We start from the raw sequence: 162,854 nt of genomic DNA, 5'->3' as shown, positions 1-162,854 counted from the left end.
TCAAATCAATTGGTATCTGAATTCACGGCCACTTAAATGTCTTAATTGGCATACACCAATCGAGATCTTCTTGCTTAATCTACGTCACTAAATTCGTTCAAGTTATTTCTTGCAATCTGCCTTAAGGAAAATAATTTTAGCTGTCCTAGGTAAATGATATAACTAATTTCTTAGAGATATAAGTCTCAAACAAAAAACTCTAGCATCCAGATAAAATGAAACTAGAGTCTTTCGGTTACGAATGTTATTAAAAAACAGCTTCGTGCTTATTCCTTAATATTTTCCTCTTTGGCAAGCTTAGCCACACGATTTTCGTTAAACATAATATAGATTAACAATAAGAGGGCAAGCGTTGCAGCTGAATAGAGGACAATGTTACTTGCTAGCCAACCATACTTGGATACTAAAACCCCAATTAAGGCGGTTGCTAAGGTTTCACCAAAAATGTATTGGAAGAAGCCCATGAATCCTGTTGATGATCCAACAGCAAACTTCGGAACAGCTTCATTAACCATTAAACCAACCAATGTTAGCGGTGCATAAATTAGAGTTCCCATAATGAAAAGAACAGTAACAATCAAGGCATGACTTGTACTAAAGAAGTAAGTAGTCAGGCAAATGAAAAGTAAGATAACACAAGCGATACAAACAATTGCCCGCCGATCTTTCAAGAAGTCAGAAATAGCACCCATGATAATAACACCAGGGACAGCTGCTAATTCAAAGATCCCAACTAACCACTTAGCAAACGATGGACTAAAGCCCTTAGATTGAACAAGGAAACTAGGAATCCAACTCATAACCCCGTAACGAACTAGGTAAAGAGACATTGAAGTTAACGTGATCGCCCAAACCACCTTGTTAGTTAAAATGTACTTTACAAAGATTTGTGGCAAGGTTAAGTTTGTCAATTCTGATGAAGAAGCCTTACCATTTTCAAGGACAACTTCATCACCAGTATATTGAGAAATGCTTGGCAAACCTACAGTTGTTGGCCGGTCAGCACCACAAATCAATACGAAGGCAGCAATAATCAGTGAAACAACTGATGCAGTGTAGAACACAGCTGGAATTGAACCAGAGAACATAAAAGTTGCTAATTGGACAACGGCAACACAGACAAAGGCACCAGCGTTGTGGGCAGAGGACCAAATGGAGTAAATAGCCCCACGGTGCTTCTTACCCCACCAAAGTTGAACGATCCGTTGACATGCGGCTGCCCCCATCCCTTGCGCAACTGACATTACAAGCATTAAGAACATCATTACGTAGAGGTTCTTGGTAGCCCCTAATCCGAAGTTCAAAATCGCTGAAATAATCAGCCCAGTTGCCAAGTAATGGTTTGGGTTACTCTTATCACTAAGTGCTCCCATGAATAACTTAGAAATACCGTAACCAATACCAAAACATGAAAGAACCATCCCGATATCAGCCGTAGTAAATCCATATTGCTTCATAATGTCGTTCTGTTCGGTTGTAAAAATAAGACGAATAACATAATAGCCAATGTAACCAATACAGATTGACAATAAGACACCAACTTGACGCCACTTATAAACGGTTGAAATTTTATCCTTCGGAACCTTAGTTTTAGCATCAGGAGCTGGTTTTAAGAATGAAAGCATAACTACATCTCCTTAATATGAAATCCCTTTCAAAAAAGGTACAGACCGATTTTATCATATTTCAAAACATAAATGAACATTTTTCCTAAAAATATCAATAACTATTTTTATTACAATAAAAACGACCCTACCCAAAGATGAGCAAGATCGCTTCTTAATGTATATAAAACTAATAGTTATTTAAAGCCGTCTGAAAAGACATCCCGTCCCTGAATAAAGTAGTCAACCCCAGAATAAATGGTAAAGAATAAGCAAATGTACAACATAATTTGGCCAAATGGAATTCCCCAAATTGCAAAAATCACGTTATTAAGAAGCAGGAAGATAATTGCAATAAACTGGGTAGTTGTTTTGATCTTCCCTGGCATTTTAGCAGCCAGGACAACGCCGTCTTGTTCTACTAATAAGAGCCGCAATCCAGTCACCGATAATTCTCGCCAGATAATAATTGATGTTACCCAAGCAGGAACAACCTGATTACCAGTTAAAACAATAAATGCCGTCATTACTAGTAATTTATCTGCTAGCGGGTCAGTAAACTTCCCAAAATTAGTTACCAAGTGGTGTTTGCGCGCAATTCGACCGTCTAAATTATCAGTCAATGTTGCTGCAATAAACAAGATTGCCGCAATAAATTGTGAAACAGGGATCGTTGCTCCCAAAAAGCTGACTGCTCCCCACGATTGTAACGGAAGAACCATTAATAATAAGAAAAAGGGGATAATGATTAACCGCACAACGGTTAGTTTATTAGGTAAATTCAAATTACTTCCTCCTCATACCCATTAGCGTGATTGCGTTTGATTTGTTTGTGACTGTTGTGTCTGTGTCCGGTTCTGACCTTGATTTGTAGTAGTCCGGGACGCATTAGTCGTTGTACTCTGGCTTGTTCTCGTCGGTTGAGGAGCAGTCTGCTGACCACTAGTAGCTCGACTAGAAGAAACACTGCTTGATACGGATGAACTTGATGAATTACCAAAGTGGATCGTCACTGTCCGAGTATTGTTGTAGCGACCATTATCCGTAAAGTTAATCTTCTTATTACCAAGTTTTAAGGTAGTAGCTGAAGCATTACCGACTGTAATAACAACCGTATTAGTAGTTCGCTTAATAGTCACATCAGCCGTTGAATTAGCGTCCATTGTCCGACTTAAAGCATTTGTGCCATCGGTAGTAACACTGTTCCATGTCCGACCACTTGTCTTGATTTGTAACTTGGCATCCTTCTTTAATGAAGCGGCATTGTAAGTAACACTATTATTATTCCGGCTAGCTTCCGTTAATTTAATGGCCGTACTCTTCTTCGTCTTAGTGGAACTCTTCTTTACAGAACTGCTACTCTTCTTTCGGCTTTCACCTGAAACCGAAACGGAACTATTATCAATCTTGGTTGAGGAATCCTGGTGACCGCGAACAATTGCAGTTACCCAAATTGCAGCTAGAACAATTACAATTACACACGCAATAATAATGGTTGGCATGTATTGACGAACCTTACTAACCCCTTGGCTAACAGTTTTTCGCCGATTTGCTCGAGTTTCAACTGCCTGACTAATATGATCGGAATATTCTTCTGTTTTTGCCTTAGGTAATTGTTCATTGAACTCTTTTAACAGCTCATTACCATCAAGGCCCACCGTATCTGCATACTGCTTAATAAAAGCCCGAACGTAAAAGTCCCCTGGCAATTCGTCAAACTTTTCGTCTTCAATTGCAATTAAGTATCGTTTCTGAATTTTCGTTAACTGTTGTAAATCATCTAACGTATAGCCCTTAGCTTGTCGAGCATCACGTAGCTTCTTTCCAATTTGGATTTGTTGTTCATTATCGTTTTCACTCATTGTGATATCTCCATCTCTGAATTTTAATCCTACCTGCTAATTATAGCATGGCATCCCGCTATCAATTATTAAGAAAGTCTTGAATTAACGATGCTGGGGAATGATTTGGAATACAGAAATTCCCTGTGAAACAATGAAGCGCTTGGCAACATCATAAAGGTCATTCAAATCAATTGATCGTAATTCCCTAATCTCATCCATCAGGTTAGCACCATCAAAGAAACTTCCTCCATAATGGTTTGCAACAGCCTCTGGTGAATCCAATAAGCCAGTTAAACGGCCAATCTCCGCATTCTTGATTTCATTAAAGCGTGTTCTCGCGGCATCAATTTGCTGATCCGCACTTTCTAAGATAGCAATCACTTCATCCGCAAATCGTTCCATTTGATCGGTGTCAGAACTGAAATATGCAAAGTAAAAGTCCCGTTGCATTTCTAAATTATAAGCAAATGAATCGTCAAGAACCTCATTGTTGTATAACCGTAAATAATTGTCCGAAGTATCATCAAAAAGAACATCAAGTAACAAATCAATTGCTAATTTATAATGTAATCGTTCTCGACCACTTTCAGGCATCTCAATTCCGCGCAACCCAACAATGACTTTTGGTCTAGCCACATCCATCGTTAGGGACCGAAACGGAATAACATCGTGAGCAGATGGATCATTAAGGTTAAATACCCGCTCTGGTGTTATTGCAGGTAAGAATTGCCGATGACTTTGATTATCAGTTACCCACTCAACAACCTCATCCGGATCCAACTTTCCTGCCAATACTAGGTTCATATTACTTGGTTGATAGAAGGTCCGATAAGTTTCCATTAAGTACTCGGGAGTAATCTTACTAATACTATCAACAGTTCCTGCAATATCAATGTGCATGGGATCATTAGGATAAAGGTTACCTAAGATTCCAAGATATAACCGCCAGGAAGCGTCATCCTCATACATTTTTATCTCTTGACCAATAATTCCCTGTTCTTTCTTTACCATTTGTTCTGTAAAGTACGGTTCCTGGACAAAATCGAGCAGGACATTCAGACTTTCCCGAACATGATCGGTAGTAGAAAAGAGGTAACTAGTTTGAGTAAAGCTCGTAAAGGCGTTTGAATCAGCGCCAAGTTTCCCAAATAAATCAAAGGCATCATGATCAGCCTTTTCAAACATTTTATGCTCTAAGAAATGCACGATCCCGTCCGGAACCTGAATTGCGTCTTTTTTGCCGTACGGAACAAAATGATTATCAATTGAGCCAAAATTAGTAGTAAAAATTGCATAAGTTTTATGATAACCACTCATTGGAATCATCTGCAAAGATAAGCCGGTTGGTAGCTGTTGCCGGTAAACCGGTTGGTTGAATTCGTCATAAACTTCTTTATTCATATAGTTTTATTTTTCACCACTCAATAAATAACTTGCCTGTAGTTTGATCATTGATGCAACTTTCATCACATCATTCTTTGTCACCCGGTTGATTTGATTTGCAAAGTCTGTTTGTTCTCCTAATGAAAGTAATTGGTTAACCAGGTGATGTTCTAAAATGTTATTTGCAAGATCGAAACCAGCATAATGCTGATTAATTAACGCGTCCTGAACTTCACGCATTAAGTCGCCAGTAAAGTTTCCGGTTTGGAGTTCGTTTACTTGTTCCTGGATCATTGTTAAAGCAGTTTGGTAATCAGTTGGCTGGATTCCGGTCTGCACGTTAACTAATCCAGAAAATGGTGCCAGGCGACTTGAAGCGTAATATGCTAATCCTGCCTTTTCACGAACATTAGTAAATAGTTTTGAATAAGGTGTCCCACCAAAGAGACCATTGAAAACGAGAGCAGCCGGATACAGCGGATCACGGTAATAAATCGGCAGGTGATAGCCAAGGTCTAGTTTAGCCTGACTAACATGTTGCTGTTCTTCTTGACTAACTACATCTTCATGAACTTGTTGAAAGTAGAATGGTTGGTCGGGAAGTTGTGGATTTCGGTCAGCAAATGGTAATTGATAAATTGCTGAATACACGTTTTCAGGATCAACATTTCCCAAAACAAAAATATCAATTTTATCCTGATTAATCATCTTTTCATATGTTTGAACAAGACTTGCTGGCGTACAGTAATCAAGATCCGTAACTTTACCAAAGCTTGGCGTCCTCATCACAGAATCAGGAGAATAATAAAGCTTTAATAATTGCTGATTAGCGTAAAATTGTTTGTCATCATATAGCGCCTTAATTGAACTAGCAAGGTTATTTACCTGCAGACGAAATGTTGGGCTATCAAATTCACCATCATCAATTAATGGGTGGAATAGTACCTGATTAATTAACTCAGTTACCTGTGCAAATAAATTATCCTGTGCCAACTGATTATTAATAAAACTTGATCGCAGCCGAACGGTATGCAACTGGCCTACCCGACCAACGCCAAGCGAAGCAAATGCTCCATACAATTTTGCCATCTGACGTGCAAGCGCTGTTTGTGTCGGATAAAGATGAGTACTTGTTTCTAATAGGTTAGCAAGGAGGTTCCTTGCTGTGGCATTCGTAGTTGTCTGTAGTGTCGCAAAGTCAATCAAGATATGGGTCATCTTAAACTGCTTTGTCGGAATAACATGCAAATTGACACCCTTAGCAAGACGATAATCCACTGATATATCTCCCTTCCCCAATGCAATTAAAATTATAGATCGAACTAAATCATACTGAATAATAATACTTTATCACGCTCTAAATTACAAACTTTGCCAATAATTTAATTTTAAAAAGATGGGAGCGTGACAGAAGTCATTTATGACTTCGTTTTCACGCCCCCGCGAGCTCAAATAGGGTTCCAGAGTTCGGTTATACCGGACACTGGAACCCATTTGCGTACCGCGCTGTTCGTATTTGAACTTGGTAAAGTACTTATGTCACAATCCCTTTTATGGTTTAAATATGTCACAGAAAATTTTTAATCCGTACCAAGGTAGTTACTATTAGTACCAAACCATTTCTGGTTAATTTTCCTTAGTTCACCATTCTTTTGTAGTTTACCCAGTCCAGCATTAATTTTTTGGCGAAGAGTCTTATCACCCTTCCGCATCCCCACAGCATAATACTCAACAGGAAGTTCTTTACTAGAATAGGTTCTGTAGGAAGAACTATTTTTTTGGTGTTTAATATAATAATCCGCATATACCTGGTCCATCAAAATTCCTTGAATCCGATTTGCATTTAGATCAATAAATGCGTCCGGAAAAGTATCATAGAGGACTGGCTTCTGGTTTTTGATTAAGTCCTTAAGAACCTTTGGCCGCTCGTCCAATGCGGTAAGTCCAGTTGAACCATTCTGAACCCCTAATGATTTCCCCTTCATATCAGCAAAGGTTAAAATATTAGACGCCTTTTTGGTAACAAGAATCTGTTCGTTCTTCAAGTATGGTCGACTGAAAGCAACCTTTTTCCGTCGACTAGGGTTAATTGAATAACCATTCCAGAGCAAATCAATTGTCCCATTTTTTAATTCCGTTTCCTTCATTGACCAGTCAATTGGTTGAAAATCAGCTTTAATTCCGTACTGCTTAAAAACGGCCCGTGCCAAGTCAACATCATACCCAACTAACTTTCCGTTTTTTTGCCGAAAACCCATTGGAACAAAACTATCATCCAGTCCAATAACAACCCGCTTTCTACGTTCAATTCGATTCCAGGTATCTTGAGTATCCGCACGTTGGGTGACACTCTCACAACCACTAAGAATAATGACAGGCGTAATTAAAGCTAGAAGTACCAGCCAATATTTAATTTTACGCATCGCAAACACCTCTCATTCTTAGTCTTGACTTTGATCAAGCGGATTAACCTTCAGTAAATCGTCAGCAATTTCTTCAGCAAAATCCAAATCGTGCGTAACTACTAACTGAGTTACGCCACCCTTCTTTAATGAAAGAATAATGTTAGCAACATCTTGACGAAGATTAGGGTCAAGGGCTGATGTCGGTTCATCATAGCAAAGAATTTTAGGTTTCATTGCTAAAGCCCGCGCAATTGCTACCCGTTGCTTTTGCCCACCAGACAATTGCCAGGGATAAAGATTTCCCTTTGTTGACAAACCTAATTCAGCTAATAACTCCTGAGCTTTTTTTACTGCCTCATCTTTTGGTTGTTTAAGCACCATCGTTGGCGCAAGGGTAATGTTTTCCATCACTGAGAGATTTGGGAAGAGGTTAAAATCTTGAAAGACAACCCCAATCACCCGATCTGAAGCACCTGTTCCTTGAGGATCAAATGGCTTACCATCCATCAGGAATTCACCACTATCAGGAGTATCTAGTCCAGTAATGCAACGCAACAATGTCGTTTTCCCCGCACCAGAAGGACCAACAATACAAAGAATTTCATCATCCTTAACGGTTAGGTTAACATTATCAAGAATTACCCGATCGCCAAAACTTTTCTTTAAATTTTTAACTTCTAACATTGACTACTCCTCCTTACTTAAAATATGAATACCGCTTTTCGACTTGGCGTAATACCAACGTGCAAATTCCAACAAGAATTAGGTAAATTAAACCAACTAGGAGCAATGGGACAAGGGTAACATCCCGTGAAGTTGCCACATTCCCCGCACGTAAGAGGTCACCAAGACCAATAACATAAACTAAGGAAGAATCTTTTACCAAGTTAATAACTTCATTTCCAATTGACGGGATAACAATTTTAACAACTTGGGGAATAATAATCTTTCGAACTGTTTGCCAGTAATTTAACCGTAACACCTTAGCAGCTTCATATTGACCAACACTAACTGATTGAAAACCACCACGGAATATTTCAGCAAAGTAAGCAGCGTAATTAAGAATAAATGCAACTAAAGCCGCATCGTATCGTTGAAAAACAATCCCAATAATTGGTAGTCCATAAAAGACAAAAATTAATTGCAGAAGTAACGGCGTCCCCCGCATCAGCCAAACATAAATTTCTAAAACCCATTTAAGTGGCTTAACCTTCGATGTTAGTCCCAAACTTACAATGATTCCTAAGGGGATTGAAACAATTAGTGTCCAAAAAAAGATCTGTAGCGTTAATCCAGCCCCCTGAATAAGTGAGGGCAAGATTTGTGAAACATAATTGAGTGACATTTTAAAACCTCCTTGAATTGCGAAAAACGTTAAACAAAAAATCCTCTTAAACTAGTGTTAGTTTAAGAGGACGAGCAAGTCGTGGTCCCACCTCATTTTATAATTACCTCACAGTAATTACCTCGTGAGTCTAATTATCCGGAAAGAGAAAAACGCCCTCATAGCCAAAATTGACTATGAGGGCGTTTTACGCGGTTCCACCTCATGTTGTTACTTTCTCACAAAAGCAACCTCAGTAAGTTCATTAATTAAACTCCGCGCTGTAACGGGCTTCCCCGGATCCACCTACTTACTTCAATGGATCAACTTGCAGATGTGATTCAAGAACACTAACTCATTCACATCCCACCATCGTGAACTCTCTAAAGAGCAAGTTAATTCTTTACTAGTCTGTTCTTCGTTTTTTGATATTGTCATGTATCCTACACTTGATAATTAACTTTGTCAATCCTTTTCTAAGATCTTTTTTTCGTTAAAGCCCAAGTATAAATTGCCTGGATTGGCCAATAAAGGATCACAAAATAAACCAAGTTAAGGGCTAGTGTTGGCGCAAGAGTGTACACAAGGTAATCACCAAGATTCATATGCGTAATCCCGACCAATGAATATGCCCAATATGTTAACGTTACAAAGGCAACAATATCAATAAAGAAAATCATAATAATCGTTAAAAATGACTGGCTAAAATATCTCGAAAGAACTTTAGTAAGTTCAACGATTAATGGGAAAAGGAAAATATCTAATCCCAGAATTCCCGTAAAATAGACATCAAATACGATCCCTGCAAGTGCAGCAAAGGGAATTAATGGAATTTCAATATCCTCTTCAAAGTAATACGAGAGAACCAACCACAGCAGCACTAATTCACTCATCATTGAATACGGATAGCTAAAAAATAGCTTTGCCCAGACATTGCTTAATGAACCATCTAAGAACAATGATATAAACAACCCTAACGGAAAAATGTACCTTAATCTCGATAATCTATACATTCAACCACCTCGATTAAGCCGGCTCGGCAACGGTCACAATATTAACGTCATTCATATCAGCAGCAGGCTTAATGTATACCTTTTGAGCTAGTCCATAGTCGTCTTTCCCTACACGGGTTACGCGACCGACATAAAGACCCTTTGGTGTTACTCCTCCCATACCACTCGTCATTACCTTAGTCCCTTTCTTCAACTTAGCCTTAGAACTAACCTGACCCATAATTAGCTCATCAGTTGAAGCATCATAACCGGTAATAATTCCGTTAACAGTTCGGCCATTAGTCCCGTCAATCGTTACGGCAAATCGATTGGCGGATTCACCAGTATTGCTTAATAGTTCAACTTTACTATTAGTCTTGTTAACCTCACTAATTCGACCAATCAAACCACTACCACTCATTACTGGCATATTTTTCTTGATCCCATTAGTTTGTCCCTTATTGATTACCAATTGCTTCTGCCATGAGGATGGTGTTCTCATCATTACAGAAGCCGTAATTGTATTGTAATCAGTCAAGGATTTATTAAGCTTTAACTCTTGTTTTAGTTCTTTATTTTCCTTTGCTAAGGTCTGATCACGGACCTTCGTTTGTGCTAATTCAGTTACCTGTTGCTTCAATTCCCGGTTTTCAGAATATGTATTCATCAATTGTCCCACAGAACTAAAGCCACTCTGAACAGCGTTTACCGGAATAGCAACGATTCCATCTACAAAACCAACGATATCATTACCAAATTGTTGGATCAATGGAGGCGTATTCCGACGATTACGCATTGAAACAGAACCGGCCATTAAACCGAAACACGCAATTAAAATCAGCACAAGAATAACAAGCCGTCGATTGGAAAAAAACTTGCGCATTTTATTCCTCCAGCATTTCTTTACTAGGTAATAAGAAAGGACTGGACAAAACAAATCGTTTTGCGACCAGCCCCATCCCGTTACTTATTACTTTTTCTTCATTACATCGATACTCTTTAATGATTCACCTGTTCCAGTTGCAACACAGTCAAGTGGATCATTTGCAATAAATACGGGAACCTTAGTAGCATCAGCAATTACGTCAGGCAGGTGCTTTAATAATGCACCACCACCGGTGAGGACGATTCCGTGATCAATAACATCAGCAGCAATTTCTGGAGATGTTTCTTCCAGAGTCCCCTTAATTGCATCAATAATTGAATCAACAACATCCTGCAATGCAACGGAAACATCCTTTGCAGAAACTTCCATTGTCTTTGGTAATCCGGTAACAAGATCCCGCCCCCGAACTTCTGTTGAACCCATTTCAGCAGCAGCATCGGTAGAAGCAGAACCAATATCCCATTTAATCTTTTCAGCAGTTCGTTCACCAATCAGCAGATTCATATTTTGACGAACATACTGTGCAATTGCATCATTCATTTCATCCCCAGCCATCCGAATTGAACGACTAGAAACAATGCCACCTAATGAAATAGTAGCAACGTCGGTAGTTCCCCCACCAATATCAACAACCATACTTCCTGTTGGATCCATAACTGGAAGACCCGCACCAATGGCAGCTGCAAATGGCTCTTCAATAACGTAAGCGTCACGTGCTCCCGCAACACGAGTAGCATCAATCACAGCTCGTTTTTCAACTTCAGTAATTCCACTTGGAACACATACCATTACGTATGGCTTACCGTTAGAATTACCAAGGGCCTTCTCAATGTAATACTTCATCATGGCAACAGTCGTGTCATAATCGGCAATAACCCCATCCTTCATTGGCCGAATGGCTGTAATACTACCTGGGGTTCGACCGATCATATCTCGAGCATCTTTACCTACAGAAATAACTTCATTGGTCTTAGTATTACGAGCAACAACTGATGGTTCACGTAATACAATTCCTTTGCCTTCAACATACACAATTGTGTTTGCTGTTCCAAGGTCGATGCCAATATTTTTGGTTCCGATTCCTAGCAATCTGCTTCTTCCCTTCATTTTAGTAAATTATTTTTAATCTAATATCGAGCATATTATACCATAGCAAAAAGCCATATACGAACCTTAATATACACAATAAATTGCCACAAAAGGCTTATTCTTTGATAAATTAACGTTTTCTTTAACTTTTTTCTTCCTCATTTTTGTGAAACGCCTGATTTTCACGCCAACTATAATAACTATTCTGACCAATAATGAGAAAATCAAGGAACGTTATTCCTAAGATCCGACTGCCACTTTCTAATCGCTTAATCATCGCAATATCAGCTGATGACGGTTCAACATTCCCAGAGGGATGATTATGAACAACTGCAATTCCATTTACAGATTGTAACAACGCTCGGCGGAAAACCCGGTCAGGGTAGACACTACATTCGCTTAAACCGCCAACAAACATTTTTTTAATATCAATAATATCATTATGGACATCCGTACCAACTAAATAGAGGCTTTCTTGCTTTTCCCCGCTTAACCGATCCATCATCTCAGTGCTTAATAGTTGACTAGAATAAGCGTGACCCAGCAATGGCGCCTGACTCCGGACCACCATTGTCCCAAGTTCAATTGCTGCAAGAAGAACTTCCATTCGTTCATCTTCTTCAATCAGTTTATCTTTTTCAGCATTTGTCATATTTTTGATTGAAATTGGCGTTGGATACTGACTAATAAACTGCCGAAATAGTACATTTGCTTCTTCACTACCATCAATTAGAATTCTGCTAACAAGCTGTAGGTATTGGGTTGATTCTGATGTAAACATAAATAAAAACTCCTTTTTTCCGTTCTATATATACATGACGGAATAAAAAGAGCTTTGCATTATTTTATTTTAAATTTTTTCTAACTTCAGAAACAAAATAGAGCGAGCCAGTAATAATCATTACATCATCGGCTGCCAATTCTTGAGATAACTTGACGAATCCAGTCTGCCAATTTTCTGCAACCTGGATTGGGTGTTTCGTCTTAAACTCACTAATTGTAGTAGTTAGATTAGCGCTCGGTCGCTGAGGTCCGGGCCCCGCAAAATTAGTAACCATTAAATGCACATTCCCCAGACTAGCCAATTCACCAAGCATTAGCTCATATTGTTTATCAGCTAAAATAGCAACGAGGACGTATACTTCACGATCGCTAAAATCATCGCGAATTGTTTTAACTAACGCCTGCATTCCGGGAAGATTATGCGCCCCATCCAATAATACTAGCGGCTCATTAATCACAGTTTCCATCCGGCCAGGCCACTGAGTCAGTGCTAACCCCTTTTTCAAGTCAGCGGCAACTACCGGGATTCCTAGTTTCTTTAGTACTATTTGTACTGTTGTAATTGCAATTGCAGAATTTTCGACTTGATAGTCACCAGCTAGCCCGAGATTACTCCGAAAATGATGCAATTGACCACCATCATATATAATCTCCGCTTTAATGGCATTGGGGTTAATTTTCCGCGCTGAAAAGTCTTTACCTAATTCATAAACTTTGGCATGCTTTTCGGCTGCTTCTTCCATAATTACTTGATGCGCTGATGAGGAAAGCCGACCGATCACTACGGGAACTTTCTCCTTAATAATTCCCGCCTTTTGGTGAGCAATTTTAGCTAAGGTGTCACCAAGATATTTCATGTGATCCCAACTTACGGTGGTAATCACACTTACTAGTGGTGTAATTACATTTGTCGAATCATATAGACCACCAATACCAACCTCAAGAAGAACTAAATCTGGTTGCTTTTCTGCAAAATAGCAAAACATAATTGCAGTATCAATTTCAAATTCAGTTGGTCCACCGGTTGGTAATTCCTGATCTAACTGCTGAACAACCGGTTCTACTTTGCGGGCGAACCTTGTCAAATCTTCATCGCTAATCGGCTTAGCATTCAGTGCTATTCGTTCGTTAAAGCGAGTAATAAATGGAGAAGTAAAACTCCCTACATTTAGCCCCGTCTCCATTAACATTGCTCTTAACATTGCAACGGTTGAGCCCTTGCCATTTGTTCCCGTAACGTGGACGTACTTCAACCCCTTTTGCGGGTTTCCTAACCTTTCGAGGAAAAGTTTCATCCGGTCTAACGTTGGAATTTTTTTGAATTTTGTCCGTCCATGAATAAAATTCAGCGCTTCAGCATATGATTCAATCATTTCCTATTCCTTCCACTCAATTAACTTAATACCACATCTTAACATAATTTAATCGATAAATGGACTCCATCCCCAGTCACTTTCCAGATAAACAATGCAGTATATAGAAAATAAAAGAGTTGTGACATAAGTTATATTACCTAGATGATATGCAAACGACACAGGATATAAAAAGGCTTCAACGCCAGGAAATTCCGAACGTTGAAACCTTTTTGTGTGGGGTTCGAAGATGAACTAGCGAGCTAGTTATCTCTCCCTATTCTAGTGATACAAATCAAACCGTCCCTTAGCAAGGAGTTCCTTCAATCCCCCCACTTCTAAGAGTGAACGGTTAGCAATCATTTTCTTCATGAACGAACCGATATATCCCTTAACTTCATGTCCCATAGCAACACCAAAAGCACGTGTATTACCGACTGAAGCAACGGTACCAAGTGACTTGTATGAGTACGGCTCGCTTAACCGTTCGCCTTTTCTTACCCGATCGGCAATATCATCAGCCACATAATCAGCCATTGAAAGTGCCAACTGAGCTGTAGTTGGGTATGGACGAGGTGAACCTGGAGCCATAACCGCTGCCACATCTCCAATAATGTAAAGGTCTTCGTGATCTGGATCGTTTAAGTGATCAGTAACAACAACCCGACCACGTCGTTCATTAAAACCAGACTCAGCCATTACTGGGCTACCACTAACACCGGTTGTCCAAATAATAGTACCAGCAGTCATTGATTCATCACCATTGCCACGACCATGTTGATAAATTACGGTACTTGGCTTAATCCGTGAAATCAGGCAACTTGTGTAAAGATGAACTCCAAGCTTCTTTACCAAGTTAACACCATAATTAGCAAGATCTTGGTTAAACATTGGTAAAAGACGTTCTGAGGCTTCAATCAACGAAATTTGAATATCTTCAGGCTTTACCCCGGCAATTTGGGCATAGCGTGGACGAGCATCAACTAGTGCGCCCGCTAATTCAATTCCAGTAAATCCGGCACCACAAACGATAATCTTCAAGTCATCAGGATTCTTGGTAATCTTGTAATCCTTCATCTTATCAACAATGTGCCTGTGAATTTCAAGCGCTTCCTTTACGTTTGTCATTTGAAGCGCATTTTCCTTCGCCCCTTCGATTCCAAACGTTTCAGAAGTAAACCCAAGACTAACAACACAATAGTCATAATCTAATGGTTGTTCACGATGTGCTAATTCAACTGTTTTATCATCAGGATTAATCTTAACAACCTCATCTTGAATAAAGGTCGTTACCTTAGAATTAATCAAGTCACTAACTTGATATGAAATCTTTGCAGGTGGCAAATTTCCCGCAGCTACTTCATGGAGGTCAGTTGCTTCGTAGTGATAAGTATTCCGGTCAACTAAGACAATTCGTCCTTCACCCTTCAACTTCTTTTGAAGGAGAACAACAGTTTTTAGGCCCGCGTATCCCGCACCTAATACAACAATCTTTTTCATAAATAATTCATCCCCTATTTAAGTAATAGTATAAAACATTCTTCGGCAATTATGCTTCTTTTTTACAGACCTTGATCTGCTTTTTTGAGTTTTTGGTAATGGGGGTTATTTTCCCATAACTCTTGTGGTGTCCCACTCATTGTTATTTTACCATTTTCAAGGAAGATCACGCGATCCATTGCATCAATTCCTTGTAAATGGTGCGTAATCCAAATAAGTGTCTTCCCAGCTAATTCATTCATAAAAGTATCAATAACCTGCTGTTCAGTTAGTGGGTCAAGACCAACCGTTGGCTCATCTAAAATAACAATTGGAACATCCTTTAACAGGATCCGAGCTAAGGACAGCCGGTGCCGTTCACCACCAGAAAAGATCAGTCCAGCCTCACCGATTTTTGTGTTGAGGCCATCCGGCAATTGACGAATTTTTTCTTCCAGACCGACTCGTTTCAGGACGCTCCAAACATCTTCTTCCGTTGCATCCTCATTTCCTAAACGAATATTATTCAAAACTGTCGTGTTAAATAAGTATGGCGACTGGTGAACAACGCCAATATAGTTAGCAATTTGATCACCAAATTTAGCCGTTGGCTCGCCATTAATCGTTATCTGTCCTTCGGTAGGTTGCAGATCACCACGAATTAGACTAGCTAACGTACTTTTCCCGGTTCCGCTACGGCCAAGAATCGCTAACTTCTCACCAGGCTTAATTTGTAAATTCAAGTGTTGCAGAATTTGCTTTGTATCTGGTGAATACCGAAAACCAACATTATCAATATCAATCTGGTACGGCGCTTTAATTTGCGGGATCGCTTGCTTAGCCTTACTAGGTTCTGGGAGGCTATTTAAACGGACTAACGAATCTGTATAAACGTTCGTTTGCTGAGCAGCAGCTGGCAATCCGGCCAAAGCTTCATCCAACGGAAAAACACAGAGAACAAATGCAGCAATCCAATTAGCACCCCAATGACCGCCAAAACGATAGGAGCCCCAGACTACTAATGAAATAATAACCAGGAGAATTAACATTTGGAGAACAAAGTCACGGAAATTATTGAACCGGTGCATTTGCTGTTGCGAATTCAACAGTTTCTTTTCATCGTTATCATGCCGCTGAAGATACTTACTGGAGTTCCCTGAAAGCACCCAATCAGTAATTCCCATCACGTTATCAGTTAAGTCAGAATAAAGCCTGTTAGTTGCTTCCTTTTCCTGTTCTTGACGTGCCCCATTAACCAAGATTGACCAAACTGGGATTCCAAAAATAATTAACCCAAATAAGATTAACATTAACAATCCCATCCATGGCGTTAAGGCACCCAGAGCAATTACAATAATGAGATACAGCCCACAAGCAACCAACATTGGAAAAATAGTCCTCAAATATAGGTTTTGAATATGGGCAACATCTTCAGAAAGCAACCCTAAGATATCACCAATCCGGTACTTGCTGTTGAAAAACACTGCATCCTTTTCCAATGAGTCATAAAGTCTCTTACGAAACATTGAAGTCATTTTAAAGACCCAATTATGACTCGTTAATCGTTCAGCATAGTGAAATACGGGACGAAAAATTCCGAATGCCCGTGTTAACACTATTGGAACATAAACAAGTAAAATGTTAAACGGCATTGTTGCACACTTGCTGATTAGGTAACCAGCAGTGAACATTAACCCACCAGCACAAACAAAGGTTAAAATTCCCAATGAAATAGCTAATACTAATGTCCAACGATATTTTTTGAGAAATGGGCGAACCCATCGATCGTGACGGAGGGCTTTTAATAATGGAATTTTATTCATTAATCTTCCCCCTTTGAACGGTCAAACACCAAATCTGTGAAATATCCTGGCTTAGCCATTAATTGATCATAGGTTCCCTGTTCGATAATCTTACCATGGCGCATCACAATAATGTAATCCATCTGGCGCATCCAATGCAACCGGTGAGTAGCAAACAAGACAAGGTGCTCCTTCATGATTGGGATCATCCGTTCCTTCAATTCTAGTTCAGTTTCAATATCTAAGTGAGCGGTTGGCTCATCTAAGATCAAGATTCGCCGCGATTGATCCAGGAAGGCCCGAGCAAGCGCTATTCGTTGTGCCTGACCACCGCTTAATTGCCGATGCCCCTTACCAATCATTGTGTCAAGACCATCAGGTAATTCGGCGACCAGTGATGTGAGGCCCATCATTTCAATAGCTTTATCAATTTGCTCCTGGCTAACATCCGGCGTATAGAAACAAATATTGTTCCGCAAAGTATCATCAAAAATATATGGATCCTGGGGAATATAAATAATCTGTTTTTGCCAATCTTCAATATTTAAGGTTTTAACAGTTTGTCCCTGAATTTTTATTGTTCCGGATGTGGGATGGAGGAAACCGCCTAAAAGATTAATTAAAGTGGTTTTCCCAGCCCCACTCATCCCCACAATCCCCACTTTCTGAAAGCCGTGAAGGTTGATGTTAACTGGTGCTAATTGACTCCCGTGTTCATATTGAAATTCCACATCGTTTAACTCCAATTTACTATCTGCTTGCCATTTTTTGAGATTAACATGCGGTTCAGGCGGAACTTCTTCTTGCAAAATTCTTTCAACTGCATGAAATGAATTCTTTCCGTTGAGAGTTGCATGATAATCATTGGCAAAATTACGGATCGGCATGAAGTATTCTGGAGCTAAAATTAGGATTCCCAATGCTGGAAACAGTAATAGGTGCCCCTCAATCAACCGTAGACCCAAGAAAACCGCCAAAACAGCAATTGATAGGGTGGTAAAGAAGTCAAGAGCGAAAGTCGATAACATTGCAACCCGGATAACACTCATCGTTGATTTTCGGAAACGTTCACTTGAGCGAAAGATACTCTTAGAATACCGTTTACTTAAGCCAAAATACTTTAGTGTGTCAATTCCCCGCAATGAATCAATAAAGTGGTTTGACAGAACTTGAAAGTTAGCATATTGACGATCGGCTTTAGCCTTGGCGGCATAACCAAGAATAATCATAAAAAGAATTATTAATGGGTAAACAAGCAACATTACCAGACCAGAAATCCAGTCCAACCAAAAGCAAACAATCAGAAGCATCACTGGAATAATCATCATGCTAACAAACTTACTAAACAAAAGATTAATGTAGTTTTCCACTTCAGAAATCCCGTCTAAAGTTAACGTAACAATATTCCCCGTACCTTGCTGTTGAACTAGTTGCGGGCCAAGCTTAAATAGCTTAGCTAGTAATTCTTGTCGTAAATGCTGTGCGGTTTTCCGGGCATAGTTATCAAGCAAAACAGTATCGAGCCAATTAATAATGTGCCGACCAATAAAACAACTAATAAATCCAACTAGCCAGCCCCATTCACTTGCCAGAGAATGACCAGCCCAAAGATTTGTTAATAGTGAAGCTAGCGAAATTGCTTGACCAATGATAAGAAAAGATTGCAGGACATAAAACCCTACAAGCTTTATCATGATCTGTTTGCTCCCCTTAAGCGTGAAGAGTAATCGATCAATCATAATGCTTACTTAGCCTCCGTAACAACTGGCATTGCAATCCGCTTACGGAAAATCCAGTATGCCCAGATCGTGTAAGCAAGAACAAATGGCAATAAGCAGCATGTAGCAATTGTCATTACTGTCAATGTGTACTGAGTTGATGATGCATTCTGAATCAATAAGTCATACCGTGGGCTAATTGAACTAATTAGTACCCGTGGGAATAAGCCGACAAACAGAAGAACAACCAATGCAACTAAAGTTAATCCACTAGCGATAAAGGCAGTTAATTCCTTCCCCTTGATCGCTGCTACTTGAGCAATAATGGTTAAAGCAACCATAACAACTAGCATTACAATTGTTACGACTGGGTGAACCTTCATGAAGTTGGTCATAAAGATCAACATCAATGCAAAGACAACCAAACCAACATAAAGTACCCAGTAGAGGAACTGGGCAACATTATTTGCCCGTTGACGAATATCTCCAGCAGTCTTTAATGCAATATAGTTAAGTCCGTGAAGATATGTTAAGAGGGTTAAAGCAACCCCACCAACAACGGAGAACCAATTAATGTAATCAAAGAAAGTTGCGTGGAAGTTCCCGTTAGCATCAATTGGCATTCCTTGAATCATACTGATAAACATAACTCCCAGGAAGAATGGTGCCATAAAGCTTCCGATACCGAGCGCCCAATCCCAGATCCGCTTTCGTGGCATTGGTGACTTTGCACGGAATTCAAAAGAAACCCCACGAATAATCAAGCCAACCAGAACTAACATCAAAATAATGTAGTAACCACTAAATAAACTTGCGTACCAGTATGGGAAAGAGGCAAACATTGCCCCACCGGCAGTAATTAGCCAAACTTCATTTCCATCCCATACAGGACCAATCGTCCGAACCATTTGATCACGTTCTGCTTCGTTACTAGTTAACGTAACGGTTGCCATTCCGACACCATAGTCAAAACCATCGAGGAAGAAGAAGCCAGCAAAGAGAACACCAATCAAAACAAACCATAATAATTGGAGAAAACTCATTTAGAACGCCTCCTTATCGAATGGATCAAGAACCTTCTTGAACTTTGGCTCAATCGTTTGAGTTGGATCCTTCTTCAACTCATGAACAATTAACCCGATCAAGGTAATTGCTAACGCTGTAAACAATACAAAGTAAACAATATTAGAAGTTAATAGTGAGGCAACAGAAACGTTTGGCGAAACACTTTGTTGAATAGTAAAGAGTCCGTAAACGGTCCATGGAACACGACCAAATTCTGTAACGAACCAACCAGCAGTGTTACCAATAAATGGCAAGAAGGTGGTTAGTGCCAAAATCCAAAGTGTCCACTTATGCTTGTATAGGTATCCCGACTTCTTACGGCTCATAATCAAGCCAACGAATGAAACTAGAATAATCCAAGCAGAAATTGCACACATAATCCGGAAACTATAGAATAGTGTATTTACTGGTGGATAATAATCAATATTCTTACCATACTTCTTCTTGTATTGTGCATTCAGTTCATTCATCCCGGTAACGGCCCCGGTTGTCTTGTGATAAGACAAGATACTTAACATATCTGGAATATCAATGTTATTTTGAACCTTATGTTCTTTCGTGTTAGCGATTCCGACAATAGTCCATGGAGCATGCTCACCAGTTGTGGTGTAAACATCTTCAGTAGCAGCAAACTTCATTGGCTGTTCCTTAACAAGGTATTGCATTTGCATATCACCAAGTACAAGACCAAAGATTGCAAAAATCAATGACATCCACAAACTAAGACGCATTGTCTTCTTGTAAATTGTTCGTGCTTTATTGGAAATCTCACGCTTCTTCAATAACTGGAATGCGGTTAATCCAGCGAAGATTACCCCGCCCATCATAATTGCGTTCAAGATAACGTGACCAAATTCAAACCATAATTGAGGATTCTTCAATAGGGCACCGAAATCAACCATTACTGCACGACCACCACGAATGGCGTAACCAACCGGGTGTTGCATAAATGAGTTGGCGGTCAAAATCCAAAGAGCGGAAGTAAGTGAACCAAAACTGGTCATCCAAATAAAGAAAGCATGGAGCCCTGGCTTTACCTTATCCCAGGTAAATACCCAGAGACCAATAAATGTAGATTCAATAAAGAATGATAGCAAAGCTTCCAAGGCTAGTGGAGCACCAAAAATGTCCCCCATGAACCGTGAATAATCAGACCAGTTCATCCCAAACTGAAATTCTTGAATAATACCTGTAACAACACCGACAGCAAAGCTTAGCAGGAAGATATTTCCCCAAAACTTTGTCATCTTTTTATATGATTCATTCTTAGTATGAACATACATTGATTCCATAATTGCAACAATGAAGGCTGTTCCGATAGTAAATGGAACAAAGAAAAAGTGGTAAACAGTCGTCATTGCAAATTGGAATCGAGCAAGACTAAGAATACTCATAATAAAGGCCTCCCTCCGAAAAAGAAATAAACGTGAAAGCGTTACCGTGTTTCATTCACCTTTAATAATAATACTGTTGATAAATAATTACAATTTTTATTCCGAATTATTTTAATCTTTTTTCAAATCTAATCGCTTGACTTAGCTGTACTTTTCATCTTATCAAATGATATGTAATTCATAAAAATAAAGAATTAAAATTTGAACTAGGCTGTCGGTTCACCTGCCTATTCTGTAGGGACGGCTTAATTAGTCAATCGTTAATTTTAGGCATAACAAAACCCCATAATTAGAATTTCTCATCCAACTATGGGGCTTCATATCACAAATAATAATTAAGCATCTTGAAGTGAAGCTAAACGATCCTTAGCAACATCAAGTTTTTGTTGCCATTCTTTGGCCTTAGTTCGTTCTTCTTCCACAACTTTTTCTGGCGCATTCTTAACAAAGTTCTCATTTCCTAGCTTCTTTGCTGAACGCTGAACTTCCTTCTCAAGGTTTGCGATTTCCTTCTTCATCCGTGCCCGCTCTTCATCTAAGTCAACTAATTCCGCCATTGGAATGTCAACTTCTGCTCCGGTCAAAATCCCGGATAAAGCAAGCTTAGGTGTTTCAACATCGGTTCCAATAATTAACTTTTCTGGATGACAGAAGCGGTCAATGTAATCCTTGTTTGCTTCAAATGTCTCAGCAAGGTGATCATTTTCAACCTTAATGATCAAATCAACCGGCTTCGACATTGGGGCATTTGCTTGGTTCCGAATGTTCCGAACCGCGGTAATTAATTCAATTAAATGGCCCATTTGTTCAGTCGCAGTATCATCGTCGAATTCATCATGAGCAACTGGATATTTAGCAACCATAATCGACTTGCCATCATGCGGCATTGATTGCCAAAGCTTTTCTGTAACAAATGGCATGATCGGGTGCATTAATTTCAAGATTTGGTCTAAAACGTAACCAAGGATATTCTTCGTATTGGTCTGCTCTTCAGCTGTCCCATTATTAAGCTTTTCCTTAGTCATTTCAATGTACCAGTCACAGAAGTCATTCCAAATGAAATTGTAAAGTGCTCGACCTGCTTCACCAAACTCAAACTTCTCGAACTGAGCATTAACTTGCTTAACAGTCGCGTTTAACCGACTTAAAATCCAGCGATCTGCCAAATCCCACTTATCCTTTTCCGGAAGAACAGGCGCTGGCATCTCGCCAAGGTTCATAATAACGTAACGACTAGCATTCCAAATCTTGTTAATAAAGTTCCAAGCAGCATCCATCTTGGTATAGCTAAAGCGAATATCCTGTCCAGGGGTTGAACCGGTAATCAGGAACCACCGTAAGGCATCGACACCATATTTCTTAATTACGTCCATTGGATCGATCCCGTTACCAAGAGACTTACTCATCTTTCGGCCTTGTTCATCACGAATCAATCCGTGAAGCAAAACATTTCTGAATGGGGCCTTGCCAGTAAATTCAAGTGATTGGAAAATCATCCGGGAAACCCAGAAGAAGATAATATCGTAACCAGTTACCAAAGTGTTAGTTGGGAAGTAACGCTTGAAGTCCGCGGAATCGGTGTCTGGCCAACCCATTGTTGAGAATGGCCAAAGAGCACTTGAGAACCAGGTGTCAAGAACATCCTTATCTTGTTCCCAATTCTCAGCATCTTTAGGTGCTTCCATTCCAACATAAACTTCACCAGTCTTCTTGTTATACCAAGCTGGGATCCGGTGTCCCCACCATAATTGACGAGAAATGACCCAATCATGAATGTTTTCCATCCATTGTGTAAAAGTATGTTCGAAGCGTTCAGGAATAAAGTTAACGCGATCGTCAGTTTCCTGATTCTTTAAGGCAGCTTCTGCTAATGGCTTCATCTTAACGAACCATTGAGTTGAAAGCCGTGCTTCAACCTGAACTCCAGTCCTTTCTGAGTGACCAACTGAGTGAACAATTGGATCAACTTTAAGCATATAGCCTTGATCTTCCAGATCCTTAACCATTGCTTTTCGAGCTTCAAACCGGTCCATTCCTTCGTATTTCCCGGCATTTTCGTTCATTGAAGCATCTTCATTCATGGTATTTAGCTCAGGAAGATTGTGGCGCTTACCAACCTTAAAGTCGTTTGGATCGTGAGCTGGGGTAATCTTTACCATCCCGGTACCAAAGTCAGGAGTTACATAGTCATCCGCAATAATTTCAATTTCCCGGTCAACTAATGGGACGCGAACATGCTTACCAACTAAGTCCTTGTACCGTTCATCATGCGGGTTAACGGCAACTGCTTCGTCACCAAACATTGTTTCTGGACGAGTAGTAGCAATTTCAATGTAGTCCTTACCGTTAAACTTGGTTCCATCAGTAAATGGGTATTTAACGTGGTAGAATGCCCCTTTATCGTCTTTGTGGATAACTTCAATATCTGACAATGCGGTCCGTGCTTGCGGATCCCAGTTAATAATGTAAGTTCCCCGGTAAATTAATCCCTTATTGTAAAGATCAACAAAGACCTTCCGAACAGCCTCGTTCAGCCCTTTATCAAGGGTGAATCGTTCCCGATCATAATCAACGGAAATTCCCATTTTGGCCCACTGCTTATGAATAATGTCAGCATATTCATCTTTCCAGTCCCAAACTTGTTGAACAAATTTTTCTCGTCCTAAATCGTAACGTGAAATTCCTTGTTTGCGTAGCCGTGCTTCAACCTTTGCCTGAGTAGCGATTCCGGCATGATCCATCCCCGGAAGCCAAAGGACATCGTATCCCTGCATCCGCTTTTGACGAATAATCATATCCTGCAACGTTGTATCCCATGCGTGACCCAAATGAAGCTTTCCGGTAACATTCGGCGGCGGAATAACAATTGAATATGGATGTGCCTTTTTATCTCCACTAGGCTTGAATAAGCCTTGATCAATCCACCATTGATAACGACCAGCTTCGACAGCTGTTGGGTCATACTTAGTGGACATATCTTTTTCAGTACTCATCATGAGTCCTCCTCTAAGTAGTTAATTAACAAGTATTTTTACGTTGAAAAAATAAAAAAACTCGCCCTAAAATATAGGACGAGTTCCGCGGTACCACCTATTTTAGACTATCTAATTATAGTCTCACTCATTCATTTTATAACGGTAAAATGAACCGTTCTAACCTACTATTATTTCAGTTAGAGTGCTACCAAACTACTTTCAATAACTATTTTCTAGGAATATCCCATCAACTATTCCCTTTCTGCAAAGAAAATAGCTACCTACTCTTTTGATCAACGCATTTACTATTTGTTTGTAATAATAGCCAATTTAAAAACGATCGTCAAGCAGAAGTTTAAAGAAGTTCTGCAAAAACGTCCTCATTCTGGTTTAAGAAATCTTCACCAGAATGAATTTCAGTAATTTCAATCCCGTCTAACGCCCGTTTGATTAAGCCGTCAATATCCAAACGTTCTTCGTATTTCCGGGTTTTTTCAAGATCAGGTTTAGTCTTTGGCGAAGGCGGTGTAAAGACAGTACAGCAGTCTTCGTATGGCAAAATTGAAAGATCGTAAGTATCAATTTTCTTCGCCACATCGATAATTTCGGTCTTGTCATAAGAAAGAACCGGTCGCAATACTGGAAGGCTAGTAACATCATTAATTACTAACATACTTTCCATCGTTTGCGATGCCACCTGTCCTAAAGATTCACCATTAAAAATTGCCAAGCCATGACGTTTCATCGTTAGTGCAGCGGCTAATCGTAACATCATCCGTCGCTGTACGGTCATTAAGTAGCCTTCAGGAACCTTCTCCTTGACAGTTTCCTGAATTTCAGCGAATGGTACCTGGATGAACTTAATGCTCCCACTGTACTTAGCAAGTTTTTCCGTCAATTGCTTTGCCTTTGCAAGGGCTTGAGGACTAGTATATGGCGGACTGAAGAAGTGAACCATTTCCATGGAAACGCCCCGCTTCATTCCTAGGTAGGCAGCAACAGGTGAATCAATTCCACCCGAAAGCATCATCATTCCTTTACCAGCGGTTCCAACGGGGAGACCACCAGCACCCTTAATGGTTTCACTTGAAAGGAAGATCCCGTTCAAGCGAATTTCCACCCGGAGCGTTAAATCAGGATGGTGAACGTCAACCTTCAAAAGATCTGGAAACTTTTTCAGGAGATAGCCGCCTAGTTGATCATTCATTTCAAACGTATCAATTGGAAACTTATGATCAGAACGACGGGTATTAATTTTAAATGTAATTGGGGACTTAACCTGTTCACGGATCATTTGCTCGGCAGCCTTAGCAGTTGCTTCAAAACTTTTCTCAACCCTAATTGATGGTGAGAAATTTTGAATTCCAAAAACATCCTGTAATCGTTCCATTACTTGATTGTAATTAGCCCCGTTTAATTCGACGTGAAGGCGATCTCGCTGAGCATGAACTTTAACCTGTTCAAAGCGATGAAGTGCTTTTCGCACATTAGTACCAAGGCGGTCAATGAAGTTTTTCTTGTTATGGCCCTTGGTTGATAGTTCGCCATACCGAACCATAATCTCAGTATAATCCACTAGTATCGCTCCCTCCTATTCAATAATTTTCTTAAATCCTGCATAGAGCTTATCAAAGGTTTTATTAAACTGATCTGCTTCTTCCAGCGTATTCTGATCGCCTAAACTAATCCGAACCGCACTCGTTGCTTCGTCTTCTGGAACTTTCATTGCAGCCAGTGTTCCTGCTTCAGCATGTTTCTTTGATGAGCAAGCACTGGTCGTTGAAATATAAATTCCTTGATCTTCAAACGCATGAACGATTGTTTCACCACGAACACCGACAATTGCAAAGCAAAGGATGTGGGGGGCAAATCCCTGATCACGTCCAGAAAAGATCTTAACGTGGTCAAACTGCTTAATGTGGTCATAAATTCGGTCTTTAATGGCTTGTTCACGCTTGATAGCATCAGCCTCGCCCTCTTTAACTAACCGAATTGCTCGGGCCATTGCAACGTCACCAGGAGTATTTTCAGTTCCGCTCCGTAATCCGCGTTCCTGACCACCACCAGCTACTAGCGGCGCTAACTTTCGCCCAGCCTTAACATAAACAAAGCCGGTTCCCCGAGGGGCGTGAAACTTGTGTCCAGAGAATGTAGCAAAGTCAACCCGATCACTAAAAACGGCGTCATCAATTCCCTTGCCAATTGCTTGAACAGCATCAACGTGAAAATGGATATTCGGATAATCCTTTAATATTTCACCAACTTCTTTAATTGGTTGGATTGTTCCAATCTCGTTGTTCACTGCCATAATTGAAACCAAGATCGTGTCTGGACGAATAGCTGCTTTTAAATCTGCCGGATTAATTCGTCCTTCCTTATCAACGGGAAGATAAGTCACATCAAAGCCTAACTCCTTTAACTGTTCCGTTGGGTTACGAACAGCGGCATGTTCAACCGAGGTCGTAATGATGTGCTTACCAAAGCGTTGTTTTGCCATCGCAGTTCCTTTAACTACCCAGTTGTCCCCTTCAGAGCCGCCACTGGTAAAGATGATTTCACCTGGGTTAACGTGAAATAAGTTAGCAATTTGTTGTCGTGCTTGTTCCAGCAGGTTCCACGCTTCTTCACCAAAATTGTGGAGACTGCTCGGGTTACCCCAAATTTTTTGGCTAACCGTATTATAGGTTTGGAGAACTTCAGGTGCTACCTGAGTTGTCGCACTATTATCAAAATAGATCATGCTTATTTTCCTTTCATCAAACAAAGCTTGATTATAAATATTATTAATGCGCTAAAATTGGATAGATATTTTGGTTGCGACGCCAATAAACCAGTTTTTTATTATAGCAGATAATAATTAAGAGGGTGAGAAAAACATCTGCTTTTCTTACCCTCTTAAATTTATTTTTCATTATAGTAGCTATCTTCAATTCGCTTATAACTACCAGGCTCGACTTCTTCTAGTGCCGTTGCAATTGTTTCTAAGCTTGTCGTGTAATTAAACTTATTAAACTCTTCCTGAGACTTTGCCGCTGCAGCAGCAATTTTGGGCTCATCACTAAAGCGATTAGCATATTGTTGAAGCCGCTCAGTCAGCTCAACGCTATCACGAATATCATTTGTCTTTTCACCAAGAGTTTCTAAGTCTGATTCAACAATGATTAGTTGTTTAGTAACTTCATCCATATTAACTTTATATTTTTGGAGTTCATCAGCTAACCGCTTGATCTCATCACTAACCCCAAAGAAGTAGTTCAAATAATCCTTTGGTAACCCAGGCAAATTTAGTTGCTCAACTTGTCGCCGAGTCGTCCGCAGCTTTGTTGAATACTTTTGCAGCATTTGTTCAGCCCGTTGCTGATCGCCTTGCAGCTTAGCAACCTCATCGTTAATCTTTGCCTGCTGCTTTTCAATTTCTTTTAAAGAACGTTCATTTTTATTTTGCCGTGCAAGGACTTGACTATAAATTGCATTATGATCATTGATTGCAGCCTGATCGTCTTTATATTCCTTTTCAATATTAATAATCTGTTCATTTAATGAACGAGCAGTTTCAATTTCGTGGTTATTCAACGTGTAATTAATGCTTAACCGCTCGAGCTCATTACTCAACTCATTATTTTGGGTTGCAGCATGGTTAATAAACTTTCCTAAAATCCCCATCAGATGTTCGACTTGTGGTCGCGCATCAATTTCACTTTGCATTACGGCATATAAATCGTCAATCTGATCAGCAATGTCTTTAATCGAATCCTCAACCCCGTCAAGCTGAAGATTGTTAATCTGCTTGAGATCCTCTTGGCATAACTGCCGTAGCTGATCAACCTTTTCAGGAATGTTATCCATAGTAAACCGATAATTTTGCTTAGTTAATTGCTTATAGCCACTTGCCAATTCATTTAACTGAGTAGGAAATTCAGCAATCAATGGTTTATAAAGCTTCGGAACTTGTTCAATTAAGTCTGCCAATTTTTGATTATTCTGCTTTAAATCAGTCAATACCTGCTGAGCAGCATCAAAATCTCCCGTCTGACTTAACTTAGAAAACTGATCGTATTCATGTTCAAGCTCTTCAAGTTGATCATTAAGCATTTTAATACTATCGCCATATTCAAAGCTCTTTTCATCAAGGACGTGATGGAAATGACGATAACGTTGCTTGATTTGATCGATTGCCCGCTTATGAACCTGATGCAGCTCTTCTAAATGATGAAGTGAAGCTTTTATTTGTGAGCACTGATCGTTCAATTGATGAACCGCTAATTCCAAATCACTTAACTGTTTAGAAAGAACGAGAGCTTTACTTGTATGAATTAGTGACTTAATTGTCGCTAACTCGGCCGCTAGCTTCTTTTCTTGAGGAACAACCTTGTCTTGATAGTCCTTTTTAAGCTTCTTTAATTGCTCCTGGGAATCACCAGTTACCTTCAATTGCTCAACCTTTTTAAAGTGTTGCTCAATTTTCATTTCCTGTAACTGCTTAACTTGCGCATCAATTTGCTCATATTGACGGATTAACCGCTTTTGGTAGTAATATAATGCCGCCAAGATAATTGCAAGAACAATTAAAATCCCAATTATTATTTGAAAAACCAATTTATCCACCTACATTTTTTAGCCATCATTGACAAATTATATCCATCGGCTCTAAAATTCTATGAAAATTATACCATAATGGGCTACCATTACTGGAACCAATTTAACATTAACAGAAAGAAGAGACGATTATGACTGAATTATCCCTGCTAAATGAACAGCTTTCCGCACTATTGACTAACGAACATTCAGCAATTGCTAACTTAGCAAACGCAAGCGCATTAATCAATGAAAGCGTAGATAATCTAAATTGGGCCGGCTTTTATCTTTACAACTCTAAAAATGATCAGCTTGATCTTGGACCATTTCAGGGTAAGGTTGCCTGCATGCATATTGCACTCGGCAAGGGAGTATGTGGGGTTGCTGCCTCAACTAAAGAAACACAAATTGTAGATGATGTTTCTAAGTTCTCTTCGTACATTGCCTGTGATAGTGCTGCCAAGTCAGAACTTGTTGTCCCAATGTTAAAGCAGGACGGCTCACTCTATGGTGTCCTTGATTTAGATGCACCAATCCTCAATCGGTTTAATCAATCATTTGCTAGCGGAATGGAAGAATTTGCTAGGCGGCTCATGGCAACTATTGACTAATAAGGAATAGTTGTTGTATATTATTCTTTGTGTAAAATAATGCAGCAGTGAGGGGCAAGCTCGTCAACAGACTGGTGCCATAAGGTGTTTTTAGTAACCCAGCTGCAAGGGTGAACAATTCAGATCAGCCTGCACGAATGTCAATCTCACATCGGATTATTTTACTCCAACAAAAATATTGGAGGATTTTATTTATGTCACGTTATACAGGTCCTAGCTGGCGTCTTTCACGCCGCTTAGGTGTTTCACTTTCAGGTACTGGTAAGGAATTAGCTCGTCGGGCTTACGCTCCTGGTGATCATGGTCGTGATCGTCGTGGTAAGCTTTCTGAATACGGTACTCAACTTCGTGAAAAGCAAAAGCTTCGTTTCATGTACGGAATGACTGAACGTCAATTCTCAAACCTTTTCGTACGTGCCGGTAAGATCAAAGAAGGTACTCACGGTGCCAACTTTATGGCTTTACTTGAACGTCGTCTTGACAACATGGTTTACCGTCTCGGTTTGGCTACTACTCGTCGTCAAGCTCGTCAATTGGTTAACCATGGTCACATTACCGTTGATGGTAAGCGCGTTGACATTCCTTCATACGAAGTTAGTGTTGGCCAAGTTATCGCTGTTCGTGATAAGTCAAAGAACCTTGATGTTATCAAGAACGCTGTTGAAGCAGTTGTTTCTCGTCCATCATACGTTGACTTCGACGCTGACAAGCTTGAAGGTAAGTTAAACCGCATTCCTGCCCGTGAAGACATGGATGCTGATATCGACGAATCACTTATCGTTGAATTCTACAACAAGTAATCTTTAAGGTTACTAAGTTCCTAAAAAGGAGTCGGAATTTCCGGCTCCTTTTTGTTTTCCTAACTATAAAAAAGACATTCCCTTATGGATTATCAGCCGATATTAAAAGGGAACGGATCTACCGATCATTTCATTTGATTAAAAATAAAAAATATTATATATTCATAACTGTAAATAGTAATTATTATTTATATTTGATTAGCACAAGTGGATTATTAATATAATTCGTTCTTTCTAAATCTTATCTAGGAGTCTCCGCTTTATCCCGCCTTCTATCTTATTGAAATACCTACGTCCTAAAGTTATAGCAACACTTGTCAATATATTTAAGGTAGTAAATCCCCACTTATCCACATTCCAAGAATTGAAAGACAACGAATTATTTATCACGCTGCTTTCGAAGTGAGTCATGTTCAGCAGTTTATTGTTGAGCTAAAACGTGACTTTCAAAACTAAACTATCTAAATTAATTGAACATAAAATAATACATTAAGAAATTAAGAGTTTTCTCACTAGTGAAAAAATACATTGAATCTGATACTGTATCAGTTCAACCTACTTTCCCTTCCCACAATTATTGAGTATAGGTTCATAGCTACTAATTTCTTTAAATAGAAGGTCGCAAGTCTGATCTGGTAAGACTTGTGACCTTCGTTTTGTTATTAGTTCATTTTTCATGTTTCTGAAGTTCAAAATAAAACTTTTCAGTTGTAGAAAGGTCTTTTCGAAATTGATATCCACCAACGGAAAACTCTTTTAAATCAGATGCCTTGGTTGCGTCAATTTCTGCTAAGAAGCGAACCATATTCCCTCGAGCCATTTTTGCCAAGGTTGCCTTTTGCTTAATTTTACCATTAACTTCTTCGCCAAAAATACAGGTAATCATTCGATCTTTTGGCTGTAAGAATGGTTTGACTGCCTTTGAATATTCATTTGAGGCGAGATTAATCACTAATTGATCATCCCGAAACAGCTCCTGATACAAGCGATCACCCCAAAATTCATATAAGTTCTTAGTATGATTAACCGTTGCTCGATCACCCATTCCCAGACGATATTGAGAAATTCCATCAAACGGTTTAAGGATTCCGTAGAGCCCTGATAAAATTCGCAAATGGTCTTGAAGATAATCTAACTGACGTTCGGTCATTACTCCTGCACCAATGTACTGATATTGAAGTCCCTGAAAGGCTAAAATCGCGGGGATAAGATTATCAGTAAGGGTCATTTCTTTAACACGTCGATAGTTAGTTTGCGCAAGTCGCTCACTACAATTCCACCATAACTGGTGTAATTGTTTAAATGTTAATGTCTTTAACCACTTCAATATTTCCTGGCTCTGTTCTAAATATTGAGGTAAGGAATCATAAGGTAAAGAATCAGAATCACTTTTCATTCTTCGTGCTGGTGAAATAATAATTTTCATTATCTACCTCCTTCTAATCAAAATAACCGAAAAATTTTTTAATTGCAATTTTTGTTTTTAAAATCACTTATATGTTAACCGGTTAACATATAATTTAATAAATTTATTTATGAAGAGTTAATATGTCACAATCGCACTATTGACAACCCTTTCATAAGGTTGTAAATTTATTTTCCGTAATAAGCGTGAATACTTTCACGATTTATAAGTTCAAAGATCAAAGGAGCATAATTATGAACGATGATATTCCAACACAAGGACAAGTACAGCAACGAACAATTTCTTTGGCCGCTAGCTGGGCTTTCTTTGCTTTCTCAATTGTAATCAATTCAATGGGGAACGTTCTGACACTAGTAACTAGTTCACACATTCATCCCCAATTTCTTGGTTCAGCATATTGGACAGCTGCCGAAAACAACCTTGGGATTGCTGTTCTCGGGAACAAGCCCACTACCCTTTTCTGGGCATTTATGGTACTAGGAATGTTAACCTCCGTCCTTAATGCAATTTTGATGCACAAATGGGATTGGCGGCGGATCGGTGGTAACTTTATCTTTATGTTGCCATTCTCACTGTTTATCCAATGGTTTTCAAATATTTTTAACCGAATTATGCCTGATGCAACTACCCTACCAATGATTATTCTTTACGTATTCATTAACTTCTTAGGGGTTGCCCTTATTGGAACTGCCATTTCAATCTACCAGCGGGCTAACCTAGTTCTTCACCCAGCCGATGACTTCTTCCAAATTATCCGCTTCCGTTACTGCAAGGGGAACGCAACAATTGCAATGTGGTTATCATACATTCCACCGACAATCATGGCAATCATTGCTGCTGTTATGCAAGGCGGAATTTACAACTTTGGTCTTGGAACCTTATTTGCTCTTGCTTTCCAGGGGGCAATTACTGGTTGGGCTGATAAGAAGATTTTCCCTAAACTAAAGCACCAAGCTCTTGATATTGGTAATTAATTTCCGCGATTAGAGAGGCTGAGAAAAACGTTTTGTTTTTTCCCAGCCTCTAACTATTACTAGTAATTTCTGAAAATACAAAGTCTAATCGCGCAAATCAAGCTTCGTCTCTTTTACCAAATGCTCTTTTCTACCACCGCTCAATCATTATTGGTATAATAGTTAAATATATTATCAACGGGAGGTTAAGCCATGGCAGAAGATAAATCAGCAATGGAACAACGGATCGATAACGCAATTTATGGTCCACCAAAGATCAAACCAGACGAACAGCGAAAATATCTTGGCACTTTTCGTGAACGGGTCTGCCTTACAATCAGTGTTGCTGAGCTTCAAGAACGAAACTGGTCATTTGCTGTCTCTAAAGAATTACAGCGAGGGATTGGTAACCAAGTTTTCCTTAATGGTAACCTTCCCCACGCTGAGTTACGTGATTATATCAAAAGCGCCACTGCAGCTAATGCTAACTTTACATTAAAAACCGAACCAGAATTTCGAACTGATCCGGATTCGTTAGCTGTCGTTGTAGCCGCAAAAACAGCTGTTTATCAGTCACCAGTCGACGTAAAAAAGAGATATCCTAACACCCAAGCTCAGCCGTCGACAAACCAGGAACCATCAAAGAAACATTTCTGGCAAAAATTATTTAAGAGGGAGGACAAATAGTTTTGCAACCGTTGGCATATCGAATGCGACCACGGAATCTTAGTGAGGTCGTTGGTCAGCAACACCTCGTCGGTCCCAATAAAATTATTTCCCGAATGGTCAAAGCAAGAATGTTATCATCACTAATTCTTTACGGACCGCCTGGTACTGGAAAAACAAGTATTGCTAGCGCTATTGCTGGTTCAACCAAGTATGCATTCCGTAAACTAAATGCAGCAACGGATACAAAGAAGGATCTCCAAGTAGTTGCTGAAGAAGCAAAAATGAGCGGGACAGTAATTCTCTTGCTTGATGAAATTCATCGTTTAGATAAAAGCAAACAGGATTTCTTGCTTCCCCATTTAGAAAGTGGTCAAATCATCCTTATTGGAGCCACAACCGAAAATCCTTATATTAGTATTAATCCGGCAATTCGAAGCCGAACCCAAATTTTTCCGGTACACCCCTTAAGTATTGATGATATGAAGGTTGCAGTTAATCGCGCTCTTACTGATTCAGAACGTGGGTTAGGTAAAATGCCAATTAAATTAGATCACGCCGCCGAAGAACAACTATTAACCGCAACAAATGGTGACTTACGAAGCGCTCTAAACGGCCTCGAATTAGCTGCTAAGTCAACCGATCCGGATAAAGATGGAATAATCCACCTAACCCTCCCCGTAATCGAAGAAAGCGTGCAAAAGAAAGCGATTGCTAGTGATCGGGATGGCGATGCTCACTATGATGTGATTTCCGCATTTCAAAAATCGATCCGGGGTTCTGATACTGATGCTGCCCTACATTACCTTGCCAGGCTGATTGAAGCTGGGGACCTAATTAGCATTTGTCGACGATTAATCGTGATTGCTTATGAGGATATTGGTCTCGCTAACATGCCTGCAGTCCAACGAGCTGTTACCGCAGTTCAAGCTGCCCAACAAATCGGTTTCCCTGAAGCACGGATCCCCCTAGCTGATGTTGTAATCGAACTTTGTCTCTCACCAAAATCAAATTCGGGAATCAGTGCCGTTGACAGTGCATTAGAGCAAGTCCGAGCTGGCGGAACTGGCGAGGTCCCTGATCACCTGAAAGACGCTCATTATAAAGGTGCTAGTAAACTTGGTCATGGCAATAACTACCTATTCCCTCATGATTATCCACAAGATTGGGTTGCTCAACAATACCTTCCAAAAAGAATTCAAAACGCCCAATACTTCCATCCTAAGAAGAATGGCCGGTTTGAACAAGCATTAGGCAATCAATACTGGCAACTTAAAACCGCTCAAAAGAATGGGCTTCGTCACCATTCACAACGCCCTTAATTAATTGCTAATTCAGGGAGATCATGCTAATATAAATGGTGAAAATTCTGTGGTGTACGCGTTGTCTAAACGCAGGTTTGCCTTACAGTCTTATAAAATTGGGACTAGTACTTCGTTAGTTGGCCAGTATGCCTTTTCACTTGGTAACTGAATAGCTAACAGTCATGTCCCACCTGTCTTAAACACAGGTCAACACTGAATGACAATTAACGGCACTAACGGAGTTTTCGTACATAATTGTCAACTGGGCGTCAATGTTCTCTTTCACGAACGTTGACGCCCATTGATATCTTATTAAAAATACGAGGTTAATCATGTTACTATCAATTTTAATGACGCTTTTCGGCTTAATTGCTGCATTTGAAGGTTTGTTCTTCTTAACTCATCTTCACAAGCCATTTCTAATCTTTCATCCTGAACGGCAAGCTCCCCTTTCCAAAGCATTAATTATCTGGGGATTTCTGTTATTAATCATCGGTGGTTTAGCGATGATCGCAGCCTGGACCAATTCAATTCTCTTTATTGTCATAATGGTTGTTATTGGTTGTGTTTGTGAGACTTTAATGGCTTATTCATTAATGGGCTATTTTCAGGCAGAACAACGAAAAAACTAGACGCTTGAGTCTTTACTGTCATTTTTGTTTCAGTGTATAATAGAAGTAAATAATTAAGGAGGCACCACAATATGGCTCAACAATACAAACATATTTTGGTTCCAGTTGACGGTTCTGAAGAAGCTGAATTAGCTTTCAAGAAGGCTGTTGCTGTTGCTAAGCGGAACGGTGAAGAAACAGAATTACGGTTATTACACGTTGTTGATACCCGGGCATTCCAAAACATTTCTAGTTTCGATAGTTCAATGGTTGAACAAGTTACTGAGACCGCAAAGAAGACTCTTGATAAGTATATTGATTATGCTAAAAACAAGGGCGTTAAAAATGTCAACTACTCAATCGAATATGGTGCACCTAAGACAATTATTGCCCGGGATGTGCCAAAAGAAATGAACGCTGATTTAATTATGATCGGTGCTACAGGGCTAAATGCCGTTGAACGGATCCTAATTGGTTCTGTTACCGAATATGTTACCCGGACAGCAATCTGTGATGTATTAGTCGTTCGGACTGATTTGGATAATAAGCCAATTGAGGTTGACAAGAAGAAAAAGAAGTAGAACCGACTAAACTTAATAGTGGCTCCATAATTATTATTGTTAGTTATGGAGTCTTTTTTAATTATTCCTTATAAGAACAGGAGTCCTCATTTTGGAAGTGAAATACGAAAATGTTAAGCAGACCCTACGGAATGAGATTATTGATGGTAAATACAAGATTAACGAGAAGTTGCCAACCGAAAGCGAACTAATGAAGCGATTTGATGTTTCGCGCTATACGATTCGCCGTGCAGTCGGTGATCTGGAAAATGAACACTACATTTACCGGATTCAAGGCGGTGGAATGTTTGTCCAGGATTGGCAGCGTGACTGGTCAACCACCGAGAAAAATAAAATTATCGGTGTTATTAGTACCCATATGGCGGATTATATTTTCCCATCAATTATTTCGGGAATTGACAGTGTGGTCACTGATCAGGGCTATTCTTTAATTGTGGGAAATACGTTAAACAATCATAATCGTGAACGACAAACACTGTTAAACATGCTTGACCTAAAGATCGCTGGCTTAATTATTGAGCCAACTCAAAGCGCTCTTCCTAATCCGAACCTCGATCTCTATCGCCAATTGCAAAATTACCATATTCCGACTATCCTCTTTCACTCTACCTATCCAGGTTTCCCTTTTCCTACCCTGCTTACCAAAGATCTTGAAGCCGAAAAAGAACTAACCAAATATTTATTTAAATTAGGGCATTCCAATATTCTAGGAATCTTTCAAATTAATGATCAACAGGGTGTTAACCGGATGAGCGGGATGGTCCAAGCATATCAGGAAGAAAATATCCCGATTACCAAATCGAATATTGTAATGTACCAATCAAACGATGCCTTTACAGATATCATGAATAAAGCTGATACAATCCTTAAAGCCAACCCACATATCACCGCAATTGCCTGTTATAACGATGAGCTGGCTACTCGAATCATCAGTCACCTTCAATCTCAAGGTCTTCAGGTTCCTCGCGACATTTCCGTTGTTGGCTTTGATAATTATGAAATGGCTCAACTGATTACCCCAACATTAACAACAGTCAATCACCCTAAACGACAGCTAGGCGAAGATGCTGGAGAAATGATCATCGACATGATTAATGATAAACCGGTCACATCGAAGTTCTATACTCCGCAACTTATTAAACGTAATTCAGCAATTCTTTTAAGGTCAAAGGAGAATTAGGGATGGGTAAAGTCAACTTATTAAAATTAGCAGATGGTCAATTAATGCCGCAAGAGGGATTTGGTCTTTACAAGATCACCGATCAGAGTACAATTACATCTTCAATCCGAAACGCGTATAAGGCTGGTTACCGACTTTTTGATACTGCTCAGTTATACAAAAACGAAGCAGAAGTTGGCGCTGCTCTCCAAGAACTATCTCTGCCACGAAAAGAACTCTTCATTACCACTAAAGTTGCTGAGCCAAACCAGGGTTTTAAAAGAACCATTCTCTCAATTAAAGATTCTCTTCATAAATTGAAGTTGGATTACGTAAACCTGCTCTTGGTCCATTGGCCAATTGAACGGGCATTTTTCGATACTTGGGCTGCCCTCGAAGAGCTAAAAAAGCAAGGACTTACCCGCTCAATCGGTGTCAGCAACTACCAAATAATTCATTTACAATACCTTGCTACTCAAGCTCACGAAATGCCAGTTGTGAATCAAGTTGAACGTCATCCGCGATTAAATCAAAAACCGCTAATTGAATATGATCATCAACATGGAATTGTTACTCAAGCGTGGAGTCCGCTTGGCCGCGGGGCAATTCTTACTAACCCTATTTTGGAAAAGATTGCTAAAAAGCATGGCAAGTCTCCGGCCCAAATCGTCCTTCGTTGGCACCTGCAAAGCGGAGTAGCTTTCATCCCTAAGTCAGTTCATGAAGCGCGAATAAAGCAGAATATTGACATTTATAATTTTTCTCTTACTGCTGAGGAAATGGCCGCGATTAATGGCTTAAACGATTTTACCCGTGTCGGTAAGGAGCCAGCACTAGTATATGAATATAACCAAAAATGGTAATTAATAAAGAAGTACGATGAAACTGAGCTAATTCTCAATCTCATCGTACTCTTTTTTACTCTTTATTTGGATTTTCTTTAATTACTCGAGCAGGATTTCCGGCAATAATTACATTATCCCCAAAAGATTTCGTAACTACGCTCCCTGCACCAACAATAACATTATTGCCCAATGTTACTCCGGGACAGATTATTGCTCCACCACCGACCCAAACATTATTGCCTAGGGTAATATTCTTACTTTGTCCGTATGCACCATTTCGTCGTAATTGCGGTGCCAACGGATGGTTAACCGTGTATAGTTGAACTCGTGGTCCAAGTAAACAATGATTGCCAATCCGAATTGGACTAACATCAAGCATTACACAATCGTAATTAGCAAAGAAATCATCACCAACGTAAATATTATAACCATAATCACATTTAAATTGCGGATGAACCTCAGAGTTCTTTCCCACATGGCCAAAGAGTTGCCGAACGAATTCTTCCCGTGCTTCTGGATTTAGCTCACCTACTGCATTAAGGCGTTCTACTAGCTTACGAGCATAGCGACGCTCACGAACAAGTTCTGGGTCATAAACCTTAAAAATTTCACCAGCTAGCATCTTTTCTTTTTCAGTTTTCATTAAATCACTCCTTAAAAAATGAGGCTTGGAAAAACGTTTTTTTCCAAGCTTCATTCGTAATTAGATTAATTGTAAAGAGATTTTCTGTTCAAGAGGGAGAGGATAATTATTCGATAAAGTCAACCTTAACATCTAACATTCCAAAGAGGTCCTTAACTTGTTGTGGCTTCAAGCTGAAGCTTAAGATAGTGTGGTGTCCACCACCGGCATGCATCCAACGCTTAGCTCCTTCTTTCAAGCCAACAGTTGGTGTCCATAATTGCTTAGCAACTGGAAGGTGTGGTGTTTCAGCTTCTGGCTTGTGGCAGTCAACTGAGTAACCAATTACCTTGTAACCATCATTAAAGTAGGAAAGAGTAACGTCGACAGCCTTACCTTCCCGACCAGTAAATACCAACCGTGCTGGATCGTCCTTGTCACCAATGTCTAATGGATGAACTTCAACCCGTGGCTTGTCCGAAGCAATTGTTGGGTCAACTTCTAGCATATGGGAACCAAGAATTGCTTCATGACCATGACGAAGGTCAAGAGTGTAATCTTCCATGAATGCTGTGGCAACATTGTGAGTAGCAATCTTAAGCAAACGATCCATTCCGGCAGACTTCCAGTCACCTTCAGCACCAAAGCCGTAGCCATCACGCATTAACAATTGAGCAGCTAACCCAGGTAATTCTTCAAGGCCGTTCAAGTCTTCGAAGTTAGTTGTAAAGCCAGTGTAGCCCTTTTCATCCATAAACTTCTTCAAAGCAAGGTATTCACGAAGTTGGTAACGTACTGAGTGTTCATAGTGTTCCTTAGTGTTGTCACCTTGAACCATTTCGTACTTACTCTCCAAGTCCTTGTAAGCAGCGTCAATATCGTCTTCGCTAACAGCGTTAACATATTCAACTAACTCACTTACTGGCCAGTAGTCAACCGTCCAGCCAAGGAACATTTGAGCTTCAACCTTGTCACCTTCAGTAACGGCAACGTTCCGCATCGTGTCACCAAAACGAACGATCTTAATCTTGAAACTTTCGTTGTAAGCAACGGCAACATTTTGCCAATCAGCAATTTCTTCTTGAACATCTTCGTCACCCCAGAAGCCGTAAACAATCTTGTTGTGCTTTTGAAGACGAGCGTTAATGTAGGCATATTCACGGTCACCATGAGCAGATTGGTTCAAGTTCATGTAATCGAAGTCGATGGTGTCGTATGGAATCTTGTTTAGATATTGGGTTGCCAAGTGAAGTAATGGCTTTTGCAAAAGCTTTGTACCACGAATCCAGTTCTTAGCTGGTGAGAAGGTGTGCATCCAAGTCATAACACCAGCCACGTTATCGTTGTAGTTAGCTTCCTTCATGAACTTAGTGATGCCTTCAGCAGTCGTCATAACACCCTTGAAAACAACCTTGTATGGTAAGTTGCCACTTTCGTTTAACTTGTTAACGATATCTTCGGCGTCAGCAGCAACTGACTTTAATTGTTCTTCACCATAAAGGAATTGACTACCTGTAACAAACCAAAATTCGTAATTCTTCATATCCATGAGATAACACTCCTTTGTTGTGCTAATAGTTGTTTTTAAATGTAGCTACCAAAATTAATTAAGCGCGAGTAGCATGGTCCTTTGAATGCGCATTGTTTTGACCATAGTAGGCATTCTTACCATGCTTACGGTAATAGTGCTTGTCAAGCAAGTACTGTGGCAAGTGAAGATCCTTATGCGTTAATTGCATTGCGTGATAATCTTCTTCAGCCACAACCTCCAGTACCTTGGCATTGTAAACGGCCTTATCTGGAGTTGGTCCCCAAGCGAATGGCCCGTGTTGCATTACCAATGCGGCTGGTGTTGCTTCATAGTCTAAGCCTCGTTCCTTGAAAGAACGAACGATTACTTTACCGGTATTACCCTCGTAATCTTCTTCAATTTCTTCCTTAGTCAATGCATCAGCAGCTGGTACATCAGTATAGAAAGTATCCGCATGAGTAGTATTCATGGCTGGAATATCCATCCGTGCAGCAGCATATGAAACAGCCCATGGTGAGTGGGTGTGAACAATCCCACCAATCTTTGGAAAATGGTTATAAAGATAGGTGTGGGTTGGGGTATCACTGGATGGATTCAAGTCACCTTCGACTACCTCACCATCCAAGTTAACAACGACCATGTCTTCTGGCTTCATGTCCTCATAAGGAACACCAGATGGCTTGATAACAAACAAGCCCTTTTCACGGTCAATTCCGGAAACATTCCCCCAAGTAAAGGAAACTAAGCCCAACTTAGGAAGCCGCATATTGGCATCATAGACTTCTTTCTTTAGCTCTTCTAACATCTATTAATTCCTTCCTTTCTCAGCATTCCGTTCATCAATGTTTTGACCAGCTAATGATTCTACTGGTAAGCCGATTTGATAACGTTTAATGAATTCTTCGTAGCCTTTAACCCCTGCTGGTTCAGGAGTTAAGGTCATACTTTCTGGATCCTTAAATACCTTCTCATCAAGATAATCTGCAAGTGACTCTTGAGCACCAGTTTCGGCATACTTAGCGAGAACGGCCATTCCCCATGGGCCACCTTCACTTGCGGTATTCATAATCGTAATTGGAATGTTAAGAGCATTGGATAGAACTTGCTGACCAATTACAGGGGTACCAAATAAACCACCTTGTGCAATCATGACATCAGTTTGAACATGTTCTTCGTTTAATAAGATGTCCATCCCAATTTTTAGTGGCGCAAATGCTGCGTAAAGTTGGGTAAGGAAGAAGTTAGCAAGGTTCATTTTACTATTAGGCGTCCGGACAAATAACGGCCGTCCTGCTTGAATTTTTGTAATGTTTTCACCAGAAAGGTAACTGTAATTAATTAAGCCACCTGCATCTGGATCGGAGTGAACAGTTGAATCAAATAGAGTTTCATATAGGGTATTAGTATCAATTTTGGCACCGATTGCATCAGCGAAATCCCTAAACAAACCAACCCAAGCATTAATATCAGATGAACAATTATTAATGTGAACCATTGCGACCGGATCACCAGTTGGCGTGGTTACAATATCAATATCACGATGAAGCTTCTTTAACGGTGCATCTAAAACATTCATTGAGAATGCTGAAGTCCCAACAGAAATATTTCCTGTACGTTTCCGAACACTGTTAGTTCCAACCATTCCAGTTCCGGCATCCCCTTCTGGAGGAGCCATCAAACTACCAGCGGTTAGGGTTCCACTTGGGTCAAGCAACTTTGCCCCTTTAGCAGTCAGCTTACCAGCACCATGTCCAGCGATTTCAACCGTTGGCAAAATATTCTTTAGTTGCCATGGATACTGCTGAACTTCCTGAAGGCCATTAAACTTCTCAATAAAGTCTTGGTTATAGGTCAAAGTTTGATCATCAATTGGGAATACCCCTGATGCATCACCAATTCCGAGAACCTTTTCACCCGAAAGCTGCCAGTGAACGTATCCAGCTAATGTAGTGATAAAATCAATGTTCTTAACGTGCGGTTCACGATTTAGAATTGCCTGATAGAGGTGAGCTATACTCCACCGTTGCGGAATGTTAAAGTCGAACAATGCTGTTAGTTTATCTGCAGCATCCTCAGTAATGTTGTTTCGCCAAGTTCTGAACGGAACTAATAACTGATCATTTTTATCAAATGGCAGGTAACCGTGCATCATTGCACTAACCCCAATTGAACTGATTTTAGCTAAACTAACATGATACTTGCTTTGAACATCAGCCTTAATCTTAGAATAAGCGGTTTGAATTCCTTCCCATACTTGTTCTAATGGATATGTCCAAATGCCATTATCAAATTGGTTTTCCCAGGTATAACTGTCAGAAGAAATTGTTTCATAGTCCGTATTAATTAAAACAGCCTTAATTCGTGTTGAACCTAATTCAATTCCAAGTGATGTTTGCCCATTTTCAATTTGAGCAGCTGTTTCACGTAAATTCATTAAATATCCCTCCTAGCTTTCAACACTACTTGTCCGTCCGTGATTAGTACCTTGTTCTTCAATTTCTTCAAGAGTGTGCCCACGAGTTTCTGGAACACAAGTCTTGATGAAAATCACACCGAGGATACAAATTACACCAAAGATTGCGAAAACTGCTTCTTGTGGCATACTTGCGGTCATGATTGGGAAGATTAAACCAACTAACCATGAACCAATCCAGTTAAAGGATGAAGCAAGTCCTGATGCCCGTCCACGAATTGCCAACGGGAAGATTTCACCAACTAAAACCCAGGTAAGCGGTGCCCAAGTAAATGAGTAAAATGCAACATAGATACATAAGAAGACAACGATTGTCATTGGGTTCATATTTGGCATCATCCAGTTAATGACGGCTGGTAAGATAAATGAGAGTCCCATGACTGAACCACCAACCATTAATAACGTCCGTCGGTTGAATTTTTCGGCAATCCACATGTAAACTAATGAACCGATAACTAAGATGACCCCTTGAATAATTGGCCACATTAGGTTAGAAGATGCGGCTTGACCAGTTGCTTTTTGAACAATTAACGGGATGTAGTAGAAGATTGCGTTAGCACCTTGGAATTGCTGGAAGGCAGCAACACCAACACCGGCAAATACAAGGTAACGGTACTTACTGCTAAATAATGTTGACCAGCTTGTCTTTTGATTTGCTTGTCGTTCTTCCTTAGCAGTTTCCTTAATACTTGCCAATTCTTGATTAATTTCAGCCGGATTTTTTCGGATATATGTAAGCACTTTTCTTGCTTGTGCTTCATCACCCTTACGGAGCAAGAACCGTGGTGATTCTGGTAAACGAAGAACTCCTAAGAATAAAATCAAAGCAGGAACAGCAGCTAATCCTAGCATTAATCGCCATGCCCATTCACCAGGCAGGTCCTTCAATAAGTAGTCGACAACGTATGAAAGTAACATTCCTGAAACAATCATTGTCTGGTTTAATCCTGATAAGCGTCCCCGTGCACTTGCAGGTGCCATTTCAGACATATATGCCGGAACTAATGCTGAAGCCGCTCCGACAGCTAAACCTAAAAGCATCCGAACAATGATTAAGTAGTATGCACTCGCTTCTCCCATATCTGGTGAGATTCCAGATAAAACTGAAAAAATCATGAAGACAATTGCGGACATTAAAATCATTTTCCGCCGACCAAACTTATCTGAAAGTTGACCAGCTAATGCTCCACCAAAAATTGCCCCAAACATAACTGCTGAAGTAATCCAACCAACTAATGAAGCCGCATTTTCAAGGTGCCAATCAGCTTGCAGAAATGGTAACGCTCCTGTCATAACACCAATATCGTAACCAAATAGGATTCCCCCAAATGATCCGAAGAAGTAGATAAATGCACTTGAGATTTTCTTTTCGGCTTTTGCCATTACATTCATCCTCCTTAAAGGGTAAAAAATTATAGAAGTAACTGTATGAACATGAACGCGCTTTCATTGAACAATTATTACTATAAACTATTTGTACGTATAAATCAATATAATAAATGCAAATTCATCATTATCAATCGTGAATATTGTTTTATTTATATTTACATTCTTGCCTTATTTGTATTGGTATTTTGTCTTGCATGTGAAACTTTTTTCTATATTTATTTGAATTACCTCTCATAAAGGCGCTGTTTCATAATTAATAGTGAGTTAATACTCATATTAAAATTAATTATTCTTATTTAATTTCCTGCAATTTGTCCGGACGAATATATCAAGCTATTAAATTTAAAAAAGAGGCTTCAGAGTTCTTAATTACCGAACTCTGAAGCCTCGTTTACTCTTTTCAGTCTTTTCTATCAATAACTGGTAATAAAAAATTGCTAGCTACGATAGTTACCGTAACTAGCAATTCCTTTTTAATTCAATTTTTCTAATTCAGCAGCAATTTCATCCTTAACAAAAGATTCACGACGCGCTACGCTAATACTTCGGGCAATTTCCAAAGTTTCCTTTGCCTGTTTATCGTCACCCAATGCTAGTTCATCTTTTCCTCGAATAAGGTATAATTCGTCCAAAATGAAAAGTGAATCATGCTCACGACAAAGTTCAATTCCCCGTTCAACAATGTCTTTTGAATCCTTATAGTTGCCTAAGTTACTATAAAGTTCGCCAAGTTGGCAGTAAATTGATGCCCATTGGTGTAAGCTCCCGATTAATTTCTTATTATCAATTAACCGAACCGCCCGATCAGTTAGCCTTGCTGCCCGCTCTGGATCATTGCGTTTATAGTATGCCAATGCCATTCCCGCAGTGGTCATTGCAAGGTAGATATTAGCGCTGGTTGTCGCAAACTGGGTTAACACTAATTCAAAGCTAAAGATTGCTTCATCAATCTTATTGGAGTTAACTTGAACCATTCCTAATAGGTAATAATACCGTTGCTTATCAAAATCACTCTCTAGCTTCTTTACCGGAATCTTATTTAATGCTTCCGTAGCAATCTCGAATTTACCAGCAACTAAATCATTTACAATTGTGTTAAATTGGTCATTAATGCCGCTTCCGCTATTCTCCACAATTCGTTCTGTGGGAATATTTAGCCGCTCACAAATTGCAGTCAGAATATTCATTTTAGGCAACCGGTTCTTCTTTTCCATTAAACTAATTGTTGCCTGGGTACAGATACCTTCTGCTAATGCTGTCTGTGATAACCCTCTTTTGCGGCGAATTTTCTTTAAGACGTCTCCTCGGAGTTTCATTTTCTTCCCTTCCTCAACTTATTAATAATATGACTAAATTTATTAGAAAGATCAAATGATCTACAAATTATAGTTAAAAATATCCTTATGCATTATAGCACTAATCATGGGTTTATGCGAAGAAATCTGGAACAAAAAAAGACTAGTAGGACTTATTTTGACCAGTCTTTCTTTTCTTATTCTTTTTTCATAAATTAAATAGACAGTTTAAATAAAAATGAATATAAAGTGAACACTTTAATCTTCATTGTACTTTTTAGTACCGACTTTTTCTTCACCAAGTTTACGGAAATCATACTTAATCTTACTATTTCGATCAAATTCTTCTAGGCCAAGCTGAATTAATCGGTCAATCAAATCGGAGTAACCAATTCCTGAAACTTCCCACATTTGCGGATACAAACTAATATTAGTGAATCCTGGTAACGTATTTGGTTCGCCAAGGTATGGTACATTATTTGAATCAACCAAGAAATCAATCCGTGCCATTCCCTTCATGCCAAGAACCTTGTATGCTTTCAAAGCCATTGAAGTAATTTCTTCAGTTAAGTATTCTGGTAACTTTACTGGTAATTTAAAGACAACCCCACTAGCGTCCACAAATTTATTTTCATAGTTGTAGAAAGAATCGCCTTCAGGAACACGAACAGCACCAAGCTTAGAAGCAACTGGATGCTCATTCCCCAGAATCGAGATTTCAACTTCTTGCGGGTGATCAATTCCTTGTTCTACAAGAATCTTGTAGTCGTATTTAAAGGCATCATCCAACGCCTTTTCATACTCTTCCGCATTTGTTACCTTATGAATTCCAACAGAAGAACCTTGCTTAGCAGGCTTTACGAATGCCAAGTCACCAATTTTTTCTTCAACCTTAGCCCATGGATAATCTGCCCGGTTTTCTGGTGTAACCACCACGTAAGGAGTGTTCCGAATTCCGGCTTCTGTAAGGATCTTCTTTGTCAAGTCCTTGTCAAATGCCATCGCACTGGCAGCAATATTAGAACCAACATATGGTTTCTTCAAGAGCTTAAAAAGCCCCTGAACGGTCCCATCTTCTCCAAGGTTACCATGAATTACCGGAAAGAAGAGATCGACAGCCTTCATCTCGTTTAATGCCATAATTGGTGCTAATGGTTGATTCAGGTCCATTTTTTGGTATTCTTCTTGAACAACTTGGTCTTCATCATCACCATTAAAGATTCGTTGTGATGCGCTATTACCAAGAAGAATCCCATCTTTCGTGAACATAAATAAGCTAACATTATACTTATCTTTATCAAGAGCATCATAGATATTATGCGCCGAACGTTTTGAAACATCATGTTCAGATGAATTGCCACCAAACAGCAATGCGATGTTTAAATTTTTAGTCATTGCGTATACCACCTTATTTAGTTTAACTTTATTTATTACCGTTTTCCTAGAATCTTTAGTATACCATGAATTAGTTTTTCTTACTAGATTTAAGCAAGAAAGCCTTAAATTAACATCCCCGGGACTTTGCGTTATAATAAAAGGCACTTTTTTCGCAAGTTTAAATTAAAGGAGTTATCGTATGATAGAAAAGAGGATCCCAATTTGGCAACGAAACTTACGTGTCCTTGCAATTGCCGTCTTTATTGCTGGAATTGCTTTTTCCGAAGTAATGCCATTCTTGCCACTCTATATTAACACCCTAGGACATTTTTCCCATCAACAATTAAACATGTGGGCCGGATTAGTTTTTTCAGGAATTTATTTTGTCTCTGCTTTTGTTTCTCCATGGTGGGGGAAATTAGCAGATCAAAAAGGGCGGAAGCTAATGATCCTCCGTGCATCCCTTGGCATGGCAATCGTCTTAGCAGCAATGGGACTTGTCACTAATGTTTGGCAACTGTTTATTCTCCGGATGACTCAAGGTTTCTTTGCCGGCTTTGTTTCTAACTCCAATGCCTTAATTGCAACAGAAACACCAAAAGAGAAATCAGGCCAAGCACTGGGAACCATGGCTTCCTCATTTACGGCTGGCAATCTTCTTGGTCCCTTTATCGGGGGTGCCCTTGCTTCGCTATTCAGTTATCGGGTTACTTTCTTTATTACCGGTCTTTTGCTCCTCATTGCTTTCTTCTTAGCCCTCTTCTTTGTTCATGAAGATGATTTTGAACCGGTAACCAATAAGAAGCTTGAAAGTTCACGTGGTGTGGTTGCTGCACTCAAGAATCCACGGTTGATCTTCGGCCTTCTCCTCACTACCCTGATCATTCAAGCTGCCAATAATTCGATTAACCCAATTGTCTCCCTCTACGTTAGTCAATTAATGCATCACCAGGGAAACGTTGTCTTCATTTCTGGAGTAATCGCAGCGCTTCCTGGAATTGCTACTTTTCTTGCCGCCTCACGATTTGGGGCAATCGGCGATCGCATTGGTACTCAAAAAGTAATTATTGCCGGTTTCAGCGGTGCAATTGTTCTCTTTTTTCTGACTGCTTTTGTTCAGAACGCGTTTGAACTGGGGATCTTACGCTTCCTAGTTGGCTTTACGGATGCATGTCTTTTTCCTCAAGTACAAACCCTTCTTACCAAGAACACGCCTGCAATGATTACCGGACGAATTTTTTCCTGGAACCAAAGCGCAATGTACATTGGAAATATTTTTGGCCCACTACTTGGTTCCACTATCGCTGGAGTTTCTAGTTATAGTATGGTATTTGTCATTACAGCTGTAATTGTTACCTTTAATCTTCTCCTCTTCAAACTCAATGTTGTTAATTCACTAGATTAAGATTTAAAACATTAATAGCTCCAAGCTTTCGGTAAAACCGAATTCTTGGAGCTATTTATTTACATTGAAACGATTATTCTTTTATTTGCCATTAGGGTAAACCGCAACGACACCACCGTTGTAGTGCTTATTAATCCATTGTTGAGTTGACTTGGATTGAAGGGCCTTAACTAACTTCTTAATTGCTGGATTATTCTTGTTCTTCTTTTGAACTGCAATTAAGTTAGCGTAAGGTGAAGTATTCTTTTCAAGGGCGCTTGAATCCTTCTTTGGATTTAAGCCCGCTTGAACAGCGTAGTTGGCATTGATGACAACTGCATCACCTTCACCACGCTTGTAGAATTGCGTCATGAGCTTTGGTTCAAGATCTGTCTTGAACTTCAGGTTCTTCTTGTTAGTTTGAATATCATTAAAGTTAGCAGATTCAATCTTAGTTCCCGGCTTCAATGTAATTAAACCGGCATCCTTTAAGATTTGAAGAACCCGTCCATAGTCCGCAACGTTATTTGAAACTAAAATCGTTGCCCCATCAGGCAAATCAGATAACTTCTTGTACTTCTTAGAGTAGAAGCCAATTGGTTCCAGGTGAACATTTCCGACACTAATTAAAGTTCCATGATTCTTCTTGTTCCAGTTGTCCAAGAATGGCTTGTGTTGGAAGTAGTTAGCATCTAAATCGCCACTTGCTAACTCTTTGTTTGGCAATACGTAATCTTGGAATGTCTTAATTTGAAGGTTAACCCCTTCCTTCTTTAATTGGGGTTGAACGTGCTTCAAAATTTCAGCGTGAGGAGTTGAAGATGCTCCCACAGTCAAAGTAGTTTCTTTTTGCTTTCCACATCCAGTAAGGACTAATGCTCCTAATGCTAATGTTGCAATTGCTGCTAACCATTTTTTCTTCATAAGTATTCCCTCCGTTTTCTAACTAACGCTTATCAATTTTCTTAACAACTGTGTCACCCAAGAATTGGAAGACAAAAACAATTATGACGATAATAATCGTGGCCATCATTGTAACGGCATTGTTACTTGCCTGGAAACCATCTAAGTAAGCAAGGTTCCCTAAACCACCAGCACCAATTGCCCCAGCCATTGCGGTGTAACCAATCAGTGAAATGGTAGTAACCGTAATCCCCGAAACTAAAGCTGGCGAACTTTCCGGAATCAAAACCTTAGTAACAATTTGCCAGCGGGTTGCGCCCATTGCCTTAGCTGCTTCAATCACCCCATGATCTAAATCATCAAAGGCGATTTGAACTAACCGGGCATAGAATGGTGCGGCTGAAATAATCAGCGATGGTAGCGCCGCTCGTGGCCCCATAATCGTTCCAACCAGTGCTTGAGTTGCTGGTAGCAACAGAACGATTAAGATAATGAACGGGATTGACCGGAAGACATTTACCAGCGCTGCAACTACCCAGTTAACAATCTTGGCACCAATTGAGTTACTATTCTGGGTTTCAAACAAAATCAATCCAAGAATAATCCCCAAAATTGCTACCGCAACCATAGAGACAACAGTCATCCAAACGGTCTCCCAGGTTGCTTGGCCCATCTTTGTCCAATCAACATTATTAAATTCAAAGAATGAAGCAAATCCACTATTGTTCACGGTTAATCACCTCTGTTTCTACTCTCATTGTCTTCAGGTAATCTAAAGCGCCCTTAATTTGATCCTGGTTGTCGTTATCAACAGTTAATTGAATATACAATGAACCAATTGAGCCTTCTTGTGTTTGGTGAATATTCCCTTCAATAATACTCATATTTGTTTCGGGGAATTGGCGTAACATTTCAGAAACGATTGGCAATTTTGCCTGGTCACCGTGGAAGGTCAATTTAACAATTACCCCATCAGGATGGGATTCCAATAATTGCTTAACGACCACTTGAGTATCATCAGCAGAACCAGTAGACGTTTCTTGGTTAACAAACCGTTTCGTAATTGCTTGTTGTGGGTGCTTAAAGACATCCAAAACCGGTCCTTCTTCAACAATCGTTCCAGCATCCAGTACCGCAACATGATCACAAATTTTACGAATAACATGCATTTCGTGAGTAATTACGACAATTGTTAATCCTAAACGACGATTAATATCAACAAGGAGATCCAAAACCTCATCCGTTGTCTTTGGATCCAAAGCGCTTGTCGCTTCATCAGATAATAAAATTTTAGGGTCATTAGCAAGGGCGCGAGCAATTCCAACCCGTTGCTTTTGCCCACCAGACAATTCTGAAGGATAAGCATTTTCTTTTCCTTGAAGGCCAACCAGTTTAATTAATTCTTCCGCCTTTTGCTGACGTTCTGTCTTGCTTCCTTTTTTAGAAATTTCTAATGGAAACTCAACATTTTCTTGGACGGTTCGTGACCATAACAAGTTGAAGTGCTGGAAAATCATTCCGATTTTTAATCTGGCTTCCCGAAGCGCTTCCCCTTTTAGTTGACTAATTTCTTGACCATTTACGGTTACAGAACCAGTGGATGGTGTCTCCAAGCCGTTAATCATTCGGATTAGAGTACTTTTTCCAGCACCTGAATAACCAACGATTCCATAAATTTTTCCATCAGGGATTGTCAGATTAACATCTTTAATTGCCTTTACCGGGCCTTCTTTACCGTTATATGTTTTTGAGACATCCTTAAACCGAATCAATTACTCTTCCTCCTTTTCAATAAAAAAGCCTTTCGTTCGTTCAATAAACAAATTATTAAACGGACGAAAGGCTTCGTGGTACCACCGCAGTTTATGATCACTTCACAATGATCACCTTAATAAGTGTCAGTAAACACTCACCTGCGATAATGGGCAGTAACCAATATTAGCTTATCATCAGACTCACTAACACGCTTTAATCAAAGACCATCTTCGGTACCATCAACCAATTCTCTTTCACCAATCAAGAACTCTCTGAATGATTAATTAGTATCTACTCATCTTTTCAAATAGTATTCTAATATTTCGATTGATATTATAATACTAAGTTCACTTTTTATTGTCAATACCTAATTCAAATTAATTTTAAAAATGAAAAAGGCCAGGTCTCCCTAAGCCTCTTATTATATAACATTAGAATGTTATGCCTTAACCTCAACAATCCAATTATCATTTTTGTCACTTGAACCAAGCAATTCTGGTTGATCAATTATTTTTTGGTTTACTGCAACAATTTCACCGTCAATTGGACTATCAATATCAGTTACTGCCTTCTCAGCTTCAACAGCAACAAACTTACCCCCGTTTGTTAGCTTTGTCCCTACAGCAGGAACATCAATAAAACTAACTTGGCCAAGGTCATCCCGACCATTATCATTTAAGCCTAAACGTGTGTTACCGTTATCTTGTTTTTCTGTCCAAAAGTAACTTTCAGTAGCCATCTTCCACTACACCCCATCTATCTAAATTCTTTGTTATTACTAAACATGTAGGAATGATGGTGATATCTCATCGACATTACCATCCCGATTCCGCTCAGGTTACCAATCAGGGACGAACCACCAGCACTAATAAATGGTAATGGAATACCAGTCAGTGGTAGCAATCCGATGTTCATTCCAATATTTTCAAAAACGTGGAATAAAATCATCATGATTACACCCGTTGAAATATACGCATAGAATTCGTTTCTGGTATCAAAAGTTACCCGAATCATCAAATAAATTAACAGAAGATAGAGGAGAATCAGCAGGGCACTTCCAATAAAGCCAAAGTTTTCCCCGATAACTGAGAAAATCATATCTGATTCACGAACAGGGACATATACCTTAGAATTATCAAAGCCAGTTCCGGTAATTCCGCCCGAACCAACTGCCTTAATACTTTGCCATAGTTGGTAGCCCTGGTTGCTCGTGTCTTGTTCTGGATGAAGCCAAGTATCAACCCGGTCAAACTGGTAGGCTTGAAAGCCAATATGCTCCAAAATTGTCCGACCAGCAGAACTTGTAACCATTGCCAGTGCCGATCCCCCAACAACAATTAGCCCAATTGCGGTTGGGGCAATAATCCGCCATGTCACTCCGGAAACCAGAATCATTCCACAAAAGATTGCAAAGAAAACTAATCCTGTCCCAAAGTCATTTTGTAACTTTAATGAAATTAAAATTGGTAATAACCACAAAAACATTGTCCCAATTAATCGCCAATCGGACCTAACTGTATGAACATTATAATGGTTATTGTGAGTTGTAATTACCCGGCCCATCATCAAAATGTAAGCCGGTTTCATAATTTCTGATGGTTGAAAAGTAAATGGTCCAATCGCAAACCAGCTTTTGGCCCCCGTATTGGCGTAATATGCTCGACTGTAAAATACGAGGATCGCAAACATTAAAAATATTCCAACCCAGTAAACTAACGGAGCAACCTTCCATAGCTGTTCCGAATCGAACTGCATAATTATAATAACCAGAATTGTTCCGATGACATACCAAATCAACTGACTTACTACTTGACGCATAACACTAGTTGAACCACCCGTGTCATGGACAGCCGCAACGTAAATTGAGGCTAACCCAATTAAGGCCAGAAGTAAAACACAGAAAATAATCCCCCAGTCAATTCGACTCTCATCATCACTTTGAGAACGTTGCATTCTTGAGCTCCTTTTTTGAGATTTTAGCAACGCTGCTGCATCGCATTATCCTTGATGTAAATGATATTGTTGGAGGACAACTTCTAGTCCTTCTTCTTGAGAACGAACATAAAACTCGCTTTCGTCAGCGGTTAGCAAGGCTTTGAATCGGTTACCATCCGCTAATACCTCACCAATCAGCCGCTTGCCAATGAACACTTGCTGAACTGGTTGATGACGACGTTCAATATCCTTTACATTAACTTCAATTTTTTTATCTTTTTTTGCCACTTTTTCACCTTTACTATTTCATAACTCGATGGAAAGTAAATTTTGTTGGAACCGGATCGTAACCACCACGAGCAAAAGGATGGCACCGTAGTACCCGAACGATTCCAAGCAGTATTCCCTTTATTCCAAAACGCTGAATTGCTTCTAACGTATATTGAGAACAAGAGGGATAGTACCGACAAGCTCTAAAAGATCGCTTCGCCGATATGTTTCGTTGATACCACCGAATCATTCGACACGCGAACTTACTCACTAGTCCTTACCTTTTTTACTATTATCTGTCTTTTGCATTCGTTCTAGCATTTCACCAGCACCCTTAGCGACATTATCAAGTGGATCCTGAGAAACAACAACGGGAACCTTTAACTGATCACTGAAGAGTTGATCAATTCCCTTAAGAAGTGACGTCCCTCCAGTAAGCATAATTCCCCGATCAATAATATCGCTTGCTAATTCAGGTGGGATGGTTTCAAGAACACTAATTGTTGCCTTAACAATTTGATCAAGAGTACCGTGAATTGCCTCTTCAATTTCATTTTCATCAGTTGTGATTTGCTTTGGCATTCCGGTAGCAACATCACGACCACGAACATCCATTTTTTTAGGTTCATCAACTGGTAATGCAGTTCCAATCTCCATCTTAATTTGTTCAGCAGTATGCTCACCAATAATTAAGCCATGGTGATCCTTAATATAGGCAGTAATATCATTGTTTAACTTATCACCAGCCATCCGGATTGACTGGCTAGCAACAATATCACCTAGTGAAAGAATGGCAATATCACTAGTACCACCACCCATATCAATAACCATGCTACCACGTGGTTTAAAGATATCGAGCCCTGCACCAATTGCAGCAACCTTAGGCTCATATTCAAGGTAAACTTTACCCCCACCTGATTGCTCGGCTGCTTGAATAATTGCCTTTCGTTCAATTTCAGTAATGTTTGTTGGGGCACAGATCATGATATCTGGCTTTGACATAAAGCCCTTAACACTCAATTTGCCGATAAAGTATGAAAGCATTTCTTGAGTAACATCGAAGTCGGAAATAACACCGTTCTTCAATGGACGAATAGCACGAATATTGCTTGGTGTCCGCCCAACCATTCGATATGCTTCTGAACCCACAGCTAATACTTTATTAGTTTGCGTGTCAATTGCTACAACTGAAGGTTCATTCAGGACAATGCCCTTGCCTTGAACATAAATTAGAACGTTTGCAGTTCCTAAATCGATTCCGATATCCTTTGCCATTTATGTAATTTCTCCTTCCGGCCAATTTTTATAATAACGTTGGTAATTATACCACATAATTGAAAATGCTAACCACGTTCAGGATGGTTAACCTCTTTAGCAGATGCCAACTCGATTTGGTCATCAATATTAACCCGATCAATCTGTGCACCGAGTTGTGCCAGTTTCTGATGAAGATGGTAATATCCACGGTCAAGGTACTTCAAATTACGAACTTGGGTAATTCCCTGGGCAACCAATCCCGCAATGACCAAAGCTGCACCAGCGCGTAAATCGGTGGCAGCAACTTCCGCCCCGCTAAACTTCGTTGGCCCACTCAATACAGCCGTTGAGTTTTTAATTTGGTATTCTGCATTCATTCGGCGCAATTCTTCAAGGTGCATAAAGCGTTTTTCAAAGACCGTTTCATTCATCATACTTGTACCGTTTGCTAATAGCTGTAATACTGTCATTTGCGGCTGTAAATCTGTTGGGAAACCGGGATACGGTGCTGTTTGGACCGTTGATGGTAACAAGACCGAAGTTCCTAGCACTCGAATTCCATCATCCTGGTCGATCACCGTAACCCCCCATATCTTGCAGCTTTGCAATTAATGGTTCATTATACTTGCTTTCGGCATTCTCAATAACGACATCACCATTAGTTGCAGCGGCTGTAATCATGAAGGTTCCCGCTTCAATCCGGTCAGACATTACCCGATAATCACAGCCATGTAAAAAGTTAACTCCTTGGATACGGATAACATCAGTTCCAGCCCCATGCACCCGGGCCCCCATTTTATTTAAGGCATTTGCTAAATCAACAATTTCTGGTTCACGAGCACAATTCTCAATTGTTGTAATCCCCTCTGCTAATGTTGCCGCCATCATAATATTCTGGGTAGCACCAACGCTCGGAAAATCTAAGTAGATATTTGTCCCAACCAGTCGATCGGCTCGTGCTTCAATATAGCCATCATGCTGTTCAATAACTGCGCCAAGCTGACGGAGTCCTTTAAGATGAAGATCAATTGGTCGAGAGCCAATTGCACATCCGCCCGGAAGAGCGATCTTAGCATAACCAGTTCTTGCCAATAACGGGCCCATTACTACCATCGAAGCACGCATTTTACTTACATATTGAAACGGCGCTTCTGATGAAACCTTTTGACTAGCATTCAAATCGATAACATGGTTCTCCTGATTAAATTGAACCCGAATATTTAAAAATTTTAATAATTCATTCATCATTAGGACATCTGATAATACCGGAACATTAGTTAAATGAAGAGTTCCAGTAGAGGCAAGAATTCCTGCTGCTTGAAGCGGTAAAACAGCATTCTTGGCTCCCTCAACGGCAACGCGTCCAAATAAACGATGACCACCCTTAATAATTATCTTTTCCATAATTTAACTCCTTATTAAGTCAACGCAATAAACCGGGTAGTTGGCTAACTGCATTAATGAACCCGATGAAAAAACTGGCGCATAAGTAACCGATCGCTGTAGAAAATAAGACAATTGCTAACGGTAACGTTTTCGGGGGACGACGAAAAAGACGTTCAAGCCGAAAGCCCTGAATCGCGGTAAAGGTTAGCCAGATCATTCCGAGTTGGATAACTATTTCTACTAAGGCTTTAATTCCTGTTATCTGCACCTTTTCACCCTCTTTAAAACCAACTACAATTTTATCATACCAACTAATGAGTGATCAGTCATCATTAACAACCTTTAGACTAAGTTAATAATCAAAAAAGGATATTTAACAAGCATTTTACTCATTAAATATCCTTTTATATCGTTAAAAAGTGGGGTTACTTTTGCTTAAACTTAGAAACTTTAAGACGGTTAACAGCACGCTTTAAATGAACCTCAGCACGAGCAAGGTCATTTTGTCGGTGCGCTTCCTTCGCTTTCCTAATTGCTTCTTCAGCACGTTGCTTAGCTTCTTCAGCACGAGCAACGTCGATCTTTTCGGGCATTTCAGCACTATCTGCGGTAATTAAGGCAGTTTCACCATCAAATTGCATGATTCCACCGTTAACAGCAGCAATTTCATCAGTACCCTGATCATGCTTAATTCGTAACTCACTAATTGTTAATGATGCTAATACAGGTACGTGTTTAGCCATGATCCCCATTTGACCACCGGAAGTGTTCATAATAACCATCGTGGCATTATCATTATCATAAACCGTACCATCAGGAGTGATAATGGTGACTTTAAACTTAGTATCAGCCATAATTATCCCTCCTACTCTGCAGTTTCTTTAGCAGCATCAGCCTTCATTTTCTTAGCCTTTTCAACAGCATCATCGATTGTACCAACTAACCGGAATGCTTCTTCTGGTAAGTCATCATACTTTCCTTCAAGAATACCCTTAAATCCTTTAATAGTATCCTTCAATGGAACATACTTACCTGGCGTACCGGTAAATTGTTCGGCAACACTGAAACTTTGTGATAAGAAGTTTTGAATCCGCCGAGCACGAGCAACAATAACCTTTTCATCATCAGATAATTCATCCATCCCTAAGATAGAAATGATATCTTGCAATTCATGGTATCGTTGCAAAACGTGTTGAACTTCAGTAGCAACTTCATAGTGTTCCTTACCTACAATTTCAGGAGTTAACGCTGTTGAAGTTGATGCTAATGGATCAACGGCAGGGTAAATACCAATTTGAGTCAACCGCCGTTCCAAGTTAGTGGTGGCATCCAAGTGCGCAAACGTTGTAGCCGGAGCAGGGTCGGTATAGTCATCGGCTGGAACATAAACGGCCTGAATCGAGGTAATTGAACCCTTCTTAGTAGAAGTAATTCGTTCCTGTAACTGACCCATTTCAGTAGCCAACGTTGGCTGGTAACCAACGGCAGAAGGAATCCGTCCTAACAGGGCAGAAACTTCTGAACCGGCCTGGGTAAACCGGAAGATGTTATCAATGAATAGCAAAACATCTTGACCCTTTACATCACGGAAGTATTCCGCAATGGTAAGTCCAGTTAAGGCAACCCGCATCCGGGCACCAGGAGGTTCGTTCATCTGACCATAAACCATGGCAGTCTTTTCAAGAACTCCTGAAGCCTTCATTTCGTAGTACATATCGTTACCTTCACGGGTCCGTTCACCAACACCCGTAAAGACAGAAATACCATTATGCCCTTGTGCAATGTTGTGGATCAATTCCTGAATCAAAACGGTCTTACCAACACCGGCACCACCGAATAACCCAATCTTACCACCACGAACATATGGGGCTAACAAGTCAATAACCTTAATCCCAGTTTCAAGGATTTCAGTATTGTTGTTTAATTCATCATACTTAGGTGCATCACGGTGAATAGGCATCCGCTTTGCATCTGGTCCAAACTTAGGACCGTTATCAACTGGTTCACCTAAAACGTTGAAAACACGTCCCAGAGTATCGTCACCAACCGGTACACTAATAGGTGCTCCGGTATTTTCGACTTCCATTCCCCGTTGAAGACCATCGGTACCGTCCATGGCAATTGTCCGCACTACTCCATCACCCAATTCAAGGGCAACCTCAGTAGTTAAGGTTTTGTCATCACTTTCCTTAATCTTTAACGCGTCATTAATCTCTGGTAGCTTTTCATCTAAGGGGAACTCAATATCAACAACTGGTCCGACAACTTGAACAACTTTACCAGAACTCATGTTGTTTCCTCCTCAGTTAAATTTTATTCTTGTGCCGTCATACCACCGGTAATTTCAGTGATTTCGGTGGTAATAGCAGCTTGACGAGCACGGTTATATTGCAGTTCCAATGATGAAATGATGTCATCTGCATTATCAGTAGCAGACCGCATTGCGTTCGCACTTGATGAGTGTTCTGACGTCTTTGCATCAAGGATGGCTCCATACAATAAGCTTTCCGCATATTGTGAAACAAGTCCAGCAATAATTTCCGTATCCGAAGGTTCAAATTCGTATTCAGCAGTAATTGGTGATTCATCTTGAACGGATTCTGCGGATTCTTCCTCATCCTCCATCAATGATTCAGCAGTAATTGGTAATACATCATGAACCCGTACTCGGGACGTAATTCGATTAACGTAATGGCTGTATGCCAAATACATTTCATCGAATACGGCATCGTCATACATCTGAACAGCAGTCTTTACAATTTGATGGACTTCACGGAATGTCGGCACATCGCTAATTCCTGAATACTCGTAGACGACGTTCATCCCACGTTTCTTAAAAAATTCAGTCCCGGTCTTACCAACAGTTAAGAATACTGTGTTTTCAGCAGTTAGATTCTTGTCCTTCATTAATTGTAAAGTTTGCTTGATAATATTGTTATTGTAACTACCAACCAAGCCACGATCAGATGTAATAACTAAAATTCCAGTCTTTTTAACTGGACGCTTCTCAAACAACGCAGCGTAAGCGTCATGACTGGCGCTAGCTGCAGATGCGTTGTGAGATTTAACCAGATCGGACAACATCTTCTTAACCTTCTCAGCATATACTTCATATGACTGAGTATGGTGTTGAATTTGATTCAATTTTGCAGTTGAAACCATTTGCATGGCAGCAGTAATCTGGCGCGTGCTTTTTGTGGATTCAATCTTATGCTTAACAGCAGCAAGTGAAGCTGGCACTAAATCTCACCGTCCTTTCGACTAGTCATTATTAATTCTTTTGTGCGGCTTTTTTCTTGTCATCACTGGTTTGGAAAGATTTCGTAAACTCAGCGACAGCATTCTTTAAGTCGTCACCTTCTGGTAACTTACCAGTTGACTTAATCGTGTCATAAAGGTCTTGGTGATTAGCATGCATAAATGAAGCAAGTTCGCTTTCATAGCGTGGAACATCATCCACCGGAATTTGGTCAACGAAACCGTTTGACAAAGCAAACAGTGTTACAACTTGTTGTTCAACAGGTTGTGGTTGGTGCAATCCTTGCTTCAAAAGTTCCATAGTGTGCTTACCACGTGATAACTTGGCTTGAGTTGCTTCATCCAGATCAGAACCGAACTGAGCAAATGAAGCTAATTCATTATATGATGCAATATCCAAACGCAATGTCCCGGCAACTTTCTTCATTGCCTTAACCTGAGCATCACCACCAACACGAGAAACTGATGTACCAGCATCAATGGCTGGACGTTGACCTGCATAGAATTCATCAGAATTCAAGAAGATCTGTCCATCAGTAATTGAAATAACGTTGGTTGGAATGTAGGCAGAAACATCACCGGCTTGGGTTTGAATAATTGGTAATGCAGTCATTGACCCACCACCAAGATCATCAGATAGCCGTGCAGCACGTTCTAGTAACCGTGAGTGAGTATAGAAAATATCACCAGGGTAAGCTTCACGACCAGGAGGCCGACGAAGAATTAATGAAAGTTCACGGTATGCATCGGCCTGCTTTGAAAGGTCATCATAAACAATCAAAACATCTTTGCCACCATACATAAACTCTTCACCCATTGCAGCACCAGCATAAGGGGCAATGTAAAGCATTGGTGCAGGGTTAGAAGCACTAGCTGAAACAATAATTGTGTAGTCCAATGCTCCGTAACGCCGCAAGGTTTCAACGTTTGCTCGAACAGTTGATTCCTTTTGTCCAATGGCAACGTAAATACAAATTACGTCCTTGTCCTTTTGGTTAATGATGGTATCCAATGCAATGGCAGTCTTACCGGTCTTCCGGTCACCAATGATCAACTCACGCTGACCACGACCAATTGGTACTAAGGCATCAATAACCTTAATACCTGTTTGTAATGGCTCACTAACACTCTTCCGCTCCATAACACCTGGAGCCTTCTTTTCAATTGGACGTGTCTTGTCAGTCTTGATTTCACCAAGTCCATCAATTGGTCGACCTAATGAATCTACTACCCGTCCTAACAATGCTTCACCGACGGGAACTTCCATGATTCGACCCGTCCGCTTAACGGTATCACCTTCACGGATGCCAGAAAAGTCTCCCAAAATAACGATACCAACATCGTTACTTTCGAGGTTTTGTGCCATTCCGTAAACACCGTTACTAAATTCGAGCAACTCACCAGCCATGGCATTTTCCAAGCCGTCGGCACGAGCAACACCATCACCAACGTAGGTAACAGTACCCGTTTCCTCGACAGATACTTTGTCTTGGTAGTTGGCAAGTTGTTTCTTGATGAGTGAACTGATTTCCTCAGTTTTAATGCTCATAAAGGTCTCACCTCTTCGAAATAAGATAATTTATCTAACTAGTAAACGACGAATCTGCTTAATCTTTGAACTTAAGCTACCATCCAATGTCTTATTATTAAGATGAACGATAACCCCGCCCAAAATTTCGGGATCAACTTGTTCATGAAGAACAACCTCCTTAGCTCCAAATCGTTGGGCTAAGTTAGCCTTAAGTTGATCACGTTGTTGTTTATCAAGTTGGATCGCTGTAACAACGTCGGCATGAACACGTTTCATCTTAGCGTCATACCGTCGCTCAAACTCATCAATGATTGCAACTAGATCGTTAATCCGGCCATAATCAAAAGTCATTTGAATTAAATTTGAAACTGGTTGAGAAAAAACCTTCTTCAAATCATCAATAAGGGACTTCTTTTCACTGAGTGATAATTGAACTCCTGATAAAACAGAAGCCAGTGCAGCGTTGTCCTCAAAGACTTGACGTAGAGCAGTCAATTCTTGATAAGTTTGATCGAGTGTATTGTCTTCATCGACCAACTCGAACAGTGCTTTCGCATAACGATTTGCAACTGTTTGCTTATCAAGACTCATGATCTACCAACCCTTCAATATACGAATCAATCAATTCTTTTTGGTCGTCCGCATTTAATTCTTTGTGGATGAGTTTGGAAGCAATCTCAATAGATAAGTTTGCAACGTCATCCTTTGCACCATTCAACGCATCACGACGAGCCTGCTTAGCATCTTCTTGTGCGCGTTGCTTAAGTGCTTGAGCGTCATTTTGTGCAGCTTCAACAATTTGAGCACGTTGGGCTTCACCAGACTTCTTGGCATTATTAACAATGTCAGCAGCTTCTTGGTGAGAGTTTTGTAACTCAGCTTGTCGTTTAGCAGCCATCTTTTCAGCGTTCTCACGTGATTTAGCAGCATTGTCAATATCACTAGCAATCTTATCTGCACGCTTTTTCATCATATCCGTAACTGGCTTCCAAGCAAAGTGCTTGATAAGTAACATCAGGATAATGAAGGTAACGATGTAGAATACCAAATCACCAACGTATAAGCTATTAGATTCAGCTAAAACACTGTTCACAAACATCTATTGACACCTCCTTGTTCTCTAAAATAAAAATTATTAATCAAAATAATTACTTGTTCATAACAAGGAAGCCGATAACAATAGCGATGATAGGCATGGCTTCGATCAAACCAACACCGATGAACATCGTTGCTTGTAATCTACTTTGTAATTCTGGTTGACGCGCGATACTGTCAACAGTATGTCCGATTAAGATACCATCACCAATACCACCACCGATAGCGGCACCCATAGCCGCGAGTCCTGCAGCAATTGCTCCTAATGCCATTTTAAAATTCCTCCTTAAGAGATAGATTATTATTCGGAAACCTTCCGAGAAATATAAACTGTCGTTAATGTTACAAAAACATATGCCTGAATTGAACCGATAAATACTGAGAATCCTTGCCAAAGCAACTCAAGTAAGAATCCTGGAATGATTGTTAAAGCACCGTGTGAAAAGGCAACTCCAGCAACCAACTTTAATAGCAATTCACCAGCAAAAATGTTACCAAAGATCCGCAAACCCAAAGTTAAGAAGTTAGCCAATTCTTCAATGATATTGACTGGCAACATCAATGCAAATGGCTTTACATACCCCTTCAAGTAACCGCCAAGACCCTTATTTGCAATTCCTGCAAAGTGAGCGAGCGTAATTACCATCAGTGAGAATGTTAAAGTAACAACTGGATCCGCCGTTGGACTTCTAAGGATTTCTTGGTTATTCCAACTAAGATTAAAAATCAGACCAAACTGGTTGGCAAAGAAAATGAAAACGAAAAGAACAAAGGCCAAAAAACTGTAATGGCCAGTCTCTTCATTTGGCATCTGACTACGAACAATCCCATTCGTAAAGTCGATTAGCCATTCCAAAACATTCTGCGCACCCTTTGGCTTCATTTGAATCTTTCGGGACATGCCAAATAATACAAAGAATACGATTGCATAAATAACAAGACCTGAAATGATGTTAGTTGCATTAAACGTTAAGCCAAGAAACTTAAAAGTAAAAGCATCACCGCCCATTCATATTTCACCTCTTTCCTTAATAACAATAATTTGGCTGTAAATTGGATGAACGTCGTATACTAATACGAACTAGCCCAATATACGAGTATTAATATATCATCATTTGAAGCAACATTCAAAAAGATTTCTTGTTTTTTTAAGAAATAAACCGTTAACAAAGACTGTTCTAATTAGATTTTCTATTTAATAATTCATTTCTTCTTGTGATCCTTTAATCATCTTTTAATAAAAAAAGAAGCTTAACGTGAGCTTCTTTTCCTGAACTATTTAACTTTGTTGACTTTTTCAGAAATTTCTTTTTCACTCCGCGCTTCTTGTGGAAGAATGAGGTTTAATGCAATTCCCAAAACAGCCGCAACTGCTAATCCAGAGAACTGGTATTGTCCTAATTTCAAGTAGGCATTCCCAATTCCGATAACCAAAATTGCTGAAGCGATCATTAGGTTCCGCTTTTTATTAAAGTCAATCTGGTCTTCAATCATTACTCGTAAACCACTAGATGCGATCACCCCAAAAAGAAGGAAAGAAATCCCACCAATAACTGGCATTGGAATTGTTTCAATTAACGCACTTAACTTGCCAATAAAACTAAAGAAGATTGCAAACGCTGCAGCACCAGCAATAACATAGACAGATTGAACCTTAGTAATAGCAATAACACCAATATTTTCACCGTAACTAGTAACTGGAGGGCCACCAACGAATCCAGCGATAATTGATGCGGTCCCATCCCCTGCTAAGGTGTGGTTTAATCCCGGATCCTTAAAGAAATTTCGCTCGGTCAATTCGTTTAATACCATAATATGACCTAAGTGTTCAGTCATCGTTACAAAGGCGATCGGTGCCATACTTAAAATTGCTCCCCAGTAAAATTGTGGGTGGTAGTTAATAAACGGAATTTGGAACGCAGGTAGACTAAACCAGTGAGCTTTCTCTACCGGTGTAAAATCAACGATCCCAAATAAGCAAGCAACAATGTAGCCAAAAACAATCCCCATCAAAATTGGGATCAGTCCCATGAACCCTTTAAAGTACATATTAAAAGCAATTGTCAGTAGCATCGTGATCATTGCAACTGCAAAGAATTTAAGATCATACTTTCCCGTTACTGAATTAATGGTGGCATCCTTGGCCGCTGTGCTAGCCAATGAAAGTCCAATAACAACAACCACAGGGCCAACGATAATTGGTGGCAAGATCTTATCAATCCAATCCGAGCCAATTAAACTAACAACTACTGAAACAATCAGGTAAACACACCCAACGGCAATTGTCCCCTGTGCAATCCCCGGATAACCAGTTGACTTCATTAATGCCATCATGGGGACAACAAACGAGAAACTTGAACCCATATATGCTGGGATCTTATGTTTTGTAATTAACAGGTACATTAACGTACCAACACCGGAACTAAAAAGTGCAATCCCTGGATTCAACCCAACAAGAATTGGTACCAGAACAGTAGAACCAAACATGGAAAACATGTGTTGGAGTGAAAGTCCAATCCATTGACCTGTTTTTGGCTTTTCATTAACGTCTAACACGACATCGTCACGATGAGCCATGAATATTTCCCTCCCTAAAAAATAAAGCAGCTTTGAGTGAGGCCTCAAAGCTGCTTTAGTAAATATTCTCCTACAAGCATGTAGTGTCATTTCACCGCACCTTTGAGGCCTCACAGGACCTCGTTTAAAGGTTTTAATTTCAAAGTGTATCTTACTTCGTTTCTACTGGTTTGTCAATGACCCGATTTCGTCGTTTAACCATTACTAATGAAGTAATTGGAACAGTCAGGAGGACACCGAGAAATGAAATCAAAATTTCAATTAGCTCAGCAACAAAAATCTTATTGTTGAAAATCATTCCAAATGAATAGTGTAATCCGGCAAACCAAATAAAGAGAGAAAGGAAACCACCAAAGAAGCCGAAAAATAAAGTATTCAGAGTAGTTCCGATAATCTGCCGACCAATTTCCATTCCCCCCTCAACTAATCGGGAATTGCTGATTTGAGGATGAGTTTCCAGGATTTCCGTTAACCCTGCGGATATTGCCATTGCTGCTTCAGCAATGGCTCCTAATGTACTAATAACAATTGCGGTAACCGAAACCTTTAAATAACTAATTCCAATTAGGATCGACATTCCCTCAAGGTCATCACTATCCTCAGTACCAAATCCTTGAACCATTGCCCAATGGCTGACAAACAGAATAAGTAAAATCAGAATTGCTAAAACAATCAATGAAGCATAAAAAGCCGTCACTGTTGTTCGTAGGTCATCTTCCCCCATAAAAATTGTGATTGCTAAAATCGTAATTCCGGTAGTCGCAACAACAAACATTGGCGGAACATGAAATTCAATCAGGACAATGGCGAAAAACAAAAAGCCAAAATTCAATAATAAACTAAGAAAGGATCGCCATCCTTGCTTACCGCCAACAAGAATCATCAAACATAGTAATACTATTCCTAATGCATAAATCGCGCTCATTATCGGTTCCTCCTTCCTAATAGTAATGCACCAAGGAGACTAACTACCGGAACTGCTAGCACAATTCCAATTCCGCTAATTAAACTTTGCACCATCCCCAAGCTCATGTTCATGCTAAATGTATACCCCCATGAATTACCATTTTTTAGGTAAAGTAAGCTGTTTGTAAAGGTATCTGCCATAAAGATCAAAAAAAGGACATTTACTAACGGCCCCATGATCGATTTACCGATACTCCTCCCAGACATAAACAACTGTAGCCGTGTGACAGTTGGATCAATTCGTTTCAATTCAAATAGCGTTGCTACAATATCACTTGATTCATCCATAACCGCACCTAATGACCCCAGTAAAATTTCCGCAATGAATAACGGTCGCGGTACTTGAGTCAAATACTGCATAGATTCATAATAAACCCCTCGATTATGGGTAAGGTGAAGGACCAGAACTCCAATTAAAATTGCCACTGCTGTTCCAATAACCGTTGCGCCTAATGTGGCGAGCATTTTTTTAGTCGGCCCAAGAACAAGTAAAAGACTAATAACGGTAAAAATTAAAGCTAACGTTGAAAAAATCAGCAGGACATGGTTCCCCTGGTTATGAAGGTCTAGTGAAACCGCCAGCAAGAATAAAATAGTATTAATTACTACACTAATAAGTGCAAACGTCCCTGCTCTCCCCATTGTTAGCAGTAAAACTGTAATAACAAGCCAGCTTAAAAAGACAATCACTGTGTCTCGCTTTGGCCCTGCTGGATTAGCTGATAATTTCCCATGGTTGGTTTTTAATTGAGAAAGAAATAACTGATCACCTACCTTATACTGCTGATCCATTGGTTGCGAATCACTAAATGTGTTTTGAACCTTAACTTTATCCCCACGTCTTTTTCCGTTCATCAGGATTGTTGTAAGCTCCTGATTAGTCTGGTGATCAACGTTTTTAAACTGGTCTTCAGTTCGTTGAGGCTTTTCATTAGTTACTTGCACAACCCGAGCAATTGGTTGCCGATAAAGGCGCTGGTTATGAGTAACAAAAAGCATTGCTACAATTCCGCAAATAATCATCCCAATTAATAAGTATGTTCTCTGGCGTGACCACTGAATTGTCACGATTTTCACTTCCCTTTTTTACAATCACCCAATATTTTACTATTCATTTAAAACAAAAAAAGAGCTGATAAAAATCTTATCTTTATCGTAAGCTCTTCACTATTAATTATTCGCTTTTAGCCAATTTTCAACTAAGTCGTGAACTTGATTGGCAGTTTCACACTTTGTTACTGCTTCATGATATAACTGCTGACATTCTTTAATGTTGAGATTTCTCATCATTGACCGGGTCCGTAAGATTGATGTTGCACTCATCGAATACTCATCTAATCCCATCCCCATTAGAAGTGGCAAAGCAAGCCGATCACCAGCCATTTCCCCACACATTGCCACCGTTGTGTTGTGCTGGTGACCTGATTTGATAATGTGATCAATTAATTTTAAAAATGGTGGGTTCAACGGCTGGTAGAGATAGGAAACAGATGCATTCCCCCGATCCGCCGCAAAGCAATATTGAATTAAATCATTCGTCCCAATGCTAAAGAAGTCAACCTCCTTGGCTAATCGCTCTGCATATAGTGCAGCCAGTGGAACCTCAATCATGATCCCTAGTTTAATATTTTCGCCAATTCGTGGATCATCTCGACGAAGTTTCTCGCGTTCTTCATAGTAAATCTTTTTGGCTGACCGAAGCTCTTCTAAAGTCGTAATCATTGGAAACATGATATTGATTTGACCAAACTGTGAAGCCCGAATCAGTGCCCGTAACTGAGTACGAAACATTGATGGACGATCCAGCGAAATCCGAATTGCACGATAGCCTAAAAACGGGTTTAATTCATGAGGGAGCGGCATGAAAGTTAGCGGCTTATCTCCGCCAATGTCCAGTGTTCTCACTACTAGCGTCTTCCCCTTGAGGCTTTCAACCGCATCCTGATATGCTCGAAACTGCTCCTCCTCAGTTGGTAAGTGTTCACTCTTCATGTAAAGAAATTCAGTCCGGAAAAGGCCAATTTCATCTGCACCATTATTAACGGCTGCCGGAATATCATTCGATGAACCAATATTAGCAGAAATAGTTAATTGTTGACCATCCTTCGTAACCGAAGGACTATTAACCAACTTCGCCCACTGAAGTTTTTCTGCTGCATACTGACTTGCTAGTTGTTGATAATGCTCTACCTGTTGGGCAGTAGGTTCGACAATTGCCGCCCCTGAAAAGCCATCAACAATCATCCGTTCACCATTTTTTACTTGGTGAGCAATCTTTTTGCAACCCACAATTGCCGGGATTTGCAATGAACGAGCCATTATTGCAGCATGACTTGTTCGACCACCAACCTCAGTGACAATTCCCTTAACATACTTAGCATTCATTTGGGAAGTATCCGATGGTCCAATCATATGGGCAACCACGATTACCGGATGATCAAGCGTTTGCAGGTTAGGAAGCTGTTTTCCTTCAAGTTTTGCCAATACCTGATCCCGAATACTAGCAAAGTCCGTTGCCCGTTCCTGCATGTACTTATTTCCCGTCATTGATTCAAATTCGTGAATAACCCGCGTGATTACTTCTTCAAAAGCTGTTTCCGCGTTAATCCGTTGACTACGAATCCGGGTAACAACCTGATTAAACATTTCTGGATCATCTAAGATTTCAATATGAACATCAAAAATCGCGAGCTCATCTTTTGATAACTTTTTTGTAGCTGCTTTTTTTATCGCCCTAAGATCATTACTAATCGCAAGCAAGGCGTTTTTAAAACGCTGAATTTCTGCAAACGGATCACTAATCCGTCGCTTTTCAAAACTCAGATCAGGTTTATCTACAATGTATGCTGGTGCAATTCCGATACCATTACTAGCCGCTGTTCCTGTCATTTTTAAAGTCATTTCTATCTGCTTACCCTCTTTAAAGAAACCGGTTTACATCTATTATAGGAGAATCTTTTCTTAATGACCAGTTCAATAAATACCCATTTAGAATTTAAAGAAGAGACAAAAAAAGACCGAGAAAAAACTATTTTGCTTTTTCTCGATCTCTTTCCATAATCGGTATTTTTTAACTTACCGAGTCTAATCAAAGTTACTTTGTACCAAAGAGACGGTCACCAGCATCACCTAATCCCGGAACAATGTAACCATCCTTATTTAAGTGATCATCAAGCCCAGCAGCGTAGATATCTACGTCTGGGTAAGCTTCACGAACAGCCTTAACCCCTTCTGGAGCAGCAACTAAACATGCAAACTTCATGTTCTTTTCAGAACAACCGCGCTTCTTCAATGCTTCAATTGCCATCATTGCTGAACCACCAGTTGCTAACATTGGATCAACAATGAATAATTGCCGTTCAGTAATGTCATTTGGTAACTTTACAAAGTATTCATGTGGCTTTAGCGTTTCTTCATCACGGTACATCCCGATAAAGCCAATCTTGGCAGCTGGAATCAAATCAGTCATTCCATCAACCATTCCTAGGCCAGCACGAAGAATTGGGATAATTGCTACTTTCTTCCCCGCTAATTCCTTCTTAGTTGTCTTGGCAATTGGTGTTTCAACTTCAACATCCTTCAATGGCATATCACGAGCAACTTCATATGCCATCAATGTCGAAATTTCCTTTACCGTTTCCCGGAAAAACTTTGTCCCAACGTTCTTATCCCGAATCATTGTCAATTTGTGTTGGATCAATGGGTGATCCATCACTTCAAATTTACCCATGCCTAATACACTCCTTTGAATTTCTTCCCTATTTTACCAAAAAAAATGCCTATTTGATAAACAAATAGGTAATTTTTTTATTTTGTTGCAAAATGTTCGCCACCAGCTGACTTATTCAACCGGTTCATGTATGCCCGACCAAGATCCTTTGCCGGGAATGCTTGGGTAACAATTGCCTTAACATTCGGTTGATCATCAAACTGACGTAAACCATCAAATAAACGAGCACTTGCATCAGCAACATTCTTCCCTAACGAAAATTGAATTGCATTCATTGGTAGAGTCGACTGTTGCAAGATTTTTTCTTCTGCCATCATTCCAACATCAAATGGCTGTTGCTTAATCCAATCAACAACCTGTTTCCAGTCGGTTCCCTCATCAACAATGTAAACCTGAGCGTTAGGAGCATAGTGCTTATACTTCATTCCCGGCGCCTTAGGGGTTTCATTTTTACCAACATGGTGATGATTCAAGTCAATCGAACCAATTACTTCTTCAATTTGGTGCTTCGTTACTGCCCCAGGACGTAAAATAACGGGCTGATCAGTTGACATATCAAGGACCGTTGATTCAACCCCCACTCGAGTAGGACCATTATCAATTATTCCCGCAATTTTCCCGTGAAGGTCATGATAAACGTGCTGGGCAGTTGTTGGACTAGGTTTCCCAGAAGTATTGGCTGATGGACCAACGATCGGTACTCCGGCTTCTTTAATTAAATCAAGTGTTGGTTGACAATCAGGAAAACGGAAAGCTACCGTTGAAAGGCCCCCAGTAACGGTCTTTGAAAGAACCCCCTTCTTAATATTTAGGATAATTGTAAGCGAGCCTGGCCAAAATTCCTTCATTAACTTTCGGGCGTTATCTGGAATCTCACTTGCATATTTCTCTACCATCTCAATTGAGGCAACGTGAACAATTAGCGGGTTATCACTTGGACGTCCCTTTGCCAAATAGACATTTTTTACTGCCGCTTCGTTAGTCGCATCTGCTCCTAGCCCATAAACAGTTTCGGTAGGAAATGCAACTAATTTGCCATCTTGAATGGCTTTCGCCGCTTGATTAATTTCATCTAAATGAAAAATCCCCGTATCCATTCTTTCTAATTTCCTCCTACGTTTGAAAAATCCCATACGTGTATCATCCTCATCTTCCCAGCAACGTCATGCCGTGGTTCAATTTGGGCAGTGCTATCTACCCGATGCAATAATTCTTGAATTGCTTGTTCCTGATCAAAACCAGTTTCACCAAATAACTGCCCTTGCGAAGTCAAATGACTAGCAATCGTTGCAAATAAACGATGATAAAATCCTAGCCCATTCTCATCGGCAAAGAGTGCTAATTTAGGTTCATATTTCAAAACTGACCTATCCATCAGCGCAGTAGCATCATGAGAAATATATGGTGGATTAGTAACAATCAAATCATACTTTTCATTAACCAGGTTAGCAAAAAGGTCGCTTTGCACCAGCCTTAAATTAAGGTTAAACCGCTGCATGTTTTTTTGTGCGACCATCAAAGCCGCGGGTGAGACATCACTTAATGTAACATCCCATTGCGGACGCTCCAGAGCCAAGGTAATTCCGATTACCCCGCTCCCGGTTCCTAAATCAAGAACTTTTAACGGGGCAGAAGAATTTTCCTTCAAGACCCAATCAACTAGCTCTGCAGTCTCGGCTTCTGGAATCAGGACATCATGATTAATAATGAATGTTCTTCCGTAAAACGGAGCACTTCCAACAATATACTGAGCAGGCTCATCATTTAGCAAGCGCCTAACTGCCCCCTGAAACCATTGCCATTCATCATCTGGCATCAATTCGCGATTATGAACCAGTAGGTGGGTATCATCCCAACCGTGACGCTCTTTTAAAAGAAATCGAGGTGAGCCGGGATCAATATTTTGTCCACTTAATTGTTCCTTTGCCCAGCGTTGTGCAGCGAAATAAGTTTGATTATTCATTCCGTAATTGTTCCAATTTCTTCGTTTGGTCAGCAACAATTAATGCCTCGATAATCTCGTCAAGATCACCTGACATAATTTTATCAAGCTTATTGAGGGTTAAACCGATTCGGTGATCCGTAACCCGGTTTTGAGGATAATTATACGTCCGAATTCGTTCAGAACGATCACCCGTTCCAATCGCATCTTTTCGCTTGGCATCGTATGCGCTTTGCTCTTTTTGTTGGTAGTAGTCATAAACCCGGGATTTCAAAATCCGCATGGCCTTGGCCCGGTTTTGTTGCTGTGACCGCTCATCCTGCATGGCAACAACAATTCCCGTCGGCAAGTGAGTCATCCGCACTGCTGATGAAGTTTTGTTAACGTGTTGACCACCAGCACCACTTGAACGGTAAACATCAACCCGAATATCTTTTGGATCAATATCAACGTCAACATCCTCTGCTTCTGGCATTACCCCAACAGTAGCGGTAGAAGTATGTACCCGTCCAGCAGATTCGGTAACTGGCACCCGTTGAACCCGGTGAGCCCCGTTTTCAAATTTTAGTTTTGAGTAAACCTTATCACCGGTAATCATCAAAGCAATTTCCTTAAAGCCACCGACTTCCGTTTCACTCTTATCAACGACTTCGACCTTCCATCCCTGGTTTTCAGCATAGTGAAGGTACATGTTGTAAAGGTCAGCCGCAAATAGGCTCGCTTCATCCCCACCAGCGGCACCACGGATTTCCATAATAATGTTTTTATCATCATTTGGATCTTTTGGAATTAAAAGGATTTCCAATTCTTTTTCTAATTTAGCTTGTTGATCCTTAGCGCTACTTAATTCATCTTTTGTTAATTCAGTTAGATCAGGATCATCGCTCTCCCGTAACAATTCCTCATCATCGCTAATTGTCTGCGTCACCTTTTTATACTCATTATACTTTTCAACAGTTTCTCGTAGACTCCCCTCTTCTTTAGAAAGTTTCATAAACCGTTGTGAATCAGCAATCACTTCAGGATCACTAATCAGCTCATTTAATTCGTCATATCGGTCAGCTACAGCTTGCAGCTTATCGAAAATTTCAGCCATTTCCATAGGTTACTTTTCTCCTTTTTCCTGTATTTTTGGATGGAAATAATGGTAACGACAAACTGGATAATACGACTCATTACCACCAATTTGAACCTGCTCACCTTCATAAACTGGTTGTCCATTATGAACCCGTAAATTCATCGTTGCCTTTTTCCCGCAGAACCAACAAATTGTCTTCATTTCTTCAATTTTGTCGGCATAGATTAGTAAGTACTTTGACCCCTCGAATAATTCGTTTTTAAAGTCATTCTTTAGGCCAAACGTCATTACCGGAATGTGAAGCTCATCAACAATCTTGATTAGTTGAAGAACATGTCTCTTCTTTAAGAATTGTGCCTCATCAATCAAAACGCAATATATTTTTTCATTCATTTGACGAACATAGTCATAAATATCCGTGTCCGCCATTACAGGTTGAACTTTACGTGAAAGACCAATTCGACTTGCAATTACACCTCTTCCGGAACGGTCATCAACCCCGCTGGTTAGCAAGACTACTTTTTTACCTTGCTCCTCATAATTATGAGCAACCTTCAGGATATCAATAGACTTTCCAGAATTCATTGCGCCATACTTAAAAAATAGTTGCGCCACAATTCGCACTCCTTTTATACACATAGATAAATCTATTATATCTGAAAGCATTTTTCATTTAAATACTTAGCTAGTGAGTAATGGTTTCTTAATATTAATCCGAAACACTTTTCTTTTAATCAATTAAAGATTAAAATTAGTCGTAATCTAATTTCGGTGAAAGGATTTTTAATACATGTCATTACGCAGTTCATTTGCTGAAGCAGCTGGTCGGTCAAGCTACTGGTTTCTCCACACCTTCATGAATGGCGGGAGTTCATTACCCGGGAAATTAACATTAAAGCTTGACCCTAATATTCTGCAAGCATTCAGTAAAAAGTATGATTTAGTAATTGTCACTGGTACTAACGGCAAGACCTTAACAACTTCTTTAAGTGTTAGGGTTCTCCGCGAAAAATACGACCAAGTATTGACCAACCCAACCGGTTCAAACATGGAACAAGGAATCGTTACTACTTTCATTACGGCACCACGGCCAAAGAAAAAAGGGTTGGCAGTACTTGAAGTTGATGAGGCAAACGTGGTAAAGGTCACTAAGTATATCACACCAATTGCTTTTATCTTCACTAATATTTTCCGTGATCAAATGGATCGATATGGGGAAATCTACACCACATACCAAAAAATTCTTAACGGGGTTAAATTAGCTCCAAAGGCAACAATTATTGCTAACGGTGACGAACAGTTGTTTAATTCTCACGATTTACCTAATCCCATTATTTACTATGGGTTTAATCACGAGCAACGGGAACCATTCGATGCGCCAGCTAACACGGACGGCCTTCTTTGTCCTAAGTGTCAGCACATCCTAAAATATCGAATGCGAACTTATGCTAATCTTGGTGATTATTTCTGTCCTCATTGTGGATTTAAACGGCCAAAGCTGACTTATGCTGTCACAAAAATTGATCAACTGACGCCAACTAGCTCAACCTTTGAACTTGATGGTGAAAAATACAAAATCGGTATCGGCGGTCTCTATAATATCTATAATGCCTTAGCAGCCTATGCGTTAGGAAGATTTCTCGGGGTTAGCCAAGCCCAAATTAAAGATGCCTTTGAATCTGATGAACGGGTCTTCGGTCGTCAAGAAGTCATTAATGTAGATGGTAAAGAAGTTACGTTAATTTTGGTTAAAAATCCGGTTGGGTTAAACCAGGTCCTTGATATGATTGAAACTGATCCCCAGCCCTTTAGCTTTGCTTTTCTTTTAAATGCTAACTATGCTGACGGGATTGATACTAGTTGGATCTGGGATGGTAACTTTGAAAAGCTGGTTCAGCATAATATTCCTCAATATATGACCGGTGGTGAACGTTATAAAGATATCACTACCCGACTTACAATGGCCGGCGTCGACAGCATGTGGCACGAGCCTGATTTAACTCACGTAATTGCTAAAATTAAAGAAATGCCGACAAAGCATGTCTATATCCTAGCTACCTACACTGCAGTTCTGCAATTACGAAAACAACTGGCAGAAAAGGGCTACATTAAGGGAGGAATGGATTAATGGCAAAATATCATCTTAATCTTGCACACCTGTACGGAAATCTACTAAACACTTATAGCGATGTCGGTAATATTATTGCTTTACAGTACTATGCTAAACAGATGGATGCTGACATTACGGTTCAAGTGATCAGTATTGGTCAGGAATTTGATCCAGCAAAGTTTGACCTGGCCCTTTTTGGTGGCGGTCAAGACTATGAACAATTCGTTGTTTCAAAGGATCTGCCAAATAAGAAGACTGGGATTAAACAATTTATTGATGATCAAAAACCATTACTTGCAATCTGTGGTGGCTACCAATTACTTGGTCAATATTATATTGGCGCTAACGGAGAAAAAATTCCGGGATTAAATATTCTCCCTCACTATACTCTCAGTCAGGATCACAACCGTTTTATCGGTAACATCACTATTAAGAACGAACAAACGGGTGACGAATACCACGGCTTTGAAAATCATAACGGGATGACCTTCTTAGGCGATGGCGAACGACCACTCGGCAAAGTAATCTCTGGTCACGGAAATAATGGTCAAGACAAAACTGAAGGAGCAATTTACAAAGAAGTTTATTGTTCATACTTCCACGGGCCAATTCTTACCCGGAATGGCGAAATTGCCAAGCATCTTTTGTTAGCTGCCCTTCACAAAAAATACCCAAATGAGGACTTTAGTAACCAAGAACAGTTAATAATTAAACCAACATTTTAGCTAATAAAAACAGGTCCTGAGAATGAATGTAAGCATTCTCAGGACCTGTTTTCATTAAAAGTTAATTCCTCCACGAAGGATCATTATTAGAGCTAGAATTCCCGCTAAGCCGATTACTAACGCAATTGCTTTTTCATATTTTCTCATTTTTGGTTTTGCAGCTAAATAAACTGGAATACCTAATGAAAAAATAATTGCACTTGCAAAGGCATATTCAATCCCAGTAGCAAATAATGTATAAATCGCATAGGCAGACGCGATTAACGCAACGATCTTAAACCCAAAACCATATGATTCCTTAAAGGCTAGTTTGAGTCCATACAAAGACGATAATAAATATGCTACTAAGGTCGTTGTTGTCGCCAACGTATAAGCAATTGTATAAGCAGTTTGTAACTGTGGCAATAGAAGGACCATTAGGAGTACCTGCATAATTAACGTATAGATAATTAATGCAAATCCCGGAACATTATGCCGGTTGACTAACTTAAATGGTTTGGGCATTGCATGATCCATGCTCGTAACGTAAGCAATTTCAGGACCAATCATAAACCAACTCAACAATGCTCCTAACAACGAAATTAGTAATCCGACTTTAATAATTAATGCACCCCCAACTACCGATGACGCTTTTACTAAGCACAGTTGCCAGTGGCACAGAGGAAGTACTTAATTCGGGTGCCGAAACAATCCCCATTGGTAAAAGCGAAACTAAAACATACAAGCTCCAAACGATGACAAAGCTAATCACCGTTGCCAAACCAACTTCTGAATGTTTCTTTGCTCGGCGTGACATTGAAACTGCTGCTTCAATCCCCACAAAGCACCAAACAATCGTACTCATTGATTGACCAATTTGCTGAGAAAGATTAACGGTTTTCCCAGTTGATACCAATTGCTGTGTCCAATGCGGAACGCTAAAGATGTGTGGCTGGAATAGCGTAATTCCGATAATAATTACTAAAATCAGTGGTAAGACTTTAGCAATCGTAATAACTGAATTAAGAATACTAACTTCGCGAACACCATGCCACACGATTAGCGTGTATCCCCATAAAATAATGGAACCACCAATAAAACATCCAAAAGGCGATAACTGATGTGGCAACATACTATTTAGGGTCTTAAAGAAGAGAGAAATAAAGGCAATATTGCCAAAAATTGCTCCTAACCAATAACCCCAAAACGAATTAAAACCAACATAATTACCAAATCCTTCTTTTGCATAGGTATAGATTCCACCATTAAGATCTGGTTTGATAATTGCTAGCTTATAGAAAACAAGCGCTAGCATTAAAATTCCGAACCCGCCAATTATCCAAGCAATTAACGCTGCTAATGGATTAGCCTTTAAAATAAGGTCGGTGGGACTATTAAAAATTCCACCGCCGATTATTGTTCCAACAATTAAGGTGATTAAGAGGAATAGATTTAATTTCTTTTCCTTCACCTTAATCACCTCACTTGTTTTTTATTCAATTATTATATCACATTAACCCACAGTGATTGTACCATTAGCAACAAGCCAAATAGCAACAACACTAAGTACAAGAATTAATACCATAACCCACTTTTCAGCAGCGCTCATCTTGTGGTCATTTTCGCGGCAGGCAAGGTAATAGATGATAAATCCAGGGATGAAACTGATGGAAACAAGTAATACTTCTTGCCAACCAGCCAAGAACATGCATGCGAACATGAATGCAGCTGAAAGCAAACCAATGGTGAATTGACCCCATTCTTTATGTTCCGAACTGTACTTCATTTGGTAAAGACCAACGAATAAGTATGAGAACAAGATAGCAGCAGAACAAAGTGAGTAAGCAAATTCATATGCCTTATCAGTGAAAAGCAATGAGAAGAGGAAGATGGTTTGCAATACAGCAGTAATCATCAAGGAAGCAGTAGGTGCGTTCTTTGAGTTAACCTTTCCCCAAACCTTAGGCATTGCCTTATCTTCAGCAACCAGCATTGTAGTTTCAGCTGGCAGCATCGTCCATGATAACCATGAAACAATGGTTGAAATAATCAAACCAACGTTAATCAGAATTGAGCCCCAAGTACCAACAGTTACTTGAAGAACGTGACCAATAGCAGGTTGACCCATTGAAGCCAATTGTGCACGGTCTAATACACCATATGGCAAAATTGAAATCAAAACATAGATTACAACCAAGAGAACAAAAGCAGTAATTGATGCTTGCTGAGCAGCAGAACGTGACTTAGCACGGTGGGCCATAACAGAGGCACCTTCAACACCGATAAATACCCAAATCAGAGTCATCAATGTTCCTTGCATTTGTGCCCAAACAGAACCAGTAGTGGTTCCCTTTGAAGCATTGCTAGCAACACGACCCCAGAAATCTGCGGTAAACATTCCGGCCTTAAAGCAAACAACCATGATAATAATGAAGATAACAAGTGGTAAGACCTTGCAGATTGTCCCAATCATGTTTACGAAGGACGCACTTTCCACACCATTGTTAACAAGGATTGTCAAAAGCCAGCAGAAAACAATTGCAACAATAATTGATGGTAGGTTTTGACCACCCTTAAAGGTTGGGAAGAAAGTACCAATTGAACTCATCAACATTGTCGCGAAGGCAATGTTACCAAGCCATGCAGATAACCAGTATGACCAACCGGAAATAAATTCACCCATTGGTCCGAAACCGGCACCAGCATATGAGAAGATCCCAGCAGTTAAGTCAGGACGCTTTTCAGATAAGTTGTTCAATGAGAGAACAAGCATTAAGAATCCGATACCAACGAAGACCCATGCTAACAGAGCAGGACCTGGCGCAGCGGCAGCAGCAACATCACTGGTAATCCCAAAGATACCAGTACCAATACAGGAACTAACAATAAGGGCAATTAATTCGCCTTTACCGATCCCTTTCTTTTCATTTTCCATCTTTACACCCCTTTTAGTCTAAATGTGAGCTAATGTGCTTCATTATTAAATTGTAAATTACACGCGCATCGTTACTATTTTTACTAATAATAATTAACGTATCATTCCCCGCAATTGTGCCAACAACTTCAGGAATATCCAGCTCATCAAACATCCCACCGAGGATCGTTGCGTAACTAGAATTCAAGGCCGTTTTTACAACATTAATAAATTGCACGGTTTCAATTGTGCGAACATTCTCACGAATTCCCGTATACAATCTACTGAAATCATGCTCCGGCGCTAATTGTAGTTGGACATAGTAGGTATGGCCTTCACCATCATTAGCCTTAACAATATTGAGCGCATGAATATCACGAGAAATCGTCGCTTGGGTGGTTTCGATCCCCTGTTGGGTTAATAAATCCAACAATTCATCCTGGGTTTCGATTTTGTGATCACTAACTAACTGTTCGATCACCTTTCGTCGCGCCTTACGATTCATTCACGTTCACCCCTAATCACAATTTAACAAATTAATTATACAACAATGTTATTTCAGTACAATAAAAGCAGCAAGAAACACTACAACTGAACCAGGATTCAGCTTCCAAGTGCATTTGCTGCTTTCAAACTAACTAGTTTTTAAGATCTTCACGTACAATTGGGCAGGACATGCAACGTGGACCACCACGACCACGAGACAATTCACTTGAACGAACCTCATGAACGAGAATTCCGTGCTTCCGCAGCAAATCATTAGATACATAGTTACGGTCGTAAGTAACAACCTCACCTGGTGCAATTGTTAACGTGTTAGAACCATCGTTCCATTGTTCACGTGGAGCAACGATTGGATCACCATTACCAGTAGGGATCAAGTCAATTTCAGGCTTGTCCAATACTTCTTCAAGAACCTTTTGAAGGTCTGTCCGGTGTTGAATTTCAACTTCGCCATCCTTACCTGGGTGGAGAATGTAAGTATCAATCTTACCACCATCCAAGATTTGCGGATGAACAGTAAATTGATCGTAATTAATCATTGTGAAGGCCGTGTCAAGGTGCATCATAGCATGGTTATGTGGAATGTGGATAGCAACAACAGTGTCGTAGTTAGAATCCTTGAATAAGTTCCGTGCGATGTCCATGATTGCATCTGCTGAAGTACGTTGAGAAATACCAATAGCAAATACGTGGTCGGAAAGAACTAATTCATCCCCACCTTCGATCCGAGTGTCATGGTAACGGTCACGCCATACATGAACACCCTTGTTAGCGAACCGAGGGTTGTGCTTAATAATATATTCAGTGAATAGTGATTCACGTTGACGAGCCTTAAATGTCATGTGGTTAATGGTAATACCATCACCAATTGAGGCTTGTGGGTCACGAGTGAAGTATGCGTTTGGCATTGGATCCATGAAGAATGGGTAATCTGCATCTTCAGCCATTTCAGCAAGTGAAACGAACTTGGTGTGGATTTCATCCTTCCGTACCCCAGCAATAATCTTATCAACCATTGCTTGGGTATCCATGCTAAGTAAGTATTCCTTCAAAGCGTCATGAACAGCACCAGCAGCGTGGCCAGATTCTGCTAACATTTTTTCAAGGAATTCATTCTTTACTTGATCATCTGCTAAAGCTTCAGCTGCCAACTTAGCGAAGTAAAGTACTTCGATTCCTTGGTCCTTTAAAGTCTTAGCAAAGTAATCATGTTCTTCTTGTGCGATTGGCAGGTATGGAATATCATCAACGAGCATCCGGTGAAGAATGTCAGGGTAGACATTTTCAATTTCATGACCAGGTCGATGAAGCATAACTGTCTTAAGCTTACCAATTTCAGATGTTACGTGAATTGGGCTTTGCATATACACTCACTCCTTTTGTGTGCTTTCATTTGATTACGTGTATATAATAACTAGTTTTGAAACCGTTGTCAAATCCCATTTTGACGCAGATTTGTGTAATTTTATCCTTGAATGAATTTTGGCAAAAATTATACATTTTTATATGCAATCAAGACCAAAAAAATGCATAATCCGTCCATCTGTTTTGTATAAAGTTGAATAATAATTTCACAAAGTTTTTTTAGTAATTAATTACGCGTTTTCTTTTTCGTGGAGATAAGTAGCATAAAGTCGGTCACGGGCCTGCAGGTAAGCCTCATTTTTGGCAGTAGGATGAACTCGATTTGTCAAAACTATCATCCCTTGGTCTTCTTCTCGGTCAAGGATTAACCACGTTCCCGTAAAGCCGGTATGGCTAATGATGAGATGACGATCATTAACTGCGTGAAGAAGTTTCCACCCTAACGAACGACTATGCTCTCCCGGAATTAATGTCTGGTCCTTAAATAGCTGGTCAACCATCCAATTGTCTAACAGGCCATTAAGGTTAGTTTCAATCAGTGCGTGACTATAAAGCAACAAGTCATCTAACGTTGAAAACATTCCGGCACACCCACACTCGGATCCTAGAACATACGCCTTCGGATCATGAGCAGTTCCACGAATTAACCCCCGTTCTTTCTGCACTTCAGTCGGAACACTATTTATCGCAAATGGTTTGAACGTTGTTTCCTTCATGTTCAGCGAATCTAACACCTGCTTTTGAATCAACGACTGAATTGACTGTCCATAGATTTTTTCTGCAATCCAACCAAGATAAAGGAAATTAACATCAGCATACCTGATTTGACGATTGAGACTAGAATCAACATGTTGTTGTGTTAAGTATGCCTGCTTGAGCTCTCCTGCTGTTAATTCATCACGGTGCGGAATATATCCACAAATTCCTGAAGTATGTGTTAAAAGATTCTGAATGGTCGGTCGAGAGTCCTTGAACTCTGGTAAATACTTTTGCACTGGATCAGTTAGCTTAAGTTTCCCCGCTTGAACTGCAATTGCAATTACCGGAACAGTACCAATTACCTTTGTTAGTGAAGCTAAGTCATACTGCATTCTTGCTTTTAATGGTTCTCTTTTTGGCTGTATTTCTGCATAACCCTTTACTTCTCGATACTCTGTTCCGTGATCAAAAAGCGCATAGCTTATTCCCGGAACAATTCCCCGTTCAACCAACTCATTCAATCCAGCAATTGTTTCTCGATATTGATTTTTCATTCCTCTTTTCCCCCATTCATTCCATTCAGTCCACACTATTGTAGCGCAAATAAAAAAGCCGGGAAATTCTCCCAGCTTTATTCAAATAATTCAATCTTTCATTAAAGGTTATTACCAACAAACTGACTATTATAAAGGTCAGCATAAAAGCCATTTTTCTTCATCAGTGACTTATGATTTCCCGTTTCAAGAATATGACCATGATTCAACACAATAATTTTATCCGCATTCCGAATTGTTGACAACCGGTGGGCAACAACAAAGCTTGTTCTTCCCCGTTGTAATTCATTCATTGCCCTTTGAATTAGTTCTTCTGTCCGCGTATCAACAGAACTTGTCGCTTCATCCAGGATTAATACCTCTGGATTTGCTAAGAATGCCCGGGCAATCGTTAATAGTTGACGCTGTCCCTGTGAAATATTTGATGCTGACTCATCCAATATGGTGTCATAACCGTCTGGAAGTTCGCGAATAAAGTTATCTGCATGTGCTAGTCGAGCCGCTTGGTAAACTTCATCATCACTTGCATCGTTTCGTCCATATTTAATGTTATCAAAAATTGTCCCAGTAAATAACCAGGTATCTTGAAGAACCATTGCAAGACGACTTCGCAGTTCATCACGCGACATCGACTTGGTATTTTGCCCATCAAGATAAATCTTGCCGCCCTTAACCTCATAGAACCGTTCTAAGAGATTAATAATGGTAGTTTTTCCTGCACCAGTTGGCCCGACAATCGCTACCATTTCGTTTGGCATCGCTTTAAGGTTAAAGTTTTCAATTAATGGCTCGTCATTATAGCTGAAATCAACATTAGCAAACTCAATCTTTGGTAATGGTTTCTCCTCAACTAATGTTGGATCCGCGTCTGAAGAAACCATCTCTGGCGCATCAAGCACCTCAAAGATCCGTTCTGCGGAAGCAATTGTTTGCTGAATTGTACTACTCAAGTTAGCGATTTGGGTAATCGGTTGAGAAAACTGGTTCGTATATTGAAGAAAAGCTTGAACATTACCTAATGTGATCTGCCCATGAATTACCTCAATTGCTCCTACTACCGCAACCATTAAGTAGCCAAGGTTCCGAACAAAATTCATTAACGGAAAGATCAAAATAGAGAAAAATTGGGCTTTCCAGGCAGCCTGATAATAGCGGTGGTTTTTCTCTGCGAATGTTTTCTCTTCATCTTTTTCCTTATTAAAAGTCTTAACAATCGTGTGTCCGGCGTAGGTTTCTTCAACTTGACCGTTAATTTTACCAAGTTCTGCCTGTTGATTACTAAAGAGTCGTTGGGCAGTCGGTGCTACAAAAGCAACAATTAACGCACTCAGCGGTAACGTAATCAGCGCCACTAATGTTAGCTTCCAGCTAATTGTAATCATTAACGCTAAAACCCCGACAAAGGTAATAACGCTCGTAACAATCTGAATTAAACTTTGCTGAAGAGTTCCCGCAATATTATCCATATCGTTAACCATCCGGCTCATAATATCACCATTACTATGGGTATCATAAAATTTAACCGGAACCCGTTGCATCTTCTCCTTTAAATCACCACGAAGATTAAAAACAACCTTCTGGGAAATTCTGGTCATAATAATCTGCTGAGCAAAACTAAATAATCCCGAGAAGACATACAGCAGGATTACAGTTAAACCGATCTGAAAGATCCGGTGAAAGTCAATTGGCAGGCTAGTAAGGTGGACTCCTTGCTTCATTTCTGCATAGCCACGCATTACCCCATCATAAATAATGGTGGTTGCTTCCCCAAGAATTTTTGGTGCCAAGATTGATAGAACAACGGAGATGATCGCTAATATTATTGAAATAATTACGCCAAACCGCCACGGCTTAAGGTAAGCAAATAGTCGCTTCGTCGTTGGCCAAAAGTGTTGAGCCTTTTTCACTCGTCCACGTGGTCCGTTATGCATTCTGGTCATCCCCCTTTGCTATTTGTGAATAAACAATTTCTTGATATACCGAATTATTCTTCATTAATTGCTCGTGAGTTCCCTGACCAACCACTTTACCATCATCTAAAACAATAATTAGGTCAGCATTAGCCACGGTCGAAACCCGCTGAGCCACAATTACACTAACAGCATTTTGTAATTGTGGATCTTGCTTAAGAGCTTGTCGTAATTCGGCATCTGTTTTGAAATCAAGAGCGGAAAATGAATCATCAAAAATGTAAATTGAAGCTGGCTTAATAATCGTCCGGGCGATTGCTAATCGTTGACGCTGACCACCAGAAAAGTTACTTCCCGACTGCTCAACCTTAGCATCTAAGCCACCAGCTTCCTTAACAAAGTCAGCTGCCTTAGCAATTCGTAGTGCCGACCACATTTCATCTTCCGTCGCATTCGGGTTCCCAAATTGAAGATTTGAACGAATCGTCCCGGTAAAGAGAACTGCCTTTTGCTGGGTAATTGAAATGACCGAGTGTAGTTCCTGTTGGCTTAATTTACCAATTGAGGTACCGTTAACCTTGATTTCACCACTCTCAATATTAAAAAGCCGTGGAATTAAATTAACAAGGGTCGACTTCCCTGAACCAGTTCCACCGATAATCGCTAATGTCTGTCCAGCCGTTACTTTAAAATTAAGGTTTTCCAACGCTAAACGTTCAGCGCCCGTATACCGAAAATTAACGTGATCAAAACTTAATGAAGCTGGAGTCTCTTCTGCAAGGTGTTCCCGATCTGCTACAGGAAGATCTTTAACGCTTGGTTGATGTTCAAGAACAGCATTAACCCGCGCTGCTGAAGCAGATGCCCGGGGGACAAAAACGAAGACCATTGATAACATCATAAAACTAATCATGATCTGTGTAGCGTAGGTCATAAATGCAATCAGGTTCCCGACTTGCATTGTCATATTTGCGATTAGGTGACTCCCTAAAAGAATAATTCCAACATTCGTCAAGCTTAGGATTAGGGTCATTACGGGGAACAAGAATGAAACTAATGTGTATGCTTTAATTGCAGTATCTGTATAATCAGCATTAGCCTCTTTGAACCGTTTTTGTTCACGCTGATCCTGACGGAATGCCCGAATTACCCGCACTCCGGTCAGTCCTTCCCGAAAAATCAAGTTAATTCGGTCAGTTTTAAACTGAATGCTTTTAAACAGAGGAACCGCAAAGTACATTACAACGCCAACAACAATTGCCAAAATCGGTAAACTAATTAAAAATACCTTAGTCAGTCGTGGCTCACGAATATAGGCTAAGACACAAGCGGCCACCAGCATAATCGGTGATTGCAGCATCATTCGCAAGACCTGCATCATAACATTTTGAATTTGCACAATATCGTTAGTGGACCGGGTAATTAACGACGAGTCGCCAAACTTACTCATATCACGACTAGAAAACTTCATCACATGACTAAACACTTGTTTACGAAGCTTTTCACCAACCTGCATTGATTGAGTAGCCGCAAAATAAACATTCCCCGCTGCTGCAACGACACCAATTCCAGCAACAATTAGCATTAACCCGCCAGCATGCCAAATATAACCTAAATTTTGCTTTACAATCCCATTGTTTACTAGATCAGATGTGATTGTTGGCAAGTATAAGTCACAGGCAACTTGGACTAATAAGAACAGTACAGCCAAGGTCGTTGCCCATTTAGCAAGGTTATCTCTAGCAATTTTGATCAAAGCGTTCACCTTTCCTTTCTTTTGGTAAACGATCACCGTAATAACGGTGAAGGTTCTTTTCCATCATATTGACTACTTTAACAAAACGCACTAGATCTTCCTGCTTGATTCCTTCTAAAAGGTGACTACCAAATTCATGCCGCTCTTCTACAATTTTTTGGTAAGCTTTTCGTCCCTTCGTCGTCAACCGGACGTGAATTACTCGACGATCATTTGCAAGGCGCTCCCGCTTTATAAGGTTATCTCGCTCTAAACGTTCAAGCACTTCCGTTAAAGAGCCCGGCTTGATATTTGCCATATCCGCTAATTCTCGTTGCGATAACGGTTGATCCCGCATTGCCAAGATATGAATTATTCGGCCCCTCCCAAGGTACATTCCCGAATGCTTAACGTTTCTTTTGGAGAGATTATGCATTTGTCTGATTAAACTAAACAACTGAGGAAATACTTCATCATCGGTGATCATTCTTCCATCTCCCATCATTAGGTACATAATTGTTAGGTACATAACTATTACATAATAACCACGTTTTCTGTAAAAAGCAATGATCATGAATAAATTTTAAAAATAAAGACTCAGGTCTCACCTAAAGTGAAATACCTGAGTCCTTAGTAACTTTAACGAAAAACAAAATTATTGGTTATCAATTGTCGGATTTGTATTAATAGTTGGCTGATTGCTAATGGTACTACCGCCACCAGTATGACCACCACCATTATAGGAGTGGGATGGTGTATAGCCGCTACCACCTGTATTACCACGGTAACTACTACCACCGCCATTGTAAGATGTTCCAGAGTTATTATTTCCACCAGCATTATTATTCCCACTGTTGTTGGAATTACTGCTTGAAGAATGGGATGAGCTATGACTAGAAGATGAGCTGCTAGAAGTGCTAGAACTACTTGCAACGGATGAGGATGAAGAAGATGATGAATCATTCTTTTGTTCCTTAATTGTAATGGTCTTCTTAACCTTCTTATCACCACGAGTTGCGATAATATCGTACTTAGCGGCATATTCAAAGTCATACTTAATCGTTACAGGGCCATCACTCTTTTCCGCCTTGAAGGTCTTGTAAACTTTACCAGTATCATGACCAACGATTTTCACCTTTGTATTTGGTGAGACAATAATTTTCATTGGTGCTACACCATCACTATTCAACCGTGCCTTCTTCTTGTCGAAGTTAATATATACTTGGTCAGCTTCCTCATCATTATCATTGGTAATTGCCTTAGTTTCTGTTATATCAGAATCCGCCTTTGAGTGGTGATCTGCATAAACAGTTCCACCAATACTACCAATAATAATAAACAACAATAGCCAGTTAACAAATGCTCGGCCGCGGCTAACAAAGTTATTACCTTGGCGCATTCGTCTAACTTGCCCAACATACTGGATAATTAACAGAATTAGTGCAATTACCCCAACAATTATAAGTACATTTTTTAAATTCATAATCTAAACACCATTTATTTTTGCAAATTTAAAAATAACACTATCTTAGTGTAACACGTTTCACTACTATTCTTAATCATTTTCATTAAAATAATCGTTAAATTCAAAAAGCGCTAAAAGAAGTAGTTAGCCTGCCTCCCTTGCGCTTTCTTGTGGTTAAATATTATTTACCTATACTACATAGTTGAAAATAAAAAATCACCCGCACGGGGATCGAACCCGTAACTCCGCCTTGAGAGGGCGACGTCTTAACCAATTTGACCAGCGGGCAATAAACAATACAAGAGAAGTATACAGATTTTCTCATATATTGTCAAACATTAATTAACTTAATTTACTATCTGGATCAATCAGAATTGATTCAGATAGTAATACATCGTTATACAATTGAAAAACATACTCGCGCATATTTTCGCGTTGGGAAACCATGTCTAAATAATCCCGCTCGGCCTTAAACGCCCACCGAAGTGCTCGCTGTTCCAGTTCTCGCTCCTCAGCTGAAAATTCAGGCGATTTACTGAAGCGGAACCATTGTTGCCAAAAATCTTTGAGCGAGTTATTAGATCTTTGATCCCGAAGATCGTAACACACACTTTCCCTAACCCGGTCAGGAAGATAAATATTTTGAACAGCCTTTAATCCTTCTTCCACCATTGCTTGTTTTAGACTGCTCATTCGTTGAATAGTCTCTTTCTCAGAAATATCATGCTTCAGGATAAACGGAAAAACTATGGTAGGAACTACCATACTTAAGATCACAACCAATGCCTCAATCAAAATAATGTTGCGAAATTGAGTTGCTGTTACATTATTGGCAACGGTAAATACTAATGCAAGAGTAATCGCACCACGTACACCACCGAGGGAGAAGATCCAACTGCCACGATTTCCCATCTTATATCCACGACCAAAAAGATAGCGAATGATGATATTGATAAGGTAAAGAATGATCCCGATGCCAATCCAATTAAATCCCGCGTCTTGGTTGATGATATCATCCCTAATAACTCTTATTATGAGAACACCCAAAATAACAAAAACAAAGTTATTTAACAGTTCATTTAAAAGATTAATCAAAACCTCACCAGTATGAAATTGTCGAGGATACACAAAACGGCTACTTGCACTTTCACTATTTTGCATTAATCCCGCACAGACTATAGCAATAATTCCGGAAACATGTAATTCTTCAGCAATAAAGTAAATCACAAATGGCGTAATAATGAACAAAATATTCTGTGCATTAGAAATCAAAACATTAAACCGGTATAGACTCCGGCGAAAGCTAATCATAATCAAAGCAAAAATAACGCCTACAATGATCCCGCCAATTGCTGAAAAGAGAAAGCCGCTAATTGTTCGTTGATAGTCAAAATTACCCTGTTCAACCCACAAGGCGGTAGCACTCGTTAAAATAATTCCGCTTGCATCATTGAAAAGCGATTCCATTTTTAGGAATGATTTTTGAATTGGTGGGACAATCAACCCTTCCGACACTGCTTCAGTTGCTGTTGCATCCGTAGGGGTACTTAACGCTGCCACCAAAAAGGCAAGCGCCACCGGAACACCAACTAAACTTAACGTTGTTCCTGACACAACCATCATAATTACAACCAAAATAACGGCTGTCCAAACAATTTTCCAAACTGACTGTCGAATCAAGTTAATCCTCGTTGTTTGCCCCTCAAAATAAATTAGCGGTGCAACCACGTACATAAATACTTCAGAATGGAAAGGCGCAATTAGCCGATTCAATGGCACAATTAATGCAATTCCTACTCCAATTATCATGCTGACATAGTTAATTGATATTCGCGGGACGAGCGCATGAATGATACTAGCTACGATCGCTGCCCCAGTAATCACAATCGTGGAAATGAATAATGCCATAATCTCCTTTGCACCATCCCTAAATTATTCAAACGATAGCTCTAATAAATAAACCCTCATCTTCTTGACGTGAGCAGTTGTTACCCAAACATCATGATAGTTTTTTTCTTTTTGATGCGTCTTAACAAAAAAACTTTCTAGCAAATCACCATTTTTAGCCACAAAGTCATTTGATAGCCGATTTACCATTAGGCGATCATCCGGAAAATAGAAAGAAGCATCCGCAATTTTCAATGAGTCCTTAATAAAAACGGAAATTGTGTTGGTATATTGCACTTTTTCACTAACTATTAGTTCTGGATGATGCTTAATCTTGGTTAATACGTAATAAATTGAATCAGAATTACTTGCCATTTTATCTTCCCCTCAATGTCTAAAGGTATTTTACCAAGAAACAAATCACACATGAAATTTCAATAAAAAAAGGCTCCGAATAATACGGAACCCTAACTAATTGGGCATACTGGTCTCGAACCAGTAAATTATGGATTCAGAGTCCACTGCCTTACCAGTTTGGCGAATGCCCAATAAGATAACAATAATAATATACACGGTGAATTTTAATTAGTCAACCATTTTCTACGGATTCGTTTTAATCAAATTCACTAGTGACGATGTTTTTGTAACCAAATCCGCCACTTCGTTACCATATTAATCCACGGGTGCCTAGTACCATTATTCCAATAATCAACATCTGCTTTAATTTGTCGTTGTGACCACCACGGATAATCATGATGCATAAAGTTATAATCCTGCACATCAGACTGGCTTTCCCAGATAGCAGCCATTATAAACTGGCTTCGGGTCCGTTGTAGCTTAGGATCGACTTGATCTACCGCAGTAACATCCAGCACTTTAGCAGTTGCAATTGGCGGAATCACCCGATTTTCCTTAATATATGGGCCAACCGGAACGTTAATCAAAGCCCCCTTCATTACCTCTTGCCAATTCTCTCGTGTTTGATAACGATGCTCTAAGCCCGGCTCTACATCATTTGCTAATAGGTAATCTCTCTTTTCGCCCCAACTAAGTTCAACATGGAGTTTAAATCCTGCAACCATGATCGATTTCCCCCTCGCAACCTTATTATAAACTATTTTACCGCAAAACTTTTCCCAGTAGCGGCTTATATAGTTAAAAATCCATTCTAAATAATAGACAAGCTGTGAGAAGTTCATTAGAATGCACTTTATGGGGGGGCAATCCAATGAAGAAATATTCGAAATTCTTTCTCCCACTAATTTATAGCTTGATTTTTATCACTGCAATCTGGTCTTATCAAAATATTGAAATAGTAAACTCTAACGTTAATATTTTCATCCATGAAGTTCAGATTCACACCCAAAACGTTATTAACCAGGTTACGGGAAAAAAGAAACAAAAACCAAAATTAACAAAAGACAACTCGCAAAGAACAGAAAAGAAAACCACTTACTCGAAGCCTGTCGGTAAATGGCCAACAAATTCTGCCACTATTTTTATTAATATCAAAGATCCGGTTTTACGAAGTGCTGCTAAATCAGCAATCAAAGCATGGAACGATACTGGTTCCTTCACTTTTCACGTGGTTAAGAAGCAAAAAAATGCTAATATTCTTTTTACAACAATTGACGATGACAAGGATGGAGCAGCTGGTTTAACAGAAGCAAACATCAATTCTAGCAATGGCAACTTCATCTATGTGAGAGTTGAGCTTAACTCTGCATATCTACTAAATCCAGTCTATGGCTATTCACAACGACGCATTGTCAATACAGCCGAACATGAACTTGGTCATGCAATTGGTCTTCACCATACAGATGATATTTCAGTAATGCAGCCAAGCGGTTCTAATTACCCAATTCAATCAACAGATATTCAAAACGTTAAGCTCCTCTATTCAAAGAAAAATGCCTCATCAACCGCACCTCAAGCTCAAACTAATAATAACTAGATTCCTTCTTAAAATTTAAAATCCGCCAACTGATTCATGGTAAAATGACATCGTGTGTATTTTTAAGAAAGGTTATCGTTTCAATGAATTCAAATAAAAAAGCTCTTGGTCTTGCAATGGTAATCACCGCAACCACTTTTTGGGGAATTTCCGGTCTGTTTGCCAAGGCCCTTTTTAATATTAGTCCATCCATCACTTCATTATGGCTAACTCAATGGCGATTAATTTTTGGTGGTGTGATTATGATTGTAATCAGCAAACTAATGGGCAACCATCCATTTGCAATTTTCCATAACTTGCACGATACCTGGGTTATTTTTGCCTATGGTGTAATTGGTCTGGTACCTGTTCAGTTTGCTTACTTTATGGCAGTTCAGGAAGGAAATGCCTCCATTGCCACTATTCTTCAATTTGTTGGTCCATTCTTCATTATCGCTTACCTAGCAGTTTTTCGACATGAGCCGCCACGACGGATTGAAATCATTTGTGCAATCATCGCTTTCCTTGGTGTTTTTATCATTGCCACTCACGGTCGCTTTAACCACTTAGCCGTTACACCGGCGGTCCTCTTTTGGGGCTTTATCTCAGCGGTTGGGGTTGCAACCAACACCTTGATTCCTCAGAAGATGTTGCAAACTGGGCGCGTGCCCTCGTTAGACGTTACTGCATGGGGACTTCTGTTCGCTGGTATCGTTCTTTTAGCAATTCACCCTCAGCAACCGTCAATTCCAAACGTTCCCAGTGTTTGGATTGATTGTGCAAGTATCCTAATTATCGGAACAATTATTCCGTTCTACCTGGCAAATACCTCACTTAAGTATATTGACGCAACAACATTTAGTCTAATGGATGCCTTTGAACCACTTTCCGCAACTATTGGTTCCGTTTTAATTTTCCACCTTTACCTAACCGGAGCTGATATTCTTGGCTCCATTCTGGTTATCGTTGCGGTATGTGCAATCAACATTCGTCCACACCGCAAGAATGCTAACGACTAATAGGAAGGGGAATATAAAATATGGCAGAAGATGGTTATAAATATGATGAAGATGGTTTTCGTGAGGATCTTAAAAATGATCCAGACGTTCTTCACCAGCCTGACGCTGATAGGACAAGCTGGAAATTAAAGGTTCTTTCTTACGATGAAACAATTGACGTTCTTAATGGTGATACTAAGGTCAAACCTGAGTTTAAATTCTCTGATGAAGTATTGGATAAAATTGTTAAGGAAAAACCTGAGTTGAAACCTGATGAGGATATTAAAAATCTCATTAAAGATAAGGACCAGCAAATCCTTCTTGCCAGGTACAACGAAGATCAAGCTAAAAATTATACAATTAGCGCAGACAACAAAAAGGATAACAACTAAAACAGCAGCTCAAGAAATGATTAGCCTCAGGCCTGAATTCAAAATTCAAGTCTGAGGTTTTGTTTAGTTTAAAAGCTCAATGTTAATGGGACAAAAAAAGACTATCCAGAATCATCTGGATAGTCTTTTGAGAGATAGACTTATGATTAGTTATCACTAATAACAGTACCAACCTTACCAGCAAGGGCATCGTCTAAGCCGTTAAGTGAAGTAATCAAAGCTTTCCGCTCTGGGTGACCTTCAACGAAGGATAAGCAGGCTTCAATCTTAGGAAGCATACTACCAGCAGCAAATTGCTTTTCATCCATGTACTTTTGGGCTTCAGCAACATTTAATGTCTTCAAAGCCTTTTCATCTGGCTTACCGTAATTTACAAATACGTAATCAACAGCAGTTAAGATGATTAAAGTATCAGCATCAATCTTATCAGCAAGCAATGCGCTAGAACGATCCTTGTCGATAACTGCTGGAACACCTTGTAAGCCATCGTCAGTCATGATAACGGGAACACCGCCACCACCACCAGCAATAACAAGATCGCCAGCTTCAATCAAGGTCTTGATACTGTTCAATTCCATAATCTTCTGTGGAAGTGGAGAAGGAACAACTTGACGGTATCCACGACCAGCATCTTCTTTGAAGGTGTAGCCCTTTTCCTTTTCAATCTGTTCAGCTTGTTCTTTAGTGTAGAAGTCACCAACAGGCTTAGAAGGATTTTGGAATGCAGGATCTTCTGGATCAACAGCAATTTGAGTAACAACAGTTGCTACATTTTTGTTCATCCAACGACGGTGCAATTCATTTTGAAGACTTTGTTGTAAGTGGTAACCAATGTAACCCTGACTCATTGCGCCACATTCTGGAAATGGGAAGGCAGCAGTCTTACCATTTTCAGCAGCAAAGTTCATACCAAGGTTGATTGCACCAACTTGTGGACCATTACCGTGACTGATAACAACTTGATTACCAGCATCAATTAACCCGATTAATGATGAAGCAGTATTCTTAACTAACTTCAATTGTTCTTCGGGAGACTTACCGAGGGCATTACCACCCAAGGCAACAACTACTTTAGCCATTTAGGAGTCCTCCTTAGTTGTGTTCACCTAAGGTTGCAACCATAACAGCCTTGATAGTGTGCATCCGGTTTTCAGCTTCACGGAATACAACTGAGTTCTTGCTTTCGAAGACTTCATCAGTAACTTCCATTTCCTTAAGACCGAACTTCTTGTAGATTTCCTTACCTACTTCAGTGTCAAGGTTGTGGAATGCTGGAAGACAGTGTTCGAAGATAGCGTTAGGGTTTTCAGTAGCGTCCATAACTTCCTTAGTAACTTGGTAAGGCTTGAGAAGCTTGATCCGCTTTTCCCACATGTCATCTGATTCACCCATTGATACCCAAACATCAGCGTAGATAACATCCATGCCCTTAACGCCTTCCTTAACGTCGTTAGAAACAACGATCTTAGCGCCAGTTTCGGCAGCAATAGCGTTAGCCTTGTCAAGAACTTCCTTAGTTGGGTTTAATTCCTTAGGAGTTACAACATGGTATTCCATACCCATAACAGCAGCACCTAACATCAAAGCGTTAGATACGTTGTCTTGACCATCACCAACAAAGGCGAACTTGATTTGTTCGTAAGGCTTCTTCAATACTTCATGAGCAGTTAAGAAGTCAGCCAATACTTGTGTTGGGTGGTCTTCATCAGTTAAACCGTTCCAAACTGGAACACCTGAGTACTTAGCCAAAGTTTCAACATTCCGTTGTGAGAAACCACGGTATTCAATACCATCAAACATACCACCAAGAACACGGGCAGTATCCTTAACAGATTCCTTGTGACCAATGTGTGAGCCTGATGGGCCAAGGTAAGTTACGTGAGCACCTTCATCCTTAGCACCAACTTCGAATGAACAACGAGTACGAGTTGAACTCTTTTCGAAGATTAAGGCAATGTTCTTGCCTTCAAGGTTCTTACCTTCAGTACCAGCATACTTAGCCTTCTTTAAATCTTCAGCAAGGTCAAGCATGTATTCCATTTCACGCTTGTTAAAGTCTGAAAGTGTCAAAAAACTACGATTACGTAAATTGAATGCCATAATTAAATTTCCTCCTTGAAATTCTTTACGGTTTATATAATAGTAAGCACTTTCAGAAAAATTCATTTTGCTTCAAAATGATTCACCAAAAAGTTTAAATTTATTTTCACAATGATCAAAAATATACATTTAAAGAAAGCGGATCCATCACTATTCATTCATTATTCAACTCAATAATATACATTTCACAAGCATTTTATTAATCAGTATGCTTAATATTCAATATCTAATGAATTATTATTGACTTTCGCTTTAGCTTCAAATAAACTCAAAATGACTCAATTTGATTCGAGGTATTAAAATGAACTTCTACATTGTTGATAATGATAATAACGCTACATCTCTCCTTAAAGATATTATTGAAAATGACTTTAATAATTCAGTTGTTGGTACAACCTTCAATGCTGAGCAGGCATTTGAGGACGTTATTCGTTTAAGTATTGATGTTATGTTTGTTAACCCATCCCTGTCCCAAATTAACGGAATTGAACTAATTAAACGAATTCAACAAAGCAACCATCATCCTCATTTTATAATGGTTAGTCAGACATTTGATCCTGCTGGAAGGACAAATGCTTACCAGGCCGGAGTTGACTTTTGCATCGAAAAGCCCTTGAACGTTGCTGAAGTAAAAACTGTCATTAAATTAATTGGCGAAAACATCAACATGTCAAACCGAATGTTGCAGATCCTTGATCTGGTCAGTGGAGCTGCTAACCAGAACACAACCAATATTAACTTCAAGAGTAAAGAAAAGGAAAATGTGAAGTCAATTCTTCGTTTTCTCGGGATTACAAATGGTTCTGGCGCCCAAGACATTACCCGGATTATCAATGTCATGATTGAACAAGGAATTACGTTTGATAACATTAACTTTCATGAAATTTTCCGCTGTGACGATCACGGTAAAAAAATTATTCTTCAGCGAATTCGTCGTGACCTTAAGACGGGGCTAAATAACCTCGCCCACATGTGCATTGATTATCCAGAAAACGATATTATTTTGGAATATGCTAATAACCTTTTTGAATACAAGAATGTTCATAATGAAATGAAAATTATTAACGGTACTGCCTCACGTGGTGGTCAAGTTTCAGTCAAGCACTTTTTCAACGGTTTGGTTCAGGAAAGTGCTCAAAGTTAAATGATTATTAAAAATAAGAGCCATTCAGAAACTAGCAAAGTTTCTGAATGGTTCTTCTATTTTTTCATCAGTTGGATCGTCAAATAAACCCAAATAATAATCAAAATAAAGGTATATAGTGCTGCGATCCACATAACCCACTGCAAGAATGGGATTAGTTTGAACGTATTTAAAATCGTAAAGCAAATTGTCAAAACACACCAAACAGCAATTCGCATCTGCAGATGATGACGTTGCTTATTGAGTTGCTGACGATTCATTTACTTATTCTCGTCCATTTCAGCCCGCAGCTTCTTGCCGATCTCTTCGTAACCTGGCTTGCCTAACAGGCCAAACATGTTAACCTTGTATGCTTCCACGCCTGGTTGGTTGAATGGGTTGATCCCATTAAGGTAGCCGGAGATTCCCATCGCCACTTCAAAGAAGTAAATCAGGTAACCAAGCGTGTATTCGTCTTCCTTAGGGATGTGAACTGTCATTACTGGTACCCCACCGGCAGTATGAGCAGCCACAACTGCTTCATAAGCCTTGGTGTTGGCAAAGTCCATGGTCTTACCTTCCAAGTAGCCTAAGCCATCCAGGTTATCCGGTTCGCTTGGGATTTCCATATCGTGGTTAGGCTGGTCTAACTTAACTACGGTTTCCATCAAGAACCGCCGACCTTCTTGGATGTATTGACCAAGTGAGTGCAGGTCAGTCGTGAAGTTAGCACTGGATGGGTAAATGCCCTTGTGATCCTTCCCTTCAGATTCACCGGCTAATTGCTTCCACCATTCGGCAAACATGGTCATGTTTGGTTCGTAGTTTTCGAGCAATTCGGTTTCGTAGCCCTTCCGGTAAAGGATGTTCCGGTAAGCAGCGTATTGGTAAGCTTCGTTGTTTTCCAGTTTTGGATCCGTGTAGTCCTTTTCTGCTTGAGCGGCTCCGGCCATTAACTGGTCAATGTCGCCACCAGAAACGGCAATTGGTAAGAGACCAACTGGAGAAAGGACGGAGTAACGACCACCGATCCCGTCTTGGATGACAAAGCTTTCATAGCCGTGGGCATCGGCTTCGGTCTTTAAAGCCCCCTTAGCTTTATCGGTGGTAGCGTAGATCCGCTTGTTAGCTTCATCTTCGCCATACTTCTTAATCAAGAGGTTCTTGAAGATCCGGAAAGCAATTGATGGTTCAGTGGTGGTTCCGGACTTGGAAACGACGTTGACGGAGAAGTCCTTGTCGCCAATTAATTCGATTAAGTCATGAACATAGGTTGAACTTAAGGAATTGCCAGCAAAGAGTACTAATGGATACTTCCGGTCTGCAGCCTTTTGGGCTTGGTAGAAGGTATTGTGCAAGAAGTCAACTGCCATCCGGGCTCCAAGGTAAGAACCACCAATCCCGATGACCACTAAGATATCTGAATCTGATTGAATCTTCTTGGCAGCGGCTTTAATCCGCGCAAACTCTTCCTTATCATAGTCAGTTGGCAAGTGGAGCCAGTCACGGAAGTCAGCTCCGGCACCAGTACCGTTGCGTAATTCATCATCCGCCGCATTCACCATTGCTTGCATTTCGCCTAATTCGTTATCGTTAACGAATTTCTTTAAGCCTGTACGATCAAATGAAATATGTGTCATTTCCAGAACTTCTTTCTTAATTGTATTTACACTCCTAATCATACCGAACCATGAAGCCGTTTTCAATTAGAATTGCTAAATACAAAATTAATGCTTTCCTGGGGTTTTTCCGTCTATCTATATTAGGGAGTGTTCCCTAAATTAATGTAAGGAGTAGCATATGGCAAAATCAAATTTAGAAAAGCGTTGGGAAGAGGCAGGATTAACTGACGACTTTGTCTTTAGCAAGGTCTTTCTCGATCCGCAAATTACCTTGGAATTACTGCGACGAATCTTTCCCGAACTCGTAATTAAAGATATCAAAGTGCTCAATAGTCAGCAGGAAATCAAGAGTACTTACGATGCTAAAAGCGTCCGTTTTGATATCTACATCGAAGATCGGGACAATAATCACTACGATATTGAAATGCAGGTTGCAGATCACCATAATCTCCCCCAACGAAACCGCTTCTACCAATCTAGCCTATCAACAGCCGCATACACTAAAGGCCAGAACTACAGTCAAGCAGATAATACGTTTGTTATTTTCTTCTGTTGTTTTGATCCCTTTGGCCTGGGCGAACAGCGTTATAAGGTTAAGCGTGGCATTGAGGCCTACCCCAACTATCCATACCAAGATAGTGAGCAGACTCTCTTCTTTGACATCACTAGTCTTCAGAAAACTGTCGGTCCAAAATTGCAACGTGTATTAGATTTGTTAGCCAACCGAAAGCTTGATGAAGATGATGATTTCATTATAAAATTAAGGCAAAGAATCTGTTTTGTAAAACAAAACCGGAAATGGAGGAAAGAATATATGCAACGCTCATTATACGAAATGGATATCGAGAACGAACGGAATGAAGCTGTTAGAGAAGGCCATGAACTCGGCCGACAACAAGGGTTAAAAGAAGGTCGGCACGAGGGACACGAACAAGGACTGAAAGAGGGTCGTGAACAAGGTCGTGAAGATGGCCGTAAGGAAGGCCAAGCTAAGGAGCGTCTTTCGCTAGTGACTGACTTAATTCAAAGTGGTCAAAATCAAGCACAAGTGGAAAACTTTTTAATTAATATTCGGAAAATGGATCCTAGTCAGGCTACCCAGTATTATCAAGAAGCTCTAAGACTGTTAAAGTAATATTTTTCCAATAACTAATCAAAAATGGTCTTGCCGAAGCAATGATGCTACGACAAGACCATTTTATTTTTAAATGATTTTCTTGATTATGCAAAGGCAGTAGCGATACTACCAACAACGATCAAAACAATTCCCCAAATGGTGTAAGTCATTTCGCGGTGACTCTTGTGTTCGTGAAGAATCCAAATTCCACCAAAGGTTGCAATAATAACATTCAGTTGGGTAAAGATGAATGCTTCGGTAACACCAAGGGCCTTAGCAGAAAAGATATAAGCAAAGGCGGCAATTCCCCATGAAAGACCACCGAGAATGTTTAAGTACTGTTCCTTTTGCTTGAATGAAGAAGCATTGCCAGAGCAGATTGCGTAAATTACAGAGCCAAGTAGGATTCCGAGCATTTCTGGAAGGAAGATCCCTTGAGCACTTTCATTGGCAACGATTGGAATCTTTGGAAATGCTGAATATACCCAGTAACCAATAGTAGTTACCAACAAGAAGATAAAGTTACTAGCAGTAACTTTCTTATCCGAATTACTATCAGAAACTGATGTCATCAAAGCACCAACAATAACGATTGCCAATGCAACAAAACCGATTGTAAGCGCCCGAGCACTATGCCATTCACCAAAGATAATAACCCCAATTAGTGAGTTACCAACTAATTGTAAAACGGTGGAAAGCGGCATGGTATTTGAAACACCCATCCGTTTAAAAGAAACGAATTGTCCAACCTGACCAATCGTCCATAAAGCACCACATAATACAGAAAACCAGAAAGCAGTTGTACTAACAGTCGGCTGAGTAACCGCATAGGCAACTAATCCAATGATTGTGGCACCAGCACCGATACCGAACATCTGATTAACAGCAGAACCACCAATCTTACCAGTGATTAATGGCATAAGCCCCCAACCAAGTGCTGGGATTAATGCAAGTAAATAAACCATCTTTATTTCTCTCCTATCAAATGAATAATTGATTACGAGATAGTATTATAACCGGTTGCAAACGTTTACACAAGTATTTTCACAAAATAAATAGATGGTATAAATATAATAAAAGTTTGCATTATCTATAAGAAAGCGTTTAATAAATTATTGGTATAAATGTGAAATATTAATTCTGGCTATTCCTATGCGGTGCATGTTGAGGATCCGGAAGAAAGATAGTAAAGGTTGTCCCCTTTTTGGGTTTACTTTCAACCGTTACCTTTCCGCCATGAAGATTTACTAATTCATGAACGATCGGGAGACCAAGTCCTGACTCACTATATTGATTACTTCGTGACTGGTCAGCTTTATAGAATCGCTCCCAAATGTTCTTTACTTGATCATTTGTCATCCCAATTCCATTATCGCTAATCTTAAACTCACATCCCCGTTCAACACGACGCGCCGAAATTTTAATTAGTCCCTTATTGGTGAACTGAATGGCATTCTGAATAACGTTAAACATAATTTGGACAAAACGATCGTAATCGGCATAAACCAGGAGGCCTTCAGGAACATCTAATTGGATGTGGTCTCCTTTCTCTATGGCACGCTTATTCAATTGTTCTTTAAGATTATTTAAAACAGCAGAACAGTCAAATAGTTTCCGATCCATTGAAATTTGATTAGTGCGGATCTTCTCATAATCTAAATTGTCGTTAACCAACCGAATCAACCGCTGAGTATCGTTCTGCATTAATTCAATACTATGGTTCCAATCTTCTTTAGGAATAGCATCATACCGAAGTCCTTCTAACAATCCATTAATTGTCGTTAACGGAGTCCGCATTTCGTGGGCAGCATCAGCCAAGAATTTTCGCCGCCGTTCTTCTTGTCGCCGAATTTCCCGATCGGACTCACGAAGAGCAGTTGTCATCTGGTTAAAGCTTCGGGCAAGGTCATCTACCTCATCCTTGCCGTTAACTGGTACCTTTACATGGTAATTCCCTTGAGCAACCTGACAAGTAGCAGTCCGGAGCTGATCAATTTTTTTAGTAATTGACCGAGCAAGAAGATAACTAATTAAAAGTGCAGCTAAGGTAGCAATAAGAAAGGCAATTGCTAAGTTAATTTTCAGCTGATGCATATTTTCTTCTACCACCGAGACAAAGGTAGCAATCGAAACGACCGCAATCATTTTCTTATGATAGAAATACGGGCGAATTACTTCTGTCATTGCTGACTGGTGAGCTTTTTGATTATTAATCTGTGGCCGTGTAAGTCGAAGATAAATGGTCTTGCCTTTCTTTAATTTTTTCCAATCATCCTTACTTATTTGAGGAGCAAAGCCATTGCTAGCAAACGTCTGCCGCTGTGTTACATCAAAAATTGCAAAATGAACATGCTGGTTAGAAAGCAAGGCTGCATTGCTCAATAAAGCCTGATTCTCAAAGCCCTTAAAGGTATGATCAACCGTATCATAACGAATTGCATCTTGAACCAAGCTATCAGAATAAGTTTTCAACTGATTCCAGGTATTTCGATACATCGTCTCATTAGTCACATTAATGAAAGCCAGACTCAAAACCGTCATCAGTGTAATAATTACCGTAAAGAAAGCAATCATTAATCGATATAGTAACTTCATTATTCGTTTCCTTCATCATCAAACTTGTAACCAACACCCCAGACTGTTTGAATTACCTGCGGGCCAACCGCTTCAAGTTTTTGACGAAGCTTTTTAATATGGGCGTCAACCGTTCGTTCATCACCATAGTATTCATAGTCCCAAACTAGTTGGAGCAATTGAGAGCGGGTGAACACCTGACGAGGCTTGCTAGCCAATGTCTTTAATAGATCAAATTCCTTTGGGGTTAGATCCTTTACTGGCTTACCGTACATGTATACTTCACGGGTCTTAGTATCCATCTTAAAATGTTTAGTCTTAATGTCAAAACGATCCTGATCAGGATGTTGTGCTCCCTGCGTCGTACTTAATTGGGAACGCCGCTGAAGAGCCTTAATACGAGCAATTAACGTAATCGGACTAAATGGCTTAGTTACATAATCATCCGCACCAATCTCCAACCCAAGTACTTGATCACTTTCAGAATCACGTGCAGTCAGCATGATCAAGGGTACTGTGGTTGATAGCCGACGAATATCGGCCGCCACCTGCATCCCGTCCTTCTTTGGTAAATTCAAATCTAAAAGAATAACATCCCATTCATGCGGAGCAGCACTAAATTTTTCTTCTGCCGCGACCCCATCATAGGCGAACTCATATTGCCAACCCTCTTTTTTGAAAAACATTGCCATCATTTCGCATACTGAGTGGTTATCCTCAATCATCAAAATTTTCATTCTACAATTCTCCCTCACTAATTATAAAAATCAATTCACTATTTCCCGGGAAATAACTTTCTTCACCCTACCTTAATAAATGATATTTACAAATAAAAAGGCTGAGAAAAACAAAAGCTTTTTCTCAGCCTCCCTTCTGCAATGGAGATGACGGGAGTCGAACCCGTGTCCAGGCATATCGCCATTCCAACCTCTACGTTCATATCTCAACTATTTAGCATTCATTAATCAAAACGCCGTTGATCAGGGCAACCATGATTAACTAGCTTGATAATCTCTTCTTAATACTTCAAGCGTGAGTGTTAAGCGTAGTCCACTAATATATGAAACCCATCACTGCATCATGGACGAACCCAGGATGGATTTACGCGCGCTACTTGTTAGGCAGCGTATGCGTAAGAGTTTGAATTATTGTTTGCAGTTATAATTTAAAACTGAGCGTTTTTACGAAGACACAACCTTCGAAACGCAATTGAAACTCGACCTATACCTGTCGAATCCAAAAACATCCCCAAAATACAGTACTAATTGTAACATTGATAAAACAACAATGCATCATTTATGCATTAATTTTCCTAAGTAAAAAAACGGTAATGGTATTACTCACCACTACCGAGAAAATCGATTTATTCTTTCTAGACTATATAGTTAAGTTCTGTTTGCCAGAAGCTTGCTAGAGCTGTTCTAATACATCAGAGCCTAAACGCGCTCGCAGGAAAGTCCTTAGAGACAACAAACTCCCTCCCAGATGCTTTCAGCATCCAGTCGGGAGAAATTGTTTCTACTGCAACATAGTCTAAACGCGCTCACCCTAAATTCACTTGAGATAACGAACTCCCGACAGCGGTGTAAAACACCACTGCCGGGAGAAATCGTTATCAACCGTGAATTTTTTACGGGTTCACGCTCTTCTTAATACCAACCATTTGCCATCCAGTGTTGTTGGGCGGCGGTCCAAGAACCGTAACGACTAGCTACATATTGATCCGCAACTCGTTCTTGGTTGGCTGCTGAGTAGTCACCATTGAGGTATGATGCTGAAAGTTGATACTTTCCAATGTATTGTCCATTAGTAGCACCATAATTTCCACCAGATTCGCGGTTAGCAATCCATGCTTTAGCAGCCGCTTCTGAACCACTTACAGTACTTGTTGACGACTGTTGACTAGTAGCATTATTACTATTTTGGGTAGTTGTTTGAGATGATGCTGGTTGAATTTCACCATCGCTCTTAATAATTAAGCGTTGGCCGACATAAATCTTGTTAATATCCTTAATGCTGTTCTTTTGGGCGATTTCATTAACAAGGCTGTTGTTCTTATTAAACTTGTAAGAAATGCTTGAAAGCGTATCACCACTCTTAACAGTGTAAACTGTATCAGCATTAACAACAGCTTGAGTAGCTGCAACACCAAAGACAATTGCACCGACAGACGCAGTTAATTTTGCAAGCTTTTTCTTAGAAACCATAAATTCAATACCATCCTTTTTTATTATTCCGATTCAACAGTCCCTATACTACACGATGAATATTACTACTAGATAACAACGATTTATCGTTTAACAAATTATTGCGAAGTGTTTGTAAAGCTACTGAAATATTAATTGTAAATAATCGCACATTTATAGAAATTGACGTGCTAAAGACTATCATAGTAGGATCTGAAATTTTCTTTGGTTGTCCTAACTTCTTTATATGATAATAAAAAAAGTTGTTAAATTAAGGGCAATTTTCACTAAAACCGTCTAATTTAACAACTTTATTGACTAATTTTCTACTTTTTTATTACAGTAATGTTGCAAAATACTGCTCACAGTAGCTTGCAACGCCATCTTCATCATTCGAATCCGTGATTGCTGTGGAAACCTTCTTAACTTCAGGAAGACCGTTTGCCATGACAATTCCCTGAGCAGCAGCTTGAATCATTTCCAGATCATTATCAGCATCACCAAAACTCATCAAGTTACTAAAGTCTAAATTGAAGTGCTGTAAAAGTGCCTGCAAGCCAACCATCTTATTAACCTTTGGGGGCAAGAATTCCATAATCATTGGTTGCGATTGAACCGCATGATACTTCTTTTTAAGTTCAGCAGGAAGGCTCTGAATGATCGGAGTTAATTTCTCAGCGGGAATTGCCATAACCGCCTTGCTGTAAGTCGTTTCCTCAAGCTCAGTACTTTTAGCATCACGAAATTCAATGTTCTTTAAGACTGTCTTGTAAATTGAACGGGGTTGATCAATTAGTTCGTAAACTCGATCGTAGTCCAAAATATCAAGAGAAATGTTTTCATGCTGAACAAACTTTAACAGTGGTTGAAGATCGTCTCTAGTCATTCCTAACTCAAAAAGATGTTCCTTAGAGACATTATTAATTACCAATCCACCATTAAAGGTAATTGTATAATCATCTGGTTTTGTCAGACCAAGTTGTTCAATCAATGGCCAAATAGCGTTAATCGGCCGGCCAGTACACAAGACAACGTGAATGCCTTGAGAATGAAGTTTCTTTAGGACCCGTTCATTACGGATACTAATTTCCTTGTTACTGTTTAACAAAGTATTATCTAAGTCTAACGCAATTACTTTAATCATTTTTTCTCCTCGCTATAATTTGCCTGAACAATTTGCTTATTAAAATCTTCTAAAAGATCCAATAACTCAGTACCTCGATCCTTTCCGTAAACATCAAGCCAGTTTGAAAAGCGTTTCAACACAAGTGAACCAATGTGCTGTTCAACCTGCTTCCCTCTAATGGTACTGATTAAGAACAACCGACGACGATCTTCAGGATCGGCCTCTTGTTGGATGTAATTATGATTCAAGAGGGGGCCGAAGCTGCCGTGAAATCGCACTTCTGGTTACTCCACGTTCATCAGCGATATCCATTAATTTTATTTTGGGGTTATGAACAATCTTTTTTAAAATTAGATACTGTTCAAATGAAAGGGAATATTCCGCAGAAGGCTCCGAAATAAACGAGTCAAGGCCTTTCAACCCGGTTAAATACAGATCGATCGCCTTATCTAATAATTTTTCATTATCATTCATTAACTATTCACCCCGTTGATCCTTCAAAATAGTTTTCGTAATTAATTTTGCATAATGGTTATTTCCCTGTTTATTCATGTGAACGCCATCTTTTGCAAACCAACCGGATTGACCATTGCTTGCGGTATACCAATCAACTAAGTGAACATTATGGTGTTCCTTTGCAATCTCCTGAATCTGATTATTAACCTGCTGTTGCCAGCTCTTTGATGGAATATGGGGAGTTACCCAGTAAACCTGCCGATCCTTACCAATTGTCTTTAGAATATCATCAATCGTTTTTTGATCCATGGCTCCATTATTCCCTAAGTTCAAAATAACGATCCGATTGAGGTGCCCACTCTCCTCTAACTGACTAAGGACTTTAGGCGTTTGTGAACCCTGACGTCCCACCTTAGCATCAACGTAGGCGTGCGGCATTAATTGTTGAAGGCTATTAGAAGCATCAAGCATTACTGAATCACCAACCGCAGTGACCTTCAGTTTTTGAGCCCGCTTAATCTCGTTCTTACTTAGCTGGTACTCTTTTTGCACAGTGCTAATCTTAGCTGTTTCAACATTTTTTCCCTTACTAAGTTGCTTATTATGCTTTTCAGTTAATTGATCATTCTTTTCAATTTGTTTCTGAACCGTCGTTTTTTTTGGTTGAACATTAGGCTGACAGAGTCCGTAACCTGCTGTACCTACAATTAACAAAGCGATGATTGCCGTTACCGCCTGTTTCCAATTATTAAACTTAATCTTTTGCCAATTGAAATCACTTAACCGACGCTTAGCAAGCGGTTGTTCAATCAATCGGTATGAGCATTCACTGATAATCACAATTAGCGCTAGTTCTTCCACCCCGCTAACAATTGGGTGTACACCAACATTAATTGCTCGTTCGTAAAATATAAGAACAGGATACTGATAGACGTAGATCCCGTATGACCGCTGACCACACCAACTAAAGAACGGGTTAGTTAGCCACCGGTTCATCCGACTCCCCGGATGAAGGATCGTTGCTAGTAAGACAGTCCCAACTATACTATAAAGAAACATCCCCCCATGGTAAGTAAATGGGGACTGCCCATCTAAAGTTATAAAGCCATATAGGGTAATAATTAAAGCAGCAATTCCTAAGCCATCTAATATCCGTGAATCAGTTGCGGTAACCTTTGTACTTAACCGGTCAAGCGGCCAAACTAGACCAAGCCATGAGCCAAGTAAAAGGGAGAATGCTCGCGTATCAGTTCCATAGTAAACCCGATTAAGCGTCTCCGGATGGTACAAAACAGCCATTTCAATTGCTGACAAGACCGCTAGCCCCAAAACAAGGTATTGAACGATTGAACGTTTCTTGAATACCTTAAATAAGAGGAAAATGATCAGTGGCCAAAGGACATAGAATTGTGCTTCAACTCCTAATGTCCAAAGGTGAGTAAATGGTGATTGATTGGCGAACTGATCAAAGTATGATTGCCCATGATAAATCTCCCACCAGTTGTAAACCCACAAGATATTAGTAACAAAGATTTGTCGAATGTTATGCAATAGCTCATGAGCAAACAGCGTAATGTATGCAATTGTTAATACTAACATCGTAATTAAAACTGGATAAAGGCGGTAAAAGCGTTTAGCATAAAAATGCCTTAACCCAAGTCCAGCACCACGTTCAAACTTTTTACTGAACTGGTAAGTAATAAAATAGCCTGAAATTAATAGGAATAGTGGAACACCGAGAAAGCCACCCTTTAGCTGAGTTGGCAGTAGGTGATAAATAATTACTCCCAAAACTGCAATTGTTCGTAACCCATCAATTCCTGTAACGTGGTGTGGCTGAGCTCGACTGCTCACTAGGCCTTCTTTTTTGTTCATTAACAGAACCCCCAAGAAATATCTTTTCTAATTATAGTGTCTTGGCAAATTACTGTATAGCCTCTTTTAAAAGAAAATTTATTGAATAATAGTACCCTTAACTTTTTAGCCAATATGGTTTTCTTCCAATATATCATGAACAATTTTATCTGCTTCCGGAGTCCGCTTCCACTCGTCCCAGTGATCCATCGACTCATCCTGCATTTGGTAATGGGTATTGATGAAGTGTTCATACTTAATGACGTTTTGGGAATGAGGAATATTTAACTGCAAGATCCGAACCTCCTTGATAAAGCCACGTTCAGCAGCTAATTCAGCTCGTCCATTTTGAACCATATTACCAATTTCATAGTAGCTAGTCCCATCATTCCGTGTAATTTGTTCAATCAAATCCAAGACTTCATGTTGTTCTTCCACAATCCTAACTCCCTTCATAATCTCCAATTTATTATAACGAGAAGCACAAAAAAAATCATCGTCAAAATTGGCGATGATTGGCATAAGAGAGAAAGAGAATTGATTAGAAGGTAATTACTTAAATACCTTACAGTTATTATGATAGCGGTTTCATATATCGCTGTCAACAACTTTTTTAGCAATTTTACTAAAAAGTGTCAAGGTATTTCTTTCCTAATACACAAAAAATCGTCAGTTGCTAACGTCTCTCACGTGCAACTGACGATTATTGATTAATTATTGAACAGTAACAGACTTTGCCAAGTTCCGTGGCTTGTCAACATCCAGACCCTTACCAAGACTAGTGTAGTATGCCAATAGTTGCGCTGGAACAACACTCAGAAGCGGACTAAGTAATTCGTCAACATCTGGCAGGATAATGTTATCGCCATCCTTTGCCAAGTGACGAGATACAATTGTCAGAGTATTAGCACCCCGCGCTTCAGTTTCTTCAAGGTTACTCCGTGTTAATCCAGCAGTCCGGTCTTGAGTAATAATCCCAATAACTGGCGTTCCCTTTTCAATCAGAGCAATTGTTCCGTGCTTTAATTCACCTGAGGCAAATCCTTCAGCTTGGACATATGAAATTTCCTTTAGCTTAAGAGCTGCTTCAAGTGAAACTGACCAGTCGATTCCCCGACCGATGTAGAAAGCATTCCGTGGCTTTGAAAGGTACTTGTCTGAAAGATCCTTCAAAATGCTCTTACTATCAGTAATTGATTGCATTCCGTTGGCAACCAAACCTAATTGGTGCTTAACATCGAAGGCACCAGCAACTGGCTTATTCATGTATTCACCAAGTGCCTTAGCTAAGATTGCTTCAACGGCAATTTGTGCTGTGTAAGCCTTAGTTGAGGCAACAGCAATTTCTGGACCAGCATAAAGCAATTCAGTAAAGGTTGCTTCACGAGAAAGAGTTGACTTATCCACGTTAGTAATTGTAAGACTTGGCCAATTATTCTTGTTAACGTTAACCAATACTTCACGACTATCAGCCGTTTCACCACTTTGACTCAAGAAGATAAAGAATGGCTTCTTAGAAAGCAATGGTTGCTCATAAGCAAATTCTGATGAAATGTGAACAGAAGTTGGGATTCCAACCAACTTTTCAAAAATCCGCGCACCAATCAACCCGGCATGGTAACTAGTCCCAGCTCCAACAATGTACAGGTGATCGGCTTCAGACATTGACTTTAATAATTCTTCATCAATTGTTGGCTTGCCATCTTCATCAAAGTACTTTTGAACTAACTTCCGCATTACAGCTGGTTGTTCATCAACTTCCTTTAACATGTAGAATGGGTAAGCACCCTTGTCTGCTGCGTTTGGATCCATATCAACAGTGAAGGTATCACGGTGCTTTTCGTTACCGTCAAAGTCTTCGATTTCAACTGAGTCCGGCTTAACAATAACTAATTCATGATCATCCAATTCCATAAATTGGTTAGTTTGCTTCAACATTGAGGTAGCGTCTGAGCCGACCATGTTGTAGCCATCAGCGATTCCAACTAGTAATGGACTCTTATTCTTAGCAACATAAAGGGTATCTGGTTCTTCCTTATCCATTAATACAAATGCGTATGAAGAATCAGGACTGATTAACTTCAAAACCTTTAATAACGCATTCTTAGTTGAAAGGTGATCTTCAACAACAAATTTGTCCACTAATTGAACAATTACTTCGGTATCAGTTTGGCTCTTAAAGTCAACATCCGCCAAGTAATCTGCCTTTAATTGAGCATAGTTTTCAATTACCCCGTTGTGAACAAGGTAGAAGCGTTCGTCACTAGAATATTGAGGGTGAGCATTAGCTTCATTTGGTTCACCATGAGTAGCCCACCGGGTATGACCAATGCCTGACATTCCATGAACATCATCGGTCAATGCATCTTCAAGGTTGCTAATCCGACCGGCGCGCTTAACCAGGTAGTCATTACCCTTGTTATCATTAACGTAAACCCCAGCTGAATCATAGCCACGGTATTCAAGCCGCTTTAAGCCATTAATTAAAATTGATAGACTGTCTTGACTCCCAGTCACTCCAACAATTCCACACATATTTAATACCATCCTTTTTAAAATTGGTATAGACACATATAGCATGTCCAGCCCATTGAATACACTTAGTATAATAATGTTTTTAACTAGTATTGTCAAACTAAGCGACTTTAATTGGTCTAGGTAAGATATTTAGTGAGCTGATTAAAAAAAGAACAGGAAATTTTCCTAGTTCTTTTTCAATCATTTTTATTTAACTTCTAATTCTTTACGGGCAACATCAGCAATTCGTTCAACATATTGATGAACTAATTCTGGTGTCGCTGCTTCTGCCATGATCCGAAGCAATGGTTCTGTTCCGCTCGGACGAACAAGAACTCGCCCATCACCGTTCATTTCACCTTCAACTTCTTCAATAATTGCCCGAAGCTTTTCGTTCTTCATTGCAGCAGCCTTATCAGCAACTTTGATGTTAACTAGTTCTTGTGGGTAATTTGTAACGTCGCTAGCTAACTCCTTCAGTGACTTACCTGTTTCCTTAATTACTGAAAGGAGCTGTAAAGCAGTCAGCATCCCATCACCAGTTGTGTTGTAATCTAAGAAGATAATGTGTCCCGACTGTTCACCACCCAGGTTATAGCCGTTCTTTAACATTTCCTCAACAACATACCGGTCACCGACCTTTGTCTTCACACTGGTCATACTATGACTTTCAAGCGCCTTGTACATCCCCAAGTTGCTCATTACGGTAGTGACAATTGTATCCTTCTTCAATAGACCGTTATCATCCATGTATTTTCCACAAATGTACATAATCTTGTCACCATTAACAATGTTTCCTTCATTATCGACGGCAATACAACGGTCACCATCACCATCAAAGGCAATCCCAAGATCAGCCTTATTCTCGACAACAGCTTTTTGTAAACCTTCAGGATGAGTTGAGCCACAGTTGAGATTAGTGTTCAAGCCATTTGGTTGAGCGTTGATTGGAATAAAGTCAACGTTCATATCGGCAAATAGGTTGGAAACAAACCCTGAAGTTGCACCATTAGCAGCATCAACAACTACCTTTAACCCAGAAAGATCGGTTGAAACTGTTTGTTCAAGAAATGAAGTATATTTCAAGGCACCTTCATGATAGTCAGCAACAGTTCCTAATCCTTCATCAGATGGTCGTGGCAACGTATCTTCCTCAGCATCTAATAGCTGTTCAATTTCATATTCCAAGTCATCTGATAGTTTGAAGCCGTCTCCACCAAAATATTTAATACCGTTATACTTAATCGGATTATGACTTGCGGTAATCATTACACCGGCATCAGCTTCTTGGGCACGAACAAGGTAGGCAACCCCCGGAGTGGTAACAACTCCTAATCGTAAAACTTCAATTCCGACCGAGAGTAAGCCAGCAACCAACGCGTTTTCTAACATTTGACCAGAGATTCGGGTGTCGCGTGAAACAAGAACTTGCGGTTGCTTTCGTTCAGAGTGCCTAGTAAGAACGTATCCACCAGCACGACCAACCCGAAAAGCCAACTCAGGACTTAAATCCCGGTTTGCAACACCACGAACACCATCAGTACCAAAATATTTTAACTTCATTATTTTTCTCCTCTTAACTAAAATCTACTCATTTGAACTTACTTGTGCGCTACTACTCGATGAACTACTACTTTCACTTGAACTTGCGCGACTAGAGCGACTATTACTTGAGCTTGACTGCGCATTATCATTATCACTTGCTGAGCTACTAGTAGTATCGCCCTCACCATGAATCGGAATCGTTACGTTAGTTGTGTTTGGTTCAATCACCACGTTAAGGGTTTGCCCATTTTTATCCACTGCTTGTAGGGTTACTAACCGATGAATATCGGACGTTGCCTTGGTCGGCATTGCAACAAATGCGAGAACCCGATCAACCTTATTAACTTCTTCGCGAGAGCCAGATATCTGAACGTGATCAATATCAGTCCGTGGCGTTCCCACCTGGTAATTATTACTTAGCGAATGGGAACTTAACCGGACGGTAATTTTTTTAGTAATTGTCTTCCGCGGCTGAATATTAACTGTTACATACTGTGGCTTTACGGTTGCGTGAAGCTCAGAATTCAAACCGCTAGTTTTAACCTTCACCCGATGTTTTCCTACTCCAACATTAGTCAGATCGATATAGGCTTTAAAGTTTTGCGTATTTGAAGTTGTTGTTACCAACGCCGAAGGACCATTTACGGTTACCCGAACAGTTTTAGGATAGCCGCTGACAACGTAATTATTATCGGTTGTAATGTCAAGTGGCATCTTAATAACCGCAGTTTTGTTAGACATCAAGGCGCTCGTCTGATCATGCTGCCTGGTATTTTGTCTTAAAAAACCATTACTCCCATTATTAACGTAGAAAAAGAGGAAGAGAGCCAGGACTAGAGAAGTGATCCGTAAGAACCATTTGTTATTAAAAAATTCCCAGTTATTCATTGCTGCCACCTCCCCGACGACCGAAGAAGGAAAATAGCTTAGTAAAGAAGTTATTATCCTTCCCGGTTGTTTGGCTGTATAGTTGGGCTCGCAAGAACTTCAAATAGTCATTTCGTGACATATTGCGAATTAACTCATTATCCTTCGTAATTGAAACTTCACCAGTTTCTTCAGAAATAACGATTGTTAATGCATCGGTAACTTCACTAATTCCAACGGCAGCCCGGTGTCTGGTCCCTAATTCTTTAGGAATCAGTTTACTGTCAGATAGGGGTAAATATGCCGCTGCAACTGAGATTCGATTATTTTTGATGATTACCGCGCCATCATGAAGCGGTGTATTAGGAATGAACGTGTTAATCAGTAATGCACCCGAAATATCTGCATCTAGCGGAATCCCAGTTTCAATATATTCTTCCAAACCCGTCTTCATTTCAATACTAATCAACGCTCCGATCCGTCGCTTTGACATGTATTGGATTGCCTGATCTAATTGCTTAATCGTCTCTTCTTCAGTTTCGTTAGCCGTTTGATTGTGGGTAAAGAACGTCCCTCGTCCTAGGTGTTCCAGCCCCCGACGAATTTCTGGCTGGAAAATGATCACAATGGCGATTACTCCCCAGTTAATGATCTGATCCATTACCCAAGAAACCGTACTTAAACCAATGTACCAACTGACTACCTTCACCAGAATGATAATCAGAATTCCCCGGAATAGTTGAACAGCCCGAGTACCACGAATTAATAGTAATAACTCGTAGATTAAAAACCAAATTACTAAGATATCAACTAGATGGATCAGGTTTTGCCAAGTAAACAGCGCCGAAATAAACTGCATAACTTATCTCACCATCCTCTAAATTACCATAACATTATATCATTTTATCCCGGAAAGAACTGTACTTCATTAAATTTCTGGTATCTGTGATAAAGTCTGGTATTCTAAACTATAAAAGACTCATTTACGGAAGGATCCCGATCAGATGTTTAAATTAACTAAGCAATGGCAAATTCGTTTTTTCTTCTGGATTGCAATCATCCTCCTGAAAATTTTTATGCCAAAGCCGTTTAACTTTATGGCTTTTAACGTTTTCTTGGCTTATATTCCGGTTGAAATTGGCTTTCAGCTCCCCCGTTTTAATGATCGACGGGCGTTAGCTTTCTGGGGGTGCCTCATTATTTGGTTATTGTTTTACCCAAATACTCCCTATGTCATGACTGATCTTTTTCACCTCTCCTGGCTTAATCCCCATACTAGTATCAACGGACTCTTAAAATCTGATCCCCACATTTGGTTAATTTTTGCCATAATGGTTCTTTGCGCGATCAGTTGTCTCTTCTTCGGTCTTTTGTCGTTAGATCAAGTTAGTCATCAACTCACTGAATTAATTTGTCCGCATCATCCAAAAATCAAATTTTGGTGGATCATCATCTTCTCATTCATTTCAAGCATTGGAATTTACATTGGTCGCTTCCTTCGTCTTCATTCCATATACCTTTTCTTTACCCCAAGTTGGTTTTTCCGCCAATTAATGTCCATTTGGTCAATCGATATGTTAAAATTCACCATTATTTTTACCTGTTTGCAAATTCTTTCCTACTGGATCCTTAAAACAGTTCAAAACACAAAATACAAGGGATAATAGTTTAGTTATACAAAAAGTAAACGGATAAGAAAACCAAGGAATTTTCTTATCCGCTTACTTTTTTACTTCTAATCCTAACAAACTAATCCCGACCAATAATCCGGACTTCGGTCTCCAATGAAACACCAAATTTATTCTTAACGACTTCTTGAACGTGGTGAATAACATTTAAGTAATCGGTGGCCGTTCCGTTATCAATATTAACAATAAAACCAGCGTGTTTCTTTGATACTTGCGCGCCACCGGAAGTATACCCTTGTAAGCCAGCATCATGAATTAGTTTTCCGGCAAAATATCCTGTTGGGCGCTTGAAGACACTTCCACAAGACGGTAACTCTAATGGTTGTTTAGCGGCACGTCGAGCATTCAGTTCATCCATTTGAGCGGTAATCTCTTCCTTGTCTCCTGGTTTTAGTTCAAATGTTGCTTCAAGAACAATCCCATGATTATCTTGAACGCTACTATGACGGTAACCAAAGTCAAGTTCTTCATTGGTTAATTCTTGAATTTCGCCAGTTGGCAACATAATGGTAGCTGACTTAACCGCAAATTTGGTTTCGCCACCATATGCACCGGCATTCATAAAGACAGCACCACCAATACTCCCAGGAATACCGGCAGCAAATTCCAAACCAGTTAAACTATGATCTCGTGCAACCTGAGTCGTCTTAATATAAGTTGCTCCTGCTTGAGCCACAACATTGTTACCCTCAACCTTAATCTGGTTCATACCAGTTACAATTAATACCAAACCCGCAATTCCGCCATCACGGACAATTAAGTTACTGGCATTACCAATCACGGTTAATGGAATATCATTTTTCTTAACAAACTTTACTAATTGCTGAACCTGTTCAACATTTTCTGGAAAAGCCAACCAATCTGCCTTTCCTCCAGTATGAGTAAAGGTATATTTGGATAGTGGTTCCTGCTTTTTAATATTAATTTGGGGAAATTCTTGAATTAAATTAACTACCATAATCTTGTCGTCCTTTATTTTAATCTAGTATTATTGTACCATGCTTAATCACTAATCTTTTGGCAGAAGAAACGAATTACTGGTAAAATTGAAGTCATTAACCTACCCCTGACGAAAGGAGATCTCACTTCATGAACTTTGTTGCAATGGACTTTGAAACAGCAAACGGCAAACGATACAGTGCCTGTTCTCTAGCACTGACAATCGTTCGAGATAGCAAAATTGTTGATGAATTTTATACTTTAATTAATCCCCAAACTGATTTTTTCTGGCGAAATGTGCAGATCCACGGAATTCATGAAGAGGATGTTCAAGATGCGCCAACATTCCCCGAGGTTTGGCAACACATTAAACAGTTCTACCGACCAGAACAACTTGTAATTGCCCATAATAATAGTTTTGATAATAGTGTCCTGCGAAATACCCTTCTTCATTATGGTATTCAACCACCGACCTTTCAAACTCTTGACACCGTGAAAAGCAGTCGTCAACTAATCCCTGGGCTTAACAACTATCGGTTAAATACCGTTTGTGATGCCTTACAAATCGATTTGCATCACCATCACAATGCTCTCGATGATGCTCAAGCCTGTGCCAACATTCTTTTATATGAAGCCCAACACTTTGGCGGAGAACAGCTTCGCCCATTTATCAACTTTTATAATTAAAGGAGAACTCAATTTATGGATAACGAAACAGTCAAGCTACTGGGCGGTAGTTTAACCCTAACCCAATTAAACGCTATTTTTCAAACCATTCCTGAAGAATTTGACTTTATTGATGAACATGACATTGTTCGCTGGTCTTCGGCAAATAAGCATCGCCTCTTCAAGCGGACTGACGATGATCTCGGCAAACACGTCTTAGAGGTTCATCCCGGTCATAGCCAAGAACGGGTGAAACAAGTCTTACAGCAAATGCACGATGGCAAACGTGGTGTCTTAAGTCTAATCATTCACTATCACGATAAGCCAATTAACATTGCCTTCTATTCACTTCATGATAATAATGGTAAATATATCGGCTGTGTTGAAGTAACCCAAGATGTTTCAGGACATCAAGAAAAAGGTGCCTGGTTACATAACATTAAGCAAGTACTATTCAAACATAAATAATCAATAACGGCTCCTGACATTCGCAACTCTGAATGCCAGGAGCCTTTTATTCTTGCCGATAATCCATCTGGAGTGCCCTTCGTCCTGAAACTAATCGATGCTCACGAACCACAAAGTTCATCTTACGATATAAGTTAATTGCCGGAACATTATCCTCAAAAACATCTAAGGTAAGTTGAGCCAAACTACTATAATTAGCAAACCAATATTCAGCTTCATCCACTAATAACTGGCCAATTCCTTGATGCCAGTATTTTTTGGCCACAATAACTCCTAACTCACCCATCTGAGGTTCGTTAGGTAACCGCATTATTGTTACCATCCCCACAATCTCTTTTTCAAACACTGCTAGTAACATTATACAATCGTCCACGCTGTTAATTATTTGAATATTTTCGCGTTCTTCCTTCGCGGTTACTCTTTCTAGGTGCGGAATTGTGATCGCATCACTTTCCGTTGCTGCTTGTCGAAGAAAGTTAAGAATAACAGCTGCATCCTCAGGTTCAGCTAATTTAATTTTAACAGTCTCTGACATTATTACAGCTCCGTAACTACCTGTTCAAAGTGACGGCCGTGTGGTTCAAATTGAAGAAGACGGGTATTTTCGTCATCCGTTCGCTTAAAGTGAATTGCCAAAAAATCAGTAGGTAACTCCTCTTCAACAAATTGGGCCCACTCCACAACACTCACTCCGTCACTATCAAAGTATTCCTCTAGTCCTAAGTCTTCTGCACCACCGTTTTCAAGGCGGTACGCATCCATATGGTATAGCGGCAGTCGACCATCATGGTACTCACGGATAATGGTAAAGGTTGGACTCTTAATCAGGTCTGGAATATCTAATCCCTTAGCTAATCCCTTAGTAAAAGTTGTCTTCCCGGCACCAAGATCACCATCTAAAACTAAAACATCTCCAGCCTTTAATAGCCGTCCTACCCTTTCACCAAGCTCAATCGTTTTTTCGCGATCAGTTAACTTTACTTCTTTCATCCGTCTCCGCTCCTCAGTTTTTCTAAAGCTATTGTAGCTGATACCTAAGCTTAAAAGCAACAAAAGAGAGAAGAGACTGATGTTTTCCAGTTTCTCCTCTCAAGAGTTTTTAAACTTATTATATTCTATTATAATGCCTGAGCAGCTGTAATAATAGCTACCTTGTAAGCATCATCCTCACTGCATCCCCGCGAAAGATCGGCAATTGGAGCATTCAAGCCTTGGAGAATTGGGCCTACAGCAGTAAAGCCACCAAATCGTTGGGCAATCTTGTAACCAATATTTCCGGCTTCAAGGCTTGGGAAAATAAAGACATTTGCGTGGCCGGCAACCTTAGAACCTGGAGCCTTTAACTCGCCAACTGAAGGAACAACAGCGGCATCGAATTGCATTTCACCATCAGCAGGAAGATCTGGTTCCATTTCATGAACCTTTTCTGTAGCTTCGGCAACCTTAGTAACCATCTCACCCTTAGCAGAACCCTTAGTAGAGAAACTAAGAAGAGCAACCTTAGGATCAATACCAAAGATTTTGGCAGTCTCTGCACTTTGAACAGCAACCTCAGCCATGGTATCCGCATCTAATTCAATGTTAATTGCACAGTCAGCAAAGATGTACCGTTGGTCACCTTTTTGCATCAAGAATGCCCCACTAATTCGGTGAGCATTTGGCTTTGTTTTAATAATTTGTAATGCTGGACGAACAGTTGAACCGGTTGAGTGAACTGCTCCAGAAACCATTCCATCAGCCTTTCCCATATAAACTAACATGGTTCCAAAGTAGCTAACGTCTTCAAGCATCTTTTCAACTTGTTCAGGAGTATTCTTTCCCTTACGGCGTTCCAAGAGAGCATCAAACATGGCCTTCTTATCAGCTTCTGGATAAGTTGCTGGATCAATAATCTTTAAGCCGGTAATATCGAAGTTATTTTCCTTAGCGGTTGCTTCAATCTCATCCTTTGTTCCAAGCAGAATTGGTTCTACTAAACCATCGTTTTGTAAACGAACGGCAGCACCTAAGATTCGCTTATCAGCACCTTCAGGGAAGACAATGGTTTTGTCTTGTCCCTTTACCTTTGCAGCAATTTCATCAAATAAATCCATCTACAAAAACCTCCTTATTGGTTATCAAGCCTTACCGTCAACTATCGGTTGGTCCGGTAATTGCCAATCAATTGGCTCCTCTCCCATTGCGCGAAGTGCTTCATTTGTCTTTGAAAATGGTTTTGAACCGAAGAATCCACGGTTAGCTGAAAGCGGACTTGGGTGTGCTGATTCCAAGATAATATTTGTCTTAAGGTTAATCAGCTTTTTCTTATCCCGCGCCGCTCTTCCCCAGAGAATAAAGACAACTGGTTGAGGGCGTTCGGACAATGCGTGAATTGCAGCGTCCGTCAATTGTTCCCAACCATGCCCCTTGTGAGAAAAGGCTTGGCCTGCACGAACTGTTAAGACCGAATTCAAAAGCAAAACACCTTGATCAGCCCATTTTTTTAGGTAACCATGTTGAACCGGATGACAACCGACATCACTTTGCAGTTCCTTATAAATATTTTGCAATGATGGTGGAACAGGGATCCCTGGCAAAACCGAAAAGCTGCATCCATGAGCCTGGTGAGGACCATGGTACGGATCTTGACCTAAAATGACAACTTTGACTTTACTAAAGGGTGTCCATTCAAAAGCCTCAAAAATATGATGCATCTCCGGATAGATTGTCCGATGGCTGTACTCTTCTTTTAAGAAATTATGTAACTGCGCATAATATGCACTTTCAAATTGGGGTTTTAAAACGTCCCACCAATCATTATGAATAAGTTGTTTCACGATTCTAGCACCTCAACTAATATTTTAGCATAAGTAGCGATGGGCGGGAATGGAAAATGAAACCGCTTTGTAAAGTTATCATTTTTATAAGTAAACTGGTACAATAATGGTAATTAATTTGTCTTTAAGGAGCGGTGATTGGATGCGGCAACTTTATTTACGTGATCATGATACAGACCTCCACGGAACTACCGTTATTCGTAACTATCAAGGACGTTCGCTATACCTCCTGGTAGGTAAATGGGGTGCGCTTCACGATGTTTTATCTTTATATTCAATTTCTGGTGACTTACTTGCCGAAGTGAAACAGCTCAGTTTTGGAATAATTCCAAAGTTTGCCTTATTTAAGGATCGCCAAAAAGTGGGAACAGTTAGTAAGTCTCTTGGTTTCGTTCGTGAGGTTATTTATATTAAGGGCCTTAGCTGGGTTGTCGTTGGTTCACCATTCTCGGGAAAGTATCGCGTTTTTAAAAAGAATCACCTCGTCTTTTCCATCCAGCCAGTTGCTTTTACTGGCGATTATTATCACGAGTTAAAGGTAAAAAATGAAGAAGATGAACCACTTGCCATCCTTGTTGCAAGTGTTCTCCAACATTGGGCTCGTCGCAAACAATCATCCCCACTCCACGTCCACTGGGGAAGCGTTGCTACGGGGAATGATACTTGTCTTGGTTACCAAATTGAATCATCACAGTTTAAAAAGCAAAAATAATGATTAAATTAAAGCTGCTTAAACAAACAAGCGACTGACAAAATTGTCAGTCGCTTGTTTTGTGTATATGGTTGCATCGGCGACATAGTCAAGAACTGCTCGCCAGGAACTTGCTAGAGCCAGCAACCTCCTTCCTAGGCGCGAGACGCCTTCGTCAGGAGAAATTGCTGGCTTTCCGCAAGTCCTTTGCTGGCTCGCACTCTACCTCTAATAATGCTTCATTACCCGCTCCATCTCACGGTTGACTTCACGGCGCTTAATGGATTCACGTTTATCGTATTCGTGTTTTCCTTTAGCAAGACCGAGAAGAACCTTTGCGTAGCCGTGCTTAATATACATCTTTAACGGGATAAGTGTAACTCCCTTATCTTGGAGAGCACCAGTTAATTTATGAATCTCTTTTTTGTGGAGAAGCAGTTTACGATTACGAAGCGGATCCTGATTGAAGAAAGTTCCATTATCGTATTCACTAATATGAACATTCATTAACCATGCTTCACCATTACGAATTTGAGCAAAGCCATCTTTTAAATTAACCCGGTGTGCTCGTACAGACTTAATCTCCGTTCCCGTTAAAACTAGTCCTGCTTCATATGTGTCAGTCACAAAATAATCATGACGGGCCTTTTTGTTTTGAGCGATTAAATTATCATTGTTTTCATGCTTTTTGGCCATGGAATCCCCCCATCAGGTCAAAATATTAATGTCGGCGTCGACGCTGTCCTTCAAAATCACGAGAATTATTATGGTGACGGGCCTGTCCACGATTTATTTGCCGGTTATTCCGATTACCATTCTCACGACCATCGTGTTTCCACTTTCCTTGTGTATTCCGGAAATGACCGCCATTTTGCTTGTGACTACCATTACTGTGACCATGCCGATTATTTCCCCGACGACCGCCACGACGATCATCGTTATGGGGAACCCGAATCTTGGTTGTTGGTGCTTCTTCGGGGTTAACTAATTGAAAATCGACTTCACGTAGATCCTTGTCAACCCGAACTAGTTTAACCTTGATCGGTTGACCAATTTGGAAAATTCGGTGGTGACTACGACCAATTAAAGCCAGATGCTTTTCTGAATATTCATAGTAGTCATCATTCATGACGCTAATGTGGACGAGTCCCTCAACGGTATTCTCTAATTCAACAAATAGTCCGAACTTCATAACTGAACTAACAACTGCATCGAAGGTTTCTCCAACATGGTCCTCCATATATTCAGCCTTCTTCATGCTATCAACATCACGTTCAGTATCAATTCCCCGCCGTTCTGTAAATGACGTATGCTCAGCAATTTCTGGCAAACGATCACGCCAGGCAGCCTTTGCGTCTTCTCCCTTACCATGCTTTTCATACCACTTAATTAAACGGTGAACCGTATCATCAGGGTACCGCCGAATCGGTGAAGTAAAGTGGGTGTAATACTTTGCACCTAAGCCAAAGTGACTAACCTCTTCATCGTCATACTTTGCCTGTTGCATGCTCCGCAACATCATTACTTGAACCATTTGTTCTTCCGGCTTTCCAGCAACCTGTTTCAAAACATTTTGAAGCATTTTCGGCTTAACATTATTAATATCACCATGAGCATTAATCCCGAAAACATTTAGGAATTCAAAGAAAGACTTAATCTTCTCATTATCAGGTTGTTCGTGAATCCGATAAAGGAATGGGACATGCTCCTTGTAATAATGTTCAGCAACCGTTTCGTTAGCGGCAAGCATAAATGATTCGATCATCCGCTCTGCCAATCCGCGTTCACGAAGTTGAATATCAGTTGGGTGCCCCTGATCATCAACAATAATCTTGGCTTCCGGTGCTTCAAAGTCAATTGCACCCCGGCGTTTCCGTGAATTTAACAGGATCTTATGAATATCGCGCATGGTTTCAAACATCGGAACTAAATCCTTATATTCAGCCATTGTCTTAGCATCATGGGATTCCAGGATCCGATTGACTGCCTTATAGGTCATTCGCGCGTGGGACCGCATTACACTTGGGAAAATCCGGTGCTTAACAATCCGTCCTTGTTCATCAATCTCCATTTCACAACTCATGGAAAGTCGTTCTTCACCTGGATTAAGAGAACAAATACCATTAGAAAGCCGTTTAGGAAGCATTGGTACTACCCGGTCAGTTAAGTAAACTGAAGTTCCCCGCTTAAATGCTTCCTTATCAAGGGCGGATCCCGGCTTAACGTAGTGGCTAACATCAGCGATATGAACTCCAAGATGATAGTGACCGTTATCCATCTTCCACGCAACAACCGCATCGTCCAAATCTTTAGACTCAATTGCATCAATTGTTACTAACGGCTGGTCAGTAATGTCTACCCGACCCTTCTTTTCTTCAGGAAGGACCTTCAATGGGATTTTATTAGCTTCATCCATTACCTCTTGAGGAAATTCATGAGGAACGTCGTGGGCATAGATCACCGAAAGAATATCAATTCCCGGCTCATCCTTATCACCAATCACTTCGTTAACTGCACCAGTCATTACTTGCGGGGCCTCATCATCAGGATAGGTGGCAACAGTCGCGGTAACTACTTGACCATCCATTGGTTTTAGTCCTTGATCATTAACGAAGAACCGGTAATTAGAAAGCTTTTTATCCTTTAGAAGAATTTCACCAATATAATCACCGACAGTTTCCTGTTTAAACTCACCAACGATTTGATCGTAGTTATGTTCAACAATTTTAACTACTTGCCCTTCAGGACCCTGGTCACTCCCTGGCTTAGCAGGGCGAAGAATTTTTACTTCAACCTGATCACCATTTAAGGCGTGCATTGTATGGTCAGGGTTTATATACATATCCGGTAAGTCAGGATCATAGTCAACAAAGCCAAACCCCTTATCATTAGCATGGAAAGTCCCGATAATTGCTTGGGGCTTAATCACAGCCTTAAATTCTCCGCGATCAGTCACTGTCACTTTCTTCTCACGTTCAAGTTCGGCTAATGCTTGAACAATTGGCGTAAAGGAATCAGCATCAGCCATCTTTAATGCCCGTCCTAGTTTTTCAGCTGAAAAACTAACATTGGCATTTTCCTTTAGGTAATCTAATATCTGATCTTTTAATTTCGTTTTTGTTGTCATATTACACCTCAAATGTTTTTTGTAGGAAGTCAGTAACGTCAGCAAATAACTGGCGATGGGCATTGTTAACGGTAAGAACGTGACCAGCCTGCGGATAATAATGATAGTCAACTGGAGTTCCTTGGGCTAATAACTTTTCGGCTAATTCTTTTCCAGAATGAGGGTTAATCATTTCATCCCGACCACCTTGACCAATAAAAAATGGCTGGTGGATTTGCTCCAGGTGCTGATCTATTTCCCGGGTCATTTCGCTAATAGCAGTTAATTGTTTTGGTAACAATTGATTAATTTTTACAATTCGTTCGTTAATTTTCCGGGAATCCAATCCTGCTTTCTTATAGTAAGCAGTTGCTAATTGCGGGAAAAATTGTGGAACATTTGATTGTCCCCAAGTAGTAACGGGAGACGCAAAAACTCCCCCGCCTACTAGGGTTGGATCATTCTCTAATGCCTTGGTAGCTAATAATCCTCCTAATGACAAACCGAGGATCGCTATCTTCTCCATTCCCATATCCTTTAATCGCCGAACTGCAAATTGCGTATCAGTCCACCAATCTTCTGGACCACTTTTTTCTAAAACAGTCAGTGGATCGCTCCCATGCCCAGTAAAGACTGGAGCATAAATCGTATAATCCTGTCGCTCCAGGTGTCGTGCAAGCATTCGCATATCAGCACTACTACTCGTATATGAATGTAATAGAATAACCCCAAAACGACCGTGCGGAAATAAAAAGGGCTTCCCCGAACTAACTTCCATTATTTCTTACTCCTTAAAATAAAAAAGCCTCCTGAATACATGATACAGGAGGCAACGCCGCTTTAGTGTGATGAAACGAAAACCAAGGCCAAAGCTAGGATAAAGAAGATCGCCCCACAAATCGTAGTAACAACCTGCATTACGGCTTCAAATCCACGAGCCTTACGCCGTGAGAATAAATCTCCAGCTCCACCTGTTAAAGCAGACATTGCATCATTATCGTTCTTAGCTGGTTGCATCATTACACATGCAATCAGAACTACACAATCTATTAAAAATAAAGTCATTAATGTGTTATACAAGGATTTTTCCTCCTAATAATTGCCCACTATATCTAGTACAGAATACCATACTCTTCACCTAATTTCTACATTTTTGGTGTGTGAGATGATCGTTCTAATATTTCTTGAAGCTTATTCTTATCGGAAATATTTGCCTGAATGAGCAGGGTATCACCAGCTAGGAGAATTGTCTTCCCGTTTGGAATGATTTTATCTTCCCCACGGTAAATAAGGGAAACAATGCAATCAGCCGGCCATGAATAATCCGCTATTTGACATCCATCAAGTTCTGATCCCGGATAAATCGTTACCGAAAGCGTCTCTTGGTGGAGTGGCTCTTTCTTAGCGCGCAGTCCGATAAAGTTTTCAAACATCGCGGTATAAACAGGCCTACCATGTAACGCATCAACCACTAGATAGGCAATAATCGAAACCATTGCTAACGGCATCAAATGTGCTAACGAACCTACCATTTCGGTAATAAGCAGAATTGCAGTAAATGGCGCCTTACTGATACAAGCAAAGTAGCCTGCCATTGCGTAAATAATGAAATTTGGTAGGTACCGCGCAGACAAAATTCCCACTTTAACCATTAGTGTACAATAAACTGCTCCCAAGACTGCTCCTAAGGTCAAAATCGGCAGAAAGATTCCCCCAGGTAATTGGCTTCCGTAGCTAATCATAGAAAAGACAAAGCGAAGAACAAACAAACCAATAAAAAGAGTTAGGGAAAAAGGTAATAACCTTAATTCAGCAATTAACTGGTTTCCACCACCAAGAGTATAAGGAAGGTACCAAGCAATCGGGATAACTAAAAGAAATGGGATAACAGGATATACTGAAGGCTTAAGCCATGTTAGCTTTCCCGACCAATGATCAAGTCGCAAAATAACAACCTGATAAAGCCGGCCCAGAAAGCCAAGCGCAATTCCTAGAATAATTAGATGCCAATACAAGCCAACCGGCAATTCATATTGATAAGGGACATTTAATACCGGCTTAAGACCAAAGATAGTCATAGAAACCATATTTGAGCAAAGCGAACTAATAAAGGTTGCCAGCCAAATTAACGGTGAGAAGTTATGATAAACTTCCTCCAGAATAAAAATGGTGCTTGCAATCGGTGCATTAAATGCTGCTGCCAATCCAGCAGCGGCACCACTAGCAATGCCAACACGACGGTTAAGTGAACTAACGTGGGCCGTTTCGGCAACCCCCTGACCAATTGTCGCTCCCAACTGGATTGAAGGTCCTTCGCGGCCGAGAAACAGACCAGAACCAATGGCAAAAATTCCGCCAAGATACTTTCGCCATAAAACCGGCCACCATTTTTCGTCAAATTGACACTTTAACTGACCCTCAACCTGAGGGATCCCGGACCCTTTAATATTCGGGTAGCGCTGTGCAAGCTGGCCCAAAATTAATGCTAGAATTACCGAACCAACTGTCCAATAAATTAATCCCGTTGGGTGATGGTGGAAATAAGCAAAACTCGCACTAACCAATTCCAAAAAATGTTGAATAATTAACCGAAATGTACTAACCACTAATCCCGTTAACAGTCCAATAATAATGGCGCGAATCATTTGCTTAACTTGGCTATCCTGGTTAACAGTTCTTTCCTTATTCATTGTTTCTCCTAACTTTCCCTAAGATTCACCCAAGTATTGTACTACATCTCCAAAGAAAAAACAGGTAGTGGATAATGATTAATCCAGAACCTGCTAGTTAAGTCCTTATTTAGCTGTTGTTCTCTTTAAGCCATGACGAACAAGGTAAACAATTGTTGCAACAATCAGAACAATTGCCCCGACAATAACCGAAATCCGGGTATCAGGATTAATGAACATAAAGATCACAATTACAATTAGCATAATAAACGCGAAGTAATTTGAGAATGGATAGAGGGGTAACTTAAACGGATGATCTACCATCAAGTCCGCATTATTCTTCCGGAAACGTAATTCCGCAAGAAGGATTACAAACCACGGAATCATCCCTGGCAGAACTGAAGAACTGAAGACAACGACAAACATATCGGAAGTTGAATGATTATAAATTGAGGAAATCATATCAATGATAAAGCCAATTAAAATTCCCCCGGAGATTCCAAGAATTGCCGCATCAGGAACAATTCGCTTTGAAAGGCGACCAAAAATCTTTGGTGCATCCCCTTCATGGGAAAGTTTAAATAGCATCCGACTTGAACTGTAAATTCCGGAGTTAGCACCAGAAAGGGCTGCCGTTAGTACAACAAAGTTAATAATTGATGCTGCAGCAGTAATCCCCACCTTAGCAAAGGTTGATACAAATGGTGAACCAACACTGCTTAGCTTATCCCACGGGTAAATCGTTACGATAACGAAGATAGCCCCAACATAGAAAATCAGGATCCGAAAAAGGACAGACTTAACAGACTTAATAATTGCTTCCTGCGGATCGGCAACTTCACCAGCAGAAATTCCCAGTAATTCAATTCCCTCATATGACCCAACGATAATTGACATTGAGAAGAAGAAACCACTAATTCCGCCCGTAAAGAAGCCACCATGTGCCCAAAGATTACTAAAACCTGTTGGGTGACCACCGTTACCAAAACCGAAAAGGATCACCATGAAGCCTAAGAAAATCATGAAGATAATTGTAACAACCTTGATCATTGCAAACCAAAATTCTAGCGAGCCATATGCCTTAGCACTAGCAAGGTTTGCCAATACCAAGAAGATAATGATCACGATCCCGGCAATCCAAGTATGCATGTGTGGCCACCAAAATTTCAGATATTCGGTAGCCGCCACAACTTCCGACATTCCAACAACAATATATTCAAAGACATTCGCCCATTTAGCAAGATATCCTGCAAGTGGGTGCACATACTCAGTAGCGTAGTCCGCAAACGACCCCGTTCCCGGATTAATGTAGATCATTTCTCCAAGAGCCCGCATAACAATGTAGAGGATTAAGCCAACAAATGCATAAGCTAAGAGTACTGATGGTCCGGTCCACTTAATTGTTGATGTTGAACCCATAAATAACCCAACACCAATTGCTCCACCTAAGGAAATCATTTCCATTTGGCCAGCAGTCATTGATCGCCGTAACTTTGGCGCAGAATTTTTCATTAGTATCAAATCCCTTTCTCAAATTATAGCTTTTCAAATTATATTATATGAATCACTAATTGCCAAGAACTTTTCTAATCATTCTCTCATTATTAATTGGTTTAACAAAAAATAATTAACTTAATTAAGAAAGAAAAGCTGATAAAATAATAAAAATAACTTAAACAAAAATAGACCTTCCACAGTCAACTGAAATTGACTATGAAAAGGTCTATTATTCTTTAACGTTATGTTAATTAACGGTTTTCGATGTCTTGACGAGCTTGTTCACTCAAGTTGTAGAAGGAGTGGATACCCTTGTATTGAGCAACATCACCAAGTTGGTCTTCAATCCGCATTAATTGGTTGTACTTAGCAAGACGGTCAGTCCGGCTCATGGAACCAGTCTTGATTTGTCCAGCATTAGTAGCAACAACTAAGTCAGCAATGGTAGTATCTTCAGTTTCACCAGAACGGTGTGAAACAATAGCAGTGTAACCAGCTTCCTTAGCCATTTCGATTGCTTCAACAGTTTCAGTCAAAGTACCGATTTGGTTAAGCTTAATTAAGATTGAGTTAGCTGCACCCATCTTAATACCCTTCTTAAGGTAATCAGTGTTAGTTACAAAGAAGTCATCACCAACAAGTTGAACCTTCTTACCAAGCTTGTTAGTAAGAGTTACCCAGTCATCCCAGTTATTTTCATCAATTGGGTCTTCAACAGATACAACTGGGTACTTTTCAATAATTCCTGAAAGGTAGTCAATAAATTCATCAGTAGTGAATTCTTCACCAGTTGACCAACGAAGCTTGTACTTCTTGTCTTCGTCGTTCCACAATTCTGAAGCAGCAACGTCAAAGGCAATTGCAATATCCTTACCTGGCTTGTAGCCGGCATCCTTGATAGCTTTAATCAAGTATTCGAATGGTTCTTCGTTGTTAGCAAAGTCTGGAGCAAATCCACCTTCGTCACCAACAGAAGTTACCTTTCCAGCAGCTTCCAATTCCTTCTTCAAAGCATGGAAAGTTTCTGAACCCCAACGAATTGCTTCACGAACAGTTGGTGCACCAACTGGCATGATCATGAATTCTTGGAAGTCAACCTTGTTATCAGAGTGAGCACCACCGTTGATAACGTTCATCATTGGTGTTGGCAATACGTGAGCATTGAAACCACCAAGGTAGTTGTAAAGAGGAACTTGTAATTCGTCAGCAGCAGCACGAGCAGCAGCAAGTGAAACAGCTAAAATAGCGTTAGCACCTAACTTACCCTTGTTTGGAGTACCGTCTAACTTAATCATTGCCTTGTCAATTGCAATTTGGTCGGTAACTTCCATACCAACAATTTCCTTAGCAATAACGTCGTTAACATTAGCAACGGCCTTTAATACTCCCTTACCGCCAAAACGGTTCTTATCACCGTCACGTAATTCAACGGCTTCGTGTTCACCAGTTGAGGCACCTGAAGGTACGATTCCACGGCCAACACCACCAGCTTCAGTATATACTTCAGCTTCAACTGTAGGGTTACCACGTGAATCAAGAACTTCACGTGCATAAATATCTGTAATAAGTGACATTTGATGAATCTCTCCTCTGTCTTAAATTCGATAGCAATCGCGCTATTTCATTAATATTGTATTATTTTGTGCAACCAAAAACAAGCATTTAGTGGTTAACTAATTTTAAAAATGTTTCAGGATCCAAGCTCGCACCACCTACGAGGACCCCATCAATATCCTGACTTGACATTAAGTCATTGATATTACTAGTTGTTACGCTTCCTCCATAAAGGATTCGAACGTCATCAGCAACGTCATTCCCGTACATATAAGCTATCGTCTGTCGAATTAGGTAACATCCCTCTTCAGCTTCATTAGGATCCGCACTTTGACCGGTCCCAATTGCCCAACTTGGCTCATAAGCAATTGTAACGTGTCTAATCTCGTCGCTTGAAAGTCCCTTAGCATCGTAAAGAATTTGGTTTACAACCCAATGAACTTTTTTCCCTGCTGTCCGTCGTCCCATTGTGTCATCACAACAAACGATGGGGCATAGATGATCAGCTAATGCTGCTTTAATTTTTTTATTTACGATCTCATCAGTCTCATGAAAGTACTTCCGGCGCTCGGAATGTCCAAGGATTACATGGTGAATTCCTGCTTGATAAAGGGCGTATGGACTTGTCTCGCCTGTATACGCACCTTCATTTTTATAATAGCAGTTCTCAGCAGCAATTTTCAGTGGAGAGCCTGCAGCAGCTTCTTTCATTGAAACTAACGATAACGTTGGCCCCGCTAATGCAGTTTCCAACTGTTTTGCTGGTGGCAGCTGATCCTTTACCTTTTTAACAAAATCAACTGATTCAGCCACCGCTTTATGCATTTTCCAATTGCCAGCGATAATTGGTACCCTCATCAAAATCACTCCTTTAAACCGCAAAAAAGCAGAATAGTCCCGTTTCAACCATTCCGCTTTATTATATATTACTTTTCAGAAATTGCAGCAATTCCTGGCAAAGTCTTACCTTCAAGGTAGGTTAATGAAGCTCCACCACCAGTAGAAATGTGGGTAAGTTGATCGGCAACTCCTAATTGCTTAACAGCGGCAGTAGAGTCACCACCACCAACAATCGTAGTTGCATCGTTCAAAGTACCAAGGAACTTACCTACTTCAAGGGTTCCCTTAGCAAAGTTAGGCTTTTCAAAGACACCCATTGGTCCATTCCAAACAACTGTCTTAGCATCTTTCAAAACATTCTTGAATTCTTCAACAGACTTAGGACCAATATCAAGAGCCATCCAGCCGTCGTCAATGTCGCCTTCAACAACCTTAGTGTTAGCATCATTGTCAAACTTGTCAGCTACAACGTTGTCAATTGGAAGGACGATCTTATCGCCAGCCTTATCAAGGATCTTCTTGGCAACATCAATCTTGTCTTTTTCAACAAGTGAGTCACCGGTCTTAATACCCTTAGCAGCGTAGAATGTGTAAGCCATTCCACCACCAATGATAATCTTGTCAGCCTTGTCAAGAAGGTTATCAATAACGCCAATCTTGTCTGATACCTTAGCACCACCAAGAATAGCAACGAATGGCCGTTGTGGATTATCAACTGCGTCACCCAAGAACTTGATTTCCTTTTCCATCAAGAAGCCGGCAGCAGCCTTTCCTGGCATGTTAGTAGCAATTCCAACATTTGAAGCATGCTTCCGGTGAGCAGTACCGAATGCATCGTTAACATAAACGTCACCCAAGGAAGCCCAGTACTTACCTAATTCAGGATCATTACCAGATTCACGCTTTACGTATTCGCCATTCTTAACATCTTCATAACGAGTGTTTTGAACAAGCAATACTTCGCCATCCTTAAGTTCGTTAATAGCATCTTCTAGTTCCTTACCTTCAGTAACTGGAACAAACTTAACGGGCTTATCGAGTAATTCAGAAAGACGTTCAGCAACAGCCTTTAAAGACTTAGCAGGCTTGTCTTCTTCTTTCTTAATTCGACCAAGGTGTGAGAATAGAATAGCCTTACCACCATGTTCGATAACGTACTTAATAGTTGGTAAAGCGGCAACGATTCGGTTATCATCTTCAACCTTAGTACCGTCATCACTAATTGGAACGTTAAAGTCAACCCGCATTAAAACTTTTTTACCGTTTAATGGTAAATCTTCAACAGTTAATTTTGCCATAAATTATGTTTCCTCCTTCTTTGTTAAGAAAAAGGGTGGTTGGAGTCTCCTCCTCCCACCTTTTTTTATGCCGCTAATATTTCAGCATTCCGGATTAAAGGTTTGCAAAGTGAAGCAAAGTCCGGATCATGTTGCAAGTGAAACCATTTTCGTTGTCGTACCATGCAACAGTCTTAACTAATTGAGTACCATCTTCGCCTTCCATAATTTCGGTTTGTGATGGGTCAAATACAGAACCAAAAGTAGAACCAATAATATCAGTTGAAACGATTGGGTCATCAGTGTAACCGAATGCTGGGTTATCCTTGGCAGCTTCCTTCATAGCGTTGTTAACATCATCAACAGAAACCTTCTTGTTCATGATAGTAACAAGTTCAGTTAATGAACCATCAGGAACAGCAACACGTTGTGCGTGACCTGAAAGCTTACCGTTCAATTCAGGAATAACAAGACCGATAGCCTTAGCAGCACCACTTGAGTGAGGAATAGTGTTAACAGCAGCAGCACGGTTGTTACGGAACTTCTTGCCACGTGGTTGGTCAAGAACAGCTTGGCTACCAGTGTAAGCGTGAACAGTAGTCATAGTACCAACCTTGATACCGAAGTTTTTGTTCAACCAGTATGCCATTGGTGCAAGACAACTAGTTGTGCATGAACCAGCTGAAACAATCTTGTCATCAGCCTTCAAAGTATCCAAGTTAACACCAGGAACAACAGTTGGAATGTTACCAGCAGGAGCAGAAATAAGAACACGCTTTGCGCCGGCATCCAAGTGAGCTTGTGACTTTTCTGCAGAAGTGTAGAAACCAGTACATTCAAGGACAAAGTCAACACCGTCGTTCTTTACCCAAGGAATGTTACGTGCGTCACGTTCTGCGTATACAGGGTATTTCTTACCATCAACAACGATACCCTTGTCAGTTGATGAAACTTCGCCATCAAAACGACCTTGGGTTGAGTCGTACTTAAGTAAGTAAGCCAACATTTCTGGTGAAGTCAAATCGTTGATAGCAACAACTTCAATATCATCAGTGTTGAGTTCGTGAATACGACGGAATGCCAAACGACCAATACGGCCGAAACCATTAATACCAATCTTTACAGTCATACTGCAATTTCCTCCTTTAGGAAAAACATAATTAGTGTCTTTGCTAATTCAATCACATTCATACAATACTAACCACATCTAAGCAGTATTAAGCATCTATACCAGATCATGACTTAGCAATTACAACCTTACGGTATTAATAATACTCACATTTCACTAACTTGTCTATCCAATTAGCCTGAAAAGTTTTATTTTTCTTGTGAAAACGTTATCATTATTAAAAATAAAAATTTATTGTTGCAATTATAGTTAAAGTAAGATAATATAATATTTGTTGACGCACCCTTAGTGTAATGGATCGCACGTGAGATTCCGGTTCTTGAGATCCGAGTTCGACTCTCGGGGGGCGCATTTTTTATAAGGAGACTAGCAAAATTTGTTAGTCTCCTTTTTTAGTAATATTTAATATAGAGGGAAACTGGGAATTAACCCATTTAAGAGCCTGATGGGCTAACCTAGAACGACGAATGATGATAAACTCATCAGAGTCGTTCGTAGCCGAATAGGCTTGCTCCGCTGTGTTAGACTCGAAGGCTCGGGTTACGAAATGAAGTGAGCCTATTTGGATTCCCGCAATTAGACTCAGTAGTTTCGAAAATTACTGGTAATAGTAAGAAGCCGAGAAAAAACGTCTTGTTTTTCTCGGCTTCTTACTATTGTTTAATTATTTCATCAACATTTATCGTCCTATGCCAGTCAGCCTTTCCTCTAAGAAAGTTAACTTCCGGTTGATCCCTATTATTAAATAAAGTAAATAAAAAAGTTGACTAAAATAGATTCAGTCAACCATTACGATATTAAACTACTTTTCTTCAGCTGGCTTTTCCTTAGCCCACTTACGAATAGCTTCAATCTTCTTTTCCTTTAATGCTCGCTTGTACTTAGGAGCAATTGGCCGACGACCTTGAACGCCGTATGGGTGTGCTTTACGCATAGCAAATGCCTCCTTATATATTAAACGTAAATTAATTAACGTTCCAATTATACCGGGCATGGATTTAAAAAGCAACCCTTCATAAGATGCTATCTCTTGTCAGGATTATCATAGCAGCATTTGCTAAAGTAAAAAAAATTTCTCCAAATTAAACTAGACCAATTTAATAATATCTTTAATAAAATTAATAAGCAAAAGAACTTGCAAAGTATACCAATAGGAGGTACTATATAGTCGTAAACAAAGAAGGGCCAATTAAAAGTCCCAATATATGAAAACGAGGTAATTTATTATGACTAAAGATACATTCAAAGCATTCATTAAATTTAACAACACCGACTGGACAACCCTTGATAAAGAATCAGCTGCTACTGAACTCAGTTTGATTGCTAAGGATCTTCACTAAATTAAATTAATACCAACTATGCTATACGGCTCATTATTTCCTCTCCCCCTATCATTAATGATGCTTAGCCGTATAAACACCACGAATTGACCATAATAAAATAATGAGACCGTTAAACTCCCGGTCTCATTTTATTTTTCACGACAAATCATTTGACCTTTTTTGACCAAACGAGTATAGTATTCACATAAGTTAGCAATTAATGCTAACAAGTGCTAAAAATAAGGGAGGCTAATCGACTATGAATTTAGTTCCTACTGTCATTGAGCAATCATCTCGTGGTGAACGTGCTTATGACATTTATTCACGGCTTCTAAAGGATCGGATCATCATGCTATCTGGTCCAATTGAAGACGATATGGCTAATTCAATCGTTGCGCAACTTCTTTTCCTAGATGCGCAAGATTCAACAAAAGATATTTACCTTTACATCAACTCTCCAGGTGGTGTGGTTACATCTGGAATGGCAATTTACGATACCATGAACTTCATCAAGTCTGATGTTCAAACTATTGTTATCGGAATGGCCGCTTCCATGGCTAGCGTCTTAGTATCTTCAGGTGCTAAGGGTAAGCGGTTTGGTTTACCACATTCACAAGTCTTGATTCACCAACCATCTGGTGGTGCCCAAGGCCAACAAACCGAAATTGAAATTGCTGCTACTGAAATTCTAAAGACACGAAAGATGATTAACGAAATTCTGGCCAAGAATTCAGGACAGCCAATCGAAAAGATTAATCGTGATACCGAACGTGATCACTACTTAACTGCTCAAGAAGCTGTTGATTATGGTTTGCTTGATGGAATTATGGAAAACAATTCTAAGTTAAAGTAACTAATGATCAAAAATAAGCTGAAGGAAAATTTCCTTCAGCTTATTTTCGTTTAAACTTTCTTATTTAGTCAATGCTCTGGTTCGCAGCTCATCCGCATACGCGTTTAGCTTTCGCAAGCGATGATTGACACCAGACTTCGAAATTGGACCACCAGGAACTAATTCTCCTAATTCTTTTAAACTGACTTCCTGGTGAGCAAGGCGCGTTTCAGCAATCTCGCGTAACTTATCTGGCAAGCTTTCTAAGCCGACACTTGCTTCAATGAGCTTAATGTTTTCAATCTGCTTAGTTGAGGCATTAGCGATCTTATTCATATTTGCATTCTCACAGTTAACGAGACGATTAACCGAATTACGCATATCGCGAACAATTCGAATGTTTTCAAATTGCAGCATCGAATTAGTTGCGCCAATTAGCGACATAAAGTTAGCAATTTTCTCAGCTTCCTTAAGATAAACAATGTACCCGCTTCGTCGAGCAGTTGTTTGCGCATTTAAGCCAAACTTATTCATCATCCGAGCAATCATCTCATTATGTTCTTCATAGAGAGAATAAATTTCTAAATGATATCGCGAAGTTTCGGGGTTATTTACAGAACCACCAGCTAAAAATGCACCACGTAAATATGAACGAACCATCCATTCATCCTTTAACAGTTCAACAGGAACCTGTTCCTTGATTTGCATCCCTTGTAAGATTTGTAAATCATCCAAAACACGTTCTGCAGAATAACGCAAGCGAACAATATACTGGTTATTCTTCTTTAGTTTCATCTTCCGCCGCACAACAATTTCACTTTCGACGTGATAGAAGTCTTTTAGCAATGAATAAATTCGTCGAGCAATGGCAGGATTTTCAGTTTGAATATTCAATACTAGGTGATGATTACTAATTCCGATTGAGCCATTCATCCTGATTAAAGCCATTAGTTCCGCTTTAGCATTATCACGATGAACCTTAATTGCCGTTAACTCTTTTTTTACTTCGCTAGCATAGGACAATGCTAGTCACCCCCTAATCATGAACTTCATGGAGGCGATTCATTAACTCATTAACAACCTTATCACGGTCATGAAATGCTCCATTATCCTTTAACTGTAAGAAGTTGGAACTAATAACTCGGCATCCCTGCTTCCGGAGCCCCTGAAAATCATGTCCCACAGGTTGGGAAATTTCGTTCCATTCCTTAAAGTCAATATAATTATCGGGAACTGGCTGAATATTAACCAATACGGTATCAATAAAGTCTTTCCCAAGGTGACGGTTAAGCACGCGAACATGATCGGCATCAGTAAAGTGATCGGTTTCACCCTTTTGCGTCATAATGTTACAAATATAGACTACTTCTGCCCTACTTCTGCATACAGCCTGGGCAACATCGCGAATCATTAAATTTGGCAAAATACTTGTAAACAGACTACCCGGCCCCAAAACAATTTGATCCGCATTTTCAATTGCCTTAATAACCTCAGGAACCGCTTTTGCTTTATGTCCGTCATCATCATTTGATGGCGTTACCCAGACACGTTTAATCTGCTTATGGGCCTTAGTAATTTCTGACTCACCACTAATGGTCGAGCCATCCATAAATTCGGCATTCAACGTTAATGGTTCATCAGAAACAGGGAAAACGTGTCCCCGAATCTCCATCATCTCTGAAAGTTCCTGAACTGCATCAAAAATGTCACCCTGCATTTCTGAAAGTGCGGAAATAATAAGGTTGCCAATGGCATGGCCTGCTAAAAATTGGTCAGTCGTTTTGAAACGGTACTGGAAGATTTCTTTCTGTAATTTTGGTAATTCAGAGAGAGCAACCAGAACATTTCGAATATCACCAGGCGGGACCACATTAATATAATCTCGTAGGATTCCCGATGAACCACCATCATCCGCAACGGTAACTACCGCTGTAATATCAGCATTTTGATCGCGTAACCCACGAAGGATAACTGGAAGACCAGTTCCACCCCCGATCACAACGATCTTTGGCTTATGAAACATATAATCCTTCCTCTACTTTTTTATTTTGCCTTATCGACGTCCCGATGGTGAATATTAACTTGATAACCATCAGCTTTTAAATCAGTTGCAATCTTATTTGCAATAGTAACGGAACGATGTTGCCCTCCAGTACAGCCAATTGCAATCGTTAGACTACTTTTCCCTTCATGAATATAGCCTGGCATTGCCGTTTCTAATAATGACCTTAAATGAGCATAAAATTCCTTTGCTAACGGGCTTTTCATCACGTATTCTTGGACGGCAGCATCATTACCTGTCAAATGTTTAAGCTCTGGAACATAAAAGGGGTTAGGGAGAAAACGAACGTCAAGCACAATGTCAGCATCTAACGGCAATCCATACTTGAAGCCGAACGACATTACTTCAATGTAGAAGTTACTCCCCTCACCATGACCAAAGATTTTATTGAGTCTTAGTTTAAGGTTCCGTGGCGTCAAAGAAGTAGTATCAATCCGAATGTCTGCCTCGCTTTTAAGATTATTCAGTAGTTTTCGCTCAGCCGTCACTCCGTCCAATAACCGACCATGAGGTGATAGTGGGTGTGAACGACGTGTTTCCTTATAACGAGAAATCAATTTATCATCGGCGGCATCGAGGAAAAGTAAACTAACCTCAAGATCTTCACGTCTTTTCAATTGTCGAATACTTGGCAGCACTTGATCATAGAATCTCTGGGAACGAGAATCCATTACCATAGCTACCTTATTAAACTGACTCGCTTTTTCCATCACATCGACAAATTTTTCCGCCAAGTTAGGAAGCATATTATCGAACACGAAGTAGCCTAAGTCTTCAAGACTATGAACAGCAACGGTTTTCCCGGCACCGCTCATTCCGGTAATAATTACCACTCGCATCTTCTCTACCATGTTCTCCCCCTCTTTTCTACACTTATACCTAATTATTGTATCACAGCAATCCGGGCGTGTCTTTTAATAACTAAAAATATACTGGACCCGTTATTTTTCAGAAAATGCTATCTAATAATTAAAAGATACAGAAAAAGCTTCAAAGCTCGCCAATCTCGAACTCTGAAGCCTCCTTAGACCATTTCCCAAGGAATCGCTATGCATTAGTAGTGGATACCTTCCCTAGGTTATTTAGAAACTTTAATGTTGCTTTTTCTCTTCAAGTGCCTTATCCCGTTCTAACATCTTCTTCAGATATTGTCCGGTATAACTTTCCTTAACCTTTGCAACCTCTTCAGGAGTTCCAGTAGCAACAATATAACCACCTGCTTCTCCTCCCTCGGGGCCAAGATCAATTAGCCAATCAGCTGATTTGACAACATCAAGATCATGTTCAATTACCAGGACGGTGTTTCCAGCATCAACTAATCGCTGTAAAACCGCCAGCAAACGTTTAATATCATCCATGTGTAGTCCAGTGGTAGGTTCATCAAGAATATAAAAGCTTTTACCTCGTGATTGACGATGAAGTTCGGCAGCAAGTTTCATTCTCTGGGCTTCACCACCTGAAAGTGTAGTAGCTGGTTGACCTAGAGTTACGTAACCTAAACCAACATCTTCAATTGTTTGCAGTTTTCGCTTAATTTTTGGAATTGCACTAAAGAATTTCAAGGCTTCAGAAACGGTCATGTTCAGAACCTGTGAAATATTCTTTCCCTTATATTCAACTTCAAGGGTTTCTGAATTATAACGTGTTCCATGACAGACTTCACACGGAACGTAAACGTCTGGTAAGAAGTTCATTTCGATCTTAATAATTCCGTCACCATGGCAAGCTTCACAACGACCACCCTTTACGTTAAAACTAAAACGTCCCTTATTATAGCCGCGCATCTTTGCCTGATTTGTTTGAGCAAAAAGCTCGCGAATATCATCAAAGACACCAGTATATGTAGCAGGATTACTCCGTGGTGTTCGCCCAATTGGCGATTGATCAATATCAATTACCTTCTCGATATTTTTAATTCCACTAATTGATTTATACTTGCCTGGCTTAGCAGAATTATTGTTCAACTTCTGTGCCAGGATTCGTTTCAAAATCACATTAACTAAGGTTGATTTCCCAGAACCAGAAACACCAGTTACACAGATAAACTTACCAAGAGGAAAATCAACATTAATGTTCTTTAAGTTATTTTCAGCAGCGCCCTTAAGAATAATGTGTTTTCCATTACCTTCCCGGCGTTCTTTAGGAACCTCAATCATCTTTTTACCAGAAAGATACTGGCCTGTTAGTGATTTTCTGGAACGCATAATTTGTTTTGGTGTCCCAGCAGCCATTACCTTTCCACCATTAGCTCCTGCTCCCGGACCGATATCCACAATATAGTCTGCAGCCCGCATGGTATCTTCATCGTGTTCAACCACAATCAAGGTATTCCCAAGATCACGCATCGCTTTAAGGGAAGAAATTAGTCGATCATTATCCCGCTGGTGTAAGCCAATTGATGGTTCATCAAGGACGTACATAACCCCAGAAAGATTTGAGCCAATTTGTGTTGCCAAACGGATTCGTTGAGCTTCACCACCGGAGAGCGTTCGTGCAGAGCGACTTAATGTTAAGTATTCAACACCAACATTTTTCATAAATGTCAGCCGATCTAAAATCTCTTTCAAAATTGGCCGGGCAATTTTTTCTTGTTGTTCAGAGAATTGAACACCTTCAAAGAACGTAATAGCCTTACTAATTGGCAATTCAGAAACTTCACCAATATTTTGACCGTTAATTTTAACTGCTAACGCCCGTTGGTTAAGCCGGTAACCGTGACAAGCCGGACAAGGCAGTTCTGTCATGTACTTTCGCATTTGTTCTCGAGTAAAGTCAGAATTGGTTTCCTTGTACCGACGCTTAATATTATTAATAACTCCCTCAAACGGCACATCAACATCCCGGACTCCACCAAAGTCATTTTCGTAGTGGAAATGGAATGTCTGATCGCCGTTACCATACAGGACCTGCTGCTGTTGCTTTTTGGAAAGTTTATTAAATGGCGTATCCATGTTAATTCCAGCAGCTTCACAGAATTGTTCCAGTAACTGTGGATAGTATTGTGAAGAAATCGGGTTCCACGGAATCATTGCTCCCTCCCGAAGCGTTTTAGTTCGATCAGGAACCACTAGATCCACGTCAACTTCTAGCTTTGAACCCAAGCCCTCACATTCAGGACAAGCACCAATTGGAGCATTAAAAGAAAACAGTCGCGGTTCAAGCTCACCTACAGTAAATCCACAAATTGGGCAAGCATACTTTTCGGAAAATGGAATTGGTTCCCCACCGATCACATCTGCAATCGCGTAACCGTCACTTAACCTCAAAGCAGCTTCAAATGAATCAAACAAGCGAGAGCGAATCCCATCCTTGATAATAATCCGGTCAATGACAACATTAACCGTATGCTTCTTATTCTTATCAAGTTCTGGGACTTCATCTAGTTCATAGGTTTCACCATCTACTTGAACCCGCACAAATCCTTCCTTTTTGATCTTTTCAAAGATCTTCTTTTGGGTTCCACGCTTATCACGAACAACTGGAGAAAGAATTTGAAGTCGAGTTCGCTCAGGGAGTTCCAGTACCCGGTCAACCATCTGGTCAGGTGATTGACTGCTAATTGGAATGTGATCGTTGGGACAAATTGGAGTCCCTACCCGTGCCCACAACAATCGCAGAAAGTCGTTAATCTCCGTGACAGTCCCTACCGTGGAACGGGGGTTATGAGATGTAGTCTTCTGGTCAATCGATATTGCGGGTGAAAGGCCATCAATTGAATCAACATCCGGTTTATCCATTTGACCTAAGAATTGACGAGCATAGGCAGATAAACTTTCCACATAGCGGCGTTGTCCCTCTGCATATAAGGTATCAAATGCTAGCGAACTCTTTCCCGAGCCGGATAGGCCAGTAATTACAACTAACTTATTCTTGGGGATTTTTACATCAATATTCTTTAAGTTATGGGCACGTGCGCCATGAATAATAATCTTATCGTTTGCCACGAATAATTCACTCCCCCTTATTTTTTACTCTGCTTTATCCTTTTAGTTTTCTTTCCTGTCATCTGTGCTTTTAATTCCATTATCGTATCACGAAGCGTTGCAGCCTGCTCAAAGTCTAACCGCTTAGCTGCCGTCCGCATTTGTTCAGTTAATTCTTCAACCATCTTTGTTTGATCATCACGGTTTAGCTTAGCAAAGTCCTTAGTAGTAAATTCTGTACTGTCAGCTTCTTTTCCGCTATCCTCAGTCTTCGTAGTTGAGGAAATAGCCTCTTGAATTGGCTTAATGATAGTCTTAGGAGTGATCCCATGCTTCTTGTTGTAAGCCATTTGAATTTCCCGTCGTCGCTTTGTTTCGTCGATTGCTTTTTGCATTGAATCAGTAACTGTATCAGCATACATAATTACGGAACCATTTGCATTCCGCGCTGCTCGACCAATTGTCTGAATTAAGGAACGCTCATTCCGTAAAAAGCCTTCCTTATCCGCATCAAGAATCGCGACTAAAGATACTTCTGGAACGTCCAGCCCTTCCCGAAGAAGGTTAATTCCTACAAGAACATCGAACTTCCCTAAACGAAGATCACGAATGATTTGTGTCCGCTCTAGTGTTTTGATATCGCTATGAAGATATTTAACCTTCAGTCCAAGATCTTTAAGGTAGTCAGTAAGATCCTCTGACATTTTCTTAGTCAATGTTGTGACAAAGACTCGTTCATGTTTCTCAATCCGCTTATTAATCTCACCAACCAGATCATCAATTTGTCCCATTACCGGTCGAACCTCAATTGTTGGATCCAGCAAACCAGTTGGTCGAATAATTTGCTGAACAACGTGATCTGTTTGTGCCATTTCATATGGACCTGGGGTGGCTGACATATAAACGACTTGATTAACGTGTTTTTCAAATTCTGCTAGTTTTAATGGTCGGTTATCAAGCGCACTCGGTAATCGAAAGCCATAGTCAATCAGCATCTGCTTCCGAGCACGGTCACCATTGTACATCCCCCGAACTTGGGGCATCGTTTGGTGCGATTCATCAACTACTAGTAAGAAGTCTTTAGGGAAGAAATCCAGTAAGGTGTATGGTGGCTCTCCAGGTTTTCGTCCATCCATATACCGTGAGTAATTTTCAATTCCGTTGCAATACCCCATTTCACGGAGCATTTCGATGTCATAAGTTGTCCGTTGCTGAATCCGTTCTGCCTCAAGGAGTTTTCCTTCATCAGTAAACTTTTTGACCTGTTTTTTCATATCGCTTTCGATCTGCGGAAGTGCCCGGTCCATAATCTCTTCACTTGTTAAGAAGTGCGTTGCCGGGAAGATCGAAATATGTTCCCGATCACCAATTACTTCGCCAGTAAGGGCATCAACTTCACGAATCCGGTCAATTTCATCACCAAAAAATTCAATTCGCAATGCCTTATCTTCACGTGATGCGGGAAAGACTTCAACAACGTCCCCGTGAACTCTGAATCGGCCCCTTTGAAAGTCAATATCGTTCCGTTCAAACTGAATATTAACCAATTCACGGAGTAATCGATCCCGTTCAATTTCTTGGCCAACTCGTAGTGAGACTACGTGATTATGGTACTCACTTGGATCACCAAGACCAAAAATACTAGAAACAGAGGCCACAACAATAACATCGTCTCGTTCCATTAATGAACTAGTTGCTGAATGTCGTAATTCATCAATCTCATCGTTAATTGATGCATCCTTTTCAATGTATGTATCGCTAGAAGGAACATATGCTTCTGGCTGATAGTAATCGTAATAGGAAACGAAATATTCAACCGCATTATGTGGGAAGAATTTTTTCATTTCACTATATAATTGTCCAGCTAGCGTTTTGTTATGAGATAGAATTAATGTTGGTTTATTAACTTTTGCAATAACATTTGAAATCGTAAAAGTTTTCCCCGTTCCGGTGGCCCCTAACAGAATCTGGGCCTTTTCTCCCTTTTTGATTCCAGTAGTTAATTCCTTAATTGCTTCTGGCTGATCCCCGGTCGGCTTATAGTCTGAAACTAACTCAAAATTTTTATGAGGTTGACGATATATCACGATTAATCCTCCTCAGCACTCGAAAATGGAAGGCAACAACTCGTTCTTCATTACCTTCCGTCTTTATGATCATAAATTACCCTCTTTAGTTTATCATCAGAACATGCATTCGTCTATCAATATAAAATTTCTAAATTGTCCTACTATAAAACAATCAATATCCGTAAATTAACTTTACCTTAATCATTGTTCTCTACTATTGAATCACGACTTTGCTTGCACATATAATAGTAATGTTTAAATTTCATAAAAGGAAAGTTGGAGATCAATGTTTAGTAGTTTAAAGCAAAAGTGGGGACAGCAATTGGGGACGTTATTTGTTGTCTTAACAATTATTTGCTTTTTAGGAACCGCAAGTCAGTTTCTCACCCACCTCCAAGAAGCAACCTGGCCCTTTATACTTTGGTGGATTCTAAAAACGTTTGTTAGCACAGTTGTCTTATGGGTACCAATTGCCATTGGTGCTAATCAACAGCAAAAGCGATTTAACCGTCAGGCAATTGTCCTTACTCTCCGGATTATCGGAATTATTACCTTCACCTGGGCAAAGTTTACTACCCAACCAGTAACCACAACCGACCAGCCGTCTCCCGAACTCTACGTTGTTCAACAAGTATTTATCACTTGGCTTGTCTGCAGTGGGCTATACCTTTTTGCTCACCCATTACAAAAACTGTGTCATCGTTGGTCAACAATTACGCGTCGTCACTGGTTGATTAGTTTTTCATTCATTTTCTTTCTTATCAACCTGATCAGCGGTTATGATGCATTTGGATTTCATCGTGGAACAAGCCTAATCTGGTTCAGCTATCTTTTTGCCCTTGGCGACTGGTTAGCAAATGATCAACAGTGGCTGAAGAAGTGGTCAAACAACCGCTATGCCGGATTAACAATGATTAGCTTACTGGTTTCCTCACTAATTACCTGGCTCAATATGAACCATGTTGATTATAGTCCGCATAGTGATCTTACTCCCAATACGCACTATTTATTAGGAATTAACTCATACCAACCATTTCTTCTCCTCACTTGTTTACTGATGACTGCATGGTTCTTACGAGCAAGTAATAAGAGTCCGAAAGACTACCTTTTACCGATCACCGGGATCCTGCTTCTTAACCTGCTCGGGTTGCCAATGATCTTTACTCCCTGGCTCTTACCACATGTCAATTGGCAGCTTTCACTTCTAATCGGTATTATAATCGCTGTCGTTTTTGCTGGAATTTTAACACTAATTAATTTCCTGGGAAATAAAATAACCTGGCAGTTAAATTATCGTAGCCTTCTTAACCGTCTTAAACAAATTTGCCAAAACTTCTGGCCGATCCTCTTAACCTTTCTCATTCTCTGGCTGATCACTCTCGGTTCATTCGCTATCCTTTGGGATGGTAAATTTACGATGGTTCAGTGGATGTTAACTGAACGACCAAAGATCATTACAGTAAACGTTCTTATTATTTTTGCAATTGCTTTGATCTTAATGGCAATTACTAATCGTTGGTGGTTAAGTTCAGGAATAACAATTCTTTTCTACCTATGCTGGTTAGGCGCTTCGATCCTCAAAATTGCGGCCAGAAATGAACCAATTATCCCTACCGATATTTCAACACTAACCGCCCCTAGTGAAATGCTGGGAATGGTTAATAAGTGGGTGATTGTTTTTACTTTAATTGGCGCCATCGTTATTATTACGGTTTGCTGGCAACTAGAAAAACGTGTCGGTAAGTCATGCCGGTTTAACCCATTTGTCCGGATTGCAATTGCGTTTCTTTCCTGTGCCTATCTTTTTAGCTTTAGCTTTGCAAATCATAGTAATTCGATCGTCTATAAACAGTTGCAAAATATCAACGATACTCCATACTTCTACTCCCAATTACGGGGTGCTAAAATGAACGGTACTCTTCTCCAATTTGCCAACAATATTGACGTTCACGTAATGAATAAGCCTAAAGGGTATTCAGCTTCTACAATGAAAGACTTAGCTAACCGTTACTCTAAGTTGGGAGCAAAAATTAATCAAAATCGTACCCATAATAGCGTTGGAAACCAAAATCTGGTGTTTGTCCTTAGTGAAAGCTACTCTGATCCGTCCCGTGTCCCAGGAATGGAAGTCAGCGGTAACCCAATTGCCTACCTTCATCAGTTAAAGAAGCATTCAACTAGTGGATTAATGCTTAGTTCTGGGTATGGTGGCGGAACAGCTAATATGGAATACCAGGCCCTAACTGGTCTTTCGATTGCAAACTTCTCGCCAACATTACCAACACCGTATTCACAACTAGTCCCTTACCAAAAGCGGACTTTTACCATTAACAACCTGTTTAATTACAGTATTGGAATCCACCCGTTTTCCGCAAACCTTTATAGTAGAAAAACGGTTTACAAAAAGTTTGGCTTTAATAAGTTTTATCACTTCGATGGTGGCGACAAAATTACCTATACTCAAAAGATTCAGCACAGTCCCCGTGTTAGTGACGATTCTGCCTACAAAGAAGTAACATTAAACCTTAAACGTCAACCTCACGGTAAGTTTGTTCAATTAGCGACGATGCAAAACCACATGCCATATGAACCAACCTACTACGCCAAAAATAATTACCATGTTTCCGGAAAAGGATTTAAAACTCCTAACCAAAAAGCGCAAATTGAAACCTACATTCAAGGAATTCACTATACTGATCAAGCATTAAAAAAGTGGATTACTGAGCTGGATAAACTTAATCAGCCGACCACTGTCGTTTGGTATGGTGATCACCTCCCCGGAATTTATCATGGCCTGCCAATGGGAAGGTATGGTACTCAGCTCCATGAAACTGATTACTTTATTTATAGTAATGCAGCCGCACGAAAGACTAACCAAAATCGCCTTACCTGGCAGCATCAGCTTGTTGGACCAAATAATTTTGCCGCAATGGCACTTGCTCAAATGGATGTTAAAGTTTCACCCTACTACGCTCTGCTAACGAAAGTTGCCGAAGATATTCCGGCAACATCATTACCGACTAACGGAACTGCAAAAAACAATTCGGCTCATCAAGGAGGAACCGATTTTGTTAACGCTCACGGAGAACATGTTAAGCTTACTTCAAAGCAAAAGAAACTCTTTCACGACTATCAACTAGTTCAGTATGACCTTACTGCTGGTCACCATTACCTACTAAAAGATTCATTCTTAAAACAAATCGCAAAATAAAAAAGAAGCTGGAAATTAACCCATTTAAGAGCCTGGTTGGCTAATCTAGAACGACGAATGATGATGAATTCATCAGAGTCGTTCGTAGCCAAATAGGCTTGCTTCGCTGCGTTAGACTCGAGCTCGGGTTACGAAACAAAGTGAGCCTATTGGATTTCCGCAATTAGACTCAGTAAGTTCGGAGATCACTAAATATAGATAGAGGGTGAGAAAAACATTTAGTTTTTTCTCACCCTCTATCTATTTAATATTCTACACCGCTAAAGCTATTCTTCTGCAAATTCCTTTAATGCCTTTTCAAAAGCAGCTAGCTTAGAATTAGCTTCGTCAAGTGATGGTGCACTAGTACCAATATAGAACTTTAATTTTGGTTCAGTACCGGATGGTCGGATAGCAATCCAAGTCTCGTCATCAAGAACGTAACGAAGGACATTTGATTCAGGAATTCCAAGTTCACTAACCTGACCATCAGCAGTTGTCTTTGTTCCCTTAGAGAAGTCTTCAGTTACCATTACCTTGTGTCCAGCAAAGGCAGTTGGTGCTTCTTCACGGAACTTCTTCATTAGGCCTTGAATCTTGGCTGGACCATCAACACCTGGATACATGTTAGCAACTGTCTTTTCACGGAAGTAACCATACTTCTTGAATAATTCTTGAAGGCCATCATACAATGTCATCTTCCGGCTTCTGTAATAAGCGGCCACTTCAGCCAGTAAGGTTAATGATTGAATAGCATCCTTATCACGGACAAATGGCTTAATAAGGTAACCGTAACTTTCTTCAAAGCCAAACATGAACGTGTGGTCAGCCTTACCAGTTTCATATTGGTGAATTTGGTCCGCAATCCACTTAAAACCAGTTAGAACATTAATCATTTCAACACCGTAACTTTCGGCAATCTTAGCAGCAAAGTTAGTTGAAACAATTGACTTTACAGCAGCAGCATTCTTTGGTAAGGTTCCTGCTTGTTTATGAGCTTCAAGAATGTAAGCCAACATGATTGAGGCAATTTGGTTACCAGTCAGCAATTGGTATTCACCATTTGGTTGACGAACTGCACAGCCAAGACGATCCGCGTCAGGATCAGTAGCAATTAGAACATCTGCATCAATTTCTTTACCTAACTTAATGGAACGAACAAATGCCTCTGGAAATTCTGGGTTAGGGTGTTCCAAGCCAGGAAAATCACCGTTTGGTTGTGCTTCAGTTGGTTCGATTGTAAAGTTAGTGAAACCAGCTTGACGTAATGCTCGTTCACCAAGCATCCGTCCAGTACCACATAATGGAGTAAAGACAAACTTCATGTCCTTGCCATATTCTTTTGCCAAATCCGGATTAACGGTAACGCTCTTTGCATTAGCCAAGTATGCAGCATCCACATCTTCACCAATAATTGTTTCCGTCCCGTTATCTAACAATTCTTGTTCATCAGCTAATTTGATGTCAAAGATATCGGTAATCTTCCGGATATAACCAGTCATCATGTCTGATTCCTTTGGTGGCATTTGACCACCATCTTCGCCATAAATTTTATAACCATTGTATTCTTTAGGGTTGTGACTAGCTGTAATCATAATCCCAGCATATGTGTGTAGGTGACGAACCGCAAATGACAATTCTGGTGTTGGCCGTAAATTATCGTAAATGTAAACCTTAATTCCGTGAGCACCTAATACTCGTGCTGAATCGTGAGCAAATTGGCGTGAATTATGACGAGAATCATAACTAATTGCAACCCCACGATTTTTAATTTCATCCCCTAGAGAATCCATTAACGTTGCCAAACCTTCAGTTGCTTGACGAACAGTATAAACATTCATCCGGTTAATTCCAGGACCCATTAGTCCCCGCATCCCGGCAGTACCGAAAGACATTGGTGCATAAAATGCATCCTCAATTTCCTTATCATCATGCATTGCAGCTAATTCTTTCTTTAATTTTGGTTCAAGATCAGTCCGGTCTTTCCAAACTTGGTAAGTATCTTTCCAGCTCATCAAAATTGCTCCTTTGTTTCTCATAATCTGCTATCAGTATAACTCATTATCAAGTAGCTGTGTTCGTTTACTTCATTGTTTTACTAAAGTTTTACTCCGACTAATCGATCGTCCAAATCCAGTCGATCATCTTTTCTACTTGATCATTCTCGAAAACTAAGTACTGGTCATTTCCGGCCATACTCATCGTATTATTAAATGCCAGAACTGGTTTCCCGCTTTTAAGAAACTGCCTAATTACTTTAATGTCTTTCATCCCCCGATTAACATCAAGATAAGCTTTTGCACAATTAAGCCGGTCTGTCATTACTTGTGGAAGAATTCCCTGATATAACCGAACATTGGGGTACTTTAGGAGTGACACTAGCTTTGGTCCCATTGAAGTTCGCGCGGCAATTTCAAATTGGTAATCTGATAGGGTCGTCACAAGTTCGGTCAAATGGCTAAAGTCCTGGCTATTCGTTAAACAAAATAGTGGACCACGAAGTTTTGACCATTGCGGCTTATTTGTTCCTAAAGTGACGTGATCAATAATATCCCGAATACTCATTCCGTTATAGTACCACCACAATTCACGGTAGCGAACTGTTGAAAGTAAATTCCAGGGCTTATCGTCAGAATCAAAGTGAATAATTACCGGATCACTGATTCGTGCTAGCTCGCTAATTATGCGGTCAATATGGTGATAGACCGCATAACCTTCTATTCCAACCTCATAATTATAGGTACGGGGCAAAAATTTGGCCTGGTGGTAAAAGAACTGACTTAAAACCGATTGATCAGCATTCTTTAACCCAGGTCGTTTACTAGCAGACAATAACTGATTAACAATCCCCTGTTGTTGATTAATTACTGGATTATTAAAATACACTACTCCAGCATTAATTTCACTGTCTGGAGAATTAAGATCCTTAACTGCTGCTACTGGTTCAGAAAAATCAAGGTTAAGTAAGGTAGTTATTGAATGATTAATAATCACATCGCTGTCTAAATACAGTACCTTTTCTCCCGGTAAAAGCTTCGGTAACAATAATTTATTAAACGTCATCGTATTTAAACGATTACTGAATGAAATTTGGCTACCAACGAAAACCGATTGATCCACTTTCAAGTCAATTACACTATCGCCAATTGAATTCAACTGCTGATTAACATTTTTAAACCACTCTTGAGGAATATCAGGATTTAAAATATAAACTTTCAAGCCGCTATTATGATAAAGAAGTGATTTTAAACTAGTAAATAATTTATCAAGGTACGCATAGTTACATTGCATTGCGATCACTGGTACTGACATTTTAGTGCTCCTCCTCATTCATCATAACTATACCCTTTTAGAATTAAAAAGAAAATAAGAAAAGGGAGATGACACATACTTTAAATAGCTTCTGTCATGCTCCCGTTCTCCAGTGATTAAATTATTTACTTTTCTAATGATTGAATATATTGGTAGACCTGTTGTCCGGCGATTGAACCATCACCAACAGCCGTTGCAATCTGTCGTAATGGTGTGTCACGAACATCACCGACAGCAAAGATCCCAGGAACTGCTGTCTTCATCGTGTTATCAGTCTTAACCCACCCTGCATCGTCAAGAATACCTAATGAGGTAAACTGCTTTGTCATTGGCACGTTCCCAACATAAATAAAGATCCCATCTGCAGCCATAGTTCCATCTTCACCAGTTTGGTTGTTGTGGGTTTTGACACCAGTAACCTTTGTATCGTTACCGACAATCTCAGTTACGCTAGTATTAAAGATAAACTTCATTTTATCGTTTTTCCTTGCTTCATCTTGGAGCATTGGTTGCGCGCGAAGCTTATCACCACGAACTAAAACTGTTACTTGAGATGCTAAATTAGCAAGGTACATTCCCTCTTCAACAGCAGAATCACCACCACCAACAACGATCAGAGGTTTATCCTTAAAGAAAGCACCATCACAGACAGCACAATACGAAACACCACGACCGCTAAATTCTTCTTCACCAGGAACTCCTAAGTGACGCTGCTCAGATCCTGTTGCGATTACAATTGCCTTAGCAATAAATTGTTCATCCATATCAGTGGAAACTGTTTTGGTCCCATCAGCATTCACTTCAACCTTAGTTACAGTTCCATAAGCATATTCAGCACCAAACTGAACCGAACCATCATACATCTGTTGAGCAAGCTCTGGTCCTTTAATACTCTTAAAACCAGTATAGTTTTCGATCGTTGCCGTATTATTCAAATTACCGCCATAAATTCCGCGATCGAGCATTAAGACGGATAAGTTAGCCCGTGAAGCATACATTGCCGCAGTCATTCCACCGGGTCCGGCACCAATTACTACTACATCATAACGGTCCTTGTTAGCCATTTTAAAGCTCCTCCTTAGTACACAATTTAATTATTATTCATGATAACTTGTTTCACTGTTATTGTCTATCACTATGCTTACTTTTTCTATACTGTTACTGTGTCTAAAGGAGTTCATCGCGACCGCCACCTCCGTCTAACGGTCACCTGCTACTATGTCTCTAGGGCTCTTTTAAGCCTGCTCACGTTCTACTTTTTCTTATCCTCAGCTTCAAACTTGGTGCCAAGTTCTTTGATGTATTGACGAAGTTCGTCCTTAACTTGTGGGTGCTTCAACCCATATTCGATGTTAGTCTTAACCCAACCAAACTTGTTACCAACATCATAACGGTCACCCATGTATTCACGAGCAAAGACCCGTTGAGTTTGGTTAAGAGTATCAATTGCATCAGTTAATTGAATTTCGCCACCCTTACCAGGCTTAGTCTTTGCTAAAACATCAAAAATTTCTGGAGTAAAGACATACCGACCAATGATTGCTAGGTCACTTGGTGCTTTCTTTGGATCTGGCTTTTCAACAAAACTAGTAACGTTAAAGAGACCTGGTGTGACTTCCTTACTTGGATTAATAACACCATACTTAGCAGTATCTTCATGTGGTACCCGCATAACAGCAAGGGTTGATGCACCAGTTTGTTCGTAACTTTCGATTAATTGCTTAGTTAATGGTTCACCATCATTGTTAATGTTGTTCAAATCATCACCTAACATTACAACAAATGGTTCATCACCAATAAAGTCACGAGCTGTTAAGACGGCATCCCCAAGACCACGTGGATGTGATTGACGAATGAAGTAAATGTTAATATCGGTTGTTTCTTCAACTAACTTCAACATCTCATTCTTATGCTTAGCCCGTAAATTATCTTCAAGTTCTGGGTTAGAATCAAAGTGATCTTCGATTGAGCGCTTGTTCTTACCATCAACAACAACAATATCTTCAATCCCAGACTTCCGAGCTTCTTCAACAATAAATTGAATCGTTGGCTTATCAACGATTGGTAGCATTTCCTTTGCTAAAGCCTTTGTTGCTGGAAGAAAACGAGTCCCCAAACCAGCAGCAGGAATAATTGCTTTACGTACGCGTTTCATAATAATAAACCCTTTCCATGAGATTTTTTAATTCCCAATCTCTACTGTATGCATTTTACCATACTTATTCAATTTCTGAAGTAAGATCTCGGCTCATCAGCTGGGAAATTGCGTTTTTTATGTCCTCACCCTCATACAGAACCCGGTATAGGGCATCAGTAATTGGCATCTTAACTTGACGCTTGAGGCTTAGCTCGTGGGCCGCTTTGGTAGTATATACTCCTTCGATTACCATTCCCATATGTTCAATTACATCGTCAAGCTTTCTCCCTTGGCCTAATTGATAGCCTGCACGCCAATTCCGTGAGTTCTTACTAGTTGCGGTAACGACAAGGTCACCAACACCGGAAAGGCCAATAAAAGTCATCGGATTAGCACCGAACGCTACACCAAGACGCCGAATTTCAGCAAGTCCCCGAGTAATTAATGCCGCACTAGCATTATCATGGTAACCGAGTCCCTGAAGTGCCCCTGCACCAATCGCAATAATGTTTTTCAGGGCAGCACCAAATTCCGCACCAATGACGTCATTATTCGTGTAAACCCGGAAGTAGTTGTTGCTAAAAAGCTTCTGAATCTTATCCGCATCATTGATGTTAGCGCATGCAGCAGTCACAGCAGTCATATCCTTAATTGCAACATCTTCGGCATGGCTAGGACCAGACAATACAACAATGTCTCGCCGATTTTCTTCATTTATTTCTTCCATTAACATTTCAGAAGGCCGCTTATAAGTATTTTGTTCCAACCCTTTAGTGGCATGAACAATTAATGGCCGTTGATTATTCTGCTCCAGAATTTTATTGAGTTGGCCCGCTACCTGGCGAAGTCCCTTAGTCGGAATAACAATCAAAATCACCTGAGCACCCTTAACTGCATCTGCCATGTCAGAAGTTGCCACTAACTTGTCCGAATAAACAAGATCCTTCATGTAATGAGGATTTACATGCTCATTATTTAATTGGTCAACCTGTTCTTGATTACGTGACCACAGCTTAACGTCATGACCGTTTTCAACCAACATATTTGCCAATGTACTTCCCCACGAACCTGCTCCTAAAACTGCAATTTGTTCAGCCATAATTCTTCTCCTTTAACAAATTAAACTATTGATTTACATACCACGGAAGATCTATCCGTCGCCTTCTAACGATTAAGGTAACTAGTGCCACAACGAAAAAGATTAATGATAACGTTTGTGACACTCGAATTGTATTGCCGATCATTAAACTATCTGTTCGCATTCCTTCAATGAAGAACCGCCCCACGGAATACCACATAACATAGGTCAAGAAAACTTCTCCTCGCTTGAATAGGTGGTGGCGGTGACGCAACAGTATTAATAGGGCAAATCCACTAAGATCCCATAACGACTCATACAAGAAAGTCGGTACGCGATAGTGATTTCCAATATCCATTTGGTTAATAATCCACATTGGTATATGCTGGCTAATTAATGCTGCACGGCTAGTAATTGCCCCGAATGCTTCTTGATTCATGAAGTTTCCCCAGCGACCAATTCCCTGAGCCATAATCAACGCTGGTGAAATAACATCCATCATTGTCCACATTGAAATTCGACGAGCACGACAGAAAAAGTATAGTGTGAGGATTCCACCAAGAATCGCTCCATAGATCGCAATTCCACCGTCCCAAATTGCAATAATTTCTGCAGGATGGTGTGAATAATAACCCCACTGAAAAATAACGTAATAGAAACGGGCACAAATAACCGCAATCGGTAACGCCCATAAAAGGTAATCATAGAAATAATCCTCATTGATACCTCGTCGTTGTCCCTCACGTACCGAAAGAATTAACGCGAGAACAACTCCAGTCGCAATAATAATTCCATACCAGTGAACTTGAATTGGTCCAAGATTGAAGGCAATTGGGTTAAGTGCCAGAAGCGGTAAGCTTAAATTAATCATTGCTTTGCTTTTCCTTTGTATCCCGTGCAGAATTCTGCTTAATTAACCGGTTCAAATTATCATCGAATGTCTTGGTGGCATCATACCCCATTGTTTCTGCCCGGTAGTTCATTGCAGCAGATTCAATGATAATTGCTAAATTCCGCCCAGTCTTAACGGGAACAGAAACCTTGGGAACAATTACGCCTTGAATTGTCTGCTTATCGCCCCGATCGCCTAACCGGTCAAACTGAACATCTGGAGTCCACGTTTCCAAGTGAACAATCAGGTTAATAACATCACTTGGCATAATTGCTCCAGTCCCATAAAGAGTAGAAACATCAATAATTCCAATACCCCGAATTTCCATAAGGTGCTTTAAAATTGCTGGTGCCTTACCAACAAGGGTTTGTTCATCACGGGCATAAACTTCCACCCGGTCATCAGCTACTAACCGGTGACCCCGACGAACTAATTCAAGAGCAGTTTCACTCTTTCCCACTCCCGAATCACCAGTAATTAAGACCCCAACACCATTAATATCAACAAGAACACCGTGTAAAGACTGCCGCGGTGCTAGTCGCCCAAGGAGATAGGAAGTCATGTTACTCAAAATTTGTGATGACGTTAGGTGGGTTCCTAAAATAGGAATTTTAGCATTTTTAGCAGCGACTTGCAGTTCTGCAGGAATCGGTAAGTTAGTTGAAATAACGAAACATGGCGTCTGAGGGGCACACATTTTCGTTAAATATTTCTCGCGCTTTTCGTGAGTTAAATCTTTGGCAAAGGACGTTTCAGTAATCCCTAATAATTGAATCCGCATTGCAGGGTAGTGTTTAAAATAACCAGCGAATTCAAGGGCCGGCCGTGAAATATCACTAGTAGTAATTGGCCGTTGAAGATATTCCTCACCCTGTAAAACTTTTAACCGAACATTATCAACAAGTTCTTTAACAGTAATATGATCTGCCACTATTTCCACTCCTTCACTAATTATTAATGTGATCGGAAATAATCACATTGCAAATCGACATAACAATTGCAATCAACATTGCTGAGCCAAAGGATGAGAAGTGAAAATAATATGATCCGACAAAGGATGATGTTAACTGTAACATCAGGGCGTTAATCACAATACTAAACAATCCTAAGGTAAGCACATTAATGGGCAACGATAGTATTAACAAAATTGGTTTTACTAACACATTCAACACTGCTAAAACAGCACTTGCTAGCAAGGCAGTTCCCACACTGTTGACATAGAACATTCCAGTCCGCGAAAAGAGACCGGCTAATGCAATAAAGAGAATTGTATCTATTATTACACGTTTGATAAATTCCATCTACGACCGTCCATTCTTCTTTATATCTTTCTCTTCAACATCAGTTAATTGCCGTCTTCCTTGTGAATCCCGCGTTTTTTGCGGGGTTGACGTTAAATCAGCAAACGTCTTAAAGAGACCAGCAATTCCGGGATGGGCTGGATCGGGTGGGATAATTGCCAGTAAAACAATGTAAACAATAACTCCAGGAATGATCCCGGTAATTGCGGTAAAGAGAATATAGGCAATCCGCAAGTAAAGCGGCTTAGTATTGAAATACTTAGCAAATCCACTAAGGACTCCAGCTAGCCACCGATCATCGTAGGATCGAGTTAGCTTTTTTGACATAGTTCATCCCTCCTAATAGCTTAATCTTACTGTGTTTTTCCGGTAACTGCAATTAGATTTACTGAGGATTCTTCTGACTTAATTTCCATTGAAGATAGGCATTAATAAATGGATCCAGATCACCATCCATGACCGCTTGTCCATTATGCGTCTCATGACCACTCCGGTTATCCTTAACTAAAGTATAAGGGTGGAAGACATAGGAGCGAATCTGGGAACCCCAACCGATTTCAAGCTGTTCCCCTTCAATTTCAGCTCGCTTTTTTGCCTTCTTTTCTTCCTCTAATTCATACAGTTTTGACTTCAACATGTTCATTGCGGTTACCCGATTTTGCAACTGGGATCGTTCTGCTTGAGAAGAAGTAACAATCCCCGTAGGAATATGAGTAATTCGGACTGCTGATTCGGTCTTATTAATGTGCTGACCACCAGCCCCGCTTGAACGAAAAGTATCAGCCCGAAGATCGGAAGGATCAATGTCAATATTCACACTCTCATCAAGTTCAGGCATCACATCAACCGAGGCAAATGAAGTGTGTCGCCGGCCTGCCGCATCAAATGGTGAAATTCGGACAAGGCGGTGAACACCCTTTTCACTTCTTAAGTAACCAAATGCATTATGTCCCTTAATTAACAGGGTAACACTTTTAATGCCGGCTTCTTCCCCTGCTTCATAGCTTGCAGTCTCAACATTAAAGCCATGTTGTTCACCCCAACGAACATACATCCGTAACAACATTGCTCCCCAGTCCTGAGCTTCTGTTCCTCCGGCTCCCGGATGAATTTCCAGAATCGCGTTTTTCGCATCATACTCGCCGTCAAGCAACTGATTTAACCGGTATTGCTCTAGTTCTTTCTGTGTTTCACTAAACGATTTTTCAAATTCACTCTGTAACTCATCATCAGGTTCTAATTCCAACAGCTCGATTGACGTTTGCAGATTACCAATATTGTCCCGCAATTTTACAAATGTGTCGCGCTTATCCTTTAATTCATTATTTGCATTAATTACTTTTTGTGCTGCAACATTATCATCCCAAAAACCAGGTTCAGCCATTTTTTGTTCATTTTCTGCAATACTTTCATCTAAAGCATCGAGGTCAAAGAGACCTCCCGAAGCGGGCAACTTCTTGTTGCATTACTTCTACTTTTTTCTTTGCTTCACTAAGTTCCAAAACGGTTCCTCCAATATTTAATTTAAACCAAAACGGCAACAGGTACCGCTTTGGGGCCACCTGCTACCGTACCTTGATAGTTAACACTATTTAATTATCGATTAACGGGTAACATTTTGCCGAATTTGCGACTTCATAAAGAGTCGAGTAGTTTCGTATTCGATATCCGCAATCATTTGTTCAAACATGTGGTAACCAGCAGTTTGATATTCAACTAATGGGTTCAACTGACCATAACCACGGAGACCAACAGATTGACGGAACTGATCCATTACATCAATATGATCTGTCCAGTGCGAGTCAACAACCCGCAAGAGAACAACTTTTTCAAATTCAAGCATTTGGGCTGGATCGTAAAGTTGCTTCTGCTTATCCTTGTAGATCTGCTTAGCATATCCCATTAAGAAATCAACCATTTGTCGTGGCGACTTATCTGCCAAGTCAGCAACGGTAATTGTATCCGGCTTAACAATGACTTCTTCTGCGAAATCAATAATTCCTTTAAGATCCCAATCCTTGCGATCGCCTAAAGTATGCTGTTCGACTTCTCGTTGGATTGTCCGCTTAAAGATTGGCATTAGAACCCACTTTAATGACTTATCTTCTGTGATAATTTCCTGACGTTCTTTATAGATGATTTCCCGTTGTTCACGCATTACATCATCATATTGAAGAACGTTCTTCCGGGAATCATAGTTATTCCCTTCAACCCGCTTCTGAGCTGACTCAACTTGGTGGGTTAAGAACCGACTCTTAATTACTGCATCATCATCGTCAACTTTCATCCGTTCCAAGAAGGCCTTGATCCGGTCGCCACCGAACCGTTTCATCAAGTCATCTTCAAGGGAAAGATAGAATTGGGAAAGACCTGGATCACCTTGACGACCAGAACGTCCCCGCAGCTGGTTATCAATCCGTCGTGATTCATGTCGTTCGGTACCAATAACAGCAAGTCCGCCTAATTCACGGACGCCAGGGCCAAGCTTAATATCAGTCCCCCGTCCAGCCATGTTCGTTGCGATTGTAACCGCACCTCGCTGACCAGCATTCTTAATGATATCAGCTTCCTTTGCGTGGTTCTTCGCATTCAAGACAACATGCGGAATATGTTCTTGATCCAGTAAGTGGGAAAGGTATTCTGAAGTTTCAACAGCCACAGTACCAACTAGGATTGGCTGTCCCTTTTCGTGAAGACTCTTGATCCGCTTAACTACCGCGGCAAACTTACTCTGTAATGTCGGATAAAGCAAGTCGGGTTCGTCTTTCCGTTGAACTGGCTTGTTAGTTGGGATGGTGATTGTTTCCATGTTATAAATCTCACGGAATTCTTCTTGCTCAGTCTTAGCAGTACCAGTCATCCCCGCAAGCTTGTTGTACATCCGGAACAAGTTTTGGTAAGTAATGTTAGCCATAGTCTTGTTCTCTTCTTGAATTTGAACGCCTTCCTTAGCTTCAATTGCTTGGTGAAGACCATCAGAGAACCGTCGTCCTTGCATTACCCGTCCGGTAAATGAATCAACGATCAAAACTTCACCATCAGAAACCACGTAATCCTTATCCAGAAGCATAATGTAGTTAGCACGCAATGCTTGATCCAAGTGGTGGGTCAATGCAGTGTTTTCTGGATCATACAGATTCTTTAAGTTAAAGTACTTTTCAGCTTTTTGAATTCCTTCATCGGTTAAGGCAACCGTCTTTGATTCAAGATCGACCTTATAATCAACCTCGTTCTTTAACGTCTTAACAAACCGATCAGTTTGCTTATAAAGTTTTGATGTTCCTGTTCCTGGACCAGAAATAATCAATGGAGTCCGCGCTTCATCAATTAAAATTGAATCCACCTCATCAACAAGAGCGTAGTTTAATCCTCGTTGTACCTGGTCTTCTTTATAAACGGCCATGTTATCACGAAGATAGTCAAAACCAATCTCACTATTAGTGGAGTACATAATATCAGCTTTATATGCTTCACGCTTTTGATCGGGCGACATCTCGGAATTATTGACACCAACACTGCAGCCCAACCAATTGTAGAGCTGGCCCATTTCAGTAGCATCACGTTTTGATAAGTATTCGTTAACTGTAATAACGTGAACACCCTTGCCACTAATTGCGTTTAAGTATACAGGCATGGTAGCAGTCAATGTTTTACCTTCACCGGTCTTCATTTCGGCAATATTCCCTTCATGAAGAACAATTCCACCCATAATTTGAACATGGAATGGGTAAAGCCCTAAGACTCGTTTGGCTCCTTCACGTGCTACCGCAAAGGCTTCCGGTAACATGTGGTCCAAATCTTCACCTTTTTTGTAGCGTGCACGAAACTCATCAGTCTTAGCTTTTAATTCATCATCTGATAGTGCCGCCATTGGCTTAGCATATTTTTCAACTTTATTAGCGATCTTATTAATCCGTCGCAGTTCACGACGATCGCTTTCAATCCATTTTTTTAGAATGTTAGCCATAAAAGCGTCCTTCCTAATTAACGTTTTTAAATTTTAACTTGAGATTTAGCAGCTACTCAAGCCAATTTTAATTTATATTCTAACCTTAATATTCTAACACGTTTCGGGTTAGAGTGCGAGCCAGCAAACCGTGAAGTCTTAAAAAGCTTCCGTTTGATAACAAATTCTCTCGGCAAGGGCAACTTGAGAGTTTGTTATTTTGAGGAAGCTTAACTTTTTAGCTATATCGCTTAAAGCATTAGCCAAAAAATAAAAAAGACTGGTTTTTCACCAGTCTACTTAATATTTGATTATTCAGCTTCAATTAAACCGTAACGGCCATCTTTACGACGGTAAACAATGCTGGTTCCATCAGTTTCAGCATCTTGGAAAACAAAGAAGTCATGTCCAAGCATATCCATTTGGAGAACTGCTTCTTCTGGATCCATTGGTTTGAGTGAGATTTGCTTTGTCCGCACAATCTTCAAGTCATCTTGACTTTCAGCGTCGTCATCGGTTGGGACAAATTCTAAGTTCTTGAAGCCTTTTTCACGGGACTTACGGTTAACCTTAGTCTTGTACTTCCGAATTTGCCGTTCAAGCTTATCGGTAACGAGGTCAACACTACCGTACATGTCATTAGAAGTTTCTTCGGCCCGTAATGTAAGGTATGGTAATGGAATAGTAACTTCTACCTTGTAAGTACGGTTAGGATAAACTTTTAAGTTCACATGGGCTGTTGCTTCTACGTTATCTTCGAAGAACTTTTGTAACTTATTAATCCGTTTTACCACATAATCACGAATTGAATCAGTTACTTCGATATTTTCACCACGAATATTGAACTTTAACATAGTAATTTCTCCTTTCAGTTCAAGCACTTTGCTTGATCTGGTATCAGAAGGACCACTCTTCTCATATCCTTAACTATATTATAGTGTAGTTAATACTATTTAACAAATGGATCAGGATAATATTTAGATTTTTTTAACAAGCAAGCGAAAGGCTTTGGACACGTTTACAACCATTCTGGTAGCAAAGTTCTGCAGCATGATATAAAGTCCGTCCAGTGGTATAAATATCATCAACCAGAACGATCCGTTGTCCTTGTAAACTAATCCTTTTATTAAGAAAGAATGGCTGCTTGGCTTTGAGCCGTGATTGACGATCTTTCTTTGATTGAGCTACTTTCTGCTTTTCACGATGCTTTATCAATTCTGTATACCGAATATTTTCTAACAATCCCGTTACCTGATTAAAGCCGCGTGTTCTCATCGTATGATTAGTGACCGGGATCGGAATTAAAAGGTCATAATCCATCTGGTTAATTACTGTCTGCAAAGATTGCTGAAAAACCGCTCGTAAATGATACTGTCCTTGAAATTTATACTGTTGCATAAACTCCTTCATTGCCTGGTTATAATGAAAAAGTGGCCGATGACTTAAATACCACCCATATTGTTGCTGCCATCTTTGGCAATCAGCGCATAACTCCCCCTCATTCTCACGACCACACCCTCGACAAACGTCCTTACTAGAATAACGATCAAATTTTTGAAAGCAAACATTACAAACTACCTGCTCCCTAATCGGCCCAGGAAAAACGATCTCGCTAATCGTTAATTTTTTTGTTAATGAACGGTTGCAAAGCAGACAATTAACCATGAAGTAAACGACGCCCTTTCCTATTCATATAAGCAATTTGTCGCTGGGCTTCCCGGACTTGACGACTGTACGACTGAATCCAAAACATCACTTTACCGGTCGGCCGACTAACCGAACGTCCTGCCCGTCCTGCAATCTGAACCAGTGCTGACGATGAGAAGATCGGATCATCAGCACCAAGAACAAAAACGTCAATTTCTGGAAAAGTAACCCCCCGTTCTAAGATTGAGGTAGTAATTAAGAATTCATACTTTCCTTCCCGCATTTGCTGAACTTTTTCTAGCCGTTTGGGATCAGCAGCATGGACGGTAGTAAATTTCTTATCAGTTAAAGCTTCTTGTAAACACAAAAAAGTTGGTTGAAGATCTGAAACATGCGGAACAAACAAAAGACACCGGTAATTAGCTAGTGTTTTCATTAACTCATTCAGGAGTTTGTTAGGGAGTCGCTTTATTTGCAGCTGTTTCCGCCAATCAGATGTTAAGAAAATCTTGATTTGAGGAAGTAGGTTGCCGTGATAACGAAGTGGAAGATAACTAACCATTAATTTTTTCTTGTTAATTTGGCGAATCAACTTTTTACCAGGAGTCGCTGTCATAAACAATATACCGCCATTCTTCTTAACTGCCTGCTTAGTAGCAAAAAGCAACGCCGAATTGGCAGCATACGGAAAAGAATCAACCTCGTCGATAATTAAATTATCAAAGGCATGGTAAAAGCGTAACAACTGGTGAGTTGTGCAAATTGTCAGCTGACGATACTTATATTTCTGTGACTCTCTCCCGTGAAGAAGAGCAATTGAAAAATCAGCAAAAGCCACCTGGAGCCTAGGGTATAGCTCCAGGCAAACATCAACCCGTGGTGATGCAATTGCAACCCGTTCGCCTCGTTTCAGCGCTGCAGCAATTCCGGCAAAAATCATTTCTGTTTTCCCTGCACCAGTAACTGCCCATAACAACTGATGACGATGTTGACCCATCCGTTCTTTTATCATTACCGATGCCTTAGTCTGCAATGGTGATAATTGTCCCGCCCACGTTAAAATCCGCTGAGGAACTTCAAATTGATTTGGTTCTGGAACATGGTAAAATTTATCAAGAGTTGACACCCGTCCTAATGTAACGCATTGTGGGCAATAGTATTGCTGATTAGGCATTGCAGTAAGCTGCTTATTTGTTATCGTCCCGCAACGTAAACAGGTTATTGTCTTTTTTCCTACTTTCAGCGTTGGTAAAGTTTGGATTTGCGAACCATCAATTGGTAATCGTTCTACTTGCGGGCATAATACTCGCCGCCCGTATAATTCACTAATATCCATTCTGATCCCTCCCACTAAGTTAATACGGGAAAAAGCCAAGAATTCACCAAAGGAGTAATAATTAATGTCAGAACCCTTTCTCACTATCTCTAAAAGCACTAGCAATGAGATGATCATCAAAAAGTCTCGTTTTATATGTTCAATTGCCCGGGTAACCTCCGATGAAGCAGCCCAACAATTCATTAACCAGGTTAGTACCGAAAACAGGAAGGCAACTCATAACTGCTATGCCTACATGGTCGGCGATCGTGACCAAATTCAACGAGAAAGTGACAACGGTGAACCTAGCGGAACAGCTGGTGTGCCAATTTTGGAATCACTTCAATTAGCTAAGATTCATAACGTGGTCGCCGTTGTTACCCGTTATTTTGGCGGAATCAAGCTAGGAGCTGGAGGCCTTATTCGCGCTTATAGCAACTCCACCACCAACGCGATTCACAAAGCGGGATTGGTCCAATTAGTTACCCAGGCGATCCTTGAAATTACGGTTAGTTATGCACAACATGATTCCCTCCTCCATTATTTAAAAGAGCATCAGATTGAGGTTGCTGATGAACAATTTGGTGCTACGGTTCAAACAAGCATCTATGTTGATGAGGATCAAGTCGCCGCTTTCACTAAGTTACTAATCAACCGTTTTAACGATCAATTAACGATCAAAAAAGGAACCTCGCGTGAGCACGAGATCCCTTATCTTACTAACTAGCTTAATACAGTTTCGATTACATTAAGAATAACAATAAGCAGTAATAGAATAATAACCCATGTGGTGACCACTCTTGTTTTGTGATCACCACTTTTTAATTTCGACCAATTAAAGCCAATATAGGAACCAATTAAGAGAAAGGTCCCTAAAATTCCAATCAAATCAGAATGAAAGCCCAATTGGTCAAGGCTAAAGCCACCCATTAAAAATAAACCAACAGCGAACAACAAGCCCAAGACGATATTTCTTTTTCTCACGTTATCCACCCCGTAAATAATTTCCCGGGAAATTTCAAGCTAACTTTTTATAACATTGAAAACTGTCCCTGAACTTATTAGTATTCACCAGTAAAATTATTCGATTTACGCCTACTCATGTAAATGATAATTGTAGCTTGCAACAACAATATTCTGCCGAGAATTAAGAACCGTCCGTAGCCGAACACTAGTCTGGTTATGAAGAGCAAGCTGCCATGGGTGTTTAGGGATAAATTGCGGAACTAAAACAGTCGTTGAATAGTTACGGGCAGCTGCTCTTTTAGCAATTACATCTACAAACCGTAAAGTTGGCTTAGCAATTGACCGATACGATGAATGAATATCAACAAAACGAACATCTGGAAATTCAGCCTTAAATTCATTAGCAGTCTTATGCTCTTTGCCTGGATTTTCATCAAACGAAACGTGCATTGCGATCACGTAATCACCAATGGAACGCGCATAGTTAATTGCTCCCCGAGTAACTCGCGTAACGTTTCCAACTAAAACAATGACAGTTGCGCCATCATAATCATGTAACTGCACCTTTGTCTTTTCGGCAACCCGTAATTGTTTGGCAACTTTAATATAGTGACGGTGAATTGCATGAAACATGTAAAGCAATAGCGGCATGATAATTAAGTACGGCCAAACATTGCCAAAGTGCTGCCAGAATAATGCAAGAACTAATGCTAGTGAAATTAATGCTCCGACAAGATTAATAAACGCCTTCCCTAACCATAGGCCTTCCCGTTCACGGAACCAATGAATGATCATCCCAGATTGAGATAGTGTAAACGGAACAAAGACCCCAACGGCATAAAGCGGAATCAACATGTTGGTTTGTCCATGGAAGATCAAAATTAGGATAATTGCGCCAACCGCCAACGAGATAATTCCATTAGAATAACCGAGACGATCTCCACGATCCATAAATGCATGGGGCATATACTTATCCTTTGCCATATTAAAAGCAAGGATTGGGAAAGCAGAAAACCCTGTATTAGCAGCAACAGCAAGGATCATTGCCGTTGATAATTGAAGAAGGTAAAAGCCAATCCCATGGCCGCCAAATACGGCAAGACCAATTTGCGAAAGCACGGTAGTCCGTTTATTAGGAACAATTCCAAAGTAAAAGCCGTAGAAGATAATTGCAATGAAGAAGATTGCCAGGATCGTACTCATAATTGCTAGAGTAACCGAAGCATTCTTTTCCTTTGGTTTATTAAAGTTCGGGACAGCATTACTTACCGCTTCAACCCCGGTTAATGAAGATGAACCAGCAGAGAATGCCCGAACGAACAGAACAAATGTCATTCCGGTAACTGGAGTTCCATAATCAGCAGGTGCTTGGTAATGAACTTGACCCGTGATTATATTATAGGCACCCCACAGAATCATTACAGAAATCATAATTACGAAAAAGTAAACCGGAATTGTCAGGAAATTGGCACTTTCACTCATTCCCCGCAAGTTCATGAACATAATTAAGAGAACGATAACAATTGCAATTGGAACTGAGAACCGGTAAAGTGCCGGGATTGCAGAAGTAATTGCTTCCACTCCTGATGTCGTAGAAACCGCCACGGTTAACATATAGTCAACCAAAAGCGATCCTCCGGCAAATAGTCCACCATTGCTTCCCCAATTTCGGGTGGCAACAACATAGGCACCACCACCACTTGGGTACGCACGAATAATCTGTTGATACGAAAGAGTAATTGCCAATAACAGCAATAATACAATTGCGGCAATCGGAATCGAGTACCACATTGCCATTGCAGATAAGGTTACTAAAACCGTCGTGATCTGTTCTGGCCCATAAGCAACTGACGAAATTGCATCGGATGACAGCATCGCTAATGCTTTGAATTTAGTTAGGTGAGTTTGTCCCTCATCCAAAGTTTTCAAAGGTTTCCCAATTAAAACTCGTTTAATATAACGCCACATACTATCCTCCCAGTATTCATGGAATGTAATCGTTTAATCGATTTCGGATAACTGAACAATAATACAATTATTTTAACTACTTTGCAATCGCTAAAACAAGACGTAATTACTACTGATTGTCTATTTTTCTTTAAGTCGCTCATTAACTTTCTTTGCTACTGGATCTATTTTAGTCATTCGACTGTTGACTGCCCAAACATAAAAGAATAAGGAGACAAGGATAATCACAATGAAATCAAACGGGTACGGAATCCAATCTTGACCACCAAAGCCCTCACTTCCCGCGTAAGAAATTAAGGAAATAAAGACCATATAACAAATTAACCAAGCGGCACTTCTCAGCTGCTGACGCCAGTTTGTCTTTTGATAGCGCCATTCATAGTAAAGATAAATCGGTAAGCCAAGCGCAATCACAAAGATTACCTGAACTGTTGTTGGCCACATTGTCCAATAAATTGCCAATCCCGTTACCACGAATGCAAACGGTGCTAGCCACTTCATATAATTAGGTGCAAACGGCCGTTTTAAGTCTGGTGCCATTTTCCGTAAAGAAATCACCGTTACTGGCCCGGTTAAGTAAGCGATCAGAGTTGAACCGGTGATGACCGTTGCCAATAAGCTCCAATTTCTGAAGACATTTACTAAAATCGTGGCTAAAATCAGATCCGCTACCATAGCAAACCGTGGAATCATATAACGTCGCTCTAACCGACCAAGCCATTTTGGCAAGTGTCCAGTATGGGTCATTGCGGCCAATGCTCGAGATGCCGTTGCCACAAACGCAACTCCTGTCCCAAATGGTGAAACAAACGCATCCATGTATAAGAGAATTGCTAACCAGTTCAAACTCAGCAAAATTGCAATATCAGCAAATGGTGACGCAAAGTTAATTCCATGCCAACCACTCTTTGCTAGTGACGCAGGACTAATTGCACCGATAAATGCTACTTGAAGCATGATATAAATTGCAGCGGTTATCAACATTGAGGCGAGGACTCCCCGGACAATATTCTTATGGGGGTTCACCATTTCACCACCCATATTAATAACTGTTTGGAAAGCATCATAGGACATAATGATCCCTGATACTGCTGCCGCTTCAAAAATCGAACGACTTCCATATGGCATAAACGTCTGAATGTTGTGACCAAAATTCTCAGTATGAAAGCCGCTGATAATTAGCATAATAATCGTTAAAGTTGGCAACAGAATTTTAAAAACTGAAATCAAATTTGTAAACCGGGTCATTAATTTAACAGACCAAAAGTTAATCAAGGTAAAAATTACCATAAAAATGAATACGACAAACATCCCCATTGAAGTAATATTTCCCCCGCTAACAAAATGATGCGTCCAGTTAGCCCATGACCACGGCCATGAACTCATATATTGAATTGATGCAACTGCTTCCATTGGAACAAGGGTAATCAATGAAATCCAGTTAGCCCAAGCGGCGACAAAACCTAGTAGCGAGCCATGACTATACTGTGCATAGCGACTCATCCCCCCGCTTTCTGGAAACATTGCTCCTAATTCAACATAGGTTAATGCAATGCTAATTATAATTACCGCACCAATAATCCATGAAATAATGGCCGCTGGTCCGGCAACTTTAGCAGCGGTTCCGGCACCAAATAACCATCCAGAACCAATTAACGAATTTAGGGCTAACATCACAGCGGAAAATAACGTTATTTTATGCCCTCTCATCTTGTCCATGCTTTTCTCCCCTATTAATTACTTTTTTGAATAGATAATTAATCATACCACTAACTCTAACACTTTATTATTAAAATGGCAGATTGCAAGAAATAACTTGAACGAATTTAGTGACGTAGATTAAGCAAGAAGATCTCGATTGGTGTATGCCAATTAAGACATTTAAGTGGCCGTGAATTCAGATACCAATTGATTTGA

At 40.1% G+C, this 162,854-nt stretch carries 146 protein-coding genes, 2 tRNA genes, 2 other RNA genes, 2 pseudogenes and 3 other annotated features; of the genes and pseudogenes, 25 read left to right on the top strand and 127 right to left on the bottom strand.

Going from position 1 to position 162,854, the window contains the following annotated elements:
• Positions 1 to 266: 266 nt before the first annotated feature.
• From HUK49_RS00755 to ezrA, 22 genes are all read right to left on the bottom strand, one after another.
• Positions 267 to 1,625, bottom strand: coding sequence for an MFS transporter (locus tag HUK49_RS00755; RefSeq protein ID WP_191911723.1), 1,359 nt, complete (start codon positions 1,623 to 1,625; stop codon positions 267 to 269).
• 176 nt (positions 1,626 to 1,801) lie between these two features.
• The gene (pgsA, locus tag HUK49_RS00750) at positions 1,802 to 2,389 is read right to left on the bottom strand and encodes a CDP-diacylglycerol--glycerol-3-phosphate 3-phosphatidyltransferase (protein ID WP_191912285.1); all 588 of its coding nucleotides are present in this window, start codon (positions 2,387 to 2,389) and stop codon (positions 1,802 to 1,804) included.
• Positions 2,390 to 2,410: 21 nt separating this feature from the next.
• Positions 2,411 to 3,466 carry a helix-turn-helix domain-containing protein gene (locus tag HUK49_RS00745; RefSeq protein ID WP_191912284.1) on the bottom strand — a complete coding sequence of 352 codons (1,056 nt, stop codon included), beginning with the start codon at positions 3,464 to 3,466 and terminating at the stop codon, positions 2,411 to 2,413.
• An 84-nt stretch (positions 3,467 to 3,550) separates the two neighbouring features.
• Positions 3,551 to 4,849, bottom strand: coding sequence for an EF-P 5-aminopentanol modification-associated protein YfmH (gene yfmH, locus HUK49_RS00740; RefSeq protein ID WP_191912283.1), 1,299 nt, complete (start codon positions 4,847 to 4,849; stop codon positions 3,551 to 3,553).
• Positions 4,850 to 4,855: 6 nt separating this feature from the next.
• Complete coding sequence (gene yfmF / locus HUK49_RS00735; RefSeq protein WP_191912282.1) at positions 4,856 to 6,109, bottom strand: EF-P 5-aminopentanol modification-associated protein YfmF; 1,254 nt, start codon at positions 6,107 to 6,109, stop codon at positions 4,856 to 4,858.
• Between the two features lie 302 nt (positions 6,110 to 6,411).
• Positions 6,412 to 7,254 carry an amino acid ABC transporter substrate-binding protein gene (locus HUK49_RS00730; protein WP_191912281.1) on the bottom strand — a complete coding sequence of 281 codons (843 nt, stop codon included), beginning with the start codon at positions 7,252 to 7,254 and terminating at the stop codon, positions 6,412 to 6,414.
• An 18-nt stretch (positions 7,255 to 7,272) separates the two neighbouring features.
• Positions 7,273 to 7,920: an amino acid ABC transporter ATP-binding protein gene (locus tag HUK49_RS00725; RefSeq protein WP_191912280.1), complete on the bottom strand. Its 648-nt coding sequence runs from the start codon at positions 7,918 to 7,920 to the stop codon at positions 7,273 to 7,275.
• 13 nt (positions 7,921 to 7,933) lie between these two features.
• Complete coding sequence (locus HUK49_RS00720) at positions 7,934 to 8,581, bottom strand: amino acid ABC transporter permease (protein ID WP_102168153.1); 648 nt, start codon at positions 8,579 to 8,581, stop codon at positions 7,934 to 7,936.
• A 175-nt stretch (positions 8,582 to 8,756) separates the two neighbouring features.
• Positions 8,757 to 8,988, bottom strand: a binding site (T-box leader).
• Between the two features lie 48 nt (positions 8,989 to 9,036).
• Complete coding sequence (gene mreD / locus HUK49_RS00715; protein WP_102168152.1) at positions 9,037 to 9,573, bottom strand: rod shape-determining protein MreD; 537 nt, start codon at positions 9,571 to 9,573, stop codon at positions 9,037 to 9,039.
• A gap of 13 nt (positions 9,574 to 9,586) precedes the next feature.
• Positions 9,587 to 10,435, bottom strand: coding sequence for a rod shape-determining protein MreC (gene mreC / locus HUK49_RS00710; RefSeq protein ID WP_102168151.1), 849 nt, complete (start codon positions 10,433 to 10,435; stop codon positions 9,587 to 9,589).
• Between the two features lie 87 nt (positions 10,436 to 10,522).
• Positions 10,523 to 11,527 (bottom strand): rod shape-determining protein, encoded by a 1,005-nt coding sequence (locus HUK49_RS00705; RefSeq protein WP_148444673.1) that lies wholly within the window; start codon positions 11,525 to 11,527, stop codon positions 10,523 to 10,525.
• Between the two features lie 142 nt (positions 11,528 to 11,669).
• Complete coding sequence (locus HUK49_RS00700; RefSeq protein ID WP_191912279.1) at positions 11,670 to 12,308, bottom strand: JAB domain-containing protein; 639 nt, start codon at positions 12,306 to 12,308, stop codon at positions 11,670 to 11,672.
• Between the two features lie 64 nt (positions 12,309 to 12,372).
• Positions 12,373 to 13,683, bottom strand: coding sequence for a bifunctional folylpolyglutamate synthase/dihydrofolate synthase (locus HUK49_RS00695; protein ID WP_191912278.1), 1,311 nt, complete (start codon positions 13,681 to 13,683; stop codon positions 12,373 to 12,375).
• 261 nt (positions 13,684 to 13,944) lie between these two features.
• The gene (locus HUK49_RS00690) at positions 13,945 to 15,162 is read right to left on the bottom strand and encodes an NAD(P)/FAD-dependent oxidoreductase (protein ID WP_191912277.1); all 1,218 of its coding nucleotides are present in this window, start codon (positions 15,160 to 15,162) and stop codon (positions 13,945 to 13,947) included.
• A 62-nt stretch (positions 15,163 to 15,224) separates the two neighbouring features.
• Positions 15,225 to 16,964 (bottom strand): thiol reductant ABC exporter subunit CydC, encoded by a 1,740-nt coding sequence (cydC, locus tag HUK49_RS00685; protein WP_191912276.1) that lies wholly within the window; start codon positions 16,962 to 16,964, stop codon positions 15,225 to 15,227.
• The gene (gene cydD / locus HUK49_RS00680; protein ID WP_191912275.1) at positions 16,964 to 18,682 is read right to left on the bottom strand and encodes a thiol reductant ABC exporter subunit CydD; all 1,719 of its coding nucleotides are present in this window, start codon (positions 18,680 to 18,682) and stop codon (positions 16,964 to 16,966) included. Before cydD ends, cydC begins: the two co-directional genes overlap by 1 nt.
• 5 nt (positions 18,683 to 18,687) lie before the next feature.
• Positions 18,688 to 19,704 carry a cytochrome d ubiquinol oxidase subunit II gene (gene cydB, locus HUK49_RS00675; RefSeq protein ID WP_191912274.1) on the bottom strand — a complete coding sequence of 339 codons (1,017 nt, stop codon included), beginning with the start codon at positions 19,702 to 19,704 and terminating at the stop codon, positions 18,688 to 18,690.
• Complete coding sequence (locus tag HUK49_RS00670) at positions 19,705 to 21,120, bottom strand: cytochrome ubiquinol oxidase subunit I (RefSeq protein WP_191912273.1); 1,416 nt, start codon at positions 21,118 to 21,120, stop codon at positions 19,705 to 19,707.
• A 335-nt stretch (positions 21,121 to 21,455) separates the two neighbouring features.
• Entirely contained in the window at positions 21,456 to 24,113 is a 2,658-nt protein-coding gene (locus HUK49_RS00665) for a valine--tRNA ligase (protein ID WP_326515693.1), read from the bottom strand.
• Between the two features lie 71 nt (positions 24,114 to 24,184).
• Positions 24,185 to 24,401, bottom strand: a binding site (T-box leader).
• 49 nt (positions 24,402 to 24,450) lie between these two features.
• The gene (gene thiI, locus HUK49_RS00660; RefSeq protein WP_102168141.1) at positions 24,451 to 25,671 is read right to left on the bottom strand and encodes a tRNA uracil 4-sulfurtransferase ThiI; all 1,221 of its coding nucleotides are present in this window, start codon (positions 25,669 to 25,671) and stop codon (positions 24,451 to 24,453) included.
• A 15-nt stretch (positions 25,672 to 25,686) separates the two neighbouring features.
• The gene (locus HUK49_RS00655; RefSeq protein ID WP_191912271.1) at positions 25,687 to 26,835 is read right to left on the bottom strand and encodes a cysteine desulfurase family protein; all 1,149 of its coding nucleotides are present in this window, start codon (positions 26,833 to 26,835) and stop codon (positions 25,687 to 25,689) included.
• 161 nt (positions 26,836 to 26,996) lie between these two features.
• Positions 26,997 to 28,691: a septation ring formation regulator EzrA gene (gene ezrA / locus HUK49_RS00650; protein ID WP_206705569.1), complete on the bottom strand. Its 1,695-nt coding sequence runs from the start codon at positions 28,689 to 28,691 to the stop codon at positions 26,997 to 26,999.
• Between the two features lie 131 nt (positions 28,692 to 28,822).
• On the opposite strand from ezrA, the gene HUK49_RS00645 reads away from it, so the two are divergent.
• Together HUK49_RS00645 and rpsD are read left to right on the top strand one after the other, a co-directional pair.
• The gene (locus HUK49_RS00645; protein ID WP_191912269.1) at positions 28,823 to 29,281 is read left to right on the top strand and encodes a GAF domain-containing protein; all 459 of its coding nucleotides are present in this window, start codon (positions 28,823 to 28,825) and stop codon (positions 29,279 to 29,281) included.
• Between the two features lie 194 nt (positions 29,282 to 29,475).
• On the top strand, positions 29,476 to 30,081 hold the full coding sequence (rpsD, locus tag HUK49_RS00640; RefSeq protein ID WP_102168137.1) for a 30S ribosomal protein S4: 606 nt from the start codon (positions 29,476 to 29,478) through the stop codon (positions 30,079 to 30,081).
• 667 nt (positions 30,082 to 30,748) lie between these two features.
• On the opposite strand, the gene yaaA is transcribed toward rpsD, so the two are convergent.
• On the bottom strand, positions 30,749 to 31,507 hold the full coding sequence (yaaA, locus tag HUK49_RS00635) for a peroxide stress protein YaaA (protein WP_191912268.1): 759 nt from the start codon (positions 31,505 to 31,507) through the stop codon (positions 30,749 to 30,751).
• 233 nt (positions 31,508 to 31,740) lie between these two features.
• On the opposite strand from yaaA, the gene HUK49_RS00630 reads away from it, so the two are divergent.
• The 8 genes from HUK49_RS00630 (at position 31,741) to HUK49_RS00595 (ending at position 37,644) form a co-directional block, all read left to right on the top strand.
• The gene (locus HUK49_RS00630) at positions 31,741 to 32,481 is read left to right on the top strand and encodes a fructose permease (RefSeq protein WP_206705568.1); all 741 of its coding nucleotides are present in this window, start codon (positions 31,741 to 31,743) and stop codon (positions 32,479 to 32,481) included.
• A 192-nt stretch (positions 32,482 to 32,673) separates the two neighbouring features.
• A complete protein-coding gene (locus HUK49_RS00625) occupies positions 32,674 to 33,147 on the top strand; it encodes a YueI family protein (protein WP_191912267.1) in 474 nt (157 codons plus the stop codon).
• Positions 33,148 to 33,170: 23 nt separating this feature from the next.
• Positions 33,171 to 34,448 carry a replication-associated recombination protein A gene (locus tag HUK49_RS00620; RefSeq protein WP_191912289.1) on the top strand — a complete coding sequence of 426 codons (1,278 nt, stop codon included), beginning with the start codon at positions 33,171 to 33,173 and terminating at the stop codon, positions 34,446 to 34,448.
• Between the two features lie 41 nt (positions 34,449 to 34,489).
• Positions 34,490 to 34,677, top strand: a non-coding RNA gene (gene ssrS / locus HUK49_RS00615) — 6S RNA.
• A gap of 85 nt (positions 34,678 to 34,762) precedes the next feature.
• Positions 34,763 to 35,062, top strand: coding sequence for a hypothetical protein (locus tag HUK49_RS00610; RefSeq protein ID WP_102168079.1), 300 nt, complete (start codon positions 34,763 to 34,765; stop codon positions 35,060 to 35,062).
• 71 nt (positions 35,063 to 35,133) lie between these two features.
• Positions 35,134 to 35,622 carry a universal stress protein gene (locus tag HUK49_RS00605; protein WP_191912266.1) on the top strand — a complete coding sequence of 163 codons (489 nt, stop codon included), beginning with the start codon at positions 35,134 to 35,136 and terminating at the stop codon, positions 35,620 to 35,622.
• A 91-nt stretch (positions 35,623 to 35,713) separates the two neighbouring features.
• Complete coding sequence (locus HUK49_RS00600) at positions 35,714 to 36,802, top strand: GntR family transcriptional regulator (RefSeq protein WP_191912265.1); 1,089 nt, start codon at positions 35,714 to 35,716, stop codon at positions 36,800 to 36,802.
• 2 nt (positions 36,803 to 36,804) lie between these two features.
• Positions 36,805 to 37,644: an aldo/keto reductase gene (locus HUK49_RS00595; protein ID WP_191912264.1), complete on the top strand. Its 840-nt coding sequence runs from the start codon at positions 36,805 to 36,807 to the stop codon at positions 37,642 to 37,644.
• A gap of 55 nt (positions 37,645 to 37,699) precedes the next feature.
• Here the strand turns inward: HUK49_RS00595 and HUK49_RS00590 are convergent, their stop codons facing one another.
• From HUK49_RS00590 to HUK49_RS00560, 7 genes are all read right to left on the bottom strand, one after another.
• Complete coding sequence (locus HUK49_RS00590) at positions 37,700 to 38,269, bottom strand: sugar O-acetyltransferase (RefSeq protein ID WP_191912263.1); 570 nt, start codon at positions 38,267 to 38,269, stop codon at positions 37,700 to 37,702.
• A gap of 106 nt (positions 38,270 to 38,375) precedes the next feature.
• Positions 38,376 to 39,797, bottom strand: coding sequence for an L-arabinose isomerase (gene araA, locus HUK49_RS00585; RefSeq protein ID WP_191912262.1), 1,422 nt, complete (start codon positions 39,795 to 39,797; stop codon positions 38,376 to 38,378).
• Positions 39,798 to 39,855: 58 nt separating this feature from the next.
• A complete protein-coding gene (locus HUK49_RS00580; protein ID WP_191912261.1) occupies positions 39,856 to 40,584 on the bottom strand; it encodes an L-ribulose-5-phosphate 4-epimerase in 729 nt (242 codons plus the stop codon).
• A gap of 3 nt (positions 40,585 to 40,587) precedes the next feature.
• Positions 40,588 to 42,213: a xylulokinase gene (locus tag HUK49_RS00575; protein ID WP_191912260.1), complete on the bottom strand. Its 1,626-nt coding sequence runs from the start codon at positions 42,211 to 42,213 to the stop codon at positions 40,588 to 40,590.
• A 12-nt stretch (positions 42,214 to 42,225) separates the two neighbouring features.
• Complete coding sequence (locus HUK49_RS00570; protein ID WP_191912259.1) at positions 42,226 to 43,644, bottom strand: sugar porter family MFS transporter; 1,419 nt, start codon at positions 43,642 to 43,644, stop codon at positions 42,226 to 42,228.
• Between the two features lie 470 nt (positions 43,645 to 44,114).
• Positions 44,115 to 44,957 (bottom strand): helix-turn-helix transcriptional regulator, encoded by an 843-nt coding sequence (locus HUK49_RS00565; protein WP_191912258.1) that lies wholly within the window; start codon positions 44,955 to 44,957, stop codon positions 44,115 to 44,117.
• Between the two features lie 237 nt (positions 44,958 to 45,194).
• Positions 45,195 to 46,331: a D-alanine--D-alanine ligase family protein gene (locus HUK49_RS00560; protein WP_191912257.1), complete on the bottom strand. Its 1,137-nt coding sequence runs from the start codon at positions 46,329 to 46,331 to the stop codon at positions 45,195 to 45,197.
• A 181-nt stretch (positions 46,332 to 46,512) separates the two neighbouring features.
• Between HUK49_RS00560 and HUK49_RS00555 the strand changes: the two genes are divergently transcribed.
• Complete coding sequence (locus HUK49_RS00555; RefSeq protein ID WP_191912256.1) at positions 46,513 to 47,718, top strand: MFS transporter; 1,206 nt, start codon at positions 46,513 to 46,515, stop codon at positions 47,716 to 47,718.
• A gap of 81 nt (positions 47,719 to 47,799) precedes the next feature.
• Here HUK49_RS00555 and HUK49_RS00550 read toward each other — a convergent pair whose 3' ends face one another.
• From HUK49_RS00550 to HUK49_RS00420, 27 genes and pseudogenes are all read right to left on the bottom strand, one after another.
• Positions 47,800 to 48,621: a MetQ/NlpA family ABC transporter substrate-binding protein gene (locus HUK49_RS00550; RefSeq protein ID WP_191912255.1), complete on the bottom strand. Its 822-nt coding sequence runs from the start codon at positions 48,619 to 48,621 to the stop codon at positions 47,800 to 47,802.
• A gap of 22 nt (positions 48,622 to 48,643) precedes the next feature.
• Complete coding sequence (locus tag HUK49_RS00545; protein WP_191912288.1) at positions 48,644 to 49,273, bottom strand: methionine ABC transporter permease; 630 nt, start codon at positions 49,271 to 49,273, stop codon at positions 48,644 to 48,646.
• 46 nt (positions 49,274 to 49,319) lie between these two features.
• Positions 49,320 to 50,372 (bottom strand): methionine ABC transporter ATP-binding protein, encoded by a 1,053-nt coding sequence (locus tag HUK49_RS00540; RefSeq protein ID WP_191912254.1) that lies wholly within the window; start codon positions 50,370 to 50,372, stop codon positions 49,320 to 49,322.
• A 56-nt stretch (positions 50,373 to 50,428) separates the two neighbouring features.
• Positions 50,429 to 50,671: a binding site (T-box leader), on the bottom strand.
• 123 nt (positions 50,672 to 50,794) lie between these two features.
• Positions 50,795 to 51,094 carry a glycine cleavage system H family protein gene (locus HUK49_RS00535; RefSeq protein ID WP_191912253.1) on the bottom strand — a complete coding sequence of 100 codons (300 nt, stop codon included), beginning with the start codon at positions 51,092 to 51,094 and terminating at the stop codon, positions 50,795 to 50,797.
• A 17-nt stretch (positions 51,095 to 51,111) separates the two neighbouring features.
• Complete coding sequence (locus tag HUK49_RS00530; protein ID WP_191912252.1) at positions 51,112 to 52,308, bottom strand: FtsW/RodA/SpoVE family cell cycle protein; 1,197 nt, start codon at positions 52,306 to 52,308, stop codon at positions 51,112 to 51,114.
• Between the two features lie 45 nt (positions 52,309 to 52,353).
• Entirely contained in the window at positions 52,354 to 52,578 is a 225-nt protein-coding gene (locus HUK49_RS00525) for a DUF2969 domain-containing protein (RefSeq protein WP_003717674.1), read from the bottom strand.
• A 13-nt stretch (positions 52,579 to 52,591) separates the two neighbouring features.
• Positions 52,592 to 52,831: a membrane protein insertion efficiency factor YidD gene (gene yidD / locus HUK49_RS00520; protein WP_191912251.1), complete on the bottom strand. Its 240-nt coding sequence runs from the start codon at positions 52,829 to 52,831 to the stop codon at positions 52,592 to 52,594.
• Complete coding sequence (gene mreB / locus HUK49_RS00515; RefSeq protein ID WP_102168068.1) at positions 52,831 to 53,835, bottom strand: rod shape-determining protein; 1,005 nt, start codon at positions 53,833 to 53,835, stop codon at positions 52,831 to 52,833. Before mreB ends, yidD begins: the two co-directional genes overlap by 1 nt.
• A 68-nt stretch (positions 53,836 to 53,903) precedes the next feature.
• Positions 53,904 to 55,221 (bottom strand): annotated as a pseudogene (gene murA / locus HUK49_RS00510) (UDP-N-acetylglucosamine 1-carboxyvinyltransferase).
• A 19-nt stretch (positions 55,222 to 55,240) separates the two neighbouring features.
• Positions 55,241 to 55,471 (bottom strand): DUF1146 family protein, encoded by a 231-nt coding sequence (locus HUK49_RS00505; protein ID WP_102168066.1) that lies wholly within the window; start codon positions 55,469 to 55,471, stop codon positions 55,241 to 55,243.
• A 157-nt stretch (positions 55,472 to 55,628) separates the two neighbouring features.
• Complete coding sequence (locus tag HUK49_RS00500; protein WP_102168065.1) at positions 55,629 to 56,057, bottom strand: F0F1 ATP synthase subunit epsilon; 429 nt, start codon at positions 56,055 to 56,057, stop codon at positions 55,629 to 55,631.
• Positions 56,058 to 56,068: 11 nt separating this feature from the next.
• Positions 56,069 to 57,493, bottom strand: a complete 1,425-nt coding sequence (gene atpD, locus HUK49_RS00495) for a F0F1 ATP synthase subunit beta (protein WP_191912250.1) — start codon at positions 57,491 to 57,493, stop codon at positions 56,069 to 56,071.
• A gap of 23 nt (positions 57,494 to 57,516) precedes the next feature.
• Positions 57,517 to 58,443, bottom strand: a complete 927-nt coding sequence (locus HUK49_RS00490; RefSeq protein ID WP_102168063.1) for a F0F1 ATP synthase subunit gamma — start codon at positions 58,441 to 58,443, stop codon at positions 57,517 to 57,519.
• Positions 58,444 to 58,474: 31 nt separating this feature from the next.
• On the bottom strand, positions 58,475 to 60,010 hold the full coding sequence (gene atpA / locus HUK49_RS00485) for a F0F1 ATP synthase subunit alpha (protein ID WP_102168062.1): 1,536 nt from the start codon (positions 60,008 to 60,010) through the stop codon (positions 58,475 to 58,477).
• A 30-nt stretch (positions 60,011 to 60,040) separates the two neighbouring features.
• Positions 60,041 to 60,583, bottom strand: a complete 543-nt coding sequence (gene atpH / locus HUK49_RS00480) for an ATP synthase F1 subunit delta (protein ID WP_191912249.1) — start codon at positions 60,581 to 60,583, stop codon at positions 60,041 to 60,043.
• Complete coding sequence (atpF, locus tag HUK49_RS00475; protein WP_102168061.1) at positions 60,573 to 61,091, bottom strand: F0F1 ATP synthase subunit B; 519 nt, start codon at positions 61,089 to 61,091, stop codon at positions 60,573 to 60,575. The genes atpH and atpF overlap by 11 nt, the downstream gene beginning before the upstream one ends.
• 49 nt (positions 61,092 to 61,140) lie before the next feature.
• A complete protein-coding gene (gene atpE / locus HUK49_RS00470; protein WP_003666561.1) occupies positions 61,141 to 61,359 on the bottom strand; it encodes a F0F1 ATP synthase subunit C in 219 nt (72 codons plus the stop codon).
• Between the two features lie 29 nt (positions 61,360 to 61,388).
• Positions 61,389 to 62,096 (bottom strand): F0F1 ATP synthase subunit A, encoded by a 708-nt coding sequence (atpB, locus tag HUK49_RS00465; RefSeq protein WP_102168060.1) that lies wholly within the window; start codon positions 62,094 to 62,096, stop codon positions 61,389 to 61,391.
• A gap of 266 nt (positions 62,097 to 62,362) precedes the next feature.
• Positions 62,363 to 63,664: a solute carrier family 23 protein gene (locus HUK49_RS00460; RefSeq protein WP_102168059.1), complete on the bottom strand. Its 1,302-nt coding sequence runs from the start codon at positions 63,662 to 63,664 to the stop codon at positions 62,363 to 62,365.
• A gap of 151 nt (positions 63,665 to 63,815) precedes the next feature.
• Positions 63,816 to 64,589, bottom strand: coding sequence for a YibE/F family protein (locus HUK49_RS00455; RefSeq protein WP_102168058.1), 774 nt, complete (start codon positions 64,587 to 64,589; stop codon positions 63,816 to 63,818).
• Positions 64,589 to 65,701, bottom strand: coding sequence for a YibE/F family protein (locus HUK49_RS00450; RefSeq protein ID WP_191912287.1), 1,113 nt, complete (start codon positions 65,699 to 65,701; stop codon positions 64,589 to 64,591). Before HUK49_RS00450 ends, HUK49_RS00455 begins: the two co-directional genes overlap by 1 nt.
• 99 nt (positions 65,702 to 65,800) lie before the next feature.
• The gene (gene ptsP, locus HUK49_RS00445) at positions 65,801 to 67,531 is read right to left on the bottom strand and encodes a phosphoenolpyruvate--protein phosphotransferase (RefSeq protein WP_191912248.1); all 1,731 of its coding nucleotides are present in this window, start codon (positions 67,529 to 67,531) and stop codon (positions 65,801 to 65,803) included.
• A 193-nt stretch (positions 67,532 to 67,724) separates the two neighbouring features.
• Complete coding sequence (gene upp, locus HUK49_RS00440) at positions 67,725 to 68,360, bottom strand: uracil phosphoribosyltransferase (protein ID WP_102168056.1); 636 nt, start codon at positions 68,358 to 68,360, stop codon at positions 67,725 to 67,727.
• Positions 68,361 to 68,437: 77 nt separating this feature from the next.
• On the bottom strand, positions 68,438 to 69,457 hold the full coding sequence (locus HUK49_RS00435) for an L-threonylcarbamoyladenylate synthase (RefSeq protein ID WP_191912247.1): 1,020 nt from the start codon (positions 69,455 to 69,457) through the stop codon (positions 68,438 to 68,440).
• Positions 69,458 to 69,462: 5 nt separating this feature from the next.
• Positions 69,463 to 70,323, bottom strand: a complete 861-nt coding sequence (gene prmC / locus HUK49_RS00430; protein ID WP_102168054.1) for a peptide chain release factor N(5)-glutamine methyltransferase — start codon at positions 70,321 to 70,323, stop codon at positions 69,463 to 69,465.
• Positions 70,316 to 71,398, bottom strand: coding sequence for a peptide chain release factor 1 (prfA, locus tag HUK49_RS00425; protein ID WP_178696161.1), 1,083 nt, complete (start codon positions 71,396 to 71,398; stop codon positions 70,316 to 70,318). Before prfA ends, prmC begins: the two co-directional genes overlap by 8 nt.
• A 9-nt stretch (positions 71,399 to 71,407) precedes the next feature.
• Positions 71,408 to 71,995, bottom strand: a complete 588-nt coding sequence (locus HUK49_RS00420; protein WP_191912246.1) for a thymidine kinase — start codon at positions 71,993 to 71,995, stop codon at positions 71,408 to 71,410.
• Between the two features lie 175 nt (positions 71,996 to 72,170).
• On the opposite strand from HUK49_RS00420, the gene HUK49_RS00415 reads away from it, so the two are divergent.
• Positions 72,171 to 73,508: a Mur ligase family protein gene (locus HUK49_RS00415; RefSeq protein ID WP_102168052.1), complete on the top strand. Its 1,338-nt coding sequence runs from the start codon at positions 72,171 to 72,173 to the stop codon at positions 73,506 to 73,508.
• Positions 73,508 to 74,215, top strand: coding sequence for a type 1 glutamine amidotransferase (locus HUK49_RS00410; RefSeq protein WP_102168051.1), 708 nt, complete (start codon positions 73,508 to 73,510; stop codon positions 74,213 to 74,215). The genes HUK49_RS00415 and HUK49_RS00410 overlap by 1 nt, the downstream gene beginning before the upstream one ends.
• A 54-nt stretch (positions 74,216 to 74,269) precedes the next feature.
• On the opposite strand, the gene HUK49_RS11435 is transcribed toward HUK49_RS00410, so the two are convergent.
• The 15 genes from HUK49_RS11435 to HUK49_RS00340 all read right to left on the bottom strand — a co-directional run bounded on the left by HUK49_RS11435 (position 74,270) and on the right by HUK49_RS00340 (position 88,309).
• Positions 74,270 to 74,791 carry an amino acid permease gene (locus HUK49_RS11435; RefSeq protein WP_268890018.1) on the bottom strand — a complete coding sequence of 174 codons (522 nt, stop codon included), beginning with the start codon at positions 74,789 to 74,791 and terminating at the stop codon, positions 74,270 to 74,272.
• 19 nt (positions 74,792 to 74,810) lie between these two features.
• Entirely contained in the window at positions 74,811 to 75,665 is an 855-nt protein-coding gene (locus HUK49_RS11430; protein WP_328797243.1) for an amino acid permease, read from the bottom strand.
• A 42-nt stretch (positions 75,666 to 75,707) separates the two neighbouring features.
• The gene (locus HUK49_RS00400) at positions 75,708 to 77,129 is read right to left on the bottom strand and encodes a basic amino acid/polyamine antiporter (protein WP_191912245.1); all 1,422 of its coding nucleotides are present in this window, start codon (positions 77,127 to 77,129) and stop codon (positions 75,708 to 75,710) included.
• A 13-nt stretch (positions 77,130 to 77,142) separates the two neighbouring features.
• Positions 77,143 to 77,613 (bottom strand): arginine repressor, encoded by a 471-nt coding sequence (locus HUK49_RS00395; protein WP_191912244.1) that lies wholly within the window; start codon positions 77,611 to 77,613, stop codon positions 77,143 to 77,145.
• A 133-nt stretch (positions 77,614 to 77,746) separates the two neighbouring features.
• The gene (arcA, locus tag HUK49_RS00390) at positions 77,747 to 78,976 is read right to left on the bottom strand and encodes an arginine deiminase (protein WP_191912243.1); all 1,230 of its coding nucleotides are present in this window, start codon (positions 78,974 to 78,976) and stop codon (positions 77,747 to 77,749) included.
• A gap of 231 nt (positions 78,977 to 79,207) precedes the next feature.
• Complete coding sequence (locus tag HUK49_RS00385) at positions 79,208 to 80,230, bottom strand: serine hydrolase domain-containing protein (protein ID WP_191912242.1); 1,023 nt, start codon at positions 80,228 to 80,230, stop codon at positions 79,208 to 79,210.
• Positions 80,231 to 80,331: 101 nt separating this feature from the next.
• The gene (locus HUK49_RS00380) at positions 80,332 to 82,161 is read right to left on the bottom strand and encodes an ABC transporter ATP-binding protein (protein WP_102168045.1); all 1,830 of its coding nucleotides are present in this window, start codon (positions 82,159 to 82,161) and stop codon (positions 80,332 to 80,334) included.
• Positions 82,154 to 83,896 (bottom strand): ABC transporter ATP-binding protein, encoded by a 1,743-nt coding sequence (locus tag HUK49_RS00375; RefSeq protein ID WP_191912241.1) that lies wholly within the window; start codon positions 83,894 to 83,896, stop codon positions 82,154 to 82,156. Before HUK49_RS00375 ends, HUK49_RS00380 begins: the two co-directional genes overlap by 8 nt.
• Complete coding sequence (locus HUK49_RS00370; protein ID WP_191912240.1) at positions 83,880 to 84,362, bottom strand: MarR family winged helix-turn-helix transcriptional regulator; 483 nt, start codon at positions 84,360 to 84,362, stop codon at positions 83,880 to 83,882. The genes HUK49_RS00375 and HUK49_RS00370 overlap by 17 nt, the downstream gene beginning before the upstream one ends.
• 168 nt (positions 84,363 to 84,530) lie before the next feature.
• The gene (locus HUK49_RS00365) at positions 84,531 to 85,358 is read right to left on the bottom strand and encodes a hypothetical protein (RefSeq protein ID WP_191912239.1); all 828 of its coding nucleotides are present in this window, start codon (positions 85,356 to 85,358) and stop codon (positions 84,531 to 84,533) included.
• A gap of 198 nt (positions 85,359 to 85,556) precedes the next feature.
• Positions 85,557 to 85,629: transfer RNA gene (locus HUK49_RS00360), tRNA-Glu, on the bottom strand.
• A gap of 53 nt (positions 85,630 to 85,682) precedes the next feature.
• Positions 85,683 to 87,248: a cation:proton antiporter gene (locus tag HUK49_RS00355; RefSeq protein ID WP_191912238.1), complete on the bottom strand. Its 1,566-nt coding sequence runs from the start codon at positions 87,246 to 87,248 to the stop codon at positions 85,683 to 85,685.
• A gap of 24 nt (positions 87,249 to 87,272) precedes the next feature.
• Complete coding sequence (locus HUK49_RS00350) at positions 87,273 to 87,602, bottom strand: hypothetical protein (RefSeq protein WP_102168041.1); 330 nt, start codon at positions 87,600 to 87,602, stop codon at positions 87,273 to 87,275.
• Positions 87,603 to 87,702: 100 nt separating this feature from the next.
• A tRNA-Gln gene (locus HUK49_RS00345) sits at positions 87,703 to 87,775 on the bottom strand.
• A gap of 78 nt (positions 87,776 to 87,853) precedes the next feature.
• Positions 87,854 to 88,309 carry a DUF7679 family protein gene (locus HUK49_RS00340; RefSeq protein WP_102168040.1) on the bottom strand — a complete coding sequence of 152 codons (456 nt, stop codon included), beginning with the start codon at positions 88,307 to 88,309 and terminating at the stop codon, positions 87,854 to 87,856.
• Between the two features lie 146 nt (positions 88,310 to 88,455).
• On the opposite strand from HUK49_RS00340, the gene HUK49_RS00335 reads away from it, so the two are divergent.
• From HUK49_RS00335 to HUK49_RS00325, 3 genes are all read left to right on the top strand, one after another.
• On the top strand, positions 88,456 to 89,181 hold the full coding sequence (locus tag HUK49_RS00335; protein ID WP_206705565.1) for a M57 family metalloprotease: 726 nt from the start codon (positions 88,456 to 88,458) through the stop codon (positions 89,179 to 89,181).
• Between the two features lie 83 nt (positions 89,182 to 89,264).
• On the top strand, positions 89,265 to 90,179 hold the full coding sequence (locus tag HUK49_RS00330; RefSeq protein ID WP_191912237.1) for an EamA family transporter: 915 nt from the start codon (positions 89,265 to 89,267) through the stop codon (positions 90,177 to 90,179).
• 20 nt (positions 90,180 to 90,199) lie between these two features.
• Complete coding sequence (locus tag HUK49_RS00325; RefSeq protein ID WP_191912236.1) at positions 90,200 to 90,550, top strand: hypothetical protein; 351 nt, start codon at positions 90,200 to 90,202, stop codon at positions 90,548 to 90,550.
• Positions 90,551 to 90,696: 146 nt separating this feature from the next.
• Here HUK49_RS00325 and arcC read toward each other — a convergent pair whose 3' ends face one another.
• Both arcC and argF read right to left on the bottom strand, forming a co-directional pair.
• Positions 90,697 to 91,629 (bottom strand): carbamate kinase, encoded by a 933-nt coding sequence (arcC, locus tag HUK49_RS00320; RefSeq protein WP_102168037.1) that lies wholly within the window; start codon positions 91,627 to 91,629, stop codon positions 90,697 to 90,699.
• Positions 91,630 to 91,642: 13 nt separating this feature from the next.
• Positions 91,643 to 92,650 carry an ornithine carbamoyltransferase gene (gene argF, locus HUK49_RS00315; RefSeq protein WP_102168036.1) on the bottom strand — a complete coding sequence of 336 codons (1,008 nt, stop codon included), beginning with the start codon at positions 92,648 to 92,650 and terminating at the stop codon, positions 91,643 to 91,645.
• A 301-nt stretch (positions 92,651 to 92,951) separates the two neighbouring features.
• On the opposite strand from argF, the gene HUK49_RS00310 reads away from it, so the two are divergent.
• Positions 92,952 to 93,794: a DNA-binding domain-containing protein gene (locus tag HUK49_RS00310; protein ID WP_191912235.1), complete on the top strand. Its 843-nt coding sequence runs from the start codon at positions 92,952 to 92,954 to the stop codon at positions 93,792 to 93,794.
• A 56-nt stretch (positions 93,795 to 93,850) separates the two neighbouring features.
• Here the strand turns inward: HUK49_RS00310 and HUK49_RS00305 are convergent, their stop codons facing one another.
• Together HUK49_RS00305 and HUK49_RS00300 are read right to left on the bottom strand one after the other, a co-directional pair.
• Entirely contained in the window at positions 93,851 to 94,054 is a 204-nt protein-coding gene (locus HUK49_RS00305; protein WP_102168034.1) for a hypothetical protein, read from the bottom strand.
• On the bottom strand, positions 94,055 to 95,413 hold the full coding sequence (locus HUK49_RS00300; RefSeq protein ID WP_191912234.1) for a glucose-6-phosphate isomerase: 1,359 nt from the start codon (positions 95,411 to 95,413) through the stop codon (positions 94,055 to 94,057). It abuts the gene before it with no gap.
• 160 nt (positions 95,414 to 95,573) lie between these two features.
• Between HUK49_RS00300 and HUK49_RS00295 the strand changes: the two genes are divergently transcribed.
• The gene (locus HUK49_RS00295; RefSeq protein ID WP_191912233.1) at positions 95,574 to 96,530 is read left to right on the top strand and encodes an Rpn family recombination-promoting nuclease/putative transposase; all 957 of its coding nucleotides are present in this window, start codon (positions 95,574 to 95,576) and stop codon (positions 96,528 to 96,530) included.
• Between the two features lie 86 nt (positions 96,531 to 96,616).
• Here the strand turns inward: HUK49_RS00295 and HUK49_RS00290 are convergent, their stop codons facing one another.
• The 13 genes and pseudogenes from HUK49_RS00290 to cdaA form a co-directional block, all read right to left on the bottom strand.
• Positions 96,617 to 97,477 (bottom strand): GRP family sugar transporter, encoded by an 861-nt coding sequence (locus HUK49_RS00290; RefSeq protein WP_178696019.1) that lies wholly within the window; start codon positions 97,475 to 97,477, stop codon positions 96,617 to 96,619.
• Positions 97,478 to 97,646: 169 nt separating this feature from the next.
• Complete coding sequence (locus HUK49_RS00285) at positions 97,647 to 99,107, bottom strand: sensor histidine kinase (RefSeq protein WP_191912232.1); 1,461 nt, start codon at positions 99,105 to 99,107, stop codon at positions 97,647 to 97,649.
• A complete protein-coding gene (locus HUK49_RS00280; protein ID WP_102169166.1) occupies positions 99,107 to 99,823 on the bottom strand; it encodes a response regulator transcription factor in 717 nt (238 codons plus the stop codon). Before HUK49_RS00280 ends, HUK49_RS00285 begins: the two co-directional genes overlap by 1 nt.
• A 139-nt stretch (positions 99,824 to 99,962) precedes the next feature.
• Positions 99,963 to 100,336, bottom strand: a transfer-messenger RNA (tmRNA) gene (gene ssrA / locus HUK49_RS00275).
• Positions 100,337 to 100,735: 399 nt separating this feature from the next.
• Entirely contained in the window at positions 100,736 to 101,293 is a 558-nt protein-coding gene (apf, locus tag HUK49_RS00270; protein ID WP_102169167.1) for an aggregation-promoting factor, read from the bottom strand.
• Positions 101,294 to 101,609: 316 nt separating this feature from the next.
• On the bottom strand, positions 101,610 to 102,416 hold the full coding sequence (locus tag HUK49_RS00265; protein ID WP_191912231.1) for a Cof-type HAD-IIB family hydrolase: 807 nt from the start codon (positions 102,414 to 102,416) through the stop codon (positions 101,610 to 101,612).
• A pseudogene (locus tag HUK49_RS00260) lies at positions 102,413 to 102,872 on the bottom strand (MarR family winged helix-turn-helix transcriptional regulator). The gene HUK49_RS00265 and the pseudogene HUK49_RS00260 overlap by 4 nt, the downstream one beginning before the upstream one ends.
• A 3-nt stretch (positions 102,873 to 102,875) precedes the next feature.
• Positions 102,876 to 104,729 carry an acyltransferase family protein gene (locus HUK49_RS00255; protein ID WP_191912230.1) on the bottom strand — a complete coding sequence of 618 codons (1,854 nt, stop codon included), beginning with the start codon at positions 104,727 to 104,729 and terminating at the stop codon, positions 102,876 to 102,878.
• Between the two features lie 105 nt (positions 104,730 to 104,834).
• Positions 104,835 to 105,146: a hypothetical protein gene (locus HUK49_RS00250; protein WP_102169171.1), complete on the bottom strand. Its 312-nt coding sequence runs from the start codon at positions 105,144 to 105,146 to the stop codon at positions 104,835 to 104,837.
• A gap of 276 nt (positions 105,147 to 105,422) precedes the next feature.
• A complete protein-coding gene (gene glmS / locus HUK49_RS00245) occupies positions 105,423 to 107,243 on the bottom strand; it encodes a glutamine--fructose-6-phosphate transaminase (isomerizing) (protein WP_102169172.1) in 1,821 nt (606 codons plus the stop codon).
• 189 nt (positions 107,244 to 107,432) lie between these two features.
• Positions 107,433 to 108,788 carry a phosphoglucosamine mutase gene (gene glmM, locus HUK49_RS00240; protein WP_191912229.1) on the bottom strand — a complete coding sequence of 452 codons (1,356 nt, stop codon included), beginning with the start codon at positions 108,786 to 108,788 and terminating at the stop codon, positions 107,433 to 107,435.
• Between the two features lie 24 nt (positions 108,789 to 108,812).
• Positions 108,813 to 109,658 carry a CdaR family protein gene (locus HUK49_RS00235; RefSeq protein WP_191912228.1) on the bottom strand — a complete coding sequence of 282 codons (846 nt, stop codon included), beginning with the start codon at positions 109,656 to 109,658 and terminating at the stop codon, positions 108,813 to 108,815.
• Positions 109,651 to 110,496: a diadenylate cyclase CdaA gene (cdaA, locus tag HUK49_RS00230; protein ID WP_191912227.1), complete on the bottom strand. Its 846-nt coding sequence runs from the start codon at positions 110,494 to 110,496 to the stop codon at positions 109,651 to 109,653. The genes HUK49_RS00235 and cdaA overlap by 8 nt, the downstream gene beginning before the upstream one ends.
• A 145-nt stretch (positions 110,497 to 110,641) precedes the next feature.
• Here cdaA and HUK49_RS00225 point away from each other — a divergent pair, with 145 nt between their 5' ends.
• Positions 110,642 to 111,301, top strand: coding sequence for a DUF1361 domain-containing protein (locus HUK49_RS00225; protein WP_102169176.1), 660 nt, complete (start codon positions 110,642 to 110,644; stop codon positions 111,299 to 111,301).
• A gap of 85 nt (positions 111,302 to 111,386) precedes the next feature.
• Here HUK49_RS00225 and murB read toward each other — a convergent pair whose 3' ends face one another.
• Positions 111,387 to 112,283: a UDP-N-acetylmuramate dehydrogenase gene (murB, locus tag HUK49_RS00220; RefSeq protein WP_191912226.1), complete on the bottom strand. Its 897-nt coding sequence runs from the start codon at positions 112,281 to 112,283 to the stop codon at positions 111,387 to 111,389.
• Positions 112,284 to 112,414: 131 nt separating this feature from the next.
• Between murB and HUK49_RS00215 the strand changes: the two genes are divergently transcribed.
• Together HUK49_RS00215 and HUK49_RS00210 are read left to right on the top strand one after the other, a co-directional pair.
• The gene (locus HUK49_RS00215) at positions 112,415 to 112,951 is read left to right on the top strand and encodes a 3'-5' exonuclease (RefSeq protein ID WP_102169178.1); all 537 of its coding nucleotides are present in this window, start codon (positions 112,415 to 112,417) and stop codon (positions 112,949 to 112,951) included.
• A 15-nt stretch (positions 112,952 to 112,966) separates the two neighbouring features.
• Positions 112,967 to 113,398 (top strand): PAS domain-containing protein, encoded by a 432-nt coding sequence (locus HUK49_RS00210; RefSeq protein ID WP_191912225.1) that lies wholly within the window; start codon positions 112,967 to 112,969, stop codon positions 113,396 to 113,398.
• A gap of 46 nt (positions 113,399 to 113,444) precedes the next feature.
• On the opposite strand, the gene HUK49_RS00205 is transcribed toward HUK49_RS00210, so the two are convergent.
• The 4 genes from HUK49_RS00205 to HUK49_RS00190 all read right to left on the bottom strand — a co-directional run bounded on the left by HUK49_RS00205 (position 113,445) and on the right by HUK49_RS00190 (position 116,214).
• Positions 113,445 to 113,933 (bottom strand): GNAT family N-acetyltransferase, encoded by a 489-nt coding sequence (locus HUK49_RS00205; RefSeq protein WP_191912224.1) that lies wholly within the window; start codon positions 113,931 to 113,933, stop codon positions 113,445 to 113,447.
• A 2-nt stretch (positions 113,934 to 113,935) separates the two neighbouring features.
• Complete coding sequence (tsaE, locus tag HUK49_RS00200; RefSeq protein ID WP_102169181.1) at positions 113,936 to 114,388, bottom strand: tRNA (adenosine(37)-N6)-threonylcarbamoyltransferase complex ATPase subunit type 1 TsaE; 453 nt, start codon at positions 114,386 to 114,388, stop codon at positions 113,936 to 113,938.
• Between the two features lie 128 nt (positions 114,389 to 114,516).
• Positions 114,517 to 115,491, bottom strand: a complete 975-nt coding sequence (gene pta / locus HUK49_RS00195) for a phosphate acetyltransferase (RefSeq protein ID WP_191912223.1) — start codon at positions 115,489 to 115,491, stop codon at positions 114,517 to 114,519.
• Positions 115,492 to 115,515: 24 nt separating this feature from the next.
• On the bottom strand, positions 115,516 to 116,214 hold the full coding sequence (locus HUK49_RS00190) for a uracil-DNA glycosylase (RefSeq protein WP_003717611.1): 699 nt from the start codon (positions 116,212 to 116,214) through the stop codon (positions 115,516 to 115,518).
• A gap of 142 nt (positions 116,215 to 116,356) precedes the next feature.
• On the opposite strand from HUK49_RS00190, the gene HUK49_RS00185 reads away from it, so the two are divergent.
• The gene (locus HUK49_RS00185) at positions 116,357 to 116,926 is read left to right on the top strand and encodes an LURP-one-related/scramblase family protein (protein ID WP_235980890.1); all 570 of its coding nucleotides are present in this window, start codon (positions 116,357 to 116,359) and stop codon (positions 116,924 to 116,926) included.
• 207 nt (positions 116,927 to 117,133) lie between these two features.
• Here the strand turns inward: HUK49_RS00185 and smpB are convergent, their stop codons facing one another.
• The 11 genes from smpB to HUK49_RS11425 all read right to left on the bottom strand — a co-directional run bounded on the left by smpB (position 117,134) and on the right by HUK49_RS11425 (position 129,911).
• Complete coding sequence (gene smpB / locus HUK49_RS00180; RefSeq protein ID WP_191912221.1) at positions 117,134 to 117,601, bottom strand: SsrA-binding protein SmpB; 468 nt, start codon at positions 117,599 to 117,601, stop codon at positions 117,134 to 117,136.
• A 25-nt stretch (positions 117,602 to 117,626) separates the two neighbouring features.
• Positions 117,627 to 120,032, bottom strand: a complete 2,406-nt coding sequence (rnr, locus tag HUK49_RS00175; protein WP_191912220.1) for a ribonuclease R — start codon at positions 120,030 to 120,032, stop codon at positions 117,627 to 117,629.
• Between the two features lies 1 nt (position 120,033).
• Entirely contained in the window at positions 120,034 to 120,789 is a 756-nt protein-coding gene (locus tag HUK49_RS00170) for an alpha/beta hydrolase (RefSeq protein WP_191912219.1), read from the bottom strand.
• A gap of 62 nt (positions 120,790 to 120,851) precedes the next feature.
• Positions 120,852 to 121,091, bottom strand: a complete 240-nt coding sequence (secG, locus tag HUK49_RS00165) for a preprotein translocase subunit SecG (protein ID WP_040531604.1) — start codon at positions 121,089 to 121,091, stop codon at positions 120,852 to 120,854.
• Positions 121,092 to 121,156: 65 nt separating this feature from the next.
• The gene (locus HUK49_RS00160) at positions 121,157 to 122,701 is read right to left on the bottom strand and encodes a ClC family H(+)/Cl(-) exchange transporter (protein WP_191912218.1); all 1,545 of its coding nucleotides are present in this window, start codon (positions 122,699 to 122,701) and stop codon (positions 121,157 to 121,159) included.
• A 105-nt stretch (positions 122,702 to 122,806) separates the two neighbouring features.
• Positions 122,807 to 124,192 carry an amino acid permease gene (locus tag HUK49_RS00155; protein WP_102169187.1) on the bottom strand — a complete coding sequence of 462 codons (1,386 nt, stop codon included), beginning with the start codon at positions 124,190 to 124,192 and terminating at the stop codon, positions 122,807 to 122,809.
• A 236-nt stretch (positions 124,193 to 124,428) separates the two neighbouring features.
• Positions 124,429 to 125,751: a phosphopyruvate hydratase gene (eno, locus tag HUK49_RS00150; RefSeq protein ID WP_003717603.1), complete on the bottom strand. Its 1,323-nt coding sequence runs from the start codon at positions 125,749 to 125,751 to the stop codon at positions 124,429 to 124,431.
• Positions 125,752 to 125,839: 88 nt separating this feature from the next.
• Positions 125,840 to 126,589, bottom strand: coding sequence for a triose-phosphate isomerase (gene tpiA / locus HUK49_RS00145; protein ID WP_191912217.1), 750 nt, complete (start codon positions 126,587 to 126,589; stop codon positions 125,840 to 125,842).
• A gap of 68 nt (positions 126,590 to 126,657) precedes the next feature.
• Complete coding sequence (locus tag HUK49_RS00140) at positions 126,658 to 127,869, bottom strand: phosphoglycerate kinase (protein WP_102169190.1); 1,212 nt, start codon at positions 127,867 to 127,869, stop codon at positions 126,658 to 126,660.
• A 94-nt stretch (positions 127,870 to 127,963) separates the two neighbouring features.
• Positions 127,964 to 128,977, bottom strand: coding sequence for a type I glyceraldehyde-3-phosphate dehydrogenase (gene gap / locus HUK49_RS00135; protein ID WP_191912216.1), 1,014 nt, complete (start codon positions 128,975 to 128,977; stop codon positions 127,964 to 127,966).
• A gap of 802 nt (positions 128,978 to 129,779) precedes the next feature.
• A complete protein-coding gene (locus HUK49_RS11425) occupies positions 129,780 to 129,911 on the bottom strand; it encodes a hypothetical protein (RefSeq protein ID WP_255372237.1) in 132 nt (43 codons plus the stop codon).
• A 647-nt stretch (positions 129,912 to 130,558) separates the two neighbouring features.
• Here HUK49_RS11425 and clpP point away from each other — a divergent pair.
• A complete protein-coding gene (clpP, locus tag HUK49_RS00130) occupies positions 130,559 to 131,152 on the top strand; it encodes an ATP-dependent Clp endopeptidase proteolytic subunit ClpP (RefSeq protein WP_003717598.1) in 594 nt (197 codons plus the stop codon).
• A gap of 60 nt (positions 131,153 to 131,212) precedes the next feature.
• On the opposite strand, the gene whiA is transcribed toward clpP, so the two are convergent.
• The 5 genes from whiA to uvrB all read right to left on the bottom strand — a co-directional run bounded on the left by whiA (position 131,213) and on the right by uvrB (position 139,203).
• Complete coding sequence (gene whiA, locus HUK49_RS00125; RefSeq protein ID WP_102169193.1) at positions 131,213 to 132,154, bottom strand: DNA-binding protein WhiA; 942 nt, start codon at positions 132,152 to 132,154, stop codon at positions 131,213 to 131,215.
• 13 nt (positions 132,155 to 132,167) lie between these two features.
• Complete coding sequence (locus HUK49_RS00120) at positions 132,168 to 133,154, bottom strand: gluconeogenesis factor YvcK family protein (RefSeq protein ID WP_178696003.1); 987 nt, start codon at positions 133,152 to 133,154, stop codon at positions 132,168 to 132,170.
• Between the two features lie 20 nt (positions 133,155 to 133,174).
• Positions 133,175 to 134,044 (bottom strand): RNase adapter RapZ, encoded by an 870-nt coding sequence (gene rapZ, locus HUK49_RS00115; protein ID WP_102169195.1) that lies wholly within the window; start codon positions 134,042 to 134,044, stop codon positions 133,175 to 133,177.
• Positions 134,045 to 134,284: 240 nt separating this feature from the next.
• Positions 134,285 to 137,137 carry an excinuclease ABC subunit UvrA gene (gene uvrA / locus HUK49_RS00110; protein ID WP_191912215.1) on the bottom strand — a complete coding sequence of 951 codons (2,853 nt, stop codon included), beginning with the start codon at positions 137,135 to 137,137 and terminating at the stop codon, positions 134,285 to 134,287.
• Positions 137,138 to 137,154: 17 nt separating this feature from the next.
• A complete protein-coding gene (gene uvrB / locus HUK49_RS00105) occupies positions 137,155 to 139,203 on the bottom strand; it encodes an excinuclease ABC subunit UvrB (RefSeq protein ID WP_191912214.1) in 2,049 nt (682 codons plus the stop codon).
• Positions 139,204 to 139,471: 268 nt separating this feature from the next.
• On the opposite strand from uvrB, the gene HUK49_RS00100 reads away from it, so the two are divergent.
• Positions 139,472 to 142,396 (top strand): LTA synthase family protein, encoded by a 2,925-nt coding sequence (locus tag HUK49_RS00100; RefSeq protein WP_191912213.1) that lies wholly within the window; start codon positions 139,472 to 139,474, stop codon positions 142,394 to 142,396.
• A 266-nt stretch (positions 142,397 to 142,662) separates the two neighbouring features.
• Here the strand turns inward: HUK49_RS00100 and HUK49_RS00095 are convergent, their stop codons facing one another.
• The 14 genes from HUK49_RS00095 to HUK49_RS00030 form a co-directional block, all read right to left on the bottom strand.
• Positions 142,663 to 144,390, bottom strand: a complete 1,728-nt coding sequence (locus tag HUK49_RS00095; protein ID WP_191912212.1) for a phospho-sugar mutase — start codon at positions 144,388 to 144,390, stop codon at positions 142,663 to 142,665.
• Positions 144,391 to 144,490: 100 nt separating this feature from the next.
• Positions 144,491 to 145,687 carry a glycosyltransferase gene (locus HUK49_RS00090; RefSeq protein WP_191912211.1) on the bottom strand — a complete coding sequence of 399 codons (1,197 nt, stop codon included), beginning with the start codon at positions 145,685 to 145,687 and terminating at the stop codon, positions 144,491 to 144,493.
• Between the two features lie 125 nt (positions 145,688 to 145,812).
• Positions 145,813 to 146,751, bottom strand: coding sequence for a thioredoxin-disulfide reductase (gene trxB, locus HUK49_RS00085; protein WP_191912210.1), 939 nt, complete (start codon positions 146,749 to 146,751; stop codon positions 145,813 to 145,815).
• Positions 146,752 to 146,939: 188 nt separating this feature from the next.
• A complete protein-coding gene (gene galU, locus HUK49_RS00080; protein WP_003717587.1) occupies positions 146,940 to 147,842 on the bottom strand; it encodes a UTP--glucose-1-phosphate uridylyltransferase GalU in 903 nt (300 codons plus the stop codon).
• Positions 147,843 to 147,906: 64 nt separating this feature from the next.
• Positions 147,907 to 148,923 carry an NAD(P)H-dependent glycerol-3-phosphate dehydrogenase gene (locus HUK49_RS00075; protein WP_191912209.1) on the bottom strand — a complete coding sequence of 339 codons (1,017 nt, stop codon included), beginning with the start codon at positions 148,921 to 148,923 and terminating at the stop codon, positions 147,907 to 147,909.
• A 25-nt stretch (positions 148,924 to 148,948) separates the two neighbouring features.
• Positions 148,949 to 149,773, bottom strand: coding sequence for a prolipoprotein diacylglyceryl transferase (lgt, locus tag HUK49_RS00070; RefSeq protein WP_191912208.1), 825 nt, complete (start codon positions 149,771 to 149,773; stop codon positions 148,949 to 148,951).
• The gene (gene hprK / locus HUK49_RS00065) at positions 149,766 to 150,725 is read right to left on the bottom strand and encodes an HPr(Ser) kinase/phosphatase (RefSeq protein ID WP_040531592.1); all 960 of its coding nucleotides are present in this window, start codon (positions 150,723 to 150,725) and stop codon (positions 149,766 to 149,768) included. The genes lgt and hprK overlap by 8 nt, the downstream gene beginning before the upstream one ends.
• A 16-nt stretch (positions 150,726 to 150,741) precedes the next feature.
• A complete protein-coding gene (locus HUK49_RS00060) occupies positions 150,742 to 151,095 on the bottom strand; it encodes a phage holin family protein (protein ID WP_102169205.1) in 354 nt (117 codons plus the stop codon).
• The gene (locus HUK49_RS00055; RefSeq protein ID WP_191911137.1) at positions 151,096 to 151,422 is read right to left on the bottom strand and encodes a PspC domain-containing protein; all 327 of its coding nucleotides are present in this window, start codon (positions 151,420 to 151,422) and stop codon (positions 151,096 to 151,098) included.
• Positions 151,423 to 151,480: 58 nt separating this feature from the next.
• Positions 151,481 to 152,597 (bottom strand): peptide chain release factor 2 gene (gene prfB, locus HUK49_RS00050; RefSeq protein WP_413230856.1). Its coding sequence is split into 2 segments (ribosomal slippage): positions 151,481 to 152,524 and positions 152,526 to 152,597, totalling 1,116 coding nucleotides; the frame shifts between segments, so codons are not numbered across the junction.
• 101 nt (positions 152,598 to 152,698) lie between these two features.
• Positions 152,699 to 155,062, bottom strand: a complete 2,364-nt coding sequence (gene secA, locus HUK49_RS00045; RefSeq protein WP_191912206.1) for a preprotein translocase subunit SecA — start codon at positions 155,060 to 155,062, stop codon at positions 152,699 to 152,701.
• 290 nt (positions 155,063 to 155,352) lie between these two features.
• Positions 155,353 to 155,895, bottom strand: a complete 543-nt coding sequence (hpf, locus tag HUK49_RS00040) for a ribosome hibernation-promoting factor, HPF/YfiA family (RefSeq protein ID WP_102169209.1) — start codon at positions 155,893 to 155,895, stop codon at positions 155,353 to 155,355.
• Between the two features lie 133 nt (positions 155,896 to 156,028).
• A complete protein-coding gene (locus tag HUK49_RS00035) occupies positions 156,029 to 156,706 on the bottom strand; it encodes a ComF family protein (protein ID WP_191912205.1) in 678 nt (225 codons plus the stop codon).
• A complete protein-coding gene (locus tag HUK49_RS00030) occupies positions 156,699 to 158,024 on the bottom strand; it encodes a DEAD/DEAH box helicase (RefSeq protein WP_191912204.1) in 1,326 nt (441 codons plus the stop codon). Before HUK49_RS00030 ends, HUK49_RS00035 begins: the two co-directional genes overlap by 8 nt.
• A 64-nt stretch (positions 158,025 to 158,088) precedes the next feature.
• Between HUK49_RS00030 and HUK49_RS00025 the strand changes: the two genes are divergently transcribed.
• Complete coding sequence (locus tag HUK49_RS00025) at positions 158,089 to 158,730, top strand: YigZ family protein (RefSeq protein WP_102169212.1); 642 nt, start codon at positions 158,089 to 158,091, stop codon at positions 158,728 to 158,730.
• Here the strand turns inward: HUK49_RS00025 and HUK49_RS00020 are convergent.
• The 3 genes from HUK49_RS00020 to HUK49_RS00010 form a co-directional block, all read right to left on the bottom strand.
• Positions 158,727 to 158,987, bottom strand: coding sequence for a hypothetical protein (locus HUK49_RS00020; protein ID WP_326515684.1), 261 nt, complete (start codon positions 158,985 to 158,987; stop codon positions 158,727 to 158,729). The two genes, HUK49_RS00025 and HUK49_RS00020, sit on opposite strands and share 4 nt — an antisense overlap.
• Before the next feature lie 111 nt (positions 158,988 to 159,098).
• A complete protein-coding gene (locus HUK49_RS00015; RefSeq protein ID WP_102169214.1) occupies positions 159,099 to 160,937 on the bottom strand; it encodes an APC family permease in 1,839 nt (612 codons plus the stop codon).
• Positions 160,938 to 161,057: 120 nt separating this feature from the next.
• The gene (locus HUK49_RS00010; RefSeq protein WP_191912203.1) at positions 161,058 to 162,656 is read right to left on the bottom strand and encodes an APC family permease; all 1,599 of its coding nucleotides are present in this window, start codon (positions 162,654 to 162,656) and stop codon (positions 161,058 to 161,060) included.
• Between the last annotated feature and the right edge of the window lie 198 nt (positions 162,657 to 162,854).

The sequence above is a fragment of the Limosilactobacillus portuensis genome (genome assembly GCF_014838735.1).
Classification (GTDB): Bacteria; Bacillota; Bacilli; order Lactobacillales; family Lactobacillaceae; genus Limosilactobacillus; species Limosilactobacillus portuensis.
The sequence above is the reverse complement of the archived record's forward strand: the minus strand, read 5'-3'. Positions and strand labels throughout refer to the sequence as shown.

Bases quoted from the DNA above. Each gene is read 5' to 3' on its own strand.
- HUK49_RS00755 (WP_191911723.1), bottom strand. From the start codon at position 1,625: ATGCTTTCATTCTTAAAACCAGCTCCTGATGCTAAAACTAAGGTTCCG.
- HUK49_RS00745 (WP_191912284.1), bottom strand. From the start codon at position 3,466: ATGAGTGAAAACGATAATGAACAACAAATCCAAATTGGAAAGAAGCTA.
- yfmH (WP_191912283.1), bottom strand. From the start codon at position 4,849: ATGAATAAAGAAGTTTATGACGAATTCAACCAACCGGTTTACCGGCAA.
- HUK49_RS00730 (WP_191912281.1), bottom strand. From the start codon at position 7,254: ATGCGTAAAATTAAATATTGGCTGGTACTTCTAGCTTTAATTACGCCT.
- HUK49_RS00725 (WP_191912280.1), bottom strand. From the start codon at position 7,920: ATGTTAGAAGTTAAAAATTTAAAGAAAAGTTTTGGCGATCGGGTAATT.
- HUK49_RS00720 (WP_102168153.1), bottom strand. From the start codon at position 8,581: ATGTCACTCAATTATGTTTCACAAATCTTGCCCTCACTTATTCAGGGG.
- mreD (WP_102168152.1), bottom strand. From the start codon at position 9,573: ATGTATAGATTATCGAGATTAAGGTACATTTTTCCGTTAGGGTTGTTT.
- mreC (WP_102168151.1), bottom strand. From the start codon at position 10,435: ATGCGCAAGTTTTTTTCCAATCGACGGCTTGTTATTCTTGTGCTGATT.
- HUK49_RS00700 (WP_191912279.1), bottom strand. From the start codon at position 12,308: ATGTTTACATCAGAATCAACCCAATACCTACAGCTTGTTAGCAGAATT.
- HUK49_RS00695 (WP_191912278.1), bottom strand. From the start codon at position 13,683: ATGATTGAATCATATGCTGAAGCGCTGAATTTTATTCATGGACGGACA.
- HUK49_RS00690 (WP_191912277.1), bottom strand. From the start codon at position 15,162: ATGAAAAAGATTGTTGTATTAGGTGCGGGATACGCGGGCCTAAAAACT.
- cydC (WP_191912276.1), bottom strand. From the start codon at position 16,964: ATGAATAAAATTCCATTATTAAAAGCCCTCCGTCACGATCGATGGGTT.
- cydD (WP_191912275.1), bottom strand. From the start codon at position 18,682: ATGATTGATCGATTACTCTTCACGCTTAAGGGGAGCAAACAGATCATG.
- cydB (WP_191912274.1), bottom strand. From the start codon at position 19,704: ATGAGTTTTCTCCAATTATTATGGTTTGTTTTGATTGGTGTTCTCTTT.
- HUK49_RS00670 (WP_191912273.1), bottom strand. From the start codon at position 21,120: ATGAGTATTCTTAGTCTTGCTCGATTCCAATTTGCAATGACGACTGTT.
- HUK49_RS00665 (WP_326515693.1), bottom strand. From the start codon at position 24,113: ATGAGTACTGAAAAAGATATGTCCACTAAGTATGACCCAACAGCTGTC.
- HUK49_RS00655 (WP_191912271.1), bottom strand. From the start codon at position 26,835: ATGATCTATTTTGATAATAGTGCGACAACTCAGGTAGCACCTGAAGTT.
- HUK49_RS00645 (WP_191912269.1), top strand. From the start codon at position 28,823: ATGACTGAATTATCCCTGCTAAATGAACAGCTTTCCGCACTATTGACT.
- rpsD (WP_102168137.1), top strand. From the start codon at position 29,476: ATGTCACGTTATACAGGTCCTAGCTGGCGTCTTTCACGCCGCTTAGGT.
- yaaA (WP_191912268.1), bottom strand. From the start codon at position 31,507: ATGAAAATTATTATTTCACCAGCACGAAGAATGAAAAGTGATTCTGAT.
- HUK49_RS00630 (WP_206705568.1), top strand. From the start codon at position 31,741: ATGAACGATGATATTCCAACACAAGGACAAGTACAGCAACGAACAATT.
- HUK49_RS00625 (WP_191912267.1), top strand. From the start codon at position 32,674: ATGGCAGAAGATAAATCAGCAATGGAACAACGGATCGATAACGCAATT.
- HUK49_RS00620 (WP_191912289.1), top strand. From the start codon at position 33,171: ATGCGACCACGGAATCTTAGTGAGGTCGTTGGTCAGCAACACCTCGTC.
- HUK49_RS00610 (WP_102168079.1), top strand. From the start codon at position 34,763: ATGTTACTATCAATTTTAATGACGCTTTTCGGCTTAATTGCTGCATTT.
- HUK49_RS00605 (WP_191912266.1), top strand. From the start codon at position 35,134: ATGGCTCAACAATACAAACATATTTTGGTTCCAGTTGACGGTTCTGAA.
- HUK49_RS00595 (WP_191912264.1), top strand. From the start codon at position 36,805: ATGGGTAAAGTCAACTTATTAAAATTAGCAGATGGTCAATTAATGCCG.
- HUK49_RS00590 (WP_191912263.1), bottom strand. From the start codon at position 38,269: ATGAAAACTGAAAAAGAAAAGATGCTAGCTGGTGAAATTTTTAAGGTT.
- araA (WP_191912262.1), bottom strand. From the start codon at position 39,797: ATGGATATGAAGAATTACGAATTTTGGTTTGTTACAGGTAGTCAATTC.
- HUK49_RS00580 (WP_191912261.1), bottom strand. From the start codon at position 40,584: ATGTTAGAAGAGCTAAAGAAAGAAGTCTATGATGCCAATATGCGGCTT.
- HUK49_RS00575 (WP_191912260.1), bottom strand. From the start codon at position 42,213: ATGAATTTACGTGAAACAGCTGCTCAAATTGAAAATGGGCAAACATCA.
- HUK49_RS00570 (WP_191912259.1), bottom strand. From the start codon at position 43,644: ATGAATGTAATGGCAAAAGCCGAAAAGAAAATCTCAAGTGCATTTATC.
- HUK49_RS00565 (WP_191912258.1), bottom strand. From the start codon at position 44,957: ATGAAACTCCGAGGAGACGTCTTAAAGAAAATTCGCCGCAAAAGAGGG.
- HUK49_RS00560 (WP_191912257.1), bottom strand. From the start codon at position 46,331: ATGACTAAAAATTTAAACATCGCATTGCTGTTTGGTGGCAATTCATCT.
- HUK49_RS00555 (WP_191912256.1), top strand. From the start codon at position 46,513: ATGATAGAAAAGAGGATCCCAATTTGGCAACGAAACTTACGTGTCCTT.
- HUK49_RS00550 (WP_191912255.1), bottom strand. From the start codon at position 48,621: ATGAAGAAAAAATGGTTAGCAGCAATTGCAACATTAGCATTAGGAGCA.
- HUK49_RS00545 (WP_191912288.1), bottom strand. From the start codon at position 49,273: ATGGGCCAAGCAACCTGGGAGACCGTTTGGATGACTGTTGTCTCTATG.
- HUK49_RS00535 (WP_191912253.1), bottom strand. From the start codon at position 51,094: ATGGCTACTGAAAGTTACTTTTGGACAGAAAAACAAGATAACGGTAAC.
- HUK49_RS00530 (WP_191912252.1), bottom strand. From the start codon at position 52,308: ATGCAACGTTCTCAAAGTGATGATGAGAGTCGAATTGACTGGGGGATT.
- mreB (WP_102168068.1), bottom strand. From the start codon at position 53,835: ATGGCAAAGGATATCGGAATCGATTTAGGAACTGCAAACGTTCTAATT.
- HUK49_RS00500 (WP_102168065.1), bottom strand. From the start codon at position 56,057: ATGGCTGATACTAAGTTTAAAGTCACCATTATCACTCCTGATGGTACG.
- atpD (WP_191912250.1), bottom strand. From the start codon at position 57,493: ATGAGTTCTGGTAAAGTTGTTCAAGTTGTCGGACCAGTTGTTGATATT.
- atpA (WP_102168062.1), bottom strand. From the start codon at position 60,010: ATGAGCATTAAAACTGAGGAAATCAGTTCACTCATCAAGAAACAACTT.
- atpH (WP_191912249.1), bottom strand. From the start codon at position 60,583: ATGAGTCTTGATAAGCAAACAGTTGCAAATCGTTATGCGAAAGCACTG.
- atpF (WP_102168061.1), bottom strand. From the start codon at position 61,091: ATGTTTGTGAACAGTGTTTTAGCTGAATCTAATAGCTTATACGTTGGT.
- atpE (WP_003666561.1), bottom strand. From the start codon at position 61,359: ATGGCATTAGGAGCAATTGCTGCAGGACTCGCGGCTATGGGTGCCGCT.
- atpB (WP_102168060.1), bottom strand. From the start codon at position 62,096: ATGGGCGGTGATGCTTTTACTTTTAAGTTTCTTGGCTTAACGTTTAAT.
- HUK49_RS00460 (WP_102168059.1), bottom strand. From the start codon at position 63,664: ATGGCTCATCGTGACGATGTCGTGTTAGACGTTAATGAAAAGCCAAAA.
- HUK49_RS00455 (WP_102168058.1), bottom strand. From the start codon at position 64,589: ATGAGCGCGATTTATGCATTAGGAATAGTATTACTATGTTTGATGATT.
- ptsP (WP_191912248.1), bottom strand. From the start codon at position 67,531: ATGACTTTAAAAATGACAGGAACAGCGGCTAGTAATGGTATCGGAATT.
- upp (WP_102168056.1), bottom strand. From the start codon at position 68,360: ATGGGTAAATTTGAAGTGATGGATCACCCATTGATCCAACACAAATTG.
- HUK49_RS00435 (WP_191912247.1), bottom strand. From the start codon at position 69,457: ATGGATACGGGGATTTTTCATTTAGATGAAATTAATCAAGCGGCGAAA.
- prmC (WP_102168054.1), bottom strand. From the start codon at position 70,323: ATGAATAATCAAACTTATTTCGCTGCACAACGCTGGGCAAAGGAACAA.
- prfA (WP_178696161.1), bottom strand. From the start codon at position 71,398: ATGGCTGAAATTTTCGATAAGCTGCAAGCTGTAGCTGACCGATATGAC.
- HUK49_RS00415 (WP_102168052.1), top strand. From the start codon at position 72,171: ATGTCATTACGCAGTTCATTTGCTGAAGCAGCTGGTCGGTCAAGCTAC.
- HUK49_RS00410 (WP_102168051.1), top strand. From the start codon at position 73,508: ATGGCAAAATATCATCTTAATCTTGCACACCTGTACGGAAATCTACTA.
- HUK49_RS00400 (WP_191912245.1), bottom strand. From the start codon at position 77,129: ATGGAAAATGAAAAGAAAGGGATCGGTAAAGGCGAATTAATTGCCCTT.
- HUK49_RS00395 (WP_191912244.1), bottom strand. From the start codon at position 77,613: ATGAATCGTAAGGCGCGACGAAAGGTGATCGAACAGTTAGTTAGTGAT.
- arcA (WP_191912243.1), bottom strand. From the start codon at position 78,976: ATGCAAAGCCCAATTCACGTAACATCTGAAATTGGTAAGCTTAAGACA.
- HUK49_RS00385 (WP_191912242.1), bottom strand. From the start codon at position 80,230: ATGAAAAATCAATATCGAGAAACAATTGCTGGATTGAATGAGTTGGTT.
- HUK49_RS00380 (WP_102168045.1), bottom strand. From the start codon at position 82,161: ATGCATAACGGACCACGTGGACGAGTGAAAAAGGCTCAACACTTTTGG.
- HUK49_RS00370 (WP_191912240.1), bottom strand. From the start codon at position 84,362: ATGATCACCGATGATGAAGTATTTCCTCAGTTGTTTAGTTTAATCAGA.
- HUK49_RS00365 (WP_191912239.1), bottom strand. From the start codon at position 85,358: ATGAATTTAAAAAATGTACTTATAATTGTTGGGGTAATTGCACTAATT.
- HUK49_RS00355 (WP_191912238.1), bottom strand. From the start codon at position 87,248: ATGGCATTATTCATTTCCACGATTGTGATTACTGGGGCAGCGATCGTA.
- HUK49_RS00350 (WP_102168041.1), bottom strand. From the start codon at position 87,602: ATGGCAAGTAATTCTGATTCAATTTATTACGTATTAACCAAGATTAAG.
- HUK49_RS00340 (WP_102168040.1), bottom strand. From the start codon at position 88,309: ATGGTTGCAGGATTTAAACTCCATGTTGAACTTAGTTGGGGCGAAAAG.
- HUK49_RS00335 (WP_206705565.1), top strand. From the start codon at position 88,456: ATGAAGAAATATTCGAAATTCTTTCTCCCACTAATTTATAGCTTGATT.
- HUK49_RS00330 (WP_191912237.1), top strand. From the start codon at position 89,265: ATGAATTCAAATAAAAAAGCTCTTGGTCTTGCAATGGTAATCACCGCA.
- HUK49_RS00325 (WP_191912236.1), top strand. From the start codon at position 90,200: ATGGCAGAAGATGGTTATAAATATGATGAAGATGGTTTTCGTGAGGAT.
- arcC (WP_102168037.1), bottom strand. From the start codon at position 91,629: ATGGCTAAAGTAGTTGTTGCCTTGGGTGGTAATGCCCTCGGTAAGTCT.
- argF (WP_102168036.1), bottom strand. From the start codon at position 92,650: ATGGCATTCAATTTACGTAATCGTAGTTTTTTGACACTTTCAGACTTT.
- HUK49_RS00310 (WP_191912235.1), top strand. From the start codon at position 92,952: ATGAACTTCTACATTGTTGATAATGATAATAACGCTACATCTCTCCTT.
- HUK49_RS00305 (WP_102168034.1), bottom strand. From the start codon at position 94,054: ATGAATCGTCAGCAACTCAATAAGCAACGTCATCATCTGCAGATGCGA.
- HUK49_RS00300 (WP_191912234.1), bottom strand. From the start codon at position 95,413: ATGACACATATTTCATTTGATCGTACAGGCTTAAAGAAATTCGTTAAC.
- HUK49_RS00295 (WP_191912233.1), top strand. From the start codon at position 95,574: ATGGCAAAATCAAATTTAGAAAAGCGTTGGGAAGAGGCAGGATTAACT.
- HUK49_RS00290 (WP_178696019.1), bottom strand. From the start codon at position 97,477: ATGGTTTATTTACTTGCATTAATCCCAGCACTTGGTTGGGGGCTTATG.
- HUK49_RS00285 (WP_191912232.1), bottom strand. From the start codon at position 99,107: ATGAAGTTACTATATCGATTAATGATTGCTTTCTTTACGGTAATTATT.
- HUK49_RS00280 (WP_102169166.1), bottom strand. From the start codon at position 99,823: ATGAAAATTTTGATGATTGAGGATAACCACTCAGTATGCGAAATGATG.
- apf (WP_102169167.1), bottom strand. From the start codon at position 101,293: ATGGTTTCTAAGAAAAAGCTTGCAAAATTAACTGCGTCTGTCGGTGCA.
- HUK49_RS00265 (WP_191912231.1), bottom strand. From the start codon at position 102,416: ATGATTAAAGTAATTGCGTTAGACTTAGATAATACTTTGTTAAACAGT.
- HUK49_RS00255 (WP_191912230.1), bottom strand. From the start codon at position 104,729: ATGAACAAAAAAGAAGGCCTAGTGAGCAGTCGAGCTCAGCCACACCAC.
- glmS (WP_102169172.1), bottom strand. From the start codon at position 107,243: ATGTGTGGAATTGTTGGAGTGACTGGGAGTCAAGACAGTCTATCAATT.
- glmM (WP_191912229.1), bottom strand. From the start codon at position 108,788: ATGAAGTTAAAATATTTTGGTACTGATGGTGTTCGTGGTGTTGCAAAC.
- HUK49_RS00235 (WP_191912228.1), bottom strand. From the start codon at position 109,658: ATGAATAACTGGGAATTTTTTAATAACAAATGGTTCTTACGGATCACT.
- cdaA (WP_191912227.1), bottom strand. From the start codon at position 110,496: ATGCAGTTTATTTCGGCGCTGTTTACTTGGCAAAACCTGATCCATCTA.
- HUK49_RS00225 (WP_102169176.1), top strand. From the start codon at position 110,642: ATGTTTAAATTAACTAAGCAATGGCAAATTCGTTTTTTCTTCTGGATT.
- murB (WP_191912226.1), bottom strand. From the start codon at position 112,283: ATGGTAGTTAATTTAATTCAAGAATTTCCCCAAATTAATATTAAAAAG.
- HUK49_RS00215 (WP_102169178.1), top strand. From the start codon at position 112,415: ATGAACTTTGTTGCAATGGACTTTGAAACAGCAAACGGCAAACGATAC.
- HUK49_RS00210 (WP_191912225.1), top strand. From the start codon at position 112,967: ATGGATAACGAAACAGTCAAGCTACTGGGCGGTAGTTTAACCCTAACC.
- HUK49_RS00205 (WP_191912224.1), bottom strand. From the start codon at position 113,933: ATGTCAGAGACTGTTAAAATTAAATTAGCTGAACCTGAGGATGCAGCT.
- tsaE (WP_102169181.1), bottom strand. From the start codon at position 114,388: ATGAAAGAAGTAAAGTTAACTGATCGCGAAAAAACGATTGAGCTTGGT.
- pta (WP_191912223.1), bottom strand. From the start codon at position 115,491: ATGGATTTATTTGATGAAATTGCTGCAAAGGTAAAGGGACAAGACAAA.
- HUK49_RS00185 (WP_235980890.1), top strand. From the start codon at position 116,357: ATGCGGCAACTTTATTTACGTGATCATGATACAGACCTCCACGGAACT.
- smpB (WP_191912221.1), bottom strand. From the start codon at position 117,601: ATGGCCAAAAAGCATGAAAACAATGATAATTTAATCGCTCAAAACAAA.
- rnr (WP_191912220.1), bottom strand. From the start codon at position 120,032: ATGACAACAAAAACGAAATTAAAAGATCAGATATTAGATTACCTAAAG.
- HUK49_RS00170 (WP_191912219.1), bottom strand. From the start codon at position 120,789: ATGGAAGTTAGTTCGGGGAAGCCCTTTTTATTTCCGCACGGTCGTTTT.
- HUK49_RS00160 (WP_191912218.1), bottom strand. From the start codon at position 122,701: ATGAATAAGGAAAGAACTGTTAACCAGGATAGCCAAGTTAAGCAAATG.
- HUK49_RS00155 (WP_102169187.1), bottom strand. From the start codon at position 124,192: ATGAAAAATTCTGCGCCAAAGTTACGGCGATCAATGACTGCTGGCCAA.
- eno (WP_003717603.1), bottom strand. From the start codon at position 125,751: ATGTCACTTATTACAGATATTTATGCACGTGAAGTTCTTGATTCACGT.
- tpiA (WP_191912217.1), bottom strand. From the start codon at position 126,589: ATGAGGGTACCAATTATCGCTGGCAATTGGAAAATGCATAAAGCGGTG.
- HUK49_RS00140 (WP_102169190.1), bottom strand. From the start codon at position 127,869: ATGGCAAAATTAACTGTTGAAGATTTACCATTAAACGGTAAAAAAGTT.
- gap (WP_191912216.1), bottom strand. From the start codon at position 128,977: ATGACTGTAAAGATTGGTATTAATGGTTTCGGCCGTATTGGTCGTTTG.
- HUK49_RS11425 (WP_255372237.1), bottom strand. From the start codon at position 129,911: ATGCGTAAAGCACACCCATACGGCGTTCAAGGTCGTCGGCCAATTGCT.
- clpP (WP_003717598.1), top strand. From the start codon at position 130,559: ATGAATTTAGTTCCTACTGTCATTGAGCAATCATCTCGTGGTGAACGT.
- HUK49_RS00120 (WP_178696003.1), bottom strand. From the start codon at position 133,154: ATGTTTCATAAGCCAAAGATCGTTGTGATCGGGGGTGGAACTGGTCTT.
- rapZ (WP_102169195.1), bottom strand. From the start codon at position 134,044: ATGGTAGAGAAGATGCGAGTGGTAATTATTACCGGAATGAGCGGTGCC.
- HUK49_RS00100 (WP_191912213.1), top strand. From the start codon at position 139,472: ATGTTTAGTAGTTTAAAGCAAAAGTGGGGACAGCAATTGGGGACGTTA.
- HUK49_RS00095 (WP_191912212.1), bottom strand. From the start codon at position 144,390: ATGAGCTGGAAAGATACTTACCAAGTTTGGAAAGACCGGACTGATCTT.
- HUK49_RS00090 (WP_191912211.1), bottom strand. From the start codon at position 145,687: ATGTCAGTACCAGTGATCGCAATGCAATGTAACTATGCGTACCTTGAT.
- trxB (WP_191912210.1), bottom strand. From the start codon at position 146,751: ATGGCTAACAAGGACCGTTATGATGTAGTAGTAATTGGTGCCGGACCC.
- galU (WP_003717587.1), bottom strand. From the start codon at position 147,842: ATGAAACGCGTACGTAAAGCAATTATTCCTGCTGCTGGTTTGGGGACT.
- HUK49_RS00075 (WP_191912209.1), bottom strand. From the start codon at position 148,923: ATGGCTGAACAAATTGCAGTTTTAGGAGCAGGTTCGTGGGGAAGTACA.
- lgt (WP_191912208.1), bottom strand. From the start codon at position 149,773: ATGATTAATTTAAGCTTACCGCTTCTGGCACTTAACCCAATTGCCTTC.
- HUK49_RS00060 (WP_102169205.1), bottom strand. From the start codon at position 151,095: ATGGAATTTATCAAACGTGTAATAATAGATACAATTCTCTTTATTGCA.
- HUK49_RS00055 (WP_191911137.1), bottom strand. From the start codon at position 151,422: ATGTCAAAAAAGCTAACTCGATCCTACGATGATCGGTGGCTAGCTGGA.
- secA (WP_191912206.1), bottom strand. From the start codon at position 155,062: ATGGCTAACATTCTAAAAAAATGGATTGAAAGCGATCGTCGTGAACTG.
- hpf (WP_102169209.1), bottom strand. From the start codon at position 155,895: ATGTTAAAGTTCAATATTCGTGGTGAAAATATCGAAGTAACTGATTCA.
- HUK49_RS00035 (WP_191912205.1), bottom strand. From the start codon at position 156,706: ATGGTTAATTGTCTGCTTTGCAACCGTTCATTAACAAAAAAATTAACG.
- HUK49_RS00030 (WP_191912204.1), bottom strand. From the start codon at position 158,024: ATGGATATTAGTGAATTATACGGGCGGCGAGTATTATGCCCGCAAGTA.
- HUK49_RS00025 (WP_102169212.1), top strand. From the start codon at position 158,089: ATGTCAGAACCCTTTCTCACTATCTCTAAAAGCACTAGCAATGAGATG.
- HUK49_RS00015 (WP_102169214.1), bottom strand. From the start codon at position 160,937: ATGTGGCGTTATATTAAACGAGTTTTAATTGGGAAACCTTTGAAAACT.
- HUK49_RS00010 (WP_191912203.1), bottom strand. From the start codon at position 162,656: ATGGACAAGATGAGAGGGCATAAAATAACGTTATTTTCCGCTGTGATG.